Source organism: Mesobacillus harenae (genome assembly GCF_013343715.1).
Lineage (GTDB): Bacteria > Bacillota > Bacilli > Bacillales > Cytobacillaceae > Mesobacillus_A > Mesobacillus_A harenae.
In genome coordinates this window covers 1-230,686 of sequence record NZ_JABUNR010000001.1, presented here as the reverse complement: position 1 = coordinate 230,686, position 230,686 = coordinate 1, and the positions used below count along the sequence as shown (strand labels likewise).

The following is a 230,686-nucleotide window of genomic DNA, read 5'->3' as shown; positions in this document are numbered from 1 at the left end:
TCCCTTAAATAGCTGTCAGTGGTTTCATCCGTTTCCATAACTGCTGATACCCCACCCAGAAACATTGCAAGGTTACATAAAGTAAACCGTTCATCCATTTCGAGTGACTTTAGTCCAGGACCTCCATATTCAATAATGCTTGAACGGCAACCGGAAGGACCAATCTCTTTTACAATCCAATGAAAAATATCTCGAGACGTTACCCCTTTACCTAGCTTACCTGTTAGATTGATTCTTACCGTAGGCGGAACAATGAGCGAAACCTTTTCAGTAGCAAATGCCTCTATCATACTATTACGAATTCCAACTCCAATCGCTCCTAAGGCACCTACAGTACTAATATGTCCATCAAAGTGAACCACAAAGCGGCCTGGCCTAATATATCCTTTTTCTGATATTACCTGATGCCCAATCCCGTGACCTTCATATAGCTTAAATCCATAACGTTTTGCAAACCTTCTTGTAATAGCATGTATTTCTTGCTCTTTAGGTGTTCCGGCAGGATACATATGATCAATAAACAATACGAATTTTTCAGGGTGCCGGACTTTATCAATTTTGAGCTCTTCAACCATCTGTTTCTCATACTTGTCGATGTAGCCAGGATAATCATAGGCAGTTATTACATCTGGAGAGAAAAGTTTCTCATCCCCTGTCCGGACTAATGTCCCATAATTTTTAGAAAAAACTTTTTCTGCAATTGTTTGACCCAAAAGTACTCCTCCTTTTTCGATATGTAATTAGTAACTTCTCAAGCTCTTGCTGAAATATGTGTGTAATGAAAATTCTTGAATTTCAATGACTTAATTCATTGACTTGAGTCATTGACTTAGGTAAATTATATATAACACCTATTATAAAATCAACAAGTTTTCAGAAAATATAAAAAAAACTAAAAAGATAAAGGTGAAGTTAATGGAGAAGAAAAAAATGAATTCACGACAGCTTAAAGCATTGGAAACAAAAAATTCACTATACGTTAGTGCACTAAGATTATTTAAGGAAAAAGGATATGAAAATGTATATGTAGAGGATATTGCTGACATGGCTGGTACTTCTAAAGGATCATTTTATACTTACTTCAAATCAAAGGATGACGTAGTTTTAGAACATTATAATAAGATTGATGACTCTTACGAAAATGCATTTAAGGGTTTAGATTCAAGTAAGCCATACTTAACTCAGTTACTTTTTGTTTTACAGGCAGGCTTCCAATTCTGTGATGATCTCGGGTATGAATTTTTGTCAATTGTTTTATCGAACCAGTTATCACCCTCAGAATCTAGTTCCCTGGTAATACAAAAAGATAGGAAACTCTATAAAATAACTAAAACCATTATTACACAGGGACAAACAGCGGGTGAGTTCCACGACAAATATGACACTGAGTTTCTTCTTGATGTTTGCCTTACCTTTTATCGCGGTTTATTTTTAGACTACTGCTTTATGAAAAATTCAGACATAAAGCTTAGTAGCTACGGAGAAGAAAGATTACAATTATTCATAAAAAAAGTGTTATTTAAGTAAAAGGTTATTACAAAACGATCCTGACATATGTAGGTCGATCAGGATTTCATGTCCTGGGGCAGTTAAAGAAAAGTCTTATAATCGATTGAAAAAGGTCTCCAAAGTAATTTGCAGCGGGGACAAAACAGTTTTTGGAGAGATTGATGGGGTAAGACTGAGTTTGATTATAAATTAGACCATGAGTTTAATGATAAAACGAGCCCAATATTACCAGGCTCGTTTCTTATTAACAAGAATCCAGATAATCCAGTGACAATCAGGGCTGATACCCCACAGCATCATGGAACAAATTGTGAAACAAGAAAATCCGGGGAGTGACAGGCACCGAAGTTACCTTAACACATAATGAGGATTTTCCATTAGTTGAATTCCTGTGGTTTCATACCTAACAAATAAACTTTCCTTATCCCATTCTTCACCAACGCACATAACCCTTCTAAGCCCTTTTTCATCTAATTTTTTATCTTCTTCTTTTGTTATAAGAGCTGTAAAGTAATACTTTAAAAGGATGTTATAGATCTTGTCTTCATCTGGCAGCTCTTTTTTCAACTCTTTAATTATGTCTTTGAAATAAATGTTCTTACATACTACGTGTTCTTTTATGAATGAAGCTTTCTTCTTAGCATCATTCATTTCCAGAGCTGCCAGGGTTATGTATTTATGTGCCCCTATTCCATTCCAATCATAATTTACGTTTAAATCTTCCCTTGCAGAAAACTTTAGGCATCTGTATACAAAGCCTTGGATAAAGTTGGTACTATTTTGAAAGGTATGTACAGATTCAGGATCCATTAATTTAATCGCATTATAGTTTCTAATTAACCACTTTGCTGCCTTTTTATAAGCTGATTTTTCAGCTGAAGTAATATTTTTTATCATCATCTATCCCTCACCAGTACTAAAAGTTTTCTAACGAAAGTGACGGGTTAAGTTTAAAATAATTAAGAAATTTATACAATCATATAAATCATTCCATAGGTTGAATGAAATTTTTAAGTTAACATATAAAATGCTTTGTCCCACTATAAAATTTGGGCAACTTATTTACTTAATGTGATATGAAAGGCACCCTACCATTCGCTTTCCTTAAGTGCTTGGAAACACAAACAGGTTGGCTGCCCTCTACCAACGTGGAACATGGTGTGAAACAAGAAAATCCGGGAAGTGACAGGCACCAATTTTCAATTTACAGTCTTATATTCCAGTGTTATTAGCTGATTATTTTTCATGGTTGCTTTGTATAGAATAATGTTTCCTGTGGTTGGTTCAGCTGGATCGGAATGAACCTTAAAGTCTTCATTTAAGGCGATCGTCCAGACTGCTTCGTCGTTTTTCTTTAAAACAACGGCCAGTGTGCCAAACTGGATAATGTTTTCCCACTCAAACATCTCTGTTTTACCCTTTTCAGTAACAAAGATTCCCTCCGGAGTGCTCTCAACCTGATAATCTTTGGCTTTCCATTGGCCATGAATTTCAGCTCCCACATAATAATAGGAGGTGCCAGTGCCCCGGTCTCCATACGTCCCGATAAATTGCTGAATTGTATCGCCGTCTGTTTTGTAGGTTACTGCAGCCACATCCTTTTCCAGCCATTCGACCTTAAAATCTCCTGCCGTCTTATGGGGCAAAGCTTCTCGCGGGCGGCCCATAATGCCAAAATAAGACCTGTAGTAGACGGCCACGCCTCTCTCGACATCTTCCTTAATAGATAAAACATGTTTCCAGTCTGGCGATAGGCTTGTTATATTGTTCACCTCCTGTTTGCTTTTAACTAGCAGGTTCACATTGACAATACTAAATAATATCAAAACACTTAAAACGATTAATTGAACCATTTTGGTCAGATTTAATAGAAGGAAAATGGAACCAGCCAAACAAATCATGCAAAGGATATTGATAATGAAAAAAAGCCGATTGTCGATGTACTCCACCTGATAACGTGCATGTACTAGAAAATATCCCATTTGAATACAAAAAAATCCAACGGCTAAAAAGAACAGAATCCAGCCTGTTATTTTCACAAGGTTCGATTTATTCTCCTTCAATTGGCTGCACCTCCTCGGAAAACTCCCATGTTAGACCATTATCATCTGAAATGAATTTCCCCTTCACCCTACCTCCCCGATAATCACCGTTGGGGCCCTGGTTGACCAAAACAGCTAAATGCTCTCCCTCTTTGGTTGGAGTTTCAGCCTGGACAAATATTTGCTTGAATTTTTCAGGAATTTGAAAGGTTGACTGCTTCCAGGTAGTTCCCCCGTCCTGCGTAACATAAAAATCCGGCTCAGCTGGATTGATCGTTCCATACGACAAAAAACCCGTTGATTCATCGACAAAACCTCCATCCGCAATAAGCCTGGTTTTCCCGGTTTCCGCTGTTGCCTCCCAGCTCTTTCCACCATCATAAGTTAAAAAGGGAATTGAGTATTCCGAAGACATGGTTCGCCCTCCAGAAATAATTACATACCCGAACTGTTCATTTAAGAAATCAACCTTCCTGAAACGCATGGAGGGGAAAGATTCCGAAACTATACCTTCCTGCCATGTTGCTCCTTGGTCTAGGGAATATTTTAATAGGATTCTTTTCGTTTCCCAGTCGGACCCTTCTGAATATAAGAAAGCTGCCCGATTTTCCGTAAGTACATAGCTTCCATCAATCAATTCCTGTTTGTTTCCCCTGTATTCCCCTTCAAATAATAGATCCTTTTCTATCGGGACTTTGACCCAGTCATTTCCACTGTTATAGGAAATATTTAGCTCGTTGTTTTGTAAAGAATAACTGATCGGATCTGTATTTACAGGTAGTAAGGCATCTGGCTCCGTCTGATCTGGGGTTTTACTGCCTTGCTGGCTATTCGATTGACCCATCTGCGGATTCATTATTTGGTCAGTATTTTGATAAAAAAACAGGGCTAGGGTCAGTGCAGCTACCATGATTCCAGAAACCCCAAGCATAAAATATTTCACCATTTAACCTCCCTTTCAACAGCTGCTTCCTTAACGAGACGGAAAAAGGAAGTATGAGAGCCATACCCATTCTTCCTTAGATAGACTATTTATTTTTGCCGCTAAAATATCGACCACACCACCCAGTTTCATAGGTTTGTAGGTAAGTCCCATTTAATTCTTTATGAAGATGTCTTCCTCGTAATTTCCGTTTTAAATCTAGAAGCTTTTGCGGCTAGAAAGTACAGATTTGAATCTTAATAATCAACATAACATTTATCCTTAGGCTGATCATTAAATTTCATCTCAGCTTTTTCTCTTTCCAGACGTAAATAGCAGTCAGAACGAGCGGAACCAAACAGTTGAATTGATTTCTTTTCCTTTTCGCTTTACTGATCAGCAGAATGAATCTCCCATTGATTTTTAGTTAGTATTGATGATATTTAAAGCATCAAAAATAACCTTTTCCATTAATTCAGCAACAGTTTGTTCTCTAGCTAGCCTTGGGCTCTGGCCGGACCACAGGGACATATATTCTGGCTTATTTTGTTGAGCCGCTGCTTTTCTGATTGATTGAGTAAGGGCATTTTGAACTGGAAACTCAGGGAAAGCGGTTTGTAGTTCCTCCGCTTCCACGATAAATTGATTGTTGAGCCCTCGTGCCGTTTTGCCAGAAACTGCTTTTGTTAACACGGTTTGGTCTTCACTGGCCTGAAGGATCGTCTTTTTATGTACCTGATGAGCACCGCTTTCCTCACATGTCAGGAAAGCAGTCCCCATCTGAACTCCTTTTGCTCCAAGACAGAGCGAAGCCATCAAACCTCTCCCGTCCATGATACCCCCTGCAGCAATGACTGGAATTTCAACCTGGTCTGCAACCTGCGGAATTAGTGACATTAACCCAATCAGGCTTTCCTGGTCGCCATGCATGAAATTCCCCCGGTGCCCTCCTGCCTCACTGCCCTGTAAAACAACAATATCCATCCCACTCTTTTCTACTTCAGCTGCCTCTCCAACCGTTGTAGCCGTTCCCACTACGATAATCTTATTTTTCTTTAAAGTCTCAATGACCTCCAAAGAAGGAACCCCAAATGTGAATGAACAGACAGGCACTTTTTCTTCAATAATAAGCTTAATTTGCTCATTAAATGTTTTTACCATATTTTCATATATCGGAACTTCGACATCATCCTGAATTACATTTAACTCTGTACGGATGGACTGCAGATTCTGGCTCGCTGACTCCATTTCACTTTTCGTGACCTCAAATTTGCTGGGGACAAATAGATTGATTGCAAAAGGCTTTGAGGTCAGTTCCTTAACTTTCTTAATATGAACGCGTATCTGTTCAGGTGTCATATAACCCGCACCGATCGATCCTAGCCCTCCGGAATTGGAGACTGCAGCCACCAGCTCAGGTGTTGTTACTCCTCCTGCCATTGGTGCCTGGATGATTGGGTAATCGATCTGAAGAATCTCCGTTAGTTCGCTTTTAAACATAGAATCACCTTGTCTTGTATTTTTATTTTATACTTTAGCTATTCTCCAAATTGTTGATATACCCTTTTTAATCTTTTGGAAAGGAAGGGACGCTCAAAAATATAAGCGGTAAAATCATCTGGAGCATGCGGGGTGCAACATTAAGTTGGCCAGGAATTGAGGTAATCATGGTTATTAATGCAGGTTAAATAAAATAAACCCGGTTCTATACCGGGATCATGTGTTAGCTGCTTTTCGATTTTCAGGAATTAAATGGTGGATAGCATTCATAAAAGGGAGGGATTCTTACCTCATCCCTCCCTCTCATGGCAAATATTCTTAATCATAAACTTTTAACCTCTCGATGCTAACTTTTAATACTATTTTTAATGAATCATGAACCATATTTATTTTGTGCACCGCATACTCTTTTTTATAAATCGTTACAGTGTTACTGGCTCTTAAGGCTGTTACATATTGATCCCAATGTTTTACATTAGTACTTAAAAGACATTTGTCCTTTAAATAGTAATCCACTCTGCCTAAATTATTTTCCACTAAAACCCCCCCCTTGTTATTTGGAAAATTCTTATCTATCGTTAACAGTTCTCCCAAACCTCCTGATTACTTGTCCCAATTCTCTTAAGAAGCTAATCCTTATATATATATTCCGTATCCGGAATTTTAATGTCCTGCCATTACTATAAAACCTCACCTTGGTCTATATTTGAACAGGAATGAATAGACGGTATTAAAAAAAGTAACCAAGAATATTCGTTAAGTTGCAGCAGGACCAATTGCTCGCTCTGTTACATTAACGACGAGTTTATTTATTTTTATTGTATTTGCAACAAAGTGTCATTATAATTGTTTTGAGAACATTAAATTGGTGGAGATACATTATGAGTGAAATTCTTCGTGAAATTGGAATGATAGCAAGGGCATTAGATTCTATAAGTAATATAGAATTTAAAGAACATGACCTTGCAAAGGGGCAATATTTGTATGTTGTGCGAATATGTGAAAATCCAGGAATCATCCAAGAAAAGTTAGCTGAGATGATAAAAGTAGATCGAACAACAGCAGCTCGTTCTATAAAAAATCTCGAAATGAATGGGTTTATTGAAAAGAAAGAGGATCAGCATAACAAAAAAATTAGGAAGCTCTTTCCAACAGAGAAAGGCAAAAATGTTTATCCTTTTATAAAAAGAGAAAATGATTATTCCAATTCCGTTGCATTAGAGGGATTTTCCGAAAGTGAAGAAGATGCCATATTCGATCTTCTCCAAAGAGTAAGAAAAAATATAGAAAAAGATTGGGAATTTGTTAAAAAGGGAAACAAGAGAAATTATTGAGTATATAAGGAGCGACATCTAAAAATGACTCTTAATTTAAAAAGGTGCACCATTGAAGATTTACGTACACTTCAAGAAATCAGTTATGACACATTTAATGAGACATTTAAGCATCAAAATTCACCCGAGAATATGAATTCCTATTTAGAAAAAGCATTTAACTTAAAGCAATTAGAAAAGGAATTATCCAACACTTCCTCACAATTCTTTTTTGTTTATTTTAATAATGAAGTTGCTGGATATTTAAAGATCAATACCAATGATGCTCAGTCTGAAGATATGGGTAATGACTCACTTGAGATCGAGAGGATTTACATAAAGAACCAGTTTCACAAACTTGGTCTTGGAAAATATATGCTCAATAAAGCCATAGAAATTGCAATGGAACGTAATAAAAAGAAGATTTGGTTAGGTGTATGGGAAAAAAACATAAATGCGATTACTTTCTATAATAAAATGGGGTTTGTTCAATCCGGAGCCCACTCTTTTTATATGGGTGATGAAAAACAAATGGACCTTATAATGACCAAAAGACTCATATAACTTTTTTATGAAAGGTGGATTATTATGTATATACCTAAATATTTTAAAATTGATGATGAGAAAGTAATCTATGATTTTATCGAAAAATATGGCTTTGCAACTTTATTTTCTCAGCATCAAGGAGAGCCCTGCGCTACTCATTTGCCACTTATGTTAAATGAATCTGAAAATGCTTTATATGGTCATTTTGCTCGTCCGAACGAACAATGGAAGGACGCTGAAAACCAACAAGTCCTTGCGGTTTTCCAAGGCCCACACTGTTATATTTCCCCTACTTGGTACGAAACAACTAAAGCAGTACCTACTTGGAATTATGTGTCTATCCATTTATATGGAAAGATGGAGATTATTGAAGATAGAGATGTAATATTCAATTCTTTAAATGACTTGGTAAATAAATATGAAAGCTCTGATAGTGCATACAATTTGAATAATGTCGACCCTAGCTATATTGAAGCAATGAATAAAGGCATTGTTCCGTTCAAAATAAAAATCACAAAAATTGATGCAAAAGCTAAACTAAGTCAAAATCATCCAGTGGAACGTCAAGAGTTGATAATCGATAATTTAGAAAAGACTTCTAATCAGGATAACTTACAAGTGGCATCTCTTATGCGGAAAAATCTACAAAAATAAAAATAAACGTTATTCAATGCATGATGATTGTTGAGCTAAGGAGCTGTGCTTATAGTGCTGTCACTAATAAATACAGCTTTTTTTCTACTAAAGAAAGTTTGTGAAAGTATATATTTTAACTACCCGTGTCGCTTTAGTTAAAGAAGAGCCGAAATTATTATAAAGAAAACTCGCAAACTTTTTGGGCGAGTTTTTCTTTTTATATTCGGTTTACGATGTCAGAATAACAAGTCCTAACGGGGTTGGTAACGTTAACAGATTTGCTAGCCTCTACATCCGTGGAACTAAGTGTGAAACAAGAAAATCCGGTTAATGACAGTGCATTGCGTATTAATCCAGTAGCAATTAAGGAGGAATGTGAATTTGGGGAAGGTTTCTAATCCGATTATGTAATACTATCAAGGTTAGATGATGATACACAAAGTTATTAAAAACCTTTAAGGATCCGTGGAGAGGTACCTTAACAGATCATTAAACTAATTTAATTACAGTTCATAAAAAAACCAAGGTCACCTAAGCATGATTACTTGGGTGACCCTGATGCTTAAAATATTGCAAAATTGAAGATCCCTGACTAAAAGAATATTGCAATATTGTTTTACAAGCTTGGTGTTGTAATTAAATTAAATTCCTTTTTAAATTCTTCGAAGTCTAAATCTAACTTGATGCAACAGTTCTCCACCTTGGTAAAAAAGTCAAAATTTTCATTAACTGGTTGGTCTCGATTATCATAGTAATAGAGGACCAGTTCAAATAATTCAGAAACGGCTTTCACCTTTGATGACTTGTCCATCTTATCATTCCTTTCAGTGATATAAATGAAATCAATTCATCCAAATCACTCCTGTGAGTATATAATATTGTATCTATTTTTATTCTAGTACTATTAATAGAATATAGTCAATATTTCGACAGGAAATAGAAAATAAAATATTAAATTATTTTTATACCTACCGGATGATAAGCCTTACTTGATATTAGTATATAAATTTATAAAAAAAAACTAATAAGTTCATAAAGTTTCGATTAAGCTACTGATCTGATGATTTACTTTGAAAGTTGGAACTGTTACCTATAAGCTTTACAACATTAAATTACCGCTCCCTAATTAACTTGAATAATTATTTGATTTTATTTATGCTTTATTTAACAAAGCTTCACCCGCGATTCCAGGATTGGTCATCTCATAAGGATCTAAAATTAAATCTAATTCTTCTTTTGTCAGAACATCATATTTTAAACATAATTGTCTTACAGACTCACCTGATAAAATCGCTTCCCGCGCTATTCGTGCTACTGCTTCGTATCCTAAATGGGGATTAACTGCTGTAATGATTCCTACACTTTTTTCAACGTCATTTTGAAGCTTTGCTGAATTCGCCTCAATTCCACTAAGACAATGATTTGTAAATACCTGGAATGAATTTGTCATTATACTAATAGATTGCAATAAGTTAAATACTAGGACTGGCTCCATAACATTTAATTCGAACTGCCCAGCTTCAGAAGCTAAGCTAATGGTATGATCATTGCCTATAACCTGAAATGCCACCTGATTAATCAGCTCAGGCAGCACAGGATTAACTTTCCCAGGCATTATGGAGGAACCTGGTTGGAGAGCTGGCAGGCTAATCTCACTTAAGCCTGTTCTTGGGCCTGAAGCCATTAACCTTAAATCATTCGCGATTTTTGACATGTTTACCATGCAAATCTTTAATGCTGCTGAAACTTCCGTATAAACATCAGTATTCTGAGTAGCGTCTACAAGATGGCTGGCATTTTTTAATGGGAATCCACTAATTACCGATAAATAATTAACTACATTTTTAGTATATTTGGGGTTTGCATTTAAACCCGTACCTACCGCTGTAGCACCCATATTAACCGTTAACAAATGCTCTCGTGTATTTCTAATTCTTTTGATATCTCGTTTCAGCACTTGACTATAAGCTCCAAATTCCTGCCCAAGACGTATAGGAACTGCGTCCTGTAAATGTGTTCGCCCCATTTTAATAATAGGATCGAACTCTTTTGCTTTTTTCAAGAAAACTTCGTGCATTTTTTCCATAGTATCAAGAAGCTTTCCTATTAAAGAAAGTGTAGCTATATGAATCGCCGTAGGGAAAGCATCATTCGTTGATTGTGACATATTAACATGAGAATTCGGGCTTAGATAAAAGTAGTCTCCTTTTCCTTTTCCAAGTAATTCCAAACCGCGGTTGGCGATAACCTCATTTATATTCATATTTAAAGACGTACCGGCCCCACCTTGAATAGGATCAACCAAAATTTGGTCATGCCATTCGCCTTCAATTAGTTCAGTAGCCGCGGTAACAATACTCCTACCTAATTCTTGATAAAGTCTGCCTGAATCCATATTAGCTAATGATGCTGCTTTTTTAACCATTGCCATTGCAATAATTAATTCTTGATGAATCCTGTATCCCGTCACAGGAAAGTTTTCAACAGCACGCAGTGTTTGTATACCATAATAAGCATTAACTGGCACCTCTTTTTGACCTAAGAAGTCTTTTTCCATTCGTACTTTTTCACTCTTCATTTTCCCCTCCTGATAAAAAGACATATGTTCTCTTTACTATTTGAACTGATTATTTTGGTACACCAAACATATAATTATCCAAATTCTCACAGACTCGTTCAATGTAAAGACCAAATTACCAACAAATTAACGGACTACAACTTGACACTTCCTAACAATCAGCATCATCAGCTGCCCTAAAACCTTCCATCTATAATATGGTACAAATTCACTTTTTTAGCTAATCCATACTACCATTTCTATCTGGTCTAACTAATCTTCCGGTTGGTTCACTAACAATTTTTCCATCTTTCATGATTGTTTTACCCTTTAAAATGGTCGCTACAGGAGCGCCTTCTAATTGGAAACCATCAAATCCTGTTATCTTACTTTTGCTGTGGAGCAGTTCTTCTTTTATAACATGTTTTTTATTTAAATCGACAATTGTAATATCTGCGTCTGTACCAACCTGTAAAGAACCCTTTTCAGGATATAAACCAAAGATTTTAGCTGGATTTTCAGATAATAATAATACCAATTCATGTAACGTGATTTTTCCTTTATTTACAGCATCTATCATTAAGGGGGCAAGGGTTTCAACTCCGCACATACCTGCCGGAATTGACCAAAGGTCTCCACTCTTCTCGTCTTTTGTATGAGGTGCATGATCCGAACACACGATATCAATGACTTTTTGACTTATCCCTTCCCATAACCTCTCTTGATCCTTTTTATATTTAACTGGAGGATAAATTTTCATTGTTGGACCAATTTGATCGTAATCTTCATTACTTAGGAATAAATAATGTGGACAAGTTTCTGCTGTGATTGGATATCCTTCTTTTTTGGCTTTTTGAATTAGTTCTACACCTTCACCAGTGCTAACATGAAGAATATGAAGACGAGTATTTGCAGATTTCGCAAAAGAAATAGCTGTTTGGATAGTCGTTTCCTCAGCAAGATTTGGTCTACCTTGCAGTAAAGCATCATAATCCTTCCTGCCACTTTCCTCAACCTTTGCTGTAAGATGTTGGATTAGTTCATGATTTTCAGCATGAACAGCTAGCAAGCGCCCTGTTTTGGCAACCTCCTGAAACATTTCATACACTTCTCCATCATCAAAGGGAGGGATAACTTCCTTCATGTCTGATTTATAATTATAGATTAGCTGAAATGTTTCACTGTGAACTGCATATCCCCAAAAGAACTTAAATCCGATTACCCCAGCTTTATTCAAAGATTGAATATCACTTATGTTTAGCTTTCCTAGGCATATTCCCCATATTCCAAAATCAACATGTGCTTTTGACTCGAGATTTTCCACTTGTTTATTAAAGTTTTCTACATTATTTATTGGTGGAGTTGTATTTGGCATTTCGAATATGGTGGTTAAGCCACCGGCTGCGGCAGCCTGAGTAGAGTGAAAAAAGTCTTCTTTATGAGTTGCACCCGGGTCTCTTGAATGAACGTGGACATCCATTAACCCAGGAAGGATAAAACAACCATTAGCATCTGTTATTTCATCTGCCGTTCCTTCTAAGTCTTTTCCAATGGCTGCAATTTTTCCGTTTTTTATATAAATATTAGATTGGATTTCTTCTTTCGAGTTTACTAATATACCATTCTCAATAATATGATCCCAATGCATCTCATTCACCTCAACTATGATTATAGAATTAACTTACTACTAGTTCAGTTAATATGGTTCTAACTTGTTCGAGATACTGCATACTTTAAAATAATTTCTTCCAATAATTGAACTCCTACCCCTATATCTTCTATGGATGTATATTCGTCAGGATGGTGGCTAAGTCCCTCTGCGGAAGGTACAAATATCAGTCCAGTCGGACAAATAGTGGCCATATTCATTGCATCATGTCCTGCACCGCTAGGCATATGAATATATGAAATCGCTAGATGTTCACACAATTCCGAAAGATCCTTAACAATTTGTTCATCCAATAACACAGGGAGTTCGTCACCCAACACCTTCCAATCAATTGTTAGCCAACGCTTATTAGCTATACGATTGAAACTCTGTTTAATTTCCTCAAGTACCTTTTGTTTTGACTCTATGGAGGTACTCCGAATGTCGATTTTTATCATGACTTCTCCTGGAACGACGTTCATTGCGCTTTCTTTAACATCCAATACTCCGACGGTTGCTACGGTCCCTTTATCCGCTTCTTTTTTTGCAGCCTTTTCCAATTCTAGACTTATTTCGGCAGCACCTAAGAGAGCATCCTTACGATTATTCATTGGGGTTGTCCCTGAATGAGATTGTTTTCCTTTGACGACGACTTCCAGTCTAGTAGGGGAAGCAATACCAGTTACAATCCCTATTTTCTTATTTTCCTTTTCAAGGATAGGACCTTGCTCTACATGCAGCTCGAAAAATGCCTTAAACTCTTTTTGCTCTCTTTTGGATTGTCCCACCTTGGAAAACTCTAAACCTTTACTAGAAAATGCATTACTAATAGAGATACCCTTGCCATCCTTTAAATTTTCGATTTTATCCTTATTCAAACTTCCTGTCATAGCCTTGCTGCCAATTGTAGATACACCAAACCGGGCTGATTCTTCACATGCAAAGGAAATTAGCTCTATCGGGTGTTGAGTTTCAATTTCTTTTTCATTTAGAGTGCGAATTACCTCCAAGCCCGAAATGACTCCAAGTGTTCCATCAAACTTGCCTCCACTTTTTACGGTATCTAAGTGGGAGCCCATTGCAACAACAGGAAGTTCCGGATTGGCCCCTTCCCTTCTCGCAATCACATTACCGCATTCATCAATCCTAACTAATAGCCCCTCTTTTTTACAGAGACTTATAAAATGGTCGGTTGCCTGCTTTTCTTCTTCTGTATAAGCCAGCCTGGTTATTCCTTTGTCTGAACAACCAATTTGATTAATTTCATTCAAAGTTTTTTTCAATCGTTCTATATTCATCTATACAGTCCCCCAATCCTTACACATAAAGGTATTAATGATATATCCTTTAGTTATTATTTCGAGTTAAACTTTAAGTGGACCTTTGTCTTCTTAGATAAAAAAAAGAACAGTGTATTATCTGAATCGATAATCTCTGTTCATAAAATCTAAAATCTTTAATCCTAAATGCAAGATAAACTTTCCCTCTGAATGAGTTAAATTGTAGCCAGTTAGATTTTTTATTTTGGTAATTCTATATTTTAATGTATTAACGTGAATAAATAGACTGTTAGCAGTGTCTTGCATTTTTTCATTCTGGTTCAAAAAAACTCTCAACGTATGAATTAAGTCTAAATCATGGGATTGATCATACTCAACAAGTTTGCCAACAGACTCCTCATAGATCCGTTTCAATTCGCCTATATCTGTGAGTTGGTCGAATAAACGGTAGATACCAAGATCATTGAAAAAAAATACTTTTCGGTCGTTCCAGACAACCCTTCCTAAGTGAAGAGCCTTTTCTGCTTCATGAAAGCTTGTTCGAATACCATCTATCCCTTCATAAAAGCGTCCTACACCGAGTGTAATATCTTTGTAATTCACCTTATTAACCACACTATTATATAACGAATTGACAATTTTTCTTATTTCAACTTCTGTTAGATTTTCTACAGGAAATAATGCATAAGTAGTATCGCGGAAATGTCCTATAATTGCGTTTTTCTTAAAGCCTTGTATCTCCTTTAGGATCGGATTTATACTATCTGTAATCGTATCAAACTTAATATATTCAATAGTTGGAATATCAAAAGCAAAACATAGGTAAGAAAGTTTCGGGTCGAAATTATACTTCCTTCCTCGTTCCTCCAAAACTTCAAAAGATATAGATTTGTTTAAAAAGAGGTCTCTTAAAAAGTCGTTTTTATACTGTTGGTCTATATCGTATTTTACCTTTAGTCTAAGAAATTCAAAGGATAACAAGGTTGACGCTTTTTCTAATATTGCTAAGTCTATTTCCAGGTGTTCCGTACTCCCGCCCCAAGAAGTAATGTTTCCATAAACTTTGCCTTCAATAAGGACTGGCGCAACAACACATTCTATAGCCTCCGAATCAATCCTACGCTTAATACGTATAGGACGTTTTACAAGGGAAAGATTTCTCTTTTGTTCTCCTGTTAAAGCGATAAATTCAAAATTCGGCTTTGGAACTGGGATATAGGATAATTCACTTTCGACTGTAATATTACTTTTAATTAAGTGGGAGAGGGTTTCAACAAAAGTGGTGATTCCTTGAGCGCTAAGTGAGATCTCATTTAATAATTGGCTTGCCTGTTCCAAATCTTGCTGTAACACGACCTTAGAATCAAATATTGTATTCATTACAGGAGCTATAATTTCAAGATACGAAATGTGTTCGGGGATCTCAATTATAGGAAAACCGTATTTTTCAGCCTCCTCTAGAAAATGCTGCGGTATTTTTTCCACAAAAGGATGTGGCTTAATAGCCAACGCAGCTGTACCGGTTCCATGTAATTGCCTAATTAGATTTTCCTGTACTTCCTCATTATCTTTTATTGGATAGAGAGTAGATAGTAACAGCTCACTTCCCTTTAACCATTTGACAATATCGGGTACTTCCATAGTTGTGACGGAATGGACTTCTCTATGAATTCCTCTATGACCAGCAACAATATGGCATTCCCTTAATCCACCGATTCTCATTAAATTTTCAACAGTTATAGACATAGTCATCACCATTTTCTTAAAAGCATCCTATTATAATCATCCTAATAAAACCGAATAATTATAATAAGATGCAATCATTTTTTTACCAAATTGTCTGGCCACCATCTATCATTAATGAGGCACCATTAATGAAATCACTTTCATTAGATGCTAGCAAAACAGTTGCACCGACAAGGTCTTCTGGTTCTCCAAATCGCCCTACAGGAATACGCCCGATCCTTTCATTTCTCTTTGTTTCATCACTGAAGTTGGCCTGGTTTAGTTCGGTTATTATTGTTCCTGGCGCTATGCTATTAACTTGGATGCCTAAAGGTGCTAATTCTAGCGCCATTACACGTGTCATCATATAAATAGCACCTTTTGACGCACAATAATGAAGGTTACCTGGCCAAGCTTGTACCTGTCTTGTGGATGAAATATTGATGATTTTCCCACTTCCTTGACCCTTCATCTTAAGTCCTACCGCTTGTGCGCATAAAAAGTACCCTTTTACATTTGTATCTAGCTGTTTATCCCATTCCTCTTCTTCAATTTCCAAAAATGGGGTATTGTACATAACTCCTGCATTATTGACTAAAATATCAATTTTCCCCCATTGTTCAACAACAAAAGATACCATATCAGTTACTTGTTTTTTACTTTTTGTATCTGCTTTGAATAAAAGGGCACGTCTACCCTTTTTCTCAATCTCTTGTACAACCTTTTCTGCTTCTTCCTTACTAGAATGGTAGTTTACAAGAACATCTGCACCTTCGTCAGCTAACCCAAGAGCAATGGCTTTTCCTAGTCCTTTACTCGAACCTGTGACAATAGCTACTTTATCCTTTAATTTCATTTATTTACTCCTTATCCTATTGATTTAAAAGCCTTCCTAATCCAGGAACTTTCGTATGCATACCTAATCTATTAAATACAGCCCATAAAATCGCTTGATTTGTGGTAATCACCGGCTTCCCTAAATCCTCTTCCAGTTTTTCAATCATTTCAAAAGTGCGGAAATTTGTAGCACTAATCATAATCGCATCTGAATCGCTGTTATTTGCTTCCTTTGCCATAACATATGCCGTACTTGGCGGCTGCAAATTACATTCATACCATTCGCGTGTATCCTTTGATCGCTTTGAAAAGTCTTCTGAGTTTGCTCCTAAAGTTTCAATTCCCATTCGTTTAAAAAAGTCAATCATTACTCTCGTTCGTTCTTCTGTATAAGGGGTTACAAGTGAAACCTTTTTGATATTTAACGCCTTGGCAGCCTCAACCATACAGGACATTGCGGTTATTGCCGGTTGATTCGTAATTTCTTCAATTCTTTTAGAAATATACTCGTTGCCATCCACACCTTTTAGAAAGGCAGTTTCAGCACACGAATAGACAATTATATCCGTTCCTACCTCGTTAAACAGCTTCGATAACTCTATACCGTTATTCGGCATATCTTCTCTTTTGTCAGTAGTCAAACGTACCCCATAAAAACTAATCCCTTCTAAACCAGGTACCTTGTTTAATTCCGGCTCCATTACGGCATTATCCATTGGTAGTAATAGTCCCACCCTCGCACGCCATCCGTACACAAAAAATCCTCCTTTGAAATGAATTTTTTAACTTTGATCAAATTCTTTTACAAACTAATTTCCATTCCTTCCCCTTCCTTTTTTGCTTTCTCCAATACCGCAATGGCTACTGCGATATCCTGTGCAGATATCCCTACGGATTTAAAAAATGTAATACCATCCACCGTTGGTCTCCCTTTAACGCCTTGGTCGATCAAGTTGCCTATTTCGATTAAATCTTCTTTATTAATACTTTTGTTTTTTAGAGGAATGGACAAATCACCTGGAACAGATGCTGCTGAAATCCCATCCACTGCTCGTATATCTGCTCTAACAACTAATTCTTCATCTACTTCCTGCATGCTGGAATTAAAGGCACCCACCGCATTAACATGCGCTCCTTTCTTTAACCATTCATATTTTACAACCGGTTCTGGACTAGAAGTTGATGTGGCGACAACATCTGCTTTTCTAACCGCTTCCTCTGGGGACGAAGTAACATAATAGGTAAGGTCATTACGGAATCCCTTTTTCATGTCCTCCACAAATTTTTCTGCCTTATCTTTCGTGCGATTATAGACATACACCTCTTTAATGTCCCTAACAGCACATATAGCTTCCAGTTGTCCCGGAGCCATCCCGCCTGTTCCAATAATCGCTGCAACCGAGGCATCTTCACGTGCTAAATATTTAGTAGCCACGCCAGTTCCAGCCCCCGTTCGTAAAGCAGTAATATAAGTTGCACCCATCAAGGCAGAAGGGACACCTGTCTCCCTATCCAGCAATAAAATAGCTGCTTGTGTAGCAGGTAAATTTCTTTTTACATTATCCGGTAATATCGTTACAACTTTTACACCTAATCCACCAGTTTCTGATACATAGCCTGGCATGAAAAGTGTATAGTCTTCAGAATTATCAAGCTGCATATTAAATCTTAATGGGGATTCAGCTTTTCCTGTGGAAAATGCACGATACGCCAATTCATTTACCTCAATAGCTTCGCTCATTGACAGTATTTTTTTTATTTCTTGCTCATTAAGAATTAACAAACTAAACACACCCTTATAGAAAGTTTACTTGCCATAAATATAATTCGGTAACCATAATGATATTTCCGGCACAAGTATTAAAATAACCAGTGCTAAGATGGAGATCATTACGTAAATAATTGCTGCTTTTGATATTTTTTCAATCGATAATTTCATTATTGGTGAGGCTATGAAAATATTTAAACCAAACGGCGGAGTATACATTCCTATAGCACAGTTTACGGTTATTAAAATCCCTAAGAATACTGGATCTATCCCCGCATTCATTCCAATTGGTACTAATAGTGGAGCCAATATTACAATTAAGGATGATCCATCAAGGAACATACCACCTACCAAGAAAATGAGATTGATTACGATTAGAATGGTCAATGTATTTCCGGTAACTAACTGTGATATATCGTTACTTAAACCACTAATTGTAATAACCCAACCCACAATGGACGCTAAGGCTATTACAATCATTACCTGCGCAGATACTTTGCTTGAATCCAATACGATGTTATACAATTCTTTGACCGAAAGATCGCGGTAGACAAAAACCGTAACAAAAAGAGCATAAATAACCGAAACTCCAGCAGCCTCTGTAGGAGTAAAAACCCCTCCATAAATACCACCCAGAATTATAATCGGCACACCCATCCCCCAAGAAGCATCCTTAATGATTTTAAACTTTTCACCGAAAGATAACTTTTCTGAAATGGGAATATCCTTAAAGCTTCTAGTCCTAATCAGAACATACATACTTAGGACTAGTGCAAAAAATAAACCTGCACCAATTCCCGCCATAAATAAGCTGCCTACAGAAACTCCAGTGACTGACCCATAAATTATCATTGTCACACTTGGTGGTATAATTATCCCAAGTGCACCAGCACTGACTAGTAATCCAGCTGAAAATCCTTCTGGGTAATTTTGTTTGATTAGACGCGGATACAGTGGTTTTCCAATCGACGCGACAGTGGCTGGGCTAGAGCCAGAAACAGCTCCAAAAAACAGGCTTGAGACGACAGCTGCCAGACCAAGTCCGCCTTTTATTCGACCTAGCATTAGCTGTACTAGATTAATAATACGATCAGCCATCCCCCCCGACGCCATGATATTGGCAGCAAAGATAAAAAAAGGAATAGCCATCAATGAAAATTCATCCAGCCCCGCAAATATCCTTTGAGCAACAACATCTAATGGAAGAGAGCCGAATAAAGCCAATGCAACTAACGCACCAGTACCGAGAGCTAGATAAATTGGTGCACCTATTAACATTAAGATAAACGCTACAATCACCAAAGTGACGATCATCCTAACTCCCTCCCACTGATCAATTTAAATTGTTTGATAATTAATTGGATAAACCGTAAAGAAGTAATTAAGGAGCCTAAAGGAATTGCCAAAAATGGTATATATGAAGGAATCCTTAAGGAGGGTGTAACAGATAGTGATAAAGCATTAATAACTGGTAAACTATAATATACTAATGACATAGAAAATAAAATCCCAACCAAACTTACCAGAATAGTTAAGCCACTTTTAATTTTCTTGGGAATGAACTCCACCAAAGCATCCATTGATAAGTGTTCTCCAGTTAATATCAAGGTGCTTGCTCCTATAAACACATTCCATATTATTACATAAGCTACGAGTTCTTCTGTACCCACTATCCCTGTATTAAAAAAGTAACGTAAAATAACATTTACAAAAACTAACAGAGAAACAAATAGTAGACTTATAACAAGGAAGTAATTTACCGCCATAGATAGGTACTTATCAATTTTATTCCACAACTATTATCACCCTTTCAACATAAAGGTCGGCTCTTGATGTGATCCAGCTTAAATAAGTAATTGTTTTCTAAACTCAAGAAGGACTCAGTTAATGAGACCTTCTTGATAAGTATGAAAAACTGATTAGATTACTTTTGGAATTCACTTACAGCTTCTTTAATACTGGATAATAAATCAGACCCAACAATCTCAGCATAATCTTCGTGTACTGAAGCTGTTCCTTTTTCAAATGCTTTTAGCTTTTCAGGAGAAAGCTCAGTTACCGTCGTTCCAGAAGATTTAATCTCTTCTAAATATGCAGCTTCATCTGTTTTTACAGTTTCCCGTTCAAAATCAGCAGCTTCTTTCGCAGAAGCCACTAAAACTTCCTGCAATTCAGATGAAAGACCATCAAACCATGTTTTCCCGAAAATTACTCCATAGCCTAAATAAGATTGGTTTGTTATCATTAAGTTCTTTTGCACTTCATAGAACTTCATTGTTGCTATAGAAGCAATTGGGTTTTCTTGGCCATCAACAACACCTTGTTGAAGCGCGTTATACACTTCCGGAAATGCAATTGGAACCGGAGTTGCATTTAATGCTTTATAAGTATCCATAACAATTGGGCTTTCCATTGTTCGAATCTTCAACCCATTTAAATCGCTTGGTGATTGAATTTCTTTATTGGCTGTCAATTGTTTAAAGCCACTTTCAAAGAATGCTGCTCCTTTTAGTCCTTTATCATCCAAGGTGGTTAATATGTCATTTCCAATTTCCCCATCTAAAATATGATAAATTGTTTCTCGATTAGGAAATAAAAACGGCAGATCGACAACCTGGAATTCTGGTGCTAAATTCCCTAGTACTGCAGTGGTAATTAATCCGGATTCCACCCCGCCAGTTTGAAGCATTTGCATTACTTCTTTTTCTGAACCTAGTTGGCCAGAGTGATAGATTTCCACTTCCATTTGCCCATTGCTTTTTTCTTCAACTAATTCTTTGAACTTATTAACTCCTTTAACTTGTGGTGTACCATCCTTTAATTCGGTTGCAAATCGGAACACAATTGGTTCACTTTCAGAATTACCAGTACTTCCATTGTTTTTTTCCTCTGTTGAAGATGTATTTCCACAGCCAGCAAGGGCAATTATAAAAACCAACATTAATGTAGTAAAAACTTTTCTCACTTCTATCCCTCCAGTATAATGATAAGTAATAATTTCATCGACTAGCTTAAACTTCTTGTTATTATAAAAACTACTTAAAATCCCCCCCAAAAAATTAATTCGAACAAAATTCTCTTTTTATAAAAAGGAAGACCTTTTAGTCACTCCTTTATTATTAAATTCGTTCTCGCATTAGCTCTTACCTTTGTCTACTTAGATAAATGATTTAAAGAAGCTTTGTGAGAATCAACAAATTTATCAGTATTCTTACAATATATAGAAAGTATAGATGATTTAAATCATTTAAAAAAGATACTATATTCAGATAATATGAACATTATAATTTTAAATGTAGGATTAAACAATACGGTCCAGGGTAACCCTTAACTTGATTGGAACTTATTAAATATTGAATCAGAGTACTTAAATTTTCCATTTAGTAAAATATCCATTTAAATTTTTCATTAAAACTCTTAACATTTTTCATTAAAAAAAATACCCCAAACCGGGGTATCTTTTTATAAATAAATTATCCACTTGTTGAAACAGACGAACCGTTACAAATAGAGTTATTTATTAAACTATTAAAAAGTTAATTTTTGATTTTTTGAATTACGCTTCACAAAGTCCTCAAGATGGATATTTTCTATTCCAGGTGTATAAGGCGCTTTAAATTCTTCTAACTTTCCAAAAGGCGCTGTGGCATCTAGGCCCATTTTATCGCTTGTTCTTTCGGCAGGAGAAGAAGGATCTAATGTCGGACTATATAAGTTTGGGAGTACAACCAAATCCTCACTTGCCTGGAATCGAGTGTTTATAGCCCACTCTACTTGCATAGGATCAAAAACATCTATATCTTCATCAACGACTACCACATACTTTGCTCCAATCGGGCCTGCTAACAGACCTGCAATTAAATTTCTTGCTTCAGATTGATGTCGCTTTTTAATAGAAACCACTACATGATGGCGAATGGTTCCGCCCGGTGTAACATTAATTGCTTTTACTTCAGGACATATTCTATAAGCTTCCTGATAGGCCAATGCTGTTACGGCTGCTTGCATCATCCAATGGTTTTCAGTCATTGGCATTCCCGTTAATGCATTGGTGTAGAATGCATTTTTCCGCATTGTAATAGCTGTTACTTGCAAAATTGGTGCATCCTTAACAGGACTGTAGGTCCCTGGGTATTCACCAAACGGACCGTCGGGAACCCTTTCACCAGGGATCGTTATTCCTTCGATTACTATTTCAGTAAATGCCGGAACCTCAACATCTATAGTCTTTCCAGTTACTAGTGGCACCGCTTCTCCCATTAACCCACCTGCTACTGCAAACTCATCAAAACCAAGCGGAACGCGAGCCTGTGAGGCGATAGACAGTGCGGGAGCATTTCCAATTGCCGTCATAATCTCTGTTCCTTTGTTATCATCCTCGTTTCGTTGAATTATCCGCCCAAGATGTCTTCCTGGTGGTGCATAAACGGATAATTTATCCTTACCCAGCAGCAACATACGATGTATGGAAACATTTCTTTTTTTTGTGTCGGGGTGTTTCGCAATTTGCAAACCTGCCGTTATATATGGCCCTCCATCCTTTTCGTAATGAGTGAGAATTGGCAGTTGATAGAGGTCGATCTCATCCCCAGTAAGCACAATTTCTTGACATGGTGCATCTTTTATAAGTATAGGATCAATCGCTTCTCCTTCTTTTTCCCTATAAAAATCTAGAAACTTCTTGGCATCTAAATTAAACGCTTGAGCAACCCTTCTTTCAGCAGAAAACAATCCACTTAATACTGGATAATCATAACCTTTAACATTATTAAAAAGTAAAGCCGGACCCTCAATATCTGATGTTTGCCTAGTTAAAGCAACGATTTCATATTCAGCTGAGACCTCATCGTTGATTATAAGTAAGTCATCATTGTCCTGTAAAAATTTTAAGTAATCTCTCAAATCATGCCATGCTGCCATATTAGTTCCTCCTTTTAACTTGCATTAAGATTTACGTCTTTAGAAGAGTTAGGTATATATTTTCTCCATAAGAAGATTGAGACAAAAACAGCGAACCCAATTAGATCAGAATATATTCCTGGATACAACATTAATACCGCCGCTATAAAAAGAACGATACGCAGGCTAAAACCTACATTTCCTAATAACCACCCAATAATTGAGCCTGACATAAGGTAACATCCGAAAGCAGCTGAAACTGTTGCAATTAATATATTACTCCATTCCCCGTTCATTAATAATGACGGGTTAAATACAAACATATACGGAATTATAAAAGCAACAATCGCCAACCTAAATGAAGTAAATCCTGTTTGCATTGGAGATGACCCTGCTATTCCTGCAGCTGCAAATGAAGAAAGCGCGACTGGAGGAGTGATTGTAGATAAGCAGCCAAAATAGAGAATAAATAAGTGAGCTGACAGCTGATTTACACCCATTTCGATCAAAGCAGGCCCCCCCAATACTGCGAGTAATAGATAAGCAGCTGAGGTAGGTAGTCCCATTCCAAGAACAATGGATACCAACATCGTTATTATCAATGCAATAATTACGATTCCTCCGGATAAAGAAACAATTAAACTAGATAACTTTAATCCTAAACCAGTTAATGAAACTACTCCAATAACTATGCCGGCGCAGGCACAAGCCGCTGCTACTGGTAAAGCAGATTTTGCTGCTTCTTCAATTGATTCGAGCATTGCCTTAAGATTAAATTGGACGTCTTTTTTCAATACACCTATTACAATTACGGAAAGTATTGCAAAAAAAGCCGCCCTCATAGGGCTAAAACCCTGGATTAACATTAGAACAATAATTATTAACGGAACGAAATAAATAATACCGCTCTTTATGGTTTTCCTTAAATTGGGGACCTCTTCCTTCGTTAGCGGTCTAATGCCATCCTTTTTCGCCTGAGCATATACGACAAAACCTACTGCTATAAAGTAAAGAGCTGCAGGAATAATAGCAGCTGTTGCTATTTCTAAATAAGGTATACCTAATAATTCAGCCATAAGGAAGGCTACAGCCCCCATAATTGGAGGAGCAATTTGTCCACCATTAGATGCGACTGCCTCTACAGCACCGGCGAAATGAGGTTTGTACCCAGTCTTCTTCATTAATGGTATGGTAAAAGCCCCAGTTGTAACCACGTTGGCGACGCCACTTCCAGATATCGTTCCCATCATTGCACTAGATGCCACCGCTGACATTGCAGGTCCCCCTGTTATCCTGCCTGTACCCGCTAAAGCTAAATCAACAAAGAATTGCCCAGCCCCGGATCGGTTAAGAAAACTGCCAAAAAGGATAAAGAGAAATATAAATGTTGCTGATACACCTAATGCCATCCCGTAGATTCCATCTGAACCCAGGTACATAAATGTAAAAAAGCGCTCAAAACTTACCCCATTATGACCTAATAACCCTGGAAGCCATGGCCCAGCAAACGCGTAGAATATAAATACCAATGTCACAATTGGCAAAATCATTCCTAGCACTCTGCGAGAAGCTTCAAGTAAAACGATTATGGCTAGGATCCCTAAAATGACATCTGTAGAAGAAAACAGCCCGTAGTTTTGGATAATTTCATCATAGTTAAGAAAAATATAAAGCCCTGTTACTGTAGCAAAAACTAACAAGGTTATATTACCTATAATTTCCCATAAGGTTTTTTTTCTTTCTACTGAAGTTAGTCCAATAAGAAAAATGATGATTGAAATTAACATCCAGTGGATGGATCTTTGAACTAATCCTGGTAATACTCCGAAAGCGGCTGTATAAAGATGAAACACTGTAAGAACCACAGCAATAATAATGATGAGATATTTCCCTATATCCCTTAATGAAAAGGCCAATGTTACCCCCCCCTTTTGAGTCATTCAAAATGAACATAGACATAATATATTGTGCTATTATGAATGATTAAGTAAGAGAGGATTCAAGGCTCTTCCCACCCTAAAGGTTGAGCCTTGATTCCCTCAGCAGCTAATCAACATTGAAATTGGAGTTATTTAATATCTAGCCCTTGTTCTTGGAAGTATTTCTTTGCACCAGGATGCATAGGAATAGGTACATTAATCGCATTTTCAAGTGAAATATCCTTAGCCATAGCATGGAATTCGTGCACTTTTGCTAAATTATCATATATCATTTTTGTGAATTCATAGGCTACATCTTCTGATACATCTGCATTTGCAATGATCATTGTAGGCAAGGAAAGTGTTTCTACATCATCCGCCTGGTGATCATAAGTCCCGGCCTTTAATGTAGTTTTTCCATAATAACTATACTTTTCTACTATTTTGTTCCGTAACTCTTCCTCTAGAGAAAGAAGTTTTATTTCCTTAGTAGCACCTAAGTTTAAAATTTGTGAATTCGGAGCCGCACTCATAACAAACAGCGCGTCTGCATTTCCATCACTTAAAGCACTTGCTCCCTCCTCAAAGCTAACTAACAGCGGTTCAATATCACCTTCACTTAGACCAGCCTGTTCTAAAATATCCCATCCCATTTGTGCTGATGAAGATGCAGGTGGACCAACAACAACCTTTTTCCCTTTTAAATCTGAAATTGAGTTAATACCAGAGTCAGCAGCTACTACAGCCTGAAATGTGCTATCGTACAGATTGAACATACTTACTATATTTTCTTTTTTACCGAATGGCTCATTTCCTTGAAAAGCATGGTACGCTGCATCTGTATTTACAAATCCAAAATGGCTATCATTGTTTGAGACCAGACGAACATTCTCCACTCCGCCATTGGTAACTTCTGCTGACATATTTATAACGTCGGAATTATCGTTAACAACGTTAGAAAATCCCCCTCCAATTGGATACCATGCACCTCCAGTTCCTCCAGTCGCAAGTGAAACTTTAGTAACGGCTCCACTTTTTTCTCCTGATGAGCCATCATCCGTATTATTTGAACCATTTGACTCTGAGGAACACCCTGCGATTAATAATAGAAAAGCAGCAACTAAAGTAATTACCAGCTTACTTTTTAAAACAAATGTCTTTTTCAAAATAAACCCTCCCTTTTATTGGATAACAGATATTTAAAAACTTGATACCTCCTTTTCAGAATAGTCATATAATTCTATATTTTATAACATATGCCTTTATCTATTTGGACAAAAAACTTACTTCTTTTTTGTCTTATCAAAAAGGCTTACAATCCTAAGAAATCATTTATAATAATATTTAATGTCAGAATTATTTAACAATATGGATTTATAGTTATAAATGGAATGTTAGAAAATACATATTTTGGAGGAACCTAATATGAAAATCATCGTTGGTATATCTGGGGCCACGGGAGCAATTTACGGAATTAGATTACTTGAGGCTCTACGAAACGCAGGGGTTGAAACTCACTTGATTATGAGTGAATGGGCAGAAAAGACAACTGTTATTGAAACCAATTACGATGTTTCTTATGTTAAAGGTTTGGCTTCACATGTTTATTCACCCAAAAACCAAGCAGCTCTTATTTCGAGTGGTTCTTTTGTTACAGATGGAATGGTTGTGGCTCCTTGTAGCATGAAATCTGTTGCTTCGATATGCCACGGTTTAGCCGATAATCTATTAACTAGGGCAGCTGATGTAATATTAAAGGAAAACAGAAAATTAATTTTAGTTCCTCGAGAATCACCATTTAACCAAATTCATTTAGAAAATATGTTAAAGCTCTCAAGAATGGGTGTTTCTATTAGTCCCCCCATGCCCGCTTTCTATAACAAACCCACTAGTGTTGATGATATTGTAAATCACACAGTTGCTCGTATTTTAGATCAGTTTGGATTAGAAAATAATCTGACAAGAAGATGGCTACAAAAGTGAAACTTATACAAATATAATGATGAGAGCCCGAGGTAGTTATTAATACACTCTCTTTAACTCACATCTATCCTCCAACATTTAACTTTTGCAAAGGGAATTGGGACATAAAAGCCATTATCATATTCTCTCAAGAAGCAAGGAAGAGAGCATGGGAAGTATAGAAAAGGTCCTTGTTCTTCACTATACACGAAACTGAAAAAAGCACAGAAACTCTCCTAAAAGATATAGTTTTGAGGTGATACTTCCACCAAAATGACAGGCTTGGCAACATCGTAACAAGACTTTAGAAAAGCAAAAACTCGCCCCAAAAAATCGGCGAGTTTTCTTTATTATAAATTCCGGCTTTTCTTTAACTATTGCACCCTTTATTGAAGAAGCATTTTTACTCAATCTGTAAATTTAAATGCTTCAAACAATATTAACGGTTTACTTTTTTTATGCATATCAACATATTGAAGCCAAAAGCAATCCCAGCGATCGCACTAATAAATCTTCCATACCCTGGGAGAACAAGCGGGGATAAGAGCCCACCTATGCTTATCGATGAGAAGTGTATCAGGGGAGCTGCGGCTACAATAATAGATGGTATTCCAACAGAGAGAAACTGCACCCAGTCGAAGTTCCATTTGCCCTGCCTCATTATTTTTTTAGCTAATGATGGCAATGCAAATAGAACCCCCAAGACAATTGTAAATATCAAAAAAAACACCATTTGCTTATAGAACGTGATAGTTCCATAGTCTTCTGAAGTTTGATCTGCAATCAAATATTCATACTTAAATCCCCGATACGTGATAATAAACAAAATGACCGTGTAACCAAAGTACGATAAAAAACGTGCCAATGTGTTTTTCATCAAATCCCCTTTCTAACTAATTTTTTAACTTCATTACTCTAACTAATTATTTTTGGATAAACTGGGTCAATCGGTTAGTTTATTTAAAAAACGGGATAAGCCCAAAAAAGATAAAGTAAAGCAGTACCCCCATTATTTTCCACTTAGAGTTTCTACATATTTTAATTATGCTAATACAAAGTATGGTGAATAGAATAAAGCCTACTGTTCTTAACTGCCCTTCTAACGGACCCATTCTATTCATAATTAAAACTAAGATGGAAAATAAGGTTAAATGGACAAAAAACCAGTTACTATCTTTTTTCAAGTAAGCTCTGATACTTTCCAAATCATTATAGCCTCCTGTTGTTTATCCATTGATAATATATATAGAATAAAACTTAATAGATATTTCTACTTTCCCTAACTATGCAACCAAAAATGACAATTATATTGCAGGTTAGTATTCTCTTTTAATAGTACAATTTTTTATTATCCAGCATAAATATTGATGCAATAGCTGTGCCGAACCAGTTATATATCCTTAAAACTCTAATTAATAAGGTAAATGACGTGTGCGATTCACACGCAATTTTTCATATCATTTATCAATAAAGCATCCGAAAAAGCAGCTTTTTAGAACTCCACCCCGTGCTTCTTTGTTACAATTTCAGCTTAATAATCTTTATTTGCTTAAACTGTAGTAATCCATCGTAGAAGTAGTTTCAAAACCACAAGATTTGTATAGGTTCAGAGCATTCGCGTTTTCAGCTGCCACCTGGAGCATGATTTCGCTTGCGCCAACCTCCCTTAATTTTTCAATCGCCATCAGAAGTATGGACCTCCCGTACCCTTGTCGGCGGTACTCTGGTAAAACTCCCAGCCCAAATATCGCACCAAGCTTAGAAGTTACTTGAAGGTTCACCTTCCCAATAATTTGCTGGTCCTTTTCAGCCAGGTAGCAAGGCATCCCTCTTTTTTCCTCTTCTTCTGGCAGAATCAAATCCTCCAATTCTATGTTTTCTGGTTCACCTTCTCCAAAATAGATAGCGTTTTGCCGCGCAATTTCCTGCGCGTCAGCATTGGTTGCGTTTCTGAGGTTGATGCCGGATGACTCCATTGGCTGCTGAACATTCTGATTCAAATACATTTCATATTCGGAATGAGCGTACTTTGCCCCAGTTCCAGCTATAAAATCTTGACCTGATTCAGACTTCCGGTCACTTAGCAATAACATGCTCCCAGAATTTCTTTGTTTCCCTTCAGCCAGGACCAGCTCACTTAGCTTTTTAAAAACCCCTTGCCCTCTGTACTCAGGATGGACCATGCCATTTACTTCCCACGGGCCGCCAAAGCTTGAAACTCCAATATAACCAATGAGGTCCTGTCCGTTAAAATACATGAATTCATTTAAGTCTTTTATATTGCCCTTTTTTCCATTGCTGGCTCCTAGCTTGTAATCCAGCTCGAGTTTCAGAGCTGTCTTGTCTTTTTCGATACATAAATTCTCTAGTTGAGCGATCAATTCATAATCTTCTCCATCAATATGTTCCTTAAGCTTAATCCATGGATTCTTAATGGTTGTCATGCTTGCACCTCTATAGATAGAATAATTTGCTAATTTAATTATATGGCAGAATTCTCCTGCTGAATACAGCTTTAAATAGAAGATTCGAAGATTCAGAAAGCTTTGCAGCGGACGGTTTGCTTGATTAGAATCACAAATCAAAAAAAGCATAGGTACCGTCCTAAGGGTCGGGTCCAGATGAATAAATGTTATAAGAAGTGATGTGTGTCCTTGCAACCTTCATTTTTTCTTTCCCTAACGAGGCAGCTTAGTTTAAGAAGTTAACAATCCAATTTACCACTTTCGTTGTATTATTTCCTGTAAGACTAGTATGTAAAATTTAAATTACAAGGAGGGTTCAGAAGGACTTAATGAACATTTATTAAAAGGTTGGTGGGTTATGAGTAATAATATTAGAAGACGCAACTTCAGAAAAAGCGATTATTTAATTACCTACATAGTAGTGGCTCTGTTTTTGATGATGTCAATGCTTCCACCAAGAAATATGTTAGAGGCATTGATGTCTCTCGCTATTCCTCCATTAATCCCCGCTTTGATAATAGGAACTATAACCAACCTTGTGTTTAGGACCAAATAATCATTCCCCCTAAAAGAAAGCAATTAAGGAATGTTGAATTAATGGTTATTATATTAAAATAAACCTCACGTTCCTTGTCCCCATTTCCCCCTGAAAATCGCAGAATAATTGGACCAATTAATGCAATAGCGAAACAATTTCGCGCTCCTGCCTTCTGTTGAAAACATAAATTCAAAAAATCCTTTTACCATCGGACTCACACACGCTCTCTTAGAAGTTCATTCCCCATTCGTTTAAGTGCGTTTTCCAACGTTGGATTCATATATTTTAATGCTGGGTTAAGGTGGAATATAGCCTTCTGGTTACACCAGTAGAGGGGCAGCTAGTTGTATTACTATATGTAAAGGAGTTGATTTAGCTATCAAAAAAATAAATGTGTATAAAACTATTTTAATCATTGTTTTATTGTTCCTTTTTAATGTTGCTGATCCCAATATATAAAGAGTATGCTGAGGATTTTAATACAAATAGGATGTTAATTTACAGGTTTTTAGTTGCAGTTATATATTTTTTATTAGGTACGCTATTAGAGGGCGAAAGGATCCTGGACCTGGTTAGGAATCGAGATTATGTATTAAATTGGGGCAAATTTATTACCACATTAATATTAATTTCACTATTAATAATACCGATATCCACATGGTTTTTATGGTTTGGAACAGGTTTCCCCCACCGATATATTCCGTTTATACACCCCGAGATAAAAGCAATATTAACATTAGTATCTGGAATTTTATTAGTTCGATCACTTGAAAAGAGGTAATACTAATATATTTTCAGTCACCAAACGGGTTCAATAGCTGCATAGTAAGGCGGCGTTTTTTCTCATTCGACCATGGGAGCGATTTGCAAAAAAAAGGGGGGGAGATTTTTGAACAAGATATTAACTGTTATTTTCGCTTTTATTTTATCCTTATTAGTTGGATGCCAAAATGCTGGTAGTGGAAGTCTTGATACGACAAGACTAACAAAAGTAGAAATGCCTGATGTTACCGATGAACAAAGGGAAAAGATTCCTATCACTTATGAAGCACCTTCTGTCGAAGATGGACTTTCTGCATTGCCTTTTGAAATGAAACTACCTGAGAAACTTCCGTTTGAGGCAAAACCTTTCCTGCCACCTACCATTAACGATATGTCCCATAATGGTGAGAACTTAATGGTTGAATTTAAAACTTCCTCAAAGGATAATTCTGTAAAACCAATAATTTTAATGATTACTGCTATTAATAGCGAAGCTGAAATGGATTATTCTAATTCCGAAGAACTCAAACTTAAGCATAAAGTGACTGCTTACTATACAAACAAATCTTTATTTTTTTATGAAAAAGGTATCACTTATACTATTACTTATATAAATGAAGGACTTTCTAAAGAACAGCATAAAAAAGATCTAATAAATCTTGCCAACCAAATGATATAAAAATTGAAGACCCTGTTTATGGACTTATTATAGCTATAAAAAGCGTGTCAAAACTGTTGCCAGTTTGCACGCTTTTTTTGATAGCAGTTATGATTTTGCACCTCAAAATGGACTATGCTTCTGATCCTGCTCGACGCTATCAATGACAACTAACAAAGCGGTCAATTGATTAGCGTTTATGTTTATTCCTGCCTACATCATCATTTGGAGAGTTGCCAGTTCCATCCTTGCTCTTACTGTTTGGTGTTCCATAAATTTGATTATCTTTTGTAACCTTTGCGCCTTCTAAAAAATCATCCTTCGTTTTCATCCTTCTCAACTCCTCTTTGTTATGATCTTTACGACTACCTTATTGTTTATTTTCAAAGCCGGAAGTATACAATTTTTCCAGCAATGTAAAAAGCAAGAGTCTCCCCTTGCTCCTACATTCTCTATCTTTTCTATTTTTTACTTTTTAAAATTTAACATACCTATTACGCTTAAGGGCTTCTCATGCTTCGAAAATGTTGGAAGCACGGGAGCGCCATATGTTTCCCTCAATTAAATCCTAATACTTCTTATTTCCTTATATTCCGGCTGCCACATTGCTTCCCTAACTGCCTTTTCTACATCGTTGATATCGGTTCTGGCAATTCCTTCTGAGAAGGCTGCCCGGATGACTTCAATGGCTACTTTTTCTGAGACTTCCTGCAATTTGTCGACAGCAGGAAGGAGTGATGCGCCCTGCTTATCATTGCAGCACAGATCGGCAACAGAATTTGCGGCTGCAGTAAACATTCCCTTTGAGATGATGTCTGCTTTTGCCACGATAGCACCAAGTCCCAGTCCAGGGAAAATAAACGCATTGTTGGATTGACCGATCTCATAGGTAACACCATTGTATTTGACATCTTCAAATGGGCTGCCCGTTGCAACTAGCGCCTTCCCGTCTGTCCATTTGATTAAATCTGCAGGGACTGCTTCAGCAAGTGATGTCGGGTTGGACATTGGCATGATAACGGGATGATCCACATGCTTTGCCATCTCTTTGACAATCTCCTCCGAAAAGGCTCCAGCCTGTCCCGATGTGCCAAGAAGGATGGTTGGTTTCACCCTCTTAACTACTTCCTTGAGCGTAATAATGCCTTCTTCATTCCGTTCCCATCCTGCCACTTCCTCCGCACTGCGTAAGTATGGGTTTTGGAATTTCAGAACATCGGTATGATCCTCCGTTAATAGTCCCCTGTAATCGACAGCCCAGAATCGCTCATAGGCTTCCTCTTTCGGTAAGCCCTCAAGCGCCATTGCATCCACCATTTGATCGGCGTTGCCAATACCAGCAGCTCCCGGCCCGAAGACCACAATCCGCTGGTCCTTAAGTTCTTCGTCTGTCATCTTCAATGCAGACTTTATGGCCGCTAGTGTGACTGCGCCAGTCCCCTGAATATCATCATTAAAAGTAAGCGTATTGTCTCCATACCTTTCCATGATCTTGCGGGCATTTACATTGCCAAGATCCTCCCAGTGCAGCAAGACATCCGGGAAATTCTTTCGAGCTGCAGTAACGAAGGCATCGATAAACTCGTCATAACGCTCGCCACGGACTCGAGGGAACTCGTTCCCAATATAAAATGGATCATCTGCCAAGGCCTTATTGTTTGTTCCAACATCAAGGACCACCGGAAGCACCCGGCTTGGATCGATACCTGCTGCCGCAGTGTAAACAGCCAGTTTCCCAATCGAAATATTGATGCCGCCAACACCCTGGTCGCCAATCCCAAGGATGCTTTCCGAATCGGTTACGACAATTAGATCAACCCCATTTTTGGGATATCCCAGATTCTTAAATGCCGTTTCAATTCCGTCTAGATCATCGATTGATAAATAGAGTCCGCCCGGCCGCCGATAAACGTGGGAGTATTGCTCAATAGCTTCACCAACCGTAGGCGTATATATAATAGGAAGCATCTCGCTCAAATGCTCCTTCAGAAGCCGGTAAAACAGGACAACATTGCGATTATATAAATCATAGAGAAGCCCATTTTTGAACAAATTGGTTGTTCGTGCAGAATATTGCTCATAAACCCTTTTTACCTGTTCATCAAGCGTCATTACCTGGGGTGGCAATAATCCCTCTAAGCCGAGCTCTTCCCTTTCCCTTTTTGTAAAAGCTACACCTTTATTTAAAAAGGAATTGGACAGTATCTCTTTTCCTCTTAAAGTAGTCTGAATGACGTGTTTATCTGACATTAAGCTCCCCTCTTTCTTGTTGTTTATTAGTATGTATACCCGTTTCAAAAATGAATAAAAGCAGGCAACCGAAGCGAGCATACTGGGAAGCAAGGAGCGTTTCAACTGCATGCAAAAGTACAGAAAAATGCATCCTAACTCTAAAACTCTTAAGCTCATACTAACAAAGTTAGGGCATCTTCAGACTACATGGGGTATATATCGTGGCAGCAAACTGCCAGTCAGTTTACTACCGTTATTTTCAGCCCATTTTGTTTTTCAGAAATGAATTGGGCTCGTCCTAATGCATCTTTTGAAAGCTAATCACGTCATTATAAATGAGGTGATAAAATGAAAAAGATAAGACAGTTCGTGCTGTTTGCCGTATCTACAGTGTTAGTTGTTTCATTATTCTTTTTTGCAAATGGATTTGGATATGCGGCGGGTGATTCTATCATTATAAAAAAGGGGGATACCTTGTATAGCATATCAAAACAATACAACATATCTGTTCAGGAGTTAAAGGAACACAATGATTTAAAAAACAATACAATCAAGGTCGGTCAAAAATTGCTTCTACCTGGTTTAAAACAAACGGACCCATTGTATGTTGTAATGGCTGGTTCATTTGCGAAGAAAATGAATGCAGATAAGCAAATCTCTCTACTCAAAAAGAAAGGAATTGAAGCTGTTGCAGTAAAAAGAGTAATAACCAATCAGATTTACTACCGTATTCAGACTGGAGTATTTTCTGATAAAAAAAATGCGGAGAAACAAAGAGAGGTTTTGAGGAAACAAGGGATAAAAGACAGTTATATCTTAACGGATAAGCCTCTGCATATTAATGATGTCACTGTGGGCTCCATGTCCAGCCAGCTTGAAAAGCAATTTGGAAAACCAGCAAAAATAGAGGATTATATGAATATAAGATCTTTCTATTATAAAAAACAAGGTGCAGGAGTTCGTGTGAATTTCAATATGAACGACGGGTCCATATTCGGATTACAAGTCTATCCAGAATTTTTAAATTCAGATGCCATTCCAAAACAAAAAAGCAAAGTGCTGGACGTATATGGATACCCGAATGAAGTAACGAAAATTTCTTGCTACGAAAGCGCATCCTGTGAACAATTTATATATAAATTCAACAAAAGTAAGTTGGTTGTTCAGTTTGACCGTGATGGCAAGACAGTCCAATATTTAGATTTAAGCAAGCTACAATAAACAGCAATGAGACGGTTCTCGTGCTTCCAAAACTGAAGCACTGGAACCGTCTTCTCTGCTCCCATAGTTACCCCTACAATTCGTGGAACATCCTGTGAAACAAGAAATTCCGGGAAGTGACAGGCACCTATAGGGCTGGTTCTTTCAACATCATTTTTTTTACTAATTCACGATTTCGTTTTTGAAAGACTTCGTTGTGGGACGAGACCATAGCCGCTTTGTTTGCGGATGGTTGAATATATTTTTTTGCTTTATTCACTGCATTTGCTGCATCTTGGAAACAACCAGCTATTAAATTTAATTTTCCATCATAGCTTATAATGTCACCAGCTGCATAGACTCCATCGATCGAGGATTCACCAGACGAATTCCCGGCGATATAAAAATTATCTACCATCTTTATATCCATTGCACTATCCTTTAACATACTAGTATCTTGTTCATACCCGTGACTGATAATAACTTCATCAATGTTTAAGTAGGCAGCCTCTCCTGTTACTCGATCCGTTAATTCGACCTGTTTAATTCTTTCCTGATTCCCAGAGGCTATCAGCTTTGAAATGGATTTTTGCGGCAGACAAATAACAGAACTGTTCATAAGCTGAGTAACCTGTGCTTCATGTCCTGCCAGAGATTCTTTCCGGTAAGTGATATAAACCCTTTTAGCAATTGGCTCTAATTCATTCGCCCAATCAATGGCCGTATTTCCTCCACCTGAAATAATGATGGTTTTATCTTTGAACCGCATTAAAGATTGAACCGTGTAATGAATATTGGCTACTTCAAATACTTCTGCTCCTTCAATTTCAAGCTTTTTAGGATTTAGAATTCCACTCCCCACAGCCACAATCACCGTTTTTGTGTAATGCCTTTTTCCTGATGACCCTATCAGCACGAATATTCCATCTCGATTGCGGGATATAGACTCTACCTTTTCATTCAGCACTACCTCAGGACCAAAGGTTAATCCCTGCTCTACCAGCTGCTCGATCAGTTTTGCCCCGGGAACAGGCGTTAATCCCCCAATATCCCAAATCATTTTTTCGGGATATACATGAATTTTCCCGCCTAATTTTGGTTGATATTCGATAAGTTTTGTTTTCATCCCTCTAAGTCCACTGTAAAAAGTGGAATATAATCCAGCTGGTCCTCCTCCAATTACCGTAACATCGAACACTTCCTGTTGAGTCATTTCTGTCACCCCTTAAAATCACCGTAAATGATTATCATTATCAATAAGAATAAATGATTTTCACCTGTTATTCAATAAGAATTTTCACAAAACTTCGTTATCTTATTAAATCCAACTGCTTTTTGACACTTTAATAGCAAACTTACAAGGTCAAATATTTGTCAAATATTTAGATTGACTTTTCTAAAAGTGAGATTTATATTTAAATAGTGATCGATACTGATAATCATTTTCATTTAAATTCATTATTGGGGGTGATATAGAATGGTTCGCCTGTTTACGGATGACTTAAGCATTGGCTATGGTGAACGATTAATTGTTAATAATCTCAGTGTAACGATTCCTGATCAAAAAATTACCACGATTATTGGTTCCAATGGGTGTGGAAAATCAACCTTATTAAAAGCCATTACTCGAATCATTTCTCATAAATCTGGATCAGTCCTTTTAGACGGAAAAGATATTTCAAAGGAGAACACCAAAATCCTGGCTAAAAAGATGGCCATTCTCCCACAATCACCTGAAAGTGCGCCGGGATTAACGGTTGGGGAGCTAGTGTCCTATGGACGATTTCCGTATCAAAATGGTTTTGGAAAGCTATCGAAAAAAGATTATGAGGTCATTGACTGGGCACTTGAGGTAACGGGAACAAGCGACTATAAGTTTCGTCCAGTGGATGCCCTATCCGGAGGCCAGCGGCAGCGTGTTTGGATTGCGATGGCTTTAGCCCAGGAAACGGACATTATTTTTTTGGATGAACCGACGACCTACCTGGACATGGCACATCAGCTGGAGGTTTTGGAATTACTGCAAAAGCTCAATTACGAACAGCAGCGTACGATTATTATGGTGCTCCATGATTTAAACCAGGCTGCCCGTTTTGCTGACTACATCATCGCCCTAAAGGATGGGGAAATGGTTAAGGCCGGGTCTTGTGAGGAGGTTATTGTTCCTCAGGTACTCCGCCAGGTTTTTCAAATCGACGCGGTCATTGGAAAAGATCCACGAACAAATAAGCCGATGTGTATCACTTACAATCTATTAAAAGGAGAAAAACAACATGAAAAAAATATTAGCACCCTTTATGCTCATGCTAGTTCTGATTATTAGTGCCTGCGGCCAGGCAGATACTGAAAAGGCTGTAAGTTCAGCTTCAAAAGAAAATAAGCCAGAATTCATTACATACCAATCTGAAACAGGGCCAATTGAAGTTCCTGCAGACCCGAAAAGAGTCATCCTACTATCTGGCTTCACTGGTAATGTACTAGATTTAGGAGTTAATGTTGTTGGAGTGGATGTTTGGTCTAAAAATAATCCAACCTTTGCTGAACAATTAAAAGACGTTGAGGAAGTTTCGGAAGATAATCTGGAAAAGATTATTGAATTAGAACCAGATTTAATCATTGGCTTATCGAATATTAAAAACCTTGATAAGTTAAGTGAAATTGCTCCTACTGTTACCTATACATGGGGAAAAGTAGACTATTTAACTCAGCATTTGGAAATTGGCAAGCTATTAAACAAAGAAAAAGAAGCTCAAGCCTGGGTAGATGACTTTCAGACCCGTGCAGAAGCAGCAGGAGAAGAAATTCGCGCTAAAATTGGCAACGATGCCACCGTATCTGTCATAGAAAGCTATGGAAAAGACCTATATGTATTCGGAGAAAACTGGGCTCGCGGAACCGAAATATTATATCAGGCGATGAAACTGCCAATGCCTGATAAAGTAAAAGAAGTGGCATTGGAATCGGGTTATTTTGCCTTATCAGCAGAGGTATTTCCTGAGTATGCCGGGGATTATGTGATTCTTAGCAAATACTCTGATGCAGATACTTCTTTCCAGGAAACAGATACCTACAAAAACATTCCAGCTGTTAAAAATAACCGTGTATTCGAAATGAATGGCCAGGGTGCATCCTTCAGCGATCCAGTCACACTGGAGAAGCAATTGGAATTTTTCAAGAAGTCATTTTTAGGCAACTAAGGTACAAGGAGGAATTCTTTCTTTAGAATTCCTTTTTCTTTATTCTAGTAAAAGGACTAGTTAAGATGAAAAAAACTCAGCATTCTTCGCCATTTATCTACAAATTACTAGCTGGAATCCTGGTCTTCCTGAGCATGTTTGCAGCTGCCATGGTTTTGGGAGCCGCTGATATTACAGTTAAAGATGCATGGCTGGCTCTAACATCTTCCGCTTCGGGGGACAAAATTTCAATTATCCGAGATATTCGTTTACCTCGCGGAATTGCCGCTATTGTCGTGGGCGCAGCTCTTGCCGTTTCTGGGGCCATTATGCAAGGTATGACAAGAAACCCGCTTGCTGACCCGGGGTTATTGGGATTAACCGCTGGAGCAAATGCCGCATTGGCCATAACTATTGCCTTTATCCCATCAGCCAATTACTTTGTGACCATGGTGGCATGTTTTATTGGAGCTGCCATTGGGGCTATTCTGGTCTTCGGGGTTAGCGCCATGAAAAAAGGTGGCTTCTCCCCACTCCGGATCGTCTTAGCTGGAGCAGCCATTTCTGCCTTCTTATACGCAGTAGCGGAAGGTGTCGGCCTCTATTTTCAAATTTCTAAAGACGTCTCAATGTGGACAGCAGGAGGAATGATCGGGACGACCTGGGGCCAGTTAAATGTAATTATTCCCTTCATTGTAATCGGGATCCTCATTTCGTTTTTCCTTTCAAGACAGTTGACGATCCTCAGCTTAAATGAAGAAGTGGCTATTGGGCTGGGGCAAAAAATCACACAAATCAAAGCGGTTCTTTTTGTCGTTATTATCATTCTTGCAGGCGCATCGGTTGCTTTGGTAGGAAATATGGCCTTTATCGGCCTCATGATTCCCCATATCGTCCGTGTGCTGGTTGGAACGGATTATCGATTTATCCTACCTATGTCGGCCATAGCCGGTGCCACTTTCATGCTGTTTGCTGATACACTTGGCCGCACGATCCATTCGCCATATGAAACACCGGTGGTTGCCATTGTCTCAATACTAGGGCTTCCATTCTTCCTGATCATTGTTCGTAAAGGAGGAAAAGCATTCACATGATTCATCCGGCCTTAATAAAGAAACAGCGTATGATTTTGGGGATCTCCATACTGCTTATTCTCGTCACTATTTTTATCGGAATGGGATTGGGGTACTCGTCTCTATCCTATGACCGCCTTGTCCCAACCCTATTGGGACAAGGTACATTTAAAGAGGAATTTGTCTTGTTTTCTGTCCGCTTACCGCGGATTCTCATTACCCTGTTAGCAGGCATGGCCCTTGCTTTATCCGGTGCGATTCTACAAGGAATCACAAGGAATGACCTTGCTGACCCCGGCATTATCGGGATTAACGCAGGTGCAGGTGTCGCGATTGCTGTATTCTTTTTGTTTTTTCCAATTGAAGCAGGACCATTTGTTTATTTGCTTCCACTTGTTGCTTTTGGAGGAGCGATACTGACTGCTTTCTTGATTTATTTGTTTGCCTATAACAAAAATTCAGGCCTGCAGCCAGTAAGTTTAGTGCTTACCGGGGTCGGATTTTCCTTCGCCCTTTCCGGAGCGATGATTATCCTCATCTCATCAGCTGAACGCACAAAAGTCGATTTCATTGCCAAGTGGTTAGCAGGGAATATTTGGGGTACGGATTGGCCCTTTATTTGGGCCCTTCTCCCTTGGTTAGTGCTTCTTATCCCCTTTACATTATATAAAGCCAATCGATTAAATCTCTTGGGATTAAGCGAACCCGTCGCAATCGGAGTAGGGGTTTCTATAGAAAAGGAACGGATTATCCTGCTATTAACAGCTGTTGCATTAGCCGCTTCAGCTGTTTCCGTCACAGGAGGAATCAGCTTTATCGGATTAATGGCCCCGCATATGGCAAAAGCTCTAGTAGGACCAAGGAATCAATTGTTTATCCCTGTAGCTATTCTCCTTGGTGGCTGGTTATTATTATTCGCAGACACAATTGGACGCAATATTATTGAACCTAGTGGAGTACCCGCCGGCATCATGGTCTCTCTGATCGGTGCTCCTTACTTTGTGTATTTATTATTAAAAAAGTAAGGAAGCATAGGGTTATTCTCTTGCTTCCGGATAATGGATTAGTATCTCATCTTGAATTAAATTAAGAAAAACATACTCCCCAGAAAAATAGCCTATCCCCCAATTCGCTGTCATTCTAGCGAATCGGGAGACCGGCTCATATGGAAGATTAACTCTTTTTTGTTGCAGGCATCATGTTTAATAAGATTTCAATGGCTAATAATACAAAGCCAATAGGTACGATAAACAAAACCGGGTACAACGGGTACATGGCGCCTCCTGCTGGGAACGTTACGTTGGCAGCTAGCGCTTGCATCGCGTAATTCCAGGTATAGTAAATAAGCAGAACCATAATTAGGAAATCAATTAGTGATACAAACAAGTGGATCACATATTGAATCTTTGGAGAGAATTTTTCTACAATCATATCTAACCTTGGCATGATACCGGAAGAATATGTGATCGCCATTGCTGGAAATACAACTAAGGGCATAAGGTACTTTTGAATTAATTCATAATTTCCTGAAATGGATGAATTAAAAACGTTACGCAAAAATACGTCAATAGCGATGGTTACCATGATAATCACAATTCCGATAGCGCTAAGGATTAATCCGCTTGTTTTTATATAGTTAAAGCCATTCTTAAATTTCAGCAGTCCCCCATCCATCCTCTTCACATCCTTTTTCGGTTATTGTGACATGGTATCCGGCAGCCATGTTATTAATTGTGGAAAAATGAGTAATAAGGGTACCACAATTACACATATCATTACTGCGAATATGGTTGAATATCGAAATAAACGGTCTATTGGTGTTTTCGTTACTCCTGCTACCGCATACACACACATACCAACTGGTGGGGTTAATAGACCTGCTGCACCTACAACCCCGATTAACATCCCAAATTCAATGGCATCCAGTCCAATCATTTGAGCAATTGGCAGCGTTACAGGGACGGCCATCAATAAAACAGCTGCACCTTCCACAAACATAAATAGGATGAAATAGGTGATTAATAATAGAACGATGACTAGTATTGGTGTCCCAGCTAAAGGTTCTAATAGTGCTATTAATTTTCTAGGAATCATGGAAAGTGAAATGAATTTTGCAAAAACCTGTGCGCCAATCATAATCATCATAACCATACAAGTGATTCTCACCGTACTTCTAAGTGAGTTTTTGATAAAAGCAACATTTACTTTTCCAAGACAAATAGCTGCAATTAAACTAATTGCTGCACCAACGCCCCCTGCTTCCGTAGGTGTAAAAATTCCTGTATAGATTCCAATAAAGACAGAACCCATGATAAATAAACTGGCAATAAGTGAAATAACAAACTTTGAAGTTGGAATATCTTCTTCTGCATGAGCGGTTTCTTCTATCGCTGCAGCTTCTTCGCGAACGGAACTAGTTAATACTCTAGGGTCCACACTCGCTTTAGATCGATGGTAAAAAAATAAAGTGCAGATCACTAAAACTCCAATGGTTAAAATACCTGGAATAACGGAAGCCATGAACAGCTGGCCAACGGGTGTTTGCGTGATGGCACCATAAATAATTAATCCAATGGAAGGTGGAATTAAAGTGGCTAAAGAACCAGCGGAGGCAGCAACTGCCCCGGCCAGGTTCTCATTATATCCATGCTTCCTTAACTCAGGCACTGAAATTTGCCCTAATGCTGCTGAAATGGCAGATGCTGACCCAGATACAGCACCTAAAAACCCTCCTAATAAAATTGTGAATACACCCAAAATTCCAGGTTTTCCTTTAGATACTTTAAATAACATATGATAAAGGTATTTAACAATATCTGAGTACATAATAAATTCTGCCATTAAAATAAACAGTGGAATCGTGGTTAAGGCATAGCTGGCGACCCTTGTGTATGGCTCTAGCTGTAGGATTCCGGTTAAAGCACCGCTTCCACCGTAGAGGAACACTCCAACAATACCTGTAGCTAATAAAACTGTACTAATTTGTTGTCCAGCCAGCAAAAGCAGAAAAAACAATCCAAAAATAATGATCAAAGCTACTGACTCTGGCAAAAAGGTCACCTCCGGTATATGGCTAAGATTTCAGGATTCTTATTCTAGGTCCATTACTGCATCTGGTACCTTTCCACCAGCTTCCGTGATAATATCTCTCCAAAGGATTGCCGTTTGTTTACCAGGTTGACCATCAGCCTCCATGAGCTCAATCCAATCAAACCAAGTCTTTGACATTGCTGCCATGATATGGTCACGTGTAGCAGGATCTAAATCCCCTAACGTTTCAAATTCAACCTTACCTTCAACCTCGTCGTATACTTTCTTTTCTTCAGCCGACATCTTTTCATGTTGTTCAGTACCTAACTGTAATTCTTGTGCTGCATTATCTAATACCTTTTGTACATCATCAGGCAATGAATTCCACTTTTCTTCTTGCATTCCAAATACCGCGGAGAAGTGACCGATATAAGCACCTTCAAGAACATATTTAAATAATTCTTGATAGCCCCAGCCACCCCAATCACCTACAGCCATAAGTGTTCCATCGATGGTGCCGCGGCTTAGTGCATCATAGCCATCTGTTTGTGGCATACTGATAGGTGTTGCACCTACATTTTTTACATATAATTCGTTAAGACGTGAACCTGTTCTAATCCTTAAGCCTTGAATATCATCGATTGTATCAATATTTGTTCCTGTTGTTGAAAGGACGTATGCTGACCCTCCATTCATAGCCCATACTTTTAATTTGTTGGAGGTAAACTCAGACTCGGAGAATGTTTCTCCGTCTTGGAATTTAAAATCACCATAGATTAGTTCTGCAAAAGCTTTATTGAAGGTTTCCATACTCGTTTCGGCTAGCGGAAGCATCGTTACCTCTGATAATGGAAATCTACTTGGGTCGTATAACGGCATAATCGGTAATGCCACATCGATTGTACCTGCATTTAACGCATCGAATTCCTGCCCTAAAGCAACTAATTCTCCTCCAGCAAATAATTCAAATTCCACTTTTCCATTCGAATCTTTTTCTACTTTATCCATCCAAGGGATCAGGAGGGATGTCATCCAAATGTGATTCTCGGGCAGCCCTGTTGAAGCCCGTAAAACAATTTTTTCTTCTCCTTCTTCTGCTCCTTCCCCACTTGTGAAAGATGGCGAAGATTGTTCAACCTGACAGCCTGCAGCCATGAATAATACGATTAAACTTATCAGAAATAATGTAAGTTTTTTCATAATAACCTCCTAAATATTTTGTTTTAATTGAATATTCCGATAATTTATTTCATAAAAATATGTTTGTGACAAAAACGCACTACCTAACGCTCTCTAAAAATTAGCAGGATCCCAGCTCTCATTTTGCTTGTATTTCTTTAAAATTTGACGTGCGATCGATGCAGTATGCACTTCATCTGGACCATCGTAAATACGCGCATATCTAGCATCCCTATACATTTTTTCAAGCGGAGTATCAGACGTAACACCTAAAGCTCCATGTACCTGAATGGCTCGATCAATAACATCATGAAGAACTTTTGCACCATATACCTTTATCATTGCTATATCAACACGCGCGTCTTCCCCACGGTCAATTTTCTTTGCAGCTTCAAAGGTTAATAGTCTAGCTGACTGAATATCAGTTGCAGAGTCAGCGATAAATTTTTGAATCATTTGCTTATCAGCTAGCAGCGATCCGTGTGCGTATCTATTCAGAGCTCTGTTACACATTAGATCAAATGCTCTTTGGGCCTGACCAAGCCACCTCATAGAGTGGTAAATTCTCCCTGGACCTAGTCTCTTTTGAGCAATACCAAAGCCTTCTCCACGTTCTCCTAATAAATTCTCCTTCGGAACTCTTACATTAGTTAAGCGGATCTCACAATGGGCTCCAGAAGTATGTCCCATTGTAGGTACAACTCTCACTATTTCGTATCCAGGAGAATTTGTTGGCACGAGAATCATCGAAGCTCGTTTATGTCTGCTTTCAGCCTCGGGTTCTGTCACACAAAAAACGGTTGTGAAGGCTGCTCTTGTCGCCCCTGAAGTAAACCATTTATGAGCATTGATTACCCACTCATCTCTATCTAAGTATGCGGAGGATTGAATAAGCGTTGGATCTGAACCGGCTACATTTGGTTCGGTTAAGCCTACTGATGGATTGATTTCTCCAGCTACCATTGGCAATAGCCATCTTTCCTTTTGTTCTTTTGTTCCAAATAAGTGCAGCATCGTGCCATCCTGTGCTGTATGAGTTCCAAGAGCAAACATCGCTGCTTCTGAACGGCCTACAATTTCATTGATAAATACGTAATCCATAAAGGGCAGGCCTCCGCCTCCGATTTCCTTTGGCAAACCTAAAGCCCATATTCCTTCTTTTTTAGCTTCCTCCTGTAAGTTCTTTAGAACTCTTTGACCTTCTTCATCCCATTCTTCCACGAGCGATTCTACCGGAATGACATTTTCATCAATAAACCTTCTCACCTTGCTACGTAATTCTAATACTTCATTACTCATTCCAAGCTGTTTATCAATCTCATGCATCAATACATACCTCCATTTTCTATTTAATAAAATTTATCATTATTCCTTTAGAGGAAATAATACCGAGAACTGCTAGATCATGTTATACCTCTGTAAATGGAAGCGTTTTCAAAATTTCGGTTGTTAAGGTACTTAGAAGAGTAATCCAACTGTTTGTTTAAGAAATGAATATGGTAATTTAAGAGTACGTAATGTTCTCTTTTCAAATGTAACTTATTAGATTCGAAGTCTAATAGTATTATCGCATTTTTTCATTAATAAAAAAATACCCTACGTTTAATTTTTTTACAAAAGTTCAAATTATATATATTCTTTATTCTATAATATGATTACCTATCTCTCTATTAGTTTGAAATTAAATTCAACAGGAGTATGACGGAAAGCTTGAAAATGGATCTCATGCTTTACATTTGATTAACCCTCCCATACTTGTTATAACTCGTAGTGACCGTACAGTTCCTAATTTGCTTTTTAAAAGTTTTTATTCAGCTTGGGAATAGTTTGCCTAGAAAAGAATTAGTACCCGTAAAGTGTGATGGTCAATAGCTTGTCCATTTAGCGTTTTTTGTGATATCCTCTAGTTCCTCATCTCAGGTGATCGTCTTGAACTATGCCTTTCCTTTTTAATGGCATTCGAGGAGTCACAGGCTCCATAATACATTGAAAAAGCATAAGTTCATTGATCAGTTTGATCGTGGTGGCTAGGCAGACAGTCCAATATTTAGATTTAAGCAAGCCACAATAATCAACAAATGGACGGTTCTTGTGTTTCCAAAAGTGAAGCACTGGAACCGTCTTCTCTGCTCCCATAGTTACCCCTGCAGTTCGTGGAACATCCTGTGAAACAAGAAATTCCGGAAAGTGACAGGCACCCCATTACACCTTCTCCTTCATCAGCAGCACACCGATCAGGCCAATTATGGAGAATAGGACCGGGGTGATGAATCCATAGTAGTATCCATTAAAATGATCTAGGACAAGTCCGAAAATGCCTGGCAGCAGTACAGCGCTTAGGAATCCTCCTGTATTTGCGAACCCAGACGCGATGCCTGATTCTCCAATCGGAAACGATTGACGGACAGCAGCGAACGTTAGCGCATTTGCCCCATAGGCGAGACCAATGACAAAGAAAAGGATGGTTAAGAGAACAATGGGCGGATTCGCACTAGTAAAAAGAAAGCTCGACCAACACAGGACAATTAGCACGTGCACTACTACATAAGGTCGCTTAATCATTCCTAACCGGCTTGAAATCCACCCGGCTAAAGGAGCACCGATTAGAGCTCCCACCAAACCGATTAAAACGAGCTGACTCGCATCTGTACGAGTCATTCCATATATATTCATTCCATAAGGAACGGCCCATGATCCGATAAATCCCACGTATGTCCCTACAAGCCCAAAGTGACAAAGGAACAATGCCCATGCTTGGCGGCTGGAGACAATTCTTCGCAGCAGCACCCTTGTTTTCTCCGGTTTGATTTCTCTTTTTTCAAATATCGGCTGGTTCGTTTTTTTGACCAGAACAAAATAAAGAAGAATCCCACATAAACACAATAGGAGCCCTGTTGAAAAAAATGCAGGCCGCCAGCCAAGGACATCGATCCAGGCAGCGAATGGGACGGTTGCTACCAGAAACCCAAGGCTTCCCGTCATCGCCGCAACTCCAATCAAACGGGAAAATTCCCTGGCACTAAACCACCAGCTTAAAATCAGCACCATATTAACCCAAATCGTCGCATCGCCAATCCCCGTCAAAATTCTGGCAAAAAACAAGACCATTTCATGGGTTCCAAGACTATAAATAATCGTTCCAATACCAGTAAGGAGTGCACCGACGATTAGAAAAAAATTGGGCCCAAACCGATCTGCCAAAAGTCCCATCGGTATTTGCAAACCCGTGTAAACAAAAAATTGGATACTTGCTAGTAACCCAATCGTTGAAGCCGTAACTTGAAAATCCTTCATTACTTCATTTGTAATCAATCCTGGTGCTGTCCGTTGACTCGACATCAATATATACGTAAACAGCACACAACCTAAAACAACCCATCTATATCGGGAATTCTGTTTATCCAACCACTTCTACTCCCATTAGCTTTTAGACTATCTATATGAAAGTTCCTAAAGTAGTTGTAAACAAATTTTTATACGGTAGTGGTACATCTTGGCCACCCTAATTTGGACATGAAAAGAGACCAAACGGAAACAGGAATCGACGAGGACGAAATCAAAATCCAGAATAATCGGTAATTAGTGTAAGAAACTCGCAGTTGGTAAACTGCACCCACACTTTGAAGGAGCCGATAACTCTATATACATGTGAAATCGTCCGTATGTTCATAACTTAATAAAGGATAAATCCTTTTTTAGAGAAATACAAAAACCCGAACCAAGGTTAACGGGTTCAATGGTTTGGTAACCATTTCTTCAATAGTATCGAGGGAGTTTTGTCCCAGCCTCATTGAAAAATTTATTAATTCTTGTAGACTATACCATTTTTGTCCACCGATTGTGGAGGTTGTTCCAACCATCTGTGTTTAATCGATAAGTTAGCACCGTCTTCAGCGTATTGTCCGATCTCCATCGAAAGACGAGCAAAATGGGCAGTTAAATCACGTCTAGTACTCGCCGACATTGCTACTCCATAGTTGCCTACCCCTAGTGCACTTAACAAAGAAACTTGAAACATCATCAATTTATCGGAAAAAGGCGCTTCCGAGGATGCCAATACTTCATCATCCCAACTCCTTGGTACAGGAATGTCTTCCTCCGTTAAAATTGAAGTGAAAACTTTAATATGTTTATTCGATATATCCTTTCCTCGTTTGAAGTAATCTCTTGCATCTTTTGTCTTAGCCGTTTGAGCAAACCCAGAAATAAAAGCTTTTCCTATTGCGTTCGTTTGTAGGTTATGAAATAAGTTTGTAATTTCTACCGATAATAATGGCTTTCTGGAACCAAACCAACCAGTTAGGAAACTTTGATGTTTCACAAAATCAACCTTTTCGGGTGGAGAAATGTATGGAGGTCTTAAATGTAACCCTTTCGATAGTAAGACAGCTTTCGTTCGTTTATTGATTTCAATATTCAGGGCTACAGCTTCATTAAAAAAGGCTTGAACATCTAATCGTGACGACATAGCAGTTGACATCCCATATGCAGAAAACCCTGCTTTTGCCATCTGGTCAATATAATTTAAAAAGAATTCATCTGAGTATAGACGAGGTGCTGAAAGGTTCACATCGTCATCCGTAAATCCATATGGTATGGGATAATTCTCCCCGTTAAATATATTTTCAACTCCATCCATTAGCGTAAGCGATACATTTAAGGCATAATCAATTACTGATCGAATTTCAGAATCTTCTACGGTGTTCAAAAAATAACTTAGAACATATTTAGACAACGAATTATTCATATAGGTAATCCATAGATTGGATATTTCGGCTGAAGTTAATCGAATGCTGTGTTTGTTTTCGTATGTAGTCTCCAATTTATCGCTCCTAAAAAACTTGTGTAATATTATTATGTTAAAAAGTACAAAGAAATATTAATTAAGTAAATGGCAATAAGCTTTTCTTATGGTACCTAAGAGCAAGATCGTAAATTAACAAAACCCGGTGTTGCACTCTTTTTATTTTTTGCAGCTAACGTCCATTAAAATAACAATGTAATGATTACACTTAAACAAACAGGTACTTATGTTAAATAAGTAATATAAAAAAGCTCGGATTTTTCCGAGCTTTTTTGTGCATTTAAAGGTGCTATTTTGGTTGTTTAATCCATGTGTTACAACCACTTTTCCATTTCGAGTTACATTTTTGTACTCGGAGACATACCCGTTAAACCGAGAGGCACTTTTTCTTGTGTCCTTCATTCGGGTTTAGTTCAAACTGTTTTATTTAACCGTTCTACCTAGCAATTAGTAAGAAAGCACTTTTATAAATTTCCAATTGAGAGATATTTTGTTTCCAGATATGGCTCAATTCCTTCAATTCCGCCTTCACGGCCCAGACCGCTTTCTTTCATGCCGCCAAATGGTGCATGAGCAGCAGAAGTGGCGCCGTCATTCCAGCCTACGATGCCAAAGTCGAGATGGTCATGCAGGTAGGTTCCTGTTTTATAATTATTGGTGAAAAAATATGCAGCAAGCCCATATGGAGTGCTGTTGGCAATATCCACAGCTTCTTCAAGATCCTTAAAGCTGATAAGAGGAGCAACAGGTCCAAACGTTTCTTCACTCATAATCTTCATATCTAAATTGACATTTTTTAAAACGGTTGGATATACAAAGAAATACCCTTTTTCTTTATTTGCATTAGATTCATTCCCTACAAGCACTTCTGCACCTTTATCCACGGCGTCATTAATTTGCGCAACGATTTTCTCATAGCCGCTTTCGTTAATTATAGGGCCAATATCAGTATCCTTATCAAGTCCATTTCCAACCTTTAACTTTCTTACTTCTTCGGTTAATTTGGCAGAGAATACCTCGATGACATTTTCATGGACAATGATACGATTTGCACAAACACAGGTTTGACCTGCGTTGCGAAACTTTGATGCAATCGTTTGGCTGACAGCGATATCCAAATCAGCATCCTCCGCAATAATGAGAGGTGCATGGCCGCCTAATTCCATGGTGACATGCTTTACAGTATCAGCACTGTTTTTAATTAATGATTTACCGACAGGAGTAGAACCAGTAAATGTAATTTTACGAACATATTGACTGCTTGTGAAAAGCTCACCCACTTCTTTTCCATCGCCGATGACATATTGGATAGCATTAGTTGGAATTCCGGCCTGATGTGCCAGCTCAATTAATCTAATTGTTGTTAATGGTGTATCCTCTGCAGGCTTTACAATGAATGTACATCCAGCTGCTAAGGCAGGGGCTGCTTTTCTCGTCATCATCGCAGCAGGGAAATTCCATGGAGTGATCGCTGCAACCAAACCAATGGGCTGCTTGCTGACGATGATTCGTTTTGTTTCCGTGGCTGCCGGAATCGTCCGTCCATAGATCCGCTTCGCTTCTTCCGCATACCACTCAATATAGCTTACCGCATAGTCGACTTCACCTAAAGATTCTTTAAGAGGCTTTCCGTTTTCCAGCGTCATTACTTCTGCAATTTCTGCTTTTTGTTCCAGGATAATATCTGCCCATTTTTTTAATAACCTTGAGCGTTCATGAGCGTTCACTCTTGACCAATCCTTAAAGGCTTCATGGCCGTTTTTCAATGCCTGCTGTATTTCATCGTTGGAGTTAACTATTACTTCCGAAATCAGCTCACCGGTGGCAGGGTTTTTTATTTTAAAAGTTTCAGGCATTCCTGAGCACCTCTTTCTTTATTATTTTACTTACGTGAGTTTATTCAAATGCTTTTTCTAAAATGGCAAGTCCTTTTGATAATTCTTCATCTGTGATAACCAATGGTGCCAGGAAGCGGATGACATTGCTCTTTAATCCGGCGGAAAGAAGCAATAATCCATTTTCGTTTGCATATTTAACAATTTCTGCTGTTTTGATTTTATTCGGTTTTTTAGCCGTACGGTCCTCAACAATCTCTACTGCGACCATTGCGCCTAGACGGCGGATATCCCCTATAAAATCATGCTTTCCGGCGAGCTCCGTTAGTTTGGTTTCAAATTTTTGTCCGAGGATTTCAGCCTTTTCGACCAGGTTTTCTTCTTCCATAATTTCAATAACAGCTAAAGCAGCGGCACAGGCAACAGGGCTTCCTGAATAGGTCCCTCCCAGTTCTCCTGGGTCTGCAACGTTTAAGATCTCCATCCTGCCTACTACACCGCTTAATGGCAGCCCTGCCGCCAACGACTTTGAGACAGTGATTAAATCTGGTGTTACGTCAAAATGGTCGATAGCAAATAATTTTCCTGTACGTCCAAATCCAGTTTGAATCTCATCTGCAACAAACACAATTCCATGCTCTTTGCAGAATTCACTTACCGCCTGAACAAACTTCTTCGGAGGTACGATAAATCCTCCCTCACCCTGGACAGGCTCCATTACTACGCAGGAAACCGTCTCAGGTGCTACTGTTGCGATAAAAAAGTCTTTAAATTCTTCAATTTTCATGTCAATATAGGATTCATCTGTCATTTCAACAGGCTTTTGATACATATAGGGAAATGGCGCCTGGTAGATTTCAGGGGCGAAAGGACCGAAGCCAAATTTGTAAGGCTTGACCTTGCTTGTCATTCCCATTGTTAAATTCGTTCTTCCGTGATATCCGCGGACAAAGGAAACAACCGCCTGACGTCCAGTATAACGGCGGGCCATTTTAATGGCATTTTCAACTGCTTCCGCACCAGAGTTAAATAAAATGGCTTGCTTGTCAAAATCACCAGGTGTGATCTGGCACAATTTCTCAGCAAGATTAAGATACCCTTCATACATCATCACATTGAAGCCAGGATGTAGAAATCTCTCTGCTTGTTCCTTTACAGCTGCTGTTACTTTCGGATGGCTATGGCCCACGTTTAATGTTCCGATCGCCCCGGCAAAATCAATCCATTCGTTTCCATCGATATCTGTAATGGTTGCACCGGAAGCCTTTTGTGCAATATTTAAATTTGCGTTGCTTACACCTTTTGGTACATATTTTTTTCTTTTTTCCTGAAATTCTTTGGTCGTTAAAAAGGTTGTAGTCATTTTTTGTCCTCCTTGTTTTTATTTATTTTAAATAATTTGTAATTTAAAGATAGTTTGACATCTTTCTGGTACAATGAAAAGTACCAAAAGGAAGAAAATGATGGTACCAGAGAGATGAGGGATGAAACTTTGATTTATGTAACGCTTGATAAAAGTTCAAACACAAATTATATCTATCAGCAGATCTACGAGGGTATCAAGAAAAACATTTTAGAGGGAAGGCTGAAGCCCGATGAGAAGCTCCCTCCGAAAAGAACATTGGCTCGGCAATTAAAAGTCAGCGTGAACTCCGTTATGACAGCCTATGATCAGCTGCTTGCAGAGGGTTATATCTATACAAGTGAGCGAAAAGGGTATTTTGTTGAAAAAATCACCCAGTTTATCAAACAGGATGACGCATTCAAATCTCCATTACCAAGTGACCTAAAGGAGAGTATCACGGAGAAAGAAGGCTGGCTTTCCCTTTCACATATGACTTCAAATACTTCCCTTTTCCCTTTTAAGGAATGGGTCAGATGCCAACAAAAAGCAATCGATCAGCATCCTCAGGAGCTTTCAGAAATAACCCATTCTCAGGGTCCTTATCTCGTAAGAAAAACCATCTGCAATTTAATCTCCTTAACACGCGGGGTAATTTGCGAGCCCGAACAAATTGTCATCGGAGCAGGCACAATGTCATTAATACGCCAGCTGCTGGACATTCAGGGTAAGAATTCAGTTATAGCAATGGAGTATCCCGGTTACTCCCGGTTATATCATTTACTCACGAGTATGAAATTTGACGTCCATCCTTTAAAAATAGATGAAAAGGGAATCAGTATTAAAGAAATTGAAGCATCAAAAGCAAATTTTGTGTTTGTTACACCATCACACCAATTTCCGACAGGTATAATTATGCCGATATCCAGACGGATTGAACTGTTAAATTGGTCCACATATGCGCCTGACCGGTATATTGTCGAGGATGACTATGATAGTGAATTTAAGTATGAAACAGATAATATTCCTTCTTTGCAGAGCCTGGACAGAAATCAACGTGTTATCTATACGGGAACCTTTTCAAAAACCATGCTCCCTGGCATGCGTATCAGCTATATGGTATTACCGCCTGATCTGCTGCGGGAATATCGCCGCCAATATCAACATGAGATTCAGGCCAGTAACACAATCAATCTTTTCGCGATGCATTACTTTATCGAGAACGGCGAGTACAATCGCCACATCAAGAGGATGAATCACCACTATGAAACAAAACGAAAAAAGCTGATAAACGAACTAAGTGCTCAGTTTGGCGACAATATTCACATCGAGGACATACCTGCAGGGCTTCACTTCTGCGCTCACTTTAAAAGCAGCAAAGACTTTCAGGAGATCGAAGATAAAGCCAAGCAGGAAAAACTGGAAATTTATACAATGAAACGGTTTATGCTTAACAATAAATACAAGCACAAAAACAGCATCCAACTGGTCCTCGGATTCGCCAGCATACCAGAAGATAAGATCCCGGAAGCAGTCACCCGTCTATCCCGCGTGTTGGAATAAGGGGTGCCGGCACGGTTTTATTCAAAATTTAATCTTAAAAATTGTAACTTCTGCGATCTAACATATGTTTACCAACCCGATTCATTTTTCAATCACATCCAAATTCCATAAAAAAACATGAAATTAAACTATATGTACGGTTCTCATGCTTCCCCGCTCAATAAAAAGCCTGCATCTAATTATTGTTGTTCTCAACAATCAGATGCAGGTACTCTTTTATGCGTTCTTTATGCGATTTTTGGCACTTCTGTGATTTTTCCTTCTTTACCTTCCTCTTTATATTCTGCTGCCGCTGTAAAAACAACGTCCGTTGATGAGTTAAGTGCTGTTTCAAAGGAGTCTTGCAGAACACCGATAATAAAGCCTACCCCAACAATCTGCATTGCCACTTCATTTGGAATTCCAAATAAGCTGCTTGCCAGAGGAATTAAAAGCAGCGAACCGCCGGCAACACCTGAGGCACCGCAAGCACTGACAGCTGCCAATACACTAAGGATTACCGCTGTTGAAAAATCCACCTGGATGCCCAACGTATGAACCGCCGCGAGGGTCATAACGGTAATCGTGACAGCAGCACCCGCCATGTTGATGGTTGCACCTAGTGGGATAGAAACAGAGTAAGAATCTTTATTCAAGCCTAGCTTTTCACATAATCTCATATTTACAGGAATGTTTGCTGCTGAGCTTCGTGTAAAGAAGGCTGTAATCCCGCTTTCTTTTACGGCTGTGAAAACTAGTGGATATGGGTTTTGGCGTGTCGTTACATACACCAGGATTGGATTGATTACAAAAGCCACAAAGAGCATGCATCCAATCAGGACAGCTAGCAGTTTCCCGTACCCTAGCAATGACTCAAGTCCATTTGTCGTAATCGACTCGATCACAAGTCCCATGATTCCAAACGGTGCAAACTTGATGACCCATGATACCACTTTTGAAACCGCTTCGGAAACATTGGAAATCAGTGTTTTTGTTGTATCAGGAGCACCTCTCAAAGCAAAACCTAGAATAATTGCCCATGCTAATATCCCGATGTAGTTCGCATTCGCAATCGCGTTAACAGGATTATCAACCACATTTAACAATAGCGTTTTAAGTACCTCTACAATACCGCCTGGAGCAGTCAAGCCTTCAGCACCAGTTGCTAGTGATAAGCGAACTGGAAATAAAAAGCTTGCGATTACCGCCACAAGTGCTGCTAGGAAGGTTCCTGAAAGGTATAGCGCGACAACAGTTTTCATATTCGTTTTACTGTCCTTCTTATGCTGGACAATCGCCGCCATAACCAAAAAGAACACCAAAATCGGCGCAACTGCTTTTAACGCCCCTACAAATAACGATCCCAAGATGACAAATGGTGACCCGATATCCGGAACGGCCACAGCGAGTCCAATTCCAACAACCAAACCAAGCAGGATTTGTTTCACCAGACTAAGTCGATTCCACATTCCCCATAAACTTTTCATGAAAATTCCCCCCGTTGTATAAGTAAATCTAAATAAAAGACAATCATTAGGAGACTGATAGAAACATCTTTCTATTTCTTTTTTTGAAAGACTCTCTTTCTCTAGTCCATTCTATAAATACAACTGTCTACCTATAATAGATTCCATTATATATGGGTTTTATATATATTACAATAATAAAATTTCATCTTAAAATAGTGTGGTTTGTTTTAAAGTGGACGAATTCACCTAATCCTTTTTATTCTAGTGGGAGTCAGACATCTTATTAGCGTCATACCTTATTCAGAACTTTGTGGAAAGTTTCTAAATAAGAAAATAAGCAGGTACATATTTCTATTACGGGTTCGGTTTCGAAGTTAATATTATAGTCCCGATAGTTTACTGTTTAATTTGTCTGATTACACTTTTAACAAGCTCCAAGGTGTCACTATCATCCGAATGCATTACCGATAAAATATAAGAAACATTCTCCAGATTAAGGCTAAAAAATTCAAACCTGCCAATCATCACTTTCCTTGAAACTATAATGCACTTGAATTCCTCGATTTCTAAAAATGTAAGCATTACAAACGGCAGTAATACAAAAAATAATCCCATCTCATTTGTCGAGAAGGGATTATTTATAATTCAATACCTTAGAAGGGTCTACTAAGTGGTAATAAACTAACTTTCACAAGCAAAATTATCTTTATCTCTATCCATTTTAGGTTGATAGGCTGGATGATCAGAAGCTACGCCACTTGGATATTTTTTTCTTAGTTCAGTACAATTGGCAAAGAGTTCAGATCCCCCACTTGAAGTTGCTTCTGTCTTCGCTTTAGCTTCTGCTTCTGCCTTTGCTTCTGCCTTTACTTTGGCCTCTGCTTCTGCCTTTGCTTTGGCCTCTGCTTCTGCCTTCGCTTTAGCCTCTGCTTCTGCCTTCGCTTTGGCTTCTGCTTCTGACTTCGCTTTGGCTTCTGCTTCTGCCTTCGCTTTGGCCTCTGCTTCTACCTTCGCTTTGGCCTCTGCTTCTGCCTTCGCTTTGGCCTCTGCTTCTGCCTTTGCTTTGGCTTCTGCTTTTGCCTTTAAATTGTCCTCAGTATTCTTCTCCTCATTCTTAACTTCTGCTTTTGTCGTTTTCGAACTTTCAGATGAACAAGCAACTAAACTAAAAACTAAAAATAAAGCAAACAAACCTACTAAATACTTTTTCAATTAATAACCCCCATATTATTTTTTCTATCATCGTATAACATTAACCTTATTTCCGAACTCATTAAACTGAGAGTAAAAAATACATCCAATCAATTACCTTGATTGAGTGTTTATCTTACCCCTTGAGAGGAGGGAACAGCCCCTTTTTTCTTTCCAATATCAAAGAAATAATGGTCAAAACAATTAACTGGGCTCCAATTACCAACCAAATCATCTTTACTACCTTAATTAAAGCATAAAGGAATTGGGTTTAATTGTAAATGACCTAATTACCATATTTTTCTCAACAAAAATACTATGATTCTCCTATCAAAACCAATCTAATGAAAAAATATGGTGACACAACAGTCTATAAGACATGCTTTTTTGGGGGCAAAGATCTTATAAAAAAAATGTCGATGCAATTAGCACTCGTTTTAACATACCAAATCAATAGGTGACAAAAAGTTGTGCATCTTTCTAAAGGGGGTGATCTTTCATATGCTAATTCACACAAAAAAAAGCAGTCTAATTCTATTGCTAATTAGACTGCTATTTTTTATGTTATTTTGTTTTGTTCTCTTAAACCGGACCCGTTAATATTCCTAGACCAGCTTCTACTTTTAAAAAGAGCGTAACCTCCAGCTAGAAACAAGACTGAAACCTCATATTCTGTTATAAACCACCACAGTCAGGAGGATTGGCCTGATCTCCCTCGGCGAAATCACAGCCTTTTTCAACTGATTCCAGTCCGTAGCCTGTTTGGCTTATTTCAAATAACTCTTCGCTTTGAACCTGATTTAAGTTTTTGGATTCCTCACGTTTTTCCTTCTTATCTCTCATTGCTTTCCTCCAGAGGTTTTTTTAAAGTTTTCTCTTAGAGGAAAAATGTTATGCGTTTCGAGGTGTTTTATGCTGGCTAGGTTATTTCCGCCACTCCAAGCGTTCCTTGTCTTCTATTTGCTTTTCCAGCGTTTCATCCCAGCGCCCAAGCCATGTATTCCAGACACGCGCGTAGTATATATCCTGTTCTTTATTGTACAGTTGGAATTCCAAGAATGTAATATTTTCAACCTCTTGCTCTTCAAAGCTGTTTACAGCAGCCACTATTATTTGGAAGCCGTCCTCGTCAACAGAGTTGCGTCTCTCGGCGAGAACATGTAAAATTCGGTCCGCATCAATAAAATTCTGATCATTTGCGTACCGGTAAACTGGGAGTACTTCGTCACTTTCAGGCAAAGGGTCAGTCCTCTCCGGCCAAAACTCATCGTGGATTGTGCTGTATGAAAGCACTGCCGACTCTTCTTCCAATTCCTCTTCCATGACACCTGTCTTTATCTGCCCTTGCCCTTTCGATGTCAGCTTGTAGCTTCCTGTTTCCAGTCGGATCAACCCTGTGCGCTGCATTTTTTTCAGTAAATCTTCAATGAACAGCTCCTCGACCAGCAGCATTTCGGCCAAATTGGCTGCACGCCGGATTTGGGCCTGCTCAAAAGTGAGCAGCATCATTTTCATGAGAATGTCCATTTTAGACCGTTTAACACGATGAAACGCCACCGTATAATTGGTCATCGGGATATGCCAGATCACTGCTTTCTTAATTTGGACAGATGGATTTTCCAGTAATTTCGAGAGTAACTTCTTTTGTAGTTTATCCATGCAGACTCACCTCTTCAAGGGTTCGCAGTCCATCCTGCTTTTTGGCGGATTCCAAAACGTGAGTATACATTTTTCTAGCTTCCTTATTTTTCGACCGCTCGGTAAACATCTTTGTGCTGCCGATCATCACAAGCAGCTCTTTAGCTCTCGACAAAGCGACATTCAGCCTGCGGTAGTCCCTGGCAAAACCGATATCATCCTGTTTATTATCGTGATTACGCACCATACTTAGCAAAATCACATCCATCTCCATACCCTGGAATCTGTCTACTGTTCCGGTGCGGATCGTTAAGTGGGTCAAACACAGCTCCTGTTGAAGCATGCGGTCGATCCGTTTCACTTGTTCACCGTAAAAACTGATGACGCCAATGCTTTTTTTCTGATTGGCTTCCATTCTTCCAGCTTGCTTTGCCTCAGCAGCTGCATCATCCAATTCCTTCAGCAATTCGCCAATCCTCTTCAATTCAGCCGGATTAAACAGGCTTTTTCCGCCTTTCATTCTTTCTTCGAAAAAAGCAGGCTCATTCGGCATATCCAGCCATAAGAGATGATTGTTCCGCTTAATGAGCGGTGATGAAAGCTTGTGGTCCCGATCGAGTTCAGAGTCGGCTAAGCCGCATTGAAGCTGTTCGTTTTCTTGCATATAAAATGGCGTGATCGTTTCCATAATGTTCTCATGCATCCGATATTGAATGGCAAGCATCGTTTTATTGGATTTCGGCAGGTTCTTAAACAACCGCTCAAACAGAGACTCCTGTAACAACTTTTTAAGTTCAGCTTTTCCTTCAAAATCTTCACTTTCTTGTGCCATTTCCTGCAGCGTTTCCTCGAGCGTATCGTTCCCCAAAAGAGGCGGCAGCTGATGATGATCGCCGACCAAAATGACTTTTTTCCCTTTTAGCATCGGTAAAAGGAGTTCTGGAGGGGTTGCTTTTGATACTTCGTCAATAATGACCACATCAAAAATTGGGTAGCTTTCAATGAAATCTTTGCGAGCAGAGGCCACACAGGTTGTTCCAATTACATTAGCATGCTTCACATAAAGCTTTCGGATTTCATTCAGGTCATGCTCATTGGCTTCCTCAAGCAAGCTTTGCCACACTCCCTGGACTGACTGGAACAGCGGAAGCTTCTCTTTTTCCTGCTTTAACGACTCCCGGGTAAAAGAAATGCTCGCCAGCTTCTTTAAGACCTCTTCGTGCTCCCGTTCCGGTTCTGAAGATAAAATTTCATTTAAGGGGATCACTTCATCTTCTTTTTCTTTAAGTATCCCGGAGAGTTCGGAAAGACGGGATTCGATTTCGGTTTGTTTCTGCCTTGCTTGCTTCAGCTGAAGGGTTTCTTGTTCCCGTTTTGTGCGATTTCTTTCAATCCTGAGGTTTGCTTGAGCGTATTGCTCTTTCTTGGCCTGCAGATCAAACACTTTGGCTTCTTTTTCATGAAGAAATTCTTTTGCATTGGGAATGATATCTGCTGACGCCCTCATTTGTGTGGACTTATTTTGCAGAAAAGTAAGCTTAGCAGTCTGTTCGGCCAAGTCTCTCTGATACTTTTGAAAGATCATTTTGTTGTCATCCAAAATAGGCTTTAGCTGGGCTATCAGTTCCTGTTTTAACTGCTGAAGTGCTTCTTGCGCAACTTTTTTATCTGTATCATTCAGTTTTAGTTGCTCCGCTTTTTTCCAGATAAAAGATCTCCGGCCGTATAGCCCCTTAAGAAATGCTTCAAGCCTCTGGGGGTGGATTGTAGATTTCCCTTTTAATTCGCTTCTAAGCGTATCTAATAATTGGTCAATTTGCTCTGCTGTTGTAGAAATGGGAGGTGTGGTTTTCAATTGTTCTCGCTGGTGACCGTGCTGATTCCCCAAAGACTTTTCAAGATAGGATATCGCTCGGTTTAATTTCTCATTATATTCCTTTAGCTTGTCCAGCTGTTTCATTCTTTCACGAAGGTGATCGAGCTTTGAGAGTAAGGACTGAACTTGCAAAGACCTGGTGAAGTTTTGCTCCAGCATAAGCCACTTTAAGGTGTCGATTTTTTTGGCGGCTGCTATTTTTCCAGTTAGAGCATCCTGCTGATTCGTGGCCTCTTTCCATTTCTCACACTCAGCAGAAACCTTGTCTATGGTTAGCTTTTGTTGATTTATTTCATTTTCTAGCACCTGGAGGGCTACACTGTCTTGCAGCCGTACAATCTCTTGCTGGTTCTCTTCCAGCTCTTTTTGAAACAAGTCACGATCAGGCTCTTCGGCCAGAAAATTTTCGTCCTGTTCAATGGTGTCATTTAACAAACGTAAGGACTGTTCGATTTTCTGTAAAAGCTGCTGTACCGTTTGCCCCTCTTTTTCAGCATCATGAATGTCCATTTTATGCTTTTCAATGATATCCTGAATTTCGTTATACAGCTGCTGGGCTTTCTGTTTCGCTTCAAGCTCATCCTCCACTTGAGCAAGCTTTTTCTGGAACCGCTCTTGTTCCTGTTCATTCGCCGCCCATTCCGCTTCGACTTCGGTTTCTCGGTGTTTTCGGGCTTCAAATTGGCTGGAAACTTCTTTTAAGGTATGGTCTTTCCAATATTGTCCGACATTTTCCTCGATGAACTTTTTGCCCTCTTCTTCAATGCTTTCCGTCCGTCCGACCCGGAGAATTCGGATATCCTTATTGGCAAGCAAGCGGCCCAGTGCATTATCGACCGCTAAATTCGACTGTGAGGCAACCAGAGTGCGCAGCCCCGCCTTAGCGTTTTGCAGACAGATTTCAGAAATAACGGTTGTCTTTCCTGTTCCAGGCGGTCCTTGAATGACATATAAGTCCTCAGCACTCATCGCGCCTATGACCGCTGCCTGCTGAAACTCGTTTAATCGATTGTGAAACTGCAGCTTTGCCTGCTTTTTGATCTCTTTGACCGGCGGCTTGTTTTCAAATAAAAGCCGTTCCAGTTCAGGGTTCGCGGCCAATCCGTTTTCCAGTTGCTTAAACCCTTGCCGAAGTCTTTTCACCTGGCTTAAGGTGGCAAAATTGCTAAAAGTGACTTCCCTGGGATGAGAATCAAGCCGCCCCCTGCGTGCCTGATCCTCCATATATCCGTGAACCTCAACCTCAACCGTGGCAGCCGAACGATTCGCTTTCATAACTTTTCCTATATCCTGGTCAATTCCCTTAAGCTTGACGCTCATATCCTTGAGTGACTTCCATTCCTTTTCATTCAGCTGACAGCCTGCTATTTTTACCCGGCTGAAATCATCATTGAATACTAGCGTGGAATAATGGGAGGTTATATCGGGAATATCCGCAGACTGCTCCTGAATTTTCAGGTAGCCTTCCCAACTGGCAATCCGCTTTTTCACATACATGGAACTTTCCTGAGCAACCGGCATGTTGTGAATCAAGTCTAGCAACCCATACGGCATTGGCCCGCTGCCTTGAGCATTCAGGTCAAACGTCAGATCTGCCGAAGCCCGCCAATTGGATGCCGCTGGGATATGTGCCGGTCTCGTCGTTACATTGGTTACAACAAGTCGGTCCTGCTTCACCAAGCAATGCAGCACAACAACAAAGCGATTGAACTTGTCCGCCAGCCTTTCGTTTTTCTCCATGTCAAAAAACAAGGCAGCCGAAACAAGACCATCCCCCGACTGGGGATACTTTTCTATATATACATGAAACGATTTCTCCAATAAAAAAAACGATCGCTCATCCAACCCAAGCTCTCGCATTTTATCCTTTGCCTTATTGGTCAAGGTTATTGGACAACGATATTCAGTTTTTTGTGTCTTTATCATCTGTCCACCTGCTTTTTATAACAGTAAAACTATTTAAGTTAATTAGTTTAATAACTAGGTTATTATAGCATAATCTCTGAGGAATTGAGGGAAAGGTTTTTTGTCCTATTGAAGGTGGGGATACACCTTAAGAACTAGCTCCCTATACTGCTCAGGATTCTACAGTTGGATAGTTGAGCAATTTGCGTGTTACAAAATATAGTGGGTTTCAAAATTGTAGATTTTTTCAAAGTAATGGGATTTACGATAAGATCACGATCGCGAAAGAACTTGATTGAGTACGTTAAAAGCAGAGATACTTACTTTCTTCCAAATCCAACTATACAATAAGGAAAAGGCAAATGTCCCTGCTATAACCATACTATTAAAATGGTATGTTACCGATGGTCCCAATATAGGAAATTTCAATCCATATAATAAAATGACTATCCCCAGTGTTAAACATGAAGATGTAAATAAGATAATAAATATGCCTCTCTTTATATATTTAAGGGCTCCCCCTAAACTCAGTCCTAATAATCCCGTGGTAAAGAGGAACACCAATACCTCACTTGGCTGGAACATGGCCAATAGAAAAACGGTTGCGAAATAAGTCATCACACCTAATCTGAGTGACAATAGGCTAGCAAGCACGAGCGGGCCAGTGCTCATCATGCTCAGGATAAAACCAATACCAGTAAAAACACCCGCAGACTGAAAAACAACTGCTATTGAACCTAATGCTGCACCAAGGGTAAGCCGCATTGTCTTAGAATAACTGTCAATGACCGGGCTGTACTCATTCCCCCAAACACCAGATGCTCCTTTATTAAAAAATAATCCCATTTGACACCCCCTCATATTAGATAAATGCAGTGAGTCAAAAGTTTAATACTAGAAATTGTGCGAGATCGCTTATTCCAGACATTTTCCTACTGCTGTATCTAGAGGTACTATCAGCAAAGTTCTAATCATATCTTGGTAAAAAAACTATTGGAGGGAGTGTAAAGTAGGTGATAAAAGTTAAGGTGCGCTTACATCCTATTGTAAACAGGATAAATCTACCGACTGTTATAAAGACAACGATACTTCCGGGTGAATCAACGGAAAGATTATTCATTGCGACCCAGACTGGGGAAATCTTTTACATAAGAAACGGGGATATCAAAACCTTTTTAGATATACGCCCGCAAATCATAAAACTTGGCACTTCTAATGGTGGGTATGATGAGCGGGGATTGCTGGGACTAGCGTTTCATCCCGAGTTTCATCTTAACGGTCTGTTTTACCTTCATTATTCGGTAGCTGGGACACAGGGTCCTGGTGCTCTTACGGAATCGTTCACCCCAAACCCGTGTGACCCCGAAACATTAAACCTGAGGTGGACAAATCGAAATACTGAATTTGATCATATCGATACAGTTGAAGAATGGGTTTTACAGTCGAATGGCAAACCTGTAAAGCGGCGGACATTACTAAACTTAAGAAGACCATTTTTTAACCATAATGGGGTGAATAGTCTAAATTTCTCACCTGAAACAGGTAAACTTGTTTTTACAAATGGAGATGGCGGATCGGGCTATGATCCATTTAATTTAGCCCAGGACTTAATGGAAGTTGCGGGAAAAATAATTGAAATTAACGTAGGTAAAAGTACATCTATCTATAACCCACCCGCAGTCTCTCGTTTTAATGAACTTCCCGTACCAATTCAGGAAACACTTACGGTAATCGCCAAAGGGGTGCGCAATATACCTGGGATTTCCTATCAAAGGTATTATAACCAGTATATAAAATATGCAGGAAATGTCGGACAGGATTCAATAGAGTCCATTTTTTCTTTCGTTCATTATAAACCGATACCGGTGCCACAGATTACCCGGCCTTCCCCCATACAAACAGAATCTAATCAAGAAGGATTGATTAACTTCGGCTGGCGCGGGTGGGAAGGTGCTTTTCCTACTCCAATCGCAAGAAGTTGCTCTGAAGACCAGGGTTTGGATGAGAAAACCATGGCTTTCTACAATGAAGCAATTAAAACTTCAGTTGAGCGGATTCAGCCTTTAACCAGTTACTTCCATAGAGATCCCCGCCCCGATAAGTTCGGGGGAACTGCACTTACAGGAGTCCAGCCATATTTGGGGAAAGGAATTCCCGCTTTAATGGGAAGCGTGGTGTTTACCGATCTTGCGCGGAAGGAAGAATCTCCGGATAGAGGCGTTTTAGCTTACACAAGGATAAGGCCAGATTGTAAACTAAATGATTATAGTGTGATTGAAACCGATTTTAATTTTGGGTCTGAATCTGCTTATTATGTTTCTCTGGGAACAAACCTTGACCAAACCAGATTATTTTTGGGTGTTTATGGTTCCATGAGAGTGACTGATTTTAACCAAGGCAGTGTTTTTGAAGTTATTCAATGATTCGTAGCAGCAAGATTCTACTAATACACAGACATGAAGTTACGTACATAACAGCCACTCCTGCGATATGAGTGTATTTTCAGCAGGTACCCTGTTTTTACTAAAAGAAAGCATCCCTTATAAAGGAATGCTTTCTTTACTATAAGTGAAGAATTCGGCTATTCTGGAACATATCGGAATTAATAAATAATTAAAATAAAGTTTAAAGGAAAAATTTCTGCTACCAAAGGTTAATAACTTCAAATTTTTGTGTAAAAATAGCGATACCCAATAATAATACTTCTATATGCTCCGCAGCTGCCATCTAGTCCTGGGTAATAAGGTTCGGATGATAAATCTTCATACTTGAGTGGATACGTCTCTGCAATCTTTCCACTTAGATTGTAGTCCCCAGTTAAAACATCTCGAACAGCAGCAGCTCCACCCTGTCCGCCTGAGTAGCCATGCAAAATGGCCTTCATATCACCTGCATAGGGCATTTAGAATTACCGATCCACTAGATAAGAACAACGACGATGTTGTGATGGACCTTGGCTAGTGCCTCCACTTGTGCCAAGATAAATCGGGGTGTCACAGGGAAGTTTAGCAATCTTATCTATTCAAAAACTTTAAACAAACAGGTTCTGGAACCCTTACATCAGATTGGATCATCATTAACTTGCCGGTAGATTTGTCTCTGCTGAACAAAGTCATATTGTTTGATTTTTGATTGGAAGCGACAAGAAATTCTTCTGTAGGGTCTAAAGCAAAGTCCCGTGGCCAATTTCCTTCTGTTGAAGTCCACTCAATAAAGGTTAATAGCCCTGAATCCTGATCTACTTTAAAAATTCCGATGCTGTTATGGCCACGGTTACCAACGTATACATATTCCCCATCGGATGAAATATGGATTGCGCTTCCATCATTCGTTTCCTTAAAGTCTTCTGGTATGGTGGGAATGTATTGCTGTTCTGTAAAACTTCCATCTTTTTCATCATAATGAAGCACAAGGACTTCTGAACTTAGCTCGGTCATCACATAGGCGAATTTATCCTTTGGATGAAACGTAATATGTCTTGGTCCACTCCCAGGCTTCGTTTTAAAGACTTGAGCCTCATTTAAGTTCCCATTATCGACAGTGTAAGTAATAACACTATCGCTCCCTAGGTCAATTGCTATTACATACTTTTCATCAGGAGTAAATCCAGCATAATGCATATGGGGTTTTTCCTGTCTATCATGTGGACCAGAGCCTTCATGTTTTATAATAGAGGTGGCAGGACCGAGTGATCCATCTTCATTTGTTAAATAGGATACAATCTCCGTTGTATGATAATTCGCTGTCAAAACATTGCTTTTATCATGATTTACACTAACATGGCACGGCACTGCTCCTGCAGAGGTTTGACTATTTATTTTTGTTAGCTCACCTGTTTCACTATTTATTGAAAAGACTGTAACGCCACCCTTTTCTCCTTCTTTAGCCACTGCAAATAAATTTTTATTATCGTCACTTACTGTAACATATGTAGGGTTATCTAATTCCGCTGCCAATTTCACATCCGTAATCTCTTTCTTCTTGGTATCTAGGGTGAATTGATAAACCCCCTTACTTTCCTCTTTTGTATAAGTTCCAACATATCCTATCAATTTTGTCATTGTAAAACTCCTTTAAAAATAATATGAACCCTTATTTTAGTAACTATTTATATTACATTTGCCATTATAACAAATTAAAGAGGACTAGATATTCCGTCCCACTTATCAGCCTTAAAAAGGATACCACCTGATTTTCTAAGTTTTTCATATACTTTCATTACGGGTGAGGCAATGGACGGAGTTTCTCTGCTTATTATTGCACCTAGACATACACCCATCCCCCCTATGACCCATAAAATAGTTGAAAACCATCAGGAGGTCATTTTTATGGAGAATGGACAACGACAGACTAAAACTCCTAGATCCAAATGGCACTTGTTCGAAATAATTGGTACCTTTTTGGTTGTTTTATCCTTATTGCTGCTATTATTTAAGCCTGATTCACTCTCAAGTCTTTTCGATACAATTATTAAAGAAGTTAAACCAATTGTAGTAGATATTTTTCTTACAAGTGAAGTAGGAGTAGCGATCATTATTAGTGTCATCGTCGGCCGGATTTTGGAACGGCTCGGGTTTACGGATGGTCTGATCCGGATTTTTGTGCCGGTCATGAAGTGGTTTAAAATCAATCCATCTGTCATTATCCCAAGTGTCTATAATATCCTCGGTGACATCAATGCTGCTGGAAAAATTGCTGGACCGATCCTTGTTAAAGCGGGAGCCACCAAGGCCGAGCAAAAGATTGCTGTGGCAACAATGATTCAATCTCCGCAGTCATTTGCAACTTTCGTTCTGGGACTTATCGCTTTGTCTGCTTTCGGAATTAATGCATTTCCTCTTGTGATTATCTCCATCTTTTTGCCGATTGTTATTGTTCCCTTCCTTCTATCTAAAACAATTTACCGTGATACCAGGAAAGTGGAATTAAATGACCTGCCCCGTTTTACACCGCAGACCAAGTTTCTGCAGACGATTTTTGGTTCGGCAAAAGAAGGGGTCGAACTTTTGTTTTTAACCATTATTCCAGCTGTGGCGGCAGTCTTCTTCTTTATTGGAGCCTTAAAATCCCTGGGAGTTTGGAGCTTTATTGAGTCAGGCCTCTCCTCCATCTTAACCGTCATGAGCATTGAGCCATCTACTGGAATTGTTTCAATCCTGGCAGCCCCCACTCTTGCTGTTGCCCAATTAGCGGAACTGGCTGCCACCATCGATCCCAGCCTGATCGTCGGATCATTTGTCCTGGCCAATTCAGGATTGCCTCTGTCAGTCATTTTTGGCCAGGTACCTGTAACGTGGGCAGAATCCTCCGGCTTAAATGAAAGGGAAGTGCTCATCGCAGCCATCATCGGGATGATTCTCCGGCTTGGAACGGCACTGTTACTCGGATACTTTCTAACTCCATTCTTGGTGTGATGCAGCATGAACAAATCATATTTGATACGCAGTAAAAAAATTGTGACGGTCAGCCGTGCCGGAACCATTCATGACGGAGCCATGGCCATTCATAATGGAAAGATCCTAGGGGTTGGAAAGTGGAAGGAAGTTAGGAAACTTCACCCGAATTTACCTGTTAAGGATTATTCTGATTCTGTCATTACTCCTTCCCTTGTGGATTGCCATACGCATTTATTGGAATTTGCTCCAAGCTCGCTATATCCAGTTACGAAGGAAACTCACTTCTTAGGAGGAAAAGCAGTCCTGCTAAAAGCCTTATCATCGGGCATCACAGCATTGGGAGAGCAAGTTTGCGGGCATCCGCTTTGCGATTTCTCAATGGCTGAATACAAAAAAGCCGTTCAAGGTCTTCCTCTTGATATCACTTTCGCAGCAACAAGCATTTCAATCGGCTTTGACCAAATGGCTCATTTCACTTCCATCACACAGTCAAAGCCTGTATCTCAAAGCACCCTATCAGATCCTGAACTGGTAAAAAAGATTGCAGAAGCAAGCGACTATCCAGGGGAGAACATCTTTATCAATGCGACACCAGCCAATTTCACTTCAGACCAAGTCCCCAGAGCAGGGGAAATCATCTATACATTAGAAGAACTAAAAAGAATCGCAAAGATCTACCATCAGGCGGGTAAAAAAATTGGAGCACACGTAGCTGGTGAGGCAGGAATTAGAATGGCATTGATGGCAGGAATCGATGTTCTGCACCATGCACATGGAATAACAAAGGACCTTATTGAAAAAGCTGTAGCTCAAAACGTTTCCATTGTTGCCACACCCATGGGCGGGACGCACTTGAAGCCAAACTCACCAGAGGATATTCTAGCTCTTTTGCGAAAAGACATCCCAGTTTCCATTGCTACAGACTCATATTTGCCGCCTTATCAAGGAGCATCATGGCTGCCGTTCACCGACAATAGTTTACAGGGACCAGACGTTTTAATGCTTATTGCTCATCCAGCGATGGTACTCCTAAAAGAACATGGCTATGACGAAAATGATATTCTAGCTTTGCTGACAGCAAATCCTGCTAAAATACTGGGGAAAGAAAAAAGATTTGGAGGGCTTGCACCTGGTATGGAGGCAAACTTTTTAGTAGCTGAAGGAGTTCCGGGACTTGAAGTTACTAATGTGGAAAAGATTAGAGAAGTTTATTTTAGAGGGGTGAAAGTGATCAAGAGAAAATAAAAAGTGTCCTATAATAAATTCTAATCCCTGATTTTAACTTTATGTAAAAATCAAAATTGGGCTTACTTTGGTGTCCTTTTCTAATTCAGATTCTTTTTCAAAGCAGATATCACCCATAGTATAATTAACTTCAACGTAAGCGGAAAAGTATCCCGACTTAAACAATAGGTGGGGATCCTTTTACACTTACAACTCTTCTATCATTATTTAAATTAAAAATTATTCGCTAAGTTTTTGATATCCGCTTTTATCCAGTTAATAGCTTCTTCAACAGTCTCTATCCCCATGTATTCTTAGAAGCACATTTTCAATCCTTAATATAACTTAAAGGAATTACCTGTTGGGTTTATATCGCCAACAACATTTTTTCTCTTATAATAAGATTTACGAGTGATACACTCCCCATTGATCCAATAACTTTTAGGATGTTTAAAACCGTAACTTACCGCATTATAATTTTACTTCGATATTTGTTTAATATTAATCACTGATAACAGTAATGAATAACTATAATGATAGTTCCGTCACTAAAATAGAGTGATCAGATACAGTTTCTATTCGTTCCTTATGGGAGAAGTATGCCTCTAAGATATTTTCTTTTAAACTAGGTGAAACAAAAGCATGGTCTATCCTAAATCCATTTCCAACATTACTAAACCATGAGTACTGTTTAAACGCTCCATGAGTATACCTCCAGCAATCCACCCACCCTAAATCTAATAACTCTTTCATATCATTCCTGCAATGTAAAGGAGCACCCTCAGCATCTTCTTCTAAACCTGTATTATAATCTCCAATAATTACACACCTAGAGTTGAGATTTTCACTACCATATTGTTTAAGTTCATTCCAGTATGACTTTTTATCATGTAAGGAGCTATTATTTGTTGGTATATGAACTCCTAGTATATCAAAATTAAATTCAGGGACGTTCACTTCCAGCCATCTCTCTACTGGTACTTTAAATGTAAATGGCTCCTTTTTCTCCAAGGGAGTTTTTGATACTATCAAGATTCCATTTTCTTTAGACTCAGTCTGTGAAGTAACTTGATAAATGTATCCAGCGTCTTTTAAGTTAGACTGTAGAGTATGTCCCTTTTCACCCTTCCAGAACTCTGTTACTACCATAATATCAGGCGAATTCTGTAATAATGCCTTTGTAATATTCGGTAGTCTCTTTGCTGAACCACCTTGTCTAATATTCCATGTAAGTAATTTCATATAATTTCTCCTAATAAAGTTTGTTAAAGTTAAATATTTAATTCAATAATGTATAAACGATAACCTTCAATTAAATGCAATTATTCCATATAGAAAAACGTAAAGTTGAACTTTACGCCTAAGAATTAGATCGGGATTTTATAAATATAGTAATTCAAAATTTATTGTCACTGTCACTCCCCAAAAAATATTTTTTCATAAATTGTTTCACAGATACAAAAAAGCCCCTTAACAGGAGCTTCGAAAAACTATTATAATTCAATCTTGCAACTGCCTTTATTCGCTTAGACTATAATTGACTAAACAAGGGTGTTGATGATTATACCAAAACTAACAAAACAAGATTTTCCTGATTGCTAGCCAACATCTTACTGCTTCATTTGTTCTCCAATTCCATCAAGATTCTTTGACTCAAAGTTATCGAGCAATGCACGCACTTCATCTGTTGAGTCTGTGTTCATTAATTGATTTCTTAATTCACTTGCCCCTCGAAATCCTTTGACATATATCTTAAAAAAGCGATGAAGAGCCTTAAACGAACGCAGCCCTAATGTTGAATACTTATCATGGAGATCCAGATGCAATCTTAAGAGATCAAGCAGTTCCATAGGGCTATGATCTTTCGGCTCTTTTTCAAAGGCAAAGGGATTACTGAAAATACCACGCCCAATCATAACCCCATCAACACCATATTGGTGGGCGAGCTTCAAGCCAGTTTGACGGTCAAGGATATCACCATTGATCGTCAAAAGTGTATCTGGTGCCACCTGGTCACGAAGTTTCTTAATCTCTGGGATCAGCTCCCAATGAGCATCTACTTTGCTCATTTCCTTCCTTGTACGCAGATGAATGGAAAGATTAGCAATATCTTGTTTCAATATGTGTGTGAGCCAGTCCTGCCATTCGTCTACCTCCGAGAAACCAAGCCTTGTCTTAACACTTACGGGCAATCCTCCTGCTTTTGCTGCTTGTATTAATTCTGCTGCAACTTCTGGACGACGGATAAGACCACTTCCCTTTCCATTCTGAGTCACATTAGGTACAGGACAGCCCATATTGATATCCACACCCTTAAAGCCCAGTTCCGCCATACCAATGCTCATTTGCCGAAAGTATTCAGGCTTATCACCCCATATATGGGCGACAATTGGCTGTTCATCCTCTGTAAAAGTCAAACGGCCACGTACACTTTTAATTCCCTCCGGGTGACAATAACTCTCTGTATTTGTAAACTCTGTAAAAAACACATCAGGCCTGGCTGCTTCACTCACTACATGACGAAAAACAACATCCGTCACATCTTCCATTGGTGCCAGTATAAAAAAAGGTCGTGGTAAATCACGCCAAAAATTATCTTTCATATTAAAATTCAAACCCTCTCATTATGGGATACCTTGACAACCTCTTATCCCAATAGTAAAAGCAGAATGTCCCTGCTGCTTTTATACTTATACCATGTTTAAGTAGTTTTTATCAAACCGATTGCAAAAGTTTATTATTACCAAATCGGGGAGTTATATCCGAAAGGTTTATTTTAACTTCACAATCTCTGTACACCTGAATATCTTCTGCTAAAATCCAACCCATCAACTAGCTTCTACTGTTTATAAACGTCGACGTTAAGCCTGCCAATGGAAAGCGTTTTTCTGAGAAGAATTTTTTCGTTGAAAAGTATCAGCGTACCTCACACCGTTTTCTTTTAATTTTGATAGTAATTCTAAAAACCTTTTTTGATATAAATCAATCTGTACGTAATTAGTTATATTCCAGTGGTTAGGATTTTCCAAACCTAATGATTTCACTTGAGAGGAATCAGATACATTTTTCATCCCCTCAGCCGGTTACGGAGGAGGCTCAACGCCCGTCCCGCGAAAAGCGGGTGTCCTATAACGAAAACTAACAACAGTGTTTAACAGAGAATAATTAAGGATCACACAAAAAATAAATGTATATAATATCCATCTAGAACAAGAATAACCATGTAAATTATGTTTGAAAGGAAGAGAACGATGGATAATGTATTGCTTGCTAGAATGCTGTTTGGGTCTACCCTGATATTCCATATTATTTTTGCGACATTAGGAGTTGGCCTTACCCTAATGATTCTCATTGCTGAAATAATGAGAGTCATTAGAAAAGACAATGATTATGGAATCCTCGCAAAGAGATGGACAAAAGCTGTTGCTATTTTACTTGGAGTGGCAATTCCATCTGGCACGATTGTAGCTGTAATGCTTGCATTATTATGGCCAGGTTTTATTGAGGTAGTGGGACAAGTCATTGCTTTACCTTTTACGTTAGAAATATTCGCATTCTTTATTGAGGCTTTATTCCTTTCGATTTACGTGTATGCTGCTAGTCGATTAAGTTCTTTGATGAGGATCATCAGTGTCTTTTTCGTCGCACTTGGAGCTACAGCATCTGCTGTATTAATTACCAACGTACAGTCATGGATGAATACACCAACTGGATTTAATGTTGTGAATGGGGAAATTACAGATGTTCGTCCGTGGGAAGCGGTCTTAAATCCAGCCTTTGGTTATACGGCTGTGCACGTTGCAAGCAGCGCATATATGGCAACTGCGTTTGTCGTTGCTTCCGTTGCAGCTTATCAATTATTAAAACCTAATTTGAAAGAAAGTGAAAAAACTTATCATAAAAAAGGGCTAATGATTGCTCTTGTTTTTGGAGCAATTACATCCCTTTGGACTGCAACAAATGGTCATACATCTGCTGTAGGGTTACATCAGAACGTACCAGTTAAGTTAGCAGCGGCTGAAGGGCTATTTGTAACACAGCCAAATGCTCCACTAGCAATTTTTGGTACACCTGACCCAGAAGCAAATCGGGTTGTCGGCGGTATTGAAATACCAGGAATGCTCAGCTATCTGGCAACCGGCTCTCGTGACGGGGTGGTGATTGGACTAAATGAATTTCCACGGGACGAGTGGCCGCCTCTATTTGTTCATACATTATTTAACATCATGGTAGGCATTGGGACTTTACTAATTGGACTGTCATTTGGAGCGTTAGCTTATCGGATTGTTTTTAAAAAACGAGAATATCCGAATTGGCTGCTAATTCCTTTAATCGGAAGCGGGCCTCTTGCCATGCTCGGCATTGAAACTGGCTGGATTTTTGCCTGCATTGGAAGACAACCTTGGACAATTTATGGCATACAACGGACTGCAGAAGCTGCAACTAAATCAGCAAACCTCGGAACATTCTTTGTCATATTTATTTCTCTTTATATTTTCTTATTAGTAATAACGGCACTGGTTATGCGTTACTATTTCCGCCGCAATCCACTTATAAATGAATTTGACAGTTAAACCACATCGGTTTAGAGAGGAGGGAAATTATAATGGAAGCCTATGTTGCGATTATAATCATCTGGTTGTTTTTGTTTTTGTATGCATTGGGTGGAGCGATAGATTTTGGTGCCGGCTTTTGGTCAATGTTTTATTTCGGACGAAAAGATACGACAGCAGCAAGCATAGCTAACTTGTACTTAACTCCTTCCTGGAAAGTAACGAATGTTTTCTTAGTTTTATTTGTTGTAGCTTTAGTCGGTTTTTTTCCGCACGCCGCCTTTGCTTTAGGGTCGATCATGATTGTTCCAGTAAGCTTTGTGCTCATTTTACTGATCATAAGAAGCGCTTTTATGGTGTATTCCTATTCGGTACAAAAATATACGAAGCTATTTACTTACATCTCTGGAATTACCGGTTTATTAATCCCAGTACTAATGCTAAGTATACTTCCGATTATTATTGGTGGGTTTGTCGAAGTAGTTGGTGACCGTCATTATATTCTTTATGATAGACTGCTTGCTAGCCCAACACTTTATGCACACATCGGCTTTGGTTTATCTGCGGAATTGTTTCTATCCTCTCTATTCCTTAGCGATTATGCTAGAGAAGCTAAATCAATGGAAACCTATAAGGTGTATAGAAGAAATGCTATCATCCTAGGTCCTATCATGCTTAGTATGGCTGTTGCTGCAACCATGACACTCATTCCAGAAGCCATATGGATGGTTGATAATATGGTAAGACAATGGCACCTATTCGCATTAAGCCTCGTTGTTTTTTCCATTGGATATAGTGCATTATGGTGGCCTTCGAGGAAAGGACGGGTCGGGCAGCCTCGGGTTGCTGTACTATCTATGGTGGTTCAAATAGGCTTAGCAAGCTTTGCATATGGTTGGAGCCATATGCCCTATATTGTCTATCCAAAACTGACAATATATGATGCGTTTACAAATATTAAAATGTATTACTCACTCCTGTGGGGATATGCAATCGGTATGGCGATTCTTGTGCCATTATTCTATTGGTTTTGGCGCCTTTTTCTTAAAGATAAACGGTATCTTACAGATAAAAAAGTGGATGATGTACGGTAACTAGGAGGACAAAAGGTGAAGCAACTAAAAGATATTGCCAAAAAACAGAAAAAGGGCACATATTCTCTTTCGTTTACTGCGTTTGTTATTGGTGGTATGACGGTAACGCAAGCTTTATTGATTGTGTCTATCGTCATGCTCATTTTTTTAGAAGGGAAGCCGTTTTCAGCTGTTACTTCGCAATTAGCAGCTCTTCTAACTGTGTTTGCAGTAAGGGGGCTCTTTTCATATATTCATGGAAAAATCGGGATTGGGATAGCATCTAAAGTAAAAAAACAGTTTCGTAAATCATTGATTACGCAGTATACCAATAACCCTATTCAAACATCTATAAAAGGGCAATCAGGTAAACGTGTAACTCTTGTTACTGATGTTGTTGACGAAATCGAACCTTACTTTAGTAAATATTATCCACAAAAGATCTTATCTTCAATTGTATCACTCATTCTATTAGCAGCAGTATTTTGGCAAAACTGGGTTTCAGGCGTCATTATGCTTGTGACTGCTCCCCTTATTCCATTTTTCATGATTATGATTGGTAAAAAAACGGAAAAAAAGGCCATCCAGCAATTAGAAAAACTCACTGCCCTTGCAGGAAAATTTCTTGATAGCTTGCAAGGGTTAATCACATTGAAGCTTTTCGGAAAAGTGAGTGAAGAAGCAGCCGCCATAAAAAAGAGTAGCATTGAATATCGTACAGCAACAATGGATGTACTTAAATTCGCCTTCCTTTCATCGCTCGTACTCGAGCTCATTTCGATGCTTGGAATCGCGTTAATTGCTTTGGAGGTTGGACTTCGTCTTGTGATTTTTCAAAACATCTCTTTTTTTGCAGCATTTTTTGTCCTAACAATTGCTCCTGAATTTTATAAAACATTGAAGGATGTCGGCAGTGCCTTCCATGCAGGTAAAGGAAGTATTGCTGCTGCGACAAAAATAGTAGAAGAGCTGGAGGAATCTGATCAGATCATCAAATGGGGGAACGAACGGTTGACACAAGCAGCTGGACCTCCAAGCATCAGGCTGAACAATCTTTCTTTTACGTATGGTGAGGATCATTTCTCTTTACAGGGTATCAATGCAGCATTCGAGCCCTATAGCCAAATTGCCATTGTTGGACCAAGTGGTTCTGGCAAAACAAGCTTACTTCACTTAATAGCTGGGATGTACCTGCCTTCAACCGGAGAAGTCTTAATTAATAACCAGACACTTTTTAACTATGATGAAGGAGAATGGTTCGACAAGCTCATATATATATCACAGGACCCTTACATTTTTTCAGGCACAATTAAAGACAATATCATCATTGCCTGCCCTGGGAAAAATATCTCCCAAGACGAGCTTACCTATGTAATAGAAAAAGCAGGGCTCACAGAGCTTATAGAACAATTAGAAGATGGTACTAGTACCTCAATTGGGGAAGGTGGCAGAGGTTTATCTGGTGGGGAAAGACAGCGAATTGCACTTGCCCGTGCCTTTTTAAAAAGGCCTTCGGTTATATTGTTTGATGAGCCTACCGTTGGATTAGATCTTTATACAGAAAGCATTCTGCAAAAATCGATAAAAGAGTTGGCCCAGGAAGCGACAATCATTACTGTCGCACACCGATTACATACAATCAAACAAGCAGACTGTATTTTGTATCTTGAAAAAGGGACTTTAGTTGGGAAAGGTACTCATAAAGAGCTGTTGGAAAATACGAAGGATTATTTAACGATGTTAGAAGAACAGCAAGGAGGTGTTGCTGGATGAGGGAATTAAAATTCGTAATCAAGTTGATGTTAATCGAACGGAAGGATATGTACATTTCGATACTATTTGGAGTACTTGCTGGACTATCCACAGTTGCCGTGTTTGCAGACAGTGGATATCTCGTTTCGAAGGCAGCACTGTTTCCACCGCTTTATATACTTACCATTTTTGTAGCCCTGTTAAAATTATTCACAGTAATTCGTGCCTTTAGCCGGTATGCGGAACGCTATTACTCACACAAGGCTACTTTTACAATCTTAAGTAATTTAAGGACCTATTTCTTTACAAAACTAGAACCACTTGCGCCTTCCCTTTTTCAAAGATTCCGCAGTGGTGACTTGTTAGCTAGGGTTGTTGGTGATGTAGAAAGCTTGCAGCATTTTTTTCTTCGCGTTTATTATCCACCAATTGTAATGCTCGTTGTATTCCTTACAACGATAATTTTTACAGCAATATTTTCCTTGCCTGTAGCATTAATTCTGTTAACAGGATTAATCATAACCGGCTTTTGTATTCCCCTTATTTTTGCTATGAAACAACGGGGCATCCAATCAAATATACGACAGCTTCGCGCTCAGCTATCTACTGACACAACCGAATTTTTATATGGCTTTTTAGATTTAAAGCTTTATCAGAAGCTATCTTTTAAAGAACAGGCACTGAGTCAAACCTCAGACGTTTACATTGGGGAACAAGAAGATAGAGGAAAGCAGGAACAATTAAACTTTGCAATCAATCACTGGTTTTCTCTCGTTACTTCCTGGTCTGTGCTTGCTTTAGGGGCTTACCTAGTATCTACAAAAGAGCTTGATGGAGTTTATTTAGCAATGCTTGTTCTCATCTCTTTAACGGTATTTGAGACGGCAGCTCCAATGACAGAGGCACCGAGTTATTTCGAAGATTCTAGAAATGCTGCAATTCGGCTGTTTTCTATCATAGATGAAGCCAATAACCAACAAGACCTTAAAAGCAAAAACAGATTAGTAGAGCTACAGAAAGCACCAGAAATTGAATGTAAAAACGTCAATTTTTATTTTCCAGGAGAATCTCGCCCTACTCTATCTAATGTTTCTTTACTATTACCGAGCGGTTCCAAAACTGCGATAGTTGGACCAAGTGGTTCTGGAAAATCTACATTGCTTAATCTATTACTAAAGCTTTATCCACCCTCTAGTGGAACAATTACTATACAGGGGCAGCCGTTAGCTGATTTAGATGAAGATCAGCTTTGGAAAAACATCTCCCCTGTTCTCCAAAGCAATCACTTTTTTTATGGTACGGTTAGAGATAACTTAAAGCTTGCAGGTGAAAGTATTTCCGACAGGGAAATGAATGAAATACTTTCATGTGTAAAACTAGACCAACTATCCTTAGACTCTACAATTTTAGAAAAAGGGGGAAACCTTTCAGGTGGTGAAAAACAGAGGCTTGCCATTGCAAGAGCTATGCTTAAAAAGGGGAGCCTTTTGTTACTTGATGAACCAACCTCGTCTGTTGATCCCATTACAGAACAGCGAGTTATGAAAAGGTTATTTACACAAGCAAAAGGGAACACCATTGTTCTTATCAGCCACAAACTAACCGGGTTAGAACGGATGGCCCAAATCATAGTTATGGATAAGGGAACGATTATCGAACATGGAACATTCCACGATTTAATGAAAAGAAAAGGCTATTTTTATCAAATGAAGAAGATAGAAAAAAGCGTATTTTATATCTAGGCTCTGTTAAATAACTTTGTTGAAAATTACAAAAAAAAAACGCTTGGATCAAAAAATCCAGGCGTTTACAACTGTGAATGATTTTATTTTCCTTCTTCACACAGATAAGGGTTTGAATTTATCGCTCCCTTTTCCCCCTGTTCACACCGTATATGCAACTTTCACGGCATATGGCGTACCAACTAATCCAAATTTAAGTAGTTTAGACTAAATAAGATAAACCTTAACTTAATAAAGTATCTATATTTACTTAATTAATTCAAGCTCCACTGTCTGCTTTACAATCACTTGCAATAAGGTTGACCGTGGTTATTTAAGAGGCAAAAAAGGCATTGGTCAACTATATGCTTATAAATGCCTTTTCATATTTTTATATACTTTATTCACTCAAACATTGTTTAAGCTTATTGGAAAATTCCGTCCACTTTTCTGAATCTTATTCAATTTGTTTCCACACTCTAACTGTGTTGTATGCGTAAACATTTCCTAATAGAAAGCGAACAGTTTAAGATGAACAACAGATTATACTCGATTGACCTGGATGCTGTTTGTTGCAGCAACTAGCGTTTACCACTAGCTGCTAATAATATTTATTTTTTTATTACTGATGTTGTACTGAACTTACCATTATCTATGATTAATGCGTTTAGTTGACCTCCGAAGGTACATCCTCCATCAATACCGATAACTCGGTTCGGACCAAAATAAACATTATCTTGATTATGTATTTTTCTCGTTGGGGTGTGGCCGAATATAATAGTCTCAGGTTTATTGTACTCATAAATAAATTCATCACGAAGATGGAGAAACTCTAATTTCGTTGTTTTTTCCAACCCGTTTTTCGGATTGATTCCAGCATGAACAAAAATAAATTCTGAATCCTTTTTAAATAATGGGAGTGATTTTATGAAGCAAATTTGTGCATGGAACCGATCTTTGATCAACTTTCTTATTTGATTTTCTTTTCTTACGTCCTCCAGAATTTGAGAGAATTCAATCCGCTCAATCCCAAGTCTTTGTAGGCAACTATTAATTGTAGCCACTCCTCCATTCCTGCCGCCATAGTAAAGAATATTCTCCTTCTCTTCAAGCCATTGTAAAAATAAATCGTCATGATTGCCTAGTAAAGCCGTTGCACCTTGTCTACACAAGTCTTTTACCATATCTAATACTTCAATACTATCAGGTCCAGAATCGACATAGTCTCCTAAAAAAATCACTTCTTCTGGTAGAGATTTTGTCTTTTTTAACAATTGGTCAAGCTCCGCTGCACAACCATGAATATCAGAGATCACGATTTTTCGAACTTTTCTCACCTCCCCTATACTGATTGTCACTGTGACTCCCGAAAAATATTGTTCCATAGATCGTTTCACAGATACACAAAAACCCCTCCCCCTTTAACAGGATTGAGCCCAATGTATGAAGAAAAGATGGGGAACAGTTCCATGCTTACGATTACAAATATAGAACTGATTTGACCGACCTGTCCCTTTGTCCCTGAAATTTTTTCAATCAACTGAAATGGTTAGTTACAGAATTAATCCACCGCTATCTTCACAACTTCATCCAAATACTTCATCGAATTATATCCATAAATCTCCAACCTTTTAGGAATCACATTATTGCCTTGTAACCCAATCCTTTGAACGGTAATGAAATGGCGGGGCTGTTCGAGTTCTTCATACAGGACAGGAATTTCATTCATATCATATTCTTTTCCGCTTCTATCAACGAGCACTCCTTCAGAATCCATTTGCATTGATATATTTTCATAACCATCCTCACCCTCAATATTAAAGTGAAACGACTCATAAGCTCGATTCTCAATTTCATGATTGCTTATGACAACCTTGGTGGGGTTTCCAACTTCAACTTTATCGATGGAGATGGTACTGCCTGCATATTCAAAGGTTTGAGGGTATTCCTCGGAAGCATCCAGTTCGATGGTTTTTGGGTCATCAAACGTTAGATGAGCCGATGCTAGTTGAACGTTGATCTCTATCGGATTTTCTCCAAAAAGAGGATCAAAGTGTGTTTGTAAAGTATCCCAATTCATTTCTTGGTGCGAATTTATATAAGAACTTCCATACATATCAGGCTTCAGTTTTTTATCGTTCACTTCAAGATTGTCAAAATTAATTACGTCGATCCGCTTCCCTGGCTGTTCATTATTTATACCGAATTCCAGAATCGTTGCTGTGGGCGCGATGGTTAATTTTTCAAATCGAACTGGGATTCCTTCGACTTCTATTTCTTTATCCAATGCATATTCGATGGAAGGCTGTTTTTCCACCGGAATCTCGAAGTTCCATTCTCCTGTCTCAAATTGCATGTTTTCATGATAAGCCCTGAAACCATCCGGATCAGAAGGATAGGGGAGCCATTTCTGAATCTTATTGATTTTGAGTTTGAGTGCCCCGTTTTCTTTTTGGAGCGGCAACAGACTCATCTTTCCTAGATACACGTTCTTTTTTTCCTTATTTAGATCAGAATCAAGATCAGGAGGATAGTACCTTGGATAGCTCGCATGGTTCATGATTTCATGTTCGTTCTCGATAAAAACTCCATCCTGATAATTCATCATATATTGGTTATCTTCATCTGTATCTTCTATTTCATAAAAAACAAGCGTCTGGACCTCATCAGCAATAACGCTCTTGATCTTAATCTTCACCCCGTTGCTTTCCGCTTCCAGGTTCAGCCTTTCCCCCAGGTCCTGCTGCAGAAAAGCTCGCAATTCCTGATCTTCTTCTGTCCATGCATAGTAGATATTTGTAAACGCTCCTGTAAAAAAGCCGATGCCCATAACCAATGCCAAAACAGCTGCAAAAACAAGTCTCTTTCTTTGACGTTTCTTGTTCTTCAGTTGTCTCTGATGTTCCTCTTCTGCCAGCCGTCCTCTAACATTTCCCAGGAAACCACCTGGCACTTGAAATTCATTTATTTTTTCAGTAAGGTTTAACATGGTTAACATGACATCCTGAAATGTACCCAAATCCTCCTGACAGTCCTGGCAATGGTAAATATGGATCTCGAAATCAATCTTTTCCGGCCGATCCAGCGTTCTTTCCAGGTAATCAATATAATTTTTATGATACTCCTTACAGCCATTAAAGGCTGACCCGTACCCCATTCCTTTTCTAAGTTCAAGGATACCGCTAAACAAATAGTCTTTGATCTTCTCGACCGAAACCTGGAGAAGCTGTGCTGTTTCCTCCTGAGAGATTCCTTTTATATACCTAAGCACTACAGCTTCTCTCTCATGCTGATTCAACAGGTCAAGTGCCTTGAATAAATCCTGACGCTGTTCGCTATCCTCTGAAGCTTGTAAACGTTTATCAGCAGAAAGCTCCCGGCAGGTATGTATGAAAATGGATGTAACCCACAGATCGAATGAGGTTTCTCTCTTAAATCGATGCAACTCCTTGTGCACTTTTATAATGGATCGGTAAAAAAGCTCTTCCATTTGCTGCTGATTTCTAAGATAGGACCAGCCCAGTATATAAAACGATTGCTTATGCTGGTCAAACCATTCCACAATTGAATCCATTTGATTATCTGTTTTTATTGTGATTGAACCGGAATCTATCTTGACCGGGATCATCAATAATTCCCCCCTTTGAAGCATAGCGACAGTTCTCATGCTTCCTTTCAAGGAAAATCTAACATAGAGAAACCGCTTCTATTATTATCATTAAGTATACAACTTTTCCCATCCTTTAAGGAGTATCTTTCAGAAACATGGGTACGGTTCTTTGCTGCCTTCCCAATTGAAACAACTCTGGATGCACAAAAAAGCCTGCTTTATCTGCAGGCTCTTAGTTTCACCTTATTTAACTAATTCCAGTTTATTTATAGACCGCAAAAACCCAACAACTTTTTCATCCGTTTCTTTTGCACTCTCTCCTAGCCATATTAAATGTCCCCACGAATCAAGCAAGCATAGCTGGGAGTTTCCAATATTTTCATCGGCATGATAGGCATGCTGCAAAGGAACGGAGCTGTCATGCTTGCTATGCAGAATTAGGGTTGGACATGAGATTGCCTGTAAATGTTCGGTATTTATTTCGTTTACTTGCTCTAAATCTAGTAAAAATCCGTCTCCTGAACGTTGGCGGTTATTCATTTTCCTGACTGCCTCGATATCTCCTTCAGCCATTCTCTCTTTTGCTTCCTTATAGGCCAGGCTGCTAAACGAAGGAAACATTTGTTTAAAAATGAACTCTGGAAACAGGTTGTTCATCCTTGAAATCATTTTCCAGGTGTACTTTTCAACACCGGGCCGAAACAGAATTTTGGCTGCTTTATACTCTTTATCATTCGGGACTAGCCACTCTTTCGTAACAGCGGACTGAAGGATTAGGCTTGAAACAAGTTCTGGATGCCTAGCGGCCAGGTAAATTCCACTGGGACCTCCGGCCGACACGGAAATAACCTGCACTTTCCTGACGTTTAAGTGGTGCAGCAAAGCCGCATAATCGTCGCACGCCGTCTCCAGGCTGGCTCCTGCTTCCTTCGAGGTTCCTCCGTATCCCGGACGTGAAGGTGTAATGACAGAAAAACCATACTCAACCAAAGCACCATATCCGAACTCTTCATAACAATTTGAATGGCCCCCGTGCAGCACCAATACCGGATCACCTTTCCCTACTATAGAGTACTCAATCGACCGCCCTTTTACCGTAAAAACATCTACTATTCTATCCAATTTCCTATCCCCTTTTTGGAGCAGAGTTGAGGTTAAGATGAAGCATGAGACGGTTCTCCTTCTTCCTTGCCTATCAAACAAGAAGCGTGAAACCGTCCCTTCGCCCACTTCCTTTTTTATGTAATTTTACCACTTTTTACATTGGGTTGGTTAAGAATATTATAGGTTTAACACGGGCGCGACTCTTCGGCTTATGAAACCAATATAAAGAGAAGCACAGGAAACGTGTCCTATGCCTTACTCCGTATAGTCAATACTTTTACTTTTACAAAACTTAATGGCTATTTGCTTATAACAATGATCACGGTAATCATACCATTGGCCTACGATTCCTAAGCGAACGACATTGTCCCTAAATTGGCGGAATGCCCCTTCCCCCCTAATAGATTGAAGTAATAGGTCTTGTTTTTTATGATCAGAAAGGATAAGGCAAAATTTTTCCATCATATCATACTCGTGAATATCAAAACTGGTAGGGAGTACAGCATACTTGTCAAAACTTTCAACAATGTCATAGGCTATCATTACTTCATCTTGCTGTCATTCCGGTAAATGATCATACTCATCTCAATCTTCCGCAATCAATAGTGCCTCGCGTGAGACATACAAAATTTCTCCTGTTTCTAGGTTGAGGTACGAATGGCTTTCCTCAGACTGCATCTCCATTCCTTCAAGTATATCTTCAAGTTTCACCTGCAATGGATCTTACCCCCTTTGAATTGGTTGTGGTGAATGAATACTAGGACATTAGGCTCATATTTAATCATTTTTTATCCTTTTCATTCTATTACTAATAATTGAAAAAAGCCTTCCATATATTCATGGAAGGCCTCACTTATTGGTTTGTCATGAATGTTTCTTCTTTCACTCAGGAAACTTTGTTAATCGCGTTATCGTCATAAAAATAATTCTATTCATTCGGCCAGTTGGCTGGGATCTTACCGATATTTCTATTGAAATAAAGCAGCGGCTCTTTCTCCTGGACATTTAAATCGATCACTTCTCCAAGTAAAATCACATGATCTCCTGCTTCGATTTGTTGGACAGTTTTACATTGGAGTGTTCCTAATGAATCAGAGATAATTGGCAAGCCATGTTCGGATTCCTTCCAGTTAACGGTTGAAAACCGATCCGGCTCTTTTCCTGCAAAGGCCCAGCAGGCAGCCGCTTGGTCTGATGATAGGGTATGGACGGCGAAGTGATCAGCTTTGATAAACGTATCAAAGGAAGAAACTCTTTTGTCGATACACCATAAGACTAAAAGCGGGTCGATCGAAACTGAACTGAATGAATTGACTGTAAGTCCCGCTGGAGCACCTTGTTCATCCATCGTTGTGACAATCGTTATGCCTGTCGGATAGTGGCCCATAATTTGTTTAAAAACATTTACTTTATCTACTGTATTTTCCATAAAATCATTCCCTTCGTATGCGGCTCTTAAAAGGCAGCCAAGTTCTCCTAGAACTCTCTATTATAATAGTATACTATTATTTTGATTTTAAGGAAAATATTGAATATTTAAGTTTTTTATGTTATCCCCTTTCCCATGATGACATCATGAAGCAGGCTGCCATGCTACTTTCTTAAACTCGCGAATAAGATCACCGGTAACTTATCAAAATCCTTCTGTGAAACATTTGTGTGAAACAATAAAAAGCGGGGCGTGCCTGTCACCTAAAGAATCCCTTCTTCCTTTGCTTTGAAGACGGCTTTATGTCTTCCTGAGACTTCTAGCTTGGAGTAGATGTTGGAGATGTAGTTTTTGACTGTTCCTTCGGTTAGGAAGAGTTTTCGGGCGATTTCCCGATTGGTTGCTCCTTTTGACAGGTGTTCTAGCACCTCTATCTCTCTGTCTGTGAGTCCGAAATTAGTTTTATTCTTTTCTACTTTTATCTGTCCAGATGGGTTAAGCCACTGCGCAATCAGCTGCTTGGCGATTTCCTGTGTGATCAGGGTTCCGCCATGATGCACGAGTCTGATCCCGGCTGCAAGGTCTTTTGGATGGATTGCTTTTAAAAGGTATCCCTCTGCTCCTGCAGCCAAGGCATCCCGAACTGTTCCTATTTCCTCAAAGGTCGTTAAAATGATCACCTTTACCTCTGGAAATTGGCTTTTAATTTGGGCAGTTGCCTCTACTCCATTCATTTGAGGCATATGGATATCCATCAGGACTACATCTGGAGCATACTGTTCGGTTAACTCTATTGCCATTTTCCCATGTTCAGCGACGCCGGTGACTTCAAAGTCTTCTTCGCCTTCTAATACGATCGATAAACTCATCCGAATCAGTTCCTGGTCGTCAACAATCAGCACTTTTATCATCTTATCCCGCCTCTCCCTTTAACCTGCTTGCTATGACAGGTAAAAAACAAGTCACAACCGTTCCTGCTTGTGGCTTCGATTCAATAGTCAAGCCACCCTGGAGCGATTCCATCCGCTCCTTCATACCGTTTAGGCCAAATCCATATTTAACGCTGCTCATCCCAATGCCATTATCCTTAATCGTAAGACTGACACAGACCGCTTCTTCCTGGAGGATGACCACAATTTTGTTGGCATGACCATGGCGAACTGCATTTGTTAACGCCTCCTGAAGACAGCGAACGAACGTAATGCTTCCCTGAGAAGAAATATTGATTTCTTGCGGTCCGGCATGTTCAAACAGGATTTCCGTTTTCGTGTGCAAGACAAATTGATCCGTGACCTTTTTCAGCTGAGCGGATAGCTCTTCTTGTTCTCCAACCGGAGAAATTTGGTGAATATGGGTTCTAAGCTCCCCTAGGGATCTTCTCATCACATCGCTTAACCGGTCAACTTGTTCCTGGGCTTTTTCAGGGGCCGTTCCGATTAGGAATGACGCTGCATCTAGCCCCATAATGACAGAAGTGAACGTATGTCCAACCGTGTCATGGAGGTCTTTTGCAAGCCGGTTCCTTTCCTCGAGCAAGGTCACCTTTTCAATTTGCTTGGCGTACTCCTCGAGCAGCTGATTCTGGCGACGATTTTCCCCAAGTAAAATTTGCGTTTTCTTCTCAGCCTCCAGCACTTTCGCCACTGCTAGGCCTATGCCGAAAAAGAAAAGCCCATCAATAACGCCCATCCCTATATGGTTTAATCCAATAGCAAGCACAGCTAAAAAAGGGGCAACGGCAAAGCCTGACCATAGGAACCATCTTTCTTTCCCTGGCCTGCTGTATATACCGGCACAAAGGGCAGGATAGGCCAAGAAAGAGGAATACTCACCTGTAAAATAACATCCAACAATCAAAAATAGCCCGCTGAATGTTAATTCCAAGAAGGGATAGTGATTAACACCAAAGCTATCTGCCTTTATTCCAGACCATTGAGGTATGAGGAAGGCAGCAAAGAACAATGGCAGCAGCAGCCAGAAAAAAGGGGAAGCGGAAAGAAAAATAACCAAGATCAATAAGTGGATGACAAACCAGCCAATTCTTGTGATTTGTGCTGTTTTATACACCCAGTGGGTTTCACTCTGAATCGGTAGCATATAAAGCTCCTTCTTACTTAATTAGGTAATCTTTACTATATTCCACACGCTTTTCTTTTTTCCTTTTTATTAGAAACCGAGAAGTCACAAAAGTCATATGACCCCTTTATGACGAAGTTCACTTTTAGATATGACCTTTTCTAAACGATAATGAAGATACAAATTGAACGACCAAAGGAGAAATTCAAATGAAGAATTTTTTATATCGACATAGTTTGGTTTTATTTCTAATCGTCATGTTCGGAAGAGGAATAATCGGAATGCTTGCAGTAACGGGGATTCAGCTTTTCGATCCAACTCTTACTATTCAGAAGGATTTGGGCTGGGTAATCATGGTCATCTATGCGGCTTGTGCAATTTTAGCAGTCAAATGGGTAAAGATTGATAAAGAAATTGGCTTGACCATGCCAGCTTCAGCTAAAGAATGGTACGTTTGGCTTCCTACACTTGTCATCCCGCTAACCTTGGTGTACCTTCTCGGCTTCAATTCTCCATGGTCACATATTCCGTTTTTATTAATTGCCGCTGCTGGTGTTGCAGTTAATGAAGAAATTCTTTTTAGAGGCATTTTGCTGCGAGCGATTTTACCATTCGGAACCGCCGTAGCGATTATCGTTCCCTCGCTTTTATTCGGAGCCGCTCACCTTGGCAATATTTTTGTCGGCGGGGATGTTACCTATGCTCTTTTCCAATTCGGCTGGGCATCTTGTGCCGGCATGGCGCTAACAGCAATGGTATTAGCCAATAAAAGCTTACTGCCAGCCATAGCCTTCCACTTTTTATTGGATGCAGTTGAGTACGCAGCTACTGGAGAATACGGCGTTCATAGCGGCGATTATTCATTAAAGTGGTTAACTGCCTTCTTCCTGCTCAACTTGGCCTTTCTACTTTATTCTCTCTACCTGTTAAAAAGGTCAAAAACAAACAGTCAGCCAGTAAGCGTTGATCTTGCTTCTGCCAGGTAACATGGATACTAAAGCTTGCCAGGAAATTTCCCTAGCAAGCTTTTTTTGTGAAGCAAGCAGCTGTGATTAGGTCTAAATTTAATCTCCCTTCATATTTTTAAATAAGCATGTAACATATATCATATGAAAAAGGTGAGGCTAATGTTTATTGTTTATTTTTTAGAAGGTAAGAATGTTTTGTTAAATCAGCTGCGCAATCGGGTCCCATCTGTAGGCGAAGATATAACCATTAAAGGCCGTAAAGGCAAAGTCACAGATGTTCAGAACGTTGCCGAGAAAAAATTTCATGTTCAAGTTACCATAAATAAAATTATTAAGAACAAAGCGGAAGAAGATAAGTCTAAGAAGAAAAAGAGGTAGATGTGGAGGTTGACTCGGCATACTATAAAGGCCAATTTCACAATTAGGACACTGCTTTGATCGAATAGCCGAAATGTTTGATCGAATAAGTAAAATGTTTGATCGAATAGCTGAAATGTTTGATTGAATAAGTAATACATTTGATCGAATAACGCAATCACTCAAGTATTGAAGCAATAATCTTGAGCTTCAAAAATAAAAATGACCTCAAACTGCCAGGTCATTTTTATTTTGGCAGAATTCCTGCCAACTTACTATCAAGCTACCGTCCGAGCTGAAGACTGGGCAATCAATATCAGGAATATAGTCTATTGCTCAAAGTCTGAAGAATCATCATAATCATAACGAAATCCATCCTCTTGAGGAGAAGCAGCTTCTTTAGCCCGGATGTTATTTGTCTTATTTTGCAGGTCCTGATCCTTATGGTTCATATTTCTGTTCTGTTGGTTTTTATCTGGGTTCACTTGGCATGCCTCCTAATATCGGTCTATCACCACCTATTATGCCAAGATTGGTGTATTCTCATTACTATTCTTCTGTTCTCAGCACCCAGGCCAGCAGCCAGCCATATAAACCATGACCAACTAACCAGTAAATTAACGCCGCTAAACTACTCAGTTCAGGAGTCCTTGCCGAAAGAGCAGTCGTCGGAAACAAAATCAGCCCAATTGTAATACTTGCGCCTATGATAAAAGAATATTTCGTTCCCTTTCCCCATCGTTTCCCCCCTAGAAACTTCATTATTAAAAGGCTTAGTACAATCGAAATGATAAGATGAAGCCCAAATTCAATTGTTTCATGCAATTTAATCTGGTTTAGAAAAGGCACATAGTCGACATTTAACAATAATGTATAGACCTTTATCCCGGTTACTCTCTCAATCACTTTTAAAAACAAGCCTAAAAATAGGCCTGAAATAATTCCAGCCAGGATGGCCCTGCTTGCTACTCCGCGTTTCATTTACCCAGCCTCCTTTTGAAAAGAAAAAGGACACTCAAAGAATGTCCCGGATTTACGGTGCATGGTTTCCACCTTAACCTCACATCAAAGTGCTATCAAATTTATTTACTATCATAGTTGCTTTCAAACAGCTTTATCCTATCATAAAGGTCTCGATTTACAGGTGTGGAAATTCTGTGTTTATCGGCTAATTTTAAAACTGTACCGGCAAACAGTTCCACTTCACTGTGGCGCCTTGCGTCAAAGTCTTGAGCCATAGATGGTTTTCCTTCGGGGCTTAATGTCGCCAATATCGTTAACCAATAGTCGATATCCTTTTCGGTTAAATAAATTCCTTCTTTTTCAGATAAAACAATGACCTCCCGCATCGCCGCTATCATCGTCTCTCTTGCTGGCCCTTCTTTCTGAATCTCTCCATAATTGCTTTCGTATATAGCAACCGTTTGATTCACTCCAACATTGAGCATGAATTTTCCCCATTGTCTTTTAACCATTTCGGAAACTACCTCGTAGGGAACCTCTGTCTTATCAAAGAACGCTGCTACTCTTTCTGCCTTTTCTGACCGAATTTCAGGGTCATGCTCCCCAAAACTAAGCATCCCCATGTTATCGTATGTAAGCTGGTTCCCCACCTTAACAGCATCCATTCCCTGGGCCACGCAATAAAGGACCTTATTCAATCCATAGGCTTCCCCAATGATCGCTTCACTGGTAATTCCGTTCAAAGCAGATAATAAAATGGTCTGCTCCCCGACATGATTTTTCACAGCTGAAATGGCATCCTTTAAACCATCATATTTTACGGTAAATAGAATTAAGTCAGCCGGCTCAACTAGCTCGTCCGGTGTCACATAATTAAAATCACAGTGCTCCCCATTACAATAGACACCCTCAGTTTGATATCTTTTAATCCGATCCTGATCGGCAATAATTCTTAAATCCGCTTTAGGTAGTTTCTTGGATAAATGATGCCCAAATAAAATCCCCAGAGCACCCAACCCGACGATCGATACTTTCTTTATCTCCACAACAAACCCAAACCCCTTTCATTTGTACAATAAGCACTATATAATCATCTACTAAACTCTAATTTATATAGACAAATTTACCATGTCCAGTTCCTCTTCAACAAGAAAAGAGCTGATTTTACATTTTTGGAAGCTTGCTGAAAAGAATGAGAATGAATTTTCAATTTCACACTTTTAAAAATAAATATTCAATTCTATAGAAAACCATTTAATTGGCCTGTCTTATTTTTATAGAAGATTCAGGTCCCAAAATTAAAAGAGAAGCCCTGCGCTCAAGGCTTCTCAACATTAATATTGGATTTCTTCTAGGTATGGTCTTCGGAGTATTTACTGCAAAGTCATCACACGAATTAAGGTACAATGATGCATTTGTTTTTACCTTTTAAAAAATGTTGAAATGAGCGGGCTAACCTGACTAATAATTTTATTCATTTGTTGTGCTGTTCCTGCTATTTTATTAAAATCTGGCATTCCATCTGGTGTGGAAAATTGTGAAAGGAAATTTGGTCTATTAGGAGTTTGAGACCCTGGGAACGGTCGGCGGCCGGGTCCAGGCTGGAATGGCGGTGGAAATTGTCCTTGTCTTCTGTTGAACATACTTGTAACACCTGCCTTATTTAGGTTTGTTATATATTATTCAGATATAGAGGCCACTGATTATATGTTTGTCCCTGTTACCTTTTACAGGATAAACTTAATTATGTATCTAGGAAGACTCTGTGGAACAGAAGTCATTCCTACAATTCTTACTCATATTTTTTCTTAATGGTCAACGGAATCTTCAATCGCTTCTGGTTGTTCATATTCGATATCCCTTTGCTGTCTTCCCCAAAAGAATCCCCACGGATCCCTCCTTGCAATAGGATCTTCTTTTACCTCTACTTTTGCATCTTCTCTAGAATCGTCAATGATTTCAACCTTTTTGGCATGAATGATTAAGTTGTCAACATGAATGATTTTTTTCTTTTTATCAGACATCTTTGTACCCCTCCCTTTTGTTTACATCTAAATTATCCTATTCTAAGGCACATTCAAACGTATAGGTCATTTCATCATTGTCAGCAGGCCTTGCAATTAACAGCCAGCACAATCTTCAATGGTTAAAAAAGTTACCAGCTTGGTACAGAAACCCAATTATTTAAAACTTGGGACTTTATCTATTTCCAAAGGCGGCTAACTTACATACAGTAATACAAATGACGCAGGAGGTGTTGTTAATGAGTGGAGCAGTTGCAGGTGCAGGTTACGGCGGTGGATTCGCCTTAATCGTCGTATTGTTTATCCTATTGATAATTGTAGGAGCATCTTACGTGGGTTACGGATACTAAAATAACCACAGATAATCAATGAAATGTTAGGAGGGATTTTATGGCATACGGAACTGGATATGGCTGTGGATACGGCTATGCTGCCCCTGTTGCAGGATATGGAGCAGGTTCTGGGTTTTCGTTAATCGTCGTATTATTTATCCTGCTTATCATTGTCGGTGCAGTATGGTGTTAACTTTCTAAAATACGAACTGGAAATCCTTCACTTTTGTGAAGGATTTTTCATTTATTAACTGTACCAGCCGAAGTAATGGGTTCTATCCAAGCGAAGATTCTCCCCGTTTACCGGTCGCTTCTAAAGGGTAGTATACAAAATAGCTATTAAAAATCTTTATATGGAGTGAAAGTTTATGGGGAAATATCTTAAGTTTGGTGCAATGATTGCTACTTCAACTTTTATTATGTATTGGTTAATGTTTTTAAATGTATTTCAATTGGATCATGTTTTTTATAGTGAAACGAGGGTTTACATGGCATTGATCATGGGATCTATAATGGCCATCGTGATGATGCTGTTTATGTGGAAAATGTATTCAAAAAAGCGGGTGAATATGATCATCCTCGCTGGCAGTGCGGTTGTGTTTGCCGTTTCTCTCTTCCTAGTGCGAAGCCAAACATTAATCGAGGATGAGGGGTGGATGAAGGCGATGATTCCGCACCATTCGATCGCCATCCTGACAAGCGAACGTGCTAACCTCTCAGATCCGCGAGTCCAGAAGCTTGCTGACGAAATTATTGAGGCTCAGCGAAAAGAGATTGCTGAAATGAAAAAACTTATCGAAGATTTAGAGGACGAAGAGTAAAAGTTATAAGTTAAAGACGACATCGGAAAAGTTTCCGGTGTCTCTTTTTTGTAACGATTTTCCTCTATACTTATTCATCTGTAAGCGAGAAACAAGATAACCGCAATGATATCAGCATGAAGTAACAGTTTACCCATTCCATATAATGGGCAATTTCACCACTCTGACACAGGTTTTTCAATAAATTAAAATCATGGATCGATAAAACTGATTTTATGATAGATAAAGAGCCAAATCGGCCATTTCCACCTTTAAAAACCGTGCACAGTGGCAGCCTAACCTAGGATTCTATATCTTGCAGCAATCCTACCTCTTATTTTTTCTAAAGGTGGCTTTTAATCTCAGCTAAGCTGCAAATTCCCATAGAAAAAAAGGCAGCAAATTCTCTCTGCTGCCTTAGTTTTTTCCTATTAGTATACGTACTTTTTATGCTTTAGCTGTCTGTAAAATGGTCATGACGTTCCTTACCGACTGGATCGATTGATCAAGAGCTGCTTTTTCTTCGTCAGATAATGGAATTTCAATAACACTTTCGATTCCGTTCCCGCCAAGAATGGTTGGGACACCGAGATATACGTCATTATAGCCGTATTCGCCTTCAAGGTAAGCGATTGATGGCAGGATTCGTTTCTTATCCTTTAAGATCGCTTCTGCCATTTCAACCATGGAAGCAGCTGGCGCGTAATAGGCACTGCCCTGGCCAAGCAGGTTCACGATTTCACCGCCGCCTTTTCTTGTCCTGTTGACGATCTCTTGAATTTTTTCTGCTGGAAGGATCTTTTCGAGTGGAATCCCGCCTGCATAAGAATAGCGTACTAAAGGAACCATGTCATCTCCATGGCCGCCTAATACGAAACCGGAAATATCCTCAATAGACACATTCAGTTCCTCTGCAACAAACGTGTTAAAACGAGCTGTGTCCAAAACTCCTGACTGCCCGATCACACGGTTTTTCGGGAAGCCAGTTGTCTTGTAGCAAACGTAGGTCATGGCATCGACTGGATTGCTCAGCACAATGATAAAGCTGTTTGGTGCATACTTTTTTATATTTTCTGAGACATCGATCATGATTTTTTCATTTGTTGCAACCAGATCATCCCGGCTCATCCCAGGTTTTCTAGGAAGGCCTGCAGTGATCAGCACTAGGTCGGCATCTTGAATGTCTTCATAACTAGATGTTCCCTTGATCTTTGCGTTAAATCCTTGGACAGGGCCTGCCTGAAGCATATCAAGGGCCTTCCCTTTTGTCGGATTAGTTTGTGAAGGGATGTCGACTAGTACGACATCTCCCAGTTCTTTTTGGGCCATCATCAGAGCGGCCGTTGCACCGGTAAATCCTGACCCGATGACAGCGATTTTTCTGCGGGTAAAAGCCATTATTCTCCTCCGTTCCATAGGTTAGGCTTCAAATGTATATGGAGTTTATTTTTCTTCTTCAGGCTTGGTTTTGTCTTTGTTCGCCTTCGGAGTCTCCGCTTTGGCTGGAACTGCTTTTTTGATGACAGGTTCCTTTACCACTTCCGCTTTAAATAAAATATCCTTGATAGATTCATCAGGATGCGGAATAACGTGGGCCGAAACCAGTTCGCCAACTCTTGCTGCTGCCTCTTTGCCAGCTTCAACAGCTGCTTGAACGGCACTGACGTCGCCTTGTACCAGCACAGTTACGAGAGCAGCATCAATTTTTTCTTGCTTTACTAATGTTACATAAGCTGATTTCAGCATTGCATCAGCAGCTTCGATGGAGCCGATTAATCCTCTTGTTTCAATCATTCCTAACGCTCTAGCCACGGTCGTTCACCTCTTTTTTTTCAACATCAATGGAATCAATAATCCCGATTATGAGGGCATCAATAGGCAATTTAAAATCATTGGACATATTTGAAGCGGCACTTCCGCGGGTGACAAGCACTTGGTCACCAAAACCGGCACCAATTCGATCGACTGCAACAAACGGGGCTCCAGCAGGAGTTCGGCCAGGCATTTCAGGTTCAACAATTAAAAATTTTAATCCCCGCAAATCATCCTCTTTCCTGGTAGCCCATACATTTCCAATCACTGTGCCCATTTCCATTACGCATTCGCCCCTTTTGACTCAATTACCTTGATGATTTTCCCTAATTGCCTTGCTGTGTCATGTGCTAAAGGTGTAATAATAGTAGATCGATCGACCACTATTTGTTCCTCTTGTGCATCTTTAATATCTCTTTCGGTTAACAGCTTCTTTTTTACAACAGTCGAGAAGTTCCCTTTTGCTGCTGAAACTGGATCATTCTTTTTAAAAATTGCTTTTTCAAAACTTTCGAGCTTTACACCAAATTTTAATAAGCTATCCTTATATCCAATTATTTGTGATACATAGGCACTATTTTTTGGGTGATTAGCTTCTAATATATAATCCTGTAAATAGACGGTTGGAACAATTGATACTGGAATGGCTTCGACTAGACAGCGTGAAAGCAATTTACTTTCGAGTGTGTCGAACAGACCTAGTGCACCTTTTGCCAGTAAATCCTGGGTCGCATGCAAGAATAGAACTTTATCGATCTTAGCTAATTCTAGATCTTCATGTGTCTCATCGCGGATTGTATTCCAATTTTCATTCATCATCGATAATAGTTTAGGTTCAATGAACGATGTATCTCCGATAACGAGGAGAGTTGGTTTTGAGGTTTCTTCCTTAACGGAAAGCTGTTCGATCACTTCTCTCACGATTTGTTCAATGATATCGCGATCTCTCATCCTGTTAATCCCTCGTTTTTAACAAGTTTCCCCTTTGTCTTTCCGGTGATAAAACCTGCATTGGCTTCGTCTGTATCGACATGCATTTCCAGCTTGTACCTGGGAGAAACACGAATTAACACCTTCCCAAGGGTGACAGGTCTGTCCCCGCCCGTCTCTACTTTTACATATTCTCCATTTTCAACGCCAAATTGCTCGGCATCCTTAGGAGTCATATGAATATGAGCCTGGGCAACGATTAAACCTTCCGTTTTATATAAGCTTCCCTTCGGTCCAACAACCGTGATAGGGGCGGAACCTTTTATATCTCCAGATTCTCTTAATGGAGTTTTCACGCCAAGTTTTACTGAATCTGTTTGGCTGACTTCTACTTGAGTCATATTACGCGCAGGACCAAGAATGCGCACTTTTTCAATGCTCCCTCTTGGTCCCACGATGGTAATAGTTTCATTTGCCGCAAATTGGCCTGGCTGTGATAAGTCAGCTTTTTTCGTCAGCTCATACCCCTTGCCAAACAAGGCTTCCAGGTCGCTTTGGCTTAAATGGCAATGCCGAGCAGAAACAGCCATTGGGATCGAATAATGTTGCGCAGATGTTCCTGTTAACCGTGAAACAACTTCCTCCACAATCGATTGAATGGCTTGATTATTCATGTTTCATGCTCCTAACTTAGTAAACTATTTTTTATTGCTGTTCAACGCTCAACTTTGGTAAAATGCTTTCTAATTCGTTATGTGGGCGTGGGATTACATGGACAGACATAAGTTCTCCAACACGCTGAGCTGCTGCTGCACCTGCATCAGTCGCTGCTTTTACTGCTCCTACATCACCGCGTACAAGAACTGTTACGATTCCGCCGCCGACGTGAACTTTTCCGACTAAATGTACGTTTGCTGCCTTTACCATTGCATCCGCTGCTTCTACCGATGCTACTAGACCTTTAGTTTCAATCATTCCTAATGCTGTTAATTCTCTGCTCATTTTAATTTCCTCCTATTAGTTGGTTTGATATTTTTTAATAACTTGATTCACCATTTCAGCAATTGCTTTCGCATCGACCTCGCCATTTGGCTCTACCTGTTTTAGTACTTGGTCAACGATCTTTTCCACATCATTAGTGCCGCCTTTAGCTTCCGCTGCTGGTGCGGAAGCTGCAAACGATGCTGACGGTTTAGGGATGGAGACTTCCTTGATTCCATAAGCCATTCTTTTAATATTAATCAGATGGCGTGCCGTTACATTATCGGAGGTAATATTGCCTCCGTAAGAGCCGCAGCCCAGGGTTAAGGATGGCATTAAGCCTGTTGTTGCTCCTACCGCACCTATAGATGACAGTGTATTCACCATTAACCTTGATACAGGCATTTCAAGAGCGAAATCTTTGGCAACGGCATCATCATTGGTATGAAGGGACAAACTATGGCCTCTGCCGCCAAGGTTCAAAAGCTTTGTGCAGTAGTCTTTTGCTTCCGCATAGGTATCAGCTGTATACAATGCAAATACAGGCGAAAGTTTTTCAATCGAAAACGGCACGTCTTTACCGACCCTTGTCTCCTCAGCGATTAGCACCCTTGTTTCAGCGGGTACCGAAACACCAGCCATTTCAGCAATTTTCACTGCACTTTGTCCTACAATGGCAGGATTCAGATAGCCTGGTGAAGGAGAAATCGTTTTGGCCACTAAAGCTTTTTCTTCCTCGTTCAGCAGGTAAGCACCATTGTTCCGCAATTCGCGAATCGCCATTTGCTGAACATTTCGGTCGATTACTAGAGCTTGCTCTGTAGCACAAATAGTACCGTGATCGAACGACTTACTATCCACAATCATCGCTGCTGCTTTAGCAACGTTTGCCGTTTTCTCAATGTAACAAGGAACATTCCCTGGTCCTACTCCATAGGCAGGCTTGCCTGAGCTGTAAGCAGCACGAACTAAAGCACCTCCGCCGGTTGCTAAAATAACATTCACATCACGGTGCTTCATTAATTCATTTGTAGCTGCCATTGATGGCTTTGAGATCCAGCCAATCAGCCCTTCAGGAGCGCCTGCTTTAACGGCTGCTTCCTGACAAATCTTCAACGCTTCTACAGTGCAATTAACTGCGCGCGGGTGGGGGCTGACGACTATTGCATTTCTAGTTTTTAAAGAAATTAATGCTTTAAAAATTGCTGTCGAGGTCGGGTTCGTTGTTGGGATAATTCCAGCAACTACTCCATATGGATAAGCAACCTCGGTTACTTTGTTGACGCGGTCCTCTTTTATAATTCCAACTGTTTTTTCATCTTTTATAGATTCATAGACAGCCATGGAACCGACTTCGTTCTTGATTTTTTTATGTTCGACAATCCCCATGCCTGTTTCTTGTACTGCCATTTGCGCGAGCTCTAGTGATTTTGCATAGGCAGCTTCTGCTGTAAGCTTAACAATTTTATCCACTTGTTCTTGTGAATAGGACATGTATTCCAGCTGTGCTTCTTTTGCCCGCTTGACGGCATCTCGCATTTCTTGTATGGATTGGAGATCTTGATCAAGGTGCACGTAAACACCCTCCTTTGCTGTAAAATTTAATACTTAATCGGCTTTTCCGAAATATCAATAATCGCATCGCGGAAAGCATCGGCTGCTGCTTGGCATGCTGATTGTGAACCTGTCAGCAGGCCACCGCCAAAGTTGGTTTCAGATGGCGGTCCGAAAAACTTAACTAGCTTAACATCAGCTGCCTTCATCGCCGCGTCCATGCCATAAATCGCTTCTAAAGGTGGAGCGATTAAATAGGCGATGGGCTCGCCGCTTCTTATGCCAGCTTCCTTAGATAGATAGGAGCCTGTACTTGAAACGACGTGGGCGTAAAGTGCATGTGTTTTTTCCTGGTCAAGAGCTTCGAAAAAAGCTCCCGATTCAGCTGTTTGCCGGACGGCATCAATGCCGCTGATCACCTCATCAGGAGATGGCCCTGCAAGGATTCCAATCATTTCTCCTGATAAAGGGCCTGAAGCATTGCCTGAACCGGCATAGAAGGACCGAGCGTAAACTACTTCAACGTCTGCCCGTTTTGTTGCTTCATCAAGGGCCGTATAGCCAATATCATCGACAGTTGAGGTAAAGATCCCCAGGCTTCTGTGGTGCCCTTCAAGGTTAAATTGCTTGGCCAGATCCGGGTCAACATTTGGAATGATGCGAACTGCCAATATATCAGCATAAATTCGTTCTAAAGCCAAACTAATCCCCCCTAGCTTTCCTTTTGAACAAGCGACACGCCGCTAGCTTCATATTTTAATATTTTCTGAACAATGGTTCCGATATATGCACCCGCTTCAACTGGGGGGATACCGCCTTTATGGATATTTGAAATAACCATCCGGTCTGCTTCGATCGTGCCTCTTCTCGGCATATAACAAAGATACGCACTTAATGACTCAGCACTGACAAGGCCTGGGCGTTCCCCGATCAGCAGAACGACTACTTTCGGCTGAAGCAATTCACCTATATCATCCATTACCGCGACCCTGCCCTTTTCAATATAAAAAGGAGTGCCTGTATCAAGGTTTAAGCTTGTTAGAGATTGTTTGAGAGACAAGTAAACATCCTCAACATTTTCCTCAATAGCACTGGAGCTTAATCCATCTGAGACAATAATTTGCACGGTTGGCGACTTTTTACATTTCTCAGCAAGTGTTTTCAATGCCTCATCTGAGAGCTTTCGGCCATAATCTGGGCGGCGGATGTACACTTCTTTATCACTAACCCTCGTGCCGACTTTAAATAAATCAAGTCGATCTAAGAGTTCATCGGTTACATCTCCATAAACCGCATCCACTGCAGCTGCATGATCGAACCGGAATTTCAGCCACGTGTTTGTTTTAGGCCGCAGCCCTGCTCTGCCAACGCCAATTCGGGCTGGTGTCTGGCTGATAAGGTCTTCCAATTCCTCAGGATTACTTGGATCCTCAATCCCGGAGACTGGCTCAGCCGCCTTCGGATTATCCTCTTCCGCTATTGTGACAGGGGCGGCTTTTCTTGGGCTAGGCTCTGGCTTTGAACCTGAACTTGATGACTTCGACTCTGCATAGCTTCGAAATTCAATAAGGCCGGTCGATTTCACTGTCTCTTTTGTGTCAGAAACAGTTATGGGCTGTAGTTTTTCACTTTTAGGTTTTAAACTTGACGATGGGCCCCAAAGCTTCACTTCTGGTGCGGTTAAATCACTTTGTTGTGGTTTCTTAGCTTCAGAGCCGTTTTGCGCTTGCAGTTTTTCGACAATTAACTGTGTAACTTTTTCAATTAGCTCAGGATTCAATTTATTACCCTCCTATCGCGAAAAAATGGTCGGATCCCCAGCAATCTTGCTTAGCTGCCCGTTTTCAAGAATGCCCATTTTCTCGAGCCAATCGCTAAAAATGGGGGATGGACGCTTATTCATCGTTTGTCTAAGTGTGGCAACATCGTGGTAGCTTAATGACTGGTAATTCAGCATACAATCGTCGCCCATTGGGGTCGCAATTACGAAGTTCACACCTGCAGCCGTTAATAGTACGCCTAAATCCTCAATATCATTTTGATCTGCTTTGATGTGGTTTGTATAACACACATCAACACCCATTGGGATTCCATGCATTTTTCCCATGAAGTGATCCTCTAGCCCTGCGCGAATAACTTGTTTATTGTTATACAAATACTCAGGGCCGATAAAACCAACGACTGTATTGACGATATATGGATCATATTTACGGGCAAATCCGTAATTTCTGGATTCGAGTGTCTGCTGGTCGATTCCAAAATGAGCCTCTGCAGATAATTCAGATCCTTGACCCGTTTCAAAATATAGACGCTGCGGGCCAGTTCCTGTACCATGGGTCCTTGCCAGTTCGTTCGCTTCATCAAGCAGAGCTGCGGAAATTCCAAATGAACGATTCGCAGTCTCTGTCCCAGCAATGCTCTGGAAAATCATATCGGCTGGTGCACCTTGCTTAATTGCCTTCATTTGAGCAGTAACGTGTGCAAGCACACAGTTCTGGGTCGGGATTTCCCATTCGTTAATAAAATCGTGAGTGGCATGTAGCAATCGTTTGACGCTTTCAACAGAATCATCCACTGGATTAATCCCGATAACGGCATCACCCATGCCATATGACAAGCCTTCTTTTAGGGAGGCAATCATTCCCTGGACATTATCGGTCGGATGATTCGGCTGGAGCCTTGAAGGCAACGTTCCTTTATAACCGATGGTAATATTACATTTTGTTAAAATCTCAATTTTGTTTGCGGCGTGAACGAGATCAAGATTCGACATGAGTTTGGCTACAGCTGCGATCATTTCACTATTCAAGCCTCTGCTTAGCCTTTTTAAATCTTCACCCGTTGTCAATGTGCTTAAAATGTATTCCCGCAGTTCGGACACGGACCAGTTTTTAATAGATTGGTAAACTCGTTCATTTACTTGGCTCTCAATAATTCGTGTTACCTCGTCCTCTTCAGGAGGCAGCAAGGGATTTTCACGAATGTCAGAAAGGGTCAAATAACTGAGTACTTCTTTTGCAGCAATTCGTTCTTGAACGGTTTCAGCTGCTAATCCCGCTAAGCGGTCCCCGGATTTTTCTTCGTTCGCTTTCGCAAATAAATCTTTTAAGGAAGTGAATTGATAGACAGTTCCTAAGTAGTTCGTTTGCAGCTTCATCAAAAAATCCTCCTTCCCTTAATGATTGAATGTCAACGTTTTAATAACGACTGGCACTACACTTGTTTGGAGTAAATGGCCAATATCGATATAGTCACCATGCTCCACATTGATTTGATCAATACAGATAATACTTTGGCCGGGACTTTGAACTTTTAGTGTTTGCCCTAGAACCTTGGCATGGTCGCTGTCTAAGACGAGAACAAGCGGCTGCTGGCGGTTCGGTTTTAACTTTGCGGTTTCAGTAATTTTTGCGGCCAGTTCTTGAATAGCACGAAACCCCATATAAGGAAGTCCTGTTATATAAAGAGCAAAGTTTTGGCCTTCCTGCTGTGGATCAAAGATTTCAACTGCCCGGCTGACGGCCGCCGGAAGCCCGTCTAAGCCACTTTGTAAATCCTTATAAAATGGAACTTGGTAAACAGGTAAGTTCCGAAGCGGCAAATCACTGCTTTCAACATGAATGGTTGCTCCGCTAATTTCGGTTGTTTGTGTCCCTGCTCCAAGTACCGTTGCCCGAACTGTTTCTTCCGGCTTCACCCATTGCCATGAGTTGAGCTCCTTGCTTTCCCGGAGAGATGCGGCCAAAAGTTCACCGATATCGTCATATTCAGCTATCCCTTGTGTAGAGGCCTCATATTTATAGATGCATTCACTTATTCCGCCTGAAAACATGATTGCGTCAATCTCTTCCTGCCAATTTGGTTTATGGCCTAGAAGCAGCGGCTGATCCGACTCCAGCAAGTTTCGGTTTAGCATTCGGGAAATGACCGCAGCCATATAATCGGTAAGGCTGGTCAAATCTGCCAAACTACGGCTGCCACCTTCTCGAATGGATGCCCCCCACTGGGTAAACAGTTTTTTAATTGGAGGGGAAATACTTTGGATGCGGGCTCCAGCAAACTCAACTAATCTCCCGCCAATATGTAATGTACATGTCCCGCACAATTTACCAGATTTATAAACAGCCACATTAGCAGTCCCGCCGCCAATATCGATGTTAGCGATAGTCTTCCCCGTCTTTTTAGAATATTCATAGGCCCCAGATCCTTTTGCAGCAATAATGGCTTCCAGATCTGGCCCGGCAGTTGCAACGAGAAATTCCCCGGCATGATCGGATAAATGATAGACCATTTCTTGGGCATTCTGTTTTGTTGCGGTTTCCCCGGTAATGATAACGGCCCCTGTTTTTATATCAGCTGGCTTAATTCCAGCTTGTTCATATTCTTTTAAAACGAGGGCTTCTACTGCCTTTATATTGACTTGGGTTGCCGACAATAATGGGGTTCGATAAATAGGGCTCCTGTATAAGACTTCTTTATCAATAATTTCAATTCGGGGCATATGCGCCCCGCCTGCCATATTCATAAGCGAGAATTTACTGATGACAATCTTTGTCGTACTTGTGCCGATATCAATCCCAGCACTAATGATTTCCTCTTTTTGAGGTTCGTAATGTTTGATTAAGATCACCCCATTAACAGAATCCTAAAGGGAATAATAAAAAAAGGCACCCCATACGAGCCGTCAGTTGGATGACAGATCGTATAAGGCGCCTTTGCCTGAATATTCTTTTGTATAAAAGTAATATAGTCTATTTTTTTAGATTTGTAAAGGATATCAAATGAAGATGACTGACTCTTCAGTTATCGCACTTACATACTCTTCTATTTCTTCCATGGAATTACAGTTTACTAGATCGCGTATTTCCTGGAGCCCCTTACCCGTAAAGGAAGAGGTTACCACAATAGGCCCGTTTGGGATAACTTTTCTTAACTGGGCAATGGCAGCCTCGACATCTGCCTTTTCAGAATCAGACTTTGTAACGACCCCGATTGGAAGCTTATTAAAACCAGTACTGAATCCAGGAGGAAAGATCATTTTTCGCTTTGTTGCATCCTGCATGAATAACACATGGGTCACTTCTAGTGCCGTTGCCATTATATTTTTATAGAAAAATGGATTCTCCGTATACTCTCCTGGTGTGTCGACGATCCAGTCACGGTAGACAAGTGCCTGCGTTTTCACTGCGTCTACCTTTCGGCCGAGAAGCGCATTTGTTAAGGTGGATTTCCCGGCACCAATGGAGCCGACTAGCATCGCTCTATTTTTTCGGGACATTTTAAAACCTCCGTTAAGATTTAGTAATTTCCGAAGGCGTGTACCTTAAAACCTCAGCCAGGAAACGGTTAATCTCTTGCATTGCCATTTGAACCGATGAAACACTGCCAATAATAACAAGGCTTCCCGTGAAACGGTCTAAGAACCCGATTTGAACATCGGCCGCTTTCGTCGCTATATCCCCTGCGATAATAACGGTTTCACTTGGGGTCAAAGTTAGGATCCCCATCGCTCCTGCTTGTACAATTCCTAATTTTTCAAACATATCAGGATCAGGATTGGCGATTAAATGGCTTAAGGTAACTTGCTTCCCTGGCACGAATTCCTGGATAAATCGTTGTTTTTCTTCAGACATTTCTACGGACCTCCTAGATGACTTTCTTAATTATACGGCTTTTTTATCTTCATTCAAGCTGCGCTCTTTGTCTAAATACTCATCTTCACCGATAATGCCAGCAGCACGGTCCTTCTTTTCTAATTCAAGTGCTTTCGGAACGGCTAACCAGTAGGCAAGACCAATTCCAATTATACCAGCTGACAGTTTTCCGATGATAATCGGCAGGATTAATGTCGGCTGAAAATTAGCTGTAAAGGATAAATGATCCCCAAGCAAGAATGCAGCACAGACTGCGAATGAAATATTAATAACTTTATCCTTTGGCGGCATTGAACGGACAAGCTTAAACATCGCAAGGATATTAGCAATCGTAGCAACTAAGCCAGCACTTCCTTCTTTGCTCAACCCTAGTTTGCGGCCCATAGCTTCGAGTGGCCCGCCAGCATATTTTTGTAATAAGTAAACCATCGGAAAGGCACCTGCAAGCATAATCCCGATATAACCGGCTGTCTCTAGTGCACGGAATTGATCAGCTTCATCGGCCATAATCGGATGAAAGCCCCAGACTCCAAATACTGTTGTAAAAACCCCAGTGAAAATTTCAACGATAGAGAATACAAGTACAAGCTTAATACCTGCATCCAGAATTCGTCCAAACCACATAAAGGCTGTGACCATTAAATCTGGAAGGAAATATAAACCTACTGCAATAACAAGAACAAAAATCAGCAGCGGGCTAAGATTTATTAAAATTTGCCCATACCCTAAGGCAAAAAGGTATTCTGCATCACCTGTTGTCGCAATGAAATCACGAAACGCCGAACTTGAAATTGCAACAATCGTGCTGGAAATAAGCGCACCAATTGGAATGGTTAATACCCCCGCCATTACACCAAGTGCCATATATTTATGATCACGTTTATCAAGCATTGTCAGTCCCATCGGAATCGAGAAAACGATGGTAGCACCGGCCATAAAGCCAACAATCATGGCCATAATCCAGCCTTCTTGAGTTTGCTTCAACACTTCGGCTAATTGATACCCGCCCATGTCAGTTGCTAAAATTGCCGTAGCAGCTATTGCCGGGTCGGCACCAATTGCCGCGAAAAACGGACCACATACTTTATCAATAAACCATGACAGATAAGGGATTGACGCCATGATACCGGCAGCAGGCACAAAAATATAACCAACTGAATGTATCCCTTCCATAAACTGCTTCCCCAAGCCTTCATCACTGTTGCGAATCGCGGCGATTGCCCCTGCCACTGCGCAAAACATGATGATGTAAATAACAATATTACCAACCATCTCCATTGTAAAACCCCTCCTAGTTTGTGATGAAACTATGTTAAATGGAAAATGATAGCATCCTTCCAGTGAGCAGCCTTTCTTTCCTTTTTGCAATCATAATACCGCACCTTGCGTCCCATTGGATATAAAGAATAAAAATTCCATGTTGGCGGACTGACCAATGACGTTTTCCACCTGATTTTTCCAATGGCCTGGTTTGTCGCTGCCAGCGAAGGTGTATTCCTATGATCGTAAAAAGACAAAAAGGTGCCTAACGGTTTTAAAATTAACCACCGCTAAGCACCTTTGCTTGGTTTATTCACTTGTGGAAGAGTTAAGCATTATACTTTAAAATAATTTGCTTTGCTACATTTTCCAGAGTAACCTGTTTGTTCATGCTAATCTTTCTCATTTTTCGATAGGCATCATCTTCAAGGAGATTGTATTTCTGCATAATGATCCCCTTTGCCTTTTCGATCATTTTTCTTTCCATCAGCTGCTTGTTCATGTCCTCAACTTGTTCCCGGTAGGCGTTAGCGTTTTCGGCCTGCCTTAGGGCGATTTCTACAGCTGGAATTAAATTTGCCTCGGTAATGGGCTTTACCAGGTAGCCCATAATATTGGCTTGTTTAGCTTTATCAATATACTCCCGCTGGCTATATGCTGTTAAAATAAGAATCGGAGTGTTCATTCGCTTCGAGATAATTTCACTAGCCTTTAAGCCATTTAACTTCGGCATTTTTATATCCATTATGATTAAATCAGGCTTTAGCAAAAAAGCTTGTTCAACTGCTTTTTCACCATCACCTGCCTGTGCAACGACTTCATATCCGGCATCTTCGAGCATCAGTGTTACGTCTAAGCGCACTAGTGATTCATCCTCAACAACCATTACTCGCTTTTTCACGCCTGAACCACCTCCCTTTCTAGTGGAAACAGGACAGTGGCAATAGACCCTCTCTCGGCTCGTTCGATCACAAAGTGCCCAGATAAATCATGCTCAATCATCATTCTGACAATATCCAAGCCTAACGAACTTTTTGAGCTTGGGGAAAAGCCAGCACCATTGTCGATTACTTGTATTTCCATATTATCATCCTTCTGCTGAAAGATAACTTTAATTTCACCATCACTTAACCCTTTAAAAGCATGTTTCACACAATTTTGAATGAGCTCATTGACCACTAATGCCACTGATACAGCTTTATTGGACTGAATCATTTGGTGTGGCCCCGAATAGACAATACGGACTCTTTTATTTTCATGCTCAGCTTCAGAGACTAGCATATTTCCAATTCTCTCAATCAAACTATATAAATCAACATCATCCACACTGGAATTAGCCAGGATGATTTCATAAACAGAGGCAATGCTCGTAATTCGATTTAGGCTTTCTACAAAATGGACTTTGCTTTCTTCAGGAAGTCCTCTTCTCATTTGCAGCCGTAAAAGGCTGGCAACTGTTTGCAAATTGTTTTTAACCCGGTGATGAATCTCGCGAATCGCCACCGATTTAACAATCAGTTCTCTTTCCTTTTCTCTGAGCTCTGTAATATTTTTAAAAATCACAAAGGTCCCTTTTGCACTTTTCAACTGATCGAGCCTGATTTTTTTTACTTGAAAGACCTTATTCAAGAGCTTTCTTTCGCGGACTTGAAGTTCTTCCGAGTCTGCCAGGAGTGTCGCAATACAAGGAAAGTAATTAATTAAATGCTTTCCAATCCAATTGGTTTCTTCACTGACTTCATGGATTAAATTGGTGGCAGATGCATTGCCGTATAAAATCTTCCCTTCGTGATCGATGAAGAATAAGGATTCCTCAATCATTTCAGGAATAATCGGCCGGTTCTCCGCTAAGCCAATAAGAATTTCACTCAGCGTTTCAGTCGCTTCTGATAACGCTTCCATTTTTTGTTGGTGCTGAATTTGTTCACTAATATCTTTTTCCATAATCAGCGTTCCAATCGTACGATCTTTGGAACCCTTGATTGGAACCACGCTTTGATCGACCAGCCTGCCTTCTTGAGTTAACGCGCGATTTAGATACATCGGCTTTCCTGTACTCAGTGTATAGAATACGGAAGGTTCAAAGGCTCTGTATGCAAACTTCCCTACAACCGGCTTTTTGTATACGGGATTAGCAGTTTTAGGAACAGCCTCTGCTACCACAACTGCATGCTTACCTTCTTTTGTAGGGCAATCAATAAAAATATTTGCTTTGTTCAAGTCAGCTATTAATGGTAAGTTGACCGCTAACTCTTTAATCTTTTTAACGTCTTCTTCTGATAGATTGGTATGTAGAAAACAAAGCTGTTCAACTGAGCTGTTTGTCATATGTCTTATCTCCCATCTTGTCAAAGAAAAGACAGAATATAAGCAATATTATAGGGTTTAATAAGGAAACTTGTCAATACGGTGAACAGTATTTGGTAAGCAAATAAGCTTTGTAACGACTGCTGAGAGGGGATTTTGACCTATTAGGAATTTAATTACTAGCGGCTTGCTTGTTGTACTTTTTCGAATCGTCTTAGTTCTTTTACCTGCTCTCTTTCCATCAAAGCTTTTTTCATGATACTGACATATAGTGCGGCATAACTGCCGCTTCGGAATTACACCACGCTAGCATTGCATTTATAAATGAGTACGCATTTTGACTGGAGCGTAGGGCAGTCGACTCCTCAAAAATACCTTCGTACTTTTACGTGGGTCAGCTTGAGAATGCCCAATCAATTGTCAGTGGGAATAGAAAAAGAGCCGTGATCTAATATACGAAAACAACGGCTTTTTTTTTAGTTTATAATTTAAATTCATTTGTGAAATGTTAGGTCTCTCGTCAAACGAACCCCTTCCTTAGTAAATAATCGGGAATGGGGGCGGCCAAAACGGCGGGACTGGCGGTAATCCCCAATAAGGCGGATAAAACCAAAATGGCGGGGGGTAAATAAACGGCCTTATCCTTGGCCGCGGATAAACATAATACCTGTTCAAACAAATTACCTCCAATATTTTTTATCAGTGTATGTATTGAACTGCATATATGAAGTTAGTCCCCAGCGAATATTTTTTAGTCAAGAACCTGATTGACAGTGACCCTATTAGAAAATTTAGATAAAAATTGGATTAGTTTTAACAAATCTATTAAAAAGGAAGAAGGCAGCAAGTTTGATTCCTGCTGCCTTCCTTCTTGATCCTTATCCAACTATCCGATCATAAATTATTCGAGCTTTTGCCGGCTCATTTGTTCCATGAATTAGGGTACGGCCATCTTTAAAAAATACAATTCGATACTCTTCAAAGGAACAAGACAATAAATACGGATTTTGGATCATATCCTTTGCTCTCCCTTTTAACTGTTCCGATAATTGCTCAAGCGGCGGCAGGGTTCGCCCCAGGCCAGGTCTTAGCTGGACAGTATTCCTGCCGCATAGCACATCTGTCCTTGTCTGATTTTCGTAGGATAAATAGGGAAAAGTAGCATCCGTTCCACAGGTCGGGCAAAGTGGATTCCTTAGACTGCCTGCATTGATTTCAGCTCTATCATTCTCCCAAATATCAATGGATTGCAGCATGGGAGGGACTTCATGCCCGTTAATCAGCTTGAGTGCTGAAGTCACCTGAAAAGCTGCAACGATCTGAACTATTGGGCTAATGACGCCAACGGTCTCACAAGTTGCATTTTGGGCGGGCAAATGGTTGACCAGGCAGTGCAAGCAGGGTGTCTGGCCTGGGATAACTGAAAAAGTCAACCCATAGCTTGCAACACATGCACCGAATAAAAAAGGGATTCGATGCTTTACTGCAGCATCGTTTACTATTAATCTTGTTTCAAAATTGTCGACTGCATCAATGATTAAGGTTTTGTCTTTAACTAATTCGTCTATATTGAGACCATTCACATCAGCTACTAAACTATCAACTGAGATTTCGCTGTTTACTGCCTGGATGCGCTGCTTCGCTGCAATCGCTTTAGGCAATTTATTTCTGGCATCTTTTTCTGTATATAATTGCTGCCTTTGCAAATTACTCCATTCGACATAGTCGCGGTCTACAATCATAAGGCTTCCAACCCCAGCTCTTGCCAGCATTTCCGCACTTGCAGTACCCAAGGCACCTGCACCTACAATGAGAATGCGGGCCTTTTTAAGCTTTACTTGTCCTTCTTTCCCTATTGGCTGGAAAAGCTCCTGCCTTGAGTAACGGTTTGTCAAGAAGACACCATCCCCTGCATTGGGCTGCTTGCCTCCCCGTATTCCTTTTCCTTGATTCGGCCTGCTTCGAAGCCGAGTCTCCCTGCTTCTATAGCCATCTTCATTGCTAGAGCCATTTTCACTGGATCTTTTGAATCAGAAACAGCGGTATTTAACAATACAGCGTCGGCACCAAGCTCCATCGCATAAGCTGCATCCTTTGGCGATCCAATCCCTGCATCAATAATGACCGGCACTGAAGATTGTTCAATGATAAACTTGAGATTTAAAGGATTTAATATTCCTTTACCAGAACCAATTGGCGAAGCACCTGGCATGATAGCATGAACGCCAAGATCCTCAAGCCGTTTCGCTAAAACGACATCATCTGAGGTATATGGAAGGACGATAAACCCTTCCTCTAATAATATTTCAGATGCCTTCAGCGTCTCAACCGGGTCAGGCAGAAGCGATTTATTGCAGCCGATTACTTCAACCTTTATCATATCGCAAAGCCCTGATGCTTTAGCCAATTTGGCAATCCTGACCGCCTCTTCTGCTGTTTTGGCGCCAGCAGTGTTTGGAAGCAGTTTGTAATTTGTTAAATCAAGCTGTTCAAGAAAGTTAGGCTGAGATTCTTCAAAAATATTCATTCTTCTTACTGCAAACGTTAAAATTTCTGCCTCGGAGACCCGAACTGCCTCCTTTTGAATTTCAAATGATGGATATTTCCCTGTTCCTAGAAGTAGCCTTGAATTGAAAGTTTGATTTGCGATTTTTAACATATTCATCCTCCTCCTACAAAATGAATCATTTCAACCATATCTCCATCAGATAAAAACAATGAAGTGTATTGGTTTTTCTCAGTAATTTGTTTGTTCAACTCGACAATTACAATCCGGTTTTCAAGGTTATAGTGATCAAGCAAGTCTTTAACGGTGTTTACTCCCGTTGGCAGCTTTACACTTCTTCCATTTAGCTTAATCGTCATTTTTTCCACCTCTTTATACAAGTACTTGCTTTTGTCGATCAATTTTGAAGGCATCTATCCAGTCGTTTCTTACTTCTCTTTCAAGAATCAGGTCCCTGATCATTTGCCCTGTTCCTGGAGCTAACAGAATTCCATTGCGGAAATGCCCGGTCGCAAATAGGATTCCTTTCTCCTCCGGGTGAAAGCCTATGAATGGCTGTTGGTCAAACGTGCTCGGACGCAAGCCAGCCCAAAATGATTCGATTCTCATGTCTCCTGCAGCTGGAATCAGTTCTTTTGCTGCTGCGATCAGCTCCTCAATTCCTCCAAGTGTCGGTCTTTCATCCCATTCATTTTCAATCATGGTCGCTCCGATAACTAGTGTCCCGTTACTCCGAGGGACAATATAGTTATGGTTGTGGAAAAGTGTATGTTTCAATGAAATGCTTTCGTTGCTAACAGATAGGCATTCGCCTTTTACAGGAATCACTCGATGACTTAATCCGAGCGCTTCAAAAAACGTGCTGCTCCACACCCCATTCGCAATGACTACATACTTGGCCCCAATATTGCCTCCAGCAGTTTTGACGAAGTAGCTGGAATCCGCTTTTTGAACATTAAGAACAGGTGTGTACTCGAAAATAGAGGCTCCCATTAGTTGTGCACTTTTGCTGAATGCCCTGCATGCCAAACCTGGCAGAACATGAATATCGTCTCGGATATATGCAGCCCCGTTAATATGTTCATTGACAGCCGTTTCGTTTTTGAGCACTTGAGCTGAACCATGCCATTCAACTGTTGGCAGGTCCAGCAAGGATGAAAGCTGGCTTTTTTCGCCCTCCGAAAAGGCAAGCTTATAAATTCCACCTGATTTAAGTTGAATGTCTATTCCGCAGACATCCACCAGTTCTTCCTGCAGTTTTTGGTAAGCAAGCTGGCTGTTTCTTGCAAAGGGATAGAAAACTTCAAGGTCATCACACTCTGAGTGAGCACCAAGCATTCCGGCAGCTGCACTTGTCGCTTTTCCGCCGACTTGCCCGCTTTCAAATACAGCGACATCTAGTTTTTCCTTGGCTAGGTGGTACGCGATGGAGCAGCCAATAATCCCACCGCCAATGACAGCAACATCATAGTTCTTCATCATTTCCCCTCCCTGCATTTGTCAAAAAATTTCTTCGCCTTTGCAGCCGGATCCCTGGAAGAAAAGATCCCGGACATCACTGCAACTCCATCAGTTTTAACATCCTGAACTTCGCTGACCCGATCTGGCGTAATGCCGCCGATTGCATAGACAGGAATATGCAGTCTTCTTTTGATTTCTGATAGCTCTTCCAAGCCGCGCGGGGGTATACCTTTCTTGCTATTTGTCTCAAAAATATGACCATAGAGAACATAATCAGCCCCATCTGTTTCTGCATTTTCTGCTTCCTGTAAGGAATGAACAGAACGTCCTATTCTCAGCGAAGGGAACCGTTTCCTTACGCTTTTGACAGAAAAACCGCTTGCCGGCAGATGAATATTAGGTATATTTTGAACTAAAGAAAGGTCCAGGCGATCATGAATCACAAGCTTTCCCGCAGAAACATCTCCCTCTTTCAGCAGCTGCAGCAAATAAACCAGTTCAGCAATAGATTTAGATTTTTCACGGATATGTACAAAATCGACTGTATCTTTCATTTTTATAATTTGTGATGCCAGGTCTAGTACAGAGAGCTTGCCATTGGTTACAGAGATCAATTTCAAATTAGGTCACCCCCTTGTTTAATTCTCGTAACGCCTCTATCGTTTTTGACCATAAAAAAACCACTTTCCCAAACAGGAAAGTGGTTTTGTAGGTATGCACCTTTAAAGCGCAAATATACAATAAGGACACTTCCCTACGCAGGTACGAACCTGTTCAGGTTTTGAGGGTTTAAAAGTAACTACTTTTTTCTCAGCCCTTATCAAGGGATCCCCTAGTGAATTATTCATTTTTAATATTGAATACGTTTTCATCCTAACAAAATATTTTGGAACATACAAGAGAAAATAACAGAATTCTGTTTAGAAAGGTTGGTATTATGCAGAAAGAGGCAGCAAGTCGCCCTGCTGCCTCTTTCGTTTACTTATTGAAATTCACAAATTCCGAATCCGATCCTAGTGTAACCACCGTTTCACTTGGTTTCGTCTCAGCAATGATTTTACCGTTTCGAATAGAGTAGCGAACGGCTGCTTGCTTGCGGATTGCTTCGTACTCGTTCTCAGCATTTAAGACAATGAAGTTGGCTGCTTTTCCGATTTCAATTCCATAGCTTTCTTCGATGTTCATCGTTTTTGCGCTGTTGCTAGTGATAAGATCGATTGAGTTGATGATTTGTTCGTAGCCCATTAATTGGGATACATGGATCCCCATGTGCAAGACTTGAAGCATATTGCCTGTGCCAAGCGGATACCATGGGTCAAAAATATCGTCATGGCCAAAGCTGACATTCATGCCTGCTTCAAGCAATTCTTTTACCCTTGTCACCCCGCGGCGTTTTGGGTATGTGTCAAATCGGCCCTGCAGATGGATGTTTACAAGCGGGTTGGCCACAAAATTGATGCTGCTCATTTTTAACAGCCTGAACAGCTTGTAAGTGTAGGCATCATTATAAGATCCCATTGCGGTTGTATGGCTGGCCGTTACCCGGCTGCCTAAGCCTCGCTCATAAGCTTCGGTTGCGACTACTTCAACAAATCGGGACTGCTCGTCATCAATTTCATCGCAATGAATGTCGACGAGTCGGTCGTATTTCTCGGCTAGATCAAAGGCTGTTTTCATCGAAGAAACACCATATTCCCGTGTGAATTCAAAATGAGGAATGCCCCCAACGACATCAGCACCCATTTTTAATGATTCTTCGACTAACTCGGCCCCATTTGGATAAGAATGAATTCCTTCCTGCGGAAAGGCGACAAGCTGCAGGTCCACATAGGAAGACATCTCTTCTTTTACCTCAAGCAAGGCTTTTAACGCCGTTAAGCTTGGGTCCGTCACATCTACATGGGTCCGGACATGCTGGATGCCCTGAGCGATCTGCCACTTCAAAGCGGTCTTCGCTCTATTTTTCACATCATCTGCCGTCAAGGTTTCTTTTCGCTGAGACCATCTTTGGATGCCTTCGAATAAGGTTCCGCTTTGGTTCCACTCAGGCTCTCCTGCTGTTAAGGTTGTATCAAGATGGATATGCGGCTCGATAAAAGGTGCTGATACAAACGAACCGTCAACATTCAGCACCTGCTTGCCATTTTCCTCGATACTGCTCTGTGTGATTTCTGTTATCTTTCCATCATTAATAGCTAGATTCCATAGCCCTTCTTTTCCTCTAAGCTTTGCGTTTTTAATAATCAATGATTAACTCACCTTTTCTAATTCAGTCATGACAGTCCCTTTTGCCTGTGCTTGTTCTGTAAGCTTGGAAACAAGTACGAATGTGATTACTGAGCCTAGCAGTGCGTTGATTGGCGGGATACCTGGAACAAAGTTCGCTCCTGCGATACCAACAGCCCATGCTACTAATGCTACCCAATTAACTGCTTTAAATTTCATTTCGTCAAACTTCTTATATTTCCCGCGATTTACAATGAAATAATCCGCTAAAATAATGGCACCGATCGATGGCAAAGCTGTTCCTAAAAGCGTCAGCCAGCCTACAAAGTTGTTGTAAAGCCACATTGCCGCAATTGTACCGACGATACCGTTAAAAATGACCACTTTGCCTTTAGTAATTTTTGTAATGCTAGATAATCCCAGACCTGAAGCATACAGTGCATTATCGTTTGTTGTCCAGATATTAAGACCAAGCACAAGGATAGCTGGGATGATTAATTTTTGCAGGAACATAACCTCTGAAATATCAGACTGCCCAGTTGCGATTGCACCAACTGCTCCAAAAAGGAACATCAAGGAATTTCCGATAAAGAAGGCAATGACCGTCGTAATGACTGCTGAACGTTTTGTGTGAGCAAAGCGTGCAAAGTCAGGAGTTAACGTTCCTGCGCTAATGAATGATCCGACACAGATGGTTAAGGCTGCTGCCAGCCCGATCGTTTCAACCGGCTGGTACTGAAGTAATCCTTCCAGGCCGCCTGCTGTTTCTGTTGCTTTAAAAACCGAGAAGCTTCCTAAAATCGTAATTAAAGGTACTGCTATAAAACTCAGGATGGCCAAGGCCTTCATCCCGAAGAATGCTGTTACGGTCATCAAGATACCTGCAACCGCGATGAGTAAAGTTGTATCAAGCCCGGTTACTTTTTGAACAGGAAGTGCGAACATTGCTACCCCAACACCGAACCAGCCTACTTGTGTAGCAGCCAGTAAAAATGAGGATAAATAAGATCCTTTTTCGCCAAAAGCGTAACGAGCCAACAAGTGTGTGGATAAGCCTGTTTTTGCAGCGATGTAAGCAAGTGCACCAGTATATGCTCCGAGAATTAAGTTCCCTGCTAGCACAATTCCGATAAATTGCATAAAGGTTAAACCTGTTCCAATTGTTCCGCCTGACCACATACTCGCTGAGAAGAAAGTCAGACCCAGCATGACCACGAGCATTTTCCAAAATCCACTGCGATTTGCTTGCGGTACTGCCTGTAATGGAAAGTCTAAATCTACCTTTTTCATATTAATTCCCCCAATTTCATATTGTTTTTGAAACTGGTACCGAAGAATCCTTCGAGTATGTTAGACGTTTGGAACGAAAAAAGGCTTCTTGCCGTTTCCGACAAGAAGCCTTTCCCTCATGAAAACCTTAAGGCAGGATACACCTCACCTCAATAGTCATCATAAATTCCGCTGTCCTTGTCAGCCTCACGGGACTGAATTAAAGGTACCAGTATTTAATTATTGTTATTATTGCAGAATAAAAGAAATATGTCAATACTGTGTCACATGAAAATTTTGGCTTGGTTGAGTAATTATACATGAATGCTAGTTCACTAGCTTCACTGCTCCACCTTAGATAGCAATCCTGGGAATAATGAACCTTCGTGGCGAATACCTTCTAATGTCAGCATAGCGGCATCAAAAGTCCTTTCCAAATCATATTAAAAAGGGGAATCGGAATGGCTGAAAAAGTTCCAACTAATAGTAAAGCAGTAATCTCATTAACCCTTGGCATTCTTTCAATCTTTTTACCTCTCATCGGACTCCTCCTTGCAGTAATTGGGATAGTCGTCTCGTACATTGCCATGAAGGAGATCAAAAAATCAAATGAAGATGGAAGAGGATTTGCAATCGCTGGTTTGACTTGCAGTATAGTCGGAGTTGTAATCCAGCTCTTTTTCGTATTAATTGCGGTTTTATCTTTTTTCGTTGTACCTTTTAGCAGCTCATTTTAAAAGCACAAGCTTAATGTCACAGCCTGGTCACAGGTTTTTCGAATAGACATATTTTTTGATGCAATAACGAGGATCAGCGATGCAATCAACCCAATTATTGAAGCAATCATGAGTTTCATTGATGCAATCTGCTAAAAAAGTAGATTGTTCCTGGAAAAAGATTTCTCCACACAAAACTTTTATTAAGTTAATCTATGAAATATCCACAATATGTAGAGTTTATCTCAGTTTCATTACAATTTTTACTGAAAATTTCAAATTTCACGTTTACCGAGACTCCGAGTAAGGTAGGGAATTAGTAGACTACTTTTTAAGGAGGTTTTTTTTTGTTAAAAAAATTAACTGCAGCATTCGCAATTTTATTGATGGTGGCCGGAATACATAGCCCGGCATTGGCTGACAATCATGGTGAACCACCGATTGAAGAATTGGAGGCGCAATTTGAGAGCTTTATATTTCCTGAGGTTGAGAATGGCATGTTAACAGACTATGATTCACTTGACCGGCTAGAGCAGGATATGAACGGAATTATGACATTCCCGTTAACGGATCATTATCTGGACACATATTTTATCGAGAGAGATGGAGATGTGGTAATTAGAGCAACAGAAGGTCCTATGCTCGTTGATTTCGATCAAGATTTTACGCTGGAAAAGGTCAATAATGATCATTACAAGCTCACTCAAACTGGACATAATCAATTAAGAGGAGATTACACCATCGAAATTGATTACAGCTATGAAGCTGGCAAGTGGGTCTTTGTAGACAGAATGGACATTGTAGGCACTGAAAGCGGCGGAGAGCTTCCAGACACTGCTACATCAATGCCATTAATGATGTTATCAGGCGGATTATTGATGGCATTTGGTGCCATGATGATTTTCAGAAGAAACCGTGTAAATGGTTAACTTTTAAAAATGAGGAAAAAACTTGGCTTTCTAATTTTCCTGATTGGCACTAGCGTTGTAGCCTGGAACGGGTATACCTGGTGGGACCAGGGACAATCTGTCACCCACCAGGCACAGGAAATAAAACAAGCTCATCCTAGCTGGAACGAACAACAGCCTCTTAAAACGGTTCAATCGGTCAGCTCAGAAACCCATGCAGTAAACGAGCATGCGACCGGGGAAGCAGTTGGGTCGCTCGACATCCCAAAACTCGGCAAAGGCTACCCTGTGTTTTGGGGCAGTGATGAGGATACCCTTACAAAGGGCGTTGGCATGTATGACAGCCAATGGACTGTAACGCCCAATCAGAATGGTCATGTTGTCCTTTCCGGCCACCGGGACACAGTTTTTAGAAACCTGGATACACTTGAGCCAGGAGACCACTTGTATGTAACATACAACAATATTAGTTACGATTATCAGATTCGTGAAACCTGGATAACAGACCAGCATGATAGGTCGGTTATCGTCAGCAAAATGAAACCGACATTAACCTTGACTACCTGTTACCCATTTAACTATATTGGATCTGCCCCGGACCGCTATATTATTCAAGCGGACCTTGTGGCAGCTGATCCGGCTAGCGAAATATAGGTAGTCCAGACTCCCGCAGCAGGCCTCATTCTTTAATGGGCCTGCTTTTTTTGGACTATGTCCCTTTTTTAGGAGAATAAACTTAGGTAAAAGAATTTCACAACTTGGACACAGGTTTATCAATAAATCTCAGTCTTTGATCGATAAATGAACTTTAATGATCGATAAATGAACATAATTGATCGAATAACCTTTTTCAAGGATCTCTCATTCAAAATAACGCCCCGCAGCTTCACCCGAAAATGAAAAAGACGAGGAGAAAGCCTCGTCTAAACAAATTATTCTTTAATTCTCTTTCAGTTTTTTCTCAGCAAGCCAGTTTGCGAGAATCTTAGCATCGGTTTCCGATACTAAACCACTCGGCATCATGCCTTTGCCATTCGTGATTATGTCGAAAATTTCAGTTTTGGATTTTGAGCTGCCAATGGCACTTAATGCTGGGCCGCTGTTTCCTTCAAGATTGGATCCGTGGCAGCTGAGGCAGCTTCCTTTGTAAATGAGCTCACCTGCTTCTGCAATCGAGTGGGTTCCTTTTGAATGGACTTCCTCGCTGGATAGAGCCACATCCCCACCTAAAGCTGAATATGGCACGAATTGAATTTCGTGCGGAACTCCCTCAGCCGGAATCTCGGTAATCAACTCGCCATCTTCCGTATCCCACACTTGTACTCCACTAACAACTTCGCCGCCTAATTGGTAGCCATACCTTTGGTCCATTCCATGGTTCAAAGTCCATAGTTCTCTGCCATCAGGGCTTATGCCAGTATGAGCTGGGATTGTCGTACCAGTCGAATTCCATAATTTTTCATAGGTAGACGTATCAAGCTTGAAAATTTGGTTTTTCCCGGTTGTAACATAAGCATATTTGCCATCGGGGCTAAATGAGATGTGAATTGGACCTTCTTCAAACGCAATTTTATCTTTGATTTCCAGCGTCTCAGCATCAATAATGACAACACTTTTTGCCCCGCCTACCGCTGTCCAGACATATTTACCGTCAGGCGTCAGATTAACTCCATGAAGGCTGCCGCCAACAGGAATGTCTTTTACCACTTCATTTTTCTTCCAGTCAATTACGGTCACTTTATCTTCCTGATCGACACTTACAAATAGGTATGGAGTACCAATCGCTTTTCCGTCCCAATACATAGAAGGTGTAATATAGTCGGTTCCTTTTCCCGTCGGGATGTCCTTGATTTTCTTTTTTGCTTTTACATCAATGACAGAAACCGTATCACCATATTGGTTGGCTACATATAAGTACTGATCATTCGGTGATAACGCAGCGTGATGCCCGCCTTTACCTGCCTGTACCCGCCATAATTCTTCAAATGTGGACGGATCATAAGCAATCACATAGGATGGTTCATCGTAATCAAACCAGCTCACTGTAAACATCATTTTAAAATCCTTTGTAAAGGTCATCGCATGTGTATCCTGAAGGTTAGGGTATTTTTGCTCCGTCCGCTCGAGCTTTCCACCTCCAGCATCTATTGTGGTCAGCATTTTATGATATTTTGCATCGATGACCCAAAGCTTATTGCTAGATCCGCCTCCGACAAAGGCGATACTCTCACTGCCAAGCTTCCCGCCTGCAAGGCGCACCTCGAAATCTTCCATTTTTGCAGCATGCTCACTTCCGTGTTCTTCTGTATCGTTCTTTTTCGGTTCAGTCGCCGCTTTTTCTTCTTGTGCACATCCGCTAATCAATAAACCTGTTGCCAAAGCTGTTAGAATCCCCAGCGTATACCATTTTCTTTTTTTCATGCTTAATCCTCCTAATCTGTATTAACATTAGAATAAGAGGAAAGTGTGCAGAAATTATCGGGAACCGGTGAAAATTTCATGAACACGGTAAGCAACCTCATAATATTGTAATATTTTAAAAAGAGTCCTCTGGCACCAAACCTAAAAAAGGCAGGGAATCTTTAAGGTCCCCTGCCTCTAACTATAGAAATTAATTATTTTGATTTGCCGTCTTCCACAATAATCTCCCAATCACTTGCCCCGTTTACCGTTTGATAGACTTTACCTTTTATCGAGACAAAGGTCAGTTCATCTTCTTTTTGAGGATTTTGAGCAAAATACTGGACTGCATCCTGATTCATTTCGGGAAGATTTATTTCTTCCTCCTCACCATTCTCCAAGGAGCGCTTAATCAGCATAGCATCTCCGCTATAGCCCCCATACCAAAGACTGTCCTTTGAGAAATATACGGCCGTCCCTTGCACATTGTTAGAGACACGCTCGAAGCTTTCTCCTCCATTTTCGGACAAGAATACTCCTTCTCCTCCTGAAGCAGCGACCACGTTGGAATCATCAGGGTGCACAGCGATGTTGATGATTTCTCCTTCAATTCCACTTGCTTTTGCCTCATTCCACGTTTTTCCACCATCTTCACTGTGATAAAAGCGATTCGCCTCCATGAGCGAATTTTTCACCGGATTTAATACAAACAGAGTGTTATTATTGTAGCCGGCTCCCATTGTGTGAAAGTCTGTTTCTCCTTCAAGGACAATATCCTGGAGGGTTTGCCCACTATCTGTGCTTTTCTTTATTCCAAACGGATTTGGAAGGTCAGACCCAGGGCCTGGATGTCCGCTCGTATAAAAACCTTCAGCTGTAGGGCTGAATCCCATATAATCGTTATTCTCTTTCTTCGTCTTGAACCATTCGCCATTTTCGTAAACCTTTATTCCATCATGTGTTGCATAAAATGGGGCATTCTGGTTCCCCACATATCCAATTCCATGGATATGATCGATTTTTCCCGTAAAGCTTTCGAAGAAGTCACTTGCCGCAATCACTCCTGAACTATTTTCTTGAGTTTCAGTTCCGGCGTCTTGTTCTCTTTCCGTTTGCTCAACTTGTTCTTCCTCAACTTGATTCTGTTCATTATCTTGGGCGCATCCCGTCATGCTAATTGTAATGGTTAAAATTCCCATAGCTGCTAAATACTTTATCACTTTACATTGCTCCTTTATAAGAAATACTAATATAACCAAGCTGATCTTTTAGCCCTCGTGTTAATAAAAACTACCATAATTGCTTTTTCTATACAATTAATACGAAGCCGGCATCTCGGGTAAGCCACTTTTTAAGAGTGTCTATTGTCATTATAACTTTTTAATTTTAGCCATAAAAAAAGAAATTAATCCTGCATCAGTTAAAAATATGTATAAAACAGCTTATTCAGGGGAAAAGAAGGGGTGTGTCATTTGGACTTACTCCATAATTTCTGCACATTTAATTGTTATTATGGTTTTAAAAGTAATTAAGGAGGATTTTATATGATGAAGAAATGGATGATGGGAATTATTGCTTTACTTACAGCCTTCTCTTTAACGGCATGTGGTGCTGCCAGCGAGGACGCGAACCCAGACGAAGCTGAAAACAACCAAACGGAAGAACAAGGTACTGACCAAACAGGTACAGAAGAACCTAACAAGGAAGAAGAGGCTGAGACGGGACATGGCGGACACGGTGATATGGACCATTCTGGATCAGGAGAAGTCCCTGAAGGTTTAAAGGAAGCCGAAAATCCAACTTATGAAGTTGGAAGTAAGGCTAAGATCGAAGAAGGCCACATGGGTGGCATGGAGGGTGCTGAAGCAACAATTGTAGGTGCCTATGACACAACTGTTTATGCTGTTTCCTACGATCCAACTACTGGCGGAGAAAGAGTCGAAAAACATAAATGGGTCGTTCATGAGGAAATAAAAGATGCTGGCGAGCAGCCATATGAACCTGGAGATGAAGTCACGCTCGAAGCCGAACATATGGCCGGAATGGGCAGTGCTAAAGCCGAAATTGACACTGCTGAACAAACAACTGTGTATATGATTGACTTCACTCCTACTGATGGCTCAGATAAAGTCACAAATCACCAATGGGTTACCGAAGCCGAACTTTCTCCGGCTGAATAATCATAGCTTTCTCTGCAAGCCTGTTGCGGAACCCCCAAGCCGATTTATGCTTGGGGTGTTTTTGTTTTAAAATCAATCAATGAAATTCTTTTCTTCCCCTGCCATATAAAGGATTCGAGTTACCAAGACCGAAATGCATGTCGGATCCTTATAAAGTTGTAAAACAAAGCGGCGTCTGCTCTTTCTTTGCTATGGGGGTGTACTTTGGTGCGAAGACAGTTGAGAAAAACTTGATCACATCCTCCTGCTGGTCCAAACCTGCGGTAACATTCATCATGTATTTTGCAGCATCCATCGACACTGTTCGTTGGGGCACCTGGTCCTCCACAACCAGGTCCACACCATCTGTATCCAGGAATGCAGAAACCCTTTCTCCTTCTCCTCATATAAAAAACCCCTTTCAAGTTGTTGTACATGCTCTTAATTAAACTATGTACAAATTATTCAAAATGGAAGGGCTAGGTTAATTTTAAATCGTTAAAAATAACCCCAATAAACTTGGGGTTACTCTAATCCTATTCATTCAGAACATGATAAAATTTTTGTAAGGTCAGCTGCTGCATTTCTTTGCTAGCCTTTGGTACAAATTCTGCATTCATCTCTTTTAACAGCCTTCCATACATCATCTGCATGCTTATATCCTGGTGGGACATTTTAAAGTGGACATTTTGGACGTTAGCGTCTTTCATTAGCAGAGCAGAATTAAAATTATCGGTGCCCATTAATTTGGCGGTAGCTCTACCTTCAAGGGTAATATCCTTTTCATATTCAGAGAGATTTCCGGTAACCATTTTTGAGTGAAGATTTTCCATATCAGGCAAATGCACCTTTGTGTTGCGGTCTGGATCTATAAGAGCCAGCATTACTGCAACATGATTTCTTAATGTTTTTATGTGTATTTCCAGCAATTTCTTTAAGGTCGGGTTATGGACCGAAACATAGTACATTTTTAGTTTATTTATAACTCCTTCATGCGTACTCAGATGTTCAGCCATGATCCCGAGATCAACAGCGGGCAAATTCATTCTTGCTCCTCCTCCCTTTCATCATTAATCAGTCTATGCTCAATAAAAAAAAGGGTAACATGCAATCCTTTAATAGGAGATTAGGGGAAGAGCTATTCCATTTTGCAAAAAAAATAAAGCCGCTATAATCGCGGCTTTTATTTTCTGCTTTTAAATTGAGGTGTTTATTTAGTAGCTTTTAAAACATCTTCTATGCTGGCAGATTCTTCGGATTGTGGTGGTGATAAACGTTCTAATGCATCCGCGATTCTTTTTAAATGCTTAACCATTTCTTCAGATTGTTGATCGTTCATACCTTACACGCCCTTCCCAAGTCCAATTTATAATAGGACCTAAGGTAAATATACCATAAAACCTCTATTTAAGAAAAAACTGTTTTATTCTTCAATATCCTCAATCATATCATTGACTTCAGGCGCTGATTCAATTAAACCCGCCTCATACATCCAATCTCTTACTTCCGTCCAGGACTGCTCATCTTGTGAACCAAAGACAGCTCCATCTTCTTCCATCTTAGGCAGCAATATTTCCAGGCTTTGTTTCTCCACTTCTTCATCCAAAGGGAAGTTGGATTCATCCTGATTGTTTATTAATATTTCGAGGGCTGCCTCGGGGTTTTCCTTCATAAATTCATAACCCTTTTTTGCCGCCTTCCAAAAGGCCTGAATGGATTTCTGATCGTTCTTCCATGTTTCATCACTGGTGACAAGTACGATTTCGTTATAGGCTGGCACACCATAATCAACCGGGTTAAAATTACGAGTTTCATACCCTTTCGCCTTTAGCACGGGTACCTCATGGTTTATGTAGGCACCGATAACAGAATCCACTTTTTCCGAAACAACGGATGAGCCCAGTTCAAACCCAACATCAATCATATCTACTTTGCTAAAGTCTCCTCCATCATGTTTAACCATCGTTTCAAGCAGAGCTTCATTCAGCGGAATACCCGGATACCCCACCTTTTTCCCTTCTAAATCCTTCGGAGACTGAATCGGGCTATCTTCCAGCAAAACAATATGATTTAAAGGAGATCGGACGATTGAAGCAATCGACTTTACAGGAATATCGTTTGCGCGAGCAATAATCACATCAGGCTGATAGTATAATCCAAGCGTTACTTTCCCGGCCGCCGCCAGATTCAATGGATCAGTTGGATTTGCCGGGAATTGAATGTCGGCTTTAATCCCTTCTTCTGCAAAATAACCTTTCTCCTGAGCCACATACAAATAGCTATGTACAGCATTCGGATACCAATCCAGCATGATGCTTACCTCTGTTAATGCAGACGGATCACTTTTATCAGCACCTGTTTCTGGGGCAGTCGCATCACTTCCTCCGCATGCTGTTAAAAATAAACTAACCAATAAGACTGCAACAATTCCTGTAATAAGTTTCATCCTGTTTTCCTCCATTTTAATAGGGTTTTTTCGAGCCATGTTACTAATAGAAATAATAGAATTCCAACTGCTGATAGCAGTACAATCGGTGCAAACACTGCTGCTCCATCAAATTGCGTCATCATACGGCGGCTGAAATAGCCCAGCCCAGCTTGGGCACCTAGCCATTCTCCAATTGCTGCACCTATCACGCTTAGGGTGACTGCTACCTTAAGTCCTGAAAAGAAGGATGGCAAGGCAGATGGCACATACAGTTTGAAAAAAAGGTCTTTCTTAGAAGCACCCATTGTAAGAAGCAATTCCTTCAAATTTTTATCGGAAGAGCGAAGTCCATCGAATGCACTGACGGTGATCGGAAAAAAGGTGATCAAAACCGTAACTGCTACTTTACTCCAAATCGTATAGCCAAACCAAAGTACAAAAATAGGCGCTAATGCAATAATCGGTATGGTCTGCGAAGCGATGATAATCGGATAGAAGGTTTTCTCAGCAACTTTGTTTCCGTTCATCCATATGGCCAGGCCTGTTCCAATCAGGATCGAGAGAACCAGACCTATAAAAATGACAAGGAATGTCGGGGGCAGATGATGGAGCACTAAAACAGACCGCAACTCCCATAGGGTTAATGCAATTTCGGAAGGTGCTGGCAGGATAAAACTTTTATTATAAGCCCGGGCACCTGCCTCCCAAATAAGCAGGAAACCAAAGACAAGCAAACTAGAATAATAGGAATTGAGATTTTTCATGTTGCTGTCCTCGGCCGAAGCTCGTCAATTAATGCTTCTTTCAGCGTGATAACATCCAGATTGCCTAAGTCCCTGACTCTCCTTGGCCGCCCCAGCGGCACCTTAACTTCTTTGATAAGTGAATTTGGCTTCTGTGAAAGCACAAAAATCCGATCAGATAAAAATAAGGCTTCATCCACGTCATGTGTAATGAATAAAATCGTTTTACTCAATTTCTGCCACTGGTCCAGCAGCCATTCTTGCATCGTTAGCCGGGTAATCGCATCTAACGAACTAAACGGTTCATCTAATAGGAGAATATTAGAACCGCTAAGAATCGTTCTTAAAAAGGACAGCCGTTGTCTCATCCCGCCGGATAAATCACCTGGATATGCTTTTTCTGAACCTTTTAAACCAAAGTCCATTAATAGCTTTAACACATGCTCCTCGGCTTCATTCTGCTTGATCCCTTTTATTTCTAAAGGGAGCATTGCATTTTCGAAGACCGTTCGCCATGGCATTAACAGATCCTGCTGTGGCATATAACCGACCCGGCCAAGTCTGTCTATTGCCTGCTGGCCCTTTCTGTAAATTTTGCCGGCTCCTGGCTCCTCGAGTCCAGTAATCAGCCGAAATATTGTGCTTTTCCCGCAGCCGCTGGGACCAATAATGGATATAAATTCACCATCATTAACACTGAAATTAATATCTTCGAGAATCGGCACACGGTCTTTAAGCGGTTCAGACTTATAATCAAACGAGACTCTTTTAAACTCTAAAACTGGTTCAATCATCGTGGTGCCACATTTCCTGGTTGTATGCCATTTCCCAAAACATATGTTCATACCGTGTTGTGTTTAAAAAGATCTTCTCCAATTTAAGAAGTTCATCTGGGGACTTGCCCTTGGCCGTTTTATCCAATAAGTCGATGCACCATTTAGCAAGACTGCCAAACTCCTCTGAGCTGTACATTTTGATCCAGTCTCCATAAAGTTCGTGATCAATTGCTCCTGGTATTTCACTCAGTTCTTTGCCTATTTCCCAATAGCTCCACATACACGGGAGCAATGCAGCTACCAAATCTGCAAGTGTTCCATTTTGTGCTGAATATAGCATGTAGTGGGTATAGGCCAATGTTATTGGGGAGGGCTCTGCTTGTTCGAGTTCCTCGCTAGAAATTCCAAATCGCTCTGCATACTGGCGGTGGAGAGCCATTTCTTCATTCATTGTAGAATGCAATAAGGCAGAAAACTTCTCCATATCTTCCACCCTGTTCGCTTTTATGGCTCCAATTGCAAACAGCTTAGAATAATCAATTAAATACAGATAATCCTGTACCATATAAAAACGAAACTTTTCTGGGTCTAATGTTCCCCCACCCATTTCCCGAACAAATGGATGGGCATGGTTTTTTCGCCAAACTGGCTGCAGTTTTTCATATATGTGCTCCGAAAATTTCATTTAGGGCAGTTCTCCTTATTTTCAAATTTGCTAACTTCCATACTATTTTTCTGTATGGCACCATTGATATATAAACGTTAAAACCACCTTAGTATATTGAATTAACTGCTCAATCGACACTTGTTCATTTACGGCATGGGCATGGCGCAGCGTCCCTGGGCCATATATGGCAGCAGGAATACCTGCATCCCCAAACCAGCCCCCATCTGTGACAGTCGGAGAAACATCCACAATCGCCTTTTCGTTTAATATAGTTTCATGAGAATTCACTAAAGAACGGACAGCTGGATGATTTGAATCCACTTCCAACGAAGGAAAAATCTCACCCTGCTCCTCGATCATGGAGGAACCTCCCCATTCAAATGTTGGCGGATTTTCTCTTAACCACAGATCTGCATTTGCAATTGTTTGTATGTGTTGCTCTACCTCTTTCGCAACTTGCTCATGAGTTTCGTTAGGATAAAAGTGAACCGTGATCCATAACCGGCATTGATCAGCGATAAAAGCGGCATGCCTGCCTCCCTCGATAACAGCAGGGTTAATCGTGTTTGTTCCAGCTGGGTATCCCGGATAACTTTTCATTACAGCCCAGTTTCTCTCCAAGTCTTGAAGCCCTTGAATGATTTTCATCATTTTTTCAATGGCACTTGCTCCAAACAGGTTCCCGCCGGCATGAATCATATCCTTGCGGGTAGCATCGTGATATGTTTTTTTACCTTTAACGGTGATCCAGCCCGTTATCACACCTCCTTGACCTTGGATATGTAAATCACTGGTATCGACTACAAGAGCAAAGTCGGCTTTATAGCCGCGTTTGCCGCACTCCAATGTTCCAGCTTCCCCAACCTCTTCGCCGATAACGGATTGAAACGTTAAATCGCCTGGCAGCTGAATTCCCGACTCATGCAGAAGCTGAATAGCAAATAAAGCACCAGCCAGCCCCCCTTTCATATCTGCTGCGCCTCTTCCAATCACCATTCCGTTTTGGACAAGCGGAGTAAATGGATCGGACGTCCATTCCTCTCCCTCATTTACCTCGGCAACATCCATATGACCATTTATAATCAGGCTTTTATACTGGCTGGACTGAACACCTTTGAGGGTGCCAACAACATTAGGATCCCCAGGATAAACATCCCACATATCAACTTCAAAGCCCTTTTTCTTTAAAAATGAGGCGATAAATTGCTGGCCTTCTTCAGTATTTCTGGCTGGAGGTGCAGGTGTTTTAAAGCGGATCAATGTTTCTAATAAATGAACAAGCTCACCTTCACGTTTTTCAATCTCATTGATTAAATCCTTTAACTGATCCTCCATGTTAAATCCCTCCAGAAATATAAAAAACCACTTCCCCATGTAAGGAAGTGGTTTACGTATCCATAACATTGACTTGGCAATGCCTAATAAAGGACATACCTAATCGTTTATGTACCACTTTCCTTCGCTAGCATTACCTAGTGCAGGTTCAAGGGTTAAGACAAACGTCTCTCTCAGCTTTTCAGCACCCCTAGTGAAATTATTTAATTTTGAATTTTCTTATTTACATATTTACATACTTACAGATTTAAATCAATAGGATTTAAATTTATAAATTCCTGTAAAAATAAAGCTATAGTAGCTGATCATGTATTTTTCCAGACGGTTGCATACTTTTTCCGATACTTCGACTCTTCTTCTGTCTCAATTAGATTCAAAGCTGTCACCTTTATCTCATTATCCCCTGTATGGTCATACAAATTCCTCATACCCTGAATAATATCATAGCGAATCAAGGTACTATTCTTCTCTTCCTCGCAGCTTTTAAACCGCACGTCCAAGCGGTTCATTACCATTTCTTTCAGTTCAGCTCCAGCCAGACCTACTTTCCAAATCGACTGAAGGGTATGCCGGGCTGTCACAAACTTTGAATCATAGGTAACTTTCCATAATGCCGGGAAATCCTTAAGCATTCTTTTTTCAGGATCACTGATTGCTAAACCAGCTAAAAACTGAGCTGACCTAGAACGGACATGATTATTAGAATGAGTGAGACCTTCCTTTAATTGCAGCCACACCTCATACGACCAAGCCACCGGCTCTTCTGTTGCAGCCATAATAGTTTTATAAGCTTCAAATTGTACTTCCTTGTCCTTAGATTGTAAATCATCAAAGCAGGATTGAATTTTGCTGTCCACTACACCAGCTCCTATATATACTCATTAGACCCGCATTACCAACCTGTTAAGAAGATTAATAATATAAATTAAAATCCATAATCCTATCGTACAATTTTACCACAATCGTCCAAGTTAAAAAATTAGAGGGATATACGTGCTATATATCTGTTGTCCTGGTCAATAGATATTAACTTAAAAGAAATAAAGCCTCATCCAGTACAATTCGCTGACTTTTTTGTCATGGCGGATCGTTTAAACAAAGCGTTCCCTTTAGATTTATAAAAGTTTATTACTAACCTGTCAAACTATAGTACTTAAATCCAATCAGGCTTGTACTAGCTAACATATTCTATTAGTAAAAGTGAGGAGGTGAGAAAATATGGCAACATCTTGCGAAAAATTGGCGAAGATCATAGGTGGTACATCCGAAGTAGCCAACGGGGTATGTGTCGTCTCACGACTTAGGGACATTAATGCAACCATTTTAAATAGAAAAACCCAATCCCCCTTGGCTCTCCCATTTGCCCTGTCATTTGAGAATAACAGGGGTGGAGAGACCCTGAATTTAGGAGAAACAGTTATTCTGCAGAAGGAAATCAATCCTTTCATAACTGCACTCCGCAAGAGGGGTATTTTAGTTACCGCTCTCCACAACCATTGGTTATTCGATGAACCAAGATTAATGTATATTCACTGGGAAGATGTTAGTAATCCTTTTGAATTTGCTAGAGATAGTTTTGAAGCCGCTCAAGAAGCAGGTATTTTTTAGTTTATAGGCTCCCTTTTCAGGGGGCTTTTTTCTTGTTTTACTCAATCTTATGAAATCCTATGAAAGACTCCCATTAAGTTATCTTTTTACTGTCGATTGGACCATATGATAACCGGGATCAGCAAGAGGGCAAGAACTCCGCCTGCTAGAGAGAGGACTGCGTAACTGGAGTTAACGACAACCATCCCTGACAGCGCTCCGCCTGAAGCCCCAGACAATGCTACCATCACATCAACAGATCCTTGCGTTTTTGCCCGATTTGATAGATTAGTCGAGTCTACGAGGATTGCCGTTCCGCTAATTAGACCAAAGTTCCAGCCGAGACCAAGCAGAATAAGGGCAATTGTCAGCAGAAACATGGAATCACCTGGGGCTGAAGCTGCCAAAATTCCGGCTATAAGCAATGTCACACCAGAAGCAGCCGCCATCGGCACTCTTCCAATCTTATCCACCAGGATTCCGGTCAAAGGTGAAGGTAAAAACATAGCGCCAATATGGAAGCCAATAATCATCCCAACTTCCTTAAGCCCATGTCCATGATGCCCCATGTGGACAGGGGTCATCGTCATGATGGCAAACATCACCAATTGGGTGAGCACCATGATCGTTGCTGCAGCAATTATCCCCCGTTTGTTTTGAGATGCTGTTTTAGTATTTTCATTTGCTTGATTGCTCTTGTTACGTGCTTGAACACTCGCAATTCCTTTAGCAACAATGAGAGGATCTGGACGAAGCAAAGCTAAAAGCACTAGACCTGCAAGAATGTAGGCGGCCGCAGCCAATATGAACGGGCCTGATAGTGCTGGCACGCCTATCGCTGTGGCAAACCGGCCCATTACTTCAACCAGGTTTGGCCCTGCAACAGCACCAAATGTAGTTGATACTAAGGCAATACTTACTGCTTGTGCCCTCTGTTTTGGGCTTGCTAAATCGGTCCCTGCATAGCGTGCTTGGAGATTTGTAGCACTTCCTGCACCATAAATCAGTAAGGAAGCAAACAAGAGAAATATATTATTGCTAATAGCCGCCATTACTACTCCAATCGCTCCCGCACCTCCAGTCAGAAACCCTGAAGCAAGCCCCATCCGGCGGCCAAAACGTTCTGAAAGACGGCCGACAAGCAAGGCAGCCCCAGCAGAACCGAGAGTGAATAAGGCGATGGGGACTCCGGCAAAACTATCTGTACCCAGCATATCCTGAGCAAGAAGTGCACCAACTGCAATGCCCGCTGCAAGTCCAGCTCCTCCAAAAATTTGTGAAATAACAACTGCAATCAACGTCCGTTTATATAAAGTCCGTTGCTTTTCTGGTGAATCGATGTAACTCTGTAACCAAGCCGGTTGAGTTTTTACCGCAGCTGAATCGTCAGGTATATCAGACATAACTTAGCCATCCTTTCAATAACTTTACTATTCCGAGCGAACTCTCCCTTTCGAGCGTAAGGCCGGCTTACCAGGAATTATAGGTTTTCTAACAAACTTATAATACCACACAGGGTATATTTTATAAACAATAGTTTTTTTAAATCTCTATTATTATATTTTGTGATCGCTCAAAACATGAAACCAAAAAACTCCACCTCCAAAGCTATGACTTCCACTTTGAGGTGCAGCTCCATATTAAAACTCTATAAACTTCCATTCACTCCACCCATCGTCCACTTACTGTTCATCTCTATAAAACGAAAAATCGGATGGGAAAACTTAAGTTTTCCATCCGATTTTTAAAGGTGAATTAAACTGTCTTTACTGCGCTAAATGCTTGCTTTAAAGCATTTGCTGATTGTTCGATTGCTTTATTGCCTTGCTCCAGAATTCCTGGCATCCAGAAGAATCCGTGAATCATTCCATCATAGCGAGTTGCCTCGACAGTAACCCCAGCTGCTCTGAGGCGTTCTGCATAAGCTTCTCCCTCATCACGAAGTGGATCGAATCCTGCCGTAATAATCAATGCAGGCGGCTGGCCGCTAAGGTCATCAGCAAGCAATGGTGAAGCATAAGGATTTTTCCCATCCTGTTCATTCTGGAGATAATGGTTCCAGAACCATACCATCGTGTTTTTGGTTAAAAAGTAGCCGTCCGCATTTTCCTGGTAGGACTCTGTGTCAAAAGCATGGTTCGTCACTGGGTAGATTAACATTTGATAAGCCAATGGAGGGCCGCCTCTGTCTTTAGCCATTAAAGCTACAGCTGTAGCCAAGTTTCCGCCAGCGCTATCGCCGCCAACCGCCACACGTGCAGAATCCACATTAAGCGCAGAGGCATTATCCGCTACCCACTGAGCCGCAGCATAGGCATCGTTAACTGGGACCGGGAATTTATGCTCCGGTGCCATACGATAATCAACCGATACGACTACACAATTGGCTCTGTTCGTTAAAAGACGGCATGGAACATCTACCATATCCAGGTTGCCAATCACCCAGCCTCCACCATGGTAATAAACCAAAGCCGGAAATGGTCCCTCTCCTGCTGGCGTGTAAATGCGAATCCCAATTTCGCCGCCATCTACAGGTATATTTCTGTTTTCCACATTGCCAACTTCTTCAGGTACTCCAGCCAAAGCGCTAAAATCAGCCTGTCTCGCTTCTTCAGGCGTGAGTTGTTCCATCGGCGGGCCACCGGCTGCCTCTAATTGTTCTAATATAAACTTTGCTTGCGGATCTAGATTTGCCATTTTATATTCCCTCCATAGATAACTAGATTAGTTTTTTCTATTATTTATTCAGATGAATGCTTTCCCCAGTAGTTTAATTAAGTGCCTTAGTTGAGGCCTCTAGAGAAAATCCTTCATAGCCTTTTGCTGTGATGTCATCGCATATTTGGCGGTACAAGCCGACTCCCCCGGCGAAGGCAATGAACCCACGCGGCTTGCCCTCAATGTTGGCACCCATATACCACGAATCCGTTTTTACAGCCAGTGACATTTCAGCAATGTCGTTACACTGCTGGCTCCAAGCTTCTTCGGCAGGCACGGTCGCTTCAATGGCTTCCAGATTATTTTCACGCAGATAACCGATGCAGTCGGCAACCCAGTCGACATGCTGCTCAATTGACACCATCATATTACTTAACACTGACGGGCTCTGTGGTCCGGTAATCATAAACAGGTTCGGGAAACCAGCAGTCGCAATCCCAAGATACGTCTTAAGGTTGGCTCCGCCCGCCCACTTCTCCTTTAGCGAAACTCCGTCTTTTCCCCGTATATCGATTTTAAATAAAGGACCGGTCATTGCGTCAAATCCTGTCGCAAATACGAGGGTATCCAGGAGGTATTCCCCTTTTGATGTTCGTATACCATTTGAAGTAATTTCTTCAATTGGTTCGGCTCTTAAATCAACCAAAGAAACATTTTTCCGATTATACGTTTCAAAATAATTGGTATCAATGATTGGACGCTTAGTACCATAATAATAAGTTGGCATCAGCTTATCAGCTACCTCGGGATCCTGCACTGTTTTCCGGATCTTTGCACGGATGAATTCAGCAACCGTTTTATTTGCTTCTTCAACAATGCCAAGGTCATTATACGTATATGACAAGGAAAATAGTCCACCTTTCCCCCAGCCTTCTTCGTATATTCTCTGGCGTTCTTCTGGTGAATCCTCGAGTGCAGAGCGATCACGCGGCCCGTCCGGCACCCCATGCATTGACTCATACATTTGCTTCCGTATTTCTTTATAATTTGCTCTTGTCTGCCTAATGGTCTCCGGATCGCTAACATAATTTTCAGTCGGGGAGCTGTATTGTGGGGTCCGCTGGAAAACAGTCAGGTATCCAGCCTCTTCGGCGATGATCGGAATTGCCTGAATGCCGCTTGACCCGGTGCCAATCACTCCGACACGTTTGCCTTTAAAATCCACCTTTTCATGTGGCCAGCGTCCTGTGTGGTACATCTCGCCTTTAAAACGATCAATACCGTTAAAGTTTGGAATATTCGACGCTGACAGACAGCCGATTGCAGCAATAAAATGTTTTGCGGTCACGTTTGTTCCGTCACCTAGCTGAATCTTCCAATTTTGATTGGCCTCATCATAGTGTGCTGCTGTAACCTTTGTCTTGAATTGAATGTCCCGGCGCAAATCGAGCCTGTCAGCCACAAAGTTTATATACCTTAAGATTTCTGGCTGTTCTGCATAACGAGAAGACCATGTCCATTCGTTCAGCAACTCTTCTGAAAAAGTATAGTTATAATAGATACTCTCGATGTCACAGCGTGCTCCTGGATACCGGTTCCAATACCAGGTGCCGCCAACGTCCTCTCCCGCCTCATAAACACGGACCGAGTAACCTAGGTCCCGAAGCTTATGAAGCATGTACATTCCTGAAAAACCAGCTCCAACGACAACAGCATCCAACTCTTGATTCTGATTTTGATTAGCTGCCAATTTCCTGTTACCTCCTTAAAATAAAAGCTTTATTTTAGAAGATTCCCTCTTGCTGGTTTAATTTTGTAAGCGTTTACATAATAGTTCTACCTTCAGGCCCCGACTTCCTCTTTTATTTTTCTGAATCTTTTAAAAAGGAAAAGCCGAAATCTTAAAAATGTCCGTATAAAAGATTTATATGTTTATACAAACCCAATATGCCAGGTTTAATTGAGGCTGCAAAAAAATATAGAATCGGAGAGTTACTTGAGACATGCAAAATACTTAGGTGTTAAGCATAATAATTGTAAACTTATGGTATACTAAGCTGATAGAAGAGAAAAATCTTAATATTTCAAAAAACACCTTACATTTCTTAGCGTCTCGGCTTAAGCCTGTTTGCTTCCTTTGGTAAGGTGTTTTTTTATGTTATTTGAGATTTACTTCTTTTCGAGTAACCAAAACAGACTAGAAGGGAAGAATTATGCAAAAAACTGCTATTATTTATTGTGAAGGTAATTTTGGGAAGATGGACGGAAAGACGGCAAATGGTCTAATACGAAACTCTAAGAACTATGAGATTGTTGGTGTTATTGACAGTACTAAAGCCCATCTGGATTCAGGTGAATTTCTTGAAGGCAAGAAAAATAATGTCCCCATTTATACAAGCCTTGAAGATGTTATCGAGAATGTTACCCCTCTGCCCGATCAGTTCATTTACGGTATAGCGCCAGCAGAAGCATTTTTAAAGACATATGAAAGAAATATTATTTTAAAAGCCATGGAAACAGGAATGGATATCATAAATCCCCTTCATGAATTCTTCACCGAAGACAAAGAATTTACCGAGTGTGCTGACAAATTCGGTGTCTCGATCCATGATGTCAGAAAACCCCTCCCAAATAAAGATTTGCATCTCTTCTCCGGACGAATATTAAATATTTCCACCCCTACTATAGCTGTACTCGGGACTGACAGTGCCGTTGGCAAAAGAACAACCTCTGTCATTCTAGAAGCAGCCTTAGCAGCAAAAGGATTCTCTGTTTCATTTGTAGCAACAGGACAGACAGGCATCATTCAAGGAGCCAAATACGGTGTGGCAATCGACGCCATTCCCTTGCAATTTATGATAGGTGAAATTGAAAATGAAATTATGAAAGCTTACGAGAATGACCGCCCCGATATTATTATCGTTGAAGGCCAGGGTGCTTTGAGCCATCCTGGCTATGTGAGTTCTTGTGGAATTTTAAGAGGCTCAAGACCGGGTGCAGTCATTGTACAACACCCGCCAATGCGCCAGCAATTAGGGGACTTCCCCTTTATGAAAATGCCGACCATCGAAAGTGAAATTGAACTTATCGAGAATTTTTCAGATACAAAGGTTATCGCGGTTACGATTAACCACGAAAATATGACTGATGCAGAGGTTGATAAGGTAATAGACGTATATGAGGAACAACTAGAGATTCCGGCCACGGATGTTCTGCTGCATGGTTGTGACAAGCTGGTCATGAGCATCCTGGATACCTTCCCAGAACTGAAAAATAAGTATAATCGTGCTGAAAAAGTTCTCATCAATTGATTGATTTTATGTCATCTAGGGTTGAAATTGACCTTGTAAAGCTTGGCAGCAATGTCGAAGTTCTATTAAAATTATATGGGGCAAAGCAGATCGGCATCATGGGGGTTACGAAAGGAATTTGCGGAACTCCTAAAATAGCCCAGGTGCTTGTAAGTAAAGGGATTCAACTATTGGCTGATTCTAAAATAGGCAACTTAAAAAAAATGCGTGAGGCCGATATAAAGGCAGAATTAGTTTTATTGCGGACTCCATCCTTAAGTGAGACAGACCTCGTAATCAAATATGCTGACATAAGTATTAATACTGAATTAGCTGTTATCAAAAGCCTTTCAGCTGCCGCATTGAGAAGAGACGTTCAACATAAAATCATTTTGATGATAGATATGGGTGATATGAGAGAAGGAATTCTCCCGGTGGATTTGAGTCCTTTTATTGAAGAGGTCTTACTGCTTCCCGCCATTAAAATAGTGGGAATTGGAGCAAACTTTGCCTGTCTTGGAGGTGTTATACCAACCGATGAAAAGATGAAGTCGTTATGTTTACTGGCTGCCCATACCCAAGCTGTTTATCAGTTACCTCTGGCCTATATATCTGGAGGCAATTCAGCAAATTACAACTGGTTCCTTGTTTCCGAAAATAATGGAACTATAAATAATTTAAGGTTGGGAGAATCCATTTTCCTTGGACGTGAGACCCTTGGCCGGACAAAGATTCCTGATATGTTTACAGATGTTTTTACATTCGTAGCAGAAGTCATTGAATCAAAGATGAAATCATCTGTACCAGACGGTGACACTGGACAAAATGCATTTGGCGAATCGCCTCAATTCCAAAACCGCGGGCTAATTAGAAGAGCCATTCTTGGGGTTGGATGTCAGGATGTACTGGTTACTGGACTAACACCGAGGCTCGATATTGAAATTCTGGGCTCCAGCAGCGATCATACCGTTATTGATTCAAAAAGGGCTGATTTACAAGTGGGAGATGAAGTAAGGTTTGACCTGAATTATGGTGCACTCCTTTCTGTTATGACATCATCCGATGTAGATAAGCTGTATATTAGTTAGCAAAACTCTAAATCGAGTTAACGAATAGTGAGCAAAAAGAGAGGGTGTCCCGAAAGGTTTAGCTTTTTGGGGCACCCTCTTTGCTTTTTTTGATTGTCTGTTAATCCCCTCAAATTGTAGAAAGCAGCGTTTAGAACCCTTCACCAATCATTATGATTAGAGTACAGTTAATTCCCAGCTCTGTTTCACTTTTAAGGATTCAGTTTGATTCCAATAAACTTGCTTTCTGTCATATCTTCAATGGCATATTTAACGCCTTCTCGACCAATTCCGCTTTGTTTAACACCGCCATAAGGATGGTTGTCCTGCCTAAAAGTAGAGGCATCATTAATCCAGACACCACCCATTTCAAGTTGATCTGATACGCGCATTGCGCGATCAATGTCTTTAGTGAAAACACCTGCCTGTAAACCGTAAATAGAATCATTGGTCCTGCTTACAGCTTCCTCTTCTGTATCAAACGGCATAACGGATACTAGCGGAGCAAAGGCTTCATCAGATACAACCTTCATCTTTTGCTCAACATTAGTAATAATCGCAGGCGTAAGGACCGTTCCATCTTGGCTGCCGCCTGTTTCAATTGTTGCTCCTTGCTCTCTCGCTTCCTCAATCCAGCTTTTCGCCCGGCTCGCGGCTTCTTTAGTGATCATTGGTCCAATATCGGTTTTATCATCACGCGGGTCACCGATAACCAGCTCCTCAGTTGCTTTAATAAACTTAGCAAGAAACTCTTGATAAATACCTTTCTGAACGTAAATCCTTTGGGCGGATACACATACTTGACCTGAAAAGCCAAAGGCACCAAGCACTAAACTAGTAACTGCTTGATCGATATCTCCATCTTCGAACACGATGTTTGGAGAATTCGACCCTAACTCAAGGGTTACCTTTTTAAAACCAGCTGTTTCCCGAATTGTTTTTCCAACAGGAAGGCTCCCGGTAAAGGTTATCTTTTTCACTTTATCATGCGTGACGAGCGCAGAACCAACCTCTTCTCCTGTGCCCATGACAAGATTAATCGCGCCATTCGGAAGACCAGCCTCCTGAAAAAGCTTTACAAGCATATAAGCAGAAATCGGTGTTTTTTCAGCTGGTTTAAAAACAACTGTATTCCCCGCCGCAATGGCAGGTGCGATTTTATGAAGCGACAGGTTTAAGGGGAAATTAAAAGGTGTAATCGCCCCTACAACGCCGATCGGTGTGCGTTTGACAATGCCCATCCGGTTTTCACCCCGTAAGGCCGCATCCATTGGCAGGACTTCACCTGTCATGTGCTTTGCTAGTTCAGATGAGAATTTGAGAATCTGAATCGATCGGGTGATCTCTGACCTGCTATGCTTGATCGGTTTCCCAGCTTCTTCAACAATCACAGAAGCGAACTCTTCAGCCTTTTCCTCCAGTATTTCGGCAGCTCTTCGCAAAATATCAGAGCGTTCATGGGCAGGCATTTTTTTCATGGTTGTTTGAAAAACTTCAAGACTATTATTTACAGCTGCGTCAAGGTCCTCCCGGCTGGCAAGAGCAACTTCGGCTGCTTTTTCATTAGTGTAAGGATTGATAACGTCAATTGTATTTCGATCTTCCCCCACTCTTTCAGTACCATTTATTATTGAGCCGATTCGCATAGTATTCCTCCTTTTCTAACAGAGAATCTCTCCAAGTTTTTCGGTAAGTTTCATATTTTCACGGTAATCTACAGGGCAATCAATTAAAACTGGCTTATTCATGCTGACCGCTTTTTCAATTGCCGGTTTCAATTCTTCACTCTTAGTCACTTCCATAGCCTCAAACCCATATGCATGTGACAGTTGAGTAAAGTCAGGATTTCCAAACTTCACGTTAGATGCGCGGTTAAATTCTTTCATCTGCTTCCACTCAATTAATCCATATCCGCCATCTCTCCATAAAAGAATGACGATTGGGAGGTTCAGCCTTTTAATTGTTTCAAGCTCAGCACTTGACATTTGAAAGGCTCCATCCCCACATACTGCAACAACATTACGGTCAGGATGGACCATCTTCGCAGCTGCAGCCCCTGGAACGGCAATTCCCATCGAAGCCAGCCCATTAGAAATTAAGCAGGTTTCCGGCTGGTAGGTATGATACATTCTAGCCATCCACATCTTATGTGCCCCAACATCAGAAATTACAATGTCCTCTTCATTTAAAACACTGCGCAAATCAGAAATGATCTTTTGTGGCTTTACCGGGAATTCTTTGTCATGTTCATACTCTTTTAATTCTTTAATTGCATCTTCACGAACTGCTGATACCCAATTGTTGTCTCGATCCTTTTTAGAAAGGGAATTTGCCAATTCCTTTAGGTTTTCGTTCAGATCACCAATTACATTTAATTTTACCGGGTAATTGGCATCCGTTTCTGCTTCACGTGTATCTATATGCAAAATGGGCGTTTTCCCATCAGGATTCCAGTTTTTTGGCGGATATTCTGCAATATCAAATCCAATTGCAATAATCAAATCTGATTGAGCAAACCCGCACGTTATATAATCATTCCCACCTAGGCCTGCTGTCAGTAAGCTTAAGTCATTCCTCCAAGATATTGCGCCCTTTCCCATGAAAGAATGAACAACAGGAATTGAGGCCTTTTCAGCCATTGACCGCAAACTTTCAGATGCTTTTCCTCTGGAGACTCCGTTACCAGCAAGAATTAGCGGCCGTTTTGCCTGCTCGATTATATCTGAGGCTTCTTTAATTATTCTTTCACTTGCCTCTGATAAAGGATGGTCTGTAAGATTCAACGGAGAACCCTCTACCTCCATGGCAGCTACATCCTCCGGCAGATCTAGATGAGTAGCTCCTGGCTTTTCTTGGGATGCAACACGGAAAGCTTTCCGGACAGCCTCAGGAACAATTTCACCTTTTTTAATTTGGGTGTTCCATTTAGTTACCGGTTCATAAAGAGAAACAAGATCATAATATTGGTGAGAAATTTTATGCTGGCGGTCAAGTCCTGCTTGACCAGTTATTGCAATTATTGGGTTGTGGTCCATATTCGCATTGGCAACACCCGTTAATAGGTTTGTAGCACCTGGCCCCAGAGTCGCTAAGCATACACCAGGCTTACCTGTCAGCCTGCCGTATGTGCCCGCCATAAACGCTGCACTTGTTTCATGTCTTGTGACAACAAATTCAATATCAGATTCTAACAGCGCGTCCATGATATCTAGATTCTCTTCTCCTGGCACACCAAAAATGTATTCTACTCCTTCACTTTCCAAACTTTTGATTAATAATTCTGCAACCTTCACTATTTATCACCCTTCCTACGATAAGCTGTTCTCCTTTTTCACTGTGTTTTTCCATTTCTTTATTAGACATATACACTAATCCATTCCACGTACATTTCTAACTAAACATTGTGGCTCTAAGCAATGCATGCATTTTGCCCGTTTTATAACAGCAAAAGGATAACAGCAGCCAAATGCTAGTCTGGTCTCCTTTTTGCAAATAAGTTTTCAATATGTCATTCCAGATCGATATTTTGAACCTTTAATCAATAACCCTTCATTTCAACTTTGCTGTCTTAAATAAATCGTCACAAAAAAGAGATACTAGATAAAGTGAGCAACTTTTTGGGGAGTTAGGAGTGGGTGATTTTGAAAAAAGAGCAGAGTGAACGACTAGATGAAATTTTAAACAAACAGGACAATCTGGCCACAATGTGGCTTGACTATTGGAAGGAATTTTCCACCTGGCAAACATGGCAATTTTGGGCCATTGCCCTAATGCTGATGATCCCGCTGATTGTTATCTACTTCGCAATCGATAAAAGGAAAGTGTTCCATTTAGGATTCTTTGGCTTTAATATACATACATGGTTTACCTATTCAGACGCGATCGCCATGCGAACTGGGTACGTGACATATCCGTTTCAGGCAATACCCATAATGCCAGTTAACTTTGCATTAGATGCTTCACTCGTCCCAGTTTCTTTTATGCTGGTCTATCAATGGTGCTTAAATCACAATAAGAATATTTTCCTTTATGGAACTATACTAAGCGCAGCTTTTTCTTTTGGTATAAAACCAACACTAGTTTACTTTGATATATTGCAGCTAAATAAGGGCGCGAATTACTTTAGCCTATTCCTTAATTACCTGCTCATTTTAGGGGTATCTATTGCAATTACCAAACTTTTTCTTTATTTACGGACTAAGGCATAGGGGGGAGTTTTGGGTAACTCCCCCTTCAATGGCAATTATTCGTAGTTAAATTCTCTTATCTGAATTTAGATTTGTATTCATCTTTAGCAATGAAATCCCCCATAGGATTACCGCTAATTCTGAACAGTTGTTACCCAAATTGATCTATTTTTAGTAATGCAGAAAAAGCACTTCTCTTTGTAGCTGATTTCAATAGAAACCTGCTTGCGCCTAAGACTTCAATATATTCCTTAATGATTATTTAAATAAACTCCATAAAAAAAACCAAATTACAATGTAATTTGGCCTAAGTTTTAAATTTTTGCAACTAGTTACAACTTAATCATATGCCTTTTGCTTGCGGTTCCTTCAGAAGGCGGCGCAGGACCTTTCCTGAGCTAGTTGCCGGGAGCTGTTCAAGAAATTCGACATATCTTGGGTATTTGTATGCAGCCATTTTCTCTTTCGCCCACTCGATCACTTCTTCTTCAGAGATTCTTCCTGCATAATCAGGCTTCAAGACAATGAAGGCCTTAACGCTTTCACCCCTTATCTGATCAGGAACCCCAATCGCTGCACTTTGTGAAATGCCAGGATGCTCGTTCAATAATGCTTCCACATCTTCAGGAAAGACACTAAATCCGGAGCATTTGATCATTTCCTTAAGCCTGCCCTGGAAGTACAGGTAGCCATCCTCATCCAAGCTTCCGATATCTCCGGTATGGACCCAGCCATCCCGTAAAGTTTCTGCTGTGGCATCAGGCCGGTTTAAATAGCCTTTAAAAACACCAGGATTTTTAAGAACGATTTCGCCTTTTTCATCAGGTCCAACCGGTTCACCGGTCTCTAGGCTAAGGATTTTTAGTTCCGTATCAAACGTTGGAATGCCACAGCTTCCCCACTTTATATTGTCAGCAGGCATAAACGTGTCACATGTATGTGTTTCGCTTAATCCGTAGGATGCTTCGTAAAGTGGACATCCACCTGTAAGACTCTTCCACTTTTCAGCTAGCTGCTCTGTAACAGAGACGCCAAAGCTTGTCGCCATGTTCCGTCTTAGCGAAGACAGGTTTCTGTTTTCTACTCCTGGTGTATGCAAGATCGCTGCATTCATAGGTGCGATGCTATACCATACGGTAACTTGATGTTTTTCAATTGCCTCAATGACTGTATTCGGTTCAAACCTTGTCAGCAGTACGCATTCACTGCCAGTGTACACGGGAATGTTCACTCCCATTACCATCCCAGCAATATGGCAGAGTGGTGCAACAGCAAGCGACCGGTCATCCGGCTCCATCCCATTCGCATGGACTGTGGCAGCTGTTTTAAACAAAGCACTTGCATATGGAAGCATCGCCGCTTTCGGCCTGCCCGTTGTCCCCGATGTAAAAACCATCAAGCCGATATCATTCCAAATATCAATACTTATATGGCCTGTAAACGGCTTGTGGCTCTTGATTATATCTGCAAAATCGTACGCATCCTCAACAACTCTCTTCTCCGCTTTTAATTCATCTAAAAGTGGGAGCATAGGCTGTTCTGGAACAAAATCAGCATAATGGGCAGTCATAAGGAATTCCACTGAAACAGCTCTTTCCCTGACAGCCTGGATTCGTCCAATCAGCTCCTGTCCAGCCACAATCCCTTTAACTTTCACTTCGTTCAGCAAAAATTCGAGCTCAGCTTCCTTATACATTGGATTCAGCGGAACGACTATCCCACCCAAACGCTGGACCGCGTAGTGTGCAATAATATATTGTGGACAATTCTGCATAAACAAGCCGACAGCATCGCCTTTTTCTACTCCATGTTCATGAAAAAATCCAGCAGCACGATCAATATATTCATCAAGCTGAGCCCAACTAAGCTTATTTCCGTAAAATGAATAGGCCACCTTTTCCGGAATTTTCTCTGCATGTCCCTTTATATACTGATGTAGTGGCTTTTCTCCCTGAAGATAGGTCAACGATTTGTCCACATCTTTTGGCCAGTAATTTCGCTTGATTTCTTTCATGTATTCCATTCCTCCATCCAAATTAAAATTCATTTGTAAGCGCATTCACACAGGCCTATCCGAAGCTTCGAAGCATCCAGTTTTAAAACTAACTAAACGGTCAGTATGTAACCATTATACATGACTAAGCTACTGTTTTTTATTTATTTGTTCAAATATTCTATTTATTAAGATATCACATGCTGCTCTGTAACCTGCACACCCTGCTTTTGCGCCAAGGATGCAGGCTACTTAAGAACTGATTAAACAGTAGGTATTTTCCGTGGGCTTGTTATTTGTCTTGATTTATCTTAGATAAGGTTCGCAGAATACTGAAAACAAACCGGACACTTTTCCCTAAATAACCTGTTTTATTGAAATTGCCAATCACGTAAACATCCATAACAGGGTTATAAAGCATGAAAGAACCAATTGACCCTAGGTGGCCCCATACAGGGATTGATTGTTAATTAAATTATTACTAGTAAGAGCTTTCATGAATCTCAATAAATCCTCGGATGTGCTCACTGTTTGTCCTCCAGCATATATACTGCTGAAACTGCGATGCTCTTCAACTTTAATCACTTTGTTGTTAGCAGTGAGATTCGCTAAGGGATAACCGTTTTGTTCGGCTGGCTCTGAATAGTGAGATAAATAAGTGTGATTCATATTTTGCGATTAAAAACGTAATCATGAAGTGCTTATGATAAGATTTCGAGGTGACATTTTCGATAATCAGTCCTAAAAGGTTATAACAGGTATTTGTGTAGTGACACTTTTCTCCCGGCTTAAAACGCGGGGCTCATATTCGGTTTCGTCCATTCAATGGTCTCTTCCGGAGTCCAAAAACGTGAAGGATCCTCAAGCAGCATATCCAAAAAAGATTTTCCCAGCTTTGACTTATCCTCATAAAAGTCAGGCAAGCCCGAGGATTATTGATCAAGTGTTCGATACGGAGTTCGTGCGAATAGTCTTTTCCTTTATGGATATGTAAATCTTTCATTAATTCGTCCGTAAGATAATTAGCAATCAGATCCCCATGCTGATTTTACCTTCTTCAGTGAGCTTTGCGATAATAAGCGCTGTAAAAGTCTTTCCAATACTGGCTGTATGGTAAGGCTGCTCAGCATTCGCTGCCACATCATCGGTAAGCCCGTGCGCCATATTCCAGTGAATTTTGTGTTTTTCTGAATGGATAAGCAAGTATGCATTATGAAGATTAGGGTCGGCGTCAACCATTCCTTTCAGTTTTTCTTCAATCGTAAGTCTAGCTTTTTCCATCTCCATATATATCCTCCTCAGACAATAGCCATCCACTCATTTTTATGCCGTGTTTCTCAAGAAATTCATAGCTTGTTGTTTGAGTTAGTGGGGCGCTGAGAAAGATATTCGCCATAATTCAAAAAAACCTTTAATTCACAGATATCCATAGATTGATGCACAGAGGTTTGCAGACTTTTCCGGAGTGAGCGGCCTAATATCCTCCTTACCTTGGCTGCTATTGCAATTTTTAAAAAATAAAAGGACCGCGGAGCGAACTCTCCCGATCCTATGCTGTCGTTTTCTTGTTCCCAGTCGTGCTTTTTTCAGTGTAATCTCTTAAAAAAGTAGGTTTCCCACGCTGTTCATTAATCCGATTGGACTTTTTCAGTAATACATTGTCTACTGTTCTTCTTAAATGCCTGGCAAACCATAACTCGATTCCTGTCATCCTGCTAGTCGATATATCACGCGGCTTGTGGACACAGGCTTTAAGCAGCGCTCTGGCTGCTTGATCGACAGTTTCCATGCGAACGAGCCCTTCCAGCGAAGCATTGGATTCTGCCGGGTTATCATGAATAGCTGTTTTTATATATGCCGGATAGAGTGTCGTGACCTTAATTCTATCTTTGTATTCCATCCGCAATACATCAGAGTAACCTGCAATCGCCCGTTTGCTGGCCGAATAGGCTGCAGTATACGGGACATTAGCGAGCGCAAGGCCAGATGAAACATTAATTACATGCCCATTGCTTCTTAATAAAGCAGGCATGGCAGCCGCCGTCACGTTCCAGGTTCCAAATAAATGGATCTCCATTAGCAGGCGGGCTTGTTCATCAGGAAAATCCCCTGCATCCTGTGCCCGGCCAATGCCAGCATTGTTGATCAAAATATCAATTCCACCTAAGCGCCCTTCTGCCTCGGCAACCGCTTTTTTTACGGCCTCTACATCTCTAATATCTGCTTGGATTGTACCTTCTCCACGTTTAAGATCAATTCCAGCAACCTTCGCACCCTCTTGCTTAAACAGGCGGATCGCTTCTGTCGCGATTCCTCCTCCCGCACCTGTGATGACAATACGCTTTCCATAGAGCTTGTCACCCACACTTGGCCGCCCGCTATTATGCGGGTTTTTTCCAAATCTGCCAAACAATCTTTCAGTAAAACTAGCTAATTTGGGTTCCATAAAATCTCCCTTTCTGCATATAGGTATTCTAGTGAACTCTCTTATCAGAAGGTATTGCTACGACATCCTAGATCAAAGATTCCTCAGCAAATAAAATAGAAACCCCTACTTAACCTGCCTCAAGAATGGTGCTGCCTCGTTGGCTGATACCGTTGCACGCCGTCCTTCGTAATCTTGCCTTTTTAACTTGGCAACTAGCTTACGGAACGAAAACGTATACCCAGGCCAGAGCGTGGAATTTCGGCCTGTTCGGTCAAGGTACCAGCTATCACAGCCGCCCGCCGTCCAAACTGTCCCCTGCATGGACTTCTCTGTCTCTTTTACAAAATTCTTTTGAGCACTCAGGTGGGGCTCAATAATATCAATCTGTTCTTTATGCATATGTTTCAGCACTTTTATCATATGGTCAATCTGAGCCTCCACCATAAAAATAACCGAAGAATGTCCTAAACCAGTATTAGGTCCTTGAAGGATAAATAAATTGGGGTAGCCAGAAACCGTAGTTCCCGCATATGCCTCAGGGCTCCCATTCCACACATCAGCCATTGATCGTCCGTCTTTTCCAAAAATGTAGTGAGCAAAAGGAAGATCTGTAACCTTGAAACCGGTGCCAAAAATGATGGTGTCTACCTCAACTCTGTGCCCTTTTACATCAACAACGGAGTCTTCTGTGATTTCAGCAATACCTGTCGTAACTACATCCACATTCGCCTCAGCGAGAGCAGGGTAATACGTATTAGAGAGCAGAATCCGTTTACATCCTATCGTATAATCAGGTGTAAGCTTTTCGCGAAGGATAGGATCTTTTACCGCTTTATGCATATGGTGTAGGGCTAAGCTCTTAACTTTCTTCATTATCTTCGGGTTCCGGAACCCTAGAACAAATGATTCACGCTGCACATAGATTTTAAATCGAGCCGCTCTTTGAAGCATAGGTATTTTTCGATACAGCTTTTGCATGGTCGGGCGAATCTCGCTGTCAGGACGCGGCATTACCCAGGCTGGGGTTCGTTGAAAAACGTGCATGGAATCAACATCAGGCTGAATGGCAGGAATAAATTGAATCGCTGATGCACCGGTTCCAACAACTGCTACTCGCTTTCCTTTTGGATTAAAGTCTTTTGGCCACGCCGCTGAATGGAAAGCCTCCCCTTTAAACTTGTCGATTCCTTTTAAGTTAGGTATTGAAGGATCACTCAGTGCCCCAAAAGCACCCACTGTAATACGGGACTCGAACTCGCCATTGTTAGTCTGAATCAGCCATTGACCGCTCTCTTCTTGCCAATCCATTCGTTTGACCTCATGATGGAAACGGACATGTTTTAGTAATCCGAACCTTTTTGCACAGTCTTGGAGATAGGCATAAATTTCTGACTGCGGAGAAAACCTTCGGCTCCAGTTTGGATTCGGAGCAAACGAAAGCGAATAAAGATGCGACTCGACATCACAGGCACAGCCAGGATAATGATTGTCACGCCATACTCCACCAACATCATGTCCTCGCTCGAGGATAATAAAGTCATTTTCACCCTCTTGCTTCAAGCGAATAGCCGCTGCGATTCCCGCAAAACCTAATCCAATGATGACGACTTTCGCTCGATTTTTTTGAAGCTTGTCGAAATTCCTCTCTTTTACACTCATCTGGCTATCCCCTTCCTTGTTTTCATAATGCGACAAACCCATTCTCATTTCAATATCCTAAAATTAAACCAGTAACCTCTAAGTTTTAGTAATCCTGACGACAGGACAGTCTGCAAGAATTAAATATGTTTCCATTGTATTTTAAAAATTCAGACATCCGCAAGCGTTTTCATGTTTTTTTGGAAAAACCCGACAAAGCTAGATAAACAGTATTTTTATATTTTTTATAACCGTCATTTGTATATCTTTTTTAGAGTCACGATCCTACCAAACTAATTTTATGTTACTGTAACAGGCACACTTGCCTAAGTATGAAAATACGATAATATAATTTCAATAATCTCAGGAGGAGATTCTAGATGTTTTTCAATCAGCCTTATTATAATTATCATCCAAATACTAATCAATATTTCCGTGTAACACAGGACACACAATTAGCAACAGATATACAAAAAGCCATTAATGGTGAATATAGCGCTATTATATGCTATAAAAAGTTATCTAAATTGGCACCGGCAACTGTAGAGAGCAAGCAGATTTTAGAGATAAGAAAAGATGAAAGGCGTCATTTCGAAGAATTTAATAGAATCTATGTCAATCTGACAGGAAGGAAGCACTCACCTGAAATCAGTGAAGAATGTCCGGATACGTACAATGAAGGTCTAGAATTCGCCTTTAAGGATGAGCAAGAAACCGTTGATTTTTATTTAGATATTGCTGATAAGGCACAAGATCCATTAATTAAAGAAACTTTTCGCCGTGCAGCAGCTGATGAGCAAAATCACGCTGTCTGGTTTTTGTATTTTCTAACGAAAAATCATCGAAGGTCACACTGTGAACGCCAAAATGCAGAAAATTATGGGGCAAAAGGTGCCTTAAATTCCACTACCCTGACACTTCCAAAAATGTTAACCTATGCGATTCAGGACGAATACTTAGCCCAAGCAAGATACGATAATATTTTAGATGCCTTTGGATATATACGTACTTTTTCGCAAATTAAAGAGGCGGAAATAAGACATATCAATGCCCTATTGCCTCTATTCGATCGGTATCAAGTCCCGCTGCCTGCTGATATATCACAGTCCTTTATTATAACTCCAGAAAACCTTAAGGCTGCCTATGCTGCAGGTGTTGAAGGTGAGATAGACAATATTTCCATGTATGAAAGGTTTTTAACCTTTGATTTACCTGCCGATGTGAGAACGATTTTTACACAACTACGCAATGCGTCATTAAATCATCTCTCAGCTTTTGAAAGAGGTCTTGCGCGAACATGAACGGTACTGCCTGTTACAAGCAGCAGCCCCGACATTCTATAATGTGAAACCAACTGTATAAACTTCGACAAGCGCTGGAGAGCTTGAGGTGATATAGTTCTCTTCTTTGCCTTCCTCAGCAAGATTGAAGCGACTCGAGAAGTTAAACGGTGCAACTGGGACCGGCTAAGGACTCCTGTGGTAAATCCGTTCTGCGGTTTTGAGTAGACAGAGAATGCAGGAAATGAGTGCTGGAAGTAGAATACGAGGGCTGATTCGGACAGCTTAAGCGGGAACTGGCTACCCCGAGTCCGAATGCGGGGCTGATTCGGACAGCTTAAGCGGGAATTGGCTACCCCGAGTCCGAATGCGGGGCTGATTCGGACAGCTCAAGCTGGGATTGGCTACCCCAAGTCCGAATGTGGAAGTGATTCGTACACGCTCGAGCTGTTCGAAGCCTATCAGCTCCTTGCAAGATCATCGGGGGAGGTTCAATCATTGGAAAACTGGCTAAATGCGGGAGCTGACCTTAGACAACGCATATGATTATACATAACTTGGTAACCTTTTAATTTCCTAACAATAAAAAACCGTACTGCTCAAAGAGTCAGTACGGCTATCCATATGTTTTAGTCCTATTTCAGCAAATGGCAGCGAACCTGGTGGCTACTCTCCTCATTGATAAAGAAAAGCTCTTGCTTCTTTGAACAGGCATCCACGGCATATTTACATCGTGAAGCAAACCGACAGCCCTTCGGAGGATCAATTGCTTTTGGCATCTCCCCTTCAAACATGGAAAGGGTAAAGTCGGTCTGTTCAAGAGTTGGAAGGGAATTGAATAAAAGCTTCGTATAAGGATGTTCCGGCTTCTTGAATATTTTAGAAGCTTCTCCCATTTCAACGATTTCACCAAGATACATGACCGCTAACCTGGAGCACATATGCTTGATGACACTTAAGTCGTGTGAGATGAACAGGTACGTAAAGCCTTTTGACCGCTGCAGGTCCTTCAATAAGTTTAAAATTTGAGCCTGCACTGACATATCAAGTGCAGAAGTGGGCTCATCCAAAATAATCAGTTTCGGATTAAGGGCAATTGCCCGGGCAATTCCTACTCTTTGCCTCTGGCCCCCGCTCAGCTGGTGCGGGTAGCGCGAGTAAAAATCAGGCGAAAGGCCAACTTCATGGAGCAAACGCTTTGCCTCTGCCTCTCTTTCCTTTTTCGTAAGCTTTAAGTGGGTTACGATCGGTTCTTCGATAATTGAACCGATTGTCATTTTCGGATTCACCGACCAGTATGGGTCCTGGAAAACCATTTGGATATCTTTGCGGCTTTGTTTTTCATCTTGTTTATTTAAGCTAAACAGATCTTTATTTGAAAAAGTGATCGTACCTTCCGTTGGATTGTAGCTGCGCAGGATTGTTCTGGATAATGTGCTCTTACCGCAGCCTGACTCTCCAACCAGGCCGAAGCATTCACCCTGCTTAATAGAAAACGTTATGTCATCGACAGCATGGACAAAATGTTTCTTCCCAAATAAACCTTTTCTAACTGGAAAGTACTTTTTTAAATTTTTAACTTCTATAAGCTCAGACAAGTGCTGGCACCTCCTCTAGCGGAAAAAAACAGGCAGCCATATGATCCTGGCTGGACCCTTCTAGTTTTGGCATGCCTTGAGTGCTGCACTCCCGCCTTGCCTTTGGACAGCGGTTAGCAAACGGACAGCCTTCAATGGATCGGTCAATCATACCCTCAATCACAGGTAGCCGCTCGCGATCATTGGTCACACTAGGAATTGCGTCGATTAGCATCTTGGTATAAGGATGCCTTGGAGAACGGAACACTTCCTTCGTTCGCCCCGTTTCAATAATTCGTCCGCCATACATAATGGCGATCCGATCAGCAATATGAGAGACTACACTCAGGTTATGTGTTATGAACAATATGGAAGTTCCTTGCTTTTCCTTCATCTGGTTAATTAAGTATAAAATTTGCAGCTGGATCGTAACGTCTAAGGCTGTCGTTGGTTCATCTGCTATTAACAGTTTTGGCTTGCATGCCATTGCCATGGAGATCATTACACGCTGCCTCTGGCCTCCGCTCAATTCATGGGGGTAGCGCTTCATCATCCCCTTTGGATCAGGAAGCCCAACAAACGACAGCGCTTCAATCGCAGTCTTTTTGGCCTCCTTTTTACCTACTCCAAGATGCTTGCAAATCATCCTGACCATAGGCTCGCCGATCGGAAAAACCGGATTCAATGAACTCATCGGATCCTGAAAGATCATCGTCATTGACTTGCCGCGAACCTTTTCCATTTTCCTTTCAGACCAAGAAACAAGATCTTGTCCTTCAAAAAGTATTTCCCCATTCGTGATCTTTGCTTTGTTGGTTGGAAATAGCTTCATGATCGCTGATGCTGTCATTGATTTTCCAGATCCAGTTTCACCGACCAGTGCCACGGTTTCACCCCGATTTATCCATAAGTGCTCAAGGTCCAGGGCTGCAAATGTTCCAGAACGGGTTTTAATATCAACTTTGACGTTTTTCATGTCTAACAGAACATCCACGCGTTTGTTCCCTCCATTATGAATCTCGAGTCTTTGGATCCAGATAATCTCTTAAACCATCACCAAATAAATTAAAGGCCATTACTGAAATGAAAATAAACAAACCCGGGAACGTTACGTACCACCAATTTGTTAAAAAGAAATTACGTCCGATATTGATTAACAGACCCCATTCTGGTAATGGCGGCTGAGCCCCCAGTCCCAAAAAGCTAAGTGACGCTGCTGTTAAAATTATCGAACCAAAATCCATTGAAATTTGGACAATTACTGGAGCCATACTGTTGGGGAGAATATGACGGGCAATAACCTTCCAGGATGGAACACCCATAGCTTGCGCCGCTTCGACAAACCCGCGTTCTCTAAGTGACACAACCTGGCCCCGAATCAGCCTTGTATACCATGGCCACCATGAAATCGAAATCGCGATCATTAGATTCGTCAGTGAAGGTCCTAACAGGGCAGCTATTGCTATTGAAAGCAATAATGGAGGGAAGCTCAAGAAAACATCACTTATCCTCATGATCACTTCATCAACCCACCTGCCGAAATATCCTGCAATTAGTCCTAGCGGAATCCCAATTAAGACGGCGAGGCCAATTGCTATCAAACCTATTTGAAAAGATACTCGAGTACCGTAGATTACCCTGCTGAACAAATCTCTCCCAAGCTCGTCTGTACCAAACCAGTGGTCTGCGCTAGGAGGCTGAAGCTTATTCTCAACATGGGTTTCTAAAGCAACATCGTTTGGATATGGAATGATTAACGGAGCCAGCAACGCCAGCAAAATGAGTGTGACAATGATAATAAATCCTAAAAAGGCTAGTTTATTCATCTTAAAAAAGTAACGAATTTCTGCTAAAAAAGCAGAATTGCTGAGTGTGGATTTGGAACCGATCTTCTCCATCGACGGAGGAGGAGTTATATTAGTTTTTAAGTCCATCTATTACTTCCTCCTTATTCCACATTTACTTTAATTCGTGGATCCAAAATTGCCAGTGTAATATCAACCAGTAAGTTGACGATTAAGTAGGCTGCTGTAACGAATATTGTCACTCCCATTATCACTGGGTAATCTGAAGACAATATCGCATTCGATGTGTATAAGCCTAGACCTGGCCAGGTAAAAACGGACTCGATTAAAAAAGTAGTTGTTAATGCATAGGCAAACGTTAACCCTAATGAAGTAATCGTTGGGCCCATAGCATTTTTTAACGCATATTTAAAAGTGCGGACTCCGCTTGAAAAGCCAAATGCTTTTGTCACGCGCATATACTCCTCACCCACCACTTCAAGCATTGAAGAGCGGGTCATCCGTGTAACGACCCCTAAAGGAAAGGCAGCCATCGTAAGCATCGGCAGGATCGAATGGTTAAGAGCATCGGAAAAATAAACCCAGTTTCCCTGTACTGCTGAATCGATTAAATTGGATCCTGTTATTGTCTCAATGGGATAGAGCAACGCTGTTTCTGTTGATACTCTTTCCCCCAGCGGAAACCAGCCAAGGTACTGATAAAAAATTAATTGTAAAATCATCGCAAGCCAGAAAGCAGGAATCGATACCCCTCCAATGCTTATTCCGCGCGATAGATGATCTATCCATGTCTCCTTGTAAACGGCAGTTAAAACACCAAGAGGAATGCCGACTATCAATGCGATAAGCATTCCTCCAAGGATGATTTCAAGGCTTGATGGAAGAAAAATCAAGAGCTCCTTTAAAACGGGCTGATGGGAAGTAATTGATACTCCCCAGTCGCCAGTAAATAAACCTTTTATATAGTTAATGTATTGCATAAAGAGTGGCTGATTTAGCCCTAACTCAACTTTTGCAGCGGCGATCTGTTCAGCAGTTGCCCGCGGCCCGATCCAACGGGCCGCAGGTTCAGATGGGATTACACGTGCTATCAGAAAAGTAATAAGTGATACACCGAACAATACAAATATTCCAAGCAGAATTCTGCGGATTAAAAAGCGAATCATTCATGAGCACCTACTTTTTATACGTGTCGTGGAAGAATACAACATTCGGATAAGCCGGGTTATCTTCGTATCCGCCAAAGCTGTCATTTATAACACGGATGTATTTTCTATCATACAAGGAAAGACCAGGGACCTCTTCAACTAAAATTTGTTGGGCTTGCTTATAAAGTTCAATCGCTTTGTCTCTGTCGACACCGGCAACTTCCTGGGCTTCGTCAACGAGCTGATCGTATTGCTCATTTTTGTAATAAGCTAAATTAAACACAATTTCATCCTCAGAAGCGTACAGATTTTTCATGAAAGAGTATGGGTCTGCATAATCTGGCCACCAGTACATAAGTAAGATATCCTGACGCTCTTCTGGATTGGTAGCTTTGGACATATCCCACTGCGCGTCCCAGAGCATACCTTTTAATTCTAATTCAAAGCCAATTTTAGCAAGTTCGATTTTCAGCAGCTCAGCGATTTGGCGCTCTTCTTCATCTGAAGACACATAGGTAAGTGTCAGCTCTCCGCCATCAACTCCTGCTTCTTCCAAAAGCTGCTTTGCTTTATCAAGATCTTGATTGTATTGATGCAAGCTGCTGTCATGGCCCCAAAGTCCTGCTGGGATACTGCCGAACGACTGGGTTGCTGTATTGCCTAATACATCCTGAATGATATTGTCATATGGAATCGCATAAGCGAGAGCCTGGCGTACTTTTGAGTCCTTTAGCGGACCTGCCTCTGTGTTAAACATCATAACAAGCTGCTGGAAGCTCTCTGTCTCATGAACGGATACACCATCCGCTTCTTCAACTGATTTTATTAATTCATTTGGAAGCTGGCTGACAAACTGAAGTTCGCCGCCTTTAGCCATTTGCAAGCGTGTATTGGCTTCCTGAATCGTTTTGAACACTACCTTCTGGTATTGGTCTGCTTCCCACTCACCCCAGTATTCATCAAAAGAATCAAGAATTAGCTGGCTGCCGCGATCCCACTTTTCTGGGCTGTAAGGGCCGGTTCCTGCAGAATTCCCTTCATTAAACCATTCTTCACCACCATTTTCTTCAGCAGCTGCTGCATCGAAAATAAATGCTGCATAACCAGATGAAACAATTGTGTCAAGTGCAGCTGGATAGCTTAGCTTGAACTCCAATGTGTGGGTATCCTTGGCGTTAATCTCCTCAACCGGGTCCCAAATAAATGCTGCGCCCTTGCCTCTTTCAATTGTGCGCTCAATAGAAGCTTTGGCAGCTTCAGCTGTCAAATCATTTCCTGTATGAAACTTAACATCTTTCCTTAGTGTAAATGTCCATGTAAGGCCATCATCGGAAACATTATACGTTTCAGCTAGTATGTTTTTGAAGCTTTCGTCTTTAGTATCATAACGAAGCAGTGTCTCATACATATTGTTCATTGCAATGATTTCATTTGAATAGCTGTCACTCGGATCCCAGAATGTCATAATGTCATCGTGTGAGCCGTATACAGCAATGCCGCCTGCTGGCTGCCCTTCAGCAGCTGTATCCGCTTCTTTAGCCGGCTTGTCATTTGAACAGGCAGATAACAGCAAGAACAAACTTACTAACACTATTGCATACCATGGTTTGTGTTTCGTGTTCATTTTTCTTCCCCCAATTTTTTTAGTTTATATAGGTTTTACATTGTGACTTAGTTGAAAAATTAAAATATCCTTAATTTTGAGAAAATAGCAGGCGTGGTTTGCTGCCTTCCGGATTAAGAATCAAGGAATTATGAATAAATATGAGAATCATATGTTGGAGATTATTAAAATTAAATCATAAAATCTATTATTCCACAATCCGATTATTAATATTTTTGTATATTTATTAACAAACTCCATGTTATGGCATCCGTATAAATTTGGATATATTTACTATTATAATAGAATTCAGTTGTTATATTTTGATAGTTTTTTAAAAACCGGCAGGCTACCTAACTTTGCCTTGCCAATCCTTTGAGATTCAGATGGTCGTCTAGCAACACTCCATAAATATCCTCTGCCTGCCTAATCGTTATATAGCCGTTTTTTACGTCTTCGATCACTAGGCCGATGTCACGGTCATGCGGACTGCCATAGCCGCCGCCTGTTCCCGTAATTAATTTGACTTTGTCCCCTTTATTCAGCGGATAACGTGCATAAACTCCATACGGGCCATCTGTTTCTCCGTTTTGCTTTTCTATGAAAAAATGATTTCCTGACCCGTTATGTCCGCCTGATAAGCCCCATGGTACATGATCATGCCGGCCGAACGAGACAGATAGGCTCTGTCCATCAGTCAAAGCTTGATAGCTTCGAACGACTCCAGCACCGCCGATAAATTCACCGGCTCCCGCTCCATCAGTGTGAAGAGAGTATTCGTCAACGAGAATTCCATAGCGGGCTTCAGCTATTTCAACTGGCATATTGTAGGTTTCCCCATCTCCTATGCAAAATTGTCCCCTTGTACCATCCTCATTATTACTGGCTCCCCAACCGCCGACAGAAGGCTCAACGATTAAAAAGGGCTCTAACGTATCAGGATGCTTTCCGGAAAGGGTGACGGAACACACTGAGAGAAAATGACCTGCTCCCAGTTTTTCCGGCAGGACAGATGCCAGTGCCTTCCAGACCAAGTCCCCTCCCATTGACCCGCTCTCCCAGTAAATTGACATTGGCGCAGGGCGCTCACAGGAAAAAATCGAACCAGGATCCGTTATGATTTCCAGCGGCCGAAACACACCATCGTTAATATGATGATCTTCATTCGTAATTGCCAAGAAAACAGTCCTGACGTCTGATACCAATGTGGTATAGGAACAATTTACTGGACCTGGAACTTGAGGATGACTTCCCCTAAAATCACAGACAAATCGGTCATCAGAGATCGTAACCTTAACCCTCACTTTAAAAGGCCCGTGGCCAATCCCATCAGTATCAATAAAATCCTCCGCAAAATACTCCCCATTTGGAAGAGATTGGACAACCTTTTTAGAAACCTTCTCTCCTTGATTCAAAATATATTTACTAGTTTCTTGAACAGTCTGTTTTCCATATTTCACGCATACTTCCTGGAATCTTTTTTCTCCGATCCGTAGCGAAGCAACTTGTGCCCACATATCACTGACTGATAAATCTGGAAAGCGGACATTTGCCTGAATCATCTCGAGCAATGCCTGATTGATTACTCCTTCATTAAATAGCTTTATACAAGGAAACTGCAGGCCCTCCTGATAAATATCGGTTGAGTCATTTGTAAACGAACCAGAGTCCTTGCCTCCGACTTCTGTCCAATGGGCCTTGCTGGCAGAAAATCCAACCAGTTCACCATCGAAAAAAATCGGAGCAACTAGACCAACGTCTGATAAATGAGATCCACCGCCATTATATGGGTCATTTATGATGACAATATCACCAGGCAAAAGGCTGCAGCCGTATTTCTTTACCGTTTCCTGAACCATTGAGCTGACCATTCCTATAAAACCGGCAACACCATTTCCTTGGGTAAGCAAGTATCCTTGAGGATCTGTAATGCCTGTGGCATAATCTAACACCTCGTAAATAATTGGACTCATCGAAGTTTTCCCGAGAGTATGAAACATCTCTTCACTGATGGAAACCAAGGAATCTTTCACAATCTCAAGAGTGAATGCGTCTGGCTGTTTCTCAAGCACCTAACCCACCCCCTATGAAAATAATCAGATTTCCATATAGATCAACTTTTAAATGCTGATTGGGATATACAAGTACAGAAGACATCCTGTCCTCGATAATCGCAGGCCCATCCATTCTCATGTCAGGGTTCAGTTCACTTCTTTTATAGACTTTTGTCTCCAGCCAGCCTCTCTCCTCAAAAAAAACGTCCCTTGTGCACCCTGCTTCTGCAGCTTTTTTGTTAGAGCTATCAAGCTGTTTTAAAGGCGGACGGTTTACCCGTCCAAAAGCAGTTAAGTGGAGGCCGACAAACTCGATTCCTGTATCCTGTAGCCTAAAGGTGTATGTTTTTTCGTGAAGATCGTGGAAAGATTCATTTATCAGATTCAATGTGTCTGTCTCCCAGATCCCTCCTGGCACCGGCACCTTCACCGCATGCTCCTGGCCTATGTATCTAATATCTGCATATCTGGCAAAGACAACTTTTTGTTCATTCAAACCATCCTCTTTATACCTGTCCATTGCCTGTTTTTCGAGTATACTCCACTCTTTGTTTAAACGGCCGGGATCAGCTGTATCAAATCTTTGGATGTATGTTTGAATTGTATCCTGGCGCAAGTCAGTCATCAGCATGCCCCAGGCTGAAAATACTGCTGAAGCTGCTGGAATAATCACTTTCCGAATCCCAAGTTCTCCTGCCAGGAAAGAGGAGTGCAAGGGCCCTCCTCCTCCAAAAGCAACCATAGTAAAGTCACGGGGATCATAACCTTTTCTTACTGAGATTAGCTTAAGGGCATTCAGCATATTGGAATTCGCTACCCTGATAATTCCCAAGGCCGCCTCCTCAACTGTCACACCAAAAGGTTCTGCTATTTTTTCACGAATCACGTCTTGTACCTTCACCATATCTACAGGATGTTCGAAGTTATTCGGTGAGAGCCGGCCCGTTACTAGGTTTGCATCCGTAATTGTCGGCTCTGTGCCTCCGCTGCCATAAGCAACAGGACCTGGAACTGCACCGGCTGAGTGAGGGCCGACTCGGATAGAGCCCGATGTTTCGAGCCAGGCGATTGACCCGCCACCATTTCCTATTTCAACAATATCTACAACCGGAACCTTCAAAGGGTACCCAGCCCATTTCTCAGTTTTTTCTATATAATAATCCGTTGAAACTTTTACGTTTCCCTGCTCAATTAGAGAACACTTGGCCGTTGTTCCGCCCACATCAAAGGCTATTATATTTTCCTCGCTGAGAATGCTGCCTAGCATAGCTGCACCGAACACTCCTGCAACAGGACCACTTTCCACCATATTAATAGGAGCGTCTTTCGCTAGGCTGAATGGGGCAGTGCCGCCGTTAGACTGCATAATATACTTTTGGCCTTTAACTCCTCTTTGAGACAGGCTTTTGTCGAGTTTGTCGACATATGAAGCAGCGATTGGCTTTATAAAAGAGTTCATGGCTGTGGTGTTTGTTCGCTCATATTCCCGCCACTCCTGAACAATTTCATGGGAAGCCGTCACCGATATCTCAGGCCATAATTGTTTGATTAGATCCGCTGCTTCTTTTTCATGATCCGGATTTTTATAAGAGTGTAAGAAGACAACTGCAACTGCTTCTACTTGAGCTTCTCTGAAATCTTTGATAATCGCTTCAAGCTCGTTTTTTTTCAGCCTTTGTAAAACCTCGCCTTTGTAGTTTAGACGGGCACTTACTTCCCTTCTTAAAGAACGGGGAATGATCGGTTTAGGCTTTTGGTAACGCACGTTAAACAAATCCGGACGATTCCCGCGCCCGATTTCCAGAACGTCTCGAAATCCCTTTGTTGTTATCAGGCCGGTTTTTACTCCTTTTCTTTCAGTCAGGGCGTTTATGATGACGGTCGTTCCATGAATAAAGGTTTCAATATCCCCATAGGCAATTTGGCTCTTTTCAAGTACATCCAGCACTCCTTGCTCGAAATTTGGAGGCGTGGTTGAGCTTTTTTCAAAACCGATTTGTCCTTCATCTGTCATGTAGACCAAATCGGTAAACGTTCCTCCAACATCTGTAGCGACTCTCATCCATTCACCACCCTTCCTCTATCAATCAATCGTTTTAGTAATCCGCCTGCATCTAATAAAAATTATGTCCTGGTAACCGAAGCGGCTTCTGAGGACAGTGTCCCTGCTGCTTTTACTTTTACATGGATGGAGTTGCCGGGCAGGTATGCTAACGGAATATCTTCCATCTGGACAATTTTGATCGTTTCAGGGGCAGCTCCAGCTGCAATTGCAGCTTTAATAGCATTTTGTTTAGCATCTTCAATTACTTCTTCATACGACTTTTTCTCCAGTGAATACACTTTGTCTGTTTCTCCACTAACCTCGCCAAGAGCAGCTCCAATCGCATTTGCTGCATCATAATTTTCAGGACGATATACCTTTGCAACTCCCTGTAATTGTGAAGAAACGAGGATACTTCCCCCCCCAACAAGGATGACCGGAACATCCTCCTGGCTAGTCTTCATCCGATCGATTGCCTCTTCAAGCATTTCCATCATTAGCCTGTCTGCTTTAACAGCCAGCTCATGTTCAATGGCTTCGGTTCTAGCATTCTCGAATTGATATTTTCCTAATTTAACAGCAACGTCTGTAGTTGTTAACGTATCTCCGCCAAAAATTACACCTTTTTCAGACAAAAGGTAACCAACGCTATCAGGCCCGATTGTAATGCCCTCTTCGTTCCGGCGAATAACGGTTCCTCCTCCAAGACCAAACGACAGCAAGTCAGGCATTCTAAAATTGGTTCGGATCGACCCGATATCTACAGCGAGTGAAGATTGCCTCGGAAATCCGTTAACCAGCACACCGATATCTGTTGTTGTCCCGCCAATATCCACTACAAGCGCATCTTTTAGACCAGTTAAGTGGGCCGCTCCTCTAATCGAGTTAGTTGGTCCGCTCGCAATCGTCAAAATCGGATACTCGAGAGCAAACTCACTTGTCATTAGCGTCCCATCATTTTGGCCAAAGTAAATTCTGGCTTTAATTCCCTCCTGCTCAAGCGTTTCCCGAAACCCGTTTGCAACGCTGCGGACCGTTTCTTTTAAGGCCGCATTCAGAACTGTTGCATTTTCTCTTTCAAGTAAACCAACGCTGCCAATTTCGTTAGACAGGGACAGGTAGATATCATCGCCAAGTTCCTGCTTCACAATCTCTGCAACTTGTTTTTCCTGATCCTGGTTTACCGGTGAGAATACACCGACAATCGCAATGGATTGGACCTTGCCTTTATATTGTCTGCAAACCTCCCGGACCTCTTGTTCATTAATGTTTGCAATAATGCGGCCATCGTACTCGTACCCGCCTGACACAATGCTTATATTTGTACCAATTTTTTCAAGAATATCTTCTGGCCAGCCAGCAAGCGGCGGAACCGCTGTTGTTGCGGGAGCACCGAGACGAATGACTCCCACCTTAGTGAGGTTTTTTCGTTCTACGATTGCATTAGTGCAATGCGTTGTTCCGAGCATGGCATGGGTAATGCTCGCAGGGTCCACCTTGCTTTCCTGCAGAAGCGCCTTAACGGATTGATTTATTCCTGTACTAACATCCTTGGTTGTTGCTACTTTAATTTTAAATACACATTTTAGGTTGCCATCGAGAAGGACTGAATCAGTATGCGTCCCCCCAACATCAATGCCTATACGATAATTCATGCGAGACAGCCCTTTCTTTTTTCGGCCAGTTGCTCGACCGGTTGATATTCGTATGGATAGCCAAAGTAACTTGGCCCAGCTGTTTCAATCCCTTTTGGCGTTCTCCATTTGGCGTCACACGGAAATGCAACAACAACGACACGGGCGCCATACTTCATTCCTTCCGTTGTAATCGGAGCTCCTGTTTCCAAATCCAGCACTGCAATTAAATCAGGGGTGATGGCAACTGGTTCATTCGTATCTTCATCTAGTGCCAGCAAATGTTCATTTTGGAAAAATAAACGCAGTTTCCGGTCTTTGTCATCTCTAATGCCTTCCAGCAATGCTTCCCCTCTGGTGAAGCCATCCTGGATACGTCGGCGAATATCAATCGCCTTTCCCTGGAATAATTGATAGCCTTGCATCTTATTTAACAATTCCTTAACCGGGTTCAGCCCGTTTTTCCTTGAGCCTCTAATAATTTTTCCAATATCCTCTGCTAATGTCAGAGTGTTAGGAATTACGCTCTTTTTGACATGAATGCCTTCCAGCGCATAATCACACATTTTTGCCGAGCCGCCCATCTGGATCGTGATCGCCCGTGCAAATCGCTCGGACCATTGGCCATCAACGGGATACATCAAAAGTGTATTTCCTTTTTCATCACTCATTGTAACCGCACCTGGAGAATGGCCATCCAGGTGGTATGTAACCATCTGAGCCTCCGGGAAAGCCCTGCCCATCGCATCAGCATCAAGCACTGGGATACCCTTTTTAGCTGCCGCCGCGACCGGTATAAGCGAATTGCTGCCCCCGATTTCAATTGGCATTATTGCTTTAGCCTTTTTCCCCAACACCTTCTCAAGCATATCGAGCGAAGCAGTAAGCTCCTCCTCTGAAGCTACTTTTTCAATGCCGACCGTCGGAGCCCCAATTGTTGAAACAGGAACGACCAAGTCATCATCCTCAAGTTCATCAATTGTAATCATTTTAACTTTCCCGTATTTCTTAATAGCCTGAATCGCCATCATCTTGCCTATGTATGGGTCTCCGCCGCCGCCTGTTCCTAATACTGCGGCGCCGATTGCAATATTCTCAATCTCTTCCGTATCCAGATATCTCATCACTTTTCTCCTCTGCTAAGTAGATAAATTAAAAAAGCTCTTTCAGCTGTACACTTGCTTCCTTTTTTATTCCAGCCCAATAAATCTCCCAGTTTGATCTTAATCTTCGTTCCAGAGCTTCAGGCTCCTTTGAATAGTAAAATAACTGGAGGAAAAGGCCGTCCATTAAGCATAAATAACTATTTATCAACTTATCTGCTTCAAGCGGCCTCACTTCATTCTGTTCGATTGCCTGAGTGAAAATTTCACTTAATATGCTGGAGAGCAGAACATCTGATTTTATAAATGCTTCCTTTATTGGACCATCAAGGCCTTCAGGTGAAAACATCATAAATCTGCGGTAAAAGTTCGTCTTTGTTTCTTCCTTAAGATGGTAGTTGTACATTTCCTCTAAAATAGTAAGCAGTTTTCTTTCTGCCGTTTCATTATTCAAATCATCTGATACCATCCGAATATATTCATAGTGATGGATAAATACTTCTTCAGAAATAGTCAAAAATAAATCTTCCTTGCTTTTAAAAAAGGCGTAAATAGATGGCGTTTTAATGCCTACCTCTGATGCAATCGTTGAAAGGGATGTTTGTTCGTAGCCTTTATCAGCAAACAGCTTAAGAGCCACTTCCCTTATTTTGCTTTTCGTATCCATAATCAAACCACCTAATGAGCGTTAGTTAGGTATTATTATAGTCCAATGAAAAATAATTACAATAAAAAATTAAATTTTCTTAAAATTCGTTTCACTAGAGTTGGAACGTGTTACTCCAAGAAAGGGTTCGTATGAATTTATTGCAGCAAAAAAATAAGACCGCAACGGTTGCGGTCTTAGGTAAACTATAGTTCACAGAAAACATCTAGAAAACAGCTTAAAGAAAAGAGTCCTCTTATTTGGATTCCGTTACAGGTTCAATTTGTTTAATGTACCCTATGGTTCATAGGTAAAGAGAATAAGTAAATGTTAATGACAGCAAGCAGAACTAGTAAGGCGTAAAAAGGCAGCATGGATTTGAAACTATCCTTTTTTCCTAATCTGTATGCTGTATAGCCAGAACCGGCCAATCCGATCACAATAATTGCATATTGAAATAACTGGACGGTCGACGTGGGGGCGAGACTTAAATCTCCTTGGTTAGAGCTCACACCAAACAATGCAACGGAATTAAACCAAATGGCTTTTCCTTCGGTAATAATATGGAATAGATTATGGCCCAGATGCCCGGCAAGATCCAAGGGAATAATAGCATAGCCAAAGCGGATAAAGTTCTTTTTGACACTTTCGGCCATTCCCATATAAGATGCAATTTTGGCTGTTCCTATTAAAAGCAGAATCGGCAAGGCCATTGAAATTATAAAGGCAATCGTGAAATTCACAACATAATTTGCTGTACCTGTTACCGAGCCGATTGCTGCCAGTATGTCCTGCCAGATTTCAAGCATAGTTATATTCTGTACAAAAACAATTCCCATGATTACGGCTGCAAGTGATGCATGCTCTAATCTCGGATTCTTCAATCCCCAAAGTTCTTTTGTTGGGATTCTTATAGAAATCCGAATAGAATCATTCGGGCAGTTCTTTACACAGTTTCCGCATATATTGCAATCCGCGCTCGACTCCATGGTCCTTGGAAACTGAAACATTGGACAGCCTTCTGCTATTTCACTCCCTTTAAAACAGGCCTGAGTTTTGCAAGTTTTGCATACTTCCGGTGTGCCTCTTAGTTCAAGAGCACCTGCCCTAGAATAGTTTCCGGCCAGACCGCCCAGAAAGCAAAGGGTCTTACAAAATGTCCGTCTTTCATAATAAACTGAAGTAACAACTACCATCGTTACAAGACCAAGAAGCAGGTAACCCGAGCCGCGGGGTGATTCAACAATACCCCAGACATGGTCGCTGTAAGTGATCCCGATAAAGAATATGTCGATCAGCCAAATTCCATACTTTCTTAAGAACTTCGGCATAGGCCGTTCGCTGCCGACCAGCTTCCTCACAATATCGCTCAACTTTCCAAAAGGACAAATTGCACACCAAAATCGGCCTGCTGCAATAAAAATAATCGGAATAAGCGGCCACCACAGCACCCAGGTCATTGTGGTACCAAAATTACTGTGTGGGCTCACTGTGCCAGCCACTAATTCGAAGACAATGATTGAAAATACAAAGAAGACCATCCATTGGAAGATTCCCGGATACCATTTGCTTTTCACGAACCTTTTCATCATCGGGATGGACAACAGGTTAAACGATTCTTTAGTTGTTTTTAATTTTTTTTCAGGAACGGACATTTTATTCACCTTTCCTTCTGATCCGTTTATTCCAGACTCCCATCAATAGGAAGGAAAGATTGATAGCTCCAAACGTACCTAGAATACGAAAATTTGGACCCTCTTCTACCGCTTTTTCCTCTGCATGGCCATGGTCACCTTGTTCATCATGGTTTGCGTCTACTTCATCGTGACTTCCGTCTTCTCCATGGTCTAGTTTTCCATCTCCACTTCCATGACTGTCATCATCTTCATGGTCAGCTGATTCAGAGTGATTTTCCAATGAGGTTCCTTCCTTATCTTCGCTGCCTTCGTGTCCCTCTTTTAAATGGCCTCCTTCAGAATGTTCTCCGACTCCTTCTAGCTCATTCCCGCCAGAAGACTCAGTCGCCTTTGGTGAATTCTCATTATCAGGATGTCCTTCATCTGCAAAAGCATTTAGTTGAAAAGAAGTGATAACACCGAGAGCGAAAATCAATAATAACCAGTTTTTCAATATTGCACCTCCAAGTTAAGAAACCGTTTATAAGTTTGTTTTTCTCCTAGATATAATTTAAAAAATAAATTTGCAGTTTTTATGCTTTTTATTTGAATAAAATAAGACATTCCTTCCTTTTAGTGACTTTTTCATAAGAAAGACATACTCTTCGAGATATTCGAATGCAAAAAGCCGCTCACTAATTGAGCGGCTCACAACAATTCTATAAACTAAGAGTTAAACAGGAGACGGTATCCGTTTCGCATCCTTTATAAAAAGTATCTGACTTACCAAAATTCGCGATTTTATATCTCCTCGAATGTCCAAACAATCAATCTATATACAAGATAAACGCCAAGATAGGCTCCGGTTAACAAGAAAAAAGGATTAAGAAGTATTCCATGAATATTGGTCATGAACACCATGTTATCCTGAATTATTTCGTAAATGGCAAGCGAAGCAATATTCCCAAAGACTAGCGCCGCTATGATTGCTAAAAGATTAAACGCTGGGCGGGATTTAGGCCAAGCCTTTCGAGAAAAACTCATTAGCAACGGAGCAGCCATACTGCCGAAGATTAATAATAATTTCATGACGATCACCTCTTTTCCATCCTTTACATTAGGAAACAAAATTAAACTTAAGTAACTTGTTGTTAGTTTTGTCAAATTTCGTCCGTTTGCAACGACGATTCAAAAAACCTCCAGGTCGACTCTATTTCCAAATAATTTATCTTGGACCTAAAACATAAAATTAGGTTTTTCATATTCAAGTATAGAAAGTTTCTATTATAATGTAAGATGATAGTGCATGAAAAAATAAAAAAGGTTGTTGTGTATGAAACTTATAAAAAGGCTTTTTTCAAAACAAAAAGAAACAAAAATTGATTTCTGTGAAAAGAACCTTGACCGCTTTCTTACTGAAGAAAATTTCCCAGCCTACAATACATTTTTCAACCAAAAAAACATTATATACAAGGAATACAACTGTCAGAGCAGATGTACGGAATGTAAACATTCTCCCTACGCTATTGTTGATGGCGAGTTCATGTCAGCTGAAAGTGCAGATGAGTTTTTAGAGCAGCTAAAACTTGTTGCCGGGCAAAAGTAATTTGTCTCCGTAGAATTCATCCGGCCTTAGTACTTGTTGATATTAAAAACGGTGCTTCGTTGCTATATTTCCAAAATCACAGAAGAAAGTCAGATTCAAAAATGGTACAATACTGTTAGACAAAACTCATATTGTTATAGAAAGAAGGAAAATCTATGAATAATACAACTTTAGGTCGTTTTCGTTTGATGGGATTCCTGGAAGGACTCTCTTTACTAGTCCTTTTGTTCATAGCAATGCCGCTTAAATACGCTGCAGGATTTCCTGAAGCCGTAACATTTGTAGGCTCCCTGCATGGTTTCTTGTTTGTTCTCTATCTAATCATCATTGCTTATACCACCTTTAAAATCAGATGGTCGATAAAATGGGTGATTAGTGCGATCGCTGTTGCCTTTATACCATTTGGCAATCTAATCCTTGACAACTTTCTCAAAAAGTCTGCATTAATGGCAAAATAAATAATCTACACAAAAACCCGTAAGCCTAGGCCTACGGGTTTTTTGCCTTCTCATGCATGAGGTGAACTGCTAAATGATAAGCTGAGATTGTTTAATGTGTGGATCCTGGCTGTAAGCAGGAATAAATCATTATAGTTTCTATTAACATATTCATCGATAACCTTAAAACCCTTCCTAAATCTAGTTACTAATAAACTAGTGTACTTTTCATCCCAATCAAACCGGTTTATTCTCACAAGTTCGTCAGCAATGACTTGAAACTTAAACTCCTCAATAAAAAGCTCAATTTGGTACATTTTATCTATATTTAAACTAAAGCTAGGGTTGTTTTGGATCCTATCGACAAATGTAATAAAATGATTGATGTTCTCAGCCAGCAGGTTAGCTTTTTGCATCTCAAATCTCATATTCTCATCTCCTTAGTATCTAATATCTATCGTCATAACTAAGAAGATCATATGATTTAATTTGGGATGATATTCTCCCCAAACCAGTGCCTGTTCTGTCAGTGCCAAATCTTTGCTAAAAAAGTAAAAATTAAAAAATATGAAGGTTCTAGTAAAGATTATAAATGAACTTTTGTTTTTACATACAATTATGAGTGTATGTAGGAAAGATATTAAAATATGGTGGGACTGTACGCGAAATTAAATCCCACCCCAGTTTATCTATTCTAGCGTGTAGGTCACAAGAATTTATTAATCCTGCAATCTCTTCAAGTTGGATAAATGAGGTTTCTTCTTCCTGATTTTTCTTAATATGTACTTTATCAAGTGGGGCATATCAAGCTTGTGGCATCCTTAAATAACAATGGAAAAACGTTATAAAAGAAGAATACCCTTAGTATTTTTACTGAGGATACACACTAGCTAAATTAATATATTCTCTTCATTACCTTTTTGTTTCCACTCACCGCTGCCATACCTTCATCATAATAAATCTTGACCAAGCTTCATTCCAGTTAGAAGATCCGCAATTCAATGATTTCCTTTTTTACAGACCGACCTGTCACGACCATTTAAGCGGCCTTACGATGCTTCTGACTCAAGGAAAATTTATCGATGGCGAGTACTTTTGTAATCTCGTCAAGAATTAACTAAGTTACGATTGTAAAAGGCTGTTGTATGCTCACGGTGGGTGGGTGGCTGGTATTACCCGAAACTCGGTGATTTACCATCATTAGCTTTCACGTAGTAACAACTACAAGATCCTCTAAATACATATTATAATTTTTGGGAAGAAGCTTCTCAACATCCACAGCCGGAAGCGGCCGGCTGTAAAAATACCCCTGACCATATATACAACCGTTTTCAATTAAAAATTGTGCTTGCTGTTTATTCTCAATTCCTTCCGCAATTAAATCAAACTTTAAATTTTTGCCCATTTCAATTATGGTCTTTACCACTAAAGCTGTATTTGGATTTAATAGCATTTCATCTACAAATGATTTATCAATTTTTATAACGTCAATAGGTAAATTGTTTAGCACACTTAATGATGAGTAGCCAGTTCCAAAATCATCAATAGAAATTTTTATTCCTAATGTTTTTAATTCCTGTATGATTGCTGAAGAATGGCTAATATTTGCAATAACACTCTCTGTAACTTCCAACCCTAAATATTCAGGTGCTAATTGACTTTCAGTCAAAGCTCTTTTAACTTTTTCAACAAAGAATTGATCTTCAAACTGTAAATTAGAAACATTTACATTCATCTTTATCCAACTACCTGATTCTTGCCACAATTTATTTTGTTTACAAGCTTCTTTTAATACCCAATTCCCGATTGGCAAAATCATACCAGTCGCTTCTGCAATTGGTATAAATTCAAGTGGAGAAATGAACCCCATTTCTGGATGATTCCAACGCAGCAGAGCTTCAACTGCAAAAATATTTTCATTTTCCAAATTCACTTTGGGTTGATAATTTATAGAAAACTCATTGTTTTCAAGGGCTGCCTTTAACCCTCGTTCCAATTTTAATGCCCTATTAAGGATATCTTCATCTTGCTGGATATAAAAGTGATAGTTGTTTTTCCCTCTTTTTTTGGACATATACATTGCTGTGTCCGCATGTTTTGTAAGTGTATTTAAATCTTGTCCATCAATAGGGTACATACTAATACCAATACTCGGAGATGTGAGGTAGTTCCTCCCTTGTAAACTAAAAGGAGTATTAAAATGATGAATGATTAGTTCAGCGATTTCTTTAACCTCTGATTCGCTTACATCCTCTAACAAAACAATGAATTCGTCTCCTCCCTGGCGTACTACGACATCTCTTTCCCTCACATTTTCACTTATTCTCTTACTGACTTGTATAAGTAATTGATCCCCTATGTCATGGCCCATTGTGTCATTAATAAATTTAAATCGATCTAAATCAATGTACATTATTCCCATTAATTTATTATTGTACAAGGCCGTTTCAAAATAGTTTGCTAACATGCTTCTGTTTGGTAAGCCAGTTAAATAATCATGATAAGCCATTTGTTGGAGTTTATTATTCAGGAAGTGGACTTTATCGAATTGTTTACCTAAGTACCATCCTAAAGGCAGTTGGATTACCATAAGAATGATACTCTTCATCTCTATACTTTCTGAATAGTAAAAGGTGTATAAGATCCCACTTACACCGTTTAAAATAATCAGGACTAAACCTATTATTCTTCCTTTAAAACTCATTAGTCTTCCTCCCTTCATATTATTCTAAATAATAGACTTTATCGGTAAAACAAGATTAACTATTTCGATCTTGAAGAATATTATATTCGATTAAAATACTTGTACCTTCTGCTGAAGTAAAAATATGAACACCATCAGAAAATTTTGATATTAATTTAAAACCTTGACCTAATGACCTTTTACTTGTATACCCTGATACAAGAATGGTTTTTGGAACTTCGTGCAAAGGTATACCAGAACCTTCATCAGAAATCAAAAACTGCAGCTTTTCTTTCTTTTTAAAAACAGATAGTTCACCATTTGTTGCATGTTTAAGGATATTTGTCACTGCTTCTGTAACCGCAATTTGCACTTTCATTGAATCTAATTCAACTGGATTATGAATAATAATAGTTTTAATAACTTCCCGGCTTTTTGGGACATCTGAGTTTTTCCTTATAGTAACACTATCTAAAAATTCGCCTAGTTCTTTTATCAAATCAGGTTTTGAAGTTTGAACTATTATTTTATTATTAGACAATGTCTTAACAATTTCACTATAAGACTCTAAAATGCTCTTTTCTAAATCCCTTCGATAGTTTAGAAAAGGGGTCAAATTGTGTACAAAAATGGTTGCTTTTCCGGTACCCAAAGGCTGAGTATATAAATCTAACGTACGATTTTTATGTACCAGCGTTTCATGAACTACGTCCTGACGTTCATTAGCCGTATTGGCCAATGAATAAAGAACGCTGTCTGGAAGATTTTGTTCTTGGGGAGTGATCGTCCCTTTGCCTACACATATAAAGAAAGACTCTCCCAACTTAGAATATGTTTCTCTTTGAGAAGATTTATTTATGGAATTCTCAACGCCTTGAGGAGATTCCTCATGAAATGGAAAATTTTTAATTTCCTCAAGAATCATTTCAATGTGATGGATTTCTACTTTTTTAACTAAATTTGGGTCCAAGAATGTCCCTGACTTAGTATCCAGCAAATTTAAAATTGTTTCTGGATCTTTTTGCCGCGAGATAATATGGTCAAGCGTGTTAGAAAGTGCAATAATTCGTGACTCCAATGGTATTTCCTCTCGGTGCAGACCTATAGGAAAGCCTTTCCCATCCCATCGTTCATGATGAAATAAAATCCAATCAGATATCTTCTCCTTTGGGAACATTGTTTTTACAATCTGTACTGCTTTTTCCGAATGACTTTGATATTCACGTTCTTCCGACAACGTTAAATCCCCTCGTTTATTAAAAATTTGAGAAGGAATCAAAGCTTTTCCAATATCGTGAATAACTGCGACTTGTACCAAGTCATTGCGGCTACGCTTGGGATACCCAAAGTCTTCAAGAAGAGCTTCAATGATTATTCCAACACGGTTTCCATGCCCTGAAAGCGAAGGAGCGATTCGCCCTTCTAAAACTTGAATAAAGGCACTTGAAGTAGACTTCCGAAGTGAAAGCTGCTTTGTAAATTCGTGAGAGAAAAAAACAACAATAAGCAAGAAAAATAGTGTATATAACACCAGGACAATCAATTCTTTATCCGATTTATAGAGCATTAAAAATGGTATGACCACAATATAAACAATAAGCGGAATAATCAGTTCAGCTGCTTGTTTTTTGATATTTACGAACATCTTCTTTTTGAATACTGTCGCCTGAACTCCTTCAATAAGAAGCAGATTTACCAATTCAAAAGCCAACGCTGTCATCCCAACGGCAAATAATATATTGTAATTGGAAGTTAGCTTCCATACCAGAAAAGAAGCAAGAACGGATACCACATACATGCCAATTGTGACCAAAAGGCGAATAACTGGGATCCTTCCTCTTCTTAAGCTTTTTATATAATAGGCAAATGTTGCACAATAAATTGCTAGGACAGCATAAGAAAATCCATCATAAATGAGCAAAAATAAATATCCAATGCTTCCGGCTGCAAATTGATCCCCGCTCGGAAGTTTAATAGGAAAGATTTCTAGAATAATGACAATCGCGGTCATAATAATAAAAACCTTAAGTTTTGAGGAATTTATGTCAGGAATAGCCGCTACAAACGAAATTGCTGCCACTATGACTAAGCTGATGGTATACCAATTTATCACTTTCATTTTCTCTCACCTATGCTTCTCTTGTTGAGGAATTCTTGTAAATAAGAATAACAATTCCTATACCAACTATAAGGTCCCCCGGACTCAAGACGTAACGAATAACGGGAATCCAGTCTCCCAATATCCAGTAGTCCATTGATCCTTGCATTAGTTGATGGCGGGAATCAGTTTCGAAAGTTAAATCCCCATCCTGGCCCGTACTTTTTAATGCTGCTTCAGATACAGGCATAAGACCACCATGAAGAATCAGAGCAGTTAGGTTTAAAATGGCTCCTACTACGATCCATTTTACTCCTGCAATGCTTTTGTTTTTTAGAAGACCGATAGTAATACCAATAAAAGTAAGTACAAGGATAAATTCAAACTTCTCTCTTGTCTCAATTGTTATAAAGGCGAGAGCGATTTGTACCCCAAAGCTAACTAAAATAACAAGAGGCCATTGAAATTCAACATTTTTTATAAACGTAAAAGGGTTTCTTTTTTTTAATAGCGTATAAATAACAGCGAAAACAAGGAAATATTTCAATTTCAATAACCTCCTGATCTTTTAAAGAAAGACTCGGTAATCTCCCGGAAAGTACTTCTTTCCAGGAGATCACTCAAGTCTAAAAAGGGATAAGTTTACCACCACGGGCGACCGACAATTGGTCCCATTGTTGCTGCCACTACTGCTGCGACAGTTAAAAACTGCTTTAAACGTGCTTTCATGTGATTCACCTCCCTTCAATGAAATAGGTAACTGTTGAATTTATTCATCCTTTTATCGATTAACGGATTATTGTACTTTTTTATAGTTCAAACAAAGATCCCATCACCAAGTATTTCAGGCAATTGTAACAGTTCGAAGACCTCCATAATTTCTTCTCTAATCCCTAGTATTTTTACTTTTATCCCTTTTTCACTTAGTGTTTGGACGAGGTTTAAAAGAAGCCCCATTCCGGAGGAATCAACAAATGGCACCTCTTCAAACTTAAAATGGACCTTTTTATAATTACTGACAAATGGAAGTAATTCCTCTTCTATAACCTCTGTACTATCAATGTCTAAATCTCCATAAAGATTTACTACTAGGTGATTTTCTAGCGGAATTAGTGAATATTCAATCATTTATAGCATCCTGCTTTCCTTTGAATTAAAAACGATCCGATCATATTCATCAAGATGGGCACAAACGTTAGTTCTTGTTTCTGAAAAGGTGTACTTCACATTCCCTATTTTTATTGATGTACCTTCCATTACCTTTTTCAGCCGAATCTTTTGATCGTTAGGAACAGCAATAATTGTAGCTGTTCCACTTTCAGCTCCCGCTTCATTAATTTCAACCCCGAGCCTCCCGTATACCTCACCACCTCGCAATATTCCGTTAATTTTTAACATACCGCCCGCATGGACCTTTGAATTAACACAGCTTTTCCCTAAAATAAGGATGTTTCCACTGCAGTATAGTCTGCTGTTAAGTGCACTAGGAATAGTAATATAAGAGTCTGGTTCGATTGCCGTTTGGCTAAGCAGATGTATTTCTTTCATTTTTTTCGATAATTCAAGTATTCGTTCAATAGAAGTTACTTCATTATTTACGGATAAAAAGATCTGTGAAAGAGAAACTCCTACTAACCTCCAGATATCATCGGCTAGGAACTTTTCACCTGTTCTTACTGCATCAATATATTTTTTCACCTTGGGAGGAAAATTCTTAAACTTCCTTTCCAATAAAATCCTTATTAAAGGCTGAATACCCCCTCTGGAAAAGTCGCTTGATTTAAAAGCTGGAGACTGTTCCAATTGTTTAATAACAGTAACTATTTTATCAACTTCATTATGGATAATTCCCACGAGGTGCCCTAGTTCTGTAACAAGCATATTATTTTTGCCGGCAGAAAGCTCAGAACCAAAAATGTTTCCGTAAGAGATGATTGCCCCTAAAGAAGTAATGGATGCATTCGTTATTATTTTTTGGACAAAGATATCTCCTTCCGCTGTTACAGACATATTACTTTCAACTTCCCCCTGTATATCTATATCGCCAATAAAGTCAAGGTTACCAGATATTAAATCGACGTTACCAGGATGGGTTAATCTTTTCACGATTTTAATTCTAACCAACTTCCCTCTTTTTTCTATATATGGACGTCCAGATTCCATGGCGACTATTTTGTCTTCAACCAATGCTGTCCCGTGATCAGTCTTTATAATGACAGGGTTTGTGGTTTTAGGAGGGATTGGAATGTTGGTAACAGTCTGACCTATTTCACCGGGGATCGGGGGGTGTAAAATGGCTATAACTTGCCCTCTTTCTACTTTTGGTATTGTTTTGATTTCACGAAAATCTACACTTCCATCCTCACGTTCCTTAAGGCCCTCCTTAATATTTAAGTCAATTTTTGATTCAACCCATCCGTTTTTACCTTCACTAGGTTCTTTTCCTGAAGCAATTTCAAAAGTACCTTCTTCTGAAACAGCCAGCGCTTCGAGTATGACAGTCTGTTTTATACCTTGAGATACTCTTAATCTTTCGAGTTTTTGCATAACCTCTAAATAATCGATCGTATTCTGGACTTGTTTCTCCTCTATAGTGTAGAGCTCCAAATGATGAGCGGGGTCCATATCGGGAACTGTGCGTGTAATTTTATATCCAGGATTTATATATAAATGAACCTTTAATTGCCGTTCATCCATTGAAAGCTTCCATGTAGTCTTTTGTTCCGAGTCTTCTACTTTTATTTCATAGAAATCTAACTCTGAAATAATGACCGTTTTTTCGTTGACCAGCTTACTGTTTTTATAGAGTGTCACACCTGAACTAAGAGATACCGTAGGATAGTAATCCGGGGATGATTTACAAAAAATCTTTCCGTCCCTTACCCATACTTTCCCTGTAAGCTCATTTGTCTCATTAAGACCCTTTTGAAGGGAGGGATTCGGAGTTCCTTCCAGAGATTCAGCTTTGAAAATATCCTCAACGTTAAGGTCATTCATTAAATCATCAAAGGTGGAAGAAGTTGTTGTATTATTAACCTTTGTTAATTTTACAACAGCCTTTCTGGCTCCTATTCCCAAAAACCCCCTAACTTCATGCTGAATAACTTCAATGTTCACTTGTTCTTTCGTTGTTTCTAATAGATCCAGTCCTGCAGTAATGGCTGCAATGATATCTTTTCCTTTTGTTATAATACTTTGCACCATTTTTCCTCCTATCCTAGAACTGGAGAATTTAGACTTGAAATATCAGCCTTCCGCTCTCGTATTTTTAAAAGGACCATTGTTATGTCATCCTTCTGGGGAGCCCCCTCGGTAAACCGCGTAATAGAGCTCATTACACATTTTTCAATATCTCCAACGTTATAATCCTTACTCTCCAGCAGTGTTAGAACTAAACGTTCCAATTTATATTGTTCACCACATTTATTTTGTGCTTCAATAATTCCATCTGTATAAAAGAACACCGAATCGTTTTCTTCCAGTCTTACGGATACTTCTTTATATCTTTGGTTTGGAAGTCCGCCAACCATCACTCCTTTTACTTTCGGAAGTTCTTTTACTTCAAGAGTTTTCCCATTTATAAAAATCGGGATATTGTGCCCAGCATTTGCATAAGTTAAAGTCCCAGTGCTAGGGCTCCAGTCTGCACAAAATAAGGTAACGAATGACTTTAAAGTCCTTAAATCCTCATAAATTGCCTGGTTGATTGCGGTTAATGTCTCCCCAGGACTTTGAGTACTTTCAGACGCACTTCGAAAAGCACCTCTTGTCAAAATCATCAGCATTGCAGCCGGAATTCCTTTTCCCATCACATCTCCAATAACAATTCGGATATTGCCGTCTATCAAAGGATAAAAGTCATAATAATCTCCTCCAATTAATCTGGCAGGGAGAGAGGAACCCTTAACTTCCCCTCCTTCAAATTTGGGGGTTTTTCCATTTAGTAATTGTATCTGGATATTTCTTGCCATATTAATTTCTCGTTGAAGAGATTTATCTAGTATTTTCTTATCTTCTTCTGAACTATTAAAGTGATAGGTTAGGTTATCGTGGAACATCAGTAATCTCCTTTTGAATCACTTCCAATATTTGAAATAATCCAACTGTCTCGAACATCTCGCCGATTTCTTCATTAATTCCTTCCAGCTTAAGCTGAAAGTTTTTTTCCTGAGATAAATAGATAGTGTTTATAATTAACCCCATCCCAGTGGAATCAATAAATTCCAATCGGTTAAAATTGAAGAGAACTATTTCAACGTTTTCCATATCATCAAGGTACGGATCAATTAAGTGAACCGTTGATATATCCAGAATCCCCTTAAAATGAATAACAACAGTACTTCCAGCAACTTCTCTATTAATTATTAATTCCAAGATTATTCTCCTTAACCGATTCTGAGTATAAGCTGCTAAAACATAAAATTTATCAACAACCAAAAAAGCTCACCCATAAAATGGGTGAACTTAATAAAATAGGATTTTCGAAACACCAAAATCACAATTCTATCTTATCTACCCCTTTTCGGAAACCCGGCGGTCATAGCTATCTCTAGCCTTAGATCCGTGGCTTTGCGTCCTTATTTTTCAATAAGTTTGCCATTATCGAAGGTACTTTGTCTTATTTTTGTTATCGGCATCTAGTACAAAAGATTTAGTGTTTTTAAATATTTTTCGGGAAGAAGCTATTTTCTTAATAACGAGGAAAAGAAAAAATCAAGGTTTTCAATAAGTATGCCAATAATTAACAAAAGAATGCCGTTTCTAAAGTAATCACATAAAGCTAGATCTCTATCTAATTCATTTTTTAAATCTTAAAAAAATCATAAGAAATCCTTAACTTTTATATAAATTAGTATAAAAAAACAAGGTACAATTACAGGCGAATTTAATTGGCATTGAGATTGGGATGTAAATATAAAATGAAACAAATTTGCCAAAACAAATAAATTCATTTTCAAAATTGAGTACATGAAAAGAAAATTGGTTAGCGTATGTAAGGAGAAAGGATTAGCGCAGCCTGTATCTAAAATATAGCCAAAAACTAGACTCACTAATTAAAACTATCAATTTAAATTTTTAAAACTGAACTTATTAGACCGAATTTGTATGTCCCGTAAAAAAGCCATATTTTTTCTAAGTCGGGAAATAAAAAACATATACTTGCTAACTAACGTGTATTGTTGTCTTCCAATCACTTGAATTTGAACTTACTATAATTAAATGTTCACTCAACCATTTAAGTTCTCCAAAGAATTTTGAATAGATAACTTCATTTCCAACCTCTTCTACTAATAGTTGGTTTATGATTCTTAGCCCTCGCTTATTATAAACCTCACACCTTAATTGAAATCCTTCAGAATCATGTATCCCTTTTAGGATTGCAAACTTTTCTTGATCAGGACTTTTTTTAGGTGTTTTATCAACTAAAAATACAGCTTGATAATCTTGATTAATAACCTCGTTCAAAGCTCTATTTGTATTAGCTAAAATTTCGGGGAAAGGTATTGCAGAATATTTCTCAATGGCCGGAACAATGAATTTGTATACTAATTCCGAAAATCCCTGAAACTTTGCCTCGGTTGATTTTAATTTCAAAAACTTCATGAGGTCTTCCGGAACAAATATATTAATTTCTTTAAAAGCCAGATTTTCTTCATAGCTAATAGGCTTTTCTGGATTTGCAAGGAAGTAAATATTTATCTCCTTGAATATTTCTAATTCAACTCCGATATCAGTTAACTTTTTTGAAAATATTAATTCAAAAATTCTCATTCCGTGAATTCGATTATAATGATTATGTTTCTTAGACCTATTTTTTCCCCATTCCAAAAAGTAAATATTAATCAAATTATCGCTTCCCTTTAATTTTTAGTAAGTTCTATTCTGTTTACCACGGAAAGTACTTATATTAAACAGCAGGTTGGCTTAATGTTATTCAGTAAAGTCGATATATTCTTAGAGATTTACAAAATGGAGTAAAACCAATCACTTAGGGTAAAAAATGAACACAAAGCTGTTGAGATAGAAGAAGCGATTTTTTTAAGGGAATTTGTAATGAGGACAATACATTATACAAATGTACATTATCATAGATTTTATTACTTTAATACGACCGTCCGGCGGAAAATTATATGTACAGCTATATTGCAAATATGATTGATTGTAGGTTCACAAAGTATATATATAAATATGAAGTTAAAAACGGACAACTTAGATTAATAATTAATATATCTAACTAATATATTTTCCGAACGTGAGTGAGAAAATGGCGTAAGCCAAATGTCCGTATTCATTTTCAATAACCTTCAACTTAAATCCTTCAGTAGTATTCACTCTGGAGAGGTTTCATTTTTAACTACATTAAACCGTAATCCATACTACCTTAAAAAAAACTGCCGGGCGATGCCTGACAGTTTAGGGCTTTCATTATTACCTGGGGAATCCTCGATTAATCGAGGATAAAGAATTATGTTATCTTTTAACGTCTAACTCTGTAGTTTGAATTTATTTTTTACTATAGATATATCTGAATGACCTAGAATTTGTTGCAAATAGAACGGATCACCACTGTTCATTATATAAAAAAGTATCCGTATCCCGGAAGGTATGAGTACTACTCTTCTATTATTAATTCAGGCTGTTCCCCATTATTCAGTTACTCTGCTTCTCCAATAAAATGTAGCCAGTATATTCTCTGGTTTATTCAAGGGTAATTTCCTCATTAGGTATATCCTCACCAAAATAATCAGTAAGATAATGAAGTGTTCCTAATACTATTGGATGGCAGGCTTTACAAAACCTTCCGTCTTCTTAAAACTCATAAACCGTTCAAACGTTTCAAAAAGAGTCAACGCCTGTTTTACCGATCTAACATTACTTAACTTCCACTCTTACTAATTCCCTTACGATTAATTTTACGATTACCTTATTGCATAAAAAAATCCACCCTTCTTTTTAAAGAAATAAGTGGATTAAACACACTAGTACCCCGGCAATCGGTCACACTAGGTCTATGTAATTTACCGAAAAAATACTAGTGACTTTATCAAAACAAATCACGGTTCAAATCACTGTTAAATCACAGTCAAAAAATTGTTCAAACCGTTGATAACATTGAAAATAATTGGCGGGACTGTGTGGGAATCGAACCCACCTGACCTGGCACGCAGGTCACAAGCGGTTTTGAAGACCGTGGAGGACACCAGTACCCCATTCAGCCCCATAGGAACATTAACTATTATACTTCTGATTATAATGTTTTACAAGGTATTATGCCTGCATAATATGTGACAGCTTTTCAAAGCTTGATGAAACCTTTGTAGGAGGTCTATAATAGGGACAGTAGAAAAAGGGATAGTGCAGGTGAATAAAATGCCAAGTGCAGAGTTTATGTGGTTTATAGTTGCATGGGGATTTGTGCTGATCGGTTTGTTTGCGATTGGCGGATATTTCATGTTCAGGAAATTTTTAAAAAAGCTGCCAAAGGAAGATGGCAAGTCGGATATGGACTGGGAAGAGCATTATGTAAATGAAACCCGGCATCTCTGGACAAATGAGCAGAAAGAGCTGCTTGAGGAATTAGTGAGTCCGGTACCTGAGCTATTCCGCGATGTGGCCCGACATAAAATTGCTGGGAGAATCGGCCAGCTTGCCCTTGAGGAAAAAGCTTCGGTAATCACCCAGGATTTAGTCATTCGCGGCTATATTTTAGCGACGCCAAAGAGAGACCATAAATTTTTGCGTAAAAGGCTGGATGAAAAAAGCATTAGCGTAGAGCCTTATGAATATCTCTTTTAATAACAGATAGAAAGAGGAGTGCCTGAGGGAAAAGGAGTGGTGATTTGCTGACTAAGAGATTAACAAAATCTACAACTGATAAAAAAATGAGCGGTGTGATGGCCGGGGTGGCCGACTATATTGGTATTGACCCTACGATTGCTAGGCTTGCCTTTGTGGCTTTAGCCCTATTCACAGCTGTTCTCCCTTGTTTAATTGGCTATCTGATCGCTGACTGGCTGATCCCAAAGGATACGGAAATATAAGAAATACTCGAGTCCTTGAACAGCCTTGCTACGCAAGAGGTCCAGCCGGTGAGTCATTTTTTGACTTCATCGGGTGCTAGACAAGAGTCAACTTATCTATTAAGAAAGAGCTTGGAGGAATCCAAGCTCTTTTTTTGATGCATTCATTATTATGTACAGCAGGAGGCTTATACTGTACTAGTGCTTTCTGTACCGCGCAGCTCTTGATGGATCTTTTTAAATTGCAGGTACATTGCAATGCGCCATGGCACAATCATCCCAAAGGCGAGGATCCAGAACATTCCGCCCAGTTCCCCGATATCGATTGTTGCACTCAATATTGTTTTCGCAATAACACGGACAACCAGGAGGCCTACTAAAATAAACAAAAAGGCCTTTGATCTTTGCAGGTAAATATCATTATCACGTATTTCAAATTTAGAGGTTCGAATCAGCAGTATCGAAAAAAGCATTCCAACAAGAAGCGCTTCAGCTATCTGCAATGGGGCAACCCGGAACATCGGGAACAGAAACATCAAGGCACCTGTACTCATAAAGATTGGCGGCAGGATTATTTTTCTGGCTGTTGCCGGTCTTTTCGCGGCTTTCATTCGCATAAACATGACAAAAACAGCCATGCCGATCGCTCCAATCGAAGACATAAGTACCCAGTCCATAACGATTCATCCTTTATCAATTAAATTAACACTATTATTATAGCCTAAACCTGAAGGGACCGAAAGCACCTATGGAATCCTGCATCCGGAACAAACGGAACGGGTGGCTGTATGAATAATTCTGTTTGTTGTCAAAAATAATGCCATTTAAGACTGCGCTTAAATGGCGTATGCTTAACCCAGTACTTTATCTATTGATTCGAGCACAAGGCTCTCATCAAACGGTTTTACGATAAAGTCTTTTGCACCAGCTTCAATGGCTTCGACAACCACCTTCTGCTGGCCCATGGCTGAGCACATAATAATCTTAGCGTCGGGATCGATGATTTTAATTTCTCTTACAGCATCTAAGCCGCTCATTTCTGGCATCGTTATGTCCATTGTTACGATATCAGGCTTTAACTCACGATATAGACGTACTGCTTCGAGGCCATTTTCTGCCTCGCCAGCCACTTCATGGTTCGCTTTCTTCAAAATGTTACTAAGCGTAATTCTCATAAATTTGGCATCGTCTACTATTAAAACTCTGGCCATCACAAGATCCTCCCAACTGCAGTGACTATTATCTCGATTTCAAACTTCTTCTCTATTATATACGATATTAGGCTGTTATTAGAAATTTAAACACAATTCTTTAAAAGAAAAGGATCATTGTGCTCTTGTAATCGGGATTTCTTGGGGATTAAAATCCTGTAAAACCGCCAAATAGCGGTGACAGCCATTGAATAATCTTATTCATCCAGTCGAAGAATAACATGATTCCAAGAACAATCATAATATAGCCGCCGAATTTCATGATTTTCACATTGTTTTTACGGATCCATTGCATTTTACCAATAAAGAAGGAAAGGACAAAGAATGGAATGGCGAATCCTAATATGTATGCAATCATATAAAGCATGCCTGACCCTGGGTTTGAGCCTGCTAGCAATATGACTGATGCCAAAATAGGTCCTGTGCACGGCGTCCAGCCTGCTGCAAATGCCATCCCGATTAAACTAGAACCAAAGTAGCCTGACGGACGATTTTTAAATTCAAGCTTACGGTCCTTCATAAGGAACTCTGGTTTAAACACACCAACAACCATTAGACCAAATACAACAATAAAAATAGCGCCAAGCTGGCGGATCAGATCTTGATATTGCTTGAAAAAGCTTCCAACAAAGCTAGTTCCAAATCCAATTGCGATGAATATGACCGAAAAGCCAAGTAGAAAGAATAACGTATGCAGCATGCTTCGCCTCTGCATCATCGCATTTTCATTTTTCAGCTCTCCTACAGACATTCCCGTAATATATGAAAGAAAAGCTGGATACAATGGAAGACAGCAAGGCGAGATAAAGCTTAAAAAGCCTGCCCCAAAGGCCAATAACACATTCAAATCACTCATTTAAACAACTCCTACATCCTACATCGATTCGTTTACATTCTAACAATACCTTAGATAAAAGAGAATAGACAAGCTGTGAACATTTCGTAAACAGGGTAAGTTTTTTCCATTACTACTATATCTATATGTTTTTTAATAATAAATTCTTCTAATCGGAAGTTTCATTCATTTTTCTTTTGATATTCAATCTCAATTCCTATATACTTGGTAGAGTGTTAACAAATTTTCCAGTTTTATATTGAATTTACATAAATTATGACACGATTCGACATTAGTCCGTTCGGTTCTACTATAAACAGGAAAGGAATTTCAGCCTTGTCAAAACAAGAACTCATCACGTTGATTGAAAAGAAGCGCTCCGAGTTATTTCAAGTTGTATCGAAAAACGGACTGAATTCCAATGCCGCCATCTATCATAGCCAGGAGCTCGACCGTCTTTTGAACGAATACAATCGCATCTATATAAAAAAAATAATAAGCCATTAAAAACAGCTTAACGCCAGAAGCGTCTAGCTGTTTTTGCTTTTAAGGACTAGGTAAACCTAAACTAGCTCATAGCAGCTGTAAAGATTCTGAGTATCGTTTACTTGCCTATTGTTCTCTCTATTGCTCTGTCTAACTTTTCCTCAATTCTATCTAGCTGTTCGGTCTTCTTCTTTGAAGAACGAATGAAAAATACAACTGCTGCAATGGATAGAACAGGAATAATGATTGCGATTAACTGGAAAATAATATCACCAATATTGATCATCTACGCACCTCACTTTCATTACTGCCGATTCTTAAAATTTCCGTTCTTAGCCTAAGTGTTTTTCTAAGAGCCGACAGCGTCCTCAACCCTCTCTGCCGTACTGTTTTGAAGGAGATACATTTTATGATAAAGCCCCTGTTTCCCCAAAAGCTCCTGGTGATTTCCCTGCTCAATGATTTCACCTTGATGCAGAACGAGAATTAAATCTGCATCCTGAATCGTAGAAAGCCGGTGAGCGATCGCAATTGTTGTTCGCCCTTTGCGCATCTTTTCCAAAGCAATTTGAATAGCTTCTTCCGTTTCTGTATCAATATTAGCTGTAGCCTCATCAAGGATGAGGATTTTCGGATTGGCGGCTATCGTACGTGCAAACGCAACCAGCTGGCGCTGCCCACTTGATAAAGTTGATCCTCTTTCAACCACCTGGTGCCCATAAGTTCCATCTAGTTTGTTTATAAACTGGTCAGCCTGAACAAACTCTGCGGCATTAACGATTTCCTGATCTGTTAGGGCTTCATTATGCAGGCGGATGTTGTCTTTTATCGTGCCATAAAACAGGAAAGGATCCTGGAGCACAAGACCCATTTTCGTACGCAAATCCTTTTCTGGGATACTCTTTATCGAATTTCCATCGATCAAAATATCCCCCCGCTCAAATTCATAGAATCTCATTAAGAGGTTAATGATCGAGCTCTTTCCGCTGCCTGTGTGGCCAACGAGAGCTACTGTTTGTCCAGGTTCTGCTGTAAAACTGATATTTTTGAGAACGTCTCGCTTGCCGTCATAGGAAAAGCTTAAATTTTTAACCTCAATCTTAGCTTCCTTAATCGCAGCGCCAGCTACGATTGTCTGTTGCGGCGCCAGTGCTTCGTCATCCAGCAGCTTAAACACTCGAGATGCAGAAACAATTGCCTGCTGGTACATTGATAAGCGCATCATCATATTGTTAACCGGCTCGAAAAATCGGTCAAGATAGTTGATAAAGGCGTATAGGACACCGATTTCTATTGCATGATCAAACGAGTTAACTCCGAAGAAGCTCAGCACTAGAATTAAAGCGAAAATATAAACAAGGTCAATTGCTGGACGCAATAGCAATCCGTCGATTTTAATGTTTCTTACGCCGGACATATAATGTTTCTGGTTTATTTCCCCGAATTCATCACGCAGCCTCTGTTCCTGGCGAAATACCTGAATCATACCCATCCCCTGTAGGCTTTCGCTCAGCTTTGCATTCAGCTGACTCAGCCTTTCTCGCATTTCCTGATAAAACACTGAGCTGTATTTTCGATACGTTCTCATTATCATAAAAATGATCGGCAAAATAGACAGACAGAAAAAAGCTAACTTGGCATTCAAAATAAACATCGCCACAAAAATTCCTGTTAGCAGGAACACTCCCTGAATAAACGTAACAATAACTGTTACAAACATATCTTTTATCGCTTCTGTGTCATTCGTCACCCTTGAAACAACTGCACCGGCCGGTGTTTTATCAAAGTACTTAAGGCCAAGCGACTGCACTTTTGAAAAAACATCAATCCTTAATTGCTGAATAATTTTTAAAGCTATTTTTTGAAAGGACAGAAGCTGAAAATAAGACACAAGCACATTCATAATTTGAATCCCCAAATAAACCGCTGCCAGCATCACAATTGGTTCAACCGCAAGATTTCGCGGTGTCAGATAATCATCAAGAAAGATCTTTATTAAGATCGGGCCAAGTATGTCTCCAATTGTGGTCAGCAACAAAAGGCCAAACGCGATTGATATCGTTTTCTTATGCGGTTTCGCATAGGCTAGCAATCGGAATAAAACTTTTCGCTGGTCCTTTCCGTTCATAACAGGTATCTTTTCCATTCCTTTATCCTCCATGCTCAACGATCTCCTCGAGCTGCTGTCTATAATACATATCCTTATACCAGCCGTTGTTTTGGAGCAGTTCTTTATGAGTGCCTTTTTCGATTACTTCCCCGTCATCGAGAACAATAATCAGATTTGCATGCTGAATTGCGCTGAGCCGATGGGCGGTAATGATCGTCGTTTTATTCGTCCGGTTTTGTTTCAGCTTTGAGAGGATGGCTTCCTCAGTTTTGGCATCTACAGCGGATAAAGAATCATCGAGAATCAAAATTTCAGGATTCATTAACAGTGCCCTGGCAATCGAAATCCTTTGCTTCTGGCCACCTGAAAGAGATACACCGCGCTCCCCGACAACCGTTTTATAGCCATCTGTAAATTCAAGAATATCTTCATGGATATACGCCACCTTGGCTGCTTCATGTATCGTTTCCTGGGACGCATCTGCCTGCGCAAAAGCGATGTTTTCACCTACTGTAGCTGAAAAGAGAAAATGGTCTTGAGGGACATATCCAATCGCTTCTCTCAGTTTTTCTAACTTATACGAAGAAATCGAACGCCCCCCTACTCTGATATCCCCTTCATACCCTTCAAACTGCCGAATTAGCAGCTTTAGCAGCGTCGTTTTTCCTGCCCCTGTTTTGCCTACAATTCCAAGGGTTTCTCCTCTTTTGATGGTGAAGTTTATGTTCTTAAGCACTGAATCCGTTTCATTAGGATACACAAACTTTTCAACACTGAATTGAATGTCCCCACTTGGCACGATATCCAATGCATCCTTCTGATCTTGAATATCTACTCTTACCGAGAGCAATGTTTTTACGCGATCATAAGACGCCCTGCCCCGTTCTACGATATTAAAGAGCCAGCCAAACGCCAGCATCGGCCAAATTAATAAACTGAGATAGGCTGTGAATGAAATCAGCTGTCCGATTGTCAATTCACCGTTTAAAACATACCGTGACCCAAAGGCAATTGACAAGAAAAAAGAAATACCCACGATGATGGAGATGGTTGGGTCAAATAAAGAATCGATCTTTGCTACCTTTACGTTTTTATTAACGACATCCTCCGATTGCTTACGAAAATCCTCAATATCCTCTTTCTCTTGTCCGAACGTTTTAATCACTTTAATCCCTGTGATGCTTTCCTGAGTTTTATCATTCAGTGACGAGAACGCCTCTTGTGCTTGATGAAATTCTCTGTGAAGCATGGTCCCATACCAGCTCGTTAAAAATGCCATCAGCGGCAGCGGGATCAGACAGATCAAAGTAAGCTTCCAGCTAATCGTCGTTGCCATGGCCACTATTACAAAGCCGCCCGTCGCCAAGGAATCGAATAGAGTAAGAACTCCGAGGCCAGCCGTTTGCTGAATTGCCTGAAGGTCGTTTGTTGAATGGGCCATCAAGTCCCCTGTCCTCCGCTTCTGATAAAAGGCTTGAGACATATTGGTAAAATGATTGTATAACTGATTTCTAAGTAATCTTGCCAGTTTAACAGCAGAGCCAAAAATCTTGATACGCCAGTAATACCGCAGCGAATACATCAAAATGGCCGCGATGATTAGAATACCGATCCATTTCAGCAGCCCGGCACCTGTCAATGTCCCCTGGGCAATTTCATCGACTACGATCCCGATAATCCGCGGCGGGGCAAGCTGAATAAAGGCCACAACCAGCAGCATGATAATACCTGATATGTATGCTGATTTTTCCTGCTTAAAATACCACATTAAATCTAAAAATACTCTCATACAATCCTCCGAATAAAGCAGAGCCCGATTTATAAATGCCTAAATAGTTTAACAAAAATTTGAAAAATAAGGAAGATTAAGCTGCAGCATGTTTATAAGATCTTCTTTCTCATAAAAAAACACCCAGATAACTGAGTGCATACTGGTGTTATGAATGACTAAAGAAGGAACACAATGATGGTGTATAGGTAATTACTTTAAGAGGATACACGCTGCTCTAAGGTTTACAAACACTTTTAAGTAGAAAGGCTATCCTTATCTAATCATGAGGACCAACCATTTTTCTTATTTTCTTAAATCGTTACATATTTGCTTCTCAATAACCGCTTACGTAGTCCTTATGCCGATTTTGCTGGTTGTCATATTTGCTTTTTGCCACCATTCCAGCACTAGGTTCTTTACTCTTCAAATAGTGCGGCTTGGAGGCAGTCTACAACATCTTATTTGTTTTTCATTATTTCTCCTAGGTTTTTTTATTCTATCCACTTTTACCTAAAATAAAGAAGAAGCAATTATACTAATACTGTAACTTTCCCTTTCTTATTAAATTGTTCCTTTTCCTTACTCTCCAAACATCCACAATTATAGTTAATAAAGTTACCAAAGTAAGGGTAAAAGACATTTCTGCAAATACAAATATCATAGAAAAAACTCCATCAGTCGTGAAAATTACAATCAATTTAATGATTGAATACAATAAGTAACCAACTAAGATAACTTCTAATAAAGCCAATGCCCTCATTTCTGCCTCCTTGGTTCTAAAATTTTATTTACCGATACCCCATTGAACATCGTTTAAACAAAAAGAACAGCTCCAAAACCACTCTTTACCGTGATTCATGTAAAGTTTGACCAGCGAATGAAATGCAAAAAAACCACCCTTTTCTGCTTATCTTTCACAGAAAAAAGTGGTTTTTTAGTGATAAAAGGATTATTTGTCTTGCTGTTTATTCATTGCGCTCATCATTTGATTAATCTTTTTCTGAGATGGCTTCATACCCATTTGCATCATCATCATTTTAAGCATTTGTTCATTAATTGGCGGATTTTTCTTCAAATAGCTCATCATATATCGGCGAGCAATGAAAAATCCTAGTGCGACACCGGCGATAAGAGCCAGGATACCCACTAGAACGAGTTGCCACATAAAAACTTCCTCCTTCGTGTTGTCTAACATACAGTGTACTAAACCAAAAGTTATTATACAATATTTGCGAGTCTTTTTCTCGCATTTTATTTAAACATATTTTCTTTCTTTAATAGGTTTAAGCCAGCCGCAGCGGCTGCTATCAATATCAATTGCAAGAAAAGAGCTTTCGCATTTCCTAAGCACTTCAAAAAAAGCAGTTTCTGCATCCACATTTCCGTCAGATTCAACTAATATATATCGATCGAATGTTTTTAAACTTGCGACACTTTTTCCTCTATTTTTGCGAATATAATAAACCCCTTGCTCAGCATGCAGATCCTTGCTAAGGGACAATTGATGATGCAATAACTGATGGAGGCGCAGAACAGGAATCTGCCTGGTAATATAATTAATTTGTCTGGAGATGATCTTTTTCAGAGAACCCCGTGCTTGTGCATAATCTTGAAAAAGCTGAATAAACATCCGTTCCCTGCCGAAATAATGAGCTGCGATTTCTTCTTCTATTAAATAAAGCTGATAGGATCTCATATGATCCCCTCCTTTAAAGGCAATCTATTGCTTTAATTATAGAGAATATTAATCATTACTTATGTCTAAAGATGTTGAAAAATAGCACTTATTCTGTCGAATTCATACTTTTCTTACAATTTTAATTATATCATTCAAAATTTATTTGTCACAGCGAAATTTGGCCTGCTCGAATGCTGACTCTTTACTTGCTCCATTACAGACCCTCTATATGACTTTCCGTAACAAAAAAGTGAAAGTGGTATATGGACCAGAGGTAATACGAGGCCGTGTTAATAGGGCGACTGAAGGTAGATGAACGAAAAAAGAGAACGAAATTTAATTCGTTCCCTTTCTCCAACCTATTAGTTCTGGATTAAAGCTTTCATACGTGCTACTACATTTTCAACGGTAAACCCGTATTCTTCCATTATTTTCTCACCAGGAGCGGATGCACCAAAACCGTTAATCGCAAGGATATCTCCTTCATCCCCTACGTAACGGTCCCATCCAAGTGGAGAGCCCATTTCAATGCCAAGACGTTTTTTGACACTCTTAGGAATAACGCTTTCCTTATATTCCTTAGATTGGGTTTCAAAACGGTCCCATGATGGCATGCTTACGACAGATACTTGAATTCCTTCATTCGCAAGGGCTTCTTGTGCTTTAACAGCAAGATGCACTTCAGAGCCTGAAGCTAAAAGCATCGCGTCTGCTGCGTCTTTTCCAGCTGGTGAAACCACATAAGCACCTTTTGAAACGCCATCATAGGCTGCTTCATCTGTCCCCTTCATCGTTGGCAGGTTTTGACGCGTTAATACCAATGCTGTAGGCTTGTCCTTCGATTCGAGAGCAAGCTTCCAAGCAGCAGTTGTTTCATTGCCGTCTGCAGGACGAATGATTGACAGGTTAGGCATCGCCCGGAGTGCAGCAAGTTGTTCAACTGGCTCGTGAGTAGGGCCATCTTCTCCAACAGCGATGCTATCATGTGTAAATACATATGTGACTGGGAGACCCATAAGTGCTGCCAGGCGGATTGCCGGGCGCAGGTAATCAGAGAATACAAAGAATGTTCCACCGAATACCTTCAGGCCGCCATGTAGTGCCATACCATTCATAGCTGCACCCATCGCAAATTCACGGACACCAAACCAAATATTACGGCCTTCAAATGATTGCGGGAAGAAGTCTTTGCTTCCTTTGATCATCGTTTTATTAGAGCCGGCAAGGTCAGCGGAACCGCCAATTAAGTTAGGAAGATTTTGTGCGATGGCATTTAACGCTTCACCAGAAGAAGCACGGCTTGCCAGGCTTTTTCCTTCTTCGTAGACTGGTGCATCTTTATCCCAGCCTTCCGGAAGGTCACCGTTTACCGCTTTTTCAAACTGATCTGCAAGCTCTGGGTTAGCTTTCTTATATTCAGCAAACAGTTCATTCCACTCTTTTTCTTTCTTTTCGCCATGTTCAGCGACTTGTTCCTTAAAGCGTGTGTAGACTTCTTCAGGGACATGGAAATCCTGCTCGAAAGTCCATTTGTAGTATTCCTTCGTCAGCTTCATTTCGTCTTCACCAAGCGGCGCGCCATGAACATCAGATTTTCCTGATTTGTTAGGTGAGCCGTAACCAATAACGGTTTTGACTTCAATCATCGTTGGGCGTTCGAGGTCCTGCTGCGCTTCCTCAATAGCCTTTGAGACTTCGTCCATGTTATTTCCATCTTCAACACGGATATACTGCCATCCATATGACTGGAAGCGCTGTGCAACACTTTCAGAGAAACTCATATCCAGGTCGCCGTCCAGGGAAATATCATTTGAATCATAAAGCACAACTAGGCGGCCTAGCTTTAAGTGACCTGCTAGTGAAGCAGCCTCTGCAGAAACGCCTTCCATCAGGTCACCGTCTCCACAAATGCTATATGTATAGTGGTCGACTAAATCAAAACCATCTTTGTTATAAACAGTTGCCATGTGGCGTTCTGCCATTGCCATTCCAACTGCCATAGCAATCCCTTGTCCGAGTGGACCTGTTGTAGCGTCAACACCAGGAGTATGGCCATACTCAGGATGCCCCGGAGTTTTGCTTCCCCATTGGCGGAAGTTTTTAATATCATCCATTGTTACACCATAACCAGAAAGGTGAAGCAGGCTGTATAACAGCATAGATCCATGACCGGCAGATAACACAAAACGGTCGCGGTTAATCCATTGTGGGTTTTGAGGATTATGGTTCATAAATCGTGTCCAAAGTGCGTAAGCCATTGGAGCAGCCCCCATAGGCATTCCTGGGTGGCCGGAGTTTGCTTTTTCAATTGCATCAATTGAAAGAGTACGTATTGAGGTTACTGACAACGAATCAGTTTGATCGAACATAAAATACATTCCTTTCTATTAGAACTCTCTACATTCTTAATATATAGTGACTGTGTGATGAATACAACAAATAGTATTTATCACAGGTAAAAAAACACTAGTTTCAAGCTAGTCTTTAAGTTAAAAGGCAAAAGGGAATACACTTAATTATGTATTCCCTCTTTCACCCTATATTAATGCATCTTATCATTCTTTTTTAACTCTTTTAACTTATCGGGTGTAACGTCATCCCCATTAGGGTCAACAATCTTAACACCTTTTAAAGTAGTAAGCATGTTGGAACGGAATGTTTGCAAGTATTCTGAACGCAGCTTGGATTGCTCCTTTGCCTCGAGCTCAGTAAGACCGGACTTTTTGGCTTTGTTTGCCAAGACATTAATTCGAGCCATTTTTTCTTTAGACAGCATGGTAAAACTCCTCTGTTTTAAGGTAAGACTAAAAGACATCTTACTAAAAAACCAAGTAATTTACAAGGGAGAAGTGTTATTATTCTGTTCTTCGATATAATCTTGGTATCTCCTATGGACAGTTGCTTTTGAAACATCGTATCCGAAGCCTCTAAGAGTTGCTGCTATTTCTGAGAAAGTAAGTTCGTTCTTTCTTAAGCGTACAATTTCGGCGAGCGGGATCTCTTTTTTATCACGTCCGGAGTTCACAGCTAGTTTTTTCAAATTATTTTGCGGTTTGTATCCTTGTTCGACGGCCCGTTTCATCCCGCGCTTGATCTTAATATTGTGAAGCTTTCGCTGATACTCTTCTACCATTCCGACAATCTGCAAGACCATAGAGTCGGAGTCTGAAAGGTGCAGTTCCCCGTTGTGGGAGATGCTGTAGAGCTTTGCCCCTTCTTTCAGGATGCAATGGAGCAGTGCTATTTTGGCATTCCCTCTGCCAAGCCTTGTTTCATCTTGTATTAAAACAGCGCTAGCTTCTTTATTTTTCAAAATAGAGAGCAATTGGAGTACTCCATCCCTATCAAGGTCGTACCCGCTTGCCTGATCTTTAATAATCGACTGTACCTGAAATCCATAATCTTTAGCCAGCTTCAGTAATTCTTCCTCCTGCCTGGCTAAAGAGGTTTCCTGCGTTTCTTTTGTTGTGCTTACCCGGCAATAAACAATCGCTTTCATATTGCCTCCTAATATGTAAAATTTTTAAGACTGCACTGATACAAACGGAGACATACGCCCAGCTGTTTTCCTCCGCCGCTGATCATGCCTTTACATTTCCCCACGGATCATTCACTGCTGGCCAGCTCTGTTCCTGTGTTTTCTGATAATTTCACTGGAATAACAAGCTCCTCTCCAGGATGAATCCTGTCTCCGGAAATGCCATTGTTCTTCTCTACCCAATTGATAAACTCACTATGGTTAAGGCTGTGTTCACCGGCAAACCTTTCAGAGATCTGCCAGAGAGATTCACCCTCCTCGACAGTCACTACCAATAGATCTTCGTGTGTTTCATCTGCATGTCCAATCAGCACAAAAGAGGAAATAAAGCTTACTCCTATTAAAATAATAGCATATGAATAGTTTTTCCATAATTTTCTCATTATTAACACTCCTAATAAACTAGAATATATGTTCGCTTTCTGTTAATATGATTATAAACCGAACAAATGTTTCGTGTCAACCAATACTCGAACTTATGTTTGTACCAGTTGGAAATACATGCTATAATTACGACAATATAAAAGGCGAGAGGTGCTGTAAAACATGGCGAAACTATCGAAGCGACAAACAGATATATTAGAGTTTATAAAAGAAGAGGTTAAGAGAAAGGGCTATCCCCCTTCTGTCCGTGAAATCGGGGAAGCTGTCGGATTGGCCTCCAGTTCAACCGTTCATGGGCATTTAGCCAGATTGGAAAGCAAAGGCCTCATCAGAAGAGACCCAACTAAGCCGCGGGCCATTGAAATCCTTGAACTGGAAGCTACAGATCATATCCCTAAATATAAAGTTGTAAATGTACCGGTTGTCGGTAAAGTTACTGCTGGCCAGCCGATTACAGCAATTGAAAATGTTGAAGAGTACTTCCCTCTTCCTGAACGGCTAGCTCCTGCAGATGAACAGGTTTTCATGCTGGAGATTATGGGTGAAAGTATGATTGATGCAGGTATTTTGGACGGGGATTATGTAATTGTTAAGCAGCAGCAAACAGCTAACAATGGAGATATCGTGGTAGCTATGACAGAGGAAGATGAAGCAACTGTTAAGAGATTTTTCAAACAGGAGGATTATATCCGTCTGCAGCCGGAAAACCCTACAATGGAGCCGATTATCCTGCGAAATGTAACCATCCTAGGAAAAGTAATTGGTGTATACCGCCATATGCATTAAACCTTCTAGCAAGCGGACAGCCGCTTGCTTTTTTTCTATTTCTGTCCTGCCAAATTCTCCTTCTCCTCCTTTTCACCTGTATTCTTCGTACCTTTAGTACTTAACGGTACAAGTTACCCCCTAATAGTACTAAGTATAAAATACTGAAAATTCGGTATATTTACACATGCTAAAACCCAAGCCTTTTCGATATAATAGCAGTACACCAAGAAATTACCTAAGGTCGCTTCACCCAAATACGGCTTTAGGAGTGTGAGGAAGAATGTTTCAGAACATTGGCTTCGCAATACTCATTGGTGGATTTGTTGGTTTGGCTGAACATGTAAGAAAACGCGGGAAAATTGTCAAGCCGCGAAGGACAAAGAAATTCATCTATCTCGGATTTTTAGAAGAAGTGCTGATGGGCTCTCTCGCCGCTGTTTTGCTTGTTACTTCAACTGGAGCGAACTCGCTTATGAGAGTAATCTTTGTATCGATTATCGCAGGTTATGGCGGGGACGCTATATTGAGGGCTCTAGAGATTTTCAGAGGAGGAGGCCCCGTTGACCCTGGAGGTATGGGCGACAAGAAATAATGCATGACTTCTTCGGCACCAAGTGCTTAAAATAGAAAGCCAGACAGAAATTAAAATGCCCTTTCCAAAGGCACTTTAATTTACTGCCTGGCTTTTTCTTGTACCGAGCAGGTTTTAACTTTTGTTTATCTAGCTCTCCGATCCAGCTGGCAAAGATTTCAGGAATGGTTCTAATTCCAGGGGTGGTAACGGCTTACCCAGCAGGTACCCTTGGGCTTCTTGACAATAGTGCCTTCGGAGGATTTCCAGCTGCTCTGCTGTTTCCACTCCTTCGGCAATAACACTTAAGTCTAAGCTTTTTGCCATAAGAAGAATCGTTGTCGCGATGCTCTCATCATTCTTACTATTGGTGATATCACAAATGAACGATTGATCAATTTTCAAGTAATCAATTGGGAATTTCTTTAGATAGCTTAATGAACTGTAGCCCGTTCCAAAGTCATCAATCGATATATTTACACCCAGAGTTTTTAATTTACATAGAATAAATGTTGCTGTTTCTACATCCATTGTCATACTCTCGGTTATTTCAATGGTCAGGTTCTGTGGATCTATCTCTGCTTCCTTTAAAATGTTTGATATCATGGTAATCAAGTTAGGCTGGTAAAATTGCCGTATTGAAATATTAACGGATATTGTCAGAGACTGGATACCATCCTCTTCCCATCGCTTTAATTGATAGCAGGCTGTCCTAATCACCCATTCCCCTATATCTATGATCATGCCGGTCTCTTCGGCAATCGGTATAAACTGCTTTGGCATAACCATGCCCAGTTTCTCGTTGTTCCAGCGAATTAAGCTTTCAACACTAGTTATTCGATTGTTTGATAGGTTTATAATCGGCTGATAATGGAGGGAGAATTCGTCCTTGGCTAATGCTTTTCTAAGCTCATTTTCAAGCTCTAAACGATCAAATGTCTTTTTAGCAAGTTTTTCATCATAAAATTGAAAATTATTTCTTCCTTCTTTTTTAGCCTGATACATGGCCAGGTCTGCTTTTCTGAGGAGTGAGCTTGCCTTTTCCCCATCAAATGGATACAGACTGATTCCAATACTTGGGGTTACAAATATCTCGTGCCCTCCTGTCATATAGGGTCGTCCTACTTCGTCAAGTATGTTTTGGGCAATTTTTTCGATTTCTCGTCTGGAAGCGGTCTCTATTAAAATAGTAAATTCGTCCCCTCCCTGCCTCGAAGGTGTATCTTTGTCCCCAAGACAAGTTTGTAATCTCTCTGCTACATCCCTTAACAGTAAATCTCCAATATTATGGCCAAGCGAATCATTGATGATTTTAAATCTGTCTAAGTCTAAAAACATCAGTCCTAACATTTTGTCCTGAGTATGTTCAAAGTTTGTTATTGCCAAGTTTACTCTCTCATCAAAAAGCCTTCTATTTGGCAGGCCTGTCAAAGCATCATGGAACGCCATATAATTAATCTTTTCTTCAGCATGGTAGTGTTGGATAACTAAACTTGTCAGATATGTTGCCTTTTCAATAATTTTTTTATCCCAGCTTTCAGGCGTACATGGTTTATTATAATACATGGCAAACACACCTAGAACGTTTTGTTGGTTATCCAGCACCGGAGAGGACCAGCAAGCCCGTAAGCCGTGCTTTAGTGCTATTCCCCTATATTCATTCCATAACGGATCCGAGGCAATGTCTTTTACGATAACACGACGTTTATAATATGCCGCTGTTCCACACGATCCTATTGATGGACCAATAGGAATTCCGTTAATGAATTCATTATACTCGGCCGGTAAATTAGGGGATGACCCTCTCAAGAGCTTTTGTCCTGCTTCATCTATTAAATGAATCGAACATACCCCACCGTTTGAAACCTTTTCAACCACATAAATAATATTATCTAACACATCAGAACAGGGAGAGCCTTTGGCGATCATCTCAAGTACCTTATTCTGACCATTTAATAACGTCGCCAGGTTGGTTTTTTCGGTGACATCCTTGGCAATTCCCACCACACCGTTAATCTTATGGTCTATGTATATCGGTACAGCCGTTACCGATAATTCCTTTCTATTTCCGGCCCTATCGTTTATAGCTGTGCGAAACTCTTCTCGGTTCCCCTGTAACACGCGTTTAAAAGCATATAGAGTTTCTTCCAGCCTGTCCTCGTGAATTAACGGGATAAAGGACTTTTGAACTTCTTCGTTTGTATTCCCAATAAGCTTGCCTGCCGCATCATTCAATAATATGAAATTGCCATTAAGATCTAGGGCATAACAGGCATCATGATTGAAATCAAATAAGGATTTATAAATATTAAAAATATTTTGATAATTTATGAAAGAATGCATTCCTCCACCCTCTTCCTTGAAGCAAGTCATATTAACTATATAATTTTTTGTCGATAATTAGAAGAGAATACTCTTCCTTCTAGTATCCATGTTAAAAGATTTAGCAAAGAATATCTAGTAAATAATGCTTGCTAGCAGGGCTCCAAAGAACTTAACAGAACAAAAGAGCAAGCGCCCGTTAAGCGACGTATGGACTGTGCTAATCGACTGAGATAAAGGAAACACGGAGAGCGGAACCGATTAGACGTTGACATACGTAGGGAGTTGGGCGCTGGAGCGGGACTTAGATAACCTTTACTATAAGACATCCGAAGTCCGTAAATTTATAGTTACAAAAAAACTGATACATAAATGCCATTGGGAATTTTTTAGTACATTGTCAGGTATTGCTCGCGCACCCATGGGTGAACCTGGGTACGGAACATAACCTTTCACATCATAAAGCATCATACAATAAAAGAATACTGTTGGAATCAAGAGTTCACGTGGCCCGGGAGAAAAAACGATGATTGATTCTTTAATTCTAAATAAGATAACATGAAGGATACTCTTAGAGTGATATACCTAACCGATGGTGGAAAAGTCTTCAAGTCGGCACCTTTCAGGCAAAGGGGAGAATACCTGAACAAATTGCTTTATGAGTGGATCCGGAAGATAAAGCGAAAAATAACGTTTTGGGAGCTTATAAAAGTGGAGTTAAATGGAGAACATGATATAACAGAAAAGGTCATACAACTAGAAAAAGCCCTCTCGATTAGGATAAAAAGTTTAATTTCCATACTCTTTCACATAGGTAAGAGTAAATTGGCATACGCCATTTTATTTTATGCAAAAAAAGACCAACTGATGGTGCTCAGCTGGTCTTCTACCCGTTTAGATTATCCTGTGCTTCTATTTTTAATGAGTGACTCTCCTTCCTGTTGTATAACTTGTAAAAAAGCATCTGTAACCTGTGGGTCGAACTGCTTGCCTCTATTTTCATGAATTTCCTTAATAACATCGTTAAAATCTTTTTTATTTTTATAAATACGTCTAGAAGTCATAGCATCAAATGCATCAGCCAGAGCCATTATTCTTGCAACATAAGGTATTTCTTTACCTTTTAGGCCATAAGGATACCCTTTTCCATCAAATCTTTCATGATGGAAAAGTACCATGTCTATTATGCCATTTTTTTTAAAAGAAGAGATATGCTGAATCATTTGAAAACCAATAAAAGGATGTTGCTTTATAATATTGTATTCTTCATCACTTAATCTGGAGGGTTTATTTAATATATCTTCATTTATTCCTATTTTACCTAAATCATGTATTAGACCACCTAAATATATATCGTTACATATTCTTTTTCGCAAACCTAATTTTTTTGCAATCATCTTTGCGTAACATGCGACATTCTCAGAATGTTTAGCTGTATAGTTATCTCTAGAATCTATCGATTTGGCCAAGGCAGTTGTAAGTTCAATTAGGTTTGTTTTCTGAATTAAGCTATTTTTAATTAAGGTTGATACAGTAAAACCGACAGTGAAATATATAAACAATTGAATAAAAACAAGGGGAAAATACTCATAACCATTTTCACTTAACTTATATCGAACAAGGGTTACTATGGCACTTTGAAATAGTATGGCTAGGTTATTTTTATACATGGTCCCTACGAAAAGCATCATGATGGTATAGAACGGAATGAAATTATTATCCCTATATAAATAGTCATAGATAAAAACAAAGGTAAAAATCAAAAAAATTATCCATCTAAATCTAATAAGAGATTTAAGCCACCAGTCAGCATAAGAAGTATCATGATAAATATTTAGCATACGCTATCGGCCTACTCTAGAAGTCAGGGAGCCTGAATGAGTAGTATGAATACGTTCTAAAGTAGATTGTATATGTTTAAAATGCGGCTTAACAAGGAAATCGCATGCACCCAATTTTAGAGAATCAATTATAAATGATTGTTGTCCTATTGCCGAACACATCACAATATTTGCTAATGGGTCAAACTTAATAATTTCCTCAAGAGCTTCTAAACCATCCACACCTGGCATGGTTATATCCATAATGACTATATCAGGTTTTATTTCCTTATATTTGATGATAGCCTCTTCTCCATTTCTGGCTTCGGCAATGACAAGGAAATTAGCAGCAGTGACCATTTTCGTTAGCCAAGATCTCATAAATTGAGAATCATCAGCTAATAAAACTGTTTTCATTTGTTTAAGAACACCTTTCAAAATAGATTAAGGCAAATTGGAAAGGTTATATATTTTTACAGGTTCCCCTGGCAACCCGGCTACCTTGGCAATAAATGCTGTAGGCCCGTGGCTTTGCGTCTTTTACTTTCGTAAAATTTGCCTCAATTCTGAATATACCATGGAATAGATTGTCGAAAAAGGTATTTTTTTCTATGAACACCTTTTAGTTCTAGGGGATTAGGAGTAAATTGGAGATTAACAGCCAAAAAGTTGCATATAACAAGTAGCCTTAAACTATTCTACGACTTATCATTTTAATCTAATATAATGTAATTTTTATGATTCACTACTGTTACATTATTATGGAATTCACGGTCACTATAGTTTCTTGTGATAGTTACTATTACGGAGTTCTCATTAACTTGATCTACAATACCTTCAATCACTTCTTTATATCTGATTTTGTCACCGATTTTAGCTTTTTTCATCTTATAAACTACCCCTTTCTGGTATTTGGGAATTAAACTTTTTTAAAGATGGTATGCCAAAATGTTTATCAGTTTCCTAAATTAGCTTTTTCTAAAGGTTTGATACTGAAAAATAAAGTAATCAAGTTCCTGGCTTGCTTCTATAGTAAAATTATTAACTAAACCATGATTTAATCCGGTATTTATCATTTCTTTCCTTAGGTAGTTAATATATTGTAGTAATTCCTGTTTAGAGAAAATTGCTGAAACCATAAAAAAACTCCTTAATTAAATTTAACACAAATACCATTTTAACAAATTCCAACAAAAATATTCAAAAAGAAATTAGACAAAATCAGACAAAATAAAACCGTGGAAGGAGGTTCTTTATATATGTATAAAAAGACTATTGGGTATAAGTTCAGATCGCTAAGGTTTAAAAAGAATATATCTCAAGAGCAGGTTTCGAAAGCCATAGGTATTAAACTAGAAACAATTAGCCGGATTGAAAACAAATCAGAAACTGTTAGAGAACAAACTAAAAAAACCTAGCTGCTTTTTACGAAGTGCCGATTGATGAAATAAAATATCCCCTCTCGATTAGGAGAATGGCTTTGTTTACATTGCTTTACAAAAGTTTAATACAGGCTTAACTCCTGCTTAGTATTAACTGGGTAACATGAGAGTATGAAGATGCTTCCCGTCACTAGCTCTTGTGTGCATTTTTTATCCAGGAGGTAAGATGTATGGAAACTGTCCTGAATTCTCTTTGTTTATTTGGAGTTGCAGCTTCATTTACAAAGATCTTTTACTACTCTTTTTTTGAAGTACATAAAAAGAGGCAACACAAAATTTAAACAAAATAAACTTCCCCCTTCCCCCCTCTTCCTTTTTATATTTTAACTATATCTCGTTGAATCTTAAATTCTTCTGGAGCCTCTTCATTATATTCTTCCAATCTTCATTTATAGCCTTTTCCTTGTCATAACTAATTCCAGCGTCTCGGTATTCCTTCTGCTCATATCGGAACAACTTATAAGGCTAATTCTAACTGCACTATCTCTGTCCACACTGTACATCAATTCAATTTGCTTTCAATTCCTATTCTTAATGAAGTATTGTTTAAAATATGGTTATCCATGTCACCCCTCCTTTTAATCCAATTATGTCTACGAAAGGAGATTGACCCAATATGTAATTGTTACTGTTGGGTGAAGAAATGATGGCAAATTTATGAACCAAAATAAAAAGCCCCTCTTACCAGGAGAGGCGCCTATATAATTCATTCCATCAGAACGTTTTTGCAGAGGAATATCTACTTTGCCTGTCGGATCATCAATTCCTTTCTGGGCCACTCCTTCGTAAAGTGAAAGCTCGTCCATAAAATAACGAACGATTTGAACTGTGTACTGCCACAGTTATTGATCTGAAGGAAACAACCACTTCTATCTCTAAGACACTCGACTTCAAGGCTAAGACAGGGGGAAGATCTATTCGGAGATCCAGTGACTTACAATTCCAAGAGAACCATTAAAATTACTCAAACATAACGAATGAGCTTCACTTCCACAAAAAGTATCAAAACCTAAATAAAATTGCATTGAATGAAATTTATAAGCATGATTTAAACTTAGTCCTATGCCGGAATGATGGAAACTTCATGCTAAAGTCTAGCCTCTTCAATGCCTTTGAACGGATATTAAAACAGGCAGGTCTCCCAAAGTTGCCCATCCATTCATTAAGGCACACTCACGCTGTTTTACAACTAGAAGCTAGCTGGGGGAGATATGAAAACACTCCAAGAACGTCTAAGGTCACGGGAGTATGAAAGTACAATCAGATGTCTACTCCCATGTATCAAAGAAGATGGAAGCAAAAGCAATTGATAAATACGATGAATATATGAAAAATATATTACAATAAATTATTTTTATGTGGGCATTTTGTGGGCATCTGCAACATGCTACTTAAATTAATGAAAAGTGCCCACAAAATAAAAAACCCTCAATACCAGTGGTATCAAGGGTTTAAGAGTTTAGTACATTGTCAGGTATTGCTCGCGCTCCCATGGATGAACTTGGGTACGGAACATGTCCCACTCAATTTCTTTCGCTTCGATAAAGTGTTCGAAGATGTGTTCGCCAAGAGCGGCTGTCATGACTTCATTTGACTTAAGTTCATTTAGTGCATCTGAAAGTGTAGCTGGAAGATCGACAATTCCTTCTGCCATACGCTCTTCTTTATCCATAACATAGATGTTACGGTCAACTGGAGCAGGAGGAGTCATTTTATTTTTAATTCCATCAAGGCCAGCTTTTAATAATACAGCCATAGCCAGGTATGGGTTAGCTGCAGGGTCAACACTGCGTACTTCAACACGAGTGCTTAAACCACGTGAAGCAGGGATACGAATTAATGGAGATCTGTTCATTGCTGACCACGCTACATAACATGGTGCTTCATATCCTGGAACTAATCGCTTGAATGAGTTTACAGTCGGGTTTGTAACTGCTGTGAACGCAGTTGCATGCTTTATAGTTCCAGCAATAAACTGACGTGCCGTTTCACTTAATTGCAGTTCGCCATTCGTATCATAGAAGGCATTCTCCCCGTTCTGGAACAAGGAAACGTTCATGTGCATCCCGGATCCGTTTACACCGAACAGCGGCTTCGGCATGAACGTTGCATGCAATCCGTGTTTACGTGCAATAGTTTTTACAACAAGCTTAAACGTTTGAATGTTATCACAAGCTCTGATCGCATCTGCATATTTAAAGTCGATTTCGTGTTGTCCAGGAGCAACCTCATGGTGGGAAGCTTCAATTTCAAAGCCCATCTCTTCAAGCTCTAAAACGATATCGCGGCGGCAGTTTTCACCAAGGTCTGTAGGCGCAAGGTCAAAATATCCCCCATTGTCGTTGAGCTCTAAAGTTGGTTCTCCCTTTTGGTCTAGCTTGAACAAGAAGAATTCTGGCTCAGGTCCAAGATTGAAATCTGTGAAGCCCATGTCTTGCATCTCTTTAAGTACACGCTTCAGGTTCGCACGGGGATCTCCTGCAAACGGAGTTCCATCTGGCATGTAGATATCACAGATTAAGCGGGCAACTTTGCCTTTCTCTGCTGTCCATGGGAATACAACCCATGTATCTAAATCAGGATATAAGTTCATATCAGACTCTTCAATTCTTACAAAGCCTTCGATTGAAGAACCATCAAACATCATTTGGTTATTTAGTGCTTTCTCTAACTGACTTACTGGAATTTCAACGTTTTTAATTGTTCCGAGGATGTCCGTGAACTGCAAGCGGATAAACTTTACGTTTTCCTCCTTAGATAATCGGATAATATCCTCTCTACTATACTTCTTCGCTGCCATTAAGTATTTCCTCCCTTTGATCCTCTTTGTTTTTTAGTGAAAAAATCTTGACATATCGCCTTGGCGAAGCGATGAACGATTGAAGCGGCCGGCCTGCAGAAGTTCTGTCCGCAAGGCTTTTCGCAAATCTTCGTTCGAAATATCACGCCTGATTTTTTCGGTTTCCTGTTTTCCTTCTGAAGTTAAAACTTGCTGAACTTTAACATTAAAGATTCCTTTAATGCCGGCGAGATTGACACCCTGATCGATTAAATCTTTAATATCGAGAAGTGTATCAATATCATTCAAGGAGAAGAGACGTCGTTTCCCTTCGGTTCTTGCCGGAGAAATCAAGTCATGTTCTTCGTAGTAGCGAATTTGTCTTGCCGTCAAATCGGTAAGCTGCATAACCGTACCGATCTGAAACAACGGCATGTTTCGACGAATCTCTCTCTCGGCCATGATGATTTCTCCTCCTTTCCCGTTAATATATTTATATTATATGTGATGTTAGGAAAGTTGTCAAACAGATGTTAGGTTTTCTTACATGATTTTTTCAGAATAAAATAAAAACAGGACAACTTGCTTGCTCTCTCGCTAGCTGTCCTGTTGTATATTTTCCTATTTTAATAAAATTAAACCTTTTTCAACTAACCGGTCGACAGCAATGCAGATCGCTATTTTAACATGCGAGTAGGTCAGACCACCCTGCACATAGGCAGTATAAGGCGGACGGGTAGGTCCATCCGCTGTAAGTTCGATGCTTGCTCCCTGGATAAAGGTACCTGCTGCCATGATCACATCGTCTTCATAGCCTGGCATGTAGCTTGGATAAGCAGTTACGTGCGAATTAACAGGTGAAGCGAACTGAATTGCCTGGCAAAAAGCAACCATTTTTTCACGGTCATCGAATTGAACAGATTGAATCAAATCTGTTCGCAGGGCATCCCACTTCGGATGAGTATTCATTCCTAGTCTTTCGAGCAAAGCAGATGTAAAAACGGCTCCCTTCAGAGCCTGCCCGACAACATGTGGAGCAAGGAAAAAACCTTGATACATTTCCTGAAGGCTGTAGAGAGAGGCACCTGCTTCAGCACCTATTCCGGGGGAGGTCAGTCTATACGAACAGGCTTCCACGTGCTTAGCCTTTCCGACAATATATCCGCCTGTTTTAGCCAAACCGCCGCCGGGATTTTTTATAAGTGATCCGGCAATTAAATCGGCACCAATATGACACGGTTCCTCAGCTTCGACAAATTCTCCGTAGCAGTTATCAACAAACACAATAACATCTTGCTTAATTTCTTTAACAAAACGAATCATTTCCCCAATTTCTGATACGGTAAATGAAGGCCGAGTCGCATATCCCTTCGAGCGCTGGATACCAATCATTTTCGTCTCTGGTTTAATTGCCTGTTCGACAGCTTTCCAGTCAATTGCCCCTTCTTCGGCCAAAGGAATGCTATTATAAGAAATGCCAAATTCCTTTAACGAGCCAATACCAGAGCCCCGAATTCCAACGATTTCTTCTAACGTATCATAAGGTTTTCCCGTGATATACAACAGCTCATCGCCAGGGCGCAAAATTCCAAACAGGGCAATTGAAATGGCGTGTGTCCCGGAAATAATCTGTGGGCGTACAAGACCAGCTTCACCGCCGAACACTCCTGCATAGACTTTTTCAAGCGTGTCCCTGCCAATGTCATCATAACCATAACCGGTAGACGGGTTGAAATGAGAATCACTGACTCGGTTCTCCTGAAAGCTTTTTAGCACACGAAATTGATTAAGATCAATCATCTCATCGATCTTCTTATGGATATCGGCAATTTGCTGCTCTGTCTCCTTAACAAGCTGGCTCAGTTTATTTCCATTCGTTAACTCCGTAAACATGTTGTTCTCCTATCTATCTGTGTATTTATTCAGCTGTCCGAAGATTTGGTGATCCCTTAAGGCATAACCTTTACAGCTATAAAGCTCCTTATCCTCCTGAAAACTAAGCTCCCTAAGAATCGTTTCATTCTTCAGCTGAGATAGAAGTTTTCCTTCCGTTGAAGGTATTTTCACATGGTAAGGGTCCATCATTTTGATCAACGTTTCTTCAATTTTCCGCTTTAAATTAAGGCGGTCTCCCTCATCAAACGCATTTGTAAAAATGGCCTCCGTATTTGCGGTCGGCACGAAATCAGGATGTTTCTCATCCCGCTTATTATAGACGGTTATTTGCGGTATCTGCTGAACATCGAGGTCTGTTAGCAGTTTATTGACGGTTTTTTCATGTGAAAAATAATCCTGATTGGACATGTCCACCACATGCAAAAGCAAATCAGCTTCCCTTACCTCTTCAAGAGTTGACCGGAATGCTGCAATCAGCGCAGTTGGCAAGTCCTGAATGAATCCAACCGTATCGGTTAAAAGCGATAGGAATCCACTTGGCAAAATCAGCTTTCTCGTCATTGGATCGAGGGTTGCGAACAGTTGGTCTTCCTCAAAAGAATCTGCTTCAGCAAGTCTGTTAAACAACGTTGACTTTCCTGCGTTTGTATACCCGACTAGCGCCACTTGAAAAGCCTTGTTTTTCTTCCGCCTTTCACGGTACCGCTCACGATGCTGAACAACTACCTCTAGCTGGGATTTGATATCATCAATTCTTCTGCGGATATGACGGCGGTCGGTTTCGAGCTGCGTTTCACCCGGCCCTCTGGTCCCTATCCCGGCTCCTAGCCTTGATAAAGATGTTCCTTGGCCGCCAAGCCTTGGCAGCAGGTACTGAAGCTGGGCAAGTTCGACCTGCAGCTTCCCTTCTTTGGAGCGGGCCCGCTGGGCAAAGATATCAAGAATCAGCTGTGTTCGGTCAATAATCCTGACCTCTAGGCTTGCTGAAAGGTTGCGAATTTGACTTGGAGATAATTCATCATTAAATATGATTAAACCGACCTCTAGTTCCTCTTTTAATGCGTGAATCTCTTCTACCTTGCCTTTTCCTATATAAGTGGACGGATGTATCCTTGCCCTCTTTTGAATAATTGCGGATTTCACCTCACCTTTTGCAGTTTTCGTAAGGGATTCAAGTTCTTCCATTGAGTATTGGAACCGCAAGTCATCATCTGCGGGTGTCTGGCAGCCGACTAAGATTACTTTTTCATACTGTGTATTTTTTTCCAAGCCAGTCCCCTCTTTCTTATTTTATAGAATTTATCCAGATCAAATATAGCAGAACCGCCTAATCCAGATGAAAAGCCGTGTTTCAAAATTCGAGACTTAACGGATCGACGAGTCCTATGCTAAAACTATGTTATAGCCAAATTTCCTGGTGCTCATGTGCTCATATCATACCAAATTTTGTTTGGGATCCAAAATATTAGATAGTTAAGCCTATTTCAGTAAAAAACGGTTGAAATTCTCTGCACGCATGTTAAAATGAATTGTTTGATTTCAGAAATGATAAAAAATTACTTTACGAGTATTTTACTATAAAACAGTAACAATGAAAGGAGTTGGCCATAATGACATGGGATGTTCTTAGTATGATTGGCACGGTAGCATTTGCTATTAGCGGCGCAATTGTGGCGATGGAAGAGGAATATGATATTTTAGGAGTTTATATACTTGGAATTGTTACAGCATTCGGAGGTGGAGCGATCCGTAATTTGCTGATTGGCGTGCCGGTTTCTGCCTTATGGGAACAAGGCCTTTTTTTCCAACTTGCCCTGTTATCCATTACGATCGTGTTTCTGTTTCCTGGCAATCTGCTCAAGCATTGGCAGCGCTGGGGTAACCTATTTGATGCAATTGGTTTGTCTGCTTTTGCGATTCAGGGTGCGCTTTATGCAGCCGATATGAACCATCCCTTGAGCGCCATCATTGTGGCTGCTGTCCTGACCGGAAGCGGTGGCGGAATGATCCGAGACCTGTTAGCCGGCCGGAAACCGCTTGTACTCAAAGCAGAAATTTATGCACTTTGGGCTGTATTGGCCGGATTAGCGATTGGTTTGAATATCACCTCTGCACCTGCTGAGCTGTACGGATTATTCATCCTGATTACAGCACTGCGCGTCTTCTCCTACTCTTTCAAATGGCATTTGCCTATCAAGAGATTGAGTACTCATAATTAAGATAAAAAAACAATTCCAGTACAGATCAAATGCGCATGAGCCCATTAAACGAAGTACACGAGCCTCGCTGGGGGCTGGAGCAGATGCAGACAATATATTCGATTATCTAGAAAATCCTTAAAATTTGCTGAACGACTAAAAAACGCTCGGACCTCAGGCTCCGAGCGTTTTCCTTTATCCCTTTCATCATAGTTTCTGGGTGCGCTCTGAGTTAATCCTCAACATCAAGATCATTGCTTCGAATCGTCATTAAATCATGTTTATCAAACTGATTTTGCATTAATAGTCTCATTGCCTGGGCTCGGATAGATTTTTCAATCACATTTCGAATATAGCGGCCGTTTGAAAATGTTGCAGGACTCAAGTCATTTTTTACCCACGCCAAATGTCCGCGCAGCTTTTTCTCTGCTTCGTGACTTAATGTGTATTCTTTTTCTTTGAGCATGATTTGAGAAATTTCCATTAACTGTTCAATCGAATAATCCGGAAAGTCTATAACAAGCGGAAACCTTGAATGTAAACCAGGGTTAAGGGTTAGAAACTGTGCCATCTCCCGTGAATAACCTGCCAGAATTAGAATAAACTCATGCTGTTTATCCTCCATATGTTTAACGAGAGTATCGATTGCTTCTTTGCCGAAGTCCTTTTCTCCACCCCGGCCAAGTGAATAGGCTTCATCAATAAATAAAATCCCGCCAATCGACTTTTTAATTAAATCACGTGTTTTTTGGGCCGTGTGCCCGATGTATTCACCGACCAGGTCTGCTCGCTCAGCTTCAATGAGGTGCCCTTTGGACAGAACATTCATTTTTTGAAAAAGCTTCCCTATCAATCTTGCCACCGTAGTTTTTCCGGTCCCGGGATTTCCTTTAAACATCATATGAAGAGCTTGCTTCCCAGACTTTAAACCAGACTCTTCCCTTTTTTTATTAATATAGATCCACGCGTAAATTTCCTTTATCATTCGTTTCATTTCGTCCATTCCAACCAGCGTTCCCAGCTCACGTTCGATTTCTATTAATGCTGCGTGCTCAGCTGGAATGGCCTTTGGAACAACTTGAGATTCTGGCACTTCTTTTGTTAATGCATTTCTTTTTTGTGCATTGAGGACAATGCTGATCTGGCCGTTGTTTTTCATCCTTATAGGTTGATCCAAAGCTTTCACCTCACATTCTCAAAACAGTATACGCCTAGATGCCATATTGGTGACAAAAGCCTATTTATCCGCCTTGTAAGTGTTCTATATTAGCAAATCAGGTTGTCAAGAACTATACTCATTGCCAACTTAAGAAAATAAGCCTCTTCACTTATTTGTATTCAGCTTGGTAACACTTCATTAATCGAAATTAAGAAAAGCTAAACTCTCGCGTGAAAAGCAAAACTTTTTCCTGCTTAACTTATGCTCCAGAGGTTCCTTAAGTTTGATGCTTGAGGTTCGGCCTCGGAAAGCGAACAGGTTTCACGCCACATTTAAGGTTTAAACATAGCCAATAAAAAACACCCGCCTGCATTAACGGCGGGTGTGTTGACAGTCCTATTCTTATTTTACTGTGCGAGCGGATTTTATTGCTGCGGCTCCAGATCGATTTGAACATTACGCTGTGGAGCAAAAGTAGAGATGGCATGCTTATATACAAGCTGCTGCTTGCCTTCCGATTCAAATAACACCGTAAAGTTGTCAAAACCTTTAATTTGGCCGCGCAGCTGGAAGCCATTAAGTAAAAAGACTGTTACGTTAATACCATCCTTACGAAGCTGGTTTAAATATTGATCCTGAATGTTCACTTGTTTCATTGTAGATCCTCCTCTTTTATCTCTATTAATATGTATTCGCTTTTACTTGAAGCTTTCCTTCAATATAGTTGGAAATTTCGGCGAATTTTTTTGAAGAGCCGATTGACTCTGTCATATCAAACCATTCCACATTTAACTTGTTTCGAAACCAAGTTAGCTGCCTTTTTGCATAACGCCGGGAATTTTGTTTCAGGTTTTCAATGGCGTCCTCAAGTGAAAGCTTGTCATCAAAATATAAATAAAGCTCTTTATACCCGATTGCCTGAATGGACTGGCATTCCCGCAGTTCCTGTTCATGGAGTTTTTTGACTTCCTTTAAAAGCCCCTGTTCCATCATAATATCTACACGCATGTTAATCCGAGAATAGAGCTTTTCCCGATCCATCGTTAATCCAATCAATGCCGTATCATACAAAAGCTCAGGAGCCTGCTCGCTAAGATAGTCTGTCATCGTTTTCCCTGTACAATGAAAGATCTCCAGCGCCCGGATTACCCTACGGACATTATTAGGATGGACGCGTTCTGCACTTTCAGAGTCCACCTTACGCAGTTCTTCATGAAGCACCTCAGCTCCTTCGATCTTAGCCCGTTCTTCAAGCCTTGATCGAAATTCAGGATCAGACGGTATATCTGAAAACTGATAGTCATTTAAGACAGATTGAATATAAAGTCCAGTACCCCCTACTAAAAAAGGAAGCTTGCCTCTCAAAGTGATATCGGTGATTTGTTTCCTCACCAGTTCCTGGAATTCAGCAACCGAAAAAGGTTCATCAGGATTTTTAATATCAATCAAATAATGAGGGACTCCATCCATTTCTTCTTCGGTAATTTTAGCGGTTCCTATATCCATTCCTTTATAGACCTGCATAGAATCCCCGCTGATGATTTCCCCGTTAAAGCGTTTTGCAAGATCAATGCTCAGTTTTGTTTTTCCAACAGCTGTCGGGCCAAGAATCACCACCAACTTCTCTTTATCATTCAAACTTTTCACACTGCCTTTATCCTTTAAATTATCTTCAGCACCGCTTACTTTCAAGCAGGCGAAGCTTCTTATCGTATCGTAACATACTTGAGATCAGCAGTTGAACATCTAAGCATTATCTCCTGATTTTCTTTTGTTATTCAATTTCATGATGACTTTCTCCAAATTTCTAAGATGTTTCATAAATTTTCCTCAAGTTTTACAATTCGATAACGATTCGGTAACAAACAACGGATAACCCCCAAAATCATGATAACTTAATAGAAATATGTATTGGTTACATAAAGGGTTAAAATCGGATAAAACTTTAAATACGTATCGGCCTTAACTCTTCACTATTGCCGAACACATACGGCAAGGCCTTCCGGAAAAATAAAACAGAATGGGTGACTATACATGCTAACAGCTACTGAAATTGGAATTGATCTAGGGACAGCAAACACGCTGGTTTACAGCAAAAATAAAGGAATCGCTTTAAATGAACCTTCTGTTGTAGCAATTGACAGAGATACAAGGAAAGTCCTCGCTGTCGGTCATGAAGCAAAAGAAATGATTGGAAAAACACCTGGGAACATTGTCGCTATCCGCCCTCTAAAAGATGGAGTGATCGCTGATTACGACATTACAACTGAAATGATAAAACAGGTCATGAAAATGGCTGCAAAGAAAATTGGATTAACGATCAGGAAACCAAACGTCGTTGTCTGTACCCCCTCCGGAGCGACAAGTGTCGAGCGCCGTGCTATCCATGATGCCGTAAAGCAAGCAGGTGCTAAAAATGTTCATATTATTGAGGAACCAGTAGCCGCGGCTTTAGGTGCTGGCCTGCCGGTTGACGAACCAGTAGCCAATGTTGTCGTGGATATTGGCGGCGGAACGACTGAAGTAGCTATTATTTCGTTTGGTGGAGTAGTAGCCAGCCATTCAATTCGTGTTGCTGGAGATCGCCTAGATGATGACATCGTTCAGTACGTGCGTAAGGCCTTTAACGTTTTGATTGGCGAACGGACAGCTGAGCGCATTAAAATTGAAATCGGCTATGCGCTTGTCGACCATGATGAGATGACAATGGAAGTACGAGGCCGAGACCTTGTAACCGGATTGCCAAAAACGGTCTCGCTGACGTCTACAGAAATCCGAGATGCGATAAAAGAATCATTGAATCATATTTTAGAAGCAATCCGGGCCACACTTGAAGACTGCCCAGCCGAACTAAGCGGAGATATCGTGGACCGCGGTGTAATTTTATCGGGTGGCGGTGCTCTGATAAATGGGATGCAGGATTGGATCGGCAGCGAAATCTTCGTGCCTGTCCATATTGCCCCCTCCCCGCTGGAATCCGTTGCAATTGGTACAGGCAAGGCTCTCAAATTCATTGACCGCCTTCAGCCAGCGATCCGGTAAAATAGTCAGGACAGCCAGGCACACACCGCGGAGTCTTTTTTTCCTGTTAAACGATGCTATTGATTTCCGCTTTCCTTGAAAAAGTGCTGATGAAGTCAAAGAATGACCCATCTTCTTTGCCCTTTATTGATGCATATGCGACCTTGAGCTGCTCGAAGCCTATCGGCTCCTCGCAAGATACCCCGGGAACCTTCCCTGGGGAAAACGGCTAGGTCCTGGAGCCAGGCAGCAATCAAATTTTATAATTTTTTTCACATAAAAAAAGAGCGGCACTTCGAATCGAACGAGGTGCCTCTCTTTTTAATCTTATTCTATATGAAGCTTGCGCATTCTATTAAAATACAGAAACACTGGTAAGGGGATCACAATAAATCCGAGACTTTTAATGATCTGATTTACAGCATTGCTTTTAGTCCGTTCTCTCTCATCGTTAAGGAACTGGTCATATTCCTGCCTAAGCTCATCTTCGGACCGTTCTACAACAATTCCTTCAACTTTATCGTATTCTCTCATTTGTTTATAGTCTTGGTAGCTTTGAAAATACGCGGGCGGACTAATTAAATCCGCAGCTGCCATAAAGATCGAAACGCCTCCCCCGATCACCATCATAAGCGTTGCAAATAAAACTAGATAGGTATATAGATGCCGCAACACTGTTTCGCCCCCTTTTTCTTTACTTTTCACAGCAAAAGCAATAATAAAAATAATAATGACAACCGGCAAAATAAAGCTCAAAAGTCCAAAAACAATCAACCTGGCACCTCCTAACTGCACCTTTACTCCTATATATAGTTTCAACCAGCCCAATTAACGACAGAATCTTTTCGACTTTTTCTAGCTTTTTTACTAGCAAACCCTAAAGACAAAATAAATAGCCCTTCTCTGTTTGAGAAGGGCTCTAGAATTAGCTGGTATTGGATCTTACATTACTCTCTTAAACATTTTCTCCATTTCATAGGTTGAATAGTGGACGATAATCGGCCGGCCGTGCGGACAGGTAAACGGATCGGAGCTTTTCCGCAATTCGTCCAGCAAAGCCGTTAATTCGTCATGGCGCAAATGATGGTTAGCCTTTATCGAGCCCTTACAGCTCATCATAATCGCGGCTTCTTCACGCAGCTTTTTAATATCGACCTTTTTCATCGCCAACAATTGCTCGATCATATCTTCAATGACTTCCTTTTCTTCACCCTTCGGAAGCCACTGTGGATGCGAACGGACAATAAAGCTATTGTGTCCAAATGGCTCGAGGAAGACCCCCACTTTTTCAAGTTCAGCCTGATATTCCTCGATTTTCATATACTCATCTGAGGAATATTCAAACGTTAGCGGAATCAGCATTTCCTGAAGCTCACTTGCCACATTTCCTACTTTTTCTCTGAAATATTCATATTTAATCCGTTCCTGGGCTGCATGCTGATCAATAATGTACAAGCCTCTATCATTCTGAGCAAGGATATACGTCCCATGCATTTGCCCGATTGGGTATAATGGCGGCACTCTTGAAGAATCTTTATCTTTAGGCACCGGTTCAGTTCTCGTTAAAGTTTCTTGAATATCAGCTTGGCCATTTAAGGTTGTACCTGCAGTTTCGTTAACTGCGCCACCGCCATTGCTAGATTTCAAAGAAGCTTCCCAAGCGAACTGGTTCGCTCCTGTAAAATTGTTGCCGGGCTCCCTGACAGTTGGGGACTCTCCACCGGAATTGAGCATAGGAGTGACCCCAGTGTTAGTAGATGCGCTCTTCTCTGTCTGGTCAAAAGACGACAGCTTTTCTTCACTTTCGAGATGAGATGGCATTCCGCGTTCTTGGCTAGCTGAATCTTCCCTAGCTAAATCTGTTGATCCTCTGTCAGACGCATGATCCAGTTCAAAGAAAGTTTGTTCTGAGACTGGCTGCGCAGCCTTTTTAGTGATAAAACCAGCAGGAATTAATGCTTTTGTTTTAAATACACTTTTGATCGTGCTTGCAACGAGTTCATTTAGTTCCTGCTCCTTACTAAGGCGGACTTCCATTTTAGAAGGGTGAACATTCACATCAACCAATAGCGGATCCATTTCAATATTTAACAGGACAACTGGATATCGCCCAATCGGCAGGAGGGTATGGTAGCCTTCCTGTATCGCCCGGACGAGAGCATAATTTTTTATAAAACGGCCATTAATCATCGTTGATATATAATTCCGTGATGCCCTGGTAACTTCCGGCATGGAAATATAGCCTGAGATCTGGAAGTCCAGGGAACGTTCGTTAACTGGAATCATATTTTTGACCATATTCATCCCATAAATTTGCGCCAGCACCTGTCGGACATCACCGTTTCCAGTAGTCTGCAGGAGTTTGCGCTCGTTATGAATTAGCCGGATGGATACTTCAGGATGAGCAAGGGCAAGCCGGTTAACGACATCCGTAATATTCCCCAATTCTGTATGAATAGTTTTCATGTATTTAAGCCGGGCTGGTGTATTATAAAACAAATCGCTAATTAAAATATCCGTGCCTTGCCGGCTATCCGCTTTTTCACTGCTGATCAGCTTTCCGCCTTCAATAACCATCTTTGTACCAGCACTTAAGCCTGTTGATGTCTTGATCTCCAGCCTAGAGACCGAGGCTATACTTGGCAGGGCCTCACCGCGAAAACCAAGTGTGCGGATTCGGAACAAATCATTTTCATCTTTAATTTTACTCGTAGCATGCCTTTGGAAGGCGACTGGAACATCTTCTTCGTCGATTCCCGAGCCGTTATCAGTGATGCGGATATGCGCCAGTCCAGCTTCTTCGATATCAATTTCAAGCACCGTGCTCCCTGCATCAATGGAGTTCTCCATCAGTTCTTTTACAACAGACGCAGGACGTTCCACCACTTCTCCAGCAGCTATTTTATTCGATAAAAGATCATCCAGCTGAATGATTTTCCCCATAACATTCACCTCCTGCTTTAAGATAAAGACACCGCAGTTTCATCTAGTGTGAAATTGTGTATGACTAAAATACGATCCGTTTTTAAAATTATTTTAATTTTTTTTGCAGCTCATACAGAATATTCATTGCCTGCAGCGGGGTCATGTCCAAAATTTCCATCGAACTTAGCTTTTCTAGCACTCGCTTTTCTTTTTTGCTGAGCCGCTCCGGTTTTTCGGTTTGTTCGGCTGCAAAAAATGACAGCTGAGCTTCCTTGCTTTCAAATACAGTTTCCGGTTCGGCGAGTGTCTCAGCGGCTGCAGCGGCTAATCTTGACCCAGTACTATCCGGTCCGCTTGTTTCAGCTTTTACTGAAGCTTCCTCAATGGCTCGGTTACCCGCTTCTTTTTGCTCTAGGGTGTAAAGAATTTCATTTGCCCGCTGAATCAGTTCGGAAGGAAGCTCTGCCAGCTGAGCAACATGGATACCGTAGCTTTTATCAGCGGCACCATCTTTAATTTTATGAAGGAAGACAACCTTACCCTCGTTTTCAATGGCACTCACATGAATATTCTTCAGCTGTTTCAGCTCTTCCTGAAGGGTAGTTAACTCATGATAATGGGTCGAAAACAGTGTTTTTGCACCAATCCGGTTATGAATGTACTCAATGATCGCCTGGGCTAAAGCCATCCCATCATATGTGGATGTGCCGCGCCCGATCTCATCAAAAAGAACCAAGCTATCTTGTGTAGCATTAGTGATCGCATTTTTCGCTTCAAGCATTTCGACCATGAAGGTACTTTGCCCCGATATTAAGTCGTCAGCAGCGCCAATTCTTGTGAACACTTGATCGAACACAGGAAGGACGGCTTCTTCTGCAGGAACGAAGCAGCCTATTTGCGCCATGATTGCCACAAGCGCAAGCTGCCTCATATAGGTGCTTTTACCGGACATGTTCGGACCTGTTATTAATAGGATTTCACGGTCATTGTCCATAAAGCAATCGTTTGGTACATACTCCTGGGCATTCATTACCTTCTCGACAACAGGGTGACGCCCTTCTCTTAACGCAATTCTGCGCTCCGCTGAAAACTTTGGCTTCACATAGCGGCGCTGTTCGCTAACTTCGGCAAAGCTGAGCAGAACGTCGAGTTCGCTTACAGTTCTGGCCAGTGCCTGAAGTCGTGGAATAAAATCCTTAACTGTTTCCCGAATCGCTGTAAACAGTTCATATTCCAGCTCAATGCTTTTCTCTTCTGCTGAAAGAATTAAATCCTCTTTTTCTTTTAACTCAGGTGTAATGTAACGCTCTGCATTGGACAAAGTTTGTTTTCGCTCATAACGGCCTTCCTCCAGGTGATGCAGATTTGCTTTTGTGACTTCTATATAATAGCCAAAAATGCGATTGTAGCCGATTTTTAATGATTTAATTCCTGTCTTTTCCCGTTCTTGTTTCTCAAGCATAGCAATCCATGTTTTGCCGTTGCGGCTTGCATCTCGATATTCATCAAGGCGCGGATCGAAACCGTCGCGAATCAAATTACCTTCCTTAACAGAGATAGGCGGATTATCTACAATTGCCAATTCAAGCTGATCGGTCAACTCTTCACATGGATCAAGTCGGTTTCTTAGTTCTGCAGCTTTACTTTCTGGCAGCGTCTCAAGAATATGCATTAATTGCGGGACCTGCTGAAGGGAACGTTTAAGTTGATTTAAATCCCTGGCATTGACATTTCCAAACGCCACCCGGCCTGCGAGCCGTTCTAAATCGTAGACTTCCTTCAGCTTTTCACGGAGCTCCTGCCGCTCGAAGAATGCACTGATAAAGGTTTCCACCATATCCTGACGCTTCTCAATTTCTTCCTGCTTAACGAGTGGGCGATTGATCCATTGCTTTAAAAGGCGTCCTCCCATCGCGGTCTTTGTTTCATCCAGCAGCCAAAGCAGGGAACCCTTTTTGGCAGTAGAGCGAATCGTTTCAGTCAATTCCAGATTTCGCTTTGAATAATAATCAATTTTCATATATTGCTGAAGCTGATAGCTGACCACTTTTTGTAAATGGTCCAAACTTCTTTTCTGGGTTCGGTACAAATAATTAAACAGACGAGAAGCAGTCAGTTTGTGTTTTTCCTCTACAAGATCAGACAGCAATAAGCTGAAGCTTTCCTTAATCGAAGAGTCGTCCTCATACGAAAGCGTCAGGATAAACCGCTCTTTAAGCTTTTGCTCAAGGTGTGGATCAATGTTTTTTTCAATTACTACCTCTCGTGCTCCTGTCAGGGATAGCTCGTTTAACAGATCCTCAACACTTCCCGCAACAAGGGTTACCCGGCTTTCTCCCGTAGATAGGTCACTGCAGGCAAACCCATATGTACTATCCTCAAAATCCGAGAGTGTTGCGATAAAGTTATTATCCTTATCACTAAGGTTACGGCCTTCCATCATCGTACCAGGAGTGATCAGCTGAACGACTTCCCGTTTGACAGGGCCTTTAGCCAGCTTCGGATCTTCGGTTTGCTCACAAATGGCTACCTTATAGCCTTTTTTAATTAACTGTTCTATATATTGAGGGGCTGCGTGGTAAGGGACCCCGCACATAGGTATGCGCTCTTCCCCGCCGCCGTCTCGGCTTGTTAAAGTAATCTCAAGCTCCTGTGATGCTTTAAGAGCATCCTGGAAGAACATTTCATAAAAGTCTCCCAAACGGAAAAATAAAAAGGCATCTTGGTAGTCTTCCTTAATTTGTAAGTATTGTTTAATCATGGGCGTATAACCTGCCATAATATCCTCCAGCATTCGATTTATTACGATATGTTTCTCTGACAATCTATTATATCATAAATGGGCATTCTTCTAAGAGACTGGGAGATTTTTTCAGCTCGGGAAAATCCAGCTAGACGATTAATCAATGTTCAAACTTCTTACCTTATAAAAACAAGTTTAGACCTATTCCGAACAGAATAGGTCTAAACTTGTTTTGCCCCAATAAGTCTTTAGATTTTTATAAAAGCTGGCGAAGGCTCCTATTTATTTTTTTACCAGAATAAAAACGGTAATAGTGTTAATCCAATTGCTCCCGCATACGGATAACGCCCGACAGGCGCCCCGTATGGACGAGGCCCATAAAAATATGGACGAGGACGAGGCCGGTAAAACAAAGGCCTTCTTGGTCCATAAAATCCATACCCTGTACCACCTAGGTCTTTTTCTTCTTTAGTGTCCCATTTTTCAATAAGAAACGCGTCGCTTTCTGCCCCAACAACTTTTCCAACGACCAGTTCTCCATCCTCATTGTGAAATTGGACTGCCTTCCCTAGATATTTTTGTGCCATTTGTACATCGAATCCCATCACTTATCCTCCTTTCATGATAAATTATGTAAGGATTAGATGTACGTGAGGGCAACAACGAATTTTTTCGATAAAAACAGGCAATGCCTTAAGATTGGTTGCTCATATCCCGGCTGTGTTCATTAAAACAACAAGCCAGCCATCCGGATCTTTAAATGTTACTCCGCCTCTGGACCAATAGGGGTTTTCCGGTTTTGCCCTTTCATAGCTCATTTCATCTAAACGCTTAGTAACTTTCTCCAGCTCTTTTTGATCAGGAAGATAATATACAAGCAGGTGCTCACTGGTTGGTATCGGTAGGTCCATCCAATAGTCATACTGGGTGAATTCTAAATGGTGACTGGAACCCGGCAATCCAAGCATCACTCCGTCATACCCATCATGCTTGTGGAACTCTCCAATTTTCTTCAACCCTATCCCTTCGTTGTAAAATCTCACAATATTACCTAGCTGATTGGTTGGGCGTGCCATTCTGAACTGAACTGCAGGCAAAAAATTACCCCATTCTTTTTTTACAATAATTTTGTAAGGGAGATTCGGAGGAGTTAACTGTCCCTCGGTTTTTCCAGAAACAATGGCTGTAAAGGGATGAATCTTTGCGGCCCTTTCGGTTGGATACCAATTCCGTCCTTCCTTAACAATGACAAACACACCTGCCTGATCTCCAAAAAAGGAGAACGTTTTGCTTTCCTTTTTAATTTCATTTGGTATCAGTTCGCTCAAAAATTCTTGGAGCTCTATAACGTCAGCTGACGGCAAGCCGATTTCACCAACATCATGCCAGCTCTGCAAAAGGTTATTATTCTGAGGACGTTCAAGCATTTCAAGAACATTTCCATCGGGATCTGAAAAATAGGCCTGCTTCTCCTTCCAAAACATGCTGCAGTTTCCCTCCCCATCAGGAAGCAATAACCCAAGCTGATTGAGGTTTGACAGCATTGTCTCAAAATGCCCACTGCCGGTTCGGAAACAAACATGATAAAATGGCCGTTCATTTTTCTTTATAAAATGCAGCTTGGTGCTGCCTGCCATAACCTCAAATGCCTGTTCTGATTCCGCAATAAGTTCCATTCCTAGAACGCGTGTATAAAACTCTTTCATTTCATGAAGTAATTGGCAATCTAACGTCACTTGATATATTTTCATCCGGATCTCCTCCTTAACTACAAGTATAGAGACGCCTCCTCTCAATTCCCTCATCCAAAAGTCGTAATATCAATCCCTTAATTAGTTGGAAACTTCATGGAAGGTGACAGGCACCATCCAGTAAACTGGATGGTGCCTGTCACCTTTACTATTCAAAAAAAGACTAGGAAGCAACCTTCCTAGTCTGTTGTTATTCTTCTTCTGAACCGACTAAAAAGTCTGGGTTTAAATCTTCGAACTCTTCATCTTCCACTTCGAAGCCCCATTCATCGTCGTCATCGTCACATCCATCTGGATTAACGTGTACACAAACTTTTGTTTCTCCGATTACCTCTACCAGGAATTCTCTTTCCCCATGAACAATAATCTTGTTTCCATTTGGTGAAATGACAGCTTCAACACAGTTTGGCTGTTGAAGTACCTGAGCAATCACATCATGGTCATCCATGCAGTCTGGATCGCGATACTTTAACTTAATGACATCCGTATAGGCAACACGTTCAGTAACGACTTCTGTTTTTGTATTATCATTAAAGGAGTACCAAACGTTAATGTCATAAGAGCCGCTGATTTCTACTGTCTTACCAATCTTCTTCGCTTTATAGGTGTGATTTATGATCCAGCAGCCGAGAATGCTGCACGGATTATGTGCAGGCGCTATCGTGTGATTGGACTGGGTAAATTTGCGTCCTTTCGCTACGACTGCTTTCGTGATAATCTCTCTGTATTCTCCCATTGCGAGCGAACCCTCCTCAATCTTTTTCAATTCATCCTATGCGGGATATTAGACTAGTGTGCGATTAAAATTTACTTAATCACTGGATTAAATATAGGCATATTGCATTGTATGCTGAGCCCTTTTTTATGTTACGCAGTTTCAAAAATAGGGACAGGAAACCCATTAAGTACTGTTGATGGTAAACCTGTTGCTTCATATATGGAAGAAACTTACTTTTTGTTATACTACTCCGATGAAGATGTTATTTTCGGATAAATGTCTAATTGCTGGAGTTAGAATACTTCCGTTTTCAGTTGCAGTTGGTTAGAAGCAGCATTTTAAGACATGATAACTTGCTGGCGTTTTCATGAACGAAAAGAAGTTTGAGATGTTTTTAGTTGCTTCATTGCTAACCATTGAGCTAGGAAAGTTTGAAGGCCTTGTATCTTAATTAAAAAGCACCTATTTATGGTGCTTTTTTACATGGGCTAAATCTAAAATCTACTAAAATGTGCGCTTGTCCTCTGTTAAATGCTGATACAGGCTTTTCCATACAACCATAAGATATACCAAGTGGAAGGAGGTGAGAGGTTATGGGAAAGTCGAGTAACAGAAACTTTACCTACAAGATTAATAAGAATGGAAAGGTATATACCAATGAAAAAAATAGCCTTGCAGAAGAGGAACTAAAAGCAGTGTTGGATCAGGTGAAAAACCAGGTAGTTAAAGCCCTTGATAACATCAAAAAAAAACAGGATGAGAAGAAATAAGATCTCAACAATTATTCCTTTTTCCACTCCAATAAATCCTGACCAAGACAAAAAAGACGATGCATTCAATCTCAAAGATCTTTTAAAATTTATAGAGAGGTATTAATCCACCTTGAGTTACAGCATATTCAGGAAATTGAAGGGAGGTGAATAGATATGTTGCACGATAGAGTTTTTGGAAATGCATGCGTCCGTCTCAGAAGAACTGAAGCCGGTGATTTCGTTGCCGATACGAGATCAGGCAGAAGTAAAGAAATGGAGCAAACGAATTTTGCTTCCCAGGAAGCAGCACAGACTGCAGAAGCTACTCAACTAATATTGGTAATTGTAGACGGTGACGACAACGAGATTGATATTGAAGATATAACTAATGTTGCGGCTAATGAGCTTGATCAAGATCAGGATGTAAGACAAGAAAATGAAGTTGATATTGAAAAAGATGTTGAGATTGACGTTGAGAATACCCGCGGACGTGAACGCGGAGGCAGAAAATAACTAGCCAACTGGGAAGGTCAGGACAATAACCCGCTTGCCACCTCCTGGATTGCTAGAAATTAAAGCCATATCTCCAGTCTCAAATGAAGCTGTTAGCAACTGCAATATAACACTCCCAATTAACTTCTTCCTCCAAATAAGAAGAGCTGATTCCGCCAATCAGCTCTTCATTCTTTATTCTGGGGGAAACCGGTAAAGGTGACGGTTGTGTAGAAGCCAACATATACATACGCTGTCCGCAGAGGATAACTCCGGGTTCATCTGCCTCAGCAGTATTTCCCTTCTGATAAGCTCAAAGTTTTTCTTATACAAATAAACGGCATATTCAGTAACTGTTGAAGGAAGCATGAAGACTAATTTCGGCATGTCAACAGAAGAAATGGATAATTTGAAAGATATCAGGAACTATTAATTCCAGGCATAAACCTTAGTCAGGGTACGTAAGTAATTTAAGGTATGACCCTGTTCTGTTTTCCTTTAATATATTTGCAACAACCACTTTCATCTACTAAAATGCTAAAAAATGAAGTAGTGGATAATACGGAGAATTATGAGGATTTAGAACGGTATAAAATAAAGACATGGCACCCTCTGGCACCATGTCTTTGATCCTATCCTATTAATGGCTGCAGCTGCCGCCTTTGTTAGCCAGGGCTGCTCCTGTTTCACCGCGCAGTAAGTCTCCGCCTGTGGATGAAATGACTTCGTCGGTAACTGTATTCGAAATTGTCGAAGCGATGATTTGCAGTAAGTCATTTACTTCAACTTGGGATTGCTTAAACTCCTGAACGATTGGAAGTTCATCCAATTCAGTCTGGAGAGCATCAATTTTAGCTTCAATCTTCTTCAATGCTTCCTGCTTTCCATAATGCTGGAAGTTAACGGCCTGCTTTTGCAATGCCTTTATTTGGGCAATTGTTGTACGAACCTTTTCATTTTCATTAATTTGAGCTTCTGCCCGCTTAAAGAAATCAACTTCTTCTGTTTCGGAAATCATTTGTGCTAATTCTTTCGCACGTGCCATAATGTCAGTTTTTGTGTATTTAGACATATTAATTCACCTCAGCCGCTTCTAATTGTTCAACCATTTCATCAACCATTTCGCCATTTAATGACCACGTTCTTGCATCGGTCACTCTAACTTTCACTAACTTGCCAATTGCTGTTTTCGGCGCTTTAAAGTTAACAAGCTTGTTTTTGCGTGTATAGCCTGCCATAACATCAGGATTGTTTTTGCTTTCGCCTTCAACCAATACCTCAACAATTTCACCAAGATATTTTTTCATTGCTTCGGCAGATCCCTCGTTAACAAGACTGTTTAACCGCTGCAAGCGCTGCTTCTTCACTTCCATTGGAACATTGTCCTGCATTTTAGCAGCAGGGGTACCTTCCCTTGGGGAGTAAATAAACGTATAAGCTGTGTCAAAGCCAACTTCACGGTACAGACTCATTGTTTCTTCAAACTGTTCATCTGTTTCGTTTGGGTATCCTACAATGATATCTGTCGTTAGTACAGCATCTGGAATCGCTGCTTTAATTTTACGAACGAGCTCAAGGTATTGTTCCCGGCTATATTTCCGAGCCATGATTTTTAATACATCTGTTGAGCCGGATTGAACCGGAAGATGGATATGCTCCACCAAGTTCCCGCCTTTTGCAAGCACTTCTATTAAATGATCATCGAAGTCGCGCGGATGGCTAGTCGTAAAACGAACACGCGGAATATCAATTTTACGCATTTCTTCCATCAATTCACCAAGTCCAAACTTGATGTCAGTAAAGTCTTTACCATATGCGTTTACGTTTTGGCCAAGAAGGGTAACTTCCTGATAGCCCTGTGCAGCTAGCTGGCGCACCTCCTGGATAATATCTTCAGGACGGCGGCTCCGCTCTTTCCCGCGCGTAAAAGGAACAATACAGTAGGTGCAGAACTTGTCGCAGCCATACATGATGTTCACCCACGCTTTAATGTTGCCGCGGCGAACTTTTGGAAGGTTTTCAATAACGTCGCCTTCCTTAGACCAAACCTCGACCACCATTTCCTTAGACATATAAGCCTCATTTAAAATGTGTGGCAGGCGGTGAATGTTGTGGGTACCGAAAATCATATCAACTTGATTGTATGTTTTCAGGATCTTATTGACGACTGATTCTTCCTGAGACATACAGCCGCAAACACCGATAATTAAGTCTGGCTTTTCCACTTTTAATGGTTTTAGATGGCCCAATTCCCCAAATACTTTGTTTTCCGCATTTTCGCGGATTGCACAAGTATTCAATAGAATTACATCTGCATCCTCTGTTGTATTAGTTGGTTCATATCCAAGATTAAGGAAGATACCTGCCATGACCTCAGTATCATGCTCATTCATCTGACATCCGTATGTACGGATGTAAAACTTACGCCCTTTACCCATTCCGCGGAACTCTTCAGGAATATCAAAGTCCTTGTGATAGGAGACTTCTTCCTTACCGCGCTTTTTAGCGTCTTTCAATGACGGCGGAGTGTAAACTGTTTCAAAGAATTTGCTGTAATCTTTGTCGGATTTTTTGTCCGAAGGATTAGCTTCCTTTATTTGCTGACCTTCTAAACGCTGGTTCTCGTTCATCATCATGCCCCTTTCATCAAGTTTGTTTATCAAAGACTTGCTATTATAGAAATTATTATTCATAGATCATGCTTATTGATAACTAAAAAGATCCTAGATATATCAATCCGCACATTATAATAGTATAAAGGTAATAGCCTTTGAAAACAATAGAAAGAACAGGATGTTTCCCTCGCCTTTCTAGCTGGACCAACGCTCTATGTCTGTTTAACTACGAAAACCCAAAAAGCTTATAAATGTTTTTATTGCTGTATAGCTGAAAAAGTAAAAATGGATAAATTAATGTTTTTTCCTAGCTAGAATGATATGTAACTGCCCTTGTCCGCTCACCAAAGCCTATTATAAATGGCCATTTTCTATAACGCTGTGACTGGCATCACAACATTCCCCCTTACAATCTTTTTTTCTCAGGAAAAAATCTCTTTATTCGAAGTATGTCAGGCTGAACATTGACTGAAATAAGGAAAGTGCAGATTGAAACCACTTTCATATTGAGTCTCTGCAGGAAGTGGACGGTTTTCCTACGATGGATGCTAGCTAGAGCTGAATGCAAACAACCCATCGATTATCCGCATTGAACTTTTAATACTTTCCTGAAAACAAACAAGAACCCCGGTCTTATTGACCGGGGTTCTTGTTGTTACTTTTACATGAATTCAGCAGCTAATTTGTCAAAATGCTCTTGATCAAGTTTCAGATCAGCATGAGCAAGCGGCGTTTCGGAATAGCCGTTAACAAGCTCCTGGTAAGATTTACGCTCTGTATCCTGATAAATTAAACCAGTTACAAGACTATCATGATTCATTAATGTCTGCATAGCTGCTCCACGGTTTGATGGATCATAGCCTTCAATATCGCTAAGCTTTGTCAGGTTTTCTTTAAACCAATCGTAAGTGTTTATTTTATTGTACGTTACACACGGGCTAAATACGTTGATTAGAGAGAATCCTTTATGGTTGATTCCTGCCTCAATTAATGCTGTTAAGTCCTTAAGATCGGTAGAAAAGCTTTGTGCCACGAATGTCGCCCCAGCACTCAAAGCCATTTCCATAGGTGATATTGCTTGTTCGATTGAACCAGATGGTGTTGATTTTGTTTTAAAACCAGCGGCTGAACGAGGCGATGTTTGCCCTTTTGTCAAACCGTAGATTTGATTATCCATAACAATGTAAGTAATATCGATGTTACGGCGGATAGAATGTATTGTATGTCCCATACCAATTGCGAATCCATCCCCGTCACCGCCAGATGCGATTACAGTCAGGTCACGGTTTGCCATTTTAACACCTTGAGCAATTGGAAGAGCACGTCCATGAATACCATGGAAACCATACGAGTTAATGTAACCAGAGATACGGCCTGAGCACCCGATACCTGATACAACAGCAAGGTTTTCCGGCTCTAATCCTACATTTGCTGCTGCACGCTGAATTGCTGCCTGAACAGAGAAGTCGCCGCATCCAGGGCACCAGTTAGGTTTAACATTATTACGAAACTCTTTAAATGTTGCCATTTAGAACAACTCCTTGCATTTGGTGTGAATTTCATGCGGCAAGAAAGGATTTCCGTCGTACTTTAGAATCTTAGTCAGCTTTTCAGCACTTCCAACATTCATCTTAATAATGTTTGCAAGCTGGCCTGTCGCGTTGTTTTCAACAACTGCAATCTGTTTCGCTGATTTTACAAGAGGCAGCATTTCATCAACCGGGAATGGATGAATCAAGCGCATATGAGCATGGTTTACCTTAAGTCCATCCTTCTCAAGACGTCCGATTGCTTCTTCAATTGTCCCTCTTGTAGAGTTAAAGCCTACGATCAAAAGATCCGCTTCTTCATGCGGCGCATTTTTATAGACTGGAGTGTCAAACTTGATATTTTCAACCTTACGGAAACGCTTATCCATTTGAGCATTACGGTTAGCAGCAGATTCTGAAGGCTTACCTGTTTCGTCATGTTCTACACCAGTTATATGATGAATTCCATTTTTCGTTCCAGGAATAACACGAGGAGATACTCCATCCTCAGTGACTTCGAAACGTTTGAAATAGCCTTTATTCTCGATCTCAGGCAATTCTTCTGTAACAAGCTTTCCGCGGCGGATTTCTACTTTGCTGAAATCAAGCGGTTCAACCGTTTGTTTACCAAGGGACAACTGCAGGTCAGATAACAGGATGACCGGGCACTGGTACTCCTCTGCAAGGTTAAACGCTTCTGCTGCGTCGTAGAAAGCTTCCTGAACTGTACTTGGAGCCATTACAATTTTAGGAATTTCTCCATGCGTTCCATAAATCATCGCCATTAAGTCAGATTGTTCCTGTTTAGTTGGAAGTCCTGTTGATGGACCGCCACGCTGTGTATCTACAATTACCAATGGTGTTTCGGTAATTCCTGATAATCCGATTGCTTCCATTTTTAATGAAAGACCAGGACCAGCTGAAGCAGTGATCGAACGTACTCCACCATAGTTAGAACCAATAGCCATAGTTACCGCAGCAATTTCATCTTCTGTCTGGATAACAGTTCCGCCCAAGGCTGGAAGCTTTTTAATTAAGTATTCCATTATTTCTGAAGCTGGTGTAATTGGGTAGGCAGCCATGAACCGGCAGCCGCCTGCAACAGCACCTAATGCGATTGCATCGTTTCCGATCATGAACAGACGCTTTTGGCCATCTGCCTTGTCTAGCTGCATCAGCTGAGTAGACTCGCTAAGCTGATTCTTCATATATTCATAGCCTGCTTTAATAGCATCCATATTCTTTGCTACAACCTGCTGGCCTTTACGTCCAAAGATTTCTTCGACAACTTCTTCGAAAACCTTAATATCTAAATCTAAGACTGCGCTAGTTGCTCCAATCGCAACCATGTTTTTCATGAGGGATGTTCCTAGGTCTGTGGCAATCTCTGTGAATGGTACAGCATATAGTGCGGCTTCTGTATCTTCCGGCTTCTTCGGATTAAATTTCGCATCCGCAATCATCACGCCGTTTGCATGCAATTCTTTGAAGTTTACATCTATTGTTTCCTGGTCAAATGCAACTAGAATGTCTAAATCATCCGAAATGGAGCGGACTTGAGTTGTGCTCACACGGATTTTGTTATTAGTATGCCCGCCTTTAATCCTTGATGAAAAGTGGCGGTAACCATACAGATAATACCCTAAACGGTTTAATGCGATCGAAAATATTTCCCCTGTGCTTTCAATACCTTCCCCTTGCTGTCCTCCAACTTTCCATGAAAGTTGATTGATCATTCCCTTACACCCCTTTGGTTACGTTAAAAAGTTATGTAAAAACGTTTTCTGTTTTTTAGAGTAGCCCGGTTCCAATTCAATCTGGCCACCTTAGCCAGACACTATATATCTATAGCTAAAACAATAACTATTGGACGGTACTAAACGCTTACAATTCTAGACCTATGCAGAAAAAAAAGCAACCCTTTCAGGACAAATATTGATTAAAATACGAATATTTTTTTATTTTTTAAAATATACTGGCAACCTTCCTTCTTTTACATGATTTTGGAAAAATAAAGCAGTAAAATCAACTCCTTTTGCTACTTTTCTCTAAGTATTCTTTTTGCCATATTTTGATACATAAACTTCTCAACTTGTATATTAGAATAATATTTTTGGAGTTCGTTAGCCAAGTAATCGTAATCTCCGGTGTTAAATAGTCCCACTACAGTTTTCTCCACTCCGTCAAAATCAGAACCGAATCCTACATGATTTTCGCCGCCGAGTGCACATATATGTTCAATGTGCCTGAGGATGTCCGTTATTGTTGCAGAATTCTTTCCAGTCAATAGCTTAGGGACGAAGGTTATGCCTATTACACTGTCCCTTTCAATTAGTGCTTCTATTTGTTCATCCCTTAAGTTTCTCGGGTGAGGACATAGCGAGTAACAGTTCGAATGCGATGCATACAATAGATCAGCCCATTCTACTACATCCCAAAAACCCATATCTGATAAATGCGATACATCACATGCAGTCTCTGTTTGATTTAAAAGGGCAACCAGGCTTTTTCCGAACTTTGACAAGCCCGCCCCTCTCTCTTCAAGTGATCCATCTGCAACATCATTAGCATAGTTCCAAGTAAGGCCAACTGCCGTTACACCAAGACGAAGCAGTGTCTTTAGTTTAACTAAGTCAGACCCAATACAATCACAGCCCTCCAATGTTAAGATTGCACCAATTTCATTCTTTTCGAGGCTGGAAAGGTCCTGCTTTGTTTTAACTAGTCTAAACTCGGGAAATCTTTTTAGGATATTTTCGTAAAATAGATCCACCATATAGAGAGCTGCATTAAATTTTAAATCTGGGTGTACTGATTCAGGAACATAAATGGCAAAGGATTGAACTTTTATGCCAGCATTTTTAATATTGTGATATGTTACATGCATTTCCTTAGAGTTTTCGAAGTTCAAAGATTGGTCAATAAACATTTTATATAAAGCATCGCAATGACCATCAAATATTTTCACCGTAATGCCCTCCCTATCCTTTGAAGATTAGCAGCACTATCTGCTCTAGACTGTTAATTGGCTAATTGAGGTCTCTTTTTGTATTGGGGTTGATTTACTTGAAGCTGATATGATAAAGACTCATCAGAGTTAGTTCCCCTCAATCTTACAGTGAAGGATTTCAATTGATGCGGGGAAAATCGGCTTAACTTCTTCGCAAAGAAAAACCTGTTTGCTTTTCGTTGCAAACAGGTTTCATGTTTTCAATGATTCATATTTTTTCCATTATTCTTACGAAGTTAACTGTACCTATCTTGGCTCAATAATTAGTTTGATCGCGGTACGTTCTTCCCCGTCAATCAAAATATCTGTAAATGCCGGGATGCAAATCAAATCTACTCCGCTAGGCGCTACGAACCCTCTTGCAATCGCTACTGCCTTAACGGCTTGATTTAATGCACCTGCACCAATTGCCTGAATTTCTGCATTGCCTCTTTCACGCAGAACTCCAGCAAGTGCACCAGCTACAGAATTAGGATTAGATTTTGCTGAAACTTTTAATATTTCCATTCCTAGCTCCTCCTTGTTTTCTCCCGACCCGCATACCCAGAAGTGGTGCATCCGGGATCTATCGTTCCACTGCTACTATATTCAGCAGATCGTTTACATATGCCGGCTTGGTCAAAAAAATGGAGATTTCTCTATGCGCTCTTTGCCCACGTGTGTCATGCTGTTTCTCCAGAAGAAAAGCGCAAGCGCCTTGAACAGCCCCGACAAGCGCTGGAGGGCCAGAAGGTGAAGTCGTTCTTTGACTTCATCAGCTAGACCGAAGCGACTCGAGGGGCTAGGCGCTGGAGCCAGACAGTATTCAATTTTCAAAATTTTATACTTTCTTATCTTTGAACAAAAAGAGCCTTCTCCAGGCTCTATTTTATGCTGATTAAATTTTATCCGAGCGTAAACACCTCAGAGGCATTTACACTTTTCTGGACAGTCGGCTACGCTTTTTTTGTCTAGCTTCGCCTCCTAGGGGCTCGGGGCCATAAGCCATTCGCTTCGGAAGGCAAAAAACGACTTCTGTCAGCGCTCGTCTTATGCCTGTCGCCCTGACACTAAGGGAAGCTTCTAAGTGAATATGCTCTGCAGGAACAAGCTGTACTTGTTCCGAGTCGGCTATGCTTTTCAGGAATAAAATGGGTGGTCAGGGTTGATTTGGATTCTCTGTATTTTGCTAGCTGTACCTGTCTTTTTATCTACATCCACAATAACAGCGCTCAGCTGGTTTCTTCCCTCCGTATCAACTTCAAAGCGGACTGGAAGGCTAGTCAAGAACCGTTTTAGTACAGCGTCTTTTTCTACACCTAGAATTCCATCGTATGGGCCTGTCATACCTACATCTGTTATGTAAGCAGTCCCTTTTGGAAGAATTCGGTCATCTCCTGTTTGAACGTGTGTGTGTGTGCCAACTACCGCTGTAACACGCCCGTCCAAATACCAGCCCATGGCCTGTTTCTCACTTGTGGCTTCAGCATGAAAATCAACAAAAATAATCGCTGTCCGCTTGGATGCTTCCTCGATCAGTTCATCTGCCTTTTTAAACGGGCAGTCTGTTGGGGCTAGGAAGGTTCTCCCCTGCAGATTTATGACTGCGACTTCATCTTGATTGATTTTTAGATAGGCAATTCCTTTTCCCGGAACACCCTCCGGAAAGTTAGCTGGTCTTACCAGGTATTTGGCCTTTTCGATAAACTCAAAGATTTCTCGATTATCCCAGGCATGGTTTCCGAGCGTTACAGCCTGTGCACCACCCTCTAAAAATTCACGATAGATTTTTTCAGTTATACCTTTTCCTCCAGCTGCATTCTCACCATTAATAATCGTTACTGTCGGGCGAAACTGATCTTTCAGCTTTGACACGTATTCCCTTACCATATCCCGACCTGGGGAACCTACAACGTCCCCAATAAATAAAATTCTCATCTGCATCCTCTTTCTAATCCATTATTTTTACTTTAACTAAAGTGTAACACAATCTAATGCTTGTTTATTCTCACGATCAGGCGAAATAAAAAGCGGTGCCATGGGCACCGCTTTATTTTGCATATTCAACTGCTCTTGTTTCCCGGATAACCGTAACTTTGATATGTCCAGGATAATCGAGCTCTTCTTCAATTTTCTTGCGGATATCTCTCGCCAGACGATGGGCTTGCAGATCATCAATTTGATCTGGCCTGACCATAATACGTATTTCTCGTCCCGCTTGAATTGCGAATGACTTTTCAACGCCATCATACGATTCTGAGATTTCTTCCAATCTCTCAAGTCGGCGAATGTAGTTTTCAAGTGCTTCACTTCGAGCTCCCGGCCTTGCAGCTGATAAAGCATCGGCTGCTGCTACAAGAACTGCAATAATGGAAGTTGGTTCTGTATCGCCATGGTGGGAAGCAATACTATTGATAACAACTGGGTGTTCCTTGTATTTGGTACCAAGTTCTACACCAATTTCAACATGGCTTCCTTCCACTTCATGGTCAATCGCTTTCCCAATATCGTGCAAAAGTCCCGCCCGGCGGGCAAGAGTTGTATCCTCGCCCAATTCAGCCGCCAATAACCCAGAAAGGTGTGCGACCTCAATTGAGTGCTTTAATACATTCTGACCATAACTTGTACGATACTTCAAGCGGCCAAGAATTTTAATTAAATCAGGATGCAAACCATGGACTCCCACTTCGAAGGTTGTTTGTTCGCCAACCTCACGAATGTGCTCGTCGACTTCACGCCGCGCTTTTTCAACCATCTCTTCAATACGGGCCGGATGAATACGTCCGTCCTGTACAAGCTTCTCTAAAGCCAAACGGGCTGTTTCACGGCGAATCGGATCAAAACCAGATAAGATAACAGCTTCCGGTGTATCATCGATGATGAGATCAATCCCAGTTAATGTTTCCAGAGTTCGAATGTTTCGTCCTTCGCGTCCGATAATACGTCCCTTCATTTCATCATTAGGAAGGTTAACAACTGATACAGTTGTTTCTGCAACATGATCCGCTGCACACCTTTGGATGGCGAGTGAAAGTAATTCTTTCGCTTTCTTGTCCGATTCTTCTTTTGCTCTGTTTTCACTTTCTTTAATCATTATAGCGATATCATGAGCAAGATCTTGCTCAATTCTTTCTAAAATGATGGATTTTGCCTCATCCCTTGATAAGCCCGAGATGCGCTCCAGTTCAACCTGGTGAGTTCGTACCATCTCGTCCACTTTGCTTTCCATCTCTTCAATATGCTGTTGTCTTTGGTTTAGAGAGTCATCCTTTCGTTCTAAAAGAGCGTCACGTTTATTCAACGTTTCATCTTTTCGATCAAGGTTTTCCTCTCTTTGCAGTAAACGATTTTCTTGTTTTTGCAGTTCATTTCTTCGTTCACGAACTTCACGTTCGGCTTCAGTGCGAAGCTTGTGAATTTCATCCTTTGCTTCCAGCAAGGACTCCTTTTTAGATGCCTCAGCATCACGTTTAGCATCTTCAAGGATCTGTTCTGCAGCATTTCTAGCTCCAGCTACCTTTGCTTCTGCAACGGACTTACGATAAAAATAGCCAACAACTGCACCGACGAATAGGCCAAGCAAAATGGAGATGATTTCAAATATTTCCATCATTTTCACCTCCTCTTGCTATGAACTTTTGTTACGTTTTTTAAAGTGTCGGCATGTACATTGCCTTAAAATCATCAACATACAGCACAAAGGCTTTTAAACGTTTTTATTACTATAAAAAGTAAAAATATACATTTTTAATTGTAAAGCTGTCAATTTTTATTGTCAAGGGGTTGTCCCCTATAGTTCATGGTTGATTTCATACTATTTATAAGGTTTTTGTCAAATAGTTGCCGGCTGGAAACCATCTTATTAAAAAGGCCTCTGTTAAACTTGGCTGTTGATATTCGTTCCAGGCGCTCGCTTTCCGCGGGGCGGTCATGAAGGGTTATTTTCACTATCGTGAAAAAACTACCTCCTCGGTGCTGAAGCACCTGTGGGTCTCCCCTGTACCCGCTGCTCCTGCAGGACACTGAAGGGCTTCCTTGAGCAAGCCCACGCACGAGAAAATGCCCAAGCATTTTCGAGGAGTCGATCGCCTTCACTCCAATCAACAATGCTTAAAATCAACAATGTTCTTTAACAGAGCCATTAAAAAAGGCAAAGCCCAAAGGGCTTTGCCAAGGGTGATATAATCTTTTAATCTAAAAGGCTGAGTTCTTCCTCTTCCTCTTCTGGGGCAATCTTATCTCCATCTAAGCCGTAGTGATCACGGATTTTCTTTTGTATTTCAATACGAAGCTCAGGGTGTTCCTTGAGGAACATTTTAGCATTCTCACGTCCCTGACCTAAACGCTCTTCATTATACGAATACCAAGATCCGCTCTTTTGAACAATATCAAGCTCAGACCCAAGATCGATTGTTTCGCCTTCTTTTGAAATTCCTTCACCGTACATAATATCAACTTCAGCCGTCCGGAAAGGAGGTGCTACCTTGTTTTTAACAACTTTAATTCTTGTTTTATTCCCGACCATTTCATTCCCCTGTTTCAAGGTTTCGGCACGACGAACTTCAAGACGCACACTTGAATAAAACTTAAGTGCCCGGCCGCCTGGCGTTACTTCAGGGTTACCAAACATAACGCCAACCTTTTCACGAATCTGGTTAATGAAAATAGCAATTGTTTTTGATTTGTTAATAGCGCCGGATAGTTTTCTCAACGCTTGGGACATAAGGCGTGCCTGTAAACCAACATGGGAATCTCCCATTTCACCTTCAATTTCAGCTTTCGGTACAAGGGCAGCAACAGAGTCAATAACGACGATGTCAACTGCTCCGCTGCGTACGAGCGCTTCTGCAATTTCAAGTGCCTGCTCTCCAGTGTCTGGCTGGGAAAGAAGCAATTCGTCTATATTTACGCCAAGTTTTTGGGCATAAACCGGATCTAGAGCGTGCTCGGCGTCGATGAAAGCCGCCTGGCCGCCTGCCGCCTGGACTTCTGCGATAGCATGAAGGGCTACAGTTGTTTTACCTGAGCTTTCAGGCCCGTAGATTTCGATAACCCGCCCGCGCGGATATCCGCCTATTCCAAGCGCAGCATCCAATGCTAGGGAACCACTTGGAAAAACTGAGATTTTGCGGTCTGTTTGCTCTCCAAGTTTCATAATGGAACCTTTTCCAAATTGCTTTTCTATTTGTTTCAATGCCATATCTAAGGCAGCTTGACGATCACTCACTATATATTTCCTCCTTTATATAAACAAACCGGCACTTGTCTGGCTTGTTGGGTTTCTAGTAAAGAACCTATGATTACTATACCTGTTTTAAGCCTCTTTGTCTAGCAAAAAGGCGAACGTTTATTCGATTGTTTTTGGCTCGAAATTAGCATGAAAATTGGATTTCCAAGTCTGTTTTAGCCTATTTTGACGGACTCCGCCCTCTGAAAACCTAATTGTTTTTGCTTTTAAATAAATAAAAAAGATTCACAGGACCTAAGCATCCTGTGAATCTTTCAAGCTATCTATCAAAAAGTAACAGCCATATTTGACGCTTCTGATTCGATTGGACTCCCTGTTGCCGCCAAGCTGAATTTTTTCGATCCTGACAGGTCTTCCCTTGATGGAAATACCAATAAATACAGTACCGACCGGGTGACCTTCAAGCTTCTCAGGTCCTGCGACTCCTGTAAAGCTGATGCCGATATCCGCATTAAACAGCTCTGCTGTATTTTCAGCTAGCTCCGCAGCACACTCAGCACTTACAACCCCTTTATTCTCGATGGTTTCTTTGCTGACTTTGACTACGTTAGCCTTTGCTTCATTCGTATAGCAGACGACGCCTCCCTTAACCAGACTGCCTGCACCAGGCCTTGATGTCATCTCCTGCTGAAACATTCCTCCCGTTAGACTTTCGGCACTCGAAATGGTTAATCTTTTCTCTGCAAGAAGTTTGGAAAGCTCATCAATCAGACTTGTATCATCATAACCGTAGAAATAACGACCTACCTTTGCCATGATTTTTGCTTCCGTTTGATCTAATAAGGATAAGGCTGTTTCGAACAGTTCATGATTCGCTGTTAATCGAAGTGTCACTTCTCCATTGGAAGCAAGCGGAGCGATGGTTGGATTACTTTGGCTGTCAATAAGATCCTCGATTTCTGTTTCAAGCATCGCTTCTCCAATTCCAAAAAAGCGTAATACCCTTGAGACGATTTGTGCTGGTCTCTCCAGTTTGGTGTGAATAGCTGCCAGTCCGTACTTGAGCATCATAGGCTGGAGCTCGGTGGGCGGGCCTGGAAGCAGCATATACATGTGAGTTTCATTTGTATAGACCATACCAGGGGCCATGCCGTTTTCGTTCCTAAGAACATGTGCATCCTTAAGAACTAGAGCTTGTTTTCTATTATTTTCTGTCATTTTACGCTTTACCCTCGTAAAATACATTTCGATTGATTCCATCGCTTCATCATCACTGACTAGCTCTGTACCAAGGTGTCGTGCAATCGTTTCTTTTGTCAGATCATCTTTTGTAGGGCCAAGTCCGCCTGTAAAAATGATAAAGTCTGCTCTCTGTTCGGCAATTTCGATCGCCTGCTTCAACCGGCTGGAATTATCACCGACCACAGTATGATAATAAACATTAATTCCTGCCTCAGCCAGCTGTCTCGATAAGAAACTTGCATTGGTATTATCAATCTGCCCAAGAAGCAGCTCAGAACCTACTGCGATTATCTCTGCATTCATGCAAACTCTCCCTTTACCTGCTTTATTTAGAACTCAAGAAAGCCTGTTTGTTTTTAGCAAAATAGTCCCATCCTGACCAAATCGTAATAATCATTGCAGCCCAAAGCGCAATATCATCGAAAGGTATGGAAGCTAATTCAAATATTGTATTGTGAAGCAGCAAAGCAGATATCGCTATAATTTGTGCCCAGGTTTTAATTTTACCGAGCATATTTGCAGCAACAACTTCACCTTCACCTGCAAGCACTAGCCTTAATCCCGTAACAGCAAACTCCCTGCTAATGATGATCACCACGATCCAAGAAGCTGCCAAGCCCAGCTCAACAAGGACGATTAAAGCAGCAGAAACAAGCAGCTTGTCCGCTAGCGGGTCTAAAAACTTCCCAAGATTTGTGACAAGATTATATTTACGCGCATAGTAGCCATCAACCCAATCAGTAACTGAGGCAATAATAAAAATTAATGCTCCAATCAGATGGGTGACCGGCATATCAGCCCCAAACAATCTTATGTCCCCCCATGAAAAGGGAGCGAGCATAATCACAAGAAAGATAGGAATTAACAGAATTCGTGATACGGTTATTTTATTAGGCAGATTCATATTATAGTTACCCTCCAAAAAGTTAGAAAAGCGTGAGGTCCATTGCGGCCCAGGGCAGGGAAAAATAGTCACCATTAAAGATGACTATTCATTCTCTTGAACGTAGCGGATTGTGAAATCCTGGCGTGATGGAGACGCGGTAAATTCAAGCTTTTGATCGTTTACATATATCTCGGTGTCCGGCGGATAGCCGGCAATGATTGTAGCTTCTGACTGATCTGAAAAATCAGCTGTCATGCTATCCGTTTCTCCTTGAGGCAATTCACCTTGCCAGAAAGATTCACTGTTTCCGTTTAAAATATTGACCCACGTCTTCCCTGTGGAAACGACTCTTACTTCAAATGAATCGGCATTCCGCAGTTCAAAGATGGTATTGCGCCCATTAACCTCAACCTGTTCTAACTCCTGCTCAGCGGGTTCGGGTTCGGGTTCAGGTTCTTCATCAATAGGGTCCTGCTCAGGATTCTCTTCCTCGGCAGTGTTCTCCTCTATTTCCTCAGGATCGTTCTGCAATTCCTCTGATTCCTGATAGCTAACTTCATTGCCTCCTGGTGCAGTCCCCTGTGAATCTTCAGATGCATTTTGCTGAACAAAGTACCAGACCAGAACAACTGCTCCTAGGATAAACAAGGCAATTAAAATTTTAGGCAAGACATCAAAAACCTTTGATGTCTGGGGGGATATCTCTTTTCTAGTCCGTACCCGTGAGAGCTCCTTAGGGATCTCTTCAGTGTATGTAGTTGGTATTTCGTTTTTATATTGTTCAAATAATTCATTTTGATTAAGATTGACTGCCTCAGCATATTGCTTTATAAATGCGCGCACGTAAAATTTTCCCGGCATCATCTCATAGTTGCCTTCTTCAATTCCAAGCAGGTACCGTTTCTGTATTTTAGTTAGCGCCTGCAATTCATCGAGACTCAACCCTTTTGCTTCCCTGGCCTCTCTTAACCGATTACCTAGTTCGCTCATGGTAACACCTTCCAATACTGTTAAAAATCAAATCCTCCAAAATTAGAGTCTAAAAATGCATTATTTTCGTGAACATCATAGACAATCTCTTCGTCAGGATGGTTGCGCAGCTCAATGATGTAATCGAAATCCTTTAAAGTATATTCTGTGTTTTGAACAAAGATATCTGGATGTTCAACCACTTTACACGCAGGAAGGCGCATAATTTCCCTAACGAGCTGCAGATGCCGTTCATTTCCGCGCTTAGTGGAAACTATTCCATCAAGGATAAACAGGTTGTCATCACTATATTCATCCTCAATCAGCTGATTTCTGATCGTTTGTTTTAGAAGAGTAGACGAAACAAACAGCCATCTTTTATTTGCACATACACTGGAAGCGACTATTGATTCCGTTTTACCCACTCTCGGCATCCCGCGTATCCCAATAAGCTTATGTCCTTCTTGCTTAAACAATTCTGCCATAAAATCAACTAATAGTCCAAGTTCATCCCGTACAAAACGAAAGGTTTTTTTATCGTCAGCGTCTCTCTGGATATAACGGCCATGACGGACAGCAAGCCTGTCGCGAAGCTTAGGTTCACGAAGCTTGATTATCTTTATGGTATCCATTGTGGACAAAATTGACTCAAGGCGCTGAATTTGTTCACGATCTTTGGCCAAAATTAACAGGCCTCGCCTGCCTTCGTCAACACCATTTATTGTAACAATATTAATGGAAAGCATCCCTAGTAATGATGAAATATCACCTAATAGTCCAGGACGGTTTTTCTGAATTTCATATTCTAAGTACCATTCTGTTTTTTCCATCAGAACCCTCCACGCCGCAAAAATGCGACATTTTTTTCGATTTTCACCTTGGTTCTATAATATATGATTTTCTATGAAGATGAAAGGAAAAACAAGGGAGACAAATTATAATGGATTTTGGGAATCGCCTAAACTGTTCTGGCAGTTGTCTTTATTAGAAGAAACTAGTCTTAAACAACAGCATTCTTAACTATTGAAGGAGTCAAATATTGTTTCATTCTGTCATTACCCTTTTTGAACAACAAAAATGCCCCATTCTTTTTTAACAAGGTTGTGTAGAGTAAGAAACTGATTTCAAAGAGGAAGCCTTCCTGACTTCCTCTTTTACTTTCAGCTCCTCCTCATCAAACCGTACGTGAGGTTTTCCCTCATACGGCTTTCCGACGTTCTTCTTTCTTTGGCAGTACGTACTG

209 protein-coding genes, 1 tRNA gene, 4 pseudogenes and 4 riboswitches (1 of these 218 cut by a window edge) are annotated in these 230,686 nt (G+C 40.3%); of the genes and pseudogenes, 46 read left to right on the top strand and 168 right to left on the bottom strand.

Features of this window, described 5'->3' with window-relative positions; translation table 11 throughout:
* Nucleotides 1–713 carry the 5' portion of a 3-isopropylmalate dehydratase large subunit gene (locus HRJ06_RS01050; RefSeq protein WP_174727401.1) on the bottom strand. 541 nt of this gene lie to the left of the window's left edge, so the window shows 713 of its 1,254 coding nt (coding positions 1–713); the start codon lies at nt 711–713; the stop codon falls past the left edge of the window.
* Between the two features lie 202 nt (nt 714–915).
* Between HRJ06_RS01050 and HRJ06_RS01045 the strand changes: the two genes are divergently transcribed.
* Nucleotides 916–1,527, top strand: coding sequence for a TetR/AcrR family transcriptional regulator (locus HRJ06_RS01045; RefSeq protein WP_174727398.1), 612 nt, complete (start codon nt 916–918; stop codon nt 1,525–1,527).
* A 330-nt stretch (nt 1,528–1,857) separates the two neighbouring features.
* Here HRJ06_RS01045 and HRJ06_RS01040 read toward each other — a convergent pair whose 3' ends face one another.
* The 5 genes from HRJ06_RS01040 to HRJ06_RS01020 all read right to left on the bottom strand — a co-directional run bounded on the left by HRJ06_RS01040 (nt 1,858) and on the right by HRJ06_RS01020 (nt 6,510).
* Nucleotides 1,858–2,409: a hypothetical protein gene (locus tag HRJ06_RS01040; protein WP_174727395.1), complete on the bottom strand. Its 552-nt coding sequence runs from the start codon at nt 2,407–2,409 to the stop codon at nt 1,858–1,860.
* A gap of 299 nt (nt 2,410–2,708) precedes the next feature.
* Nucleotides 2,709–3,572 (bottom strand): hypothetical protein, encoded by an 864-nt coding sequence (locus tag HRJ06_RS01035; RefSeq protein ID WP_174727392.1) that lies wholly within the window; start codon nt 3,570–3,572, stop codon nt 2,709–2,711.
* On the bottom strand, nt 3,559–4,497 hold the full coding sequence (locus tag HRJ06_RS01030; RefSeq protein WP_197969800.1) for a sialidase family protein: 939 nt from the start codon (nt 4,495–4,497) through the stop codon (nt 3,559–3,561). Before HRJ06_RS01030 ends, HRJ06_RS01035 begins: the two co-directional genes overlap by 14 nt.
* Before the next feature lie 399 nt (nt 4,498–4,896).
* On the bottom strand, nt 4,897–5,973 hold the full coding sequence (locus HRJ06_RS01025; RefSeq protein ID WP_174727389.1) for an NAD(P)H-dependent flavin oxidoreductase: 1,077 nt from the start codon (nt 5,971–5,973) through the stop codon (nt 4,897–4,899).
* Between the two features lie 318 nt (nt 5,974–6,291).
* The gene (locus HRJ06_RS01020) at nt 6,292–6,510 is read right to left on the bottom strand and encodes a hypothetical protein (protein WP_174727386.1); all 219 of its coding nucleotides are present in this window, start codon (nt 6,508–6,510) and stop codon (nt 6,292–6,294) included.
* Between the two features lie 344 nt (nt 6,511–6,854).
* On the opposite strand from HRJ06_RS01020, the gene HRJ06_RS01015 reads away from it, so the two are divergent.
* From HRJ06_RS01015 to HRJ06_RS01005, 3 genes are read left to right on the top strand one after another with little or no spacing between them, the layout of a single operon-like run.
* A complete protein-coding gene (locus tag HRJ06_RS01015; protein ID WP_174727383.1) occupies nt 6,855–7,307 on the top strand; it encodes a MarR family winged helix-turn-helix transcriptional regulator in 453 nt (150 codons plus the stop codon).
* Between the two features lie 24 nt (nt 7,308–7,331).
* Nucleotides 7,332–7,850 carry a spermidine/spermine N(1)-acetyltransferase gene (gene paiA, locus HRJ06_RS01010; protein WP_174727380.1) on the top strand — a complete coding sequence of 173 codons (519 nt, stop codon included), beginning with the start codon at nt 7,332–7,334 and terminating at the stop codon, nt 7,848–7,850.
* Nucleotides 7,851–7,874: 24 nt separating this feature from the next.
* The gene (locus tag HRJ06_RS01005) at nt 7,875–8,486 is read left to right on the top strand and encodes an FMN-binding negative transcriptional regulator (protein WP_174727377.1); all 612 of its coding nucleotides are present in this window, start codon (nt 7,875–7,877) and stop codon (nt 8,484–8,486) included.
* A gap of 598 nt (nt 8,487–9,084) precedes the next feature.
* Here HRJ06_RS01005 and HRJ06_RS01000 read toward each other — a convergent pair.
* The 14 genes from HRJ06_RS01000 to HRJ06_RS00935 form a co-directional block, all read right to left on the bottom strand.
* Nucleotides 9,085–9,279 (bottom strand): hypothetical protein, encoded by a 195-nt coding sequence (locus HRJ06_RS01000; RefSeq protein WP_174727374.1) that lies wholly within the window; start codon nt 9,277–9,279, stop codon nt 9,085–9,087.
* 342 nt (nt 9,280–9,621) lie between these two features.
* Nucleotides 9,622–11,046, bottom strand: coding sequence for an aspartate ammonia-lyase (gene aspA / locus HRJ06_RS00995; RefSeq protein WP_174727371.1), 1,425 nt, complete (start codon nt 11,044–11,046; stop codon nt 9,622–9,624).
* A gap of 220 nt (nt 11,047–11,266) precedes the next feature.
* On the bottom strand, nt 11,267–12,673 hold the full coding sequence (gene allB, locus HRJ06_RS00990) for an allantoinase AllB (RefSeq protein WP_174727368.1): 1,407 nt from the start codon (nt 12,671–12,673) through the stop codon (nt 11,267–11,269).
* Nucleotides 12,674–12,732: 59 nt separating this feature from the next.
* A complete protein-coding gene (locus HRJ06_RS00985) occupies nt 12,733–13,971 on the bottom strand; it encodes a M20 family metallo-hydrolase (RefSeq protein ID WP_174727365.1) in 1,239 nt (412 codons plus the stop codon).
* A 117-nt stretch (nt 13,972–14,088) separates the two neighbouring features.
* Entirely contained in the window at nt 14,089–15,711 is a 1,623-nt protein-coding gene (locus tag HRJ06_RS00980; protein WP_174727361.1) for a PucR family transcriptional regulator, read from the bottom strand.
* A 70-nt stretch (nt 15,712–15,781) separates the two neighbouring features.
* Nucleotides 15,782–16,534: an SDR family NAD(P)-dependent oxidoreductase gene (locus HRJ06_RS00975; protein ID WP_174727359.1), complete on the bottom strand. Its 753-nt coding sequence runs from the start codon at nt 16,532–16,534 to the stop codon at nt 15,782–15,784.
* Between the two features lie 16 nt (nt 16,535–16,550).
* The gene (locus HRJ06_RS00970; protein ID WP_174727356.1) at nt 16,551–17,270 is read right to left on the bottom strand and encodes an aspartate racemase/maleate isomerase family protein; all 720 of its coding nucleotides are present in this window, start codon (nt 17,268–17,270) and stop codon (nt 16,551–16,553) included.
* A 47-nt stretch (nt 17,271–17,317) separates the two neighbouring features.
* Complete coding sequence (locus tag HRJ06_RS00965) at nt 17,318–18,298, bottom strand: ornithine cyclodeaminase family protein (RefSeq protein ID WP_174727353.1); 981 nt, start codon at nt 18,296–18,298, stop codon at nt 17,318–17,320.
* Between the two features lie 24 nt (nt 18,299–18,322).
* Entirely contained in the window at nt 18,323–19,597 is a 1,275-nt protein-coding gene (locus HRJ06_RS00960) for a TRAP transporter large permease (protein WP_174727350.1), read from the bottom strand.
* The gene (locus HRJ06_RS00955) at nt 19,594–20,079 is read right to left on the bottom strand and encodes a TRAP transporter small permease (protein ID WP_174727347.1); all 486 of its coding nucleotides are present in this window, start codon (nt 20,077–20,079) and stop codon (nt 19,594–19,596) included. Before HRJ06_RS00955 ends, HRJ06_RS00960 begins: the two co-directional genes overlap by 4 nt.
* Before the next feature lie 128 nt (nt 20,080–20,207).
* Nucleotides 20,208–21,248, bottom strand: a complete 1,041-nt coding sequence (locus HRJ06_RS00950) for a DctP family TRAP transporter solute-binding subunit (RefSeq protein ID WP_174727344.1) — start codon at nt 21,246–21,248, stop codon at nt 20,208–20,210.
* 563 nt (nt 21,249–21,811) lie between these two features.
* Nucleotides 21,812–23,203, bottom strand: coding sequence for a UbiD family decarboxylase (locus tag HRJ06_RS00945; RefSeq protein ID WP_174727341.1), 1,392 nt, complete (start codon nt 23,201–23,203; stop codon nt 21,812–21,814).
* Nucleotides 23,204–23,217: 14 nt separating this feature from the next.
* Nucleotides 23,218–25,098 carry a TRAP transporter permease gene (locus HRJ06_RS00940; RefSeq protein ID WP_174727338.1) on the bottom strand — a complete coding sequence of 627 codons (1,881 nt, stop codon included), beginning with the start codon at nt 25,096–25,098 and terminating at the stop codon, nt 23,218–23,220.
* A 152-nt stretch (nt 25,099–25,250) separates the two neighbouring features.
* Nucleotides 25,251–26,267: a TAXI family TRAP transporter solute-binding subunit gene (locus HRJ06_RS00935; protein WP_174727335.1), complete on the bottom strand. Its 1,017-nt coding sequence runs from the start codon at nt 26,265–26,267 to the stop codon at nt 25,251–25,253.
* A gap of 259 nt (nt 26,268–26,526) precedes the next feature.
* Here HRJ06_RS00935 and HRJ06_RS00930 point away from each other — a divergent pair, with 259 nt between their 5' ends.
* Nucleotides 26,527–27,084, top strand: a complete 558-nt coding sequence (locus HRJ06_RS00930) for a UbiX family flavin prenyltransferase (RefSeq protein ID WP_174727332.1) — start codon at nt 26,527–26,529, stop codon at nt 27,082–27,084.
* A gap of 418 nt (nt 27,085–27,502) precedes the next feature.
* Here HRJ06_RS00930 and HRJ06_RS00925 read toward each other — a convergent pair whose 3' ends face one another.
* Together HRJ06_RS00925 and HRJ06_RS00920 are read right to left on the bottom strand one after the other, a co-directional pair.
* Nucleotides 27,503–27,940, bottom strand: a complete 438-nt coding sequence (locus HRJ06_RS00925; RefSeq protein WP_174727328.1) for a hypothetical protein — start codon at nt 27,938–27,940, stop codon at nt 27,503–27,505.
* Nucleotides 27,941–28,604: 664 nt separating this feature from the next.
* Nucleotides 28,605–29,657 (bottom strand): GNAT family N-acetyltransferase, encoded by a 1,053-nt coding sequence (locus HRJ06_RS00920; RefSeq protein ID WP_242035095.1) that lies wholly within the window; start codon nt 29,655–29,657, stop codon nt 28,605–28,607.
* Nucleotides 29,658–30,955: 1,298 nt separating this feature from the next.
* Between HRJ06_RS00920 and HRJ06_RS00915 the strand changes: the two genes are divergently transcribed.
* Nucleotides 30,956–31,507 (top strand): hypothetical protein, encoded by a 552-nt coding sequence (locus tag HRJ06_RS00915; RefSeq protein ID WP_174727324.1) that lies wholly within the window; start codon nt 30,956–30,958, stop codon nt 31,505–31,507.
* 169 nt (nt 31,508–31,676) lie between these two features.
* Here the strand turns inward: HRJ06_RS00915 and HRJ06_RS00910 are convergent, their stop codons facing one another.
* A complete protein-coding gene (locus HRJ06_RS00910) occupies nt 31,677–31,817 on the bottom strand; it encodes a hypothetical protein (protein ID WP_174727320.1) in 141 nt (46 codons plus the stop codon).
* A 230-nt stretch (nt 31,818–32,047) separates the two neighbouring features.
* Entirely contained in the window at nt 32,048–33,736 is a 1,689-nt protein-coding gene (locus tag HRJ06_RS00905; RefSeq protein WP_174727317.1) for an NAD-dependent malic enzyme, read from the bottom strand.
* Nucleotides 33,737–34,066: 330 nt separating this feature from the next.
* Here HRJ06_RS00905 and HRJ06_RS00900 point away from each other — a divergent pair, with 330 nt between their 5' ends.
* On the top strand, nt 34,067–34,939 hold the full coding sequence (locus HRJ06_RS00900; RefSeq protein ID WP_174727312.1) for a LysM peptidoglycan-binding domain-containing protein: 873 nt from the start codon (nt 34,067–34,069) through the stop codon (nt 34,937–34,939).
* A gap of 127 nt (nt 34,940–35,066) precedes the next feature.
* On the opposite strand, the gene HRJ06_RS00895 is transcribed toward HRJ06_RS00900, so the two are convergent.
* On the bottom strand, nt 35,067–36,131 hold the full coding sequence (locus HRJ06_RS00895; RefSeq protein WP_174727309.1) for an NAD(P)/FAD-dependent oxidoreductase: 1,065 nt from the start codon (nt 36,129–36,131) through the stop codon (nt 35,067–35,069).
* Nucleotides 36,132–36,395: 264 nt separating this feature from the next.
* On the opposite strand from HRJ06_RS00895, the gene HRJ06_RS00890 reads away from it, so the two are divergent.
* The 4 genes from HRJ06_RS00890 (at nt 36,396) to HRJ06_RS00875 (ending at nt 40,192) form a co-directional block, all read left to right on the top strand.
* Nucleotides 36,396–37,241 (top strand): ABC transporter ATP-binding protein, encoded by an 846-nt coding sequence (locus HRJ06_RS00890; protein WP_174727306.1) that lies wholly within the window; start codon nt 36,396–36,398, stop codon nt 37,239–37,241.
* Nucleotides 37,192–38,115 (top strand): iron-hydroxamate ABC transporter substrate-binding protein, encoded by a 924-nt coding sequence (locus HRJ06_RS00885; RefSeq protein WP_174727303.1) that lies wholly within the window; start codon nt 37,192–37,194, stop codon nt 38,113–38,115. The genes HRJ06_RS00890 and HRJ06_RS00885 overlap by 50 nt, the downstream gene beginning before the upstream one ends.
* 65 nt (nt 38,116–38,180) lie before the next feature.
* Nucleotides 38,181–39,188, top strand: a complete 1,008-nt coding sequence (locus tag HRJ06_RS00880; RefSeq protein WP_174727300.1) for a FecCD family ABC transporter permease — start codon at nt 38,181–38,183, stop codon at nt 39,186–39,188.
* Nucleotides 39,185–40,192 (top strand): FecCD family ABC transporter permease, encoded by a 1,008-nt coding sequence (locus HRJ06_RS00875; RefSeq protein ID WP_174727296.1) that lies wholly within the window; start codon nt 39,185–39,187, stop codon nt 40,190–40,192. Before HRJ06_RS00880 ends, HRJ06_RS00875 begins: the two co-directional genes overlap by 4 nt.
* Before the next feature lie 148 nt (nt 40,193–40,340).
* On the opposite strand, the gene HRJ06_RS00870 is transcribed toward HRJ06_RS00875, so the two are convergent.
* The 8 genes from HRJ06_RS00870 to gabT all read right to left on the bottom strand — a co-directional run bounded on the left by HRJ06_RS00870 (nt 40,341) and on the right by gabT (nt 51,378).
* Nucleotides 40,341–40,841: a TRAP transporter small permease gene (locus tag HRJ06_RS00870; protein ID WP_174727293.1), complete on the bottom strand. Its 501-nt coding sequence runs from the start codon at nt 40,839–40,841 to the stop codon at nt 40,341–40,343.
* 21 nt (nt 40,842–40,862) lie between these two features.
* A complete protein-coding gene (locus HRJ06_RS00865; protein WP_174727290.1) occupies nt 40,863–42,218 on the bottom strand; it encodes a TRAP transporter large permease in 1,356 nt (451 codons plus the stop codon).
* Between the two features lie 39 nt (nt 42,219–42,257).
* Nucleotides 42,258–43,397, bottom strand: coding sequence for a TRAP transporter substrate-binding protein DctP (dctP, locus tag HRJ06_RS00860; RefSeq protein WP_174727288.1), 1,140 nt, complete (start codon nt 43,395–43,397; stop codon nt 42,258–42,260).
* Between the two features lie 93 nt (nt 43,398–43,490).
* Nucleotides 43,491–44,702 (bottom strand): acyl-CoA dehydrogenase family protein, encoded by a 1,212-nt coding sequence (locus HRJ06_RS00855; RefSeq protein WP_197969799.1) that lies wholly within the window; start codon nt 44,700–44,702, stop codon nt 43,491–43,493.
* A gap of 876 nt (nt 44,703–45,578) precedes the next feature.
* On the bottom strand, nt 45,579–46,781 hold the full coding sequence (locus HRJ06_RS00850) for an MFS transporter (RefSeq protein ID WP_174727285.1): 1,203 nt from the start codon (nt 46,779–46,781) through the stop codon (nt 45,579–45,581).
* A 397-nt stretch (nt 46,782–47,178) separates the two neighbouring features.
* Nucleotides 47,179–48,198: a DUF3231 family protein gene (locus tag HRJ06_RS00845; RefSeq protein WP_174727282.1), complete on the bottom strand. Its 1,020-nt coding sequence runs from the start codon at nt 48,196–48,198 to the stop codon at nt 47,179–47,181.
* A gap of 446 nt (nt 48,199–48,644) precedes the next feature.
* Nucleotides 48,645–50,036, bottom strand: a complete 1,392-nt coding sequence (locus HRJ06_RS00840; protein ID WP_174727280.1) for an NAD-dependent succinate-semialdehyde dehydrogenase — start codon at nt 50,034–50,036, stop codon at nt 48,645–48,647.
* A 40-nt stretch (nt 50,037–50,076) separates the two neighbouring features.
* Nucleotides 50,077–51,378, bottom strand: coding sequence for a 4-aminobutyrate--2-oxoglutarate transaminase (gene gabT / locus HRJ06_RS00835; RefSeq protein ID WP_174727277.1), 1,302 nt, complete (start codon nt 51,376–51,378; stop codon nt 50,077–50,079).
* 129 nt (nt 51,379–51,507) lie between these two features.
* On the opposite strand from gabT, the gene gabR reads away from it, so the two are divergent.
* A complete protein-coding gene (gene gabR / locus HRJ06_RS00830; RefSeq protein WP_242035094.1) occupies nt 51,508–52,920 on the top strand; it encodes a MocR-like transcriptional regulator GabR in 1,413 nt (470 codons plus the stop codon).
* A gap of 227 nt (nt 52,921–53,147) precedes the next feature.
* Here the strand turns inward: gabR and sstT are convergent, their stop codons facing one another.
* The 7 genes and pseudogenes from sstT to HRJ06_RS00800 form a co-directional block, all read right to left on the bottom strand.
* Entirely contained in the window at nt 53,148–54,386 is a 1,239-nt protein-coding gene (gene sstT, locus HRJ06_RS00825; RefSeq protein ID WP_174727274.1) for a serine/threonine transporter SstT, read from the bottom strand.
* Nucleotides 54,387–55,049: 663 nt separating this feature from the next.
* Nucleotides 55,050–55,178, bottom strand: a pseudogene (locus HRJ06_RS23640) (excalibur calcium-binding domain-containing protein); the annotation flags it as partial.
* 15 nt (nt 55,179–55,193) lie between these two features.
* Nucleotides 55,194–55,559, bottom strand: a pseudogene (locus tag HRJ06_RS23415) (hypothetical protein); the annotation flags it as partial.
* A 675-nt stretch (nt 55,560–56,234) separates the two neighbouring features.
* A complete protein-coding gene (locus HRJ06_RS00815) occupies nt 56,235–56,402 on the bottom strand; it encodes a hypothetical protein (protein ID WP_174727271.1) in 168 nt (55 codons plus the stop codon).
* A gap of 81 nt (nt 56,403–56,483) precedes the next feature.
* Complete coding sequence (locus HRJ06_RS00810; RefSeq protein WP_174727268.1) at nt 56,484–57,218, bottom strand: hypothetical protein; 735 nt, start codon at nt 57,216–57,218, stop codon at nt 56,484–56,486.
* Nucleotides 57,211–60,999, bottom strand: a complete 3,789-nt coding sequence (locus HRJ06_RS00805; protein ID WP_174727265.1) for a DEAD/DEAH box helicase — start codon at nt 60,997–60,999, stop codon at nt 57,211–57,213. Before HRJ06_RS00805 ends, HRJ06_RS00810 begins: the two co-directional genes overlap by 8 nt.
* 252 nt (nt 61,000–61,251) lie before the next feature.
* Nucleotides 61,252–61,824 carry a hypothetical protein gene (locus HRJ06_RS00800; RefSeq protein ID WP_174727262.1) on the bottom strand — a complete coding sequence of 191 codons (573 nt, stop codon included), beginning with the start codon at nt 61,822–61,824 and terminating at the stop codon, nt 61,252–61,254.
* Nucleotides 61,825–61,991: 167 nt separating this feature from the next.
* On the opposite strand from HRJ06_RS00800, the gene HRJ06_RS00795 reads away from it, so the two are divergent.
* Nucleotides 61,992–63,401, top strand: a complete 1,410-nt coding sequence (locus HRJ06_RS00795) for a PQQ-dependent sugar dehydrogenase (RefSeq protein ID WP_174727259.1) — start codon at nt 61,992–61,994, stop codon at nt 63,399–63,401.
* Nucleotides 63,402–63,640: 239 nt separating this feature from the next.
* Here the strand turns inward: HRJ06_RS00795 and HRJ06_RS00790 are convergent, their stop codons facing one another.
* Both HRJ06_RS00790 and HRJ06_RS00785 read right to left on the bottom strand, forming a co-directional pair.
* Nucleotides 63,641–63,862: a glycoside hydrolase family 3 C-terminal domain-containing protein gene (locus HRJ06_RS00790; RefSeq protein WP_174727256.1), complete on the bottom strand. Its 222-nt coding sequence runs from the start codon at nt 63,860–63,862 to the stop codon at nt 63,641–63,643.
* 130 nt (nt 63,863–63,992) lie between these two features.
* The gene (locus HRJ06_RS00785) at nt 63,993–65,039 is read right to left on the bottom strand and encodes a lactonase family protein (protein ID WP_174727253.1); all 1,047 of its coding nucleotides are present in this window, start codon (nt 65,037–65,039) and stop codon (nt 63,993–63,995) included.
* Between the two features lie 267 nt (nt 65,040–65,306).
* On the opposite strand from HRJ06_RS00785, the gene HRJ06_RS00780 reads away from it, so the two are divergent.
* Both HRJ06_RS00780 and HRJ06_RS00775 read left to right on the top strand, forming a co-directional pair.
* Nucleotides 65,307–66,392 (top strand): hypothetical protein, encoded by a 1,086-nt coding sequence (locus HRJ06_RS00780; RefSeq protein ID WP_174727251.1) that lies wholly within the window; start codon nt 65,307–65,309, stop codon nt 66,390–66,392.
* A gap of 6 nt (nt 66,393–66,398) precedes the next feature.
* Nucleotides 66,399–67,619 (top strand): amidohydrolase family protein, encoded by a 1,221-nt coding sequence (locus HRJ06_RS00775; protein WP_174727248.1) that lies wholly within the window; start codon nt 66,399–66,401, stop codon nt 67,617–67,619.
* Between the two features lie 507 nt (nt 67,620–68,126).
* On the opposite strand, the gene HRJ06_RS00770 is transcribed toward HRJ06_RS00775, so the two are convergent.
* The 3 genes from HRJ06_RS00770 to HRJ06_RS00760 all read right to left on the bottom strand — a co-directional run bounded on the left by HRJ06_RS00770 (nt 68,127) and on the right by HRJ06_RS00760 (nt 70,669).
* Nucleotides 68,127–68,840, bottom strand: coding sequence for an endonuclease/exonuclease/phosphatase family protein (locus HRJ06_RS00770; RefSeq protein WP_174727244.1), 714 nt, complete (start codon nt 68,838–68,840; stop codon nt 68,127–68,129).
* 368 nt (nt 68,841–69,208) lie between these two features.
* Nucleotides 69,209–70,201 (bottom strand): tRNA dihydrouridine synthase, encoded by a 993-nt coding sequence (locus HRJ06_RS00765; RefSeq protein ID WP_174727242.1) that lies wholly within the window; start codon nt 70,199–70,201, stop codon nt 69,209–69,211.
* Between the two features lie 258 nt (nt 70,202–70,459).
* Nucleotides 70,460–70,669 carry a hypothetical protein gene (locus tag HRJ06_RS00760; protein ID WP_174727239.1) on the bottom strand — a complete coding sequence of 70 codons (210 nt, stop codon included), beginning with the start codon at nt 70,667–70,669 and terminating at the stop codon, nt 70,460–70,462.
* Between the two features lie 180 nt (nt 70,670–70,849).
* Here HRJ06_RS00760 and HRJ06_RS00755 point away from each other — a divergent pair, with 180 nt between their 5' ends.
* The 4 genes from HRJ06_RS00755 to cydC are packed head-to-tail and all read left to right on the top strand — an operon-like array spanning nt 70,850 to nt 76,718.
* Nucleotides 70,850–72,172, top strand: a complete 1,323-nt coding sequence (locus tag HRJ06_RS00755) for a cytochrome ubiquinol oxidase subunit I (protein WP_174727236.1) — start codon at nt 70,850–70,852, stop codon at nt 72,170–72,172.
* A 29-nt stretch (nt 72,173–72,201) separates the two neighbouring features.
* Nucleotides 72,202–73,245, top strand: a complete 1,044-nt coding sequence (locus tag HRJ06_RS00750) for a cytochrome d ubiquinol oxidase subunit II (protein ID WP_174728096.1) — start codon at nt 72,202–72,204, stop codon at nt 73,243–73,245.
* Between the two features lie 15 nt (nt 73,246–73,260).
* The gene (gene cydD / locus HRJ06_RS00745) at nt 73,261–74,997 is read left to right on the top strand and encodes a thiol reductant ABC exporter subunit CydD (RefSeq protein WP_174727233.1); all 1,737 of its coding nucleotides are present in this window, start codon (nt 73,261–73,263) and stop codon (nt 74,995–74,997) included.
* A complete protein-coding gene (gene cydC / locus HRJ06_RS00740) occupies nt 74,994–76,718 on the top strand; it encodes a thiol reductant ABC exporter subunit CydC (RefSeq protein WP_174727230.1) in 1,725 nt (574 codons plus the stop codon). The genes cydD and cydC overlap by 4 nt, the downstream gene beginning before the upstream one ends.
* A gap of 590 nt (nt 76,719–77,308) precedes the next feature.
* On the opposite strand, the gene HRJ06_RS00735 is transcribed toward cydC, so the two are convergent.
* The 8 genes from HRJ06_RS00735 to HRJ06_RS00705 form a co-directional block, all read right to left on the bottom strand.
* Nucleotides 77,309–78,094, bottom strand: coding sequence for a metallophosphoesterase (locus tag HRJ06_RS00735; RefSeq protein WP_174727227.1), 786 nt, complete (start codon nt 78,092–78,094; stop codon nt 77,309–77,311).
* A gap of 164 nt (nt 78,095–78,258) precedes the next feature.
* Nucleotides 78,259–80,325 (bottom strand): sigma-70 family RNA polymerase sigma factor, encoded by a 2,067-nt coding sequence (locus HRJ06_RS00730; protein WP_242035093.1) that lies wholly within the window; start codon nt 80,323–80,325, stop codon nt 78,259–78,261.
* A 225-nt stretch (nt 80,326–80,550) separates the two neighbouring features.
* Entirely contained in the window at nt 80,551–81,429 is an 879-nt protein-coding gene (locus HRJ06_RS00725) for an alpha/beta fold hydrolase (protein WP_174727221.1), read from the bottom strand.
* Between the two features lie 237 nt (nt 81,430–81,666).
* Entirely contained in the window at nt 81,667–81,954 is a 288-nt protein-coding gene (locus tag HRJ06_RS23130; RefSeq protein WP_242035092.1) for a hypothetical protein, read from the bottom strand.
* Between the two features lie 42 nt (nt 81,955–81,996).
* Nucleotides 81,997–82,128 carry a hypothetical protein gene (locus HRJ06_RS23410; RefSeq protein ID WP_277874644.1) on the bottom strand — a complete coding sequence of 44 codons (132 nt, stop codon included), beginning with the start codon at nt 82,126–82,128 and terminating at the stop codon, nt 81,997–81,999.
* Between the two features lie 211 nt (nt 82,129–82,339).
* Nucleotides 82,340–82,840, bottom strand: coding sequence for a flavin reductase family protein (locus HRJ06_RS00715; RefSeq protein WP_174727218.1), 501 nt, complete (start codon nt 82,838–82,840; stop codon nt 82,340–82,342).
* 263 nt (nt 82,841–83,103) lie between these two features.
* Nucleotides 83,104–83,751 carry a response regulator transcription factor gene (locus tag HRJ06_RS00710; RefSeq protein WP_174727215.1) on the bottom strand — a complete coding sequence of 216 codons (648 nt, stop codon included), beginning with the start codon at nt 83,749–83,751 and terminating at the stop codon, nt 83,104–83,106.
* 1 nt (nt 83,752) lies between these two features.
* Complete coding sequence (locus HRJ06_RS00705; RefSeq protein ID WP_174727212.1) at nt 83,753–84,937, bottom strand: sensor histidine kinase; 1,185 nt, start codon at nt 84,935–84,937, stop codon at nt 83,753–83,755.
* Nucleotides 84,938–85,125: 188 nt separating this feature from the next.
* Here HRJ06_RS00705 and HRJ06_RS00700 point away from each other — a divergent pair, with 188 nt between their 5' ends.
* Nucleotides 85,126–85,902, top strand: a complete 777-nt coding sequence (locus HRJ06_RS00700) for a CPBP family intramembrane glutamic endopeptidase (protein ID WP_174727209.1) — start codon at nt 85,126–85,128, stop codon at nt 85,900–85,902.
* 141 nt (nt 85,903–86,043) lie between these two features.
* Nucleotides 86,044–86,262, top strand: a complete 219-nt coding sequence (locus HRJ06_RS00695) for a hypothetical protein (protein ID WP_174727207.1) — start codon at nt 86,044–86,046, stop codon at nt 86,260–86,262.
* 308 nt (nt 86,263–86,570) lie between these two features.
* Here HRJ06_RS00695 and HRJ06_RS00690 read toward each other — a convergent pair whose 3' ends face one another.
* From HRJ06_RS00690 to HRJ06_RS00670, 5 genes are all read right to left on the bottom strand, one after another.
* Nucleotides 86,571–86,726: a hypothetical protein gene (locus HRJ06_RS00690; protein ID WP_174727204.1), complete on the bottom strand. Its 156-nt coding sequence runs from the start codon at nt 86,724–86,726 to the stop codon at nt 86,571–86,573.
* 64 nt (nt 86,727–86,790) lie between these two features.
* Nucleotides 86,791–87,222, bottom strand: coding sequence for a hypothetical protein (locus HRJ06_RS00685; protein ID WP_174727201.1), 432 nt, complete (start codon nt 87,220–87,222; stop codon nt 86,791–86,793).
* A 101-nt stretch (nt 87,223–87,323) separates the two neighbouring features.
* Nucleotides 87,324–88,250, bottom strand: a complete 927-nt coding sequence (locus tag HRJ06_RS00680; RefSeq protein ID WP_174727198.1) for a 2-dehydropantoate 2-reductase — start codon at nt 88,248–88,250, stop codon at nt 87,324–87,326.
* Nucleotides 88,251–88,625: 375 nt separating this feature from the next.
* On the bottom strand, nt 88,626–88,847 hold the full coding sequence (locus tag HRJ06_RS23635; RefSeq protein WP_174727195.1) for a YppG family protein: 222 nt from the start codon (nt 88,845–88,847) through the stop codon (nt 88,626–88,628).
* A 165-nt stretch (nt 88,848–89,012) separates the two neighbouring features.
* Complete coding sequence (locus tag HRJ06_RS00670) at nt 89,013–89,228, bottom strand: hypothetical protein (RefSeq protein ID WP_174727192.1); 216 nt, start codon at nt 89,226–89,228, stop codon at nt 89,013–89,015.
* 239 nt (nt 89,229–89,467) lie between these two features.
* Between HRJ06_RS00670 and HRJ06_RS00665 the strand changes: the two genes are divergently transcribed.
* From HRJ06_RS00665 to HRJ06_RS00655, 3 genes are all read left to right on the top strand, one after another.
* Nucleotides 89,468–89,578: a YjcZ family sporulation protein gene (locus HRJ06_RS00665; RefSeq protein ID WP_174727189.1), complete on the top strand. Its 111-nt coding sequence runs from the start codon at nt 89,468–89,470 to the stop codon at nt 89,576–89,578.
* 40 nt (nt 89,579–89,618) lie between these two features.
* A complete protein-coding gene (locus HRJ06_RS00660; protein WP_174727186.1) occupies nt 89,619–89,753 on the top strand; it encodes a YjcZ family sporulation protein in 135 nt (44 codons plus the stop codon).
* Between the two features lie 175 nt (nt 89,754–89,928).
* Nucleotides 89,929–90,381: a DUF305 domain-containing protein gene (locus tag HRJ06_RS00655; RefSeq protein ID WP_174727183.1), complete on the top strand. Its 453-nt coding sequence runs from the start codon at nt 89,929–89,931 to the stop codon at nt 90,379–90,381.
* Nucleotides 90,382–90,807: 426 nt separating this feature from the next.
* On the opposite strand, the gene mdh is transcribed toward HRJ06_RS00655, so the two are convergent.
* The 23 genes from mdh to codB all read right to left on the bottom strand — a co-directional run bounded on the left by mdh (nt 90,808) and on the right by codB (nt 112,341).
* Nucleotides 90,808–91,758: a malate dehydrogenase gene (mdh, locus tag HRJ06_RS00650; RefSeq protein WP_174727180.1), complete on the bottom strand. Its 951-nt coding sequence runs from the start codon at nt 91,756–91,758 to the stop codon at nt 90,808–90,810.
* 45 nt (nt 91,759–91,803) lie between these two features.
* Nucleotides 91,804–92,172: a BMC domain-containing protein gene (locus HRJ06_RS00645; RefSeq protein ID WP_174727177.1), complete on the bottom strand. Its 369-nt coding sequence runs from the start codon at nt 92,170–92,172 to the stop codon at nt 91,804–91,806.
* Nucleotides 92,165–92,455 (bottom strand): EutN/CcmL family microcompartment protein, encoded by a 291-nt coding sequence (locus HRJ06_RS00640; RefSeq protein ID WP_174727174.1) that lies wholly within the window; start codon nt 92,453–92,455, stop codon nt 92,165–92,167. The genes HRJ06_RS00645 and HRJ06_RS00640 overlap by 8 nt, the downstream gene beginning before the upstream one ends.
* Nucleotides 92,455–93,123 (bottom strand): hypothetical protein, encoded by a 669-nt coding sequence (locus HRJ06_RS00635; RefSeq protein WP_174727171.1) that lies wholly within the window; start codon nt 93,121–93,123, stop codon nt 92,455–92,457. The genes HRJ06_RS00640 and HRJ06_RS00635 overlap by 1 nt, the downstream gene beginning before the upstream one ends.
* Nucleotides 93,120–93,776, bottom strand: coding sequence for a phosphate propanoyltransferase (locus HRJ06_RS00630; RefSeq protein ID WP_174727168.1), 657 nt, complete (start codon nt 93,774–93,776; stop codon nt 93,120–93,122). The genes HRJ06_RS00635 and HRJ06_RS00630 overlap by 4 nt, the downstream gene beginning before the upstream one ends.
* 31 nt (nt 93,777–93,807) lie before the next feature.
* Nucleotides 93,808–94,104, bottom strand: a complete 297-nt coding sequence (gene eutM, locus HRJ06_RS00625; protein ID WP_174727165.1) for an ethanolamine utilization microcompartment protein EutM — start codon at nt 94,102–94,104, stop codon at nt 93,808–93,810.
* Between the two features lie 15 nt (nt 94,105–94,119).
* Entirely contained in the window at nt 94,120–95,658 is a 1,539-nt protein-coding gene (locus HRJ06_RS00620; protein ID WP_174727162.1) for an acetaldehyde dehydrogenase (acetylating), read from the bottom strand.
* Nucleotides 95,659–95,684: 26 nt separating this feature from the next.
* Entirely contained in the window at nt 95,685–96,338 is a 654-nt protein-coding gene (eutL, locus tag HRJ06_RS00615) for an ethanolamine utilization microcompartment protein EutL (RefSeq protein ID WP_174727159.1), read from the bottom strand.
* An 11-nt stretch (nt 96,339–96,349) separates the two neighbouring features.
* Complete coding sequence (gene eutC, locus HRJ06_RS00610; RefSeq protein WP_174727156.1) at nt 96,350–97,417, bottom strand: ethanolamine ammonia-lyase subunit EutC; 1,068 nt, start codon at nt 97,415–97,417, stop codon at nt 96,350–96,352.
* A 12-nt stretch (nt 97,418–97,429) separates the two neighbouring features.
* Nucleotides 97,430–98,794 carry an ethanolamine ammonia-lyase subunit EutB gene (locus tag HRJ06_RS00605; RefSeq protein ID WP_174727153.1) on the bottom strand — a complete coding sequence of 455 codons (1,365 nt, stop codon included), beginning with the start codon at nt 98,792–98,794 and terminating at the stop codon, nt 97,430–97,432.
* Nucleotides 98,795–98,812: 18 nt separating this feature from the next.
* Nucleotides 98,813–100,258 (bottom strand): ethanolamine ammonia-lyase reactivating factor EutA, encoded by a 1,446-nt coding sequence (locus HRJ06_RS00600; protein ID WP_174728094.1) that lies wholly within the window; start codon nt 100,256–100,258, stop codon nt 98,813–98,815.
* Between the two features lie 156 nt (nt 100,259–100,414).
* Complete coding sequence (locus HRJ06_RS00595; protein ID WP_174727150.1) at nt 100,415–100,915, bottom strand: EutP/PduV family microcompartment system protein; 501 nt, start codon at nt 100,913–100,915, stop codon at nt 100,415–100,417.
* A 13-nt stretch (nt 100,916–100,928) separates the two neighbouring features.
* Complete coding sequence (gene eutS, locus HRJ06_RS00590; RefSeq protein ID WP_174727147.1) at nt 100,929–101,270, bottom strand: ethanolamine utilization microcompartment protein EutS; 342 nt, start codon at nt 101,268–101,270, stop codon at nt 100,929–100,931.
* Between the two features lie 30 nt (nt 101,271–101,300).
* Nucleotides 101,301–102,569: an ethanolamine utilization protein EutH gene (eutH, locus tag HRJ06_RS00585; protein WP_174727144.1), complete on the bottom strand. Its 1,269-nt coding sequence runs from the start codon at nt 102,567–102,569 to the stop codon at nt 101,301–101,303.
* Nucleotides 102,570–102,879: 310 nt separating this feature from the next.
* Nucleotides 102,880–103,452: a response regulator gene (locus tag HRJ06_RS00580; RefSeq protein ID WP_174727141.1), complete on the bottom strand. Its 573-nt coding sequence runs from the start codon at nt 103,450–103,452 to the stop codon at nt 102,880–102,882.
* Nucleotides 103,449–104,879 carry a sensor histidine kinase gene (locus tag HRJ06_RS00575; RefSeq protein ID WP_174727138.1) on the bottom strand — a complete coding sequence of 477 codons (1,431 nt, stop codon included), beginning with the start codon at nt 104,877–104,879 and terminating at the stop codon, nt 103,449–103,451. Before HRJ06_RS00575 ends, HRJ06_RS00580 begins: the two co-directional genes overlap by 4 nt.
* 857 nt (nt 104,880–105,736) lie before the next feature.
* The gene (locus tag HRJ06_RS00570) at nt 105,737–106,753 is read right to left on the bottom strand and encodes a ThiF family adenylyltransferase (protein WP_174727135.1); all 1,017 of its coding nucleotides are present in this window, start codon (nt 106,751–106,753) and stop codon (nt 105,737–105,739) included.
* Nucleotides 106,750–107,517 (bottom strand): thiazole synthase, encoded by a 768-nt coding sequence (locus tag HRJ06_RS00565; RefSeq protein WP_277874643.1) that lies wholly within the window; start codon nt 107,515–107,517, stop codon nt 106,750–106,752. Before HRJ06_RS00565 ends, HRJ06_RS00570 begins: the two co-directional genes overlap by 4 nt.
* Nucleotides 107,518–107,519: 2 nt before the next feature.
* Nucleotides 107,520–107,723, bottom strand: coding sequence for a sulfur carrier protein ThiS (thiS, locus tag HRJ06_RS00560; RefSeq protein WP_174727129.1), 204 nt, complete (start codon nt 107,721–107,723; stop codon nt 107,520–107,522).
* A 13-nt stretch (nt 107,724–107,736) separates the two neighbouring features.
* On the bottom strand, nt 107,737–108,846 hold the full coding sequence (gene thiO, locus HRJ06_RS00555; protein WP_174727126.1) for a glycine oxidase ThiO: 1,110 nt from the start codon (nt 108,844–108,846) through the stop codon (nt 107,737–107,739).
* On the bottom strand, nt 108,843–109,445 hold the full coding sequence (gene tenI, locus HRJ06_RS00550) for a thiazole tautomerase TenI (RefSeq protein ID WP_174727122.1): 603 nt from the start codon (nt 109,443–109,445) through the stop codon (nt 108,843–108,845). Before tenI ends, thiO begins: the two co-directional genes overlap by 4 nt.
* A gap of 114 nt (nt 109,446–109,559) precedes the next feature.
* Nucleotides 109,560–109,669: riboswitch (TPP riboswitch) on the bottom strand.
* Nucleotides 109,670–109,803: 134 nt separating this feature from the next.
* Nucleotides 109,804–111,072, bottom strand: a complete 1,269-nt coding sequence (locus HRJ06_RS00545; RefSeq protein ID WP_174727119.1) for a cytosine deaminase — start codon at nt 111,070–111,072, stop codon at nt 109,804–109,806.
* A 3-nt stretch (nt 111,073–111,075) separates the two neighbouring features.
* Nucleotides 111,076–112,341 carry a cytosine permease gene (gene codB / locus HRJ06_RS00540; protein ID WP_174727116.1) on the bottom strand — a complete coding sequence of 422 codons (1,266 nt, stop codon included), beginning with the start codon at nt 112,339–112,341 and terminating at the stop codon, nt 111,076–111,078.
* A gap of 440 nt (nt 112,342–112,781) precedes the next feature.
* On the opposite strand from codB, the gene HRJ06_RS00535 reads away from it, so the two are divergent.
* From HRJ06_RS00535 to HRJ06_RS00525, 3 genes are all read left to right on the top strand, one after another.
* Nucleotides 112,782–113,057: a DUF4190 domain-containing protein gene (locus HRJ06_RS00535; RefSeq protein WP_174727114.1), complete on the top strand. Its 276-nt coding sequence runs from the start codon at nt 112,782–112,784 to the stop codon at nt 113,055–113,057.
* 326 nt (nt 113,058–113,383) lie between these two features.
* Complete coding sequence (locus HRJ06_RS00530) at nt 113,384–113,965, top strand: LPXTG cell wall anchor domain-containing protein (RefSeq protein WP_174727111.1); 582 nt, start codon at nt 113,384–113,386, stop codon at nt 113,963–113,965.
* A 9-nt stretch (nt 113,966–113,974) separates the two neighbouring features.
* The gene (locus HRJ06_RS00525; RefSeq protein ID WP_174727108.1) at nt 113,975–114,598 is read left to right on the top strand and encodes a class D sortase; all 624 of its coding nucleotides are present in this window, start codon (nt 113,975–113,977) and stop codon (nt 114,596–114,598) included.
* Nucleotides 114,599–114,883: 285 nt separating this feature from the next.
* Here the strand turns inward: HRJ06_RS00525 and HRJ06_RS00520 are convergent, their stop codons facing one another.
* A complete protein-coding gene (locus tag HRJ06_RS00520) occupies nt 114,884–116,365 on the bottom strand; it encodes a beta-propeller fold lactonase family protein (protein ID WP_174727105.1) in 1,482 nt (493 codons plus the stop codon).
* 194 nt (nt 116,366–116,559) lie between these two features.
* Nucleotides 116,560–117,564 carry a F510_1955 family glycosylhydrolase gene (locus tag HRJ06_RS00515; RefSeq protein ID WP_338421035.1) on the bottom strand — a complete coding sequence of 335 codons (1,005 nt, stop codon included), beginning with the start codon at nt 117,562–117,564 and terminating at the stop codon, nt 116,560–116,562.
* Nucleotides 117,565–117,888: 324 nt separating this feature from the next.
* Here HRJ06_RS00515 and HRJ06_RS00510 point away from each other — a divergent pair, with 324 nt between their 5' ends.
* Nucleotides 117,889–118,524, top strand: coding sequence for a DUF1541 domain-containing protein (locus HRJ06_RS00510; RefSeq protein WP_422392703.1), 636 nt, complete (start codon nt 117,889–117,891; stop codon nt 118,522–118,524).
* Between the two features lie 119 nt (nt 118,525–118,643).
* Here the strand turns inward: HRJ06_RS00510 and HRJ06_RS23125 are convergent, their stop codons facing one another.
* The 9 genes from HRJ06_RS23125 to HRJ06_RS00470 form a co-directional block, all read right to left on the bottom strand.
* Nucleotides 118,644–118,910, bottom strand: a complete 267-nt coding sequence (locus tag HRJ06_RS23125) for a phospholipase A2 family protein (RefSeq protein WP_242035091.1) — start codon at nt 118,908–118,910, stop codon at nt 118,644–118,646.
* 129 nt (nt 118,911–119,039) lie between these two features.
* Nucleotides 119,040–119,549, bottom strand: a complete 510-nt coding sequence (locus HRJ06_RS00500; RefSeq protein WP_174727098.1) for a hypothetical protein — start codon at nt 119,547–119,549, stop codon at nt 119,040–119,042.
* A gap of 164 nt (nt 119,550–119,713) precedes the next feature.
* On the bottom strand, nt 119,714–119,842 hold the full coding sequence (locus HRJ06_RS23405; RefSeq protein WP_277874642.1) for a hypothetical protein: 129 nt from the start codon (nt 119,840–119,842) through the stop codon (nt 119,714–119,716).
* 84 nt (nt 119,843–119,926) lie between these two features.
* On the bottom strand, nt 119,927–120,949 hold the full coding sequence (locus tag HRJ06_RS00495; RefSeq protein WP_242035090.1) for an ABC transporter substrate-binding protein: 1,023 nt from the start codon (nt 120,947–120,949) through the stop codon (nt 119,927–119,929).
* Nucleotides 120,946–121,695, bottom strand: coding sequence for an ABC transporter permease (locus HRJ06_RS00490; RefSeq protein ID WP_174727092.1), 750 nt, complete (start codon nt 121,693–121,695; stop codon nt 120,946–120,948). The genes HRJ06_RS00495 and HRJ06_RS00490 overlap by 4 nt, the downstream gene beginning before the upstream one ends.
* Nucleotides 121,692–122,468 (bottom strand): ABC transporter ATP-binding protein, encoded by a 777-nt coding sequence (locus tag HRJ06_RS00485; RefSeq protein ID WP_174727089.1) that lies wholly within the window; start codon nt 122,466–122,468, stop codon nt 121,692–121,694. Before HRJ06_RS00485 ends, HRJ06_RS00490 begins: the two co-directional genes overlap by 4 nt.
* Nucleotides 122,461–123,135, bottom strand: coding sequence for a thiaminase II (gene tenA / locus HRJ06_RS00480; protein ID WP_174727086.1), 675 nt, complete (start codon nt 123,133–123,135; stop codon nt 122,461–122,463). Before tenA ends, HRJ06_RS00485 begins: the two co-directional genes overlap by 8 nt.
* A 42-nt stretch (nt 123,136–123,177) precedes the next feature.
* A complete protein-coding gene (locus HRJ06_RS00475) occupies nt 123,178–124,452 on the bottom strand; it encodes an acetylornithine deacetylase (RefSeq protein WP_174727083.1) in 1,275 nt (424 codons plus the stop codon).
* 102 nt (nt 124,453–124,554) lie between these two features.
* A riboswitch (TPP riboswitch) is annotated at nt 124,555–124,654 on the bottom strand.
* A gap of 103 nt (nt 124,655–124,757) precedes the next feature.
* Nucleotides 124,758–125,309 (bottom strand): hypothetical protein, encoded by a 552-nt coding sequence (locus tag HRJ06_RS00470; RefSeq protein WP_174727081.1) that lies wholly within the window; start codon nt 125,307–125,309, stop codon nt 124,758–124,760.
* Nucleotides 125,310–125,670: 361 nt separating this feature from the next.
* On the opposite strand from HRJ06_RS00470, the gene HRJ06_RS00465 reads away from it, so the two are divergent.
* Nucleotides 125,671–126,060 carry a DUF1259 domain-containing protein gene (locus HRJ06_RS00465; protein ID WP_174727078.1) on the top strand — a complete coding sequence of 130 codons (390 nt, stop codon included), beginning with the start codon at nt 125,671–125,673 and terminating at the stop codon, nt 126,058–126,060.
* Between the two features lie 86 nt (nt 126,061–126,146).
* Here the strand turns inward: HRJ06_RS00465 and HRJ06_RS00460 are convergent, their stop codons facing one another.
* The 3 genes from HRJ06_RS00460 to HRJ06_RS00450 form a co-directional block, all read right to left on the bottom strand.
* Nucleotides 126,147–127,442, bottom strand: coding sequence for an MFS transporter (locus HRJ06_RS00460; RefSeq protein ID WP_174727075.1), 1,296 nt, complete (start codon nt 127,440–127,442; stop codon nt 126,147–126,149).
* A gap of 352 nt (nt 127,443–127,794) precedes the next feature.
* Entirely contained in the window at nt 127,795–128,736 is a 942-nt protein-coding gene (locus HRJ06_RS00455) for an alpha/beta hydrolase (RefSeq protein ID WP_174727072.1), read from the bottom strand.
* Between the two features lie 73 nt (nt 128,737–128,809).
* Nucleotides 128,810–130,447: a flavin-containing monooxygenase gene (locus HRJ06_RS00450; protein WP_277874641.1), complete on the bottom strand. Its 1,638-nt coding sequence runs from the start codon at nt 130,445–130,447 to the stop codon at nt 128,810–128,812.
* Nucleotides 130,448–130,910: 463 nt separating this feature from the next.
* On the opposite strand from HRJ06_RS00450, the gene HRJ06_RS00445 reads away from it, so the two are divergent.
* Complete coding sequence (locus tag HRJ06_RS00445; RefSeq protein WP_174727069.1) at nt 130,911–132,008, top strand: N-acetyltransferase DgcN family protein; 1,098 nt, start codon at nt 130,911–130,913, stop codon at nt 132,006–132,008.
* A complete protein-coding gene (locus tag HRJ06_RS00440; protein ID WP_242035089.1) occupies nt 132,005–133,075 on the top strand; it encodes an alanine/ornithine racemase family PLP-dependent enzyme in 1,071 nt (356 codons plus the stop codon). Before HRJ06_RS00445 ends, HRJ06_RS00440 begins: the two co-directional genes overlap by 4 nt.
* 191 nt (nt 133,076–133,266) lie before the next feature.
* Here the strand turns inward: HRJ06_RS00440 and HRJ06_RS00435 are convergent, their stop codons facing one another.
* Together HRJ06_RS00435 and HRJ06_RS00430 are read right to left on the bottom strand one after the other, a co-directional pair.
* Complete coding sequence (locus tag HRJ06_RS00435) at nt 133,267–134,700, bottom strand: aldehyde dehydrogenase family protein (protein WP_174727066.1); 1,434 nt, start codon at nt 134,698–134,700, stop codon at nt 133,267–133,269.
* 15 nt (nt 134,701–134,715) lie between these two features.
* On the bottom strand, nt 134,716–136,347 hold the full coding sequence (locus HRJ06_RS00430; protein ID WP_174727064.1) for an acetolactate synthase large subunit: 1,632 nt from the start codon (nt 136,345–136,347) through the stop codon (nt 134,716–134,718).
* A gap of 348 nt (nt 136,348–136,695) precedes the next feature.
* Here HRJ06_RS00430 and HRJ06_RS00425 point away from each other — a divergent pair, with 348 nt between their 5' ends.
* Nucleotides 136,696–137,262 carry a hypothetical protein gene (locus HRJ06_RS00425; RefSeq protein ID WP_174727062.1) on the top strand — a complete coding sequence of 189 codons (567 nt, stop codon included), beginning with the start codon at nt 136,696–136,698 and terminating at the stop codon, nt 137,260–137,262.
* Between the two features lie 322 nt (nt 137,263–137,584).
* On the opposite strand, the gene HRJ06_RS00420 is transcribed toward HRJ06_RS00425, so the two are convergent.
* The 5 genes and pseudogenes from HRJ06_RS00420 to HRJ06_RS00405 all read right to left on the bottom strand — a co-directional run bounded on the left by HRJ06_RS00420 (nt 137,585) and on the right by HRJ06_RS00405 (nt 143,321).
* Entirely contained in the window at nt 137,585–139,255 is a 1,671-nt protein-coding gene (locus HRJ06_RS00420; protein WP_174727059.1) for an AMP-binding protein, read from the bottom strand.
* A gap of 571 nt (nt 139,256–139,826) precedes the next feature.
* A pseudogene (locus HRJ06_RS23120) lies at nt 139,827–139,985 on the bottom strand (hypothetical protein); the annotation flags it as partial.
* A 278-nt stretch (nt 139,986–140,263) separates the two neighbouring features.
* Nucleotides 140,264–140,521, bottom strand: a complete 258-nt coding sequence (locus HRJ06_RS23115) for a serine hydrolase (RefSeq protein WP_242035088.1) — start codon at nt 140,519–140,521, stop codon at nt 140,264–140,266.
* 262 nt (nt 140,522–140,783) lie between these two features.
* Nucleotides 140,784–141,680 carry an SDR family NAD(P)-dependent oxidoreductase gene (locus HRJ06_RS00410; RefSeq protein ID WP_174727055.1) on the bottom strand — a complete coding sequence of 299 codons (897 nt, stop codon included), beginning with the start codon at nt 141,678–141,680 and terminating at the stop codon, nt 140,784–140,786.
* 105 nt (nt 141,681–141,785) lie between these two features.
* Complete coding sequence (locus HRJ06_RS00405) at nt 141,786–143,321, bottom strand: flavin-containing monooxygenase (protein ID WP_174727052.1); 1,536 nt, start codon at nt 143,319–143,321, stop codon at nt 141,786–141,788.
* A gap of 359 nt (nt 143,322–143,680) precedes the next feature.
* Here HRJ06_RS00405 and HRJ06_RS00400 point away from each other — a divergent pair, with 359 nt between their 5' ends.
* Complete coding sequence (locus HRJ06_RS00400) at nt 143,681–144,601, top strand: ferritin family protein (protein WP_174727048.1); 921 nt, start codon at nt 143,681–143,683, stop codon at nt 144,599–144,601.
* Nucleotides 144,602–145,215: 614 nt separating this feature from the next.
* Here the strand turns inward: HRJ06_RS00400 and HRJ06_RS00395 are convergent.
* The 13 genes from HRJ06_RS00395 to HRJ06_RS00335 form a co-directional block, all read right to left on the bottom strand.
* A complete protein-coding gene (locus HRJ06_RS00395; RefSeq protein ID WP_174727044.1) occupies nt 145,216–146,178 on the bottom strand; it encodes an ABC transporter ATP-binding protein in 963 nt (320 codons plus the stop codon).
* A complete protein-coding gene (locus HRJ06_RS00390; protein WP_174727041.1) occupies nt 146,171–147,151 on the bottom strand; it encodes an oligopeptide/dipeptide ABC transporter ATP-binding protein in 981 nt (326 codons plus the stop codon). Before HRJ06_RS00390 ends, HRJ06_RS00395 begins: the two co-directional genes overlap by 8 nt.
* A 16-nt stretch (nt 147,152–147,167) precedes the next feature.
* Nucleotides 147,168–148,091 carry a nickel transporter permease gene (nikC, locus tag HRJ06_RS00385; RefSeq protein WP_197969796.1) on the bottom strand — a complete coding sequence of 308 codons (924 nt, stop codon included), beginning with the start codon at nt 148,089–148,091 and terminating at the stop codon, nt 147,168–147,170.
* A 14-nt stretch (nt 148,092–148,105) separates the two neighbouring features.
* Nucleotides 148,106–149,128, bottom strand: coding sequence for an ABC transporter permease (locus HRJ06_RS00380; protein WP_174727039.1), 1,023 nt, complete (start codon nt 149,126–149,128; stop codon nt 148,106–148,108).
* Nucleotides 149,129–149,138: 10 nt separating this feature from the next.
* Nucleotides 149,139–150,734 carry an ABC transporter substrate-binding protein gene (locus HRJ06_RS00375; RefSeq protein ID WP_174727036.1) on the bottom strand — a complete coding sequence of 532 codons (1,596 nt, stop codon included), beginning with the start codon at nt 150,732–150,734 and terminating at the stop codon, nt 149,139–149,141.
* Between the two features lie 332 nt (nt 150,735–151,066).
* The gene (locus HRJ06_RS00370) at nt 151,067–152,785 is read right to left on the bottom strand and encodes a hydantoinase B/oxoprolinase family protein (protein ID WP_174727033.1); all 1,719 of its coding nucleotides are present in this window, start codon (nt 152,783–152,785) and stop codon (nt 151,067–151,069) included.
* A complete protein-coding gene (locus HRJ06_RS00365) occupies nt 152,778–154,829 on the bottom strand; it encodes a hydantoinase/oxoprolinase family protein (RefSeq protein WP_174727031.1) in 2,052 nt (683 codons plus the stop codon). Before HRJ06_RS00365 ends, HRJ06_RS00370 begins: the two co-directional genes overlap by 8 nt.
* Nucleotides 154,830–154,891: 62 nt before the next feature.
* Nucleotides 154,892–156,466 carry a hydantoinase/oxoprolinase N-terminal domain-containing protein gene (locus HRJ06_RS00360; protein WP_174727029.1) on the bottom strand — a complete coding sequence of 525 codons (1,575 nt, stop codon included), beginning with the start codon at nt 156,464–156,466 and terminating at the stop codon, nt 154,892–154,894.
* On the bottom strand, nt 156,463–157,569 hold the full coding sequence (locus HRJ06_RS00355; RefSeq protein WP_174727026.1) for a DUF917 domain-containing protein: 1,107 nt from the start codon (nt 157,567–157,569) through the stop codon (nt 156,463–156,465). Before HRJ06_RS00355 ends, HRJ06_RS00360 begins: the two co-directional genes overlap by 4 nt.
* Before the next feature lie 28 nt (nt 157,570–157,597).
* Nucleotides 157,598–158,215 carry a TetR/AcrR family transcriptional regulator gene (locus HRJ06_RS00350; protein ID WP_174727023.1) on the bottom strand — a complete coding sequence of 206 codons (618 nt, stop codon included), beginning with the start codon at nt 158,213–158,215 and terminating at the stop codon, nt 157,598–157,600.
* A 266-nt stretch (nt 158,216–158,481) separates the two neighbouring features.
* Nucleotides 158,482–159,849 carry a 4Fe-4S binding protein gene (locus tag HRJ06_RS00345; RefSeq protein WP_174728076.1) on the bottom strand — a complete coding sequence of 456 codons (1,368 nt, stop codon included), beginning with the start codon at nt 159,847–159,849 and terminating at the stop codon, nt 158,482–158,484.
* A gap of 1 nt (nt 159,850) precedes the next feature.
* The gene (locus HRJ06_RS00340) at nt 159,851–160,324 is read right to left on the bottom strand and encodes an ICP22 family protein (RefSeq protein ID WP_174727020.1); all 474 of its coding nucleotides are present in this window, start codon (nt 160,322–160,324) and stop codon (nt 159,851–159,853) included.
* Nucleotides 160,325–160,611: 287 nt separating this feature from the next.
* A complete protein-coding gene (locus tag HRJ06_RS00335) occupies nt 160,612–160,899 on the bottom strand; it encodes a transposase (RefSeq protein WP_174727018.1) in 288 nt (95 codons plus the stop codon).
* A gap of 244 nt (nt 160,900–161,143) precedes the next feature.
* On the opposite strand from HRJ06_RS00335, the gene HRJ06_RS00330 reads away from it, so the two are divergent.
* Together HRJ06_RS00330 and HRJ06_RS00325 are read left to right on the top strand one after the other, a co-directional pair.
* A complete protein-coding gene (locus tag HRJ06_RS00330) occupies nt 161,144–161,416 on the top strand; it encodes a DUF1450 domain-containing protein (RefSeq protein ID WP_174727015.1) in 273 nt (90 codons plus the stop codon).
* 155 nt (nt 161,417–161,571) lie between these two features.
* Complete coding sequence (locus HRJ06_RS00325) at nt 161,572–161,874, top strand: DUF3817 domain-containing protein (RefSeq protein ID WP_174727012.1); 303 nt, start codon at nt 161,572–161,574, stop codon at nt 161,872–161,874.
* Nucleotides 161,875–161,924: 50 nt separating this feature from the next.
* On the opposite strand, the gene HRJ06_RS00320 is transcribed toward HRJ06_RS00325, so the two are convergent.
* The 10 genes from HRJ06_RS00320 to HRJ06_RS00275 all read right to left on the bottom strand — a co-directional run bounded on the left by HRJ06_RS00320 (nt 161,925) and on the right by HRJ06_RS00275 (nt 173,855).
* Complete coding sequence (locus HRJ06_RS00320; RefSeq protein WP_174727009.1) at nt 161,925–162,281, bottom strand: hypothetical protein; 357 nt, start codon at nt 162,279–162,281, stop codon at nt 161,925–161,927.
* Nucleotides 162,282–163,060: 779 nt separating this feature from the next.
* Nucleotides 163,061–164,557: a putative bifunctional diguanylate cyclase/phosphodiesterase gene (locus HRJ06_RS00315; RefSeq protein ID WP_174727006.1), complete on the bottom strand. Its 1,497-nt coding sequence runs from the start codon at nt 164,555–164,557 to the stop codon at nt 163,061–163,063.
* Nucleotides 164,558–164,612: 55 nt separating this feature from the next.
* On the bottom strand, nt 164,613–166,457 hold the full coding sequence (locus HRJ06_RS00310; protein ID WP_174727003.1) for an HD domain-containing phosphohydrolase: 1,845 nt from the start codon (nt 166,455–166,457) through the stop codon (nt 164,613–164,615).
* A 208-nt stretch (nt 166,458–166,665) separates the two neighbouring features.
* Nucleotides 166,666–167,181: a DUF5317 family protein gene (locus HRJ06_RS00305; protein ID WP_174727000.1), complete on the bottom strand. Its 516-nt coding sequence runs from the start codon at nt 167,179–167,181 to the stop codon at nt 166,666–166,668.
* A gap of 269 nt (nt 167,182–167,450) precedes the next feature.
* The gene (locus tag HRJ06_RS00300) at nt 167,451–167,762 is read right to left on the bottom strand and encodes an STAS domain-containing protein (RefSeq protein ID WP_174726997.1); all 312 of its coding nucleotides are present in this window, start codon (nt 167,760–167,762) and stop codon (nt 167,451–167,453) included.
* Entirely contained in the window at nt 167,763–169,838 is a 2,076-nt protein-coding gene (locus HRJ06_RS00295) for a FapA family protein (protein WP_197969795.1), read from the bottom strand.
* 8 nt (nt 169,839–169,846) lie between these two features.
* The gene (locus HRJ06_RS00290) at nt 169,847–170,692 is read right to left on the bottom strand and encodes a PP2C family protein-serine/threonine phosphatase (RefSeq protein ID WP_174726994.1); all 846 of its coding nucleotides are present in this window, start codon (nt 170,690–170,692) and stop codon (nt 169,847–169,849) included.
* Nucleotides 170,679–171,008, bottom strand: coding sequence for an STAS domain-containing protein (locus HRJ06_RS00285; RefSeq protein ID WP_174726992.1), 330 nt, complete (start codon nt 171,006–171,008; stop codon nt 170,679–170,681). Before HRJ06_RS00285 ends, HRJ06_RS00290 begins: the two co-directional genes overlap by 14 nt.
* Before the next feature lie 147 nt (nt 171,009–171,155).
* A riboswitch (cyclic di-GMP riboswitch) is annotated at nt 171,156–171,242 on the bottom strand.
* A gap of 555 nt (nt 171,243–171,797) precedes the next feature.
* Nucleotides 171,798–172,481, bottom strand: coding sequence for a hypothetical protein (locus HRJ06_RS00280; protein WP_174726989.1), 684 nt, complete (start codon nt 172,479–172,481; stop codon nt 171,798–171,800).
* A 1,277-nt stretch (nt 172,482–173,758) separates the two neighbouring features.
* Nucleotides 173,759–173,855 (bottom strand) — tRNA-Sec (locus HRJ06_RS00275).
* A 150-nt stretch (nt 173,856–174,005) separates the two neighbouring features.
* Here HRJ06_RS00275 and HRJ06_RS00270 point away from each other — a divergent pair.
* Nucleotides 174,006–174,431: a DUF2621 domain-containing protein gene (locus tag HRJ06_RS00270; protein WP_174726986.1), complete on the top strand. Its 426-nt coding sequence runs from the start codon at nt 174,006–174,008 to the stop codon at nt 174,429–174,431.
* Nucleotides 174,432–174,475: 44 nt separating this feature from the next.
* Nucleotides 174,476–174,676 carry a PspC domain-containing protein gene (locus tag HRJ06_RS00265; RefSeq protein WP_242035087.1) on the top strand — a complete coding sequence of 67 codons (201 nt, stop codon included), beginning with the start codon at nt 174,476–174,478 and terminating at the stop codon, nt 174,674–174,676.
* Nucleotides 174,677–174,843: 167 nt separating this feature from the next.
* Here HRJ06_RS00265 and HRJ06_RS00260 read toward each other — a convergent pair whose 3' ends face one another.
* From HRJ06_RS00260 to HRJ06_RS00250, 3 genes are all read right to left on the bottom strand, one after another.
* Nucleotides 174,844–175,332 (bottom strand): CcdC family protein, encoded by a 489-nt coding sequence (locus tag HRJ06_RS00260; RefSeq protein WP_174726983.1) that lies wholly within the window; start codon nt 175,330–175,332, stop codon nt 174,844–174,846.
* Nucleotides 175,333–175,506: 174 nt separating this feature from the next.
* Nucleotides 175,507–175,866: a response regulator gene (locus HRJ06_RS00255; protein ID WP_174726981.1), complete on the bottom strand. Its 360-nt coding sequence runs from the start codon at nt 175,864–175,866 to the stop codon at nt 175,507–175,509.
* 148 nt (nt 175,867–176,014) lie between these two features.
* Nucleotides 176,015–176,722: a cytochrome c biogenesis CcdA family protein gene (locus HRJ06_RS00250; RefSeq protein WP_174726978.1), complete on the bottom strand. Its 708-nt coding sequence runs from the start codon at nt 176,720–176,722 to the stop codon at nt 176,015–176,017.
* Nucleotides 176,723–177,037: 315 nt separating this feature from the next.
* Between HRJ06_RS00250 and HRJ06_RS00245 the strand changes: the two genes are divergently transcribed.
* Complete coding sequence (locus tag HRJ06_RS00245; RefSeq protein WP_174726975.1) at nt 177,038–177,208, top strand: aspartyl-phosphate phosphatase Spo0E family protein; 171 nt, start codon at nt 177,038–177,040, stop codon at nt 177,206–177,208.
* 97 nt (nt 177,209–177,305) lie between these two features.
* Here HRJ06_RS00245 and HRJ06_RS00240 read toward each other — a convergent pair whose 3' ends face one another.
* From HRJ06_RS00240 to yneA, 9 genes are all read right to left on the bottom strand, one after another.
* The gene (locus HRJ06_RS00240) at nt 177,306–177,473 is read right to left on the bottom strand and encodes a DUF4083 family protein (protein WP_197969794.1); all 168 of its coding nucleotides are present in this window, start codon (nt 177,471–177,473) and stop codon (nt 177,306–177,308) included.
* Between the two features lie 63 nt (nt 177,474–177,536).
* Complete coding sequence (locus HRJ06_RS00235) at nt 177,537–179,333, bottom strand: ABC transporter ATP-binding protein (RefSeq protein ID WP_174726972.1); 1,797 nt, start codon at nt 179,331–179,333, stop codon at nt 177,537–177,539.
* 4 nt (nt 179,334–179,337) lie between these two features.
* On the bottom strand, nt 179,338–181,086 hold the full coding sequence (locus HRJ06_RS00230) for an ABC transporter transmembrane domain-containing protein (RefSeq protein WP_174726969.1): 1,749 nt from the start codon (nt 181,084–181,086) through the stop codon (nt 179,338–179,340).
* A gap of 931 nt (nt 181,087–182,017) precedes the next feature.
* Nucleotides 182,018–182,233, bottom strand: a complete 216-nt coding sequence (locus HRJ06_RS00225; protein WP_197969793.1) for a YneF family protein — start codon at nt 182,231–182,233, stop codon at nt 182,018–182,020.
* 90 nt (nt 182,234–182,323) lie between these two features.
* Nucleotides 182,324–182,764 carry a sporulation inhibitor of replication protein SirA gene (gene sirA, locus HRJ06_RS00220; protein WP_174726963.1) on the bottom strand — a complete coding sequence of 147 codons (441 nt, stop codon included), beginning with the start codon at nt 182,762–182,764 and terminating at the stop codon, nt 182,324–182,326.
* A 344-nt stretch (nt 182,765–183,108) separates the two neighbouring features.
* Nucleotides 183,109–185,115 (bottom strand): transketolase, encoded by a 2,007-nt coding sequence (gene tkt, locus HRJ06_RS00215; RefSeq protein WP_174726960.1) that lies wholly within the window; start codon nt 185,113–185,115, stop codon nt 183,109–183,111.
* A gap of 173 nt (nt 185,116–185,288) precedes the next feature.
* Nucleotides 185,289–185,522 carry a DUF896 domain-containing protein gene (locus HRJ06_RS00210; RefSeq protein WP_174726957.1) on the bottom strand — a complete coding sequence of 78 codons (234 nt, stop codon included), beginning with the start codon at nt 185,520–185,522 and terminating at the stop codon, nt 185,289–185,291.
* 60 nt (nt 185,523–185,582) lie between these two features.
* The gene (locus HRJ06_RS00205) at nt 185,583–186,245 is read right to left on the bottom strand and encodes a YneB family resolvase-like protein (RefSeq protein ID WP_174726954.1); all 663 of its coding nucleotides are present in this window, start codon (nt 186,243–186,245) and stop codon (nt 185,583–185,585) included.
* 107 nt (nt 186,246–186,352) lie between these two features.
* Nucleotides 186,353–186,667, bottom strand: a complete 315-nt coding sequence (gene yneA / locus HRJ06_RS00200) for a cell division suppressor protein YneA (protein WP_174726951.1) — start codon at nt 186,665–186,667, stop codon at nt 186,353–186,355.
* A 163-nt stretch (nt 186,668–186,830) separates the two neighbouring features.
* On the opposite strand from yneA, the gene lexA reads away from it, so the two are divergent.
* Together lexA and HRJ06_RS00190 are read left to right on the top strand one after the other, a co-directional pair.
* Entirely contained in the window at nt 186,831–187,454 is a 624-nt protein-coding gene (gene lexA, locus HRJ06_RS00195; RefSeq protein WP_174726948.1) for a transcriptional repressor LexA, read from the top strand.
* A gap of 262 nt (nt 187,455–187,716) precedes the next feature.
* On the top strand, nt 187,717–188,028 hold the full coding sequence (locus HRJ06_RS00190; RefSeq protein ID WP_174726945.1) for a DUF4257 domain-containing protein: 312 nt from the start codon (nt 187,717–187,719) through the stop codon (nt 188,026–188,028).
* A gap of 129 nt (nt 188,029–188,157) precedes the next feature.
* Here the strand turns inward: HRJ06_RS00190 and HRJ06_RS00185 are convergent, their stop codons facing one another.
* From HRJ06_RS00185 to HRJ06_RS23630, 5 genes are all read right to left on the bottom strand, one after another.
* Entirely contained in the window at nt 188,158–190,350 is a 2,193-nt protein-coding gene (locus HRJ06_RS00185) for a bifunctional diguanylate cyclase/phosphodiesterase (RefSeq protein WP_174726942.1), read from the bottom strand.
* An 878-nt stretch (nt 190,351–191,228) separates the two neighbouring features.
* Nucleotides 191,229–192,170 (bottom strand): HD-GYP domain-containing protein, encoded by a 942-nt coding sequence (locus HRJ06_RS00180; RefSeq protein WP_174726938.1) that lies wholly within the window; start codon nt 192,168–192,170, stop codon nt 191,229–191,231.
* Nucleotides 192,171–192,173: 3 nt separating this feature from the next.
* Nucleotides 192,174–192,566 (bottom strand): response regulator, encoded by a 393-nt coding sequence (locus HRJ06_RS00175; protein ID WP_174726935.1) that lies wholly within the window; start codon nt 192,564–192,566, stop codon nt 192,174–192,176.
* 67 nt (nt 192,567–192,633) lie between these two features.
* A riboswitch (cyclic di-GMP riboswitch) is annotated at nt 192,634–192,719 on the bottom strand.
* A 143-nt stretch (nt 192,720–192,862) separates the two neighbouring features.
* The gene (locus HRJ06_RS00170) at nt 192,863–193,036 is read right to left on the bottom strand and encodes a DUF2187 family protein (protein ID WP_174726932.1); all 174 of its coding nucleotides are present in this window, start codon (nt 193,034–193,036) and stop codon (nt 192,863–192,865) included.
* 81 nt (nt 193,037–193,117) lie between these two features.
* Nucleotides 193,118–193,288 carry a Spo0E family sporulation regulatory protein-aspartic acid phosphatase gene (locus tag HRJ06_RS23630; protein WP_174726929.1) on the bottom strand — a complete coding sequence of 57 codons (171 nt, stop codon included), beginning with the start codon at nt 193,286–193,288 and terminating at the stop codon, nt 193,118–193,120.
* Between the two features lie 120 nt (nt 193,289–193,408).
* Between HRJ06_RS23630 and HRJ06_RS23625 the strand changes: the two genes are divergently transcribed.
* Both HRJ06_RS23625 and HRJ06_RS23730 read left to right on the top strand, forming a co-directional pair.
* On the top strand, nt 193,409–193,567 hold the full coding sequence (locus tag HRJ06_RS23625) for a helix-turn-helix domain-containing protein (protein ID WP_174726926.1): 159 nt from the start codon (nt 193,409–193,411) through the stop codon (nt 193,565–193,567).
* 862 nt (nt 193,568–194,429) lie between these two features.
* Nucleotides 194,430–194,938 (top strand): annotated as a pseudogene (locus HRJ06_RS23730) (tyrosine-type recombinase/integrase); the annotation flags it as partial.
* A gap of 112 nt (nt 194,939–195,050) precedes the next feature.
* Here the strand turns inward: HRJ06_RS23730 and glnA are convergent.
* From glnA to hflX, 4 genes are all read right to left on the bottom strand, one after another.
* Nucleotides 195,051–196,391: a type I glutamate--ammonia ligase gene (glnA, locus tag HRJ06_RS00150; protein WP_174726923.1), complete on the bottom strand. Its 1,341-nt coding sequence runs from the start codon at nt 196,389–196,391 to the stop codon at nt 195,051–195,053.
* 33 nt (nt 196,392–196,424) lie between these two features.
* On the bottom strand, nt 196,425–196,832 hold the full coding sequence (locus HRJ06_RS00145; RefSeq protein WP_174726920.1) for a MerR family transcriptional regulator: 408 nt from the start codon (nt 196,830–196,832) through the stop codon (nt 196,425–196,427).
* 159 nt (nt 196,833–196,991) lie between these two features.
* Nucleotides 196,992–198,263 (bottom strand): methionine gamma-lyase family protein, encoded by a 1,272-nt coding sequence (locus HRJ06_RS00140; RefSeq protein WP_174726917.1) that lies wholly within the window; start codon nt 198,261–198,263, stop codon nt 196,992–196,994.
* A gap of 9 nt (nt 198,264–198,272) precedes the next feature.
* Complete coding sequence (gene hflX, locus HRJ06_RS00135) at nt 198,273–199,535, bottom strand: GTPase HflX (protein ID WP_174726914.1); 1,263 nt, start codon at nt 199,533–199,535, stop codon at nt 198,273–198,275.
* Nucleotides 199,536–199,876: 341 nt separating this feature from the next.
* On the opposite strand from hflX, the gene HRJ06_RS00130 reads away from it, so the two are divergent.
* Nucleotides 199,877–200,485 carry a trimeric intracellular cation channel family protein gene (locus tag HRJ06_RS00130; protein WP_174726911.1) on the top strand — a complete coding sequence of 203 codons (609 nt, stop codon included), beginning with the start codon at nt 199,877–199,879 and terminating at the stop codon, nt 200,483–200,485.
* A gap of 211 nt (nt 200,486–200,696) precedes the next feature.
* On the opposite strand, the gene spoVK is transcribed toward HRJ06_RS00130, so the two are convergent.
* From spoVK to miaA, 3 genes are all read right to left on the bottom strand, one after another.
* Nucleotides 200,697–201,641, bottom strand: coding sequence for a stage V sporulation protein K (gene spoVK, locus HRJ06_RS00125; protein ID WP_174726908.1), 945 nt, complete (start codon nt 201,639–201,641; stop codon nt 200,697–200,699).
* A gap of 407 nt (nt 201,642–202,048) precedes the next feature.
* Complete coding sequence (gene hfq, locus HRJ06_RS00120; RefSeq protein ID WP_174726905.1) at nt 202,049–202,279, bottom strand: RNA chaperone Hfq; 231 nt, start codon at nt 202,277–202,279, stop codon at nt 202,049–202,051.
* Nucleotides 202,280–202,304: 25 nt separating this feature from the next.
* Nucleotides 202,305–203,261, bottom strand: a complete 957-nt coding sequence (gene miaA / locus HRJ06_RS00115) for a tRNA (adenosine(37)-N6)-dimethylallyltransferase MiaA (RefSeq protein WP_174728064.1) — start codon at nt 203,259–203,261, stop codon at nt 202,305–202,307.
* 396 nt (nt 203,262–203,657) lie between these two features.
* On the opposite strand from miaA, the gene mreBH reads away from it, so the two are divergent.
* Nucleotides 203,658–204,665 carry a rod-share determining protein MreBH gene (gene mreBH, locus HRJ06_RS00110; RefSeq protein ID WP_174726902.1) on the top strand — a complete coding sequence of 336 codons (1,008 nt, stop codon included), beginning with the start codon at nt 203,658–203,660 and terminating at the stop codon, nt 204,663–204,665.
* A gap of 306 nt (nt 204,666–204,971) precedes the next feature.
* Here the strand turns inward: mreBH and HRJ06_RS00105 are convergent, their stop codons facing one another.
* The 6 genes from HRJ06_RS00105 to HRJ06_RS00080 all read right to left on the bottom strand — a co-directional run bounded on the left by HRJ06_RS00105 (nt 204,972) and on the right by HRJ06_RS00080 (nt 212,799).
* Nucleotides 204,972–205,418, bottom strand: a complete 447-nt coding sequence (locus tag HRJ06_RS00105; RefSeq protein ID WP_174726900.1) for a hypothetical protein — start codon at nt 205,416–205,418, stop codon at nt 204,972–204,974.
* A 168-nt stretch (nt 205,419–205,586) separates the two neighbouring features.
* Nucleotides 205,587–207,587: a DNA mismatch repair endonuclease MutL gene (gene mutL, locus HRJ06_RS00100; RefSeq protein ID WP_174726897.1), complete on the bottom strand. Its 2,001-nt coding sequence runs from the start codon at nt 207,585–207,587 to the stop codon at nt 205,587–205,589.
* 88 nt (nt 207,588–207,675) lie between these two features.
* On the bottom strand, nt 207,676–210,348 hold the full coding sequence (gene mutS, locus HRJ06_RS00095) for a DNA mismatch repair protein MutS (protein ID WP_174726894.1): 2,673 nt from the start codon (nt 210,346–210,348) through the stop codon (nt 207,676–207,678).
* Nucleotides 210,349–210,602: 254 nt separating this feature from the next.
* Complete coding sequence (locus HRJ06_RS00090; protein ID WP_174726857.1) at nt 210,603–210,917, bottom strand: hypothetical protein; 315 nt, start codon at nt 210,915–210,917, stop codon at nt 210,603–210,605.
* Nucleotides 210,918–211,019: 102 nt separating this feature from the next.
* On the bottom strand, nt 211,020–212,063 hold the full coding sequence (locus tag HRJ06_RS23555; protein WP_338421034.1) for a VOC family protein: 1,044 nt from the start codon (nt 212,061–212,063) through the stop codon (nt 211,020–211,022).
* Between the two features lie 190 nt (nt 212,064–212,253).
* Nucleotides 212,254–212,799 carry an outer spore coat protein CotE gene (locus HRJ06_RS00080; RefSeq protein WP_174726891.1) on the bottom strand — a complete coding sequence of 182 codons (546 nt, stop codon included), beginning with the start codon at nt 212,797–212,799 and terminating at the stop codon, nt 212,254–212,256.
* Nucleotides 212,800–213,374: 575 nt separating this feature from the next.
* On the opposite strand from HRJ06_RS00080, the gene HRJ06_RS00075 reads away from it, so the two are divergent.
* Both HRJ06_RS00075 and HRJ06_RS00070 read left to right on the top strand, forming a co-directional pair.
* Nucleotides 213,375–213,551, top strand: coding sequence for a hypothetical protein (locus tag HRJ06_RS00075; RefSeq protein WP_174726888.1), 177 nt, complete (start codon nt 213,375–213,377; stop codon nt 213,549–213,551).
* Nucleotides 213,552–213,707: 156 nt separating this feature from the next.
* Entirely contained in the window at nt 213,708–214,046 is a 339-nt protein-coding gene (locus HRJ06_RS00070) for a hypothetical protein (protein WP_174726886.1), read from the top strand.
* Between the two features lie 619 nt (nt 214,047–214,665).
* Here HRJ06_RS00070 and HRJ06_RS00065 read toward each other — a convergent pair.
* The 13 genes from HRJ06_RS00065 to HRJ06_RS00005 form a co-directional block, all read right to left on the bottom strand.
* Complete coding sequence (locus tag HRJ06_RS00065; protein ID WP_174726883.1) at nt 214,666–215,097, bottom strand: YlbF/YmcA family competence regulator; 432 nt, start codon at nt 215,095–215,097, stop codon at nt 214,666–214,668.
* 1 nt (nt 215,098) lies between these two features.
* The gene (gene miaB, locus HRJ06_RS00060; RefSeq protein WP_197969806.1) at nt 215,099–216,658 is read right to left on the bottom strand and encodes a tRNA (N6-isopentenyl adenosine(37)-C2)-methylthiotransferase MiaB; all 1,560 of its coding nucleotides are present in this window, start codon (nt 216,656–216,658) and stop codon (nt 215,099–215,101) included.
* 643 nt (nt 216,659–217,301) lie between these two features.
* A complete protein-coding gene (locus HRJ06_RS00055) occupies nt 217,302–218,168 on the bottom strand; it encodes a 2-oxoacid:ferredoxin oxidoreductase subunit beta (protein ID WP_174726880.1) in 867 nt (288 codons plus the stop codon).
* Nucleotides 218,169–219,905, bottom strand: a complete 1,737-nt coding sequence (locus HRJ06_RS00050) for a 2-oxoacid:acceptor oxidoreductase subunit alpha (protein WP_174726878.1) — start codon at nt 219,903–219,905, stop codon at nt 218,169–218,171. It abuts the gene before it with no gap.
* Between the two features lie 302 nt (nt 219,906–220,207).
* Entirely contained in the window at nt 220,208–221,137 is a 930-nt protein-coding gene (locus HRJ06_RS00045) for a membrane dipeptidase (RefSeq protein WP_174726875.1), read from the bottom strand.
* Between the two features lie 288 nt (nt 221,138–221,425).
* On the bottom strand, nt 221,426–221,686 hold the full coding sequence (gene spoVS, locus HRJ06_RS00040) for a stage V sporulation protein SpoVS (protein WP_090742139.1): 261 nt from the start codon (nt 221,684–221,686) through the stop codon (nt 221,426–221,428).
* Between the two features lie 612 nt (nt 221,687–222,298).
* Nucleotides 222,299–223,096 (bottom strand): TIGR00282 family metallophosphoesterase, encoded by a 798-nt coding sequence (locus tag HRJ06_RS00035; RefSeq protein ID WP_174726873.1) that lies wholly within the window; start codon nt 223,094–223,096, stop codon nt 222,299–222,301.
* A 112-nt stretch (nt 223,097–223,208) separates the two neighbouring features.
* The gene (rny, locus tag HRJ06_RS00030; protein WP_174728054.1) at nt 223,209–224,768 is read right to left on the bottom strand and encodes a ribonuclease Y; all 1,560 of its coding nucleotides are present in this window, start codon (nt 224,766–224,768) and stop codon (nt 223,209–223,211) included.
* Between the two features lie 579 nt (nt 224,769–225,347).
* Nucleotides 225,348–226,385 (bottom strand): recombinase RecA, encoded by a 1,038-nt coding sequence (gene recA / locus HRJ06_RS00025; protein WP_174726871.1) that lies wholly within the window; start codon nt 226,383–226,385, stop codon nt 225,348–225,350.
* A gap of 255 nt (nt 226,386–226,640) precedes the next feature.
* Nucleotides 226,641–227,891: a competence/damage-inducible protein A gene (locus HRJ06_RS00020; RefSeq protein WP_174726868.1), complete on the bottom strand. Its 1,251-nt coding sequence runs from the start codon at nt 227,889–227,891 to the stop codon at nt 226,641–226,643.
* 22 nt (nt 227,892–227,913) lie between these two features.
* Nucleotides 227,914–228,492 carry a CDP-diacylglycerol--glycerol-3-phosphate 3-phosphatidyltransferase gene (gene pgsA / locus HRJ06_RS00015; RefSeq protein WP_174726865.1) on the bottom strand — a complete coding sequence of 193 codons (579 nt, stop codon included), beginning with the start codon at nt 228,490–228,492 and terminating at the stop codon, nt 227,914–227,916.
* An 84-nt stretch (nt 228,493–228,576) separates the two neighbouring features.
* A complete protein-coding gene (locus HRJ06_RS00010) occupies nt 228,577–229,464 on the bottom strand; it encodes a helix-turn-helix domain-containing protein (protein WP_174726862.1) in 888 nt (295 codons plus the stop codon).
* Between the two features lie 20 nt (nt 229,465–229,484).
* Nucleotides 229,485–230,273 (bottom strand): DUF3388 domain-containing protein, encoded by a 789-nt coding sequence (locus tag HRJ06_RS00005; protein WP_174726859.1) that lies wholly within the window; start codon nt 230,271–230,273, stop codon nt 229,485–229,487.
* Nucleotides 230,274–230,686: the final 413 nt, after the last annotated feature.

Bases quoted from the DNA above. Each gene is read 5' to 3' on its own strand.
- HRJ06_RS01045 (WP_174727398.1), top strand. From the start codon at position 916: ATGGAGAAGAAAAAAATGAATTCACGACAGCTTAAAGCATTGGAAACA.
- HRJ06_RS01040 (WP_174727395.1), bottom strand. From the start codon at position 2,409: ATGATGATAAAAAATATTACTTCAGCTGAAAAATCAGCTTATAAAAAG.
- HRJ06_RS01030 (WP_197969800.1), bottom strand. From the start codon at position 4,497: ATGGTGAAATATTTTATGCTTGGGGTTTCTGGAATCATGGTAGCTGCA.
- HRJ06_RS01025 (WP_174727389.1), bottom strand. From the start codon at position 5,973: ATGTTTAAAAGCGAACTAACGGAGATTCTTCAGATCGATTACCCAATC.
- HRJ06_RS01015 (WP_174727383.1), top strand. From the start codon at position 6,855: ATGAGTGAAATTCTTCGTGAAATTGGAATGATAGCAAGGGCATTAGAT.
- paiA (WP_174727380.1), top strand. From the start codon at position 7,332: ATGACTCTTAATTTAAAAAGGTGCACCATTGAAGATTTACGTACACTT.
- HRJ06_RS01005 (WP_174727377.1), top strand. From the start codon at position 7,875: ATGTATATACCTAAATATTTTAAAATTGATGATGAGAAAGTAATCTAT.
- HRJ06_RS01000 (WP_174727374.1), bottom strand. From the start codon at position 9,279: ATGGACAAGTCATCAAAGGTGAAAGCCGTTTCTGAATTATTTGAACTG.
- aspA (WP_174727371.1), bottom strand. From the start codon at position 11,046: ATGAAGAGTGAAAAAGTACGAATGGAAAAAGACTTCTTAGGTCAAAAA.
- allB (WP_174727368.1), bottom strand. From the start codon at position 12,673: ATGCATTGGGATCATATTATTGAGAATGGTATATTAGTAAACTCGAAA.
- HRJ06_RS00985 (WP_174727365.1), bottom strand. From the start codon at position 13,971: ATGAATATAGAACGATTGAAAAAAACTTTGAATGAAATTAATCAAATT.
- HRJ06_RS00980 (WP_174727361.1), bottom strand. From the start codon at position 15,711: ATGGTGATGACTATGTCTATAACTGTTGAAAATTTAATGAGAATCGGT.
- HRJ06_RS00975 (WP_174727359.1), bottom strand. From the start codon at position 16,534: ATGAAATTAAAGGATAAAGTAGCTATTGTCACAGGTTCGAGTAAAGGA.
- HRJ06_RS00960 (WP_174727350.1), bottom strand. From the start codon at position 19,597: ATGATCGTCACTTTGGTGATTGTAGCGTTTATCTTAATGTTAATAGGT.
- HRJ06_RS00945 (WP_174727341.1), bottom strand. From the start codon at position 23,203: ATGGCAGCATGGCATGATTTGAGAGATTACTTAAAATTTTTACAGGAC.
- HRJ06_RS00930 (WP_174727332.1), top strand. From the start codon at position 26,527: ATGAAAATCATCGTTGGTATATCTGGGGCCACGGGAGCAATTTACGGA.
- HRJ06_RS00925 (WP_174727328.1), bottom strand. From the start codon at position 27,940: ATGAAAAACACATTGGCACGTTTTTTATCGTACTTTGGTTACACGGTC.
- HRJ06_RS00920 (WP_242035095.1), bottom strand. From the start codon at position 29,657: ATGCTTTTTTTGATTTGTGATTCTAATCAAGCAAACCGTCCGCTGCAA.
- HRJ06_RS00910 (WP_174727320.1), bottom strand. From the start codon at position 31,817: ATGAAAACGAAGGATGATTTTTTAGAAGGCGCAAAGGTTACAAAAGAT.
- HRJ06_RS00905 (WP_174727317.1), bottom strand. From the start codon at position 33,736: ATGTCAGATAAACACGTCATTCAGACTACTTTAAGAGGAAAAGAGATA.
- HRJ06_RS00900 (WP_174727312.1), top strand. From the start codon at position 34,067: ATGAAAAAGATAAGACAGTTCGTGCTGTTTGCCGTATCTACAGTGTTA.
- HRJ06_RS00895 (WP_174727309.1), bottom strand. From the start codon at position 36,131: ATGACTCAACAGGAAGTGTTCGATGTTACGGTAATTGGAGGAGGACCA.
- HRJ06_RS00890 (WP_174727306.1), top strand. From the start codon at position 36,396: ATGGTTCGCCTGTTTACGGATGACTTAAGCATTGGCTATGGTGAACGA.
- HRJ06_RS00885 (WP_174727303.1), top strand. From the start codon at position 37,192: ATGAAAAAAATATTAGCACCCTTTATGCTCATGCTAGTTCTGATTATT.
- HRJ06_RS00880 (WP_174727300.1), top strand. From the start codon at position 38,181: ATGAAAAAAACTCAGCATTCTTCGCCATTTATCTACAAATTACTAGCT.
- HRJ06_RS00875 (WP_174727296.1), top strand. From the start codon at position 39,185: ATGATTCATCCGGCCTTAATAAAGAAACAGCGTATGATTTTGGGGATC.
- HRJ06_RS00870 (WP_174727293.1), bottom strand. From the start codon at position 40,841: ATGGATGGGGGACTGCTGAAATTTAAGAATGGCTTTAACTATATAAAA.
- dctP (WP_174727288.1), bottom strand. From the start codon at position 43,397: ATGAAAAAACTTACATTATTTCTGATAAGTTTAATCGTATTATTCATG.
- HRJ06_RS00855 (WP_197969799.1), bottom strand. From the start codon at position 44,702: ATGCATGAGATTGATAAACAGCTTGGAATGAGTAATGAAGTATTAGAA.
- HRJ06_RS00840 (WP_174727280.1), bottom strand. From the start codon at position 50,036: ATGCCTGAAACTTTTAAAATAAAAAACCCTGCCACCGGTGAGCTGATT.
- gabT (WP_174727277.1), bottom strand. From the start codon at position 51,378: ATGACTACAACCTTTTTAACGACCAAAGAATTTCAGGAAAAAAGAAAA.
- sstT (WP_174727274.1), bottom strand. From the start codon at position 54,386: ATGAAAAGTTTATGGGGAATGTGGAATCGACTTAGTCTGGTGAAACAA.
- HRJ06_RS00815 (WP_174727271.1), bottom strand. From the start codon at position 56,402: ATGAGAGATAAGAAGGAAAAACGTGAGGAATCCAAAAACTTAAATCAG.
- HRJ06_RS00810 (WP_174727268.1), bottom strand. From the start codon at position 57,218: ATGGATAAACTACAAAAGAAGTTACTCTCGAAATTACTGGAAAATCCA.
- HRJ06_RS00805 (WP_174727265.1), bottom strand. From the start codon at position 60,999: ATGATAAAGACACAAAAAACTGAATATCGTTGTCCAATAACCTTGACC.
- HRJ06_RS00800 (WP_174727262.1), bottom strand. From the start codon at position 61,824: ATGGGATTATTTTTTAATAAAGGAGCATCTGGTGTTTGGGGGAATGAG.
- HRJ06_RS00790 (WP_174727256.1), bottom strand. From the start codon at position 63,862: ATGAAGGCCATTTTGCATGGCTACTCAGGCGGACAGGGTGGAGCTGCT.
- HRJ06_RS00785 (WP_174727253.1), bottom strand. From the start codon at position 65,039: ATGACAAAATTGATAGGATATGTTGGAACTTATACAAAAGAGGAAAGT.
- HRJ06_RS00780 (WP_174727251.1), top strand. From the start codon at position 65,307: ATGGAGAATGGACAACGACAGACTAAAACTCCTAGATCCAAATGGCAC.
- HRJ06_RS00775 (WP_174727248.1), top strand. From the start codon at position 66,399: ATGAACAAATCATATTTGATACGCAGTAAAAAAATTGTGACGGTCAGC.
- HRJ06_RS00770 (WP_174727244.1), bottom strand. From the start codon at position 68,840: ATGAAATTACTTACATGGAATATTAGACAAGGTGGTTCAGCAAAGAGA.
- HRJ06_RS00765 (WP_174727242.1), bottom strand. From the start codon at position 70,201: ATGAAAGATAATTTTTGGCGTGATTTACCACGACCTTTTTTTATACTG.
- HRJ06_RS00760 (WP_174727239.1), bottom strand. From the start codon at position 70,669: ATGAAAAATGTATCTGATTCCTCTCAAGTGAAATCATTAGGTTTGGAA.
- HRJ06_RS00755 (WP_174727236.1), top strand. From the start codon at position 70,850: ATGGATAATGTATTGCTTGCTAGAATGCTGTTTGGGTCTACCCTGATA.
- cydC (WP_174727230.1), top strand. From the start codon at position 74,994: ATGAGGGAATTAAAATTCGTAATCAAGTTGATGTTAATCGAACGGAAG.
- HRJ06_RS00730 (WP_242035093.1), bottom strand. From the start codon at position 80,325: ATGATCCCGGTCAAGATAGATTCCGGTTCAATCACAATAAAAACAGAT.
- HRJ06_RS23130 (WP_242035092.1), bottom strand. From the start codon at position 81,954: ATGATAGCCTATGACATTGTTGAAAGTTTTGACAAGTATGCTGTACTC.
- HRJ06_RS00715 (WP_174727218.1), bottom strand. From the start codon at position 82,840: ATGGAAAATACAGTAGATAAAGTAAATGTTTTTAAACAAATTATGGGC.
- HRJ06_RS00710 (WP_174727215.1), bottom strand. From the start codon at position 83,751: ATGATAAAAGTGCTGATTGTTGACGACCAGGAACTGATTCGGATGAGT.
- HRJ06_RS00705 (WP_174727212.1), bottom strand. From the start codon at position 84,937: ATGCTACCGATTCAGAGTGAAACCCACTGGGTGTATAAAACAGCACAA.
- HRJ06_RS00700 (WP_174727209.1), top strand. From the start codon at position 85,126: ATGAAGAATTTTTTATATCGACATAGTTTGGTTTTATTTCTAATCGTC.
- HRJ06_RS00695 (WP_174727207.1), top strand. From the start codon at position 86,044: ATGTTTATTGTTTATTTTTTAGAAGGTAAGAATGTTTTGTTAAATCAG.
- HRJ06_RS00685 (WP_174727201.1), bottom strand. From the start codon at position 87,222: ATGAAACGCGGAGTAGCAAGCAGGGCCATCCTGGCTGGAATTATTTCA.
- HRJ06_RS23635 (WP_174727195.1), bottom strand. From the start codon at position 88,847: ATGTTCAACAGAAGACAAGGACAATTTCCACCGCCATTCCAGCCTGGA.
- HRJ06_RS00670 (WP_174727192.1), bottom strand. From the start codon at position 89,228: ATGTCTGATAAAAAGAAAAAAATCATTCATGTTGACAACTTAATCATT.
- HRJ06_RS00665 (WP_174727189.1), top strand. From the start codon at position 89,468: ATGAGTGGAGCAGTTGCAGGTGCAGGTTACGGCGGTGGATTCGCCTTA.
- HRJ06_RS00660 (WP_174727186.1), top strand. From the start codon at position 89,619: ATGGCATACGGAACTGGATATGGCTGTGGATACGGCTATGCTGCCCCT.
- HRJ06_RS00655 (WP_174727183.1), top strand. From the start codon at position 89,929: ATGGGGAAATATCTTAAGTTTGGTGCAATGATTGCTACTTCAACTTTT.
- mdh (WP_174727180.1), bottom strand. From the start codon at position 91,758: ATGGCTTTTACCCGCAGAAAAATCGCTGTCATCGGGTCAGGATTTACC.
- HRJ06_RS00640 (WP_174727174.1), bottom strand. From the start codon at position 92,455: ATGGAAATGGGCACAGTGATTGGAAATGTATGGGCTACCAGGAAAGAG.
- HRJ06_RS00635 (WP_174727171.1), bottom strand. From the start codon at position 93,123: ATGAGAGATCGCGATATCATTGAACAAATCGTGAGAGAAGTGATCGAA.
- HRJ06_RS00630 (WP_174727168.1), bottom strand. From the start codon at position 93,776: ATGAATAATCAAGCCATTCAATCGATTGTGGAGGAAGTTGTTTCACGG.
- eutM (WP_174727165.1), bottom strand. From the start codon at position 94,104: ATGAGCAGAGAATTAACAGCATTAGGAATGATTGAAACTAAAGGTCTA.
- HRJ06_RS00605 (WP_174727153.1), bottom strand. From the start codon at position 98,794: ATGAAGCTGCAAACGAACTACTTAGGAACTGTCTATCAATTCACTTCC.
- HRJ06_RS00595 (WP_174727150.1), bottom strand. From the start codon at position 100,915: ATGTCCCGAAAAAATAGAGCGATGCTAGTCGGCTCCATTGGTGCCGGG.
- eutS (WP_174727147.1), bottom strand. From the start codon at position 101,270: ATGTCTGAAGAAAAACAACGATTTATCCAGGAATTCGTGCCAGGGAAG.
- eutH (WP_174727144.1), bottom strand. From the start codon at position 102,569: ATGGAGATGGTTGGTAATATTGTTATTTACATCATCATGTTTTGCGCA.
- HRJ06_RS00575 (WP_174727138.1), bottom strand. From the start codon at position 104,879: ATGACAAACAGCTCAGTTGAACAGCTTTGTTTTCTACATACCAATCTA.
- HRJ06_RS00565 (WP_277874643.1), bottom strand. From the start codon at position 107,517: ATGTTAAAAATCGCAAATCAAACTTTCAATTCAAGGCTACTTCTAGGA.
- thiS (WP_174727129.1), bottom strand. From the start codon at position 107,723: ATGACGATTAAGCTAAATGGAAGAAGTGTAAAGCTGCCAACGGGAGTA.
- thiO (WP_174727126.1), bottom strand. From the start codon at position 108,846: ATGATGAAGAACTATGATGTTGCTGTCATTGGCGGTGGGATTATTGGC.
- codB (WP_174727116.1), bottom strand. From the start codon at position 112,341: ATGAAAAAGGTAGATTTAGACTTTCCATTACAGGCAGTACCGCAAGCA.
- HRJ06_RS00535 (WP_174727114.1), top strand. From the start codon at position 112,782: ATGGCTGAAAAAGTTCCAACTAATAGTAAAGCAGTAATCTCATTAACC.
- HRJ06_RS00525 (WP_174727108.1), top strand. From the start codon at position 113,975: ATGAGGAAAAAACTTGGCTTTCTAATTTTCCTGATTGGCACTAGCGTT.
- HRJ06_RS00520 (WP_174727105.1), bottom strand. From the start codon at position 116,365: ATGAAAAAAAGAAAATGGTATACGCTGGGGATTCTAACAGCTTTGGCA.
- HRJ06_RS00510 (WP_422392703.1), top strand. From the start codon at position 117,889: ATGATGAAGAAATGGATGATGGGAATTATTGCTTTACTTACAGCCTTC.
- HRJ06_RS23125 (WP_242035091.1), bottom strand. From the start codon at position 118,910: ATGAGGAGAAGGAGAAAGGGTTTCTGCATTCCTGGATACAGATGGTGT.
- HRJ06_RS00500 (WP_174727098.1), bottom strand. From the start codon at position 119,549: ATGAATTTGCCCGCTGTTGATCTCGGGATCATGGCTGAACATCTGAGT.
- HRJ06_RS23405 (WP_277874642.1), bottom strand. From the start codon at position 119,842: ATGAACGATCAACAATCTGAAGAAATGGTTAAGCATTTAAAAAGAATC.
- HRJ06_RS00495 (WP_242035090.1), bottom strand. From the start codon at position 120,949: ATGAAACTTATTACAGGAATTGTTGCAGTCTTATTGGTTAGTTTATTT.
- HRJ06_RS00490 (WP_174727092.1), bottom strand. From the start codon at position 121,695: ATGAAAAATCTCAATTCCTATTATTCTAGTTTGCTTGTCTTTGGTTTC.
- HRJ06_RS00485 (WP_174727089.1), bottom strand. From the start codon at position 122,468: ATGATTGAACCAGTTTTAGAGTTTAAAAGAGTCTCGTTTGATTATAAG.
- tenA (WP_174727086.1), bottom strand. From the start codon at position 123,135: ATGAAATTTTCGGAGCACATATATGAAAAACTGCAGCCAGTTTGGCGA.
- HRJ06_RS00475 (WP_174727083.1), bottom strand. From the start codon at position 124,452: ATGGAGGATCAGTTAAAGGATTTAATCAATGAGATTGAAAAACGTGAA.
- HRJ06_RS00465 (WP_174727078.1), top strand. From the start codon at position 125,671: ATGGCAACATCTTGCGAAAAATTGGCGAAGATCATAGGTGGTACATCC.
- HRJ06_RS00460 (WP_174727075.1), bottom strand. From the start codon at position 127,442: ATGTCTGATATACCTGACGATTCAGCTGCGGTAAAAACTCAACCGGCT.
- HRJ06_RS00455 (WP_174727072.1), bottom strand. From the start codon at position 128,736: ATGGCAAATCTAGATCCGCAAGCAAAGTTTATATTAGAACAATTAGAG.
- HRJ06_RS00445 (WP_174727069.1), top strand. From the start codon at position 130,911: ATGCAAAAAACTGCTATTATTTATTGTGAAGGTAATTTTGGGAAGATG.
- HRJ06_RS00435 (WP_174727066.1), bottom strand. From the start codon at position 134,700: ATGCGAATCGGCTCAATAATAAATGGTACTGAAAGAGTGGGGGAAGAT.
- HRJ06_RS00420 (WP_174727059.1), bottom strand. From the start codon at position 139,255: ATGAAAGAAATCAAGCGAAATTACTGGCCAAAAGATGTGGACAAATCG.
- HRJ06_RS23115 (WP_242035088.1), bottom strand. From the start codon at position 140,521: ATGGAGATGGAAAAAGCTAGACTTACGATTGAAGAAAAACTGAAAGGA.
- HRJ06_RS00410 (WP_174727055.1), bottom strand. From the start codon at position 141,680: ATGGAACCCAAATTAGCTAGTTTTACTGAAAGATTGTTTGGCAGATTT.
- HRJ06_RS00405 (WP_174727052.1), bottom strand. From the start codon at position 143,321: ATGAGTGTAAAAGAGAGGAATTTCGACAAGCTTCAAAAAAATCGAGCG.
- HRJ06_RS00400 (WP_174727048.1), top strand. From the start codon at position 143,681: ATGTTTTTCAATCAGCCTTATTATAATTATCATCCAAATACTAATCAA.
- nikC (WP_197969796.1), bottom strand. From the start codon at position 148,091: ATGGACTTAAAAACTAATATAACTCCTCCTCCGTCGATGGAGAAGATC.
- HRJ06_RS00380 (WP_174727039.1), bottom strand. From the start codon at position 149,128: ATGATTCGCTTTTTAATCCGCAGAATTCTGCTTGGAATATTTGTATTG.
- HRJ06_RS00375 (WP_174727036.1), bottom strand. From the start codon at position 150,734: ATGAACACGAAACACAAACCATGGTATGCAATAGTGTTAGTAAGTTTG.
- HRJ06_RS00365 (WP_174727031.1), bottom strand. From the start codon at position 154,829: ATGAGAGTCGCTACAGATGTTGGAGGAACGTTTACCGATTTGGTCTAC.
- HRJ06_RS00360 (WP_174727029.1), bottom strand. From the start codon at position 156,466: ATGAATTATCGTATAGGCATTGATGTTGGGGGGACGCATACTGATTCA.
- HRJ06_RS00355 (WP_174727026.1), bottom strand. From the start codon at position 157,569: ATGAGATATCTGGATACGGAAGAGATTGAGAATATTGCAATCGGCGCC.
- HRJ06_RS00350 (WP_174727023.1), bottom strand. From the start codon at position 158,215: ATGGATACGAAAAGCAAAATAAGGGAAGTGGCTCTTAAGCTGTTTGCT.
- HRJ06_RS00345 (WP_174728076.1), bottom strand. From the start codon at position 159,849: ATGTCCGTTCCTGAAAAAAAATTAAAAACAACTAAAGAATCGTTTAAC.
- HRJ06_RS00335 (WP_174727018.1), bottom strand. From the start codon at position 160,899: ATGAAATTATTATTAATCTTCGGCAGTATGGCTGCTCCGTTGCTAATG.
- HRJ06_RS00330 (WP_174727015.1), top strand. From the start codon at position 161,144: ATGAAACTTATAAAAAGGCTTTTTTCAAAACAAAAAGAAACAAAAATT.
- HRJ06_RS00325 (WP_174727012.1), top strand. From the start codon at position 161,572: ATGAATAATACAACTTTAGGTCGTTTTCGTTTGATGGGATTCCTGGAA.
- HRJ06_RS00320 (WP_174727009.1), bottom strand. From the start codon at position 162,281: ATGAGATTTGAGATGCAAAAAGCTAACCTGCTGGCTGAGAACATCAAT.
- HRJ06_RS00315 (WP_174727006.1), bottom strand. From the start codon at position 164,557: ATGAGTTTTAAAGGAAGAATAATAGGTTTAGTCCTGATTATTTTAAAC.
- HRJ06_RS00300 (WP_174726997.1), bottom strand. From the start codon at position 167,762: ATGATTGAATATTCACTAATTCCGCTAGAAAATCACCTAGTAGTAAAT.
- HRJ06_RS00295 (WP_197969795.1), bottom strand. From the start codon at position 169,838: ATGGTGCAAAGTATTATAACAAAAGGAAAAGATATCATTGCAGCCATT.
- HRJ06_RS00290 (WP_174726994.1), bottom strand. From the start codon at position 170,692: ATGTTCCACGATAACCTAACCTATCACTTTAATAGTTCAGAAGAAGAT.
- HRJ06_RS00270 (WP_174726986.1), top strand. From the start codon at position 174,006: ATGCCAAGTGCAGAGTTTATGTGGTTTATAGTTGCATGGGGATTTGTG.
- HRJ06_RS00260 (WP_174726983.1), bottom strand. From the start codon at position 175,332: ATGGACTGGGTACTTATGTCTTCGATTGGAGCGATCGGCATGGCTGTT.
- HRJ06_RS00255 (WP_174726981.1), bottom strand. From the start codon at position 175,866: ATGGCCAGAGTTTTAATAGTAGACGATGCCAAATTTATGAGAATTACG.
- HRJ06_RS00250 (WP_174726978.1), bottom strand. From the start codon at position 176,722: ATGAGTGATTTGAATGTGTTATTGGCCTTTGGGGCAGGCTTTTTAAGC.
- HRJ06_RS00240 (WP_197969794.1), bottom strand. From the start codon at position 177,473: ATGATCAATATTGGTGATATTATTTTCCAGTTAATCGCAATCATTATT.
- HRJ06_RS00235 (WP_174726972.1), bottom strand. From the start codon at position 179,333: ATGGAAAAGATACCTGTTATGAACGGAAAGGACCAGCGAAAAGTTTTA.
- HRJ06_RS00230 (WP_174726969.1), bottom strand. From the start codon at position 181,086: ATGAGAGTATTTTTAGATTTAATGTGGTATTTTAAGCAGGAAAAATCA.
- HRJ06_RS00225 (WP_197969793.1), bottom strand. From the start codon at position 182,233: ATGTGGCAACTCGTTCTAGTGGGTATCCTGGCTCTTATCGCCGGTGTC.
- sirA (WP_174726963.1), bottom strand. From the start codon at position 182,764: ATGAGATCCTATCAGCTTTATTTAATAGAAGAAGAAATCGCAGCTCAT.
- tkt (WP_174726960.1), bottom strand. From the start codon at position 185,115: ATGTTCGATCAAACTGATTCGTTGTCAGTAACCTCAATACGTACTCTT.
- HRJ06_RS00210 (WP_174726957.1), bottom strand. From the start codon at position 185,522: ATGCTGTCTAAAGAAAAAATGGCTCGAATTAATGTCTTGGCAAACAAA.
- HRJ06_RS00205 (WP_174726954.1), bottom strand. From the start codon at position 186,245: ATGAAAGCGATTGTTTATTGCCGGGTAAGCACAACAAAAGAAACGCAG.
- yneA (WP_174726951.1), bottom strand. From the start codon at position 186,667: ATGAGAAAATTATGGAAAAACTATTCATATGCTATTATTTTAATAGGA.
- lexA (WP_174726948.1), top strand. From the start codon at position 186,831: ATGGCGAAACTATCGAAGCGACAAACAGATATATTAGAGTTTATAAAA.
- HRJ06_RS00190 (WP_174726945.1), top strand. From the start codon at position 187,717: ATGTTTCAGAACATTGGCTTCGCAATACTCATTGGTGGATTTGTTGGT.
- HRJ06_RS00185 (WP_174726942.1), bottom strand. From the start codon at position 190,350: ATGCATTCTTTCATAAATTATCAAAATATTTTTAATATTTATAAATCC.
- HRJ06_RS00180 (WP_174726938.1), bottom strand. From the start codon at position 192,170: ATGCTAAATATTTATCATGATACTTCTTATGCTGACTGGTGGCTTAAA.
- HRJ06_RS00175 (WP_174726935.1), bottom strand. From the start codon at position 192,566: ATGAAAACAGTTTTATTAGCTGATGATTCTCAATTTATGAGATCTTGG.
- HRJ06_RS00170 (WP_174726932.1), bottom strand. From the start codon at position 193,036: ATGAAAAAAGCTAAAATCGGTGACAAAATCAGATATAAAGAAGTGATT.
- HRJ06_RS23630 (WP_174726929.1), bottom strand. From the start codon at position 193,288: ATGGTTTCAGCAATTTTCTCTAAACAGGAATTACTACAATATATTAAC.
- HRJ06_RS23625 (WP_174726926.1), top strand. From the start codon at position 193,409: ATGTATAAAAAGACTATTGGGTATAAGTTCAGATCGCTAAGGTTTAAA.
- glnA (WP_174726923.1), bottom strand. From the start codon at position 196,391: ATGGCAGCGAAGAAGTATAGTAGAGAGGATATTATCCGATTATCTAAG.
- HRJ06_RS00145 (WP_174726920.1), bottom strand. From the start codon at position 196,832: ATGGCCGAGAGAGAGATTCGTCGAAACATGCCGTTGTTTCAGATCGGT.
- HRJ06_RS00140 (WP_174726917.1), bottom strand. From the start codon at position 198,263: ATGTTTACGGAGTTAACGAATGGAAATAAACTGAGCCAGCTTGTTAAG.
- HRJ06_RS00130 (WP_174726911.1), top strand. From the start codon at position 199,877: ATGACATGGGATGTTCTTAGTATGATTGGCACGGTAGCATTTGCTATT.
- hfq (WP_174726905.1), bottom strand. From the start codon at position 202,279: ATGAAACAAGTGAACATTCAGGATCAATATTTAAACCAGCTTCGTAAG.
- mreBH (WP_174726902.1), top strand. From the start codon at position 203,658: ATGCTAACAGCTACTGAAATTGGAATTGATCTAGGGACAGCAAACACG.
- mutL (WP_174726897.1), bottom strand. From the start codon at position 207,587: ATGGGGAAAATCATTCAGCTGGATGATCTTTTATCGAATAAAATAGCT.
- mutS (WP_174726894.1), bottom strand. From the start codon at position 210,348: ATGGCAGGTTATACGCCCATGATTAAACAATACTTACAAATTAAGGAA.
- HRJ06_RS00090 (WP_174726857.1), bottom strand. From the start codon at position 210,917: ATGGGATTCGATGTACAAATGGCACAAAAATATCTAGGGAAGGCAGTC.
- HRJ06_RS23555 (WP_338421034.1), bottom strand. From the start codon at position 212,063: ATGAAAATATATCAAGTGACGTTAGATTGCCAATTACTTCATGAAATG.
- HRJ06_RS00080 (WP_174726891.1), bottom strand. From the start codon at position 212,799: ATGGGAGAATACAGAGAGATTATCACGAAAGCAGTCGTAGCGAAAGGA.
- HRJ06_RS00075 (WP_174726888.1), top strand. From the start codon at position 213,375: ATGGGAAAGTCGAGTAACAGAAACTTTACCTACAAGATTAATAAGAAT.
- HRJ06_RS00070 (WP_174726886.1), top strand. From the start codon at position 213,708: ATGTTGCACGATAGAGTTTTTGGAAATGCATGCGTCCGTCTCAGAAGA.
- HRJ06_RS00065 (WP_174726883.1), bottom strand. From the start codon at position 215,097: ATGTCTAAATACACAAAAACTGACATTATGGCACGTGCGAAAGAATTA.
- miaB (WP_197969806.1), bottom strand. From the start codon at position 216,658: ATGATGAACGAGAACCAGCGTTTAGAAGGTCAGCAAATAAAGGAAGCT.
- HRJ06_RS00055 (WP_174726880.1), bottom strand. From the start codon at position 218,168: ATGGCAACATTTAAAGAGTTTCGTAATAATGTTAAACCTAACTGGTGC.
- HRJ06_RS00050 (WP_174726878.1), bottom strand. From the start codon at position 219,905: ATGATCAATCAACTTTCATGGAAAGTTGGAGGACAGCAAGGGGAAGGT.
- spoVS (WP_090742139.1), bottom strand. From the start codon at position 221,686: ATGGAAATATTAAAAGTTTCAGCAAAATCTAATCCTAATTCTGTAGCT.
- HRJ06_RS00035 (WP_174726873.1), bottom strand. From the start codon at position 223,096: ATGAGAATTTTATTTATTGGGGACGTTGTAGGTTCCCCAGGTCGGGAT.
- rny (WP_174728054.1), bottom strand. From the start codon at position 224,768: ATGGAAATATTTGAAATCATCTCCATTTTGCTTGGCCTATTCGTCGGT.
- HRJ06_RS00020 (WP_174726868.1), bottom strand. From the start codon at position 227,891: ATGAATGCAGAGATAATCGCAGTAGGTTCTGAGCTGCTTCTTGGGCAG.
- pgsA (WP_174726865.1), bottom strand. From the start codon at position 228,492: ATGAATCTGCCTAATAAAATAACCGTATCACGAATTCTGTTAATTCCT.
- HRJ06_RS00010 (WP_174726862.1), bottom strand. From the start codon at position 229,464: ATGAGCGAACTAGGTAATCGGTTAAGAGAGGCCAGGGAAGCAAAAGGG.
- HRJ06_RS00005 (WP_174726859.1), bottom strand. From the start codon at position 230,273: ATGGAAAAAACAGAATGGTACTTAGAATATGAAATTCAGAAAAACCGT.